This is a genomic window from Thermopirellula anaerolimosa, from assembly GCF_054657335.1.
Map to the genome: position 1 here is coordinate 1,499,460 of NZ_BAAHYX010000006.1, position 230,686 is coordinate 1,730,145.

159 protein-coding genes, 6 tRNA genes and 2 pseudogenes (2 of these 167 only partly in view) are annotated in these 230,686 nt (G+C 62.1%); 96 read left to right on the forward strand and 71 right to left on the reverse strand.

Annotated features, from left to right (window positions below):
• Positions 1-1,584: the 5' portion of an alpha-galactosidase gene (locus ACYQ6J_RS11480; RefSeq protein WP_460184329.1), read on the reverse strand. The gene continues 1,218 nt to the left of window position 1, outside the view; 1,584 of the gene's 2,802 nt are visible here — the first part of the coding sequence; its start codon is at positions 1,582-1,584; its stop codon lies off the left edge, out of view.
• 313 nt (positions 1,585-1,897) lie between these two features.
• Here ACYQ6J_RS11480 and ACYQ6J_RS11485 point away from each other — a divergent pair, with 313 nt between their 5' ends.
• The 3 genes from ACYQ6J_RS11485 (at position 1,898) to ACYQ6J_RS11495 (ending at position 7,689) form a co-directional block, all read left to right on the forward strand.
• A complete protein-coding gene (locus tag ACYQ6J_RS11485) occupies positions 1,898-3,988 on the forward strand; it encodes a hypothetical protein (RefSeq protein WP_460184330.1) in 2,091 nt (696 codons plus the stop codon).
• Positions 3,989-4,141: 153 nt separating this feature from the next.
• Positions 4,142-6,265, forward strand: a complete 2,124-nt coding sequence (locus tag ACYQ6J_RS11490; protein WP_460184331.1) for a DUF2339 domain-containing protein — start codon at positions 4,142-4,144, stop codon at positions 6,263-6,265.
• Positions 6,265-7,689 (forward strand): DUF3999 family protein, encoded by a 1,425-nt coding sequence (locus tag ACYQ6J_RS11495; RefSeq protein WP_460184332.1) that lies wholly within the window; start codon positions 6,265-6,267, stop codon positions 7,687-7,689. The genes ACYQ6J_RS11490 and ACYQ6J_RS11495 overlap by 1 nt, the downstream gene beginning before the upstream one ends.
• 91 nt (positions 7,690-7,780) lie before the next feature.
• On the opposite strand, the gene mutM is transcribed toward ACYQ6J_RS11495, so the two are convergent.
• The 3 genes from mutM to cimA are packed head-to-tail and all read right to left on the reverse strand — an operon-like array spanning position 7,781 to position 13,391.
• Positions 7,781-8,710 carry a bifunctional DNA-formamidopyrimidine glycosylase/DNA-(apurinic or apyrimidinic site) lyase gene (mutM, locus tag ACYQ6J_RS11500; protein WP_460184333.1) on the reverse strand — a complete coding sequence of 310 codons (930 nt, stop codon included), beginning with the start codon at positions 8,708-8,710 and terminating at the stop codon, positions 7,781-7,783.
• A gap of 6 nt (positions 8,711-8,716) precedes the next feature.
• The gene (locus tag ACYQ6J_RS11505; RefSeq protein ID WP_460184334.1) at positions 8,717-11,806 is read right to left on the reverse strand and encodes a valine--tRNA ligase; all 3,090 of its coding nucleotides are present in this window, start codon (positions 11,804-11,806) and stop codon (positions 8,717-8,719) included.
• A complete protein-coding gene (gene cimA / locus ACYQ6J_RS11510; protein WP_460184335.1) occupies positions 11,781-13,391 on the reverse strand; it encodes a citramalate synthase in 1,611 nt (536 codons plus the stop codon). The genes ACYQ6J_RS11505 and cimA overlap by 26 nt, the downstream gene beginning before the upstream one ends.
• 775 nt (positions 13,392-14,166) lie before the next feature.
• Here cimA and ACYQ6J_RS11515 point away from each other — a divergent pair.
• Positions 14,167-14,652: a division/cell wall cluster transcriptional repressor MraZ gene (locus ACYQ6J_RS11515; protein WP_460184336.1), complete on the forward strand. Its 486-nt coding sequence runs from the start codon at positions 14,167-14,169 to the stop codon at positions 14,650-14,652.
• A gap of 689 nt (positions 14,653-15,341) precedes the next feature.
• On the opposite strand, the gene ACYQ6J_RS11520 is transcribed toward ACYQ6J_RS11515, so the two are convergent.
• The 3 genes from ACYQ6J_RS11520 to ACYQ6J_RS11530 form a co-directional block, all read right to left on the reverse strand.
• Positions 15,342-17,192: a tetratricopeptide repeat protein gene (locus tag ACYQ6J_RS11520; RefSeq protein ID WP_460184337.1), complete on the reverse strand. Its 1,851-nt coding sequence runs from the start codon at positions 17,190-17,192 to the stop codon at positions 15,342-15,344.
• Between the two features lie 173 nt (positions 17,193-17,365).
• Positions 17,366-20,401, reverse strand: coding sequence for a CHAT domain-containing protein (locus ACYQ6J_RS11525; RefSeq protein ID WP_460184338.1), 3,036 nt, complete (start codon positions 20,399-20,401; stop codon positions 17,366-17,368).
• Positions 20,402-20,668: 267 nt separating this feature from the next.
• Positions 20,669-23,257 (reverse strand): hypothetical protein, encoded by a 2,589-nt coding sequence (locus tag ACYQ6J_RS11530; RefSeq protein ID WP_460184339.1) that lies wholly within the window; start codon positions 23,255-23,257, stop codon positions 20,669-20,671.
• 304 nt (positions 23,258-23,561) lie between these two features.
• Here ACYQ6J_RS11530 and ACYQ6J_RS11535 point away from each other — a divergent pair, with 304 nt between their 5' ends.
• Both ACYQ6J_RS11535 and ACYQ6J_RS11540 read left to right on the forward strand, forming a co-directional pair.
• Positions 23,562-23,801 carry a hypothetical protein gene (locus ACYQ6J_RS11535; protein WP_460184340.1) on the forward strand — a complete coding sequence of 80 codons (240 nt, stop codon included), beginning with the start codon at positions 23,562-23,564 and terminating at the stop codon, positions 23,799-23,801.
• A 303-nt stretch (positions 23,802-24,104) separates the two neighbouring features.
• Positions 24,105-24,503: a GlsB/YeaQ/YmgE family stress response membrane protein gene (locus ACYQ6J_RS11540; protein WP_460184341.1), complete on the forward strand. Its 399-nt coding sequence runs from the start codon at positions 24,105-24,107 to the stop codon at positions 24,501-24,503.
• A gap of 25 nt (positions 24,504-24,528) precedes the next feature.
• Here the strand turns inward: ACYQ6J_RS11540 and ACYQ6J_RS11545 are convergent, their stop codons facing one another.
• A complete protein-coding gene (locus tag ACYQ6J_RS11545; RefSeq protein WP_460184342.1) occupies positions 24,529-26,094 on the reverse strand; it encodes a sulfatase-like hydrolase/transferase in 1,566 nt (521 codons plus the stop codon).
• Positions 26,095-26,467: 373 nt separating this feature from the next.
• On the opposite strand from ACYQ6J_RS11545, the gene ACYQ6J_RS11550 reads away from it, so the two are divergent.
• Positions 26,468-27,571 carry a polysaccharide biosynthesis/export family protein gene (locus ACYQ6J_RS11550; RefSeq protein ID WP_460184343.1) on the forward strand — a complete coding sequence of 368 codons (1,104 nt, stop codon included), beginning with the start codon at positions 26,468-26,470 and terminating at the stop codon, positions 27,569-27,571.
• Between the two features lie 250 nt (positions 27,572-27,821).
• The gene (locus ACYQ6J_RS11555) at positions 27,822-29,258 is read left to right on the forward strand and encodes a hypothetical protein (protein ID WP_460184344.1); all 1,437 of its coding nucleotides are present in this window, start codon (positions 27,822-27,824) and stop codon (positions 29,256-29,258) included.
• Between the two features lie 287 nt (positions 29,259-29,545).
• On the opposite strand, the gene ACYQ6J_RS11560 is transcribed toward ACYQ6J_RS11555, so the two are convergent.
• The gene (locus tag ACYQ6J_RS11560) at positions 29,546-30,115 is read right to left on the reverse strand and encodes an RNA polymerase sigma factor (protein ID WP_460184345.1); all 570 of its coding nucleotides are present in this window, start codon (positions 30,113-30,115) and stop codon (positions 29,546-29,548) included.
• Positions 30,116-30,406: 291 nt separating this feature from the next.
• Positions 30,407-32,221 carry a phospho-sugar mutase gene (locus ACYQ6J_RS11565; protein WP_460184346.1) on the reverse strand — a complete coding sequence of 605 codons (1,815 nt, stop codon included), beginning with the start codon at positions 32,219-32,221 and terminating at the stop codon, positions 30,407-30,409.
• 1,251 nt (positions 32,222-33,472) lie between these two features.
• Between ACYQ6J_RS11565 and glmM the strand changes: the two genes are divergently transcribed.
• The 3 genes from glmM to ACYQ6J_RS11580 all read left to right on the forward strand — a co-directional run bounded on the left by glmM (position 33,473) and on the right by ACYQ6J_RS11580 (position 39,640).
• Positions 33,473-34,831: a phosphoglucosamine mutase gene (gene glmM, locus ACYQ6J_RS11570; RefSeq protein ID WP_460184347.1), complete on the forward strand. Its 1,359-nt coding sequence runs from the start codon at positions 33,473-33,475 to the stop codon at positions 34,829-34,831.
• Between the two features lie 287 nt (positions 34,832-35,118).
• The gene (mnmA, locus tag ACYQ6J_RS11575) at positions 35,119-36,258 is read left to right on the forward strand and encodes a tRNA 2-thiouridine(34) synthase MnmA (protein WP_460184348.1); all 1,140 of its coding nucleotides are present in this window, start codon (positions 35,119-35,121) and stop codon (positions 36,256-36,258) included.
• A 454-nt stretch (positions 36,259-36,712) separates the two neighbouring features.
• Positions 36,713-39,640 (forward strand): MMPL family transporter, encoded by a 2,928-nt coding sequence (locus ACYQ6J_RS11580; protein WP_460184349.1) that lies wholly within the window; start codon positions 36,713-36,715, stop codon positions 39,638-39,640.
• Positions 39,641-39,674: 34 nt separating this feature from the next.
• On the opposite strand, the gene ACYQ6J_RS11585 is transcribed toward ACYQ6J_RS11580, so the two are convergent.
• The 3 genes from ACYQ6J_RS11585 to uvrA form a co-directional block, all read right to left on the reverse strand.
• Positions 39,675-40,811, reverse strand: coding sequence for a calcium/sodium antiporter (locus tag ACYQ6J_RS11585; protein ID WP_460184350.1), 1,137 nt, complete (start codon positions 40,809-40,811; stop codon positions 39,675-39,677).
• Positions 40,812-41,020: 209 nt separating this feature from the next.
• Positions 41,021-42,058 carry a ThiF family adenylyltransferase gene (locus ACYQ6J_RS11590; RefSeq protein ID WP_460184351.1) on the reverse strand — a complete coding sequence of 346 codons (1,038 nt, stop codon included), beginning with the start codon at positions 42,056-42,058 and terminating at the stop codon, positions 41,021-41,023.
• A gap of 157 nt (positions 42,059-42,215) precedes the next feature.
• Positions 42,216-45,260, reverse strand: coding sequence for an excinuclease ABC subunit UvrA (gene uvrA, locus ACYQ6J_RS11595; protein ID WP_460184352.1), 3,045 nt, complete (start codon positions 45,258-45,260; stop codon positions 42,216-42,218).
• A gap of 278 nt (positions 45,261-45,538) precedes the next feature.
• On the opposite strand from uvrA, the gene ACYQ6J_RS11600 reads away from it, so the two are divergent.
• Positions 45,539-46,513, forward strand: a complete 975-nt coding sequence (locus ACYQ6J_RS11600) for a glycoside hydrolase family 16 protein (protein WP_460184353.1) — start codon at positions 45,539-45,541, stop codon at positions 46,511-46,513.
• Between the two features lie 64 nt (positions 46,514-46,577).
• On the opposite strand, the gene ACYQ6J_RS11605 is transcribed toward ACYQ6J_RS11600, so the two are convergent.
• The 4 genes from ACYQ6J_RS11605 to ACYQ6J_RS11620 all read right to left on the reverse strand — a co-directional run bounded on the left by ACYQ6J_RS11605 (position 46,578) and on the right by ACYQ6J_RS11620 (position 53,485).
• Positions 46,578-48,563 carry an FG-GAP-like repeat-containing protein gene (locus ACYQ6J_RS11605; RefSeq protein WP_460184354.1) on the reverse strand — a complete coding sequence of 662 codons (1,986 nt, stop codon included), beginning with the start codon at positions 48,561-48,563 and terminating at the stop codon, positions 46,578-46,580.
• 234 nt (positions 48,564-48,797) lie between these two features.
• On the reverse strand, positions 48,798-51,209 hold the full coding sequence (locus ACYQ6J_RS11610; protein WP_460184355.1) for a glycoside hydrolase family 10-like protein: 2,412 nt from the start codon (positions 51,207-51,209) through the stop codon (positions 48,798-48,800).
• 212 nt (positions 51,210-51,421) lie between these two features.
• On the reverse strand, positions 51,422-52,327 hold the full coding sequence (locus ACYQ6J_RS11615) for a carbohydrate kinase family protein (RefSeq protein ID WP_460184356.1): 906 nt from the start codon (positions 52,325-52,327) through the stop codon (positions 51,422-51,424).
• A 204-nt stretch (positions 52,328-52,531) separates the two neighbouring features.
• Positions 52,532-53,485, reverse strand: coding sequence for an alpha/beta hydrolase (locus ACYQ6J_RS11620; RefSeq protein WP_460184357.1), 954 nt, complete (start codon positions 53,483-53,485; stop codon positions 52,532-52,534).
• 485 nt (positions 53,486-53,970) lie between these two features.
• Between ACYQ6J_RS11620 and ACYQ6J_RS11625 the strand changes: the two genes are divergently transcribed.
• Positions 53,971-55,533 carry a coiled-coil domain-containing protein gene (locus tag ACYQ6J_RS11625; RefSeq protein ID WP_460184358.1) on the forward strand — a complete coding sequence of 521 codons (1,563 nt, stop codon included), beginning with the start codon at positions 53,971-53,973 and terminating at the stop codon, positions 55,531-55,533.
• 70 nt (positions 55,534-55,603) lie between these two features.
• On the opposite strand, the gene cmr6 is transcribed toward ACYQ6J_RS11625, so the two are convergent.
• The 7 genes from cmr6 to ACYQ6J_RS11660 form a co-directional block, all read right to left on the reverse strand.
• The gene (cmr6, locus tag ACYQ6J_RS11630; protein ID WP_460184359.1) at positions 55,604-56,728 is read right to left on the reverse strand and encodes a type III-B CRISPR module RAMP protein Cmr6; all 1,125 of its coding nucleotides are present in this window, start codon (positions 56,726-56,728) and stop codon (positions 55,604-55,606) included.
• Positions 56,729-56,730: 2 nt separating this feature from the next.
• Positions 56,731-57,084 carry a type III-B CRISPR module-associated protein Cmr5 gene (locus ACYQ6J_RS11635; RefSeq protein ID WP_460184360.1) on the reverse strand — a complete coding sequence of 118 codons (354 nt, stop codon included), beginning with the start codon at positions 57,082-57,084 and terminating at the stop codon, positions 56,731-56,733.
• Complete coding sequence (gene cmr4, locus ACYQ6J_RS11640; RefSeq protein WP_460184361.1) at positions 57,081-58,013, reverse strand: type III-B CRISPR module RAMP protein Cmr4; 933 nt, start codon at positions 58,011-58,013, stop codon at positions 57,081-57,083. The genes ACYQ6J_RS11635 and cmr4 overlap by 4 nt, the downstream gene beginning before the upstream one ends.
• Before the next feature lie 21 nt (positions 58,014-58,034).
• Positions 58,035-59,264 carry a type III-B CRISPR module-associated Cmr3 family protein gene (locus ACYQ6J_RS11645; protein ID WP_460184362.1) on the reverse strand — a complete coding sequence of 410 codons (1,230 nt, stop codon included), beginning with the start codon at positions 59,262-59,264 and terminating at the stop codon, positions 58,035-58,037.
• Positions 59,261-60,976, reverse strand: a complete 1,716-nt coding sequence (gene cas10 / locus ACYQ6J_RS11650) for a type III-B CRISPR-associated protein Cas10/Cmr2 (RefSeq protein WP_460184363.1) — start codon at positions 60,974-60,976, stop codon at positions 59,261-59,263. The genes ACYQ6J_RS11645 and cas10 overlap by 4 nt, the downstream gene beginning before the upstream one ends.
• Positions 60,973-62,295: a type III-B CRISPR module RAMP protein Cmr1 gene (gene cmr1 / locus ACYQ6J_RS11655; protein ID WP_460184364.1), complete on the reverse strand. Its 1,323-nt coding sequence runs from the start codon at positions 62,293-62,295 to the stop codon at positions 60,973-60,975. Before cmr1 ends, cas10 begins: the two co-directional genes overlap by 4 nt.
• 588 nt (positions 62,296-62,883) lie before the next feature.
• Positions 62,884-65,124 carry a glycoside hydrolase family 95 protein gene (locus ACYQ6J_RS11660; protein ID WP_460184365.1) on the reverse strand — a complete coding sequence of 747 codons (2,241 nt, stop codon included), beginning with the start codon at positions 65,122-65,124 and terminating at the stop codon, positions 62,884-62,886.
• A gap of 444 nt (positions 65,125-65,568) precedes the next feature.
• Here ACYQ6J_RS11660 and nusG (ACYQ6J_RS11665) point away from each other — a divergent pair, with 444 nt between their 5' ends.
• The 22 genes from nusG (ACYQ6J_RS11665) to ACYQ6J_RS11770 all read left to right on the forward strand — a co-directional run bounded on the left by nusG (ACYQ6J_RS11665) (position 65,569) and on the right by ACYQ6J_RS11770 (position 89,511).
• Positions 65,569-66,249, forward strand: a complete 681-nt coding sequence (gene nusG, locus ACYQ6J_RS11665) for a transcription termination/antitermination protein NusG (protein WP_460184366.1) — start codon at positions 65,569-65,571, stop codon at positions 66,247-66,249.
• Between the two features lie 488 nt (positions 66,250-66,737).
• A complete protein-coding gene (locus tag ACYQ6J_RS11670) occupies positions 66,738-67,703 on the forward strand; it encodes a sugar transferase (protein ID WP_460184367.1) in 966 nt (321 codons plus the stop codon).
• Positions 67,700-68,629 (forward strand): XrtA system polysaccharide deacetylase, encoded by a 930-nt coding sequence (locus ACYQ6J_RS11675; RefSeq protein ID WP_460184368.1) that lies wholly within the window; start codon positions 67,700-67,702, stop codon positions 68,627-68,629. Before ACYQ6J_RS11670 ends, ACYQ6J_RS11675 begins: the two co-directional genes overlap by 4 nt.
• Positions 68,626-69,903: a TIGR03087 family PEP-CTERM/XrtA system glycosyltransferase gene (locus ACYQ6J_RS11680; protein WP_460184369.1), complete on the forward strand. Its 1,278-nt coding sequence runs from the start codon at positions 68,626-68,628 to the stop codon at positions 69,901-69,903. The genes ACYQ6J_RS11675 and ACYQ6J_RS11680 overlap by 4 nt, the downstream gene beginning before the upstream one ends.
• Complete coding sequence (locus ACYQ6J_RS11685) at positions 69,900-70,718, forward strand: glycosyltransferase family 2 protein (protein WP_460184370.1); 819 nt, start codon at positions 69,900-69,902, stop codon at positions 70,716-70,718. Before ACYQ6J_RS11680 ends, ACYQ6J_RS11685 begins: the two co-directional genes overlap by 4 nt.
• 12 nt (positions 70,719-70,730) lie before the next feature.
• Positions 70,731-72,035, forward strand: coding sequence for an O-antigen ligase family protein (locus ACYQ6J_RS11690; RefSeq protein WP_460184371.1), 1,305 nt, complete (start codon positions 70,731-70,733; stop codon positions 72,033-72,035).
• A gap of 102 nt (positions 72,036-72,137) precedes the next feature.
• Positions 72,138-73,115: an ABC transporter permease gene (locus ACYQ6J_RS11695; protein ID WP_460184372.1), complete on the forward strand. Its 978-nt coding sequence runs from the start codon at positions 72,138-72,140 to the stop codon at positions 73,113-73,115.
• Between the two features lie 105 nt (positions 73,116-73,220).
• The gene (locus ACYQ6J_RS11700; protein WP_460184373.1) at positions 73,221-74,459 is read left to right on the forward strand and encodes an ABC transporter ATP-binding protein; all 1,239 of its coding nucleotides are present in this window, start codon (positions 73,221-73,223) and stop codon (positions 74,457-74,459) included.
• The gene (locus ACYQ6J_RS11705) at positions 74,459-75,094 is read left to right on the forward strand and encodes a hypothetical protein (RefSeq protein ID WP_460184374.1); all 636 of its coding nucleotides are present in this window, start codon (positions 74,459-74,461) and stop codon (positions 75,092-75,094) included. The genes ACYQ6J_RS11700 and ACYQ6J_RS11705 overlap by 1 nt, the downstream gene beginning before the upstream one ends.
• A 107-nt stretch (positions 75,095-75,201) precedes the next feature.
• Positions 75,202-76,506 carry a glycosyltransferase gene (locus ACYQ6J_RS11710; protein WP_460184375.1) on the forward strand — a complete coding sequence of 435 codons (1,305 nt, stop codon included), beginning with the start codon at positions 75,202-75,204 and terminating at the stop codon, positions 76,504-76,506.
• On the forward strand, positions 76,503-77,432 hold the full coding sequence (locus tag ACYQ6J_RS11715; RefSeq protein WP_460184376.1) for a glycosyltransferase family 2 protein: 930 nt from the start codon (positions 76,503-76,505) through the stop codon (positions 77,430-77,432). Before ACYQ6J_RS11710 ends, ACYQ6J_RS11715 begins: the two co-directional genes overlap by 4 nt.
• A gap of 112 nt (positions 77,433-77,544) precedes the next feature.
• Positions 77,545-78,405, forward strand: a complete 861-nt coding sequence (locus ACYQ6J_RS11720; RefSeq protein ID WP_460184377.1) for a sulfotransferase — start codon at positions 77,545-77,547, stop codon at positions 78,403-78,405.
• 91 nt (positions 78,406-78,496) lie between these two features.
• Complete coding sequence (locus tag ACYQ6J_RS11725) at positions 78,497-79,456, forward strand: glycosyltransferase family 2 protein (protein ID WP_460184378.1); 960 nt, start codon at positions 78,497-78,499, stop codon at positions 79,454-79,456.
• 68 nt (positions 79,457-79,524) lie between these two features.
• Entirely contained in the window at positions 79,525-80,691 is a 1,167-nt protein-coding gene (locus ACYQ6J_RS11730; RefSeq protein WP_460184379.1) for a glycosyltransferase family 4 protein, read from the forward strand.
• Between the two features lie 10 nt (positions 80,692-80,701).
• On the forward strand, positions 80,702-81,643 hold the full coding sequence (locus tag ACYQ6J_RS11735; RefSeq protein WP_460184380.1) for a glycosyltransferase family 2 protein: 942 nt from the start codon (positions 80,702-80,704) through the stop codon (positions 81,641-81,643).
• The gene (locus ACYQ6J_RS11740) at positions 81,640-82,290 is read left to right on the forward strand and encodes an acyltransferase (RefSeq protein ID WP_460184381.1); all 651 of its coding nucleotides are present in this window, start codon (positions 81,640-81,642) and stop codon (positions 82,288-82,290) included. Before ACYQ6J_RS11735 ends, ACYQ6J_RS11740 begins: the two co-directional genes overlap by 4 nt.
• Complete coding sequence (locus tag ACYQ6J_RS11745) at positions 82,283-84,958, forward strand: RIFT barrel domain-containing protein (protein WP_460184382.1); 2,676 nt, start codon at positions 82,283-82,285, stop codon at positions 84,956-84,958. Before ACYQ6J_RS11740 ends, ACYQ6J_RS11745 begins: the two co-directional genes overlap by 8 nt.
• 95 nt (positions 84,959-85,053) lie before the next feature.
• Positions 85,054-85,644 carry a YqeG family HAD IIIA-type phosphatase gene (locus ACYQ6J_RS11750; RefSeq protein WP_460184383.1) on the forward strand — a complete coding sequence of 197 codons (591 nt, stop codon included), beginning with the start codon at positions 85,054-85,056 and terminating at the stop codon, positions 85,642-85,644.
• Positions 85,637-86,632 carry a UbiA prenyltransferase family protein gene (locus ACYQ6J_RS11755; RefSeq protein WP_460184384.1) on the forward strand — a complete coding sequence of 332 codons (996 nt, stop codon included), beginning with the start codon at positions 85,637-85,639 and terminating at the stop codon, positions 86,630-86,632. The genes ACYQ6J_RS11750 and ACYQ6J_RS11755 overlap by 8 nt, the downstream gene beginning before the upstream one ends.
• Positions 86,633-86,684: 52 nt before the next feature.
• Positions 86,685-87,809, forward strand: a complete 1,125-nt coding sequence (locus ACYQ6J_RS11760) for a glycosyltransferase (RefSeq protein WP_460184385.1) — start codon at positions 86,685-86,687, stop codon at positions 87,807-87,809.
• 43 nt (positions 87,810-87,852) lie between these two features.
• Positions 87,853-89,043 (forward strand): glycosyltransferase family protein, encoded by a 1,191-nt coding sequence (locus ACYQ6J_RS11765; protein WP_460184386.1) that lies wholly within the window; start codon positions 87,853-87,855, stop codon positions 89,041-89,043.
• Positions 89,044-89,274: 231 nt separating this feature from the next.
• Complete coding sequence (locus tag ACYQ6J_RS11770; protein ID WP_460184387.1) at positions 89,275-89,511, forward strand: hypothetical protein; 237 nt, start codon at positions 89,275-89,277, stop codon at positions 89,509-89,511.
• A gap of 124 nt (positions 89,512-89,635) precedes the next feature.
• Here ACYQ6J_RS11770 and ACYQ6J_RS11775 read toward each other — a convergent pair whose 3' ends face one another.
• From ACYQ6J_RS11775 to csrA, 3 genes and pseudogenes are all read right to left on the reverse strand, one after another.
• Positions 89,636-92,230, reverse strand: a complete 2,595-nt coding sequence (locus ACYQ6J_RS11775; RefSeq protein WP_460185543.1) for a flagellin — start codon at positions 92,228-92,230, stop codon at positions 89,636-89,638.
• Positions 92,228-92,782: pseudogene (locus tag ACYQ6J_RS11780) on the reverse strand (flagellin); the annotation flags it as partial. The pseudogene ACYQ6J_RS11780 and the gene ACYQ6J_RS11775, both read right to left, overlap by 3 nt.
• A gap of 450 nt (positions 92,783-93,232) precedes the next feature.
• Positions 93,233-93,457, reverse strand: a complete 225-nt coding sequence (gene csrA / locus ACYQ6J_RS11785; protein ID WP_460184388.1) for a carbon storage regulator CsrA — start codon at positions 93,455-93,457, stop codon at positions 93,233-93,235.
• A 622-nt stretch (positions 93,458-94,079) separates the two neighbouring features.
• Here csrA and ACYQ6J_RS11790 point away from each other — a divergent pair.
• The gene (locus ACYQ6J_RS11790; RefSeq protein ID WP_460184389.1) at positions 94,080-94,874 is read left to right on the forward strand and encodes a hypothetical protein; all 795 of its coding nucleotides are present in this window, start codon (positions 94,080-94,082) and stop codon (positions 94,872-94,874) included.
• Between the two features lie 28 nt (positions 94,875-94,902).
• Here the strand turns inward: ACYQ6J_RS11790 and ACYQ6J_RS11795 are convergent, their stop codons facing one another.
• Positions 94,903-96,219: an ISKra4 family transposase gene (locus ACYQ6J_RS11795; protein ID WP_460184390.1), complete on the reverse strand. Its 1,317-nt coding sequence runs from the start codon at positions 96,217-96,219 to the stop codon at positions 94,903-94,905.
• Positions 96,220-96,351: 132 nt separating this feature from the next.
• On the opposite strand from ACYQ6J_RS11795, the gene ACYQ6J_RS11800 reads away from it, so the two are divergent.
• A complete protein-coding gene (locus tag ACYQ6J_RS11800; protein ID WP_460184391.1) occupies positions 96,352-97,143 on the forward strand; it encodes a hypothetical protein in 792 nt (263 codons plus the stop codon).
• A 135-nt stretch (positions 97,144-97,278) separates the two neighbouring features.
• Here the strand turns inward: ACYQ6J_RS11800 and ACYQ6J_RS11805 are convergent, their stop codons facing one another.
• On the reverse strand, positions 97,279-98,724 hold the full coding sequence (locus ACYQ6J_RS11805) for a hypothetical protein (RefSeq protein WP_460184392.1): 1,446 nt from the start codon (positions 98,722-98,724) through the stop codon (positions 97,279-97,281).
• 246 nt (positions 98,725-98,970) lie between these two features.
• On the opposite strand from ACYQ6J_RS11805, the gene ACYQ6J_RS11810 reads away from it, so the two are divergent.
• Complete coding sequence (locus ACYQ6J_RS11810) at positions 98,971-99,660, forward strand: DUF4254 domain-containing protein (RefSeq protein WP_460184393.1); 690 nt, start codon at positions 98,971-98,973, stop codon at positions 99,658-99,660.
• A 273-nt stretch (positions 99,661-99,933) separates the two neighbouring features.
• Positions 99,934-101,265: a Gfo/Idh/MocA family protein gene (locus ACYQ6J_RS11815; RefSeq protein ID WP_460184394.1), complete on the forward strand. Its 1,332-nt coding sequence runs from the start codon at positions 99,934-99,936 to the stop codon at positions 101,263-101,265.
• A 134-nt stretch (positions 101,266-101,399) separates the two neighbouring features.
• Here ACYQ6J_RS11815 and ACYQ6J_RS11820 read toward each other — a convergent pair whose 3' ends face one another.
• The gene (locus tag ACYQ6J_RS11820) at positions 101,400-102,080 is read right to left on the reverse strand and encodes a hypothetical protein (protein WP_460185561.1); all 681 of its coding nucleotides are present in this window, start codon (positions 102,078-102,080) and stop codon (positions 101,400-101,402) included.
• Between the two features lie 48 nt (positions 102,081-102,128).
• On the opposite strand from ACYQ6J_RS11820, the pseudogene ACYQ6J_RS11825 reads away from it, so the two are divergent.
• The 3 genes and pseudogenes from ACYQ6J_RS11825 to ACYQ6J_RS11835 form a co-directional block, all read left to right on the forward strand.
• Positions 102,129-102,623: pseudogene (locus tag ACYQ6J_RS11825) on the forward strand (carbohydrate binding domain-containing protein); the annotation flags it as partial.
• 259 nt (positions 102,624-102,882) lie between these two features.
• Positions 102,883-104,067 carry a hypothetical protein gene (locus ACYQ6J_RS11830; protein WP_460185562.1) on the forward strand — a complete coding sequence of 395 codons (1,185 nt, stop codon included), beginning with the start codon at positions 102,883-102,885 and terminating at the stop codon, positions 104,065-104,067.
• Positions 104,068-104,440: 373 nt separating this feature from the next.
• On the forward strand, positions 104,441-107,011 hold the full coding sequence (locus ACYQ6J_RS11835; RefSeq protein WP_460184395.1) for a hypothetical protein: 2,571 nt from the start codon (positions 104,441-104,443) through the stop codon (positions 107,009-107,011).
• Positions 107,012-107,055: 44 nt separating this feature from the next.
• Here the strand turns inward: ACYQ6J_RS11835 and ACYQ6J_RS11840 are convergent, their stop codons facing one another.
• Positions 107,056-107,322, reverse strand: a complete 267-nt coding sequence (locus ACYQ6J_RS11840; RefSeq protein ID WP_460184396.1) for an ECF transporter S component family protein — start codon at positions 107,320-107,322, stop codon at positions 107,056-107,058.
• Positions 107,323-107,423: 101 nt separating this feature from the next.
• Positions 107,424-108,212 (reverse strand): 3-keto-disaccharide hydrolase, encoded by a 789-nt coding sequence (locus ACYQ6J_RS11845; RefSeq protein WP_460184397.1) that lies wholly within the window; start codon positions 108,210-108,212, stop codon positions 107,424-107,426.
• A 310-nt stretch (positions 108,213-108,522) separates the two neighbouring features.
• On the opposite strand from ACYQ6J_RS11845, the gene ACYQ6J_RS11850 reads away from it, so the two are divergent.
• Entirely contained in the window at positions 108,523-110,055 is a 1,533-nt protein-coding gene (locus ACYQ6J_RS11850) for a sulfatase (protein ID WP_460184398.1), read from the forward strand.
• On the opposite strand, the gene ACYQ6J_RS11855 is transcribed toward ACYQ6J_RS11850, so the two are convergent.
• The 3 genes from ACYQ6J_RS11855 to ACYQ6J_RS11865 all read right to left on the reverse strand — a co-directional run bounded on the left by ACYQ6J_RS11855 (position 110,045) and on the right by ACYQ6J_RS11865 (position 116,117).
• The gene (locus ACYQ6J_RS11855; RefSeq protein ID WP_460184399.1) at positions 110,045-114,196 is read right to left on the reverse strand and encodes an SdrD B-like domain-containing protein; all 4,152 of its coding nucleotides are present in this window, start codon (positions 114,194-114,196) and stop codon (positions 110,045-110,047) included. The genes ACYQ6J_RS11850 and ACYQ6J_RS11855 overlap by 11 nt on opposite strands.
• A 178-nt stretch (positions 114,197-114,374) precedes the next feature.
• A complete protein-coding gene (locus tag ACYQ6J_RS11860; protein WP_460185544.1) occupies positions 114,375-115,433 on the reverse strand; it encodes a WD40 repeat domain-containing protein in 1,059 nt (352 codons plus the stop codon).
• Between the two features lie 282 nt (positions 115,434-115,715).
• The gene (locus tag ACYQ6J_RS11865) at positions 115,716-116,117 is read right to left on the reverse strand and encodes a (deoxy)nucleoside triphosphate pyrophosphohydrolase (RefSeq protein WP_460184400.1); all 402 of its coding nucleotides are present in this window, start codon (positions 116,115-116,117) and stop codon (positions 115,716-115,718) included.
• A 287-nt stretch (positions 116,118-116,404) separates the two neighbouring features.
• Between ACYQ6J_RS11865 and ACYQ6J_RS11870 the strand changes: the two genes are divergently transcribed.
• Together ACYQ6J_RS11870 and ACYQ6J_RS11875 are read left to right on the forward strand one after the other, a co-directional pair.
• Positions 116,405-116,872, forward strand: a complete 468-nt coding sequence (locus ACYQ6J_RS11870; RefSeq protein WP_460184401.1) for a Fur family transcriptional regulator — start codon at positions 116,405-116,407, stop codon at positions 116,870-116,872.
• Between the two features lie 67 nt (positions 116,873-116,939).
• Positions 116,940-118,373 (forward strand): cytochrome B6, encoded by a 1,434-nt coding sequence (locus ACYQ6J_RS11875; protein ID WP_460184402.1) that lies wholly within the window; start codon positions 116,940-116,942, stop codon positions 118,371-118,373.
• A 71-nt stretch (positions 118,374-118,444) separates the two neighbouring features.
• On the opposite strand, the gene ACYQ6J_RS11880 is transcribed toward ACYQ6J_RS11875, so the two are convergent.
• The 3 genes from ACYQ6J_RS11880 to ACYQ6J_RS11890 all read right to left on the reverse strand — a co-directional run bounded on the left by ACYQ6J_RS11880 (position 118,445) and on the right by ACYQ6J_RS11890 (position 120,289).
• Positions 118,445-118,873, reverse strand: coding sequence for a hypothetical protein (locus ACYQ6J_RS11880; protein WP_460184403.1), 429 nt, complete (start codon positions 118,871-118,873; stop codon positions 118,445-118,447).
• A 135-nt stretch (positions 118,874-119,008) separates the two neighbouring features.
• The gene (locus tag ACYQ6J_RS11885) at positions 119,009-119,467 is read right to left on the reverse strand and encodes a DUF6717 family protein (protein WP_460184404.1); all 459 of its coding nucleotides are present in this window, start codon (positions 119,465-119,467) and stop codon (positions 119,009-119,011) included.
• 42 nt (positions 119,468-119,509) lie between these two features.
• The gene (locus tag ACYQ6J_RS11890) at positions 119,510-120,289 is read right to left on the reverse strand and encodes a DUF4261 domain-containing protein (RefSeq protein WP_460184405.1); all 780 of its coding nucleotides are present in this window, start codon (positions 120,287-120,289) and stop codon (positions 119,510-119,512) included.
• Positions 120,290-120,686: 397 nt separating this feature from the next.
• Between ACYQ6J_RS11890 and ACYQ6J_RS11895 the strand changes: the two genes are divergently transcribed.
• A complete protein-coding gene (locus ACYQ6J_RS11895; protein WP_460184406.1) occupies positions 120,687-122,087 on the forward strand; it encodes an MBL fold metallo-hydrolase RNA specificity domain-containing protein in 1,401 nt (466 codons plus the stop codon).
• A gap of 25 nt (positions 122,088-122,112) precedes the next feature.
• Here ACYQ6J_RS11895 and ACYQ6J_RS11900 read toward each other — a convergent pair whose 3' ends face one another.
• The 7 genes from ACYQ6J_RS11900 to ACYQ6J_RS11930 all read right to left on the reverse strand — a co-directional run bounded on the left by ACYQ6J_RS11900 (position 122,113) and on the right by ACYQ6J_RS11930 (position 129,902).
• Complete coding sequence (locus ACYQ6J_RS11900; protein WP_460184407.1) at positions 122,113-122,949, reverse strand: glycerophosphodiester phosphodiesterase; 837 nt, start codon at positions 122,947-122,949, stop codon at positions 122,113-122,115.
• 124 nt (positions 122,950-123,073) lie between these two features.
• Positions 123,074-124,540: a Ni/Fe hydrogenase subunit alpha gene (locus ACYQ6J_RS11905; protein ID WP_460184408.1), complete on the reverse strand. Its 1,467-nt coding sequence runs from the start codon at positions 124,538-124,540 to the stop codon at positions 123,074-123,076.
• A gap of 107 nt (positions 124,541-124,647) precedes the next feature.
• On the reverse strand, positions 124,648-125,628 hold the full coding sequence (locus ACYQ6J_RS11910; protein WP_460184409.1) for an NADH-quinone oxidoreductase subunit B family protein: 981 nt from the start codon (positions 125,626-125,628) through the stop codon (positions 124,648-124,650).
• Entirely contained in the window at positions 125,628-126,122 is a 495-nt protein-coding gene (locus ACYQ6J_RS11915) for a hydrogenase iron-sulfur subunit (RefSeq protein ID WP_460184410.1), read from the reverse strand. Before ACYQ6J_RS11915 ends, ACYQ6J_RS11910 begins: the two co-directional genes overlap by 1 nt.
• A gap of 111 nt (positions 126,123-126,233) precedes the next feature.
• The gene (locus ACYQ6J_RS11920) at positions 126,234-128,249 is read right to left on the reverse strand and encodes a 4Fe-4S binding protein (RefSeq protein WP_460184411.1); all 2,016 of its coding nucleotides are present in this window, start codon (positions 128,247-128,249) and stop codon (positions 126,234-126,236) included.
• Between the two features lie 196 nt (positions 128,250-128,445).
• Entirely contained in the window at positions 128,446-129,333 is an 888-nt protein-coding gene (locus ACYQ6J_RS11925) for a CoB--CoM heterodisulfide reductase iron-sulfur subunit B family protein (protein WP_460184412.1), read from the reverse strand.
• A complete protein-coding gene (locus ACYQ6J_RS11930) occupies positions 129,330-129,902 on the reverse strand; it encodes a 4Fe-4S dicluster domain-containing protein (RefSeq protein WP_460184413.1) in 573 nt (190 codons plus the stop codon). The genes ACYQ6J_RS11925 and ACYQ6J_RS11930 overlap by 4 nt, the downstream gene beginning before the upstream one ends.
• Positions 129,903-130,462: 560 nt before the next feature.
• Between ACYQ6J_RS11930 and ACYQ6J_RS11935 the strand changes: the two genes are divergently transcribed.
• A complete protein-coding gene (locus ACYQ6J_RS11935) occupies positions 130,463-131,707 on the forward strand; it encodes a right-handed parallel beta-helix repeat-containing protein (protein ID WP_460184414.1) in 1,245 nt (414 codons plus the stop codon).
• 59 nt (positions 131,708-131,766) lie between these two features.
• Here ACYQ6J_RS11935 and ACYQ6J_RS11940 read toward each other — a convergent pair whose 3' ends face one another.
• Together ACYQ6J_RS11940 and ACYQ6J_RS11945 are read right to left on the reverse strand one after the other, a co-directional pair.
• Positions 131,767-132,810, reverse strand: a complete 1,044-nt coding sequence (locus tag ACYQ6J_RS11940; RefSeq protein ID WP_460184415.1) for a Gfo/Idh/MocA family protein — start codon at positions 132,808-132,810, stop codon at positions 131,767-131,769.
• Positions 132,811-132,886: 76 nt separating this feature from the next.
• Positions 132,887-134,176, reverse strand: a complete 1,290-nt coding sequence (locus tag ACYQ6J_RS11945; RefSeq protein WP_460184416.1) for a DegT/DnrJ/EryC1/StrS family aminotransferase — start codon at positions 134,174-134,176, stop codon at positions 132,887-132,889.
• Between the two features lie 218 nt (positions 134,177-134,394).
• On the opposite strand from ACYQ6J_RS11945, the gene ACYQ6J_RS11950 reads away from it, so the two are divergent.
• Together ACYQ6J_RS11950 and ACYQ6J_RS11955 are read left to right on the forward strand one after the other, a co-directional pair.
• The gene (locus tag ACYQ6J_RS11950) at positions 134,395-135,798 is read left to right on the forward strand and encodes a neutral/alkaline non-lysosomal ceramidase N-terminal domain-containing protein (protein WP_460184417.1); all 1,404 of its coding nucleotides are present in this window, start codon (positions 134,395-134,397) and stop codon (positions 135,796-135,798) included.
• Positions 135,799-136,053: 255 nt separating this feature from the next.
• Entirely contained in the window at positions 136,054-138,465 is a 2,412-nt protein-coding gene (locus ACYQ6J_RS11955; protein WP_460184418.1) for a carboxylesterase family protein, read from the forward strand.
• 93 nt (positions 138,466-138,558) lie between these two features.
• Here ACYQ6J_RS11955 and ACYQ6J_RS11960 read toward each other — a convergent pair whose 3' ends face one another.
• Positions 138,559-139,935 carry a GntP family permease gene (locus ACYQ6J_RS11960; protein ID WP_460184419.1) on the reverse strand — a complete coding sequence of 459 codons (1,377 nt, stop codon included), beginning with the start codon at positions 139,933-139,935 and terminating at the stop codon, positions 138,559-138,561.
• 290 nt (positions 139,936-140,225) lie between these two features.
• Here ACYQ6J_RS11960 and ACYQ6J_RS11965 point away from each other — a divergent pair, with 290 nt between their 5' ends.
• On the forward strand, positions 140,226-141,800 hold the full coding sequence (locus tag ACYQ6J_RS11965) for a xylulokinase (protein WP_460184420.1): 1,575 nt from the start codon (positions 140,226-140,228) through the stop codon (positions 141,798-141,800).
• Positions 141,801-141,884: 84 nt separating this feature from the next.
• Here the strand turns inward: ACYQ6J_RS11965 and ACYQ6J_RS11970 are convergent, their stop codons facing one another.
• Positions 141,885-144,515, reverse strand: coding sequence for an outer membrane protein assembly factor BamB family protein (locus tag ACYQ6J_RS11970; RefSeq protein WP_460184421.1), 2,631 nt, complete (start codon positions 144,513-144,515; stop codon positions 141,885-141,887).
• A 198-nt stretch (positions 144,516-144,713) separates the two neighbouring features.
• A complete protein-coding gene (locus ACYQ6J_RS11975; protein WP_460184422.1) occupies positions 144,714-145,193 on the reverse strand; it encodes a hypothetical protein in 480 nt (159 codons plus the stop codon).
• A 300-nt stretch (positions 145,194-145,493) separates the two neighbouring features.
• On the opposite strand from ACYQ6J_RS11975, the gene ACYQ6J_RS11980 reads away from it, so the two are divergent.
• The 4 genes from ACYQ6J_RS11980 to ACYQ6J_RS11995 all read left to right on the forward strand — a co-directional run bounded on the left by ACYQ6J_RS11980 (position 145,494) and on the right by ACYQ6J_RS11995 (position 151,242).
• Positions 145,494-146,294 (forward strand): hypothetical protein, encoded by an 801-nt coding sequence (locus ACYQ6J_RS11980; RefSeq protein WP_460184423.1) that lies wholly within the window; start codon positions 145,494-145,496, stop codon positions 146,292-146,294.
• A gap of 4 nt (positions 146,295-146,298) precedes the next feature.
• Complete coding sequence (locus tag ACYQ6J_RS11985; RefSeq protein WP_460184424.1) at positions 146,299-148,215, forward strand: DEAD/DEAH box helicase; 1,917 nt, start codon at positions 146,299-146,301, stop codon at positions 148,213-148,215.
• A gap of 60 nt (positions 148,216-148,275) precedes the next feature.
• Positions 148,276-148,749, forward strand: a complete 474-nt coding sequence (gene tsaA / locus ACYQ6J_RS11990; RefSeq protein WP_460184425.1) for a tRNA (N6-threonylcarbamoyladenosine(37)-N6)-methyltransferase TrmO — start codon at positions 148,276-148,278, stop codon at positions 148,747-148,749.
• A gap of 489 nt (positions 148,750-149,238) precedes the next feature.
• A complete protein-coding gene (locus tag ACYQ6J_RS11995; protein WP_460184426.1) occupies positions 149,239-151,242 on the forward strand; it encodes a hypothetical protein in 2,004 nt (667 codons plus the stop codon).
• A 111-nt stretch (positions 151,243-151,353) separates the two neighbouring features.
• Here ACYQ6J_RS11995 and ACYQ6J_RS12000 read toward each other — a convergent pair.
• Together ACYQ6J_RS12000 and ACYQ6J_RS12005 are read right to left on the reverse strand one after the other, a co-directional pair.
• Positions 151,354-151,424: transfer RNA gene (locus tag ACYQ6J_RS12000), tRNA-Gln, on the reverse strand.
• A gap of 261 nt (positions 151,425-151,685) precedes the next feature.
• Positions 151,686-154,196: a hypothetical protein gene (locus ACYQ6J_RS12005; protein WP_460184427.1), complete on the reverse strand. Its 2,511-nt coding sequence runs from the start codon at positions 154,194-154,196 to the stop codon at positions 151,686-151,688.
• A 913-nt stretch (positions 154,197-155,109) separates the two neighbouring features.
• On the opposite strand from ACYQ6J_RS12005, the gene ACYQ6J_RS12010 reads away from it, so the two are divergent.
• The 6 genes from ACYQ6J_RS12010 to ACYQ6J_RS12035 all read left to right on the forward strand — a co-directional run bounded on the left by ACYQ6J_RS12010 (position 155,110) and on the right by ACYQ6J_RS12035 (position 161,304).
• The gene (locus ACYQ6J_RS12010; RefSeq protein WP_460184428.1) at positions 155,110-155,580 is read left to right on the forward strand and encodes a type II secretion system protein; all 471 of its coding nucleotides are present in this window, start codon (positions 155,110-155,112) and stop codon (positions 155,578-155,580) included.
• A 417-nt stretch (positions 155,581-155,997) separates the two neighbouring features.
• Positions 155,998-156,819 carry a hypothetical protein gene (locus tag ACYQ6J_RS12015; protein ID WP_460184429.1) on the forward strand — a complete coding sequence of 274 codons (822 nt, stop codon included), beginning with the start codon at positions 155,998-156,000 and terminating at the stop codon, positions 156,817-156,819.
• A gap of 290 nt (positions 156,820-157,109) precedes the next feature.
• Positions 157,110-157,571 carry a CBS domain-containing protein gene (locus tag ACYQ6J_RS12020; RefSeq protein WP_460184430.1) on the forward strand — a complete coding sequence of 154 codons (462 nt, stop codon included), beginning with the start codon at positions 157,110-157,112 and terminating at the stop codon, positions 157,569-157,571.
• A gap of 91 nt (positions 157,572-157,662) precedes the next feature.
• The gene (locus ACYQ6J_RS12025) at positions 157,663-159,525 is read left to right on the forward strand and encodes a 2-oxoacid:acceptor oxidoreductase subunit alpha (protein ID WP_460184431.1); all 1,863 of its coding nucleotides are present in this window, start codon (positions 157,663-157,665) and stop codon (positions 159,523-159,525) included.
• Positions 159,526-159,575: 50 nt separating this feature from the next.
• Positions 159,576-160,634 carry a 2-oxoacid:ferredoxin oxidoreductase subunit beta gene (locus ACYQ6J_RS12030; RefSeq protein ID WP_460184432.1) on the forward strand — a complete coding sequence of 353 codons (1,059 nt, stop codon included), beginning with the start codon at positions 159,576-159,578 and terminating at the stop codon, positions 160,632-160,634.
• A 136-nt stretch (positions 160,635-160,770) separates the two neighbouring features.
• Positions 160,771-161,304, forward strand: a complete 534-nt coding sequence (locus tag ACYQ6J_RS12035; protein ID WP_460184433.1) for a CBS domain-containing protein — start codon at positions 160,771-160,773, stop codon at positions 161,302-161,304.
• A 31-nt stretch (positions 161,305-161,335) separates the two neighbouring features.
• On the opposite strand, the gene ACYQ6J_RS12040 is transcribed toward ACYQ6J_RS12035, so the two are convergent.
• Positions 161,336-163,294 (reverse strand): peptidylprolyl isomerase, encoded by a 1,959-nt coding sequence (locus ACYQ6J_RS12040; RefSeq protein ID WP_460184434.1) that lies wholly within the window; start codon positions 163,292-163,294, stop codon positions 161,336-161,338.
• A 477-nt stretch (positions 163,295-163,771) separates the two neighbouring features.
• On the opposite strand from ACYQ6J_RS12040, the gene ACYQ6J_RS12045 reads away from it, so the two are divergent.
• The 4 genes from ACYQ6J_RS12045 (at position 163,772) to ACYQ6J_RS12060 (ending at position 166,680) form a co-directional block, all read left to right on the forward strand.
• The gene (locus tag ACYQ6J_RS12045) at positions 163,772-164,473 is read left to right on the forward strand and encodes a glycosyltransferase family 2 protein (RefSeq protein WP_460184435.1); all 702 of its coding nucleotides are present in this window, start codon (positions 163,772-163,774) and stop codon (positions 164,471-164,473) included.
• On the forward strand, positions 164,470-164,832 hold the full coding sequence (locus ACYQ6J_RS12050; RefSeq protein WP_460184436.1) for a DUF2304 domain-containing protein: 363 nt from the start codon (positions 164,470-164,472) through the stop codon (positions 164,830-164,832). Before ACYQ6J_RS12045 ends, ACYQ6J_RS12050 begins: the two co-directional genes overlap by 4 nt.
• Before the next feature lie 19 nt (positions 164,833-164,851).
• Positions 164,852-165,655, forward strand: coding sequence for a glycosyltransferase (locus ACYQ6J_RS12055; RefSeq protein WP_460185545.1), 804 nt, complete (start codon positions 164,852-164,854; stop codon positions 165,653-165,655).
• Positions 165,656-165,897: 242 nt separating this feature from the next.
• Positions 165,898-166,680 carry a class I SAM-dependent methyltransferase gene (locus ACYQ6J_RS12060; protein ID WP_460184437.1) on the forward strand — a complete coding sequence of 261 codons (783 nt, stop codon included), beginning with the start codon at positions 165,898-165,900 and terminating at the stop codon, positions 166,678-166,680.
• A gap of 223 nt (positions 166,681-166,903) precedes the next feature.
• Here ACYQ6J_RS12060 and ACYQ6J_RS12065 read toward each other — a convergent pair whose 3' ends face one another.
• Positions 166,904-167,122, reverse strand: coding sequence for a hypothetical protein (locus tag ACYQ6J_RS12065; RefSeq protein ID WP_460184438.1), 219 nt, complete (start codon positions 167,120-167,122; stop codon positions 166,904-166,906).
• A gap of 236 nt (positions 167,123-167,358) precedes the next feature.
• On the opposite strand from ACYQ6J_RS12065, the gene ACYQ6J_RS12070 reads away from it, so the two are divergent.
• A complete protein-coding gene (locus ACYQ6J_RS12070; protein ID WP_460184439.1) occupies positions 167,359-168,912 on the forward strand; it encodes a glycosyltransferase family 39 protein in 1,554 nt (517 codons plus the stop codon).
• A gap of 51 nt (positions 168,913-168,963) precedes the next feature.
• On the opposite strand, the gene ACYQ6J_RS12075 is transcribed toward ACYQ6J_RS12070, so the two are convergent.
• Complete coding sequence (locus ACYQ6J_RS12075) at positions 168,964-169,440, reverse strand: GNAT family N-acetyltransferase (RefSeq protein WP_460184440.1); 477 nt, start codon at positions 169,438-169,440, stop codon at positions 168,964-168,966.
• A gap of 264 nt (positions 169,441-169,704) precedes the next feature.
• On the opposite strand from ACYQ6J_RS12075, the gene ACYQ6J_RS12080 reads away from it, so the two are divergent.
• Positions 169,705-171,189, forward strand: a complete 1,485-nt coding sequence (locus ACYQ6J_RS12080) for a hypothetical protein (protein WP_460184441.1) — start codon at positions 169,705-169,707, stop codon at positions 171,187-171,189.
• 96 nt (positions 171,190-171,285) lie between these two features.
• On the opposite strand, the gene hpnE is transcribed toward ACYQ6J_RS12080, so the two are convergent.
• From hpnE to hpnC, 3 genes are read right to left on the reverse strand one after another with little or no spacing between them, the layout of a single operon-like run.
• Entirely contained in the window at positions 171,286-172,692 is a 1,407-nt protein-coding gene (gene hpnE, locus ACYQ6J_RS12085) for a hydroxysqualene dehydroxylase HpnE (protein ID WP_460184442.1), read from the reverse strand.
• The gene (locus tag ACYQ6J_RS12090) at positions 172,689-173,615 is read right to left on the reverse strand and encodes a phytoene/squalene synthase family protein (protein WP_460184443.1); all 927 of its coding nucleotides are present in this window, start codon (positions 173,613-173,615) and stop codon (positions 172,689-172,691) included. The genes hpnE and ACYQ6J_RS12090 overlap by 4 nt, the downstream gene beginning before the upstream one ends.
• Entirely contained in the window at positions 173,612-174,592 is a 981-nt protein-coding gene (hpnC, locus tag ACYQ6J_RS12095) for a squalene synthase HpnC (RefSeq protein WP_460184444.1), read from the reverse strand. The genes ACYQ6J_RS12090 and hpnC overlap by 4 nt, the downstream gene beginning before the upstream one ends.
• 94 nt (positions 174,593-174,686) lie before the next feature.
• On the opposite strand from hpnC, the gene ispH reads away from it, so the two are divergent.
• Together ispH and ACYQ6J_RS12105 are read left to right on the forward strand one after the other, a co-directional pair.
• Positions 174,687-175,634 carry a 4-hydroxy-3-methylbut-2-enyl diphosphate reductase gene (gene ispH, locus ACYQ6J_RS12100; RefSeq protein ID WP_460184445.1) on the forward strand — a complete coding sequence of 316 codons (948 nt, stop codon included), beginning with the start codon at positions 174,687-174,689 and terminating at the stop codon, positions 175,632-175,634.
• 102 nt (positions 175,635-175,736) lie between these two features.
• A complete protein-coding gene (locus ACYQ6J_RS12105; RefSeq protein WP_460184446.1) occupies positions 175,737-177,260 on the forward strand; it encodes a right-handed parallel beta-helix repeat-containing protein in 1,524 nt (507 codons plus the stop codon).
• 159 nt (positions 177,261-177,419) lie between these two features.
• On the opposite strand, the gene ACYQ6J_RS12110 is transcribed toward ACYQ6J_RS12105, so the two are convergent.
• Positions 177,420-177,659, reverse strand: a complete 240-nt coding sequence (locus ACYQ6J_RS12110) for a hypothetical protein (RefSeq protein ID WP_460184447.1) — start codon at positions 177,657-177,659, stop codon at positions 177,420-177,422.
• Positions 177,660-178,078: 419 nt separating this feature from the next.
• Between ACYQ6J_RS12110 and ACYQ6J_RS12115 the strand changes: the two genes are divergently transcribed.
• From ACYQ6J_RS12115 to ACYQ6J_RS12130, 4 genes are all read left to right on the forward strand, one after another.
• Positions 178,079-179,236 (forward strand): alpha/beta hydrolase, encoded by a 1,158-nt coding sequence (locus tag ACYQ6J_RS12115; RefSeq protein WP_460184448.1) that lies wholly within the window; start codon positions 178,079-178,081, stop codon positions 179,234-179,236.
• Between the two features lie 127 nt (positions 179,237-179,363).
• Positions 179,364-180,320 (forward strand): aminotransferase class IV, encoded by a 957-nt coding sequence (locus ACYQ6J_RS12120; protein ID WP_460184449.1) that lies wholly within the window; start codon positions 179,364-179,366, stop codon positions 180,318-180,320.
• Between the two features lie 267 nt (positions 180,321-180,587).
• Positions 180,588-182,510, forward strand: coding sequence for a Tad domain-containing protein (locus ACYQ6J_RS12125; protein WP_460184450.1), 1,923 nt, complete (start codon positions 180,588-180,590; stop codon positions 182,508-182,510).
• A gap of 477 nt (positions 182,511-182,987) precedes the next feature.
• Positions 182,988-184,835 carry a UbiD family decarboxylase gene (locus tag ACYQ6J_RS12130; protein WP_460184451.1) on the forward strand — a complete coding sequence of 616 codons (1,848 nt, stop codon included), beginning with the start codon at positions 182,988-182,990 and terminating at the stop codon, positions 184,833-184,835.
• A 75-nt stretch (positions 184,836-184,910) separates the two neighbouring features.
• Here ACYQ6J_RS12130 and ACYQ6J_RS12135 read toward each other — a convergent pair whose 3' ends face one another.
• The 4 genes from ACYQ6J_RS12135 to ACYQ6J_RS12150 form a co-directional block, all read right to left on the reverse strand.
• Positions 184,911-187,157, reverse strand: a complete 2,247-nt coding sequence (locus ACYQ6J_RS12135) for a hemolysin D (RefSeq protein WP_460184452.1) — start codon at positions 187,155-187,157, stop codon at positions 184,911-184,913.
• Between the two features lie 66 nt (positions 187,158-187,223).
• On the reverse strand, positions 187,224-188,120 hold the full coding sequence (locus tag ACYQ6J_RS12140) for an efflux RND transporter periplasmic adaptor subunit (RefSeq protein ID WP_460184453.1): 897 nt from the start codon (positions 188,118-188,120) through the stop codon (positions 187,224-187,226).
• 78 nt (positions 188,121-188,198) lie between these two features.
• Positions 188,199-190,259, reverse strand: coding sequence for a GAF domain-containing protein (locus ACYQ6J_RS12145; protein ID WP_460184454.1), 2,061 nt, complete (start codon positions 190,257-190,259; stop codon positions 188,199-188,201).
• A 339-nt stretch (positions 190,260-190,598) separates the two neighbouring features.
• Positions 190,599-192,038 (reverse strand): hypothetical protein, encoded by a 1,440-nt coding sequence (locus tag ACYQ6J_RS12150; RefSeq protein ID WP_460184455.1) that lies wholly within the window; start codon positions 192,036-192,038, stop codon positions 190,599-190,601.
• 240 nt (positions 192,039-192,278) lie between these two features.
• Between ACYQ6J_RS12150 and ACYQ6J_RS12155 the strand changes: the two genes are divergently transcribed.
• Positions 192,279-193,148 (forward strand): biotin--[acetyl-CoA-carboxylase] ligase, encoded by an 870-nt coding sequence (locus ACYQ6J_RS12155; protein ID WP_460184456.1) that lies wholly within the window; start codon positions 192,279-192,281, stop codon positions 193,146-193,148.
• A gap of 51 nt (positions 193,149-193,199) precedes the next feature.
• Here the strand turns inward: ACYQ6J_RS12155 and ACYQ6J_RS12160 are convergent, their stop codons facing one another.
• Entirely contained in the window at positions 193,200-194,870 is a 1,671-nt protein-coding gene (locus tag ACYQ6J_RS12160; protein ID WP_460184457.1) for an MFS transporter, read from the reverse strand.
• A 795-nt stretch (positions 194,871-195,665) separates the two neighbouring features.
• On the opposite strand from ACYQ6J_RS12160, the gene ACYQ6J_RS12165 reads away from it, so the two are divergent.
• On the forward strand, positions 195,666-196,805 hold the full coding sequence (locus ACYQ6J_RS12165) for a DUF1559 domain-containing protein (RefSeq protein WP_460184458.1): 1,140 nt from the start codon (positions 195,666-195,668) through the stop codon (positions 196,803-196,805).
• A 196-nt stretch (positions 196,806-197,001) separates the two neighbouring features.
• Here the strand turns inward: ACYQ6J_RS12165 and ACYQ6J_RS12170 are convergent, their stop codons facing one another.
• Positions 197,002-197,298, reverse strand: a complete 297-nt coding sequence (locus tag ACYQ6J_RS12170) for a 4a-hydroxytetrahydrobiopterin dehydratase (protein ID WP_460184459.1) — start codon at positions 197,296-197,298, stop codon at positions 197,002-197,004.
• A gap of 485 nt (positions 197,299-197,783) precedes the next feature.
• Here ACYQ6J_RS12170 and glgA point away from each other — a divergent pair, with 485 nt between their 5' ends.
• Complete coding sequence (gene glgA, locus ACYQ6J_RS12175) at positions 197,784-199,274, forward strand: glycogen synthase GlgA (protein WP_460184460.1); 1,491 nt, start codon at positions 197,784-197,786, stop codon at positions 199,272-199,274.
• 116 nt (positions 199,275-199,390) lie between these two features.
• Here the strand turns inward: glgA and ACYQ6J_RS12180 are convergent, their stop codons facing one another.
• Positions 199,391-200,035: a cytochrome c oxidase assembly factor Coa1 family protein gene (locus ACYQ6J_RS12180; protein ID WP_460184461.1), complete on the reverse strand. Its 645-nt coding sequence runs from the start codon at positions 200,033-200,035 to the stop codon at positions 199,391-199,393.
• A gap of 347 nt (positions 200,036-200,382) precedes the next feature.
• Here ACYQ6J_RS12180 and ACYQ6J_RS12185 point away from each other — a divergent pair, with 347 nt between their 5' ends.
• From ACYQ6J_RS12185 to fusA, 20 genes are all read left to right on the forward strand, one after another.
• Positions 200,383-201,525 carry a serine hydrolase domain-containing protein gene (locus ACYQ6J_RS12185; protein ID WP_460184462.1) on the forward strand — a complete coding sequence of 381 codons (1,143 nt, stop codon included), beginning with the start codon at positions 200,383-200,385 and terminating at the stop codon, positions 201,523-201,525.
• A 188-nt stretch (positions 201,526-201,713) separates the two neighbouring features.
• Positions 201,714-202,418, forward strand: coding sequence for a PTS sugar transporter subunit IIA (locus ACYQ6J_RS12190; RefSeq protein ID WP_460184463.1), 705 nt, complete (start codon positions 201,714-201,716; stop codon positions 202,416-202,418).
• Between the two features lie 331 nt (positions 202,419-202,749).
• Positions 202,750-203,733 (forward strand): DUF6807 domain-containing protein, encoded by a 984-nt coding sequence (locus tag ACYQ6J_RS12195; protein WP_460184464.1) that lies wholly within the window; start codon positions 202,750-202,752, stop codon positions 203,731-203,733.
• Between the two features lie 221 nt (positions 203,734-203,954).
• Positions 203,955-204,027 (forward strand) — tRNA-Thr (locus tag ACYQ6J_RS12200).
• Between the two features lie 103 nt (positions 204,028-204,130).
• A tRNA-Tyr gene (locus tag ACYQ6J_RS12205) sits at positions 204,131-204,212 on the forward strand.
• Between the two features lie 158 nt (positions 204,213-204,370).
• Positions 204,371-204,441: transfer RNA gene (locus tag ACYQ6J_RS12210), tRNA-Gly, on the forward strand.
• Positions 204,442-204,587: 146 nt separating this feature from the next.
• Positions 204,588-204,660 (forward strand) — tRNA-Thr (locus ACYQ6J_RS12215).
• 83 nt (positions 204,661-204,743) lie between these two features.
• Positions 204,744-205,943 (forward strand): elongation factor Tu, encoded by a 1,200-nt coding sequence (gene tuf, locus ACYQ6J_RS12220; protein ID WP_460184465.1) that lies wholly within the window; start codon positions 204,744-204,746, stop codon positions 205,941-205,943.
• A 150-nt stretch (positions 205,944-206,093) separates the two neighbouring features.
• Positions 206,094-206,166 (forward strand) — tRNA-Trp (locus ACYQ6J_RS12225).
• 21 nt (positions 206,167-206,187) lie between these two features.
• Positions 206,188-206,685, forward strand: a complete 498-nt coding sequence (gene secE, locus ACYQ6J_RS12230; RefSeq protein WP_460184466.1) for a preprotein translocase subunit SecE — start codon at positions 206,188-206,190, stop codon at positions 206,683-206,685.
• A gap of 217 nt (positions 206,686-206,902) precedes the next feature.
• Positions 206,903-207,691 carry a transcription termination/antitermination protein NusG gene (gene nusG / locus ACYQ6J_RS12235; RefSeq protein WP_460184467.1) on the forward strand — a complete coding sequence of 263 codons (789 nt, stop codon included), beginning with the start codon at positions 206,903-206,905 and terminating at the stop codon, positions 207,689-207,691.
• A gap of 96 nt (positions 207,692-207,787) precedes the next feature.
• The gene (gene rplK / locus ACYQ6J_RS12240) at positions 207,788-208,213 is read left to right on the forward strand and encodes a 50S ribosomal protein L11 (RefSeq protein ID WP_460184468.1); all 426 of its coding nucleotides are present in this window, start codon (positions 207,788-207,790) and stop codon (positions 208,211-208,213) included.
• Between the two features lie 148 nt (positions 208,214-208,361).
• Positions 208,362-209,042, forward strand: coding sequence for a 50S ribosomal protein L1 (gene rplA / locus ACYQ6J_RS12245; protein WP_460184469.1), 681 nt, complete (start codon positions 208,362-208,364; stop codon positions 209,040-209,042).
• A 117-nt stretch (positions 209,043-209,159) separates the two neighbouring features.
• Positions 209,160-209,747 (forward strand): 50S ribosomal protein L10, encoded by a 588-nt coding sequence (rplJ, locus tag ACYQ6J_RS12250; protein ID WP_460184470.1) that lies wholly within the window; start codon positions 209,160-209,162, stop codon positions 209,745-209,747.
• A 142-nt stretch (positions 209,748-209,889) separates the two neighbouring features.
• Positions 209,890-210,309 carry a 50S ribosomal protein L7/L12 gene (rplL, locus tag ACYQ6J_RS12255; RefSeq protein WP_460184471.1) on the forward strand — a complete coding sequence of 140 codons (420 nt, stop codon included), beginning with the start codon at positions 209,890-209,892 and terminating at the stop codon, positions 210,307-210,309.
• A gap of 252 nt (positions 210,310-210,561) precedes the next feature.
• Positions 210,562-214,287: a DNA-directed RNA polymerase subunit beta gene (rpoB, locus tag ACYQ6J_RS12260; RefSeq protein ID WP_460184472.1), complete on the forward strand. Its 3,726-nt coding sequence runs from the start codon at positions 210,562-210,564 to the stop codon at positions 214,285-214,287.
• 174 nt (positions 214,288-214,461) lie between these two features.
• Positions 214,462-218,811 (forward strand): DNA-directed RNA polymerase subunit beta', encoded by a 4,350-nt coding sequence (gene rpoC, locus ACYQ6J_RS12265; RefSeq protein WP_460185546.1) that lies wholly within the window; start codon positions 214,462-214,464, stop codon positions 218,809-218,811.
• Positions 218,812-219,197: 386 nt separating this feature from the next.
• Positions 219,198-219,572, forward strand: a complete 375-nt coding sequence (rpsL, locus tag ACYQ6J_RS12270; RefSeq protein ID WP_460184473.1) for a 30S ribosomal protein S12 — start codon at positions 219,198-219,200, stop codon at positions 219,570-219,572.
• A gap of 108 nt (positions 219,573-219,680) precedes the next feature.
• The gene (gene rpsG, locus ACYQ6J_RS12275; protein ID WP_460184474.1) at positions 219,681-220,151 is read left to right on the forward strand and encodes a 30S ribosomal protein S7; all 471 of its coding nucleotides are present in this window, start codon (positions 219,681-219,683) and stop codon (positions 220,149-220,151) included.
• A 177-nt stretch (positions 220,152-220,328) separates the two neighbouring features.
• A complete protein-coding gene (fusA, locus tag ACYQ6J_RS12280; RefSeq protein WP_460184475.1) occupies positions 220,329-222,401 on the forward strand; it encodes an elongation factor G in 2,073 nt (690 codons plus the stop codon).
• An 82-nt stretch (positions 222,402-222,483) separates the two neighbouring features.
• Here the strand turns inward: fusA and ACYQ6J_RS12285 are convergent, their stop codons facing one another.
• The 3 genes from ACYQ6J_RS12285 to ACYQ6J_RS12295 form a co-directional block, all read right to left on the reverse strand.
• Entirely contained in the window at positions 222,484-224,001 is a 1,518-nt protein-coding gene (locus ACYQ6J_RS12285) for a sodium:solute symporter family protein (protein WP_460184476.1), read from the reverse strand.
• Positions 224,002-224,075: 74 nt separating this feature from the next.
• Positions 224,076-225,401: a phenylacetate--CoA ligase family protein gene (locus ACYQ6J_RS12290; RefSeq protein ID WP_460185547.1), complete on the reverse strand. Its 1,326-nt coding sequence runs from the start codon at positions 225,399-225,401 to the stop codon at positions 224,076-224,078.
• A gap of 142 nt (positions 225,402-225,543) precedes the next feature.
• Entirely contained in the window at positions 225,544-225,984 is a 441-nt protein-coding gene (locus ACYQ6J_RS12295) for an ACT domain-containing protein (RefSeq protein WP_460184477.1), read from the reverse strand.
• A 195-nt stretch (positions 225,985-226,179) separates the two neighbouring features.
• Here ACYQ6J_RS12295 and ACYQ6J_RS12300 point away from each other — a divergent pair, with 195 nt between their 5' ends.
• Positions 226,180-227,529 (forward strand): 3-deoxy-7-phosphoheptulonate synthase class II, encoded by a 1,350-nt coding sequence (locus tag ACYQ6J_RS12300; RefSeq protein WP_460184478.1) that lies wholly within the window; start codon positions 226,180-226,182, stop codon positions 227,527-227,529.
• A 496-nt stretch (positions 227,530-228,025) separates the two neighbouring features.
• Here ACYQ6J_RS12300 and feoB read toward each other — a convergent pair whose 3' ends face one another.
• Both feoB and ACYQ6J_RS12310 read right to left on the reverse strand, forming a co-directional pair.
• A complete protein-coding gene (feoB, locus tag ACYQ6J_RS12305; RefSeq protein WP_460184479.1) occupies positions 228,026-230,413 on the reverse strand; it encodes a ferrous iron transport protein B in 2,388 nt (795 codons plus the stop codon).
• 93 nt (positions 230,414-230,506) lie between these two features.
• On the reverse strand, positions 230,507-230,686 hold the 3' end of the coding sequence (locus ACYQ6J_RS12310; protein ID WP_460184480.1) for a FeoA family protein. It continues 180 nt past the right edge of the window; the window shows 180 of its 360 coding nt (coding positions 181-360); its start codon lies beyond the right edge, outside the window; the stop codon is at positions 230,507-230,509.

Sequence of the window (230,686 nt, forward strand, 5' to 3'; positions counted from 1 at the left end):
CGGGAAAAAGCTGTCGTGGTAATGACGCCAAGAATCCGCGATCTTGTGGTAGTCCAGATACTCCTTCACCGCGACGGCGGCGAAGTCGTCACATGCGCCCCGGCTATAGAAGTGCCACGTGAAAGGCGTGAAGCCCGACCCCTGCACCAGCACGTCGCGCTGAAAACGTTTCCACACGGCGGTCTGCTGGACGCCCACCCAATACCACCACGGCCCCATCGCCGCGTTGCATTCCCCGCCGTCGAAATAGATCATATCGAAGCCGCAACGATTCACGACGCCGGCAATGCGATCGGCGATCCGCTCCATCAACGAAGAACGCAGGTCGGCCAGATAGCATCCGTATCGTTCGCACAGGTGGTCCACTCGGCCACCCTTTTCGTGCGGAGCGCGCGTCGTGCCCAGGTAGCCACGAACGCAGTCCAAGAGACGCTTTCCCTCGGGATCGATCTTGCCGTAACGGACAATCTCATCACCGATCTGAATTTCGAACCCCTGCTTGGCGTCGCCGTAATAGGCGGGCAACAAGGGAAAGCTGGACAAGTCGCCCTCCAACGGGATGACGGTATCGTCCCTGCCGATGTCGGCGGCAAGAACCGCCGAGGCGTCCTTGAGTAACCCGGGATCCGGACGCGGTGTGACGAGCGGATCGTTCTTGCCCACAAAGCTGGTCAGCATGTGCAAACCGACCTTCAAGCCCGCCGCATGGCACTTGTCTACGACCGCCTTCAGACTCTCCTCGCCGCGTGGAAAGTTCTTGAGATTGATGGGATACGATCCCAGCGACGTGGACCAGGTACCGTCGTAAGTCATGATGTACCGGAAACCGCCCAGCTTGGCCAGTCGAATCTGATCGTCGGCATTGGCCTCCGTCAAGTCGGTGAAGAAATAGCCGCGACGCACGTCGGGGGACCGCTTGGCCCAAACGCCTTCGATGGTCGCGAAAGGCAACCCGCCTTCCTTTTCAACCTCCTGCACCACGTCCAAAAAGTCCGCCGTCGGCGCGGCAATCAAGGCGAAGCTTTCTCCGATCTGCCCGAACTCGCGATGAGCCGACACGCGGAGATTGAATGTCTCCAATCGCTCGCTGAACCCCATCAGACAGACCGTGAAATCGTCATTCCATGCGGCGTTGCACAGCCAACCCTGCCGCTTCGCATCGCGCATGGTCAGGCTACCCAGCGCGATCGTCTCGACGGGCTCCCCTTCGATACCGGTCAAGCGAATGATGAAGTACCGAGGGCGGACCTGAATCTCGAAAAGCGCCGCGGTACCAGAGTCTGCAAAACTTACCCGAAGACGATCTCCCTCCTTAGCCAGCGATCGGCACGGCATCTCCTTGCCGCCCTGCCGGATGAAGAAAAACGGTCGGTCGGGCACGATCCAATTCCGGCCCGACGCCTTTTCCGTCAGTTCCCGGCAACGTCCCGCCGCATCACAAACAAATCGGGCGACGTCATTCTCCCAAATCAGGTCGTCGTCGCCGCGAGCGACCGTCGCCAATGAACACAGCACACACGGCGCCCAAAAGACCGCCGAACCAACTTTCCAAAACCCGTGCCCATGTCTCATTCGGAACTTCACGGCGTTCTCCTGAATCTCATAACCAAGGGAACGATTCTTGAAACTTCGCTCCCCGGCTCGCTAGGCTCGAAACGAGGTCCTCACCGGATCACCGGCGGCATTTACGTTGGCGCCCCGAAAGCAAGAAGTCAAGGGCGCGTTACAATGGGATAGAGCAAGAGAGGCGTTGCTGAACACCACCGCCGCCCGCCGCAATTGTCCCGGATTGTCGTCCAACACTGGACGATCGCGCGGCGAAGCGCCGCGTCGCAACATCGCCGCGGGCAGGCTGGACTGCGTATCATCGGAACAGGTGCGGAACGAGAGAGAGAACGTGACCGACGCATTTCACCCCTACCAACAATGGCTGGGTTTTCCCGCCGGTCGGCTTCCGCGCGACTATTACGAGTTGTTTCGGCTGGAGCGATTCGAACCGGACTTGAAACTGATCGCTCGCGAAGCCGATATCGTGATCGCGGAGGTGCGCCGTGTTCGTCCCGGCCCGTTCGCTTCACAGTGGGCGGCCCTATTGGATGAACTGTGCACGGCCAAGGCCTGCCTCACGGATCCCCGTCGCAAGGCAGCCTACGACGCCCGACTCCGCTCTGATGTGTCTCAACCCGGCCTGCTGACCGAAACCGGGCTACGGTCCCCGTCGGCGTCATCCTCGGACCCCTCGCAACCGCCGCCGAAGACGCCGGATCGACTGCTCGGAGACGCTCGCTCGGTCGAAGCATCGCCGATCCTCACCGCGGCGTCGCCTCGCCCGATGGCCGTGCCCGATCGCCCCCCTGCCCGAGATGCGGACGACCACGCCATTAGTAACCATGCCGATCCGTCGCCCGCCGCTAGCACTTCAGTCGGGCTACAAGTGAATTGGCTGGACATCCTTTATCGCGCGTCGGCGTTGGGATTGGTCGTAGCGGCGGTCATTCTGGCCGGCGTGCTCATCAACCGCAGAGATGCGGTCCGAGGCTATTTGCAAAAGTTGGCCGCGTTCCGCAACGCCACGGCGGCGTCCGGTAGCTCTTCCGAACCGGTAACACCATCACAAGCCGCGTCGGGAGCGCTCGCCCCCACCACCGCGAATTCCACCGCGGACCGCAACAGCACAGCCAACCTCATCGCCGCGACCAACGCTACGGTGGCAACGTCGGGAGACTTCCCCGCTACAAATTCGCCGACCGGGAACGCGCCGATCGATGCCCCATCCGGCGACTCGGCGACCGCCTCGTCTGTCGGCGAACGCTTGCCCTCGCCCGTCGTCGGTGCCGCGTCCGCATCATTCGCGTCCTCGACGCAGGAGGTTTCCGCGCCGGGAAACGCGCAAAACGCAACGTCCGGTACTGCGGAAAATGCGAGCGAGGCGTCGGAACTGCCGCCCGAATTCCGTACCGCGGCCCAGGCGGTTTGGCAGGCCATGGCCGCCCGAGATCTGCTCAAAGCCCGTGAAGAACTCAATGCCTTGGCCGCTCAAGTCCGCCATCCGCGTCAACGGGATTGCGTGGCCGCATTGGAGTCGCTGCTGTTGCACCTGGAAGAGTTCTGGCGCGGCCTCACGGAGGCGACGGCATCCCTTCGCAGCACGGAGGAAATACCCATCGGAGAAACCATGGTCATCGTCGTCGAAGCGAATCGCGAGCGGATCGTCGTCCGCGCCGCCGGGCAGAACCGCGCCTACGGCGTGCGAGAAATGCCCACCGTCCTGATCCGGGCGATCGTGGAGCAACGCTTCCAAAAAGGTCCCGACACGCAAGTGTTGTTGGGAGCATTCCTGGCGGTGGATCCGAAGGGAGATCCCGGCGAGGCAACCCGCCTTTGGCAAGCCGCTCAAAGATCGGGCACGGACGTCGCTCCGCTGATGCAAGCCCTTGCTTATGCTCCCGAGGGCAAGGCCGCACCGTCCGCGCCTCGCCTACCGATTCCCAGCGACGGAGGCGAACTGAGCCAGGCCCGGCAATGGATCGAGTCCCGATTCCCCACCGCCTACACGGGAACGGCGTCGATCCCGGTCAAGGCGGACGCCGCACAAAAGATGCTCGCGACCGCTCGGGATGCTGCGCTTAATGACGAGGCCGTTCGCTACGCCTTGCTCCGTGAAGTCGTTCGCCTGGCCGTCGAGTCCGGCGAGGCCAAGTTAGCCTGGCAGGCCGTCGAGGATCTGGCTGCACGGTACGCCGTGGACGTCTCTCAGGAACGGCGGACGGTCGCGGAGGGCCTTTCTCAATCTCGAGTTCCGGAGTCGCTGCACCAACGCATTGCCTCCGAACTGCTCGAAGCCGCTCACGCCGCGCTGACCTCCGGAGACCGCGAAGCCGCACAGGCCGCGGCATCAGGCGCCGTCATCTCCGCGCGAAAAGCCCGAAACGCCGGCCTGTTGCGTCAAGCCCTGGCCATGCTGCAAAGAGCCGGCGGCAACCCTTGAGATTTCCACGCCCGCTTCGCGCCGATCATCCTTGCCTCCGTTCGGCCGACGGTCTGTGACGCGCTCTTTGGGTTCCACGTTGACCGGCAGGAGTGGGGAGCGTACGTTGAGAGTTAACGAGGGGGCAACCGGCCCAAGGAGTAGGCGATCGATATGCACTACTTCCCGATAGTCCCTTTGCTGATCGTCTTCGCCGTCTTCCTATCCTTTCCGACCTTGCTGGCCGTTTTCTTTTTCTCGCGACGCGTGCAACGGCAGTACGAAGAAATGTCAGCGGCGCTGGCCGCTTTAATCCGCTCCGTGGAGGAGTTGCATCGAGCATTGCGGCCCTTGCCGTCCGATAGGCTCTTGGACCGGCGGATATCCGAACCGACCGAGACGGCGCCGCCGGTGGTTCCGTCTCCCACGTCGCCGGAACGACCGACGGAAGTGCTCGAACAAGAACCGCCCCAACAGGCCGAGGAATTCGTCGAGGCGATGATCGTCGCCTCATCCGCGGAGGGCGGTTCCTCCGCCGACTCCCCCGCGGCGGACTTCCCTTCGGAACGATCCCTCACCGCCTCCGCCGACGCCGGCACCGTGGATACGCTTAAGCGGATCGGGAACTGGTTCCTATTCGGGCAGGAGCGTGCTCCCACAGGCACTTCGATCGAAGTTGCAATCGCCGCCAATTGGCTCCTGCGGATCGGCATGCTGATCCTGGTGCTGGGAATCGCCTTCTTCCTCAAATACTCGATCGATCGCGGTTGGATCGGTCCCTTCGAACGCGTACTGTTGGGCACCGCGACCGGCCTGGCCATGGTGACCGCCGGCAGTTTCTTGCTCGGCGGGCGCTACCGTTTGCTCGCCCATGGGTTGCAAGGCGGCGGAATCGTCGTCCTGTATCTCAGCGTCTTCGCCGCGGCCGTGTTTCTCAAGCTCATCGATCCCGTTCCCGTCGGCTTCTCCCTCATGACCTGCGTCACCGCCTTGGCCTGCTTCTTGGCTCTGGCCTTCGGCAGTCCCTTGACCGCCGTTATCGGAATCGTAGGCGGGTACGCCACGCCGATCCTTCTCCCCAGCGAGGACGTCCAGTTCGTCGCCCTATACACCTATCTCACCATCCTCGGCGTCGGCGTGCTGGGGATATCCGTTCGCAGGAATTGGCCTCAACTGAACGTCTTGAGCTTTTTGGGAACGTACTTTTTGGCAACCGTGTCGCTGATTAGCGGTTACTCGGCCGATTGGTATTGGATCATTCTCTTCTTCTTGACGGTCTTTTTCCTGCTATTCTCGACGATCGTCTTCGTCTCGGCACGATTGCGATCCCGGGCCAATCTATTCGATTTGGGCATGTTGTGGCTGAACGCCTTGTTTTTCTTCGGCCTGGCCGGATCGACCACCCGCTTGTGGCTGGATAAGACCAACAACGCCTCGCAATGGACCGCCTCGATCCCGCTGGGAATCGCCGCTTTTTACTCCGCCCACGTGTATATGCTGCTGCTGCGGCGGAGCAAGGACGCCGTCCTTTTCAACGCTTCCTTGGGATTGGCGGCGTTATTCGTGGCCGTCGCCGTGCCGATCGTGCTGTCCGATGATTGGATCACCTTTGCCTGGGCCGCCCAGTCTCTGGTCATGCTGTGGGTGGCGCTGCGCATCGACAGTCGCTTGCTGCGCTTCGCGACGTGGATTCTGTTCACCATCACGGCGATCCGCTTCTTCACCTTCGACGTCGCCGCGTTGCGCTACGGGACGGAGTGGCTGGGGACGTTAGGGGACGACCTGGGGCGTTTCATTCCGCGATTGACGGCGCTGGGCGGTTCCGTTCTGTGCGTCGCTTTGGCCGCCCGCCTCGTCCTCCGCCGGATTGCGTCGACTTCCCCGAGTTCGTCACCCCCCCGGGCGGATCACGACATGCCGCTCGCCGGTCGCGTGCTGGCCGTCTTGGCGGCCTTGATGTTGTTCGCCTACGCCACCTGGGAAATCCACGGCGCCGTGAAGGCCTACTACGACGGACTGGAAAGCGGCGCCGTGTCGATCTGGTGGTCGCTCTTCGCCATCGCCCTCATCGCCGCGGGCATGTGGAAATCCCAACGCTGGGTGAGGGCCGTCGGCCTGATACTCTTCGCCGTGGTAACCTACAAGGTGTTTTTCCGCGATCTCAGCGAGTTGAACGCCTTCTATCGCATCGTCGCTTTCGTGATCCTGGGCCTGGTGATTTTGAGCGGATCCGTACTCTACCTCCGCTTCAGAACGAACACGGAGCCAAATAGCAGGAACGACGGAGGTGCCGTTTGATGAAGTCTTCCGCGAGTTGGTCGGCGGCGACCATGATCGTCGCGCTCGCAGTCATCGCCGCGGCGTCGACGGCATCGCACTGCGTTGCCGGCGAGTATCGGTTTGCGCGATCGCTTATCTTGCCCGAGATCGAGGAGGGGGGAATCGCCCTCGTTTCGGTGACGCTCCCCGATGACGTTTTCGCCGCGACCGAGGACGACTTCGCCGACCTCCGCATCCTGGACGCCGGAGGACGCGAAATTCCCCGGATCGTTCGCAAGGCTGTCTCGCCGAAGGACGTGACGGTCCGCCGGTACGCGACGTTATATCCCGGGGCGTCGGTGAATCTCATTCCGCATTCGGATGGGGAACTCGAAGTCGTCTTGAAGGTCCCGGACAATCATCCGCCCGTCGAAGGTCTGCGGATCGGAACGCCGCTGAAGAACTTCGAGCAAGCCGTCACCGTCTTCACGAGCGAGGATGAAAAGGATTGGCAACCCTTGGTCGAAGATGCCGCCGTCTGCGATTATTCGCAGTGGATGGACGTCCGGCATGCGGATATTGCGTTCCCACGCCCCGCATCGCGCCATTTGCGCATCGTGTTCTCCAATCCGTCCGTGGAACGAGAGAGGGAGTGGCGGGATGTGGTGCGACAACTCCGCGACGGCCAAGAAACCGGACGGACGGAAGGTACTCGGATCGAGCGGCAAGCCTTCCGGATCGATCGCATCGAATCGTGGCAAAACGTCGTGGAAACGGGCAAAGCCGAACCGCTTCAACGTGAGGTGACGCCGGACGAGTTTCGCGTGGAATCGGACCGATCTCGCAAGGCCACCGTGGTCACCCTCAAGATGGGGCGACGTCCCTTGGCGGGGTTGCTCGTGCAGACGGAGGATCGGAACTTTCGCCGGAGGGTCACGGTGGAAGTCCCTCAGCGGACTGCAACGGGGCGAGGGTGGCAGGTCGTCGCCGACGATTCCATCGTCCGTTTGCGATTGCCGGGCTACCTGTGGGAAGACCTAACGATCACGTTCCCCGAGCAGCGGGCCGAGGAATACCGAGTGACCATTCACGACGGCGACAACCAACCGCTCGCCATCGCGGGGATTCGCGGCGTCGCGTTCGTCTATCAAGCCGTTTTTCTCGTTGAGGAGACGAGCAAACCCGATCGCGATTACCGCTTGTGCTACGGTGACGAATTCGCCGACCGACCGGACTACGACACTACCGCGGTGCAGGCGGCATTGTCGCGGCGCATCACGCCGGTGGAAGCGGAAGTCGGTCCCGCGGAACCCTTGGCCGTGACCCCGAATCCCCTCCGGCGACTTACCAAAAACGTGGATACCGCCGCCATCCTCATCGTCGTGGTTCTGGTCTTGGCGGCCGGCATGGGCTGGAGTCTATATCGGGCGGCCAAGCGGCATCCGGCGTCGCCCGAGGAATGACGCGCTGCGAATCGCCCGCGAACCTTTCGTGATCAGCTTTCCCAGACTCACCGACCGACGACCGTTGCGGAGAGAAACGCCCGAACCGCCGTCATTCCGCTCTCCGGGACGGCAGGCGGCGCTGGCAACGCGGACAAAAGAACGTCGATCGCTGTGCCAGAACGACGCGTTGAATCAGTGCCTTGCCGCATTGCAAGCACGGTCGTCCGTCCCGGCGGTACACCAAATGGCGATCTTGGTAGCGTCCCGACTCGTTGCCGGGCGTTCCATAGGTCCCGTCTTTCAAGGTGGACCCCTGTAGCGCCACGGCCTCGGTCAGCACCTCGCGGATTGCCTGGTGCAACCGGCGCCACTGCTGCGGCGCGAGACGTGCGCACGGTTCGGCGGGATGAATCTTCGCCCGATGCAAGGCCTCCGAAGCGTAGATGTTGCCGATTCCCGCAACGGCCTTTTGATCGAGCAGCGCGGATTTCACGGCGGTGCGGCGCGAGGCCAATCGGCGGCGGAGAGTGGGGGCATCGATCTCAAGGGCGTCCGGACCGATTTTGTGCGGCCCCAATTCGCGCCGCCACGTTTGCTCGTCCATCAACCACACCACGCCCAATCCGCGAACGTCGCGGAAGATCACCCGCCGCATGGGTCGGTCCGCCGCGCGTAAACCGGATTGTGAGGGCGACAAGGCCGAGGCATTCGAGACGGCCTCATCTTGTTCGGTCGGCAGAACATCGAGAATCAAGCGCACGTGCGAAATCGGCGCGGCGACGTCGAGGAACAAGCGCCCCGTCATCCGCGGTTCCAACACCAACCGCCATCCGCCATCCAGGACGAAGACCACGCGCTTGCCGACCCGGCCCACCTCGAGAATCCGACGACCGCGCAGGATCCGCAGCACGGTGCGGCGGTTGGGGCGAAACGTGATCGGTTGCAGCGAACTCCGCGGGACCGCGGCGGAAACGATGCGACCGCCGACGATCGGCAGCAGTCCGCGGCGCATGGTTTCGACTTCGGGCAACTCCGGCATGGCGGATCAGGCTTGCGAAAGACGGACGACCACGTCCTTGGCCGCGGCGTATTGATCTTCCAGCGCCCGAAGCGACTCGCGCTCCTTTTCCACCACCGCCGACGGTGCGCGACTGGTGAATCTCTCGTCGGCCAGTTTGCGGCGTTTGGCGGCGATCAAGGATTCCAACTTCGCCATTTCCTGCCGTTTTCGGTCTAGTTCCCGACGTCGCTCCGCTTCGTCGAGGATGACGCGAACCTCCAAGCCTTCCCCGACATGAACCACCGTGGCCAGTTCACCGGGCTGGGGCGGACGGTAGCCCAGTATGACGGCCCCCGCCATCGTGCCGAAATACGGCGTCATCGGTTCCAATAAACGCCGAACCGAGTCATCGGCCGACATCAGCACTTGGAGTTGCGCAGCGGGCGGAAGGCCGTTCCGCATCCGATACTCGCGGAGGGCGCCGAGCACCTCCTGGAACCGCCGGAAACGGGCGGCGTTCTCGACGCTTTCATCTTCCTCGCGGACGGCGGGCCAGCATGCGATCATCACGCTCTCGGCCGCCTCCGTCGGTGCGGGAAATCCCCGGTGCGGGGCGTACGCACGCAGCAATTGCCACACCTCCTCCGTCAGGAAGGGCACGAAGGGACTGAGCAACCGCAGCAGCACGTCCAACACGTGAACCAAGATGCGCTGCGCGGCCGGTCGCGTTTCCGGGTTTTGCAGTCGCAACTTGACCATCTCCACGTAAAAGCTGCAAAACTCGTCCCAGGCGAAGTCGTACAAACAGCGCGCGGCCTCGGAAAAGCGAAATCGTTCCAAGGCCTGCGTCACGGTCCGCGTCACGGTCGCGAGGCGTCCCAGAATCCAACGATCCTCCAGCGGCAGATCGCTCGGCGACGTCTCGCCCGGTTGGTAGCCCTCCAGGTTCATCAACACGAACCGCGAGGCGTTCCACAGCTTGTTGCAAAAGTTGCGGGCCAATTCGAATCGCTCGCTGACAACCGGACCCCGGGGCAGCGCCTTGTCCTCCGGCTTTTCCGCCCATTGCGTCGAAAAGGTTTGCTTGCATTTGGGGCAGGTAATGCGCGGGCGCACGCGGTTCTCGCGCGTCTGCTCCAAAAGGTGCTCGCAGTGCGGGCACTCGAAGCTGACCGGCATGCGGATGTCCTGCGTTTCGGTGGTCAAATACGCCAGACCGAAGCGAAGGGCATCGGCGCCGAATTTCTCCATGACGTCCACCGGATCGACTCCGTTCCCCTTCGACTTGGACATCCCCTCGCCGTAACCGTCGAGGATCTTGGGGTGGATGTACACGTCGCGGAAGGGCACTTCGCCCACGTTGTACAGTCCGGCCAACACCATACGCGCAACCCAAAGCGTGATGATGTCTCGGCTGGTGACCAGCGTGCTGGTGGGGTAGAAGTAGGCCAACTCCGGGGTTTGCTCCGGCCACCCCAGCGTGGAATGCGGCCAAAGCGCGGAACTGAACCAGGTATCGAGGACGTCTTCCTCCCGCCGCAAGGTATGGCCGGGGACGGCATCGTCCGGCAATTCACCGTCGCGGAGACAGATCAACCACCGCGAACCGTCCTCGTCGCGGTACCAGGCGACGTCGTCGCGCCCGGCGAAAGCACGCCGCAGGTCCTCCTCATCGGCGGTTTCGCAATACCAAATCGGAATGCGGTGCCCCCACCAAAGCTGGCGACTGATCGGCCAATCGCGCTTCTCGCTCAACCACGCCAAATAGCCTTGGGCATACCGGGCGGGCGTGATGCACACGCGACCGTCCGTCACGGCGTCCATGGCCGTCTGCGCCAAGTGCTCCATGCGGACGAACCACTGATCGGTCAGGAGCGGTTCGATCGGCGTCTTGGAGCGATCGGAGTGCGCCAATTCGATCAGGCGATCCTCGATCCGCTCCACAAGCCCCAACGATTGCAAATCGGCGACGACGCGCTCCCGGGCTTCGGCAATCGTCAAGCCGTGGTATTTCCCCGCATTTTCGTTGAGCGTCCCGTCGGGGTTTAAGATATTGACCATCGGCAACTCGTGCCGCAGACCCACCTCGTAGTCGTTGGGGTCATGCGCGGGAGTGATTTTGACGCAACCGGTTCCCATCTCGGGTTTGGCCCAGGCATCGGTGATCAACGGGATCGGCCGGTTTTGCAGGGGGAGCATGACGCACCGTCCCTCGAGGGCCATATCGCGGAGTTTCACCAGGGTCGGCAATAGGTTTCTCCGTCTTTCGCGAACGTCCCGGAGTTCGGCCTCCAGCGCCGGCCTTTCCTTTTCGGGCGCGTTTTCGCAACGTGCCGACAACTCTTTTTCGGCGGCCTCCAGAGCGGCCTCGGGATCGGGGTGGACGGCTACCGCAGTGTCGCCCAGCATGGTTTCCGGCCGGGTGGTCGCCAGCACAACGTATTGCGGTTCATCCGGGCGGGGATCGATCACCGGATAACGGAAGTACCAAAAGTGCCCCGGCACCGGTTCGTGAAAGACCTCGTCGTCGGCGACGGCGGTTTGCAACAGCGTATCCCAGTTCACCAAGCGCCGACCGCGATAGATCAAGCGATCGCAAAAGAGTCGGAAGAACGTATGCCGCACCGCCCGGGCGCAGATGGGATCCAGCGTAAACCGCGTGCGTCGCCAATCGCAACTGCACCCCATTTTCTTCAATTGGGAGAGGATTCGGGCCTCGTAGGCGTCCTTCCACTGCCAGATTCGCGCCACAAGCCCTTCCCGTCCCAAATCGTGTCGGGTCTTGCCCTCTTCGGTGAGGAGTCGGCGTTCCACGACGGCTTGCGTGGCGATGCCTGCGTGATCCGTGCCCGGCACCCAAAGGGCGTTATAGCCCTGCATGCGTTTCCATCGGATGAGGACGTCTTGAAGCGTGTTGTTGAGCGCATGCCCCAAATGCAGCGCTCCCGTCACGTTAGGCGGCGGGATCACGATGGTGTACGGTTCGCGGTCGGGGTCGGGATCGGCGTGGAAATACCCTTGGCGTTCCCAGAAGGCGTACCAACGAGTCTCGGCGGTCTTGTGATCGTATTGCTTGGGAAGCGTGCGCCCGTCTCCGCCGGCCGCTTCCTCAAACTGAGACGCTGTTTGCGACATAGTCCGCGACCTTCCTTTGCGATTCCCGCTCCTCGTCTTTGCAGAGCTTGTATTCGTAACTGTCGGCCAGGGCGATCCAACTGGCCTCCACGATGTTCTCACTGACGCCCACCGTGCCCCAGGAGTCCGTGTCGTCACGGCTCTCGATCATGACGCGAACTCCCGCCGCCGTGCCCGCTTCGGAATTGATCACCCGAACTTTATAGTCCACCAACTGCATTTTGGCCAGATTGGAGAACGTGCCGTTGAGGGCCTTCCGAATGGCGGCGTCGAGCGCGTTCACGGGACCGTCGCCCTCGGCCACCTCGTGCCGAATCTCGTTGCCCACCCGAATCTTCACGGTAGCCTCGGTGACGATCCGCCCGTCCGACTCGGTTTCAATATTCACACGGTACGCGATCCGCTCGAAGTGCGGCCGAAACGTGCCTAGGCATTGGCGCACCAACAGATCGAAGGATCCCTGCGCGGCCTCGTACTGATAGCCGGCGTGCTCCTTGGAAACGACCTTGGCCAAGATTCGATCCATGGTCTTGGCATCGTGCCGGAGGTTGTAGCGGGCCGTGGCCGCCGTAATGTTGGATCGCCCCGACAATTCGCTGACCAAAATCCGACGCTCGTTGCCCACGGATTCGGGAGCGATGTGCTCGTAGCTGGCGGTGTTTCGGGCGATGCCGCTGACGTGCATACCGCCCTTGTGAGCGAAGGCGCTACGGCCGACGAACGGCTGATTGTTGCGGTAGGGCATGTTGACCGTTTCATACACGAATCGCGAGACCGCCGTAAGCTGACGGAGTGCCCCCTCGTGAAGAACCCGGTAGCCCTTCTTCAACGACAGATTGGCGATCACCGAAATCAAATCGGCGTTGCCGCATCGTTCGCCGAAGCCGTTGATCGTGCCTTGCACCTGCGACGCCCCGGCATCGACCGCCGCGAGGGAATTGGCTACGGCCAGGTCGCAATCATTGTGGCAGTGGATTCCGATCGGGACGGAAAGGCGATCCACCACCGTGCGTGTGATTTCGGCCACCTCCTCCGGCAGGCTGCCGCCGTTGGTATCGCACAGGACGACCATGTTCGCCCCGGCCTCCGCCGCCGTCCGCACCGCTTCCAGAGCGTAGCCGGAGTCGTATTTGTAACCGTCGAAGAAGTGTTCCGCATCGAAGATCACGTCGCGACCGGCCTGGCGGAGAAACGCGACGGTTTCGGCAATCATCATCAAGTTTTCTTGCCGGGTGGTCTTGATGACTTCCTCGGCCTGAAACGCCGAAGCCTTTCCGACGATCGTCACGACCGGCGTATCGGCCTGCAACAGGGAAGCCAAGCCCGCGTCTTCGGCGGCGGACAACCCCTTGCGGCGGGTCATGCCGAAGGCGGCGACGCGACAGCAGTTCAGATCCAGGTCCTTGGCCTTCTGAAAGTATTCGAAGTCTTTCTCATTCGAGGCGGGATAGCCGCCTTCCACGAAATCGACACCCAGTTCGTCCAATCGCCGCGTGATGAGGATCTTATCGAACGTGGAAAAAGAAACGCCTTCCCCTTGAGACCCGTCACGAAGCGTGGTGTCGTAGATTTGGATGCGACGCATGGCATTCCTCGAATGGGAGAACGGTCCGCCGACGGTCACCGCGACCGAGGGGGATAGTCCCCGGCCTAGCTCGCCGACCGCGGCAAAGCTTTGGGCAAAACAAAAAACCCCGGGCCGCTTTTGGGACCTCGGGGCTTCGTTGGATTTGTAATCGGATGTTCGCCGACGCCCTCGCGGTCCCCGGTCATCCAATAATCGCAATAATGCCGCCGACGCCGAACGCGCCGCCGATTGCGATCAAGTAGGCTGGGTGAACCGCCGAAAGCATCGTACCACTCCAAAGTGCATAACTTCTTAAGACTACGCCGCTTACTTTGCGGTGTCAAGGGCGACCCGGCCAACCGGGAAAGACGCCTCGCGGTAGGCTGCAACCCTCCAGCATAAGGGACGTCGTCTTTGGAAGGCCTCCGATCGTTCGCATCTGCGCGAACTACCGCGCGGCCTTGCCGCTTCTCAATCTCATCGGCCTCTCCCTGAAGATTCCACGGAACGATTCCGTTTGTGAGGCTTGAAGCAGCCGCGCGGATCGAGCGTCCGCTGGCCTGCGTGCCTCACGGCAATCCTGAGCCTGCACAACGGAACGATCCTATCGGAATTTCGGAAAAATCTTCCGCTTGGGTATTGCATACACAAAACAGGATGCTAAACTCATCGTTATGGGAATTTGACCCATAAATGAGTTAGAACTTAAGTTTTTCGTGGGAAATTGGCCCAATAAAACACGGAAGGGATTCCGGTCGCCGTGTTCGATCATTGACTCCTACGACGACCGCACATGTTGCACGACGAAGCCTTCATCATCGGCGAGTTTCCCCGCACGATCGACGATCGCTTTCGTCTGTCCCTTCCGAACGAGATTGTGGAACCGCTGGCCAAGGACGCCGAGGAGTTGGTTCTCGTCAAGGAGCGCCGCGGTTGTCTGAGTGCGTGGAATCCGAAGGTCTGGGAGGCGCGTTGGCAAGGCGGCATCGACCTGATTCGGCAAAAGATGCGGTTAGGGCGTCTGGAGGGCCGAATTCAGCACGTGCAGCGCTTCGGCCGATTGCTTTCCAGTCGGTACCGCACCGTGGCCCTGGCGCAGAGAGGACGACTCGTCATCCCCGAGGGTTTTCGCGAATTCCTGGCGGTAGAGCCCGGCGGAGAGGTGATGGTCGTCGGGGCTGCCGTCTGCGTGGAGCTATGGCATCCCGAACAATGGCGGAGTTATTTAGAAACCCAAATGCCCAAGTTCACCGCCCTGTTCCAACAACTTTCGGAATGAGATCGGTCCCCGCCGACCTCGCGATGGCGAAGGGACGGAATAGTTTTGCGGAGGATGCCCACAAGGAGCAGTGGGCGCGGTAGTCCCGATACGGAAGGCGGGAATCGCGGAACGGCTTCCGCACGGCCCATGAGGGGTCGCGCCCGGGCGTCGGGCGCACGAAACGAAAGAGTGTACGGAGGCGGCCGACGCAGCCGATTCAGCCTGATCGCTGAGTCGCTCGGCGGAAAAGAACGGATTCCTGCGTCTTCACGGAGGGCGGCCGGTTTCGGCTGAAATCCAAGGGAACGGACGCCGTGCCGTGCCCGCTTGCGGCGATGTCTCTCACCCGGTGCGAATGTGTCACCCGAATCGCTAGGTTGAAGAGGCCTCCACGGATGGTTTGGGAGTCAACCGTGGATGATTCCGAACGATGGGTCCGCAAAGCGGGCACGGCTCTTTTTTTTATCGGAAGATCACGCTTTCCGATTCAACACGCCGGCCGTGCCTGACACAACCGGCAGATAGCTTTTCCTCGTCCCGACCGATCCGGTCGGCTACCGAATTCGCACAAGCCTGCCTCCGCTCTCAGAACGGTGAGAGCCTGTCGCACCCAGGGCTTCGCGTTTTCGCGCAACCGAATCCCTGCCGTTACGGCGTCCGCCAGCGGGACGCCTGCCCGGCCTGTCCGGCCCCCCGCGACCGCACGATCATGCGCGGTGGAACGAGTCGGTATCGCTTTTCGGGGCGCTGCCCGCCGGGGAATCCTTCGGCTCCATGGGCGCATCGGGAGCGTCCGCCGGTTCGTCTTTCGGTTGCGTCTCGGGTTCCGCCTTCTTCTCGCCGTCGGGCGGCGAATCCGGCGCGGATTCGTCCGGCGTCTCGTCGGTCGGTTCCAGCGGTTCCTCGATCAATTCGCGGACCGGTTCGTTGCGTTGGTAACTCTCCAGTTCCTTTTGCAGGGCCTCTTTTTCGCTTTCCGATCCCAGTTCGACGGCTTTTTGCGACCATTTTCGGGCGTTTTCGAAATCCCCGGTCTCGGCATAGGCCGCCGCCAAAGTGCTGAGGATATGTGCCGCCTTATACTCCGTCAATTCGCAGGCCTTCTGCGCCAACTCCAAGGCCCGTTTTCCGTCGCGGATCTTCTCGTCGGGCGAGGTGGCCAGCACCCAGGCTAGGTTGTTGAGCACGCCGCTGTCATTCGGATCGACCTCCAGGGCCTTTTCGTAATCCGCGATGGCCTCTCCGTGTCGCCCGAGAGATAGCAGCGTATCGGCGCGTCCGCGCAACGCCGCCACATTCCGCGGTTCGACCGCCAAGACCTTGTCGAACTGCTCCAGGGCCTTGCCGTGACGCTTTTGGATGGAATAGAGCAGGCCGAGTTGCAGGTCGATGGAAGGCTCGGCCGAACCCTGCTGGCGAACCTGTTCCAAATCGCGGACGGCTTGGCTCAATTGCCCGCTGCCCGCCAAGATCGCCGCTCGAAGTCTCAGCAAAGCCGGGTTGTCGGGTCGCAACTCGAGCGCCCGGTTGACGTCTTTCATGGCCTCTTCGCTCTTGCGCAATTCCTGCAAGACCGCCGCGCGAATCATCAGGACGGCCACGTTGCGAGGCTCCATCTCGGCGGCTTTGTTGAGATACTCCAGGGCCTTTTCAAAGTCGCCGCGCACGCCCGTAATGCGACCGCGTTGGAACCACGCCGCCGCGTTTCGCGGGGCCGCCTCCTCGATTTGGTCGGCGACGGCCATGGCGTCGTCAAAACGTTTCAGTTCCAACAAGGCGTCGATCTTGGCCTCCAACGTGGGAACATGTCCGGGAGCCTTGTCCAAAGCCTTATCGAAATCGGCGATCGCTTCCTCGGCCTTATCCAGCGCCAACAAGGCGGCGCCCCGCGCTCGCAGTACCCGCGGGTCGTCCGGCTCCAGGTCCAGCAGGCGGTTGAGATCGTTCAGTTTCTTTTCGGTGTCGTCCGTCAAGTCGGCTCGCAACAATAGTGCCTGCACCAAAAGCCGACGATCGTCTCCCGCCTTTTCGACGGCCTGATTCACTGCGTTTCTCGCCTCCTCCAAATCGCCGTTGGGCAAAACATTCAATCGGGCGAGCATCAGCCACGCCTCGGCCTGTTCCGGATCGACCTCCAACCCCTTTTTCAAATCTTCCACGGCCATTTTGCGGAAGGTCGGCCAGTTGTTGTCGATGGGCAGCGTACTCAGGACCGTCTCTCCCACCAACAAGCCCCGTTGGAACCGCGTCGCCCCCAACAATTGCTTGGCGAACTCGGCATTCGCTTCGTCCAGCCCCTTCTCGATCGCGCTCTCGCAGAGGCGGATCACTTCGCCCAGATCGCTGAACGTCGAGGCGTTCAACTTCAGTTCGATCGCCTTGTCGAGATCGGCTTGCCCCGCCCCCGGGGAAGCCTTTTCGGCCGAGCCTGCCTCCTCGGCGATCACCACACTCCGCGAAGGGTGTACCGCAACGAAGAATGCCGTCAATACGAACGCGGCGAAGGTTCCGCGCAAGATTCCCCGCCAAAACGCGTTTCCGTTCCGTCCGATCATCATCGAACTCCTGGAGTAAATCGATTGCTGGAAAGAGGTGATGTGCAGGTATGCCGCCAAACGCGACCTTCACGATTCGGCTATATCATTGTCTCTCTCGTGTTGGGGGTCCGGCAAGTCCAAGTGCCGCCGCGCACGAACCGTCGCGGTCCGTCGACGGAGGAACGCACCCATTGTTACTGCGGGGCGTCGGGATTCGCGGGCGGCTGAGCCGCGCCCCCGGCGTCGGCACCGGGCGGAACCCCGGCATCTGCCGCTGCCGCTTTGCCGTCCGGCGGCGCCGCGACCGGCGGACCGTTGCCGTCTTCATGCACTTCCCCCGGCGCCGAAAGCAAATAACCTCCCCAGAAAAAGGGATTTTCCATCCGCAACGGCTGATCGGGCGTCTTCTTCTGGACCCGAGGTTCCTGCGCGGGATCCAGCGGCGCACTCATAATCAGCAACACGGCCCGCCGGAACGCCTCGGAGACCCCTTGCTCCGCCTGTCCTTGCAAAAACTCTCGCACCATGTTCAGGGAACTTTCACCGCCGGTCCGCCAACGGCTAATGACAACGGTTCGCGTGCCGCAGGCGGCTAATGCCGTGAGCGAAAGGAATATCTCTTGCCCCGTGGGTACTCCTCCCAAACGCTTGAACGCCGATTCGGCCACCGTGTGAAAGCCGGGAGCGACGAAAACCTTGGGAGCGGGCCAGGGCAAGGTCAGCCAGTCGGCCAAGGTATTCCCGCCGGAGCCCAGCGGCAACGGCGCCCAATCCAATGCGGTCGTGGTGTTTTCCAGATCGGCCAGGACGATCAAACGATCGAACAGCGGCGCCAGCACCGCGCCGTTGACGGTGTTGCCGGTACCCGACAAGGGAACGCAGGCGGGCACGGCTTGGGCCAGCACGTCAAAGCGTTTCTGCGCGACCGAGGCATCCTCTTGGGGAAACAGTCGCCCGAGGTATACGCCGGTCCGGGGCTGCACGCCCGGTCCCGGTCCCGGCGTCACCGCCAGTCCGGCGGTCGGGCTGTAACGAATGGGATGCTTGGCTATCAACGGAACCCGCTGATCATCGACTTTCACTTGCAACAACTCGAACGGCACGTGCCACAGCGCCCCGTCGGGCACGATGATCAATTCGCCGAATTCTCCCGCCAAGTCGGCCTTCGATCCGCTAGTGATGGAGTTGAGAATCCCCTCGGCCGTATTCTTCCACGTCGTGTCGGCGGCCTCCTTGATCGAGAATTCTCGATTGACGTCGTACTGCCCCAACTGCTGGAGCAGCGTGGTAAGCTGTCTTGCCACCGGCGCTATGCCTCCGCGAACACGCCACGCCTCGTATCGGTCCTGAGTGTGCAGGAAACCGTAGAGGTCGTTCCCGACGGCGAAGAACGATAGCAACACCGCCCCTTGCGGCAAGCGACGTTGAATCTCCTTGGCGGACAAAATGGGCGGGAAAGGCTCGCCGGCCGTCTCCCGGCTAACCGCCACCGATCGAAGCCCGGCTTCCACGCCGGCATTGATCGCCGTCCACTGATCGAGAGCCTGTCCCAACGCCTGCCATCCGGCGCTGTCCGTCGGGGGAAACGGTGTCGCCCGCAACTGCGCGTAACGCTCCTGCGATTCCCGCACCGCGGCGGCCAGCGTGGGATACTTCCCCAAGACGTTGGTTCGCTCGACGCGGGCGGAATTGCTCAATTCCTCTTCGGGCGCCGCGATCAACCGCCGCACGGCATCCAGACGCCCGCCCAACGGCAGCACGGCCTCGAAACGGTGTCGCTTGGCCCGCTCCGCGATTTCCAAAGCCTCGTCCATCAGATTCCGTTCCCAAGCGATGAGGAACCACTGCTCGAAAAGGGCGGGATGCGGCGTCGCCGTGACGGCCAAACACTCCAAGGGATCGACGGCCCAATCCAACCGACTGGGATCGCGAAGAAGTACGCCGTACAACTCCATGGCGGTCTTGGGGGTAATCGGCCCCCGCATGGTGATTCGTCCGCTCGTGTAGATGGTGGCCAACCGCGACAATTGGAAGAGCCAAAGCGAGCGTGTCCGCATCCCGGTGAGGGCCGCCGACAAAGCCGCTTCTCCGTCCTTGAGGTTGCCGGCGTGAAGGAGCGTGACGGCGCGGAGGAAATTCCATCGATCGGCAGGCCGACCTGCGGCGAGATCGGTCCTCGCAAAGGCCGACTGCGCTTCGTCCAACTGCGCGGCCGCTGCCGACCAGTTTCCCGCCGCCGCCTGCAATTCCGCGGATGACAAGGCCAGCGACGCCTGAACATTGCGGAGTCGCTTGGTGCGCGCCCAAGCCGCGGCGGGCGCCGCCGGCGCATACGGACCTTGCGCGCCGCTCAATAGGTGCGCCAATGCGGCCCAGCGAAAGGCCTCCTCCAATGCCGCCGCGTCGGGGTACACGACCGCCGGGAACGTGGCCTCGTGGAAGAATCCCTGCGCAGCGGCGAAGTCTCCCCGACTCAGGGCCAACCGGCCCAATTCCAACAGGGCGTAAACCGTCATGGGGTGATCGTACTGGCCCGCCGCCGTGGCGGACCGCGTTAGCATGGGAATCGCCTCGTCGATCCGACCGTCGGCCTGCATCGACAAACCCAGCAGCAGGTCGATCCAGCATTGCGACCAATGGTTGGGCGGACCCGGTCGGCGCGACCACAGGTTCAACAGGTCCTTGGTCATGGGATCGACCGGCGCCAATGGCCCCAGAAGCTCCATGCGTCGGCGCATCGCCAAGGCATTGCACCGCAAAATCTCGACGACGTTGATGGGCTTGAGTTTGGCCGGCATGGCGACTCCGCCCTCTTGGAACGCCCTCGCCCATTCCACGTTGCCCAGCAGGATCAGCATTTCATCCGGATAATTAGCGAATCGCGAGGTGCGGGTTCGTCCCTGCCAAGGAACGGACTGAAAAGCCGCCTGCGTGGACGGCGTGAGTTGAGGCGGGAATTGCACGTAGTTGAGCCAGTCGGGATACGCCAACGACAGTTGCAAGGCCGCATTGTAGCTGTCCAAGGCTTGATCCAATCGCCCCATCGCATACAGGGCTTCGCCTTGCATCGTCAGATAGCAGATGGAATCGACCCAGCGCTGAGCGCCCACTCGAATCGCACTGCGATAACAACTCTCGAAGTTTCGCAAGGCGTCCCGAACTCGGCCCTCTTGCAACATCACGATTCCGGCGTAATACAGCCCGGGCGGAATGCGGGTATCCGCGGCCACTTGGGCGGTCGCCGAACGCGCTCCGCAGGAGCACAGTAGGACGAAGACCAGCGTCCAACAAAAGGCGTACCTAATACGCGGGGTCGGCCCGCACCTTCGCCGAAGTCCGGCACTTCGGAGTGCGCAACGAAACGAATTCCTCTGAAAACCCAATCGCATCACGACCGACCGCGGCATGCCATTTCCTCTCGACGCTCGAAACACATCATGCGAAACCTGAATCCTTTTCGCGGACAATCCGCCGTGCCGACGCCCGACCGGCAACGATCAATCCGGCGCGACCTCCAGGAACAGCGCATCCAAGGGCGGCAACGTAACGGACGGGCCGACCGTTTGCCCATTGTTGGTTTCGGTATCCTGTCCCGAGGTGCCGGCGATCCTCCGGAAGCGCACGCCGGGGGCGATCGCCGCCAAATCGAATACGACCGCATGCAGCGACGGATTCGCCAAAACGATTCCATGCTCGAATCGCCGGTATCGGGCGTCGGGCGCCGCATGCAAAGACATGTCGTGAATGACCAGTTTTTCGCGACCTTCCAGCACGATTTCCAATTCGTACCGACCGGGCTTCAATCCCCGAAAGTAGAACCCCGAGGTCCAGGGCGTTCGCCCCACCCAAGACCCGTGCTCGGCGGATCGATGCGACAGTCGAACCGGCGCCGATTCCCCGACCCATGCATCGCCCCAGTAGGCGTGGTCGGTCGTGGCGTTGTCGTTCGGGCCGGCGTCGGCGATAAAGCGCAGTTCGAAAGCCCGACCTTCCCCGCTTACCGCAAGCTTTTCATCCAGCGGGATGTCATGGGTCTCCCATCGTGAAGCCACCTGGTTTTGCTCGAACAGGACCGTCGGCGGCCCCGGCGGCGGCGAATCCGTGCCGCTCTCGATGGGCCGAGCTTCCACGCGAAAGACGACGCCGTCGCTACGACCCGGCGCTCGCTCACCCATCCCGGTCGCGAAATGCAAACGCACCCCCGGGGCGACGAAGACGGTAGTCTTCCACCAAACCGATCCCTTCTTGGTCTTGTACGGCGGATGAGCGGCGAAGGCCGGCAGCGTTTGGCCGCCCAGCGTCGTCGGCCCCGCCCAGCGCAGCGAGGCGCCGGTATCCGGATCCAAGAACTTCGGCTCCTCGCCCCGCAATTGCATCACGGCCGAATCCAAGTTTTCCGGGCGCATCAGGTCTCCCGGCGATCGCAAACGAACCGTTACGTATCGAGCCATCGACTCGGGATAGCCGCGCAAAGGGTCCGACGAGGCGGTCATCTGGAAATACAAATCCTCGCCGTCGACTTGCACGTGAATGGTCCGTCCCGTTTGCTCCTGCCCTTCAAGCCCCTCAAGCTCCATCGGGTAGGAAATCGGCGACAATCCCTCCGGTCCGTGTTGCTTCAAAGAAGCCAACAGGTTCGGCGATTCGACCGCGAGAGTCATGCTCGGACCAAGCGGCTTGCCCAACCATCCCAACCGCCGCTCCTTGCCCGCCCAAAACTCGTCCCATACGGCGATGGGGAAGTCCGAGTCGCCCTTCGGCGGAGCGTACGAGTAGCAAATGGCGGAGTCGGTAAATAGGGCCGCCGCGAACGAAAGCCGATGTCTGCCCCACGGCAAGGTTGGTTGGCGGTTTTCGCCCGGGTTTTCGCCGGGGGCGACGAACTTGTGATTGATATAGTTGAACACCGGAGGCCGGGAATAGGCGGCCCAATACCCGTGCCGATTCAGGCCCCCCGACCAATCTTCGATGTCGTGGTCGGACAGGTGCGGAAACCCCTCGCTCTCGATTCCATTGAGAATCCCGAAACCGCGCTGACCTCCGTCCTGCTGCTGGCCGTCGGCCATGATCAACTTTTCGTCCCCCATCCGCCGCCGCAAGTCTTCCAAGAATTGGATGACCCCTAAGCCGTACAGATTGATCCCGTCGAAGATGCCGTCGTCGCCGATGCCGTCGGCGTCGCAGTCCAGCGGCCGATTCCCGCCCCTATGACGGAACGCCAATACATCGAACTCCAGACCATCGAAGGCCGCCAGTTCGCCGCCGGGCGCAAACCGGTCGGCCACGTCCCGGGCATGAACCTGCCAACAAGCGCGGCCCTCCGCGTCTTTCGGGCAACACGTCGCGTAGTTGTAGTACCACAAGAGGTTGGCTCGCCTTCCCCACGGTCCCTCCGTCGCGTGCGCCGCCGCGTATCCCTTGCCCGCCGCGAAAGCGAGCGGTCGCGTCCCGTAGCACCCCCGGCGGACGGTGATCGTCTTATTCTCGAGATCGACGGCGACCAATTGCACCTGTTCGGAGCGGAACCAATTGGGCCGCCCGCTTCCGTCCAACTCGCAAAGACCGATATCCTCGTTCGCGTCCCGATATCGCCCCATATTCACGCGATACAGCGTGGGATCGGCCACGCGGATGATCGTTTCGCCTTCTTCCGCGGGCACGTCGTCCAGAATCTTGGAACCGACGTGATAAAGCCAATGCCCGGCGAAGAATTCCTCCCGTTCGAACCGCGGATCCCGAGCGTTTCCGTTGTAATGGAGCAATACCGCCTGATCGGGATGAAGCTGTTTGAAACGGGTGAAATACGCGATGTTGTCGGGAATCGTGCCGGGGACTTCCTCGTCGAGCGCCTTGCCCATGATGCCCATCAGGCGACTGAAGCAGGCGTCCCAGCGGTCGTAGTCCATCCGCTTTCCGCGGGCGAAGGATTCGGCCTGCCGGAAAAAGAACACGCGAGGGTGATCCCCGATCACGACCGGCAACCGGTTCGGCGGCGGCCCAAGTTCCGCCCCTAGGATCGAGGTCGCAAAGGCAAGGAGCACCGCGCCCGCCAGTCCCATCCGCCATCCGTCGGCCCGTGCGGCCATAAGTCGTTCCTCTCTCCGCCTTCCGTTCCGCGAACTACGGCCCTCGCGGCGGCGTCCTCGGGCGAGGTCGCCGCTCAGCCCCAGCGCCGTTCGATCTCTCTTGATCTTACGTCTGGAAGCGAGATGTTTCCAACGAGCCACGGGTCGAACTAAAGTCGCGCCGCCTGTAATGACGATAACGACTTTGACGATCCTGTGGGTTGCAGGGTTCCGACAGCATGGTACGTCATCGCGCGGCCGGGCGTCTCGCGACGAAACGACGTACAGTCCTCGGTCAGGAAGACAATACAGCAGGAGGTTGGCGATGAGCGGCCCGAAGACCCGCGTTAGAGGGCTGATCTGGATTCTGGCAGGGGTCGTATCCGGGGCATTGTTCGCCGGGACGGGCTGCCAAGTGGATGTGGGAGGGCAAATGCTCCCCAGCCCGTACTATCTCAAGGACGATGTCCAATACTTCGCGCCGGGCACGGAATTCAAACTGTCGCGCGAGGCGGCGGCCCTGAAGGAAGCCCAAGCCCGGCAAGATCAAAGCCAGTCGCGATAGCGAACGCACCTTCGTGAAACGCCGGTTCAAGGACGGTCCGGGCGATTTGTCACGGGCCGTCCAAGCTTTTTTCCGACGGAATTGTTTCGAGTCGCGAACGAAAGTCGGCCGATTCTTTGCGGAAGGCAGCCTGCGTGAATCGCGGAGCGCACTGCGGCCGACTCGCGGTTCCGCCAGCCCCGCCGGTCGGTCCCCGCCGTCCAATCGCCCGGCCGATGTTACTCCCCGCAAGATCGCTGTTCGACGGCAACCTCTGACGGACAACCTGGTATCGACGGCTTTGCCCGGAGCGGAGCGACCGCGATGGTCTTTCTCCAACTCCAATTCTCCGAACCGGTTCAATTCTGGATCTATTGGATCCTGATTTGGATCGGCTTCGGGCTCTTGGTCGGCTTGGCCGCCCGCGCCATTTTTCCCGGCGAAGAACCCAGCAGCCCTGTCGGCGTCTTGGCCATCGGTATGCTCGGCTGCACGATCGGGCCACTCGTCTTACAGACCGTCTGGCGATTCGAATCCTTCCATCCCATCAGTCCGTTGGGTGCCGTGGCCTCCGTGACGGGGGCTTCGGTCCTGCTGGTGGGATACCGATTCCTCTTGATCGTCGCGGCGGAGCAGGCGGCACGCAGTTCTCGCCACGGATCGCGGCGTCGCCCCGCCCCGGTCCGAGGCGGGTGGTTCGTCGACCCGCACGAAGAAGATTGACCGGCGGCTCTTCCATCCCCCCGAGTCAGGACAGTCGCTCCGTCAATTCGGGATCTAAAGGCGGCATGGTTGAAAGCTCGCCGTTTACCAAACGTCGAAACGCCAGGGTCTGCCGGATCGCCGCCGCGGCAGCCTCGGGACAGCGGTCCGCCACGTCGTTCATCTCCCAACGGTCGTGCGGCTTAACGTAAAGCTCCACGATCCGACGAACGGTCGCCAAATCCAGCATTCGCTCTAAGTCCGGCGCCGCCGCACCCTGGTCAATAGGATGCGTTGAAACCGATTCCGCACAGGGGTCCGCGAAGGCCGTCGCGGTAGGTCGGGCCGATTCCGACGCGGCCTCCATCGGCCCCCGGTCGAATGCCTGCAAATCCGCGCTCATATCCACCACCGCGAACCACGACGCTGTTCGGATGGCCGTCGCCGCCGGATCGTCACAGCAACAGAACAACCGCTCCCGGACCTGCTCCGCCTCTCCGCGAATGATCGGCATCAGGCTCGTGCCGTCCGCGTCGCGGACCGGTGCAATCGCTGATTCGGCTACCACGGTGACTGCGTTCGCGCCCCCTGTTTGACCAGAACTTTCCCCGCGCGGATCACTGGACACGTTTGAGTTGCCCACAGCCTCGTTCAATGTCGGTGCGAGGTCGTGGAGATAACAAAGGGCGTGACTTCGATCGGAGGCCCCCACTCGGTCGGGAAATCGCAACACCAGCGGACAGCCGACTCGCTCGTTGCGGGGAACCATTTTCCAAAGCCCCAGCCACCCGTGTTCAGCCAACGGATAGCCCCCGAGTCCGGTCAGAGCCAACACGCACCGCTCATCCAGGCCGCTCATCGAGATCGCTTGAAGCAGTCCGCCTAAACACAAATCCAGCAGGACCACTTGGCCCGCATACGTCTGGACGAAGGGCAACCAAGAGTCCGGATCGGCGCCGGGCGGGAAAAAGTGTCGCGGTGCGGATACCCCATTCCAGGGCGGGGGATCCCCCTCTTCCTGATAGCGCTCCCTAAACTCCATGGGACAGTCCCAGATGCGGGAAAACCCGCCCAGGTGGCAGCACAGGAAGAACGGTCGGTCTTTCAGGCCTGTCAACAAATCCGAAGCCTGGGAGAAGAAGCCGGCCGTCCACGTCTCGGCCCAATCCGCACACGGTGTCGGCGGCAATCCGGCCAAAATCGCCTCCCAGGAGTCCGTTGCCGGCGTCTCGACCCGTCGACCGGAAACCAGTTGTACGGTTTCGAACCATTGGGCGGACGGATCCTGGAAGAAACGGGGGTCGTCCGTCACGAGCAGGCTCGATCCTCCGTTCCGCTCAACGGATTGGATCAAAGGCGCAGTCATAAGGACACCACCGCCATCCGCGATCGTATCCGATCGGACCTCCCGCGAAAAAAACGCCGGATGCCGTCCGGCGAGCAACGACCGGAACGCCTTCACGGGGTCTTGTTCGGCGGCCAAGCAGTGGTCGAACACGAACCCTTCCGCGGCGAGACGGTTCCAATTCGGGGTGGAGACCCAAGAGTTGCCGTAGCATCCCAGATACTCCGGACGCAGTCCGTCGACGACGACTAGAATCGCACTCAGCATGACAGGCTTTTCACTTGTGCCGCGATCGAGTTTTGAATTTGGGAGAACGCAACGGGTTGTGAGGTCTCCGCCTCGTGCCGGTGGTCCGCCTTCGACTACTGTCGTTCACAGGCAGGCACGAAAAGCTCCCGAATCGGCGAAACACCGTTGCGCCAGCGAGATTCGTTGCCCACGCTCGGCGTGGTGTCGCTCCTGTTATCTTGCCTCATCAAGGTCGGCAAAGAAATAGCGGTCGCCGTTTCCCAACTTTCAGGCAAGTTGTTGGCAAAGTTTGCCGATTATTCCGACAGCAACAGTGGCGACGGTTTTGTCGCCTGCGTTCGGTTTGCGTGCCGAACCTGATGCCTCACTCGGTTGAGGAGTCCCTATCGCCATGATCCCCGGTCGCAATTTCGACCTAATCTTTCCGGATTTCCGGTCTTGCGGTCGCTTCGCCGCGGCTCTTTCCCTGATCGCGGTCCTGACGCTCGCGGCCTCCGGTTGCCGAACCATGGACTTCTACGATCCCGGACTGGAGCAGACGCCGGCCTCCGCCGATTTGGAGCCTCCCCGAGAATTGGCCAAGGTCTCCTTGCCCGCCTACCGCCTGGAACCGCCCGACGTGGTCCAAATCGAGGTCCCCAAGATGGTCCCCCTCCCGCCCTATCGGCTGGAGGTCTACGACGTGCTGCAAGTGGACGTGATCGGGACGCTGCTGGACCAGCCCATCGCGGGCTACTACATGGTGGAGGCCGAAGGCACGATCAATCTGGGACCGGCTTACGGTTCGGTCCGCGTGGCGGGCATGACCGTGGAGGAGGCCCGCTGGGCCATCGATCAGCACCTGCGGCGGATTCTCCGCGCCCCCGAAGTCGCCGTCCAATTGGCCCGGGCGAGCGGTTTGCAACCCATCGGCGGCGTCTACCTGGTGGGGCCCGACGGGACGCTCAACCTCAAACAGTACGGCGCCGTGTACGTGGCGGGAATGACGCTCCCCGAGGCCCGCGAGGCCGTCCGCCGGCACCTCTCCCAATTCCTCGACTCGCCCGATGTCTCCTTGGAGGTGCTGGCCTACAACAGCAAGGTGTACTACGTCATCACGGAAGGCCCCGGCGAAGACGACAACGTCATCCGCCTGCCCTGCACCGGCAACGAGACGGTCTTGGACGCGGTCGCGCAGGTGGGCGGCGTGTCGCAGGTCTCCAGCAAGAAGATCTGGATCGCACGGCCCTCACCGGCGGGCACCGGTTGCGAACAGGTCCTGCCTGTGGACTGGAATGCCATCACCCGCGGCGGCAACACCGCCACGAACTACCAGGTCTTGCCGGGCGACCGCATCTTCATCGCCCACGACGAGATGATCGCCATGCACGCCTGGATCGACAAGATGGTGGCCCCGGTGGAACGCCTGTTCGGCTTCACCAGCCTGGGAACCTCGACGGTCCGCAGCCTGCAAACCATGGGCCGCGGATACAACCAAAACCGCAGCGGGTTCTAAGTGAGGACAAAAGTGGCGGCGGAGATGGTGCGGCGACGACCTCCGCCGACGATTGAAAACGGATTGCGACTCCCGGCGGAGGGGATTAAGCGACTCGAAACGGCTGAAAACGGTTGGCCGTCGCGCTGACGATCAAGAGATGCGAATTTTTCCGTGCCGCGACAGACAACCCCATAAGGATGCCAAGTATCCGTACAGTTTCCCAACCGGCACCAAACGCGCGGTTTGATGAGTGAGGAGAAATCTCGGCATGGCTCGTACACAACGACTCGTGTTGCTTTCGATTTTGGGAATCGGCGTCGCGTCGGCAGCGACCGGCGTTCGGGCCCAGCACTACGCCTACCCAGGCCTGGACGCGTGCACCACGTGCAAGGCCAACGTCGATTTCTACGGGCATTATCCGACTCGATGGCGCCCCTGGCCGGGCGAATCGCGCATGGATATCCACTTCCCGCAGGCCATCGGAGCCGAAGAGGTCCGGCGTCCCGACGGCAGCCCCAAGCCCAAGCTACCTTCCCAAAAGTTGGAGCCTTTGATGCCGCAGCGATCATCGCTCCTGCCGGGCTATCCCCCCGCAGACGGCGGTGAAGAGACGGCGCAACCAACCCCTCCTCCGCCGCCGGCGGAAGCGTCACCGCAACCGCCTGCCGTAATTCCGGAACCGGCGGCACCTGCCACGCCGTTTCGCACCGAACCGATCCCCCCGAGCGATCCGCCCGCGCCGTTACCAAACGCACCGGAAGCCCCCCCTGCGTCTCCGGATGCCAACCCGGACGCCGGATCTCAGAGCATGATGTTGCCGTTGATTGTACCGCCGACCCACTCGGCATCGCTCGCGCCTCAGCGCGGTCCCGTGATTAGCGTTCCCTCGGTCGATCGCTTCCCGGCCAACCCGACCGTTCCGTCCTCGCCGTCCGTGACCGGAACCGCGGCATGGACCGGCGGCGAATCGTCTCTCGCCAACGGAGGGCCTGCCGTGCGGCTATCGTTGGGACCGTCCGGTGGCAGCGCCGCAGCGGCATCGTCGCCCCTTATCATCCGTAACCCCACGGTCCAGAGCGGCACCCCGGGCGCCGCCGGTACGGGCCCCGTCGCCGGGTTGGCGGCTCAGTCGACGCTCGGTGCGGAGGTGCCGCGACGCGAATGGTTGCCGGACGTGAAACCGGGACCGAGTGCGTTCCCAAACGGTCCGTCACCCGGGCCGAACATGGCCCCGGCGGCCCCCGCCGTGGCATTCCAGACGGACAGACCATCCTCGCCCGATATGCAACGGGCCGGTTACGTGGGGCTGACCATCCCCGAAACCGCGGCTCCGGCAGGCTTCGAGTCCGCGGCGCCCCCCGCCGCAGCGCCCCTGTTGGACGGTTTTTGTCCGGTCCAACTCGTCGAGAACGAGCAGTGGATCAAAGGCTCGCCGCAGTACTCGGCCGAATGGAAGGGTCGGGTCTATTGGCTCTCCGACGCGAACGCCCTCAAGAAGTTCGTGGCGAACGCGGAACGTTACACGCCGGCCCTATCCGGTCTGGATCCCGTTGCATTGATGCAGGGTGAGCGCAAGGATGGGCTGACCGACTACTGCGTGGTGTACGACGGGCGTTTGTACATGTTCTCCAGCGCCGCCACGCTCGCGCGTTTCCGGCAATCCCCGCGCCAGTACGCTACGTTTGCCGTAAGTGCCAACCCTTGATCGGACCGAAACAAGGCGTCCCGAACAGACTCGCGACGGCAAACACCGATCGGCAAAGGCGGAGACTGCCGCGGTCTCGCCTGCGGCCGATCGGCCCGAATACCGATTCCGACACAGCGAACGGGGCTTTCGCAAATTCGAATTCGCCTCTTGCGAGTGAGCGATTGGAGGAGTTGTTCAGGCGCGAGCCGCTTCGGCGGCTCATGCCGTTTCTTGACGCGATTTCGCCGAGACGGCAATCACGGCCGACAACAATCGCAAGCGCTCGTCGCCACGCGAAGAGGGCGCTAGGCCGGGCTGAGACGCCGCATTTTCGAGCGTGCGCGGCTGAGGATCGGGCCGATACTGTTGACGGGAATACCCGTGGCTTGGCTGATCTCTTGATACGATTTTTCTTCCAAATGGTACATCCGCACCACGGCGGCTTCTTGCGATTCCAAGAGGCTCAGCAGACGCTCCGCCTCGTCCCGAGAGATCAGCCGTTCCTCCTCGGTGCGCTTGCCGGCAGAAGCGTCCGTCGCTTGGGCGACAGCGTCCCCCAGCGTCGCGGCTTGGGCCTTGCGCTGCACGAGGGATCGGACCACCACGCGCCGGGCGATCACGGTGAGATAGGCGGCTAGGCTGCACTTCCCCTTGAAGTGCCGCAAAACCGCGAAATCGTTCTCCAGCAGAGCCAGGAACACGTCGGCGGCAAGATCGTCGCGCAATTCCGGCGACAGTCGCACGCTCCTGGACTGGGCGGTGTGTTGGATGACGTGAATCACCAACCCCAGAAACCGATCCACGAAATCCTCCCACGCCCTCGGCTTGCGCTGCAAGCAACGGTCGAGAAGATGGCGATCGATTTCGGAAAGCACCACTGAAGAACCCTTTCGAGACGGGTCCAACCGCCCTTTCTGGGAGATTCGCCGCGCCAGCGCATCCGTGCGCGACGGAAACGACGAATACCGGCCTTCCACCCTTTTGGATTGTATTTTTGCTCCGCGAAACAAGCAAGAGAATTTTCTCGAAGCCTGCGCAATCTGGGGAGATTGGCGACCTTTTGCCAATTCAGCGGGTACCCTTGCAGCGCCCCTCGAAAATGCGAGCGGCACCCGGCCACGGCGTCTACCCCGCATTGGGCGGCGACACGGATGCTCCTTGAGCGGCTACACCTGCGACGCGTACGCCCGCAAATCCGCCTCCACGGCCTTCAATCGCGAATCCAGGGCATCGCGCACGGTCGCCACGTCCGCCGCGGAGTTCGGCCGTTCTGCGGCAAACATGTAGAACTTGCATTTCGGTTCGGTACCGGAAGGTCGTACGGCGACTCGATTACCGCCTCCGGCTAGCTCGAGGATGACGACGTCGCCGGACCGGGCCGCCGCCATCGCCAGTTCCAATTCGTCATCGTAATCGCCGATCGGCCGACGCAAGTCGAGCGTTTGGGTAACGTCCAATCCTCCCAATCGCTTGGGTGGAGCGGCGCGGAACTGATCCATTAATGCCGCCATTTTCACCATGCCGTCGGCCCCCGGCATAGCCACGGAGAATGCACGCTCGGCATGAACCCCGTGGCGACGGAAAAGCTCCTCCAACTGCATGGGCAGGGTCAGCCCTTGCTGCTTCAGTTGCGCGGCAAGCTCACACAGAATGATCGCCGAGACGGCGCCGTCCTTGTCTCGTGCGTGGTCGCCCACCAGATAACCGTAAGATTCCTCAGCGCCCAAGACGAACCGCTCCGGGCCTTCGTACTCCATGGTGCCGCCGATCCATTTGAATCCCACCATCAAGTCGTCGATACAACGCACCCCGTAAGCCTCGGCGATGCGTCCGATGAGCCGCGTGGTAACCAGGGTTTCGACCACGTAGTGCTGCGGCGTCAGCGTTCCCTCCGCCCGACTCCGCGACAACAGGTAGTCGGCCATCAAGGAGGCGATTTGATTGCCGGTGAGGGTCGTCCACGGGGCATCCGCGTCCGGCGTCAACGGCGCGGCGCATCCCAGTCGGTCGGCATCCGGATCCGTCGCCAGAATGAGATCGAAGCCGCGAGTCCGGGCATACTCGATCATGGCGTCGAAGACCCGTGGGTTCTCCGGATTGGCCACGTGATCCGGGACGTTGGGAAAGTCGCCGTTGGGCTCCGCGTGCGGCTTGAATACCTCGACCTGTTCGAAGCCCGCCGCGCTCAGACCGGGCAGCACGGCAGTCGCACCAACACCGTGCAAGGGCGAATACAGAATCTTTAGATCGCGCGGGCCGGGCCGGGACTGCCGGGCCAAGGCCGCGCGGTAGGCTGCGTCCACCTCCTCCGTGCACGCGCGCACCAATCCGCCGGCCAGCGCCTCGGCGAACGGCATGGAGCGGATTTCTTTCACGCGTTTGACGCATTCGATCATGCCGCGATCATGCGGAGGAAGGACTTGACCGCCGGTGGACCAGTAGACCTTCACCGCGTTATCGCTGGGTGGATTGTGACTGGCGGTCACCATGATGCCGCAATCGCATTGCTTGTAACGGATGAGGAAGGAAATCTCCGGCGTGCTGCGATAGTCGTCCAAAAAGTGTACGGTAAAGCCGTTGGCCGCCATGATCCCGGCGCATAGCTCCGCGAAGTGTCGCGAACGGTGCCTCGTATCGTAGGCGATGCCGCACGACCACGCCTTCCCAGGCTTGGCGCTCTTCACGTAGTCGGCCACCCCCTGTGCGCTCTCGCCAATGGTGCGGTCGTTGATGGCGTTGGTCCCGATTGGGAACATGCGCCCTCGCCGCCCGCCCGTCCCGAAGGGAATGACTTGCCAGAACAGCTCGTTTAATTCCCGCCATCGGCCTGATTGGACCATCTCCGCCACCTCAGGCGCGTAAGCGGCATAATACGGTTGCGTAAGCCACGCCCGGATGTTTTCGGCGGCGGACGCGGAAATATCTCCCCGTTTTTCGGCTTCCAATAAAGCGGCCGACGGTTCCTTCCCACCAGTCGTCATGAGTTCGACTCCCAAATCTTCGGCTATAGGATCGTCCGTGCCACGTGCGACGTAAACCCGGCAGCAAGGACCTGCTCTCTCCAGTTCAAGCGGCGACCTCGCCGGCAATTGCAGACATTATTACACTCTACCGCCTTCACGGCGACGGAGAGAGACCGACCGTTCCGCCGGGTCGATTCCAGCCACGGCAACGGCGTCCGAATCGGATGCGGCCTCAATTGAGATGCAATGACGCGACCGCATGAAACGGCCCGCTGAAACCCGCCCCGAATCGGTCGCCGAATAACGGACAAAGTTAAAACGAGCGGAACGGCGGTCAGGCCGAAGACGTCCGCGACCGCGATATTAGGTCATCCCGAACCGAGAAGGTTGGAATGCCGACGTCCATTCAGCCCAGGTAGCAGATGGAAATCTTCCACTTCTTGCCCGCCTGCGCCCTCCGGTGACTCGACTGAGGAAATCGGGCAAAAAGCTTGCCGGGGCTATCCGTTCTTCCCATCCGTATAGGCTTGTCCGGCTCGCACGAAGTCGAGGTAGGACGAACGTGACGCTGCGGGATTTGAGGGTTGCCACAGCTCATGTGGTTTCTCTTCCTGCGAAGGTGTTGTGGAGGAACTGGGTCAACGGTTGACTACGTCAAGAGGATGCCGCGTTCCAAAACCTGCCGCATTTCGATAAACAACCCGCCTTTCTCAAGCAATCAGCCAAATCTCACCAACTCCCGTGGAAAAGATACTCGCTTTCGCGCCGCCAGGAAAGATCGCCGTCACCCGAGATGTCGCGCCTTCCTAACGGGAAAAACTCCTCGTCTTTGATTCAAGATAACCAAGAGCCGAGTCGGCCGCCACCCACACTCTTAAGAGGGGCCTACCCACGCCGCGAGGACACACCACCGTCACTAAAATTAGACCTAGAATACCCATCCACCCCGAACTACCCGAACCTACAAACTGGAACCGGCCTTATGCGCAAAGGTTTTTCATCAGAAAAGATCAGCAATCTCCTCGTCGAGTTCGATTTTGATCTCCTCTCGCCCTCCGACTCAGTGAATCATCGCTCCACCTGAATATTAGCGCCGGACCGATGCCGGGGCCAAATTTTCCCAGCGTCTTGCGGCACCATCATAGACGGTCGAGCAAAGCCGGCGGTTCGTTTTTTCGAATAGGCTTGGACATCTTGGCCTGTTTTGCTAGAACTGGGTGCGTTGGAAAACATCCCGAAGACCGACGGTTTGGGACAAGGATCTCCGTAATGAGCGAACTGATCATCTCCGTATCAGGCCTGCGGGGCGTCATCGGACGCGACCTTTCACCTGAGACGGCTATCCGTTACGTCGCCGCCTGGGCTGCTGCGGCGCCGCCCGGGCCCGTCATCGTCGGACGGGACGGACGAACGACCGGGCGGATGCTGCTATTCGCCGTACAAGCGGCCTTGATGGCTTGCGGTCGGCATGTCCTGGACGCCGATGTCGTCGCTACCCCCACCATGGGACTGCTCGTGAGACACTATCGAGCGGCAGGCGGCGTGCAAATCACGGCCAGCCACAATCCTCCCGAGTACAACGGCTTGAAGCTATTCTCCTCCGAAGGCAGGGTTATTCCCGCCCAATTGGGCGAGGAGGTCCGCCGCAGATTCTACGATTCCCAACCGCAATGGCTGGAATATCACCGCGTCGGCACGGCGGAACCTTGCCCGGACAAGCTCGCTCCGCATTTGGATGCCGTTCTGCGGACCGTCGACGTCGATCGCATTCGCAAGAATCGCTATCGCGTCCTCTTGGACTCCAATCATGGGGCGGGCGGCGTGCTCGGCATACCCTTGCTGGAGGCGCTGGGCTGCGAGGTCATCCCCCGCGGCAGTGAGCCGAACGGCCTGTTCGAACACCCTGCGGAGCCTCTCGCCGAGAACCTGACCGACGTTGGCGAGGCCGTTCGCGCGGTCCAGGCCGACATTGGATTCTGCCAGGATCCGGACGCGGACCGCTTGGCGATCATCGATGCGTCGGGACGCTATCTGGGCGAGGAATACACGCTGGCGATATGCGTGGACCATCGGTTGAAGACGCGACGCGGACCGATCGTAGCCAATTGTGCGACCAGTCGCATGTCACGAGATCTAGCCGCCCAATACGGCGTGCCGTTTTACGCCGCCGCAGTGGGCGAGGCGAACGTTGTGGATGCGATCCTGGAACACCAAGCCGTTTTCGGCGGGGAAGGCAACGGCGGCCCGATCGATCCGACCGTAGGGCTGGTTCGAGACAGCTTCGTCGGCATGGCCTGCGTTCTCGACGCCATGGCGTCCGAAGACTTGCCCGTGGCGGACCTCGCCGACCGCCTGCCGCGCTACTCCATCCTCAAAACGAAGGTCCCCTTGCCGCGTGAAAAGCTCGCTGCGGCCTACGAGATGTTGACCCGCAGTTACCCGGACGCCAAGACGAACCGCCTGGACGGGCTTCGATTGGACTGGCCCGATCGCTGGGTCCTATTGCGCCCCAGCAATACGGAGCCCATTGTCCGCGTCATTGCCGAATCGCCGGATGAAGCGGAGACCCGAAACATCTGCGAAGACGTTCGCCGCCGTATCGAGGCCTTCCTCGCCACGACCGGGTAAGCCCCCCGCAAAGCCCCCGCGCGAAACGCGGCGGAACCGGAACAAGGCCCCGACTACGCATTCTCACCACGCCGCGTGCGTACAATGGTGCAAGGGTTGGGCTTGCGGGGGAATTCGCCAAGCGCGCTTGCGCTCTGAGGGGGCCGCCGGTTAATCTGGGCGTCCGCCGTCGCCGACGTCCGTTTTTCGGATCGGATTCATTCCGCCAATTGGGGACCGAGACGGACGGTCGGCACCCACCCGCTACCTCGAGACGATGACGATATATCCCGGTGGAATGTTTGACGATGGCACGCGTAGTTCTCGCCATGTCCGGAGGGGTGGATAGCAGCGTGGCGGCACATTTGCTCCGCGAGGCGGGCCACGAGGTCGTCGGCCTATTCATGCGGCACGGGGTTCACGCGGATGCCGGAGCATGCCGCGTCGACGCAACCGCGCGGCGCGACGACGGCAGGCCGCAACTGCCCGTCATTCGTCCCGGCAAGCAAGGCTGTTGTAGCGCAGCCGACGCCGAGGACGCGCGGCGAGTCGCCCAGCAACTCGGCATTCCGTTTTACGTACTCAACTTCGAGGAGGAGTTCGATTCGATCGTCGACTATTTCGTCCGCGAGTACGCCGACGGAAGGACGCCCAATCCGTGCATCGTCTGCAATGACCGACTGAAGTTCGGCAAGCTGTTCGAGTACGCCGACACATGGGGGGCCGACTTCGTAGCCACCGGCCATTACGCCCGAGTTCAAAAGACGAGCGGCGGGTTTTGGGGACTATTCGCCGGTCTCGACGCGACCAAAGATCAATCCTACGTCCTTTTCGGCATCCCGCGCGAGCGTTTGGCGCGGATTCGCTTTCCCGTCGGGGAACACTCCAAGGAGGCGATCCGCCGCCTGGCAAGCCGCATCGGACTTCGCGTGGCGGACAAACCGGACAGCCAAGAGATATGCTTCGTTCCGGACGGCGATCATGCCGCCCTTGTGCGACGTCGCCGCGCCGCGGACACCTCGGGCGAGATCGTCACGACCGACGGGCGGGTTGTCGGTCGGCATGACGGATGGGAACGCTTCACCGTGGGACAGCGAAAAGGGCTTGGGATTCCGCTCGGGCGTCCCTACTACGTGGTCCGTCTCGAACCGAAGACTCGCCGGGTAGTGCTCGGTTCCCGAGATGATTTGGCAACGCGAGAACTGACGGCCTGCCGCGCGAATTGGCTGATCGATCCTCCGACCGAAGGGATCGCCTGCCAAGCCAAGATTCGCTATCGTGCCCCGGCGGTCCCGGCACGTGTCCAACCGCTTGCGGAACGGCGTCTTCGCGTCGTTTTCGATCAACCCTGCTACGCCGTGGCGCCGGGTCAGGCCGTGGTATGTTATCAGGGGGATCGCGTGATCGCGGGGGGATGGATCGAGAGGCCGGAAGAGAGCGAGGCTTGATATCTCGTCGCTGAACCGGGCCACCCGCCGCTTCCGGAGAATTGGCGACCGCCGGTTGCCACGCGGCATCTCGCAGGCGGCTTCGACCGACTCTTTGGCATCAGGATGCCTGGACTCGGCCGAGCCGCCGGTTCGGAAAGCCCTTGATTTCCGCCGATCGCCTTGTCGTCGCACCCGGGCACCGCCCAATCCTCGACTCACTGCGGGATAATCCGTCTTGAGACAGTTTGATAGGCTGATGTAGAATGCCTCCGCGGACCGGTCCGTGGACATGCCGGCGGGCCCCAAGTTCCAAAATCCCGGCCGGATGTCCGCCGCGTCCCACGATCGGATGGCCGAGCGGCAAAACATGGACGAAAAGGCGACTGAGCGGTACGCTCGGTGCGGAAACGCCGACTGAATAGTCGCGGCGATGGCACCCCAGGTACTAGCAGGCTCGCCTTGGGGGGAAAGGATGTCCCAAATACCGGAACGTGAGAGCATTCTCAACAAGCTCTCGGTCTTTCTCGTTCGTGCGGCCACGATCAACCCGATCGTTACGCTGGTCGTCGGTTTGACGTGTATCGTCGCGGCGGCGGTGACCGGCTATCACTTCATCCAATTCCACACCAGCCGCGCGGATCTCTTGAATCCGCATTCCGAATACCATCAGCGGTGGTTGCGTTACGTCCGCGAATTCGGGGATCAAGAGGACGTTTACGTCGTCGTCGAGGCGAATTCGCCGTCCGAGATGGAACCGGTATTGGCCGAGTTGGCGGAGGCCTTGCGGGCACAACCGCAACACTTTCAGCACATTCTGGACGGATTCGACGCGGGGCGTCTGGCCGCCAAAGGACTGTATTTTCTCCCCAAGGAACAGTTGGAAGCCATTCCGCAACAATTGGACCAACTGGAGTCGGAGATCGCTCCGACGCGGATCTTGGCCGATCCCGGCGCATATCTGCTCGGCCTGTTAGAGCAGGGCAAGGCACTGGCGGGAGCCGATCAGGCCCGAGTGGACGCCTACTGGCACGAGGTGGAAAACGCCTTTGCGGCGACGGCGGCGGTCCTGGCCGGAAAGAGCGATGAACTGCTCGGCCGACTCCCGCTCGAAGCGAAATCACGGTCTGAGACGAACGGTTTGTCGGGCGGTTCGGCTGGAGAACAAGGCTTCCCCGCCCCAACTACGGGCGGCGGAAAACCGGGCACCGCCGTCTCGGAATCGCTGAATTACCGCCGCTTCTTCTCCCCCGACGGCAAACTGGGGCTGATCGTGCTGCGATTCGTCCCCGACTCGGGTACCCAATTCGCGCGATTCGCGGAAAGAGTGGCGGCGATCCGCGAAACGCTACAAACCGTCCAAAAACGTCACCCCAACGTACACCTCGGCGCCACCGGCTTGCCCGTACTGGAATTCGACGAAATGCAAGCCAGCAGCTCGTCGGGCACCGCCGCGGCGGCGGCATTGTTGGGCGTCGTCCTGGTGTTCGTAGCCGGTTTCGGAGGCTTTCGTTATCCGGCTATGATCACCATCTCCCTGGTGACGGCGGTCGCGTGGACCTGCGGATACGTCGCCTTCACCGTCGGTCATCTCAACATCCTCACCAGCGCTTTCGGCGCCATGTTGATCGGACTGGGAGACTACGGGGTCCATTTCGTGGCACACTACCTGACGATACGTCGGGAAACCGGAGGAACACGCGCCGCACTCCTGAAGACGGCGGCCACGGTCGGCGGCGGTATCGCCACGGGCGCCCTGACCACGGCGGCGGCCTTCTTCGCCGGGGCGCTCACCGACTTTCTCGGCGTGGCCGAATTGGGAATCATCGCAGGCGGCGGCATTCTGCTTTGCTGGTTGGCCGACATGACCGTCCTGCCGGCCATGATTTGCCTCGTCGATCGAAAGCCGTCGGCGGCACAGGCCTCGTTGGTCGATCTGTCGGGATGGTTCCGCCCCTTGCACGGCCTGCCGCGAACCGGGAGCCTCGTGCTGGTCATGGCGACTGCCGTGCTCGCCTGCGGGCTGCCCTTGCTTCGGTACGACTACAACCTGCTCAACCTTCAACCGCAGGGGCTTCCCAGCGTAGAGTTTCAAAACAAGCTCGTCGAACACATGAGCCGCAGCAGTTACTTCGCGCTTTCCGTAGCCGACACTCCGGAAGCCGCCTTGGCTCGAAAAGAACAATTCCTCCGTTTGCCGACCGTCGATCACGTAGAAGAAATCGTATCGCTCATCCCGACCGACGCCGCGGAGCGCGAGCCTCTTGTTCGCGCCGTCACCGACCGGATGAAGCGGATCGAACAAGAACTTTCGGAGACTGCTACGGACGCGCTTCCCGGTCGATTGGACGCCGCCCTTTCCGAATGGTACGCCGCGGCGGCGCAGGTGCCGGCATTAGCGGATTTCGCCCGACAAATCGCGGGATTGCAAACGTTGCTGCGTCAAATACCGCCCGAGGAACTCGCCCGACGGTTGTCCGCCGTCCCCCAGGCCGTCCGTACGGCGCTCGGGACGCAATGGGCCGCCCTGCAAAACGCCGCCGATCCGCAACCGCCCACGCTCGACGATCTGCCCGAGAGTTTGCGTGTCCGCTTCATCGGACAAACCGGGCGCCATTTGGTGCAAGTCTATTGCAAGGGCGACTTTTGGGATCCCCAAGTAATGCGGCAATTCGTAACGGACGTCCGGAGCGTGGACCCCGAGGCTACCGGCAATCCGATGCAGATTTACGAGGCCGCCCGACAAATGAATCGAGCCTACATCGAAGCCACCATCTACGCCTTCGCGGCGATCGTGTTGGCGCTGTACCTCGATTTCCGTTCCCTCCGCGACGTCGGTCTGTCCTTGATTCCGCTGGTGTGCGGCATGGCGGCTCTGTTCGGACTGATGGGCTACCTGGACATCCCGCTCAATCCCGCCAATATGATCACGCTGCCCTTGATTCTGGGAATCGGCATCGATGACGGGGTCCACATCATTCACGATTATCGGCGGCAAAAGGGGCGGTACGTCGCGCCGCAGCCTTCCACGCTGACGGCGGTCATCGTCAACACATTAACCACGATGGTGGGATTCGGTGCCCTGATGCTCTCTCCGCATCAGGGCTTGCAAAGCTTGGGACGGGTTTTGACCCTGGGCATGGCGACCTGCCTGACCGCCGCTCTCCTGTTACCCTCGGTGCTCCGTATCCTTTCCCGCCCGCAGGGTTTCGCGGAGGGAGAATCCGGCGAAGGCGGCGCGGAGATCGAAACGTTCCTGCGGCAAACGCTTTTCCGTCAGCAAGTCGGCGAAGAGGAATCCGTTGCCGAACAACCCGTGGAAAAGCCGAGCGAACGCGTTTTGGTACGTCGCGCGGGCGAAGACGCCGCCGAGCGGGATCGGCCCGACCGCGCGGCAGCCTGAGACCTCGGATCTCGCAATGCTGCGAGACGGGCACCTACGACGCGACAGGCTTGCCGCGGGATCGCAAGAACCCGACCGTCAGAAAAATCGCCGTTAACGGAAAAACGCCGTAGAAGACGGCGTGGCGGAACGGTTCGAACCACGGAGAATGCGTAACCGCCAGCGCCAGATTCGCCGTGTAGATCAGGTAATAGGCGAACAGCAAGGCCCCCTCGGTCCGCGTGACCATGCGCCGGGTGAAAAAGATCGGCAGACAGGCGACGGCCACGCCGATCATCACGGGCAAATCGGTGTGCAGGGCTTCCGCCGCAACCGCCATGCCGTTTTTCGCCGCGAGGGTTCCCAACCCCAACACGATCAAGATGTTGAAGATATTGCTGCCGACAACATTGCCGATGGCGATGTCGCGGCGTCCCCTCAGGCCCGCCATGATCGAGGTCGCGGCCTCGGGCAACGACGTGGCGGCGGCCACCAGGGTGACGGCGATGACCAGTTCGCTGACGCCCCAGCCACGCGCCAATGCGACCGCGCCGTCCACGAACAACTTGGCCCCCAGCATCAGGATGCCGACGCCCAGGATGACCAAGATCGTATATCCCGAGAGCGCCGCCGCGCCGCTCCATCGGGGTGAGGGCGTTCCCCCAGGCGAAGATTCGGCGGGAGGCGATTCTTGCCGAAGATCGGAACCGCCGCCTTCCGCACGATTTCGCGACTCACGCCCCTCGCGTCGAGCCAGGATGATCGACATCGCCAGGTAAACCGCCATCAGCAGCAAAAGAAAGCCGCCTTCGAGGTGCGTGATCACGCCGTCTCGAGCGATGAAGTAGGTCAAAATCGACAGCCCGACCATGATTGGGACGTCGCGCTGAAGCAGTTGGGGCGATACGATCAAGGGAGCGGCTAGGGCGGACAGTCCCAGCACGAACAGGATGTTGAAGATGTTGCTTCCGACAACGTTGCCGAAGGCCACGTCGGCATAGCCCGAATAGGCGGCATTGACGGAAACGGCGACTTCCGGAGCGCTGGTGGCGAAGGAAACCACCGTCAGGCCGATGATGAGTTCGGACATGCCCAGGCGTTTGGCGAGTCCGACGGCGCCGCGGACCAACACCTCGCCGCCCAGCGTCAAACATACGAATCCGCCCGCGATGAGAAGGATTTGCTGCATCATAAAGTCTCGCCTGGCAAGGGGGATTTCTTGGGTGATTGGTCTGCCGGACCTTCCGCCGAACGGCGTTCGACGGCCGCAAGCGTAGTCGCCGTCGAGTTCGCCCCGACTTGACGATCGGCGTCGCCTCGAAACGCGAATCGGATCATGGTATGCGGGCGACGGAAGGTTCGGCAACGGGTGGCCGACTTCGTCGAAACGCATCCGCCATCCTATAGCCCCACCAGACGCGAATACCAGGAACGGGCCAGGGCGGGGTCCTTGGTGCCCCGAACGATGGCTCGACCGTCGGAAAACAACGTCAACTCGCACTCGGGCGTCTTGATTCGCGCATAGCCCTCCCCCAAGGAAACCTCCCCCAACCCCTTCCAGCGATCCGCCATTTCGGCCGGATCGAGTTGCGTTTCCGGCGGCGCGACCTGCACGGCATTGCTTCCGCACAGCGTTACGGCGGGCGCCTGGCGACCGGCTTGCAGGAAGGCGAACTCGCGGCGACCGCATACCCGGCACGGGTTTTCGCCCACGACTCGCTCGGCGGCGATCTTTCGCGCGCGACCTTGCCACAACTCGAATACCATTAGCCCGCGGGTTACTTCATGATGTTTGCCCGCCAAAATCTTCATGGCTTCGCAGACCTGCCAGGAAGCGACCACGCCGACGGCAGGCCCGAGAACCCCCGCCGTCTCGCACGTCGGGAGTGTGCCCGGGGGAGGACACTCGGGCACGACGCACGCCAGACAAGCGGTTTCTCCCGGCAAAACGGTCATCACCCGGCCTTCCGCTTCCAGGCAACCCCCGTAAATCCAAGGAATGCCTTCCCGCACGCAATAGTCGTTGATGAGAAAGCGGGTCTCGAAATTGTCAGTCCCGTCCAACACGACGTCGGCACCCTGCAATAACCGCGACACGTTCCTCGCAGAGAGGTCGACCGTGACAGGCTCGATCTCCACTTGAGAGTTGACGGCACGGAGTTTCTCGGCGGCGGCCGCGGCCTTGGGGCGGGCTTGCCGGGCGTCCTCCTCGTCGAACAAGACCTGACGATGCAAATTCGACCAATCCACCAAATCCCGATCGATGATGCGGACGCGCCCCACTCCCGCGCGAACCAGCCAATTGGCCGCGGTCGTACCCAAGGCCCCGCAACCGCAAATCACCGCCAAACCTCGCGACAGCCTCGCTTGTCCCTCGATTCCCAACGACGCAAAGCGAGTTTGACGGACGTAGCGGGCGTCGAAAGCCGGTGTGCTCATACGATCCTCCCAACCGCATCCGCGAGCCGGATCTCACTTGTTACCGAAAGCCGAAAGACCTCGCCGGGAAAACCTTTAGGATGATACGCATGGCGGTCCCGCAGCGGTCGCCTCCCTCCGGAGGCATCGCCGAAAATATCTCGCTTACTCCTTCCGCTTACTCCGTGCGTTCAGCCGACGATTTGGCTCGCGTCCGGGGCTTCAACAACGGCGCCAAATACGAGGCCGTCACGGATTCCGGGCAGCGGAGCACCTCTTCCGGCGTCCCGGCGGCGACGACTTGACCGCCGGCGTCCCCCGCCCCGGGGCCTAAGTCGATCAAGTAATCGGCGGCGGCGAGTATGCTCAAATGATGTTCCACCACGATCAGCGAATGCCCGACGTTCAACAGCGACTCGAAATTATCCAGAAGCAGGGTTACGTCGGCGTCGTGCAGGCCGGTGCTTGGTTCCTCCAACAGGAACAGCGTGCGACTTCGCTTGCCCGCTGAAAGGTGCGCGGCCAAACGCAACCGTTGCGATTCGCCGCCGGATAAGGTCTGCGCGGCTTGACCCAAACGGAGATAGTCCAGCCCTACTTCGATCAACCGCTTCAGTTTGGCTTGGACCTTGGGGTAACCGCGGAAGAAAGCGAAGGCCTCGCGGACCGTCATCTCCAGGACGTCAGCCGGGTTTTTTCCTCGATGGAAAACGTCGAGAATTTCCTCGCGAAAACGGCGACCTCGGCAGCGGGGGCAGGTGATGCGCACGTCGGCCAGGAACTGCATATCGATTTCCAGATAGCCTTCGCCGCCGCACTCCTCGCACGCGCCTTCGTCGGAATTGAAGCTGAAGTGCCGCGGTCCCATACCTCGGGTGCGCGCATCGGCCGACTCGGCGAAGACCCGACGGATGTCGTCCCAGATCTTGAGAAACGTAGCCACGCATGACCGCGAGGTATGACCCACCGAAGACTGGTCCACGAGAACTACATCCGCGATTTGACCTTCGCCCAAGAGATCGTCGTAGGGCAGGGGCGGATCGACATTCTTGCGAAAGCGGCGGCACAAGGCGGGATAGAGCGTTTGCTGAACCAGTGAACTCTTGCCCGCTCCACTCACGCCGCTGACCACGCAGAGCACGCCCAGGGGGAATTCCACCGTGATGTTTTTCAGATTGTGGCCCTTCGCCCCGCACAAGCGAATCCACCCGTCGGCATGCCGGCGCCGCGGCAGTTGATCGCGATATCCGCGTCTTCGCCCCAGATGGTCGGCGGTCAGCGTGGAGGCGGCGGTCAATGCGTCGGGAGGGCCTTGAAAAACGACCTGCCCGCCGCGTTCACCCGCCCCCGGCCCCAACTCGATCACCTGATCGGCATTTCGCAGGAAGGCTTCTTCGTGCTCAACGACCAAGACCGTGTTGCCGCGGTCGCGGAGGGCGGCAACGGCATGCACCAGCCCGGCCACGTCGCGGGGGTGCAATCCCGCCGAAGGCTCATCCAGCACGTACACCATATTGACCAGCGACGACCCCAGCGTTCCGGCCAAGAGGACGCGGCGCAACTCCCCGCCGCTCAGGGTCTTGATCGGACGGTCCAACGACAGGTAGCCCAACCCTACCTGATCCAGATAGGTAAGCCTGCCGATCAGTTGCTCCAACACGGTACGCGCGACGCGACGCGCCTCCGGCACGACCTCCAAGCCGCGTATGCGAGTCAACGCCTGAGCAACCTGCAAGCGGCAGAGTTCGGCAATATTGGGGCCCGCAACCGTCGCGGCAAACGACGATTCGGCGACTGCGGCGGGCGAATCTTCGTCCGTTGTTCCCGGAGGAAGCGGCAATCGCACTGCCAGCGCCTCTCGCCGCAGGCGCGCCCCACGACAGTCCGGACAAATGTTTTGCGCACGACACCGCATCAAAACGCCGCGGACATCCGCGCGATAGCGTTTCTTTTCCAGGTCGCGCAAATAGCCGCGAATGCCGACAAAGCCCGACTCCGCATCTCCGTCCAAAAGGCGTTGCATTTGTTCTTCGGTGAACTGCGCGACGGGCACGTCGAGCGGCAGGCCGGCGTCGGCAGCCGATCGTAACATGCGGTCGCGGTACTCGTTGCGTCCTTGGCCCTCCCACACCGCCACGGCACCTTGCGCCAACGATTTGCCGCGATCCGGAACGACGCGGTCGAGATCCACGTCCGTCACGGTACCGAAACCTTCGCAAGTGGGACAGGCACCATGCGAAGAATTGAAATTGAATAGGCGAGGCTCCGGGGCCGAGTACACCGCTTGGCACGCCGCACAGATCCAACGATCGCGAAAAGCCATCCGAATGCAGGAAACGCCGTCCACCACCACACGCGGAAACGCCGCCGAATGGAGCCGGTCCTCGTTACATCCTCCGTCATTGGCACCGCGGCCCTCGGGATAACCCGCCGACGGATGGGAAGAGTCGGTCGGCCCACGACGGGCTTCACCGCCGTCTTCTTCGCCCTCTTGAGCCAAGACCACGCACACGCCCTCTCCCGCCCGAAAAGCCGATTCCAACGACTCCAGTACGCGAATCGCGTCGGTTCGTCCCCAAATGATGCGATCCAAAAGGACCAGGACCTCGTTGTCCTCGGACTGCGATCCGAGAATATCGGACGTCGCTTCGTCCAGGCCGCAGGACCGACCGCCGACGATCATCCGCGTGTACCCTTCCGCGCGGAGTTCCTCGAGCAGGCCCGTCGCATCGTCCTGCCCGTTCCGCAGGGCGGCGGGAAAAGCCAACATCATGCGGGTCCCGCTTGGAAAGGTTTCCAATAATCGCAGAATCGTCCGCGGCGTGTGCTGCTCGACGGGACGACCGCATTCGAGGCAAACGACGCGACCGAGCGAGGCGTACAGCAGACGCAAATAGTCGTAGATTTCGGTCACCGTGGCTACGGTGGCTCGCTGCGATTTGGGACTTTGCCACGCCGTGACCGCGACGGCGGGAGATATGCCTTCGATTCGATCGGCGTCGGCGCGCGGGAGATTGTCCAGGAACTGCCGCGTGTGCGCGGAAAAACTTTCGAGATAACGGCGGCGGCCTTCGTTGTAAACGGTATCCACCGCGAGCGAGGTCTTGCCGCTGCCGCTCGGTCCGCACAGAACCACGAGTCGCTTCTTGGGGATATCGACGTCGATATTCTTCAGATTGTGCACCCGTACTCCGCGGAGTACGATATTTCCGGCTGAACTCATCTACATGAACCCCGAGGGCGGTTACCGGGGACGCGAAAAACCTTTAGTCTATGCCGCCGCATCGAGGCCTGTAAAGCGCACGAAGACCGCCGCGAGCGGTGACCGCATCGGTTCTGCACTTTCATTGCCTGCGGTGAGCGACCGCGCGACGATTCCACGCAAATTGGCGAGGCGAATCACCCCGACTATGATGGAATTGCCGTCCTCAAGAGTGTGGGGAGCGACGCGTGTCGCTCGTTCTGCGACACTCTTGGCAACCCAGAGCGAAAGGTCCGGGGATGACTTTGTACCGTTCCTTGCGAAATCCGGTTTTGGTCGCCGTTTTGGCGACGACTTTCGCGGCCCCGTTCGGCGGAACGCAGGCCGCGCCGCCCTCCGGCGGGTGGCAATTGACGTGGAGCGACGAATTCGAGGGCGATCGGATCGACCGCTCCAAATGGGATTACGATCTGGGAAACGGCTTCTACGACTACGACGCCAATCAGTGGATCGCGGGTTGGGGGAATGGAGAACTGCAATACTACACGCGGGAACCGGAAAACGCCTTCGTCCAGGACGGCTTGTTGCACATTCGTGCGATCAAGGAGTCGCTGAACGGTTGCGGCTACACTTCGGCCCGGCTGAAATCACGAAAACGCGACGGCAGCCCGTTGTTTTGCACCCGCTACGGTCGGATCGAGTTTCGAGCCAAACTGCCGACGGGTCGCGGCGTCTGGCCCGCCCTGTGGATGATGCCGCAGGAAGACAAGTACGGTTCTTGGCCGGCCTCGGGCGAGATCGACATCATGGAAGCCCGAGGACAAGAACCGAACAAGGTGCTGGGAACGCTGCACTACGGAGCGCGTTGGCCCGCGAATACTCATAGCAGCAGGGAATTCGTCTTTCCCGAAGGCCGCAGCATCGCCGAGTTTCACGTTTACGCCATCGAGTGGGAACCGGGTGAAATTCGCTGGTTCGTAGATGATCGGCAGTATGCGGTTCAGTCGTTCTGGTGGAGTTCCGGCAAGACGGACGGGGGACGCGGCGTCGCTCCGTCCAACGAATCGGAATTGAACCCTTGGCCCGCCCCGTTCGACCAGCCCTTTTATCTGATCATGAATCTCGCAATCGGCGGGGGATTCGTGGGCAATCCGGATCGCACGACACCTTTTCCGGTCGAGATGTTGGTGGACTACGTGCGTGTCTACCAGCGGAGCGGATCGTACGGCACAGCAAAACCGCGGGGAGAGGGTAAACTGCCCTTCGAACGATAGCCGCCAAACGACTTCGGACGACCGCGAGCCGACTTCGCTGCGAACCCTATTCCGGGGCGGTGGCTTACGGCGCGGGGGCGGGTGGGCGTCTCTCGAAATACCATAGCCAACCGCAGCGCTCGTAGCGGCGGTCGCGACTCTTCTCGATGACGGCCAGCGTGAGATCGAGCAGGGCCGCCCGTTGACCGGGCGTGGGACCGCCGGCTTGACCCGCCATCTCAGCCAGAAGAGTTTCGCGCTGCGCAATCGCCGCCCTCAAGTCGGCCTCTTCCTCCGCCGACAATTTCCGATACTTGACGACCTTGCGGTTGGCATCGCCCAAGAATAGGTCGGGCCAATGATCGCCGTTCCAATCCACAACCGCAGGCCGCGGCGACCAACCGGGAACGGGTTCCCAAAGCGGCGATCCCGGACGATGCGGCGTCCCGGCGGGGCTTTCCTCGGAGCACGGCGCGACCAAGGTCAAAGGCGGCGCCCAACCGGGCCGACCCTCGGATTTCAGGCCCCGGCACCAATAGACGGCCCCGCTGTGACTGCCCACGACCAAATCCAAACGGGAATCGCAATCCCAATCGGCGGCCACCACCGAGGCATCATGATCGACCATCAAGGCCGGTCCCCCGATCGAGATGAATTGAGGAGTCTCAAAAGCTTCCTTGGCACGCGCACCGCCGTTCCACGCGATCCAAACCTGCCCGCTTTCGTCGCCCAGCAAAAGATCAACGTCGTCATCTTGATCCAGGTCGGCCCCCCAAACCGAAGCGGCGTAGGCCAGTCGCAAGGGATCACCCTTGGCGTCGGCCAGGGGACGCGGGGGCGTCCACTCGCCCGCCTTGGGAGACGTCGCCAGCCAAATCTCTCCACGCCCGGTGAGGAGCAGGATATCAACGGTCCCGTTCCCATCCCAATCCAGAAACTGCGCGACCGTGACGCCTTGCGGTTGCAGGTCGGCCCACAGGCGGCAGGCCTCGAGGGGCGTCCCCGCGGCGGCCTTCCATCCCTCTGCGGTCTTCTGCACCAGATAGACTTCGCCGCAACCCGCGTTGACCCCGGCGGCGATCAGATCGTGAACTCCGTCGCGGTTCCAATCGACCACCAGAGGTTGCAAGCCCTCGGTCGTCACGGCGATGGGCGTGCCCGCGGCGAAGACTTGCACGGGCGATTGCAGGCCGGGATCGTAGTCGAAATCGGCGGCTTCCCCTCCAATACCCGTCGCCAAGACCGCATCCGCGGTTCGTTGCAGCACTTCGGCGGCGTCTTGAGCGACGTGCAGCGAGGTCCTCTCGTCGAGTGGGATGTCCGCAGGCAAGCCCAGCGGCGACCGTCCCGAGACCGACGCGTACACGAGGCAGGCCGTCAAGTAGTCGGTCAACAGCGTGGCCCGGTCGGGTGAGAGATCGGGCTGCCACGGGCGTCCCGCCCCCTGAGCCTGGGCCTGCTTCAGTGCCGTGACCAGAGGGATGAAACTCGTCGGGGTCCCCCGTGCCGCGGCCTCCGCCGCCAAGCGTCGCTCGCGATAAAGAGGCTCGTTGAGCAGCGGCGACGGCGAAAGGACAAATCGCACCGGCAGCCATTCACTCAAAGTCGCCAGGTCATTTGCCACTTGATTCGGCGTCCTTTGCACGACCAATCGCAGCGGATGATCGAAGATGACCAGCGCGTCGTTCGGACCGGCGTCCTCGGTTTTTGCACCCTCGGCCGCTTCCAGCAACGTTTTCCCCTTGAGGGGAATCTCCAGCAATTGCGTCACCTCGCCCCGGGCCGCGAAAAAGGCTTGCAAAATCTTGGACACGCCCCCGGCGGAAAACGTGTTGTCGCCGAGCAAGAATACGCGGCGCGGCGGAGATGCCGCCGCCCCTTCCTGCGGAGCGGCGGTCGCGGGAGCTTCGATCGCCGGCGCCGGACATTCCCAAGCGACGATCAAGGACAACGCCCATGCGAGCGCACACGAAAGAATCCGCGGGCGGCGAGCATGGAAACGTGTCAGAATCCAAGACGCCGCTGCGCCGTGGCATGTTTTCCGTCGGGTGGGACCTCCGCGCAGACGCATGCTGTTTCCTGTTTCAGGAATTGCGATAAGACGAGCAAAAAACCAAGCCGATCACCTGACTCAGCAGCCCTGACGCCGTCGCACGCGCGCCCCAATGTCATTGGTTCCATGTTGGGCAGCATCGGCAATGATGTCAAGCAAGAGGCGCGAGCAAACGGGAATCGCCCCCTTTGCCGCGGATGCGACGGTGGTAGTGCGGTCACTCGCGAAAAAAGCCGGCGATCGGCGGCGACTTCAATCGTTCGTCTTGCGGTGAGGCGGCACCGCCGACACTCGTCCCACGCCGACCGCTACGGCGGGCAAGGTGGTTGCGGTGGAGTCGGGCTGCAAATTGAAAATGGTAAAGCCGTCCGCTCCCAGTTCCCTCGCCAACACGATCTGACCGACCACCCGATCCTCGCTGGGCATTTGCCAAGCCCCGATGCCGGGATAAAGCGGAATCCGTTTCTTCGGCAAGCTTCTTTGGCGTTGCACCAGCGACACGAACCGGGAATCGTCGTTCGTGTAGTCCATGGGACAAACGAAATCCAGGTAGCCCGCATCGATCCATGACACCCAATCCTGCCCCACGGAATCCCGGCAGGCCGGATAGTCGCCGAAAACCGCGGCGGAAATCTCGATCTTGGGACGCAGTCTCTTGGCCTCGCTCGATACGGCGGCGACCAGTCGCGTAATCTGTTCCCGGCGCCACTGGCGGTACCTCTCCTTCCAGGGTCCGGAGTAGCAGTCTTGCGGCCAATGTTCGACCTTCACCCCCGTCTCCGCCTGGAAGCGTTGCCGACAACCGTCGCAGTAGCAACCGTTCGGCCCGGGATAGCGTATGTAATCGAAGTGCAGGCCGTCCACGGGATACTTCTTTGCCACCTCGAGCATCGACTCCAATTCCAAACGCTGGTTCTCCGGGTGAGAGGGGCATAGCCAACCGATGGGATTGCCGTCGGGATCGACCTGCGTCCGCCCGGCCTCACGCATGGCCGTCGCGAACGACTTGGGGGCGGTGCTCAGATTGAAATTGACCTTCCACACGTGGACTTCAATCCCGTGGGCATGGCACGCCCGAACGCACTGTTCGATCTGGTCGCCGTATTGCTCGAAGGTACTACTCCGCGGCAAGAGGTCGCTGGGATAGTGAGCCAATCCGCCCCAGAGCATATTGGGCAGAACCATATTGAATCCGGACGCCTTCAGTTCCTTGGCCGTGCGCTCCCAATCGCCGGGGTACGCCCCCAAGCCGGAATGGTTCCAGTACGCACGACCTTCGACGGTGGGACTGTCCTGGGCGGCAAGGTAGGCCGCTGTCAATCGCTCCCGGGCGTCGCGGACCATCGCCAATCGCGGTTGCGAAGGCGGGGCCTTTTGAGCGGTCGCCAGGAGTTCCCGGCCCTGCTTGAGAGCCTCTCGGGCCGAGGCGTCGGCGGGGGAATGCCGCGCCACCCAATCCTCCAGGGCGGAAATGCCGTCCAAATGCCCGATCTTTCCCGCCTGATCCACGGCGGCTTGCAGTATCACTTCACGCAGTTCCGGGCGCAGATATTCCAATACCGCGGCCAACATCATCTGCTTGGAGGCCGCGTCGGAACTTAAAAGAATGTGGCTAAAGAATGCGCCCCGCGGCGAGACGGTCAACGCGGCGCGGTCGACGGCGTTTCCTTCGCGGTCGTACCACCAGCCAATGACCCGGGCATCGGCGGTCGCCGGTCGCACGTCCGTGATGTTCCACGAGGACTGTCGGACTGTTCGAGGCAAGTCGGGAAGAGTCGAAGTTTCGAAGCGGATTTCGGCGAATCGCCCCTCCTCCCGCTGGGCCTCGTATCGCGCGCCGCCGATTCCCAAATGCCTATAAATCGCGTTGGGGGCTTGATAAAAGAAAAATCCTTTGCTTCCCTGCCGCATCGCGGACAGCAAAGCTTCGGTCGTTTGCTCGTTCAGGAACGGATGGTACGGCACGATGATCAACGGATGGGCGGCCAAAACGCCCTCGTCAAAAGCGTCGTCTTCCAGCCGATCGGCTCCCAACCCCAAGGCGTCCAGAAAATCGGCCACGCGATTCGCCGTCTCTTCCGCAGTGCGGAACTCGGATTTCGTCCCGTACAGTTTGCGCGACGGCACCACCAGCGCGATATCGTGGCGTCGCACCGTCAACGAAAACAACCGGACCGCGGCGTCCACATCCTTTCCTCGCCAGAAGGCGACGCGGATCCCATCCACCTTGCCCCATCCGGCGGGGTTGCCTTCGGTGCGAAATTGCGACTTCGGATATCGCAGAACACTCCGCCCCGATTCCGAAACACGACCCGATCCGGCATACCAGCCTTCGCCGCTGCGAAAGTAAAGCGAGACCGACTCCACGGCCTCGGGGTGATCGACGGCCAATTCCAGCAGAAAAACGCCCGCCGCCGAGAGATCGAGCGGTACGACCCGATCGTGAACGCTCCTCGCCCGTTGCGTGTCCGCGGCGAAGGGAAGCTTGATTTCCAGGCACGGACTGCCGTCCGCCACCGCTCGGCGGACCGGTTGCGAGCGTTCATCCGGTTTCCACGCGGCTTGAGCTTCGGAATCCCCGCCGTAGGAAAAAGTCTCCACGACTTCGTCCTGGAACCCGCCCGGCGATCGGCCAAGTTCCACGGCCTCGGTAGGGCGAGTCACCCGGGTCGTCGTCGTGAACACCGCTAAAAGGGCAATCAGGCTCGCCGTCCTCGAACACCGCTCGCCAAGAATTGACCACGCTTGCCCCAACGGGCCGTGTCTTCGGTTGCGGACCATGGTCGCGGCCTCCCTTCATGGATGATTATTGCCGTCCGCGAGCGGTTTCGTTGTCATGCGAAATCCGTCGCGGCCGAAGCATTCCGCAAGGATACTCAGACGGAAAACTCTTCGATCAGGGAACGTAATTCGTCTTTCACAACCGGCATTCCGCCGGCGCGCGAAGCGATCAGCGCCCCCACGCGATTGGCGAATTGGGCTTGCTGATGGAGCGGGCGCCCGCGGAGTCGGGCGAAGACCCAAGCCGCCGTAAAGGCGTCGCCCGCCCCCACCGTATCCACCACCTCGACGGCCACACCCGGTTCGTCGGCGATTTGATCTCCCTCGACCAGCAAGCAACCGTTGGCTCCCCGAGTGATGCACACAGCGTCAACGTCGTAGCGATCTCGCAGGCGGGCGGCGAACTCGCGAGGATAGCAAGGGCCCAATTCCAGCAATTCCGTCAGGGCGGCCTCTTCCTCCTCGTTCAGTTTCACGACGTGGCAGAGACGCAGCGACTCTTCGATCGTGGGGCGGTCGAAATAGTCCTGACGCAAATTGATGTCATACACCACCAAGGCGCGATCGTTAACGGAGGCGAGGAAGCGCCGAATGGTTTTGCGCGAGGTCGGCGAGCGTTGGGCCAGCGTGCCGAAGCAAACGGCGGCGGCGTTTTCGCTCACCGACTGCCACTGCGGAGTCCATTCCATGAAATCCCAGGCCGCGTCGGGGCGAATCGTGAATCGCGGCTGATCCGGTTGCGAAGTATCGACCTCGACGGTCCCGGTCGGGTGGACCGCGTCCTGCTGAATGAAATCCGTGACGACGCCGCCCGCGCGGAGCAAGGCCGAAAGTTCGTCGCCGCGACGATCGGTGCCGACCCGAGACAGCACTGCGGCTTGACACCCAAGCTGGGCCGCATGAAATGCGAAGTTGGCCGGGGCGCCGCCCGGCAATTCCCGATCCGGGAAGCAATCCCAGAGCACCTCCCCCAGGCCCAACACCCATGTTTCGTCGCTCACCGGCAGCCCTCCCTGTTCTGTGATTCCCATGCCGTCCATCGACCGAGCACCCCGGCGCCCCCCGAGCGTGCCGGTGTGCGTACTCACGAACTCGGATCGCGGCGGTTCGCCCCCAATCCCGGTCGGTTGGTCGCGCGGCAACACGACCCCGACGAGGCCGCAACCGCACCTTTGCGAAGTCTCAGACCGCCGTCCCGGGACAAGCTACTGCTGCTTGGGCGACTCCAACAATCCGCGGTTCTTCATCCATTCAATGCAGGCGGTAGGCCACAATTCCGTACCCGGCACCCCTTGCGCCAAGCCCAACCCGTGCTTGCCTTTCTCGAAGACGTGAAGCTCTCCCGGCACGCCCGCCCGGCGGAGCGCTAGATAGAACTGCACGCTGTTTTCCGGCGGCACGCCCGTATCTTCGTTGGTCGTCCACAGAAAGGTCGGCGGCGTTTCCGGCGTGACCTGTTTCTCGCTGGACATCGAGCGGACCAAATCGGGGTCGGGATTGTCGCCTAGCAGATTCCGCTGCGATCCCCGATGCGTCTCCTTTTCGTCGAACATGATGACCGGATAGCACAGGACGGCGAAGTCCGGTCGGCAACTGACCCGATCGACGGGATCAGCGGCGTTGGGATCGCCGGCGTCGAAATGAGTCGCCGCCGTCGAGGCCAGGTGCCCTCCCGCCGAAAAACCCAGCACTCCGATCCGGTCCGGCAGCACGCCCAATTGATCGGCGTGAGCACGAACCCAGCGAATCGCCCGTTGCACGTCCAGCATCGGGGCCGGATGCATGTAGCCCTTGTTCCGGTGACGATAGTCCAGAATGAAGCCGGCCACGCCGTGCGAATTCAACCACTGGGCGATTTGATGGCCCTCGTGATCCATGGCCAAGAATCCGTAACCGCCGCCCGGGCAAATCACCACGCCGCAACCGACCGCCTTGTCCTTTTCCGGCAAATAGATGATCAACCCCGGTTTGTCCTGTGGTTGATCGCCTTTGGCCAAGGGCGCCCCCTCCGGCCACAGTAGCTCCGTGGCAGGCTCCGCGGCGGACACCACATCGCACACGGTCACACATACCGAAATGCCGAGGATCAACAGGCCGATGACCATCACCGGCACGATCGACCGATCCGACAACAACGTACTCCAGCGGCGTCTTTGCATCGTGGTCTTTCCTCCCAAGTCCCAAAATTTCGAACGTGTCGGCCGAACGGCATTGGCCGGCCAATTTGGCACTGCCCCTCCTCAATTGGAAGTGAGTTTATCCCTTCGCACGAGGAAAAGCAAAGGAGAGGGCGACCTATTCTCCGGCATGGGCCGGGCAATCCATCGCGTCCGCGCGGCGCGAAATGGCTTGGGCAGATTGGAAAGATTCTCCGGATTCTTGTCGATCACCGCCGCTCTTTTCCGCCGCTCGATGGCGCCAAAGCAGCGGGTAATCGTGGGCCATCCCTCGCGGTTTGACGCTCGAGGACCAACCTCCACGACCGTCGCATTCCGGATAATCCTTAAACTTTACGCCATTTACTTCCGATAAACCGGGACGCGTGAGTCTTTACGAATGAAAACGGGTTTCTTGCGTCCGGGGTTGGGCATCGCCTCGTCCCCGATTCCCCACTTTCGGAAAATATCCCAAATCACCAGGCCCCATGAGCGATCCCTCGGCTGAACGTCCTTCTTCGACGCTTGGCGACCTTCGACCATCCTCGGAGGCGGAGGCGGCCGACTTCGTCGAGGCAAGCCGCATAGCCGAGCCGAAGGAATCGGGATCGGGAATCGAGGCCCGTTTGGACTCCCCCCACGCCCCCCGCAAACTCCCCACGCCGCACGGTCCCGGTGGGGCGCTCGGCCCAAAGCCCGACAAAGACCCCGCAGAGCCTTCCCCGACCGCGTCCGCCGATGATGAATGGGATGTTGCGACATCGGACACCGCGCCGCTGCCCGAGAAATGGCGTCGCCACGCCCGCGAGTTGGCGGAATACCTCAGGCGGCGCCAACGCGACTTGGACGAGCGCGAAGCCCGACTGAACTCCGACGTCGCCAAACTGGAGCATGAGGATCGACTGCTCCGCCTGCTTTGGTCTCAACGGATCGAGGAGTGGGAGGAGAAGCGACTCGAATTCGCCCGTCGCGAAGCGGAACTGGACCACCGGGAATCGACCCTGCGTCGCCGGGAGGAGGAACTCGAGAACCAAGCGGCGGCACTTCGGATCCGTGAGGAGGTATTGGATCAGCGCGAGTATCAGATCGGCCTCGGGGAGTTCGATCTGGCCGCCCGGCGTCGCGAATGGGAATCGCGCGTTCGGGCGTTCGAGGAACATAGCCGAGATTTGGAGGCCTTGGCCGTCGTCTTAGTTTCCCCCGAGCCTTCCGCACCGACCATTTCCGAAATCTCGCCGCAGGCGGCGAGCCGCGCCGCGGACGAAGAGCACGCAAGTCGCGAGACGACGGCGGCAGGGGATTTCGGTCCGGAGGCCGCGCAGACTTCTTCCGCGCCGGAATGGAGCACGGACGACGACTTGCGCCATCGAGAGAGATCGTTGGCCGAGGTCGAAGCCCAGGCCAATCACTTGCGGCATCGCGCAGAGGACCTGCTCCGCGTCCTGGAAGAAGATCGCGACAAACTCCGGCAGGAGGCCCGAGACTTGCGAAACCGCTGGGCGACGCTGGAGCGCCAACTCCTAGCCGACTGGACCGCGCGCAACCGCGTCCTCCTCGAACGCGAGCAAGCGCTTCGCACGGCGGCGGCGAAAAACCAGGCCGTCCTGGAAGCGGCCGATTCGCTCCACAGACGGGCGCTGGAGCATCGCGCGGCGGCGGAGGAACTGTTGGTTCGACTCTCGGGACGTGCCTCCCAAGTGGTGCTCCGCAAGAGGTTATCGCAATTGCGTCGGGCCTTGAAGGCGGCCTACCAAGAACGAGCGGACGCGGCCGAGAATAAGCTCGCCGAGTGCCGCCGCATCCAACAGGAAACCGCGGCACTGCAAGAGGCCGTCGCGAAGGAATGGCAACGGCACGACGCAGCCTTGACGGAGCGTCGCCAAGAACTGCTGGAACAGGCCCGCGAACTAGCCCGGCGCGAAGAGGAACTCCGCTTGGCCGAGCGCGATCGTCTATTGGAAGTGCGAAAAGCCGAAACCGTCGAATTGCGGCTTCTCACCGAAATCCACCGCCTCCGGGAACGCCTCCGGGAAACCGGCGATCCGGCGTGAACCAACCGTTCGACTCATCGTTCCCGCCTATCCACTCCGCTGGCAGGCCGTCTTCGGCCCAACCGATTCGCTATTTGCCTGCCTTTGGTGTCGGCCACCTGAAAGCAACTGTTTTAGGATTGATGAACGCAATCTCCAGCGTAACTTCATCTCCCGGCTTCTTGTCGGGCGGCACGTCATTCGAATTTTGAATCGGCCCTTTCCGCTCGTCTTCGGTCAGATTGGCGTTCCAACCGCCTTTTTTCGTCTTTTCCTCCAGAAGGACGGCTTGGACGCGCTCGCCCACCTTATACTGTCTTTGATGCACCGGTTTCGCTTCTCGGCGTGCCGTGGTCGACCGCCCGCCTGGGGTTTTGCCGGCCTCAACCAATCGCCCATAGCCGCTGGTCGTTTTCCCGCCGATGCCCCAGTTTTTCAAGGCATCGCTCAGCAACTCTAAAGCGGCCTCCAGCCATGGGCGCGCGGCATCGGCAGCGGGACCGCGCCAGGAGAGCATCACGCAAAATCGCCCCGTCACGGAAAGAAACGGTACCGGCGTGGGACTGTCGAAATCCGTCGGCGACTCCGAACCTTCGAGCCATTCCAGGTGGTGCGGGGTCATCACGTCCAGACGCAACGGCTGGTCGTTGGACTGGGGTACGTACCACGCATCGTGAAAGACGATGCAACCGCCGTCGTCCGTCGTACCGAACAAGAGGCGATGGTAGTTGGGTTCAGGCGCCGGACCCTTCCCGCTCAGGTAGTGGCGGTAAGCCAGATCCTCTTCCTCGGTCGGTTTCCTGAAGCGGCGATCGCCCTTGCTCCAAACTTGATCGCAGTAATGGGCGGCCAATCCTTTCAATGCCGAACCGGGGATCATCGGCATGCCGTAGGTGTGGTGCAGCGTGATACCGGTTTCCAACACGTTCTCCGAGCCAAGCCCCACGATCAACCGGCCGTCAGTCTCGAATTCCTTCGCCACGTTCCCCGCGGGAAGAGAATTTCGCCACCGCCGGAACGCAGACGAATAGATCGAGTTGGGATCTTCGCTCTGAGAGCCGGCCGCGCAGATGGCGGCACTTAGTAGGTCACGCTTCTCGGCAGGATTGCCTTTCTTACCTGCCGCCGTTTCCGCCAGGTAGCGATGGAGCAGCAAACCGGCATGTTCGCCGCGTGCGGATCGGCGATCCTTCAACGCTTGAATGGCCGCTCGCATATTCAATCCTCCCCCAAAGCCTCGGCGTACCGTTTCAGCCACGAGGCGGCAGTTAAAGCGTCGCGACTGAGCCTCAGGTACTGCACTAACGGTCGGCTCCGCGCGAACCGGTCCAAATCGCCAACACTTCTGATTTCCGCGTGGCCGGCCGTATGCAGCACCGAGGCCAGGTCTTCCAGATAATCGGAGAATTCCTTGGCCATCCCAAAGGCCACGGCCTGCGCCAAACCGCAAGTGTGGATCAACGCGGGAAACCTCTTCGCCCGGGCAACGTATTCCTTATTCGGCGTTCCACGGGCCGCGATTCGCGAATAGGCCGTTTGCGCAATTCTTTGACTTCGCGTAATTGGATTCATGTCGTCACCTCCGAGTAGACGCAGCGAACCTGTCCACGCCCCACGGTGGCTTTGCCGCCGATTTGAAGCAGCAGCGGCTCGGACGCGAACCGACTCAGCAAGTCCTCCGGACGGATGCGTTCATCCGCTTCACCGTTCGGCAAGAAAACCCGGTCGCATTGGATGACACCCATCAGAATGGACTCAGCCGGCAACGACTCTTCCGACCAAAGAGCACCCCCCTCCACGGTCTTGGTCTCGTCCTTAATGCGCACACGGGTGTGGATTTCGGTACCGGTCTCGCAAAGGTAATCGAACACGACGTCGGGTACGACGACGAATCGCCTTTGGAACTGCTCTTGCCACTGGGGGTCATCCGGAAACACCCAGCCTGCGATGCGGGACGCCCATTGCGAAGCGATGGGACACGGAGCGGCCGAAAAATCCATATCCTCCAAATAGATTCTGCCGTCCTCCGTAAGCGCGGTTTTCACGCCGTCACCCTCAGCGTGATGGGCCTCATCATCCGCCAAATCGTGCGGTGCTTCGGGCAGGCCGGCCACTCCGCTCAAATGCAAGACTCGTCGCAGCGTTTGCAAGGTGAGCGGCGACGTCGCCCAGGCGAAGGTACCACGAAAACTGCGAACGGGCAGGCATACCAGATGGGCATCCGCGGGAATCAGCGAACCGGCGTTGGCTTCGTTGTTCGCGCCGGCCGTGCCGAATGCCGCTCGCAGCATGGGGTCCGTCTTGCGGCCTTCCTCGGTCGCGCGGAAATAATCGGCCCATACTCCCTTGAGGGCGGACCCGCGAATCAGCGGTTTGCCGGTCACGGGGTCGCGGTCGATGGGCAGGTCGATGTATCCCAGCCCGCGCCCGACGCCCGTATGCGTGGGACTCAGACAGTGCAACCAGTAGAGTCGAGTAAAACGGGAACTTGTCGCGTGCATGTTGATCATCCTCACACTGAATCACCAAATACCCCAAACCGCCAAGCCGAATCCGTCGCGGCAATCATGCGGCGCGTCGCTGACCGGCTTGAGCCATCCGTTGGTCGCCAACACACGAGTCGGACCGTCGACTCTCTCGAAGAAGTAGACGCTGCCCGCCGGGACCATCCGACGAATGGCCTTGGGGCCCGGTTGCTGCTTCGGCACGACGCGACGGCGTTCGCCGTCCTCAGCATGCGGAGCGTAAGCCCAACCGGACACCGCGGCCCAACGCGGCAGGCACACGCCCCGTAACCGCAAGGTCGGACCGTCTCCCAAGGGCTTGCCCGTCAACGTAGCCGGGTCCAGCCAATCCGGGCGCCAACCGTGATCAAAGATGGCGGGCGTCGTCAACAACATGCGGACGCGATTGGCCGCGTCGAGAGCCTCCGTCAACTCCTGGGGGCATTGCCACCAACGCTCCGCCTCGACATCGTCTCGCCAGTGCACCATTCGCCGCTCTCCTCCCAGCGGGTGCCAGAGATTCAGCGCTGAAACGTGCTCTTCGACGGCAGCGGCGCACGTAACCCTGGCTGTAAGCGAAACCTCGGTAAACTGCTTGAACCACGGTAACTCGTCCTTCGCAGAAAAACGCGGTAAACGCGAGACATTCAGGCCGATCGTAGAGTAGATCAGCGATTCCGCCGCCGCCCCTCGCTCTGCGTCCAAGCAGACATGATCCCGCGCGTCGCGGACCGGTGGTTGCAGAAACGGCGGGTCGCCTTCCAGCCATGATTCCGGGTAATGATCCGCTGGCGAAATCAGCCACTCCACGACTCTCGCGGTAGGCCACCAAGCGGGCGGCATCTCGGGCTTGAAATCCATGGCGGCCTGTCGCTCGCTCAAGCGTACGGGGCACAACTCGGCATGGGGAAGGTCGCTGCCTTCTCCAACTTCGAATGGAACGGGTTGAACGCGATGAACCCCTTGGCCTCTTTCCCAAACGCAGTCGTTCGGGGCGGGAAGATAGAGGACGTCTTGAACGGCCGGAAAGACGCCGGCGACTTCCACCCGCAAAAGCTCGACCGGAGTGTTCCGTGTAAAGTCCATCCCGGCCGATTTGACCAATGCCGTTCGGAAGGAACCGGCGACCACGGAGGGCCAAGGCCAGTTTAAACTTCGCATGCGGTTGCCTTGCCCCGCGCCGAAGGGACGACTGTCGCGCGCGACGATCGGATCGCGCGGCGTCAATTTCAGAAACCGGACGCTCATTCATGCACCTCCTGATAGACGGCCTTGGGCGAGACGGACGCCGCTTGCTGCCAAGCTCGCGCCAAATGCCGCGCCACAAGCATGGTTTCTGCAAGTTGTCGCAAGTCCGTTGCGTTTTGCAACGCGGCGGACAATTCGGCCAGGTTAGCGTGTACTGCGCCCGGACCTTGTCGGGATTGCTTCCGTTCGAGAATTCGCCGCACGTCCGCCCGCAAAGCCGAAGCGGCGATCGCCTCGGGCCAGTTCTCGTAAAGGTCCGCCGTGAGGCGAAGTTCGTAGGGCACCCGGGAGGGAAGCACGTCCATCACAAACAATTGCACCAACCGTTCGAGTCGCGCTCGCGGTTGTTCATCCCACCTGGCCCGTATGCCGATGGGCGCACCACTGCGCTTGTACAAATGGATCGCCAAGCCGTTGCGATCCGGCATCTTGGCCGCCTTCTCGGCGGCCCGTCCGTACTCCAGCAAGTCCTCGAGGTTCTCCAGGAAATGCGCGACGGCGATGCCCACGGAGAGCGACGCACCGGCGTAACCCTCGAGGCAAGCGAGAAAGCTATCTCGCAGCGCTGCCGCGCATGCCAAGCACTGATCGACGGGAACCACCGCCAAAACGTCATCTCCGCCCGCGTAAATCAAAAAACCGTAATGCTCCGCGACGATTCTCCGGGCCTGGTCGGCGAAAGCGGCCAGCGACTCGGAGAACCGTCGGTGGGCGTTCGGCGAATCCAGGGAGGCGATGACATTTCCCATACGGTCCCCGTCCGCCGCCAAGACGGCCACGTAGGGTTCGGGTTCCGGCAGCTTTTCCAAGGCGGCGACGAGCTTTTCCAAGATCGCCTCCGTCTCGGCCGATTGTGAATCGTTGATGCCGGTCTCTTGCTGCAACTCGTGAAATCGCGAACGATAAACCACCGAGCCTTCAAAGGGAAAACTTCGGTACTGCGGGAATTCTTTCGGGTCCAGACGGTGCAAGACGTCGCCCGTAAAACTCTCGCACGCCGTCAACAATTCCCGGAAGGCGGGTTTGTCTTGGTTTCCGCGAACCCAGGGGTCGGCCGCCACGCGCGAAACGGAAGGATACGGCTTGTTTCCCGATGCCGCACGTTTGACCACCCCCACCACGTCCAATTGCTCGCCCTCTCGAAGACGGAGCAACCGTCGTTGCTTTTCGGGGACTCTCTCCAGTCGCAAATCCTTCAGCACGCTCTCCCGCCGTCCATCGAGAGACGACTTGGGCACGCCGGCCAGTCCTTCGGCGGGGGCGAACTCTCGGCAGTTCTTTCGGCCTGCCAGCAGACGCATCAGCCGCGCCCGATCCCGAGCGTAGTTATCACTCCTTACGACCCAAGCCGCGTAGAATTCGATTACATCGTCGGCTTGGCTATCCCAAATCTCCTTGCGAATGCACGCGGAAACGGCGTTCAACGCATCATCGCAAAATTCTTTCCATTTCCGCCGGACGGCCTCCTTGGCCTGCCGAGCAACATCCGCGGGATCGTGTTCGGAAAGTTCGGCCAAGATGACGTTGGCGATCCCGGAGGTGCCGGTACTCGCGGGAAAAATCAGCTCCCCGCCCAACCCCCGCACGCAGTCGGCCGCCGCACGACTCAGTTCGGATAAAACATACGAACCGAACCACAAATCCCGGGTGCGACGGGCCGCGGCAATGAACTCCTGCACCGGACCGATGGAAATTGCGATGAGATGGCTCATGCTGTAACCTCCGCAAAGCCCTGGGACCGGGCGTAGTTGATAAACCCCTCTAAGGCCGATCCGAAACGCGAGCGTCCTTTTAGAGGCGAATTGTCATAGACGGCAAACTTGGGATCTCGCACCGAAACGGGCTTCTCCAGCGGCAACGATCGCTCGCGTTCACGTAGATCCACCCCCTCCGGTCGCGGCGCCTTGAGTCGCACAACCAAAGGAACGAATTGTCCATTCCCAAGGGCCGTCGCCTTCAGAATCAACGGGCTGGCCATGCGATCGCGTTTCTCGCCCTTGCCGGTCGGGCCGGGATAGAGCACGCTATCCTGGGGGTCTCCAGGGTCCTTAAAGTGGAAAACGATTGGCAGTCCCAATTCCGCCCGCGGAAAGCCGTCCGGCATTTTCTCATTGGGCTTGTGCTCGCGGCTATGTCGTTTGGTGATGCGGCGAATGGTGTCCGGTTCCGGCCAACGCGATCGACCGGGACGTTTGGGGGCTTGTCCCGGATTACGGCCGATCCCTACCCCCTGCCGAAAATCACGCAGCAACGCAACCGCATCCTCCCAGGCCGAGTTCGCCTCTTTTTTCTCCGAACCTACGAGAATCGCGTTTGCCAACGTCGGCCACTTCGGCCACTTCTGTTCGGAAGATCGATCCCGCACGTAATCGCGCAAGATTGAGATCAAGTGATTGTGATCTTTGGGAGCGAATTCCGCGCAACGCAGCGAACCGCAACCGCGACGCGTGCGACTGCCCAACCCGCCGAATAGAATCCAGGCCCGAAACGCCTCTTCCACTTCCGGCCACAGTTCGTCGGGACAACGAATCTCTAGCTGGAAGGCCGCCTGGTGAATGCAACTCGCGGGTGCCTTTTCGATCTGCTTACGTCCGTTTGCAAGCTGCCCCTGAAAAGGAAACAACGCATAACTCAAAGAACCTAAGAACGGCTCATTCCATTTCGGCATGGATCGATAAGTGCCGGGATTTCGTTGATCCGACTCGAAGTGTGCACAAGGCTCGACACGTGAAGCTTGTAACTCCAAGACGCGAACCTCCACGGGACTTGCCCTCTCCGTGTTGCCCCAGACCGCGGACTGCCGATCCCGCAAATCATCGTTCGAGTTGCACCGAGCACCCACGGTCGCCCGCCACCAAAATTGAAGCTGTCCCCGAATACTCGTAGGACGAATGGGAAAACTTTCGTCACAGACGCCCGGATCGATCCCTCCTCCGAAAAGTGGGGTGATCAGCTCGATTCGGAATCGGCGCCCCGTCGCGACATTCGGCTTGCTCCATCCCTCGGGATAGGCGGGTGTTTCCAGCGGCATGATGTTTTCTCCAACCTCGCACGTTTTCGGTCGCGTGTCTCCTCGATAATTACGCGGTCAAAACGTGACGCATAACAAAAAAGATGGTTTTACCCTTCGCTTCCTCTTCACGGTTTTGCCAATGAACAGGGCGGCAGGGGAAGGGATCTGTGCCGCAACGGACGGCGGCAATCAAAGCCGTCCGCGGGAAGATCGCGAGAGAGCGGTCGGGGTCATGGGCCTTTTGCGACGACCACGACCCGCCGGTACGCTGAATTGCCCCTAAGAATGAATGAGCCACTCGCCCCCCTGCTCCAGTGTTTGCGTTGCGGCGACGGCGGGACCAGCGACGCGCGTGCTTTCGCCGACGCAACGACGTAAAAAGGTATTTCAAGACCTACCAGTATATTTCCCCTACCCTCACTTGCTGCTCTCTTTCGCGGCAGGAAGACGATAAGAGTCGGTCTTGAAACACACGCACAAGATGTTTTCGGGCGAACGGGACGCGGCGGTTGAAAAGTCCGGGGACTCCGGATGCCACCGTCACAAAGCACACGTCTTGCGTCACGCGACTGACCCATATCCGCCGTCACAGACTGACGGACGTCCTTACGGCGAAGCGGCGCCGAAGGCGATCTTGTAGGTTTCGCCCGGTCGCAGTTGGACGGTTTCGGGACCACGGACGGTTTGGCCCGGCGGGGCGCGGAACGTAAACGTCCCGCCCACGGTCGCTTGCACGACGGCTTCTTGAATCCGACCGTCCTGCCACCGCATGTCCACGATGAGGCCGCCTCGGGCGCGCATGCCGCGAACCTCGCCGGAGTTCCATTGCGGGGGCAGCGCCGGAAGGAAATCCACCGTACCCAAATGCGATTGGAGCAGCATTTCGCAAACACCTGCCGCGTAACCGAAGTTTCCGTCGATTTGAAACGGCGGATGCGTATTGAAAAGGTTCGGCATGATGCAAGTTCGGATCATGGCTTGAAGGACGCGGTAGCTGCGTTCGGCGTCGCCCAGGCGTGCCCAGAGAGCGACCTTCCAAGCCCGACTCCAACCAGGCCCCTCGTCGCCTCGTGCGTCGAGAGAGACCGCCGCGGCGCGGGCCGCCTCCGGAGTCGTACGCGGCGAGATTCGATTTCCCGGATACACCCCCACCAAATGCGAAAGATGCCGATGCTGATCCTTGGGGTCGTCGCGATCGACCATCCACTCTTGCAACTGGCCCCAGCGACCGACTTTCGGCAAAAGGAGCCGGTCGCGCCGCGCCCGGATTTCGGCTGCGAATGCATCGTCGATCTTGAGGATTTCCGTCGCCTGCACGTAATGGCCGAAAAGATCCCAGACCAATTCCTGCTCATACGAGACGCCGTCCTCCTCCGGACCGTGCTCGGGCGAAAACCCGTTCGGACAGACCAACGTCCCGTCGGGCAAAGCCTTCAGATGGTCGGCCCAAAACTCGCACAGATCCTTGAGGATGGGGTAAATCCGGCGGAGGTACGATTCGTCGAGCGTAAAGGCGTAGTGATCCCAAAGGTTTTGGGCGACCCACGCGGCGTCGCCCTTGGACCACTTCCAGGTAGAGCCGCCGAAGATACCGTTTTCGGCGTGAAAGGCGAATCCCCGCGTACCGAATACTCGACCGGTTTCCTCCCGACGCACCGCGCGAATCGAATCCACCCAGTCCGCCAGCGGTTCGAAACATTCCGAGAGATGAGCGGGATCAACAAACCAGTAATTCATCTCGATGTTGACATCCGTGTGATAGTCGGAACGCCACGGCGGGCGATTGCTGTTGTTCCAAATCCCTTGCAAGTTGGCAGGCAGGCATCCCGGTCGGGATGAGCTGATCATCAGATACCGCGCGTACTGAAACAGCAGTTCCTCCAAATCGGGATCCGCGGCGCCGTCGCGATAGGCGGCCAATCGCTGATCGGTGGGGAGGGTCCGAAGCTCCGCACGACTCGCGCCCCAATCAACCGACATGCGACGGTACAAGGCCTGATAGTCTTCCTCGTGGGATTTCAAAAGGGCGGCGTAAGGCTTGGCCGCCGCTTCGGCAAGTTGGGACTCGAGTCGCTCGCGCGGATGGGCTCCCTTCCACCCGTCCTCGCGACGACCGTTGTAGTCCGTACCTGCCGCCAACAGGATGGTCAGCGCGTCGCAATCTTGGAAGGCCAGGGCGCCATCCTGCGGCCTTATTTGGCCTCCTTGCGGCAGCACCAGAATCCGAGCCTCGTAATCGAGGGCGATTGCATACGGCTTCGCTCGCCCCGGCGTGCTGCCTTCGGAATAAACGGGGCCCGTCAACGTCCCGCCGCAAGACAAACGATTTCCTTCGGCGACGGTCGCTGCCCCGTGGGCGTCCTGCAATCGAACCCTTCCCGAGTAGGCGCCGGGCCGATCGGCCTCGAAACGCAGAACGACGACTTGGTCCGGACGACTACTGAAGGCGACGCGGCGGTACTCCGTTCGACCGCAACGGTATCGCACCTCGTGAACGGCGCGGTCGATATCGAGGAATCGCACGTAGGATTCGACGGGCGACGTCTCCGGCACGTCGAGTTCGACGAAAATATCTCCAAAGGCCTGATACGCTCCCGTATCTTGCTCGTCGCCGATCCAAAGGCTGTCCTCGTTGAACTGGAAATGCTCCACCGTCTCGCCGCCGAATAGCTTGCCGCCCAATCGTCCGTTGCCGACGGCCAAGGCCTCGGTCTCCCAATTCTTCGCGGGAGAGCGGTACCACAAGACGTCGCCGCCGGGAGGCGAAAAACCCTCTTCCGCCCGAAGGTCGGAGCAGGGCCGACAGAACACCAACAGACACGTCACCAAGGCGACCGGCATTCGCATCGTGAAGCACTCCATCCAAGATTCCGCCGCAGCGGGCTATCGAAAACGCTTCACCATCATAATCCGCCTCGCGCCGACAAGTAACCGGTCCGCGAGCACGTGCGTTTTCCGCAGTTGGGCCGACGCGAGATGCACCACGCGTCACCCCTCGAGCAGGGAAAACGGAACCACTGCTCAGGCGAGACGGGGACGGTTGCTTGGAGATCCGGCACGAAAACCGCAACATTCGCCGAAAAACCTTGGTTTTAACCGGTACGAATTGGTCAGACTGAGGCCCGTTAAGTACACTGGAAAGATTGAGAACAATTGAAAGGGTTATGCGGACGGATAAGCCGGCTTACGGATACGGGGTGGGGAGCGCCGCCGTACCCCACGGGCACGGAGTGTGTCTCTTGCGAATGTCGGAAAACCTCACGGGGAGCAGTCCTTCCGAAGCGCCATGATTTGCATGGCGCTGAACACGATGATGAGCGGGATTCGTTGCGATTGGTCAGTCGTGGCCGGTTTGGTATCTTGGGAGAGATGCCGCTGATGCCCTGCATTCCCATGCCGATCGCAAGGATGGCCGCCGTCATGCCGATTCTGCCCCGCGAACCCGACATCCTTCCGGAAGACCTTCTCGAACGCAACGAGTCCGCCGACGGCCCGTGGTGGGTGATTTATACCCTTGCGCGACGCGAAAAGGTCTTTTTCCGGCGACTGCGGGAAATGGGCGTCCGCCATTATTGCCCCTTGGTCCCCCACCGCGTCAAGTTGGGCGACGGTCGGATCCGCACCTCATGGAACCCCCTTTTTGCGGGATACGTGTTCTTGCAGGGAGACGACGCCGATCGGCAGAAAGCGTTGACGACGAATTGCGTCTCACGCTGCCTGGTCGTCCGCGACTGCGAGCAACTGGTTCGGGACCTCCGCAGGATTCGTCAGGCCATCGAATCCGGGCTACCCGTCACACCGCAAGACAAATTGGAACCCGGCGAACCGGTTCGCATCCGCAGCGGGCCTCTGGCGGGCTTGGAGGGCGTGATCGTCAACCGCCGCGGAAAGCATCACCTCATCGTGATGGTCTCCTTCATCCAAAAAGGAGCGTCGGTCGAGTTGGACGTCGTGGATGTGGAACCGCTTTGATCGGCAACTCGTCACTCATCATCCGCGAGATTCCGCCTTCCGGGTGAACGACGCCGCAGTCGCAAACTCGCCGACACGAGCGCCGCGACATGGCGAAGCCCCATGTTTCGATCCCATTGCGTCGGTGAAGGACGCTGCATTCGCGAATGGTTCGGAGATCGGCGGGTGCAACGCAGTCGTCGCCCCCTCCTTTGGTAACGAATTTGTCAAATTGTGCGGCCGGGCGGAGTCTGATTTTTTTGCAAATTTTGCGGGTTGAATCGAGGTTAGGCTAAGTTATTCTAAAAAGATGGTGCCGGTCGCAACGCGGGCACGCCCCTAGGACAAAAGCTTGGGAAAGCCGAGGGACGGGCGAGGGTTGCCGGACCGGGCACAAAAACGGTTCGTGCTGCGAAGTTGAGCGTACGGGGTGATGCCGTAAGCCAATCGATCGGGCAGGACTGAGGGGCCGCAACCATTGATGATGGATCCAACTGGGAGATGCTGCGATGTTGCGGCGACTCGAGGAATTCAACGAGCTATCGCCGGTCGCCTCGCCTACGCCGGCGAGTTGCGAAGCCCGAGCGGAGGCGTGCCCGCCTGCGCCGCCGATTAGCGTATCGCCCTATTTCCGATGGCAACCGATCGTGGGTTGGCTGATTGCCGCCGCCGTGACTCCGGTCGTGCTGCCGATCATCGGCCTGTTGGCGATTCTGGTGCGATTGACCAGTCGCGGGCCGGGGTTTTACGGTCAAGTCCGCGTCGGAAAGGGCGGGAGGCACTTTCGGGTCTGGAAGTTGAGAACGATGCGGGCGGACGCGGAGGCCCAAACCGGTCCCGTCTGGACGGAAGAGAATGATCCGCGCATCACGCCCCTAGGCCGACTGCTTCGCAAGCTTCACCTGGATGAGCTTCCGCAATTGTTCAATGTCTTGGCGGGCCAAATGACGCTCATCGGCCCTCGTCCGGAGCGCCCGGAGTTCACGCAATCTTTGGCCCGACTGGTTCCCGGGTATTTGGATCGCATCCAGGTGCTGCCCGGAATCACGGGCTTGTCGCAGATCAATCTCCCCCCCGACACCGACCTGGACTCCGTTCGCCGCAAACTGGTTCTCGATCGGCAATACATCGAGTCGGCCGATCTTTGGCTCGACCTTCGAATCATGCTGTGCACGGGCCTCAAGATGCTGGGACTGCCGGGGTTGACGGTGGCGAAGTACATGGGGCTGCTGCGGACCTGCCGGATTCCGGCGTGGATGCAAGCAGGGGCCGACTCGGTCGTCGTGCCCGCTACTTACGGTCGCGCCGTCCAACAACTGGAATCCGTGCCGCTCGACCGCGTCAATGGGCACGCGGGAAACGGGAGCGGCAAGCGACGCAAAACCGACGTCGAGGCCCGGACCGCCCACGCGGTCTCCCGAAATAAAGGTCGGCGTCCCCGAGCAATTCGTTCGAACGGTCGCAAACCGCGGTGAACGCGTCCGTGACGTTGCCGCCCAATGTCTTTTCCGTGGATGTCGAGGAATACTTCCAGGTCTCGACCTTCGAGAGCGTATTTCCAAGAAGCGACTGGGATGCCGTCCCCAGTCGTCTTCCTGATTGCTTGTCGCGACTGCTGGCCCTGCTCGACGACCGGGGCGTGAAGGCCACGTTTTTCGTCCTGGGCTGGATCGCTGAGCGCCGACCGCAACTGGTCGCAGAGATCGCGGCGGCGGGACACGAAATCGCCTGCCACGGTTACGATCATCGCCTAGTCTATCGTATGAGTCCGACGCAGTTTCGTGACGATGTGCGGCGTGCGAAGACCGCGATCGAAAACGCTGCCGGCACCGCCGTGGTCAGCTATCGCGCTCCCAGCTTTTCGGTAACGCGAGATTCCCTTTGGGCTTTGGAGGTGTTGGTCGACTTGGGCTTTCGCAACGACGCCAGCGTGTTTCCCATCCGGCACGATCGCTACGGTATCCCCGATGCCGAACCGAGCCCGCACCAGGTCGTCACGCCCTGCGGGGTGATCCGCGAGTTTCCCGGTACGACGGTGCGTTGGGTGGGTTGCAACGTACCGTTCGGAGGCGGAGGTTATCTTCGACTCTTTCCTTGGGCGCTTACGCGACGTTGGATGCGTCGGGTTCGCCGGCGACACGGTCGGCCCTGCATGGTGTACGTGCATCCTTGGGAAATCGATCCGGACCAACCGGAGGTCCGGGGCGTATCGTGGTTAGCCCGGCGTCGCCATCGCGTCGGTCTGCGCACCACCGAGGTGAAGCTCCGTAGGATGCTGGCCGAATTCCGCTTCACGCGACTCGATTGGTGTTTGGATGCCTTGCCGCTGCCCGCCGTGCCGTGGGACCGGTACGCCCCGGGCGGGCGCTCGCATGCGGAGAGAGGAAGACCGAAGCCATGAGCCGGCAGCCAAGGCCCAACATCCTCTTTCTGGTCCATCGCACGCCCTATCCGCCGAATCGCGGTCACCGCATCCGTTCGTACAATTTGATCAAATACCTGTCGCAATTCGCGGTGGTGGACACCGCGTTCTTGGCCGATGAGCCTTGCACCGAGGACGTCCGCGCGGGGTTGCGCGAGTTCTGCGATCGCGTGGTCGCCGTGCCCGTCGATGCGCGACGGCGATGGTTGCGCGGCATGTGGTCGTTGGCCGCGGGACGCTCGCTCACGGAAGGCCTTTTTTTCTCTCCTCGCCTGAAACGGGAGATCGCCGCGCTGGGATCCTCACGGACCTACGACTGGGCAATCGCCTTTTGTTCGAGCATGGCCCCGTATCTGACATATACAGGCGTTCCCTGCGACCGTTGGGTCGTGGACCTGGTGGACGTGGACAGCCAAAAACTGTTCGACTACGCAACTTGGGCGAGGTGGCCTGCTCGCTCCCTGTGCCGATGGGAGGGGCGGCGGTTGCGGCGATGGGAATCGGCCGTGGCTCATCAGGCGCGATGGATTACCCTGGTCAGCGAGGACGAGTGCCGCGTATTCCGGCGGTTTTGCCCGACCGCCAACGTCGTTGCCTTGGAAAACGGCGTGGACGGTGATTACTTCCACCCCCGAGCGGTCGCCGTCGAGACCGACCACGCGCGGACCGATCTCGGCGACGACGCTGCGACCGATCCGACTTGCGTGTTTACCGGAGCGTTGGACTACCGCGCGAACGTTGACGGTTTGATGTGGTTTCTATCGCAGGTTTGGCCGCAAGTCCGCGCTCTGCATCCCGACGCGGAGTTCCGTATCGTCGGCGCCGGGGCGGGACCGTCGCTTCGAGAGGCGGCGGCAAAGGCCGGCGCCGTGCTGACGGGCGACGTACCGGATGTCCGACCGTACTTGGCCGCCGCGGTGGTCGTCGCGCCTCTTCGAATCGCGCGGGGCGTGCAGAACAAGGTTTTGGAGGGCATGGCCATGGCGCGGCCCGTGATCGCCTCGCCCCAGGCCCTCGAAGGCTTGGCGGTTTCGCCCGGCGACGACGTCGTGGAGGCGAGGCAACCTTCGGACTGGGTCGCGGCCTTGGATCATCTCTGGCGCTCACCCTCCGAACGGCGGCGATTGGGCAACAACGCCCGCCGACTTGTGGAGACGCGATACACTTGGACGGCGCGCCTTCAACCCTTGCAATCGTTGCTCTCGTTTTCGGAACCGAAGAAGCAGTCTTTCATCGCGGGCGGGCGGTCATGATGCCGGCGGACGAGAGTTGCCCCTTTTGCGGAGGTCCGGCGACGGGCGACACGCCGTCCGAGCGCGCAGCTTGGCTCTCGGCCTTGCGGCGGCGATTGGGCATCGTCCGCTTGCCGCCCGACATGCTTCTTTCCGTGGTGGTGCCGGTTTACAACGAAGAGGCCACCATCGATGAAATCCTGCGCCGAATCATCGATGCGCCCGTCAACAAAGAAGTCTTGGTCGTGAACGACGGCAGCAGCGACGGGACCGCAACCAAACTGCAAGCCTGGAAGGACCACCCGCGAATTCGCATCCTCGAGCATCCCCGCAATCGAGGCAAAGGGGCCGCCCTACGGACGGCATTCGCCGAAGTCCGCGGCGACGTGGTGATCATCCAGGACGCCGATCTCGAATACGATCCTTCCGAGTATTCGGCTTTGCTGCAACCGATCGTCGACGGCGAGGCCGACGTCGTGTACGGTTCACGCTTCGTGTCCGAGGGACCGCACCGCGTGCTCTACTTTTGGCACTACGTCGCGAATCGCTGCATCACCACGCTTTCCAACATGTTCACCGATTTGAACCTCACCGACGTGGAGACCTGCCACAAGGCCTTTCGCCGCGAGGTCATCGAGGCGATTCGCGACACGCTTAAAGAAAATCGTTTCGGCATCGAGATCGAATTGACGGCCAAGGTCGCCAAACGAGGATATCGCATCTTCGAGACCGGCGTGCGGTACTACGGGCGGACTTATCAACAGGGTAAAAAGATCGGCTTCCGCGACGCCCTGCGAGCGTTGTGGTGCATCGTGCGCTATCGTTTTCGAGATTGAGCGCGGCCATCCATGCGCGGTCTGGTTTATGTCTATGTTCTGACCTACCTCGGCGCCCTACTTGCGCTTTTCTACCCTCTGATCGGGCTATTCATCTATATTCACTATGCGATCATCAAACCGGAGTCGCTGTGGTATTGGTCGGTGGGTGCTCAGGGACCGGGGAGATACAGCTTCATCGTCGCCGTCGGCATGCTGATCGGTTGGGCAATCCGCGGATTGGGCGACTGGCGGCTCGGGCGAGGCGCGGCCACCGTGGCATTTTTGCTCGGCTTCTTGGGATGGGCGTCCTTGGGCTATTTCTTTTGTCGTTATCCCCTATTAGCCCGGGAATATATCGTCTCTCTGGCCAAGATCGTGCTTCCCTTCCTGGTCGGCATGAGCATGCTCGATGACCGAAAGAAGATTCGCCAATTGGCTTGGGTGATCGTCCTGAGCCAAGGCTTCTTGGCCTTCGATTTCAATCGCAGCTACTATCAGGGTTACAACCGCGTCGTCTTGGAGGCCTACGGCGGGTTCGACAATAACTGCATCGCGGCGGCGATGGTAATCGGCGTCATCCTGGCGCTCTTTCTGGCGATCGCGGAGACGCGATGGTCCCTGAGAATCGTATGCTTCATCGCGGCGGCCTTGATGGCCAATACCATCATGTTTTCTTTCTCCCGCGGTGGCCAACTCGGTTTGATCGCGGGCGGAATAACCGGTTTTATTCTGATTCCCAAGCATCCCAAGTATTACCTCGTTTTTCTCTTGGCGGCGATTTTGGCCTTTCGTTTGGCCGGTCCGGAGGTCCGCCAACGTTTTATGACCATCTTCGTCGATCCCGAGCAGCGCGACCGCTCGGCCGAAAGCCGCATGGAGCAATGGCAGGCTTGCATCCGCAGCATGCGCGACCACCCCTTCCTGGGAGTCGGCGCCAATCATTGGCCGCTCCAGTCGGAGGCCATGGGACTGCCCAAGATGCAGGCTCACTCGCTCTGGTTCCAAACCGGCGCGGAGATGGGGATCCCCGGATTGCTTCTCTTGAGCGGGTTCTACGGCGTCACGATTTGGCGACTATTGGGCCTGTTGCGGCGGGATTCTCCGGCGGGCGAGTGGGATCGGGCCATGGCCCGAGGCATCATCGCGGCCTTGGTGGGATTCGCCGTCTCCGTCAGTTTTATCAGCGTGGTATGGTTGGAATTGCCTTATTACACGGTGCTGCTGGGCGCGGTGCTGCTTCGGGTCAACTCGGTCTCTGAAGCGGAAGAGGTTCTCGCGGAGGATGCGGACCACTCCGTCGAAGCGGAACCCCCAACGCTGCCGCAACCGGTGTAAGACCCCGAAGAGAAAAGGAAGACCGCCGCGCCGTCGCAAGAGAATGCAAAGGGAAGAGAAGCGCGGCCGATTCGGACGCAAAGAAACTCGGAAAGAGGACGCGTGACCACGATTGAGCATCCCGTGCTAGATGACGATTTGCCGGCGGAAGACGGGTTCCGACTTGGGAACGCCCGCGGCGAAGAGAGCGCCGACCCCGCCGTCCAGATTTGGACCTCCGCCCAGGGCGGCAATCCTTGGCGCGAAATGATCCGAGAATTATTGGACTTTCGCGAATTGCTCTGGCGGATGGTCTGGCGCGATATCCGCATCCGCTACAAGCAGGCGGTGATGGGCTTGGGCTGGGCCTTATTGATGCCGCTGATGATCGTTGCCGCCGGTTATCTGGTGAAGTTGGCGTTGGCTTACGCAGGCGGCAGTTCGGTGGATCTGCCCCGCGTCGCCGGCATGTCGGTCAAGGCGCTGGGTTGGGCCTTCTTTGCCGGGGCATTGGGCTTCGCCGCCAACAGCCTGACCGGCAATATGCAACTTGTCACCAAGGTCTATTTCCCCCGCGAGGTCTTCCCGCTGTCCGCCGTATTGACGCAGGCGGTGGACTTGTTGCTGGGAGCGGCCTTTTTAGCGGTCCTGCTGACGGCTTTCGCGGGTCTGTCGTGGTCTTGGAACATGCTTTGGGCGCCGCCCTTGTTGCTGGTACTGGTACTCTTGACCGCGGCGGCGTCGATGATCCTCAGTTGCGGCAATGTCTTCTTCCGTGACGTGAAATATATCGTGCAGGTGATTCTGACCTTCGGCATCTTTTTCACGCCGGTCTTCTATGAACCCGAAGTCTTCGGCCCCCATGGCGCGCTTATCATGATGCTCAATCCCCTTTCTCCGGTGCTCGAAGGTTTGCGGTTGGCCGTCATCGAAGGCCACAACCTTTTGCAACCGCTGAACTTGACGGACCGGACCGGCGCCGTCATCGCCGTGTGGCGCCCTTGGTATCCCGCCTACAGCTCTCTTTGGGCGGTGTTGGGCTTTCTCGGCGCTTGGCGACTGTTTCACAAATTGGAATTTCTCTTCGCGGAGTACATTTAGCGTGGTGAATCATCGATCGGTTGACGGCCAAGGTCACGTTTCATTGTGAGCCGCGCTCCGATCGGGCCGACGACGCGGGCGGATGGTTTGTTGCGAGATACGACGGTGAATGACGACATAGCGGTCCGGGTCGAGGCCGTCAGCAAGCGTTTTCGACGCGGCGAGTTCTACGACAGCCTACGAGATCTGTTGCCGTCCCTGGCAGGGCGGTGGTTGGGTCTTCGCGCCGCCGCGGAGGATCGCGAGTTCTGGGCCTTGCGCGATGTCTCCTTCGTCGTACGCCGCGGCGAAGTATTGGGAATCGTCGGGGCCAACGGCGCCGGAAAGAGCACGCTGCTGAAGGTCCTGGCGAAGATCATCCGACCGACGTCCGGCACGGTTTGCATTCAAGGACGCCTCCGAGCGCTGATCGAGATCGCCGCCGGTTTTCATCCTGATTTGACGGGCCGCGAGAACATCTATCTCAACGGCGCCATCTTGGGCATGAAAAAGGCCGAGATCGACGCCAAGTTTGACGAGATCGTAGAATTCTCGGGCATCTCCAGGTTCCTCGACACCCCGGTCAAACGGTACAGCTCGGGGATGTTCGCCAGGCTGGGATTCGCCGTGGCCGCTCATCTGGAACCGGAGATTCTGCTGGTGGACGAGGTGCTCGCGGTGGGCGACGCCGCGTTTCAGGCCAAGTGCTTGGGCAAGATGCGCGAGGTCGCCGGAGAGGGTCGCACCGTCCTGTTCGTGAGCCACAACATGCGGGCGGTGACGCAGCTTTGCAGTCGGGCCGTATCGCTGGACGCGGGACGGATCGTCGCCGAGGGTCCGCCCGAGGCCGTCGTGGCCGCGTACTTGCAGCGTGTGCTCGCCGTCAGCGGCAACGGCGACGCCGAATTGCCCGCCCCCGCCGACGCTCCCTTCGCCGTGCGGAACATTCGCGTTCGCGATGAAACCGGGCGGATCGGCAACGTCTTTCCCCGAAGTCGCCCCATCGTGATCGAACTGGAAGGCGAAGTCCGACGTCCCGGCGGTCGCTACATCGCGGCGGTCGATATCCGAAGCATGGACGACATGCTGCTGTTTCGCAGTCACAGCTTCGAGCAAGAGGCGTCCTACGGAATCCTCGCCGAGGCGGGCCCGTTCCGCTTGGCCTGCGTCATTCCCGCGGAAATGCTGCCGTCCGGGCGCTACTTGGTCGGCGTCGTCACCGCGGAACGCGGCGTTCGCGAATTCCAGCACCATCGCACGATCGTGGAGTTCGAGGTCTTTCAAGATCAACCCTTGCGCGGGTCCGACATCATGTCCACCGTGGGCGTTCTGACCCCCGCCTGTGAATGGAGGAGAATTCGCTGATGCCCACCAGCGCACCGCGTACGCTGGCCTCGGTTCACGACATTCTGTTGCGGCTGGAACCGTCCAGCCTCATCGACATCGGCGTGGGACACGGCAAGACCGGCGTGTTGGTGAGAGAATTCACCGACATTTGGCATAAACGCTATGCCCGATCGGAATGGAAAACCCGCATCTACGGCGTGGAGGTCTACGAGCAATACCGCAATCCTTTGTGGGATTACGCGTACGACGAAGTCCGCGTGGGAGAAGCCCTGCAAGTTCTTCCCGGTTTGCCCGACGTGGATGTGATCGCGGCCTTGGACGTTTGGGAGCACTTTTCGCCCAAGTACGCGGCCGATCTAATGGACCTATGCCTGAAGAAGGCCGATTTCGTCCTCATTTGCACGCCCATCGTCGTCCGCGAGCAAGGGGACGTGTTCGGCAACGAATGGGAACGGCACGTCAGTCGCTGGACGCCGAAGGACTTTACGCATGTGAAGCATCGTTTGGTGGCCTGCACGGGCTACGATTGGGTGCTGCTGCTTTCCGATCGCAAACCCATTCCCTACGATGTGTGGCGTTTACATCGCCGCTGGGAGCATTTGATGCGAGGTTGGCGGGCCTTTCGGCACATCCTGCCGCACAAGAATTGGTAACCAATCGTCGATACTCGCGGCACCGCCGACTCGACGCCGCTCGGTTTCCCGCTATGCATCCTTGAACAAGCTCCGGATCCTCCTTTTTTGAATCGAACGGTCGCTTGATGCGCATTCTGTTTGTCGGCTTGCCCGGCAGCGTCCATACCGCCCGCTGGATCGAACAGTTGCCCACCGAAGACTGGGACGTGCATCTGTTTCCCACGGAATTGTTCCACGTTCGGGAAGAGATGCCGCGTTTGACGCTGCATGACGTCGACGATCCGGCGACGCGCCCCCGCCCGAAACGAGTTCGCGTGAAAGATCGTTTCTTTTCCGCTTGGGGCTGGAATTGGCCGCTGCCTTGGGGACGCTACCGCGCGGCCGCGTTAGCCGCGCGCAGTAGTCCCGACTTCACCGACGCCGCGCGTCGCCTGGCACGACTGATCGACCGCCTGAAGCCCGACCTCGTGCATTCGCTGACGATCCACCACGCGGGAAAGTTGACCTGGCAGGCTCGCAAGCACTGTCGCCGGCCTTTTCCCAAGTGGGTCATCAGCAATTGGGGAAGCGATATCTTTCTGTTCGGGCGAATGCCGGAATACGCCGAGTACGTTCGCGCGGCGGTGACGCATTGCGATTACTATTGGTGCGAATGCTTGCGGGATTTGCGATTGGCGGAAGGTCTCGGCCTACGCGGAATCGCGCTTCCCATCGTACCCGTTTGCGGCGGTTTCGATCTCGACGAGGTGACCGAGGCACAAAGCAAGATCCCACCGTCGCGACGGCGGGTCGTGGTGCTCAAAGGTTATCAAGATTGGGCGGGTCGGGCACTCGTCGGACTGTACGCCCTGCGGTTGTGCGCCGAACTGCTGAGAAAGGGCGGATACCGCGTCGTCATCTACACGGGCGGACGAGACCCCGAGGCGGTCCGCGTCGCCGCCCGATTGTTTTCGCAGGATACCGGCGTGCCCGTCGATTTGCTGCCTCCGCGGACGCCGCACTTGGAAATGCTCCGCGCGCACGGTCAAGCGCGGATTTCGATCGGGCTGAACATCAGCGATTCCATCGCCATATCCATGCTCGAAGCTATGTTGATGGGATCCTTTCCCATCCAATCGAACACGGGGGCGGGGGAGGATTGGATCGAACCGGAACGCACCGGGATGCTCTTGCCGCCGGAAGACCCTCACCCCGTTGCCGCCGCGATCCGCCGGGCATTGATGGACGACGAGTTGGTCGACACCGCGGCGGAGGTCAATCGCCGTCTGGTCGCGGAACGATGCGATCGTCGGCGTATTGGCGAGATTGTGCGGGAAACATACCGGGCGATTCAAGCCGGGAAATCGCCGCCCGCCGAATCACCGCTGTATCCGCCCGACCATCCCGCCTGGAAGCGAGTAACCGCGGAACCCTGCGAGGTCCGGTCGTGAGGTTGACGATCGCCATTGCGACGCACGGTCGGCCCGAGCTACTACGGCGCACGCTGGAGAATCTGGCCCAAGCCGTACCCGCCGCCGAGACCTGCCGCATCGTGGTCGCCGAAAACGGCGGTCGATTGGGAGCGGAGGAGGTCGTCCGATCAGCGACCGTGCCTTGCAAGCTGGAATACCTCTATCTTCCGCGGCCCAATCGCTGCGCGGCGCTGAACGCCGTGATCGACGCCACGCCAAGGGGCCTCATCTGGTTTCTCGATGACGACGTGACCGTGGAGCGCCGGGCCGTCGAGTCCTATTGGCAAGCGGCCGATGCCGAGGAAAACCGCTACTTCGGCGGACCGATGGAACCGGAATTCGAGGAATCGCCCCCCTCGTGGTTGCTGCCGTATTTACCCCGATCCGCCCGCGGATGGCGATGGAACCCGGATCGCGGCGAATCTCTCGAAGAGGTGGGTTTCCTCGGAGCCAATTGGGCGGCGTTCTCCTCGGCCCTCCAAAAGGTGGGCGGATTCTCCGATGAGTTTGGACCGGGGACGGGCACGGTGGGCGGGGAAACGGAGATTCAGCGGCGGTTGCGAGCGGCCCGCTATGTCCCGCAATATCTGCCGCAGGCCTTGGTCCGCCATTGGGTTCCCCGTGAACGATGCACGCCCCGCTGGGCGCTCCGCCGAGCCTATCGGATCGGCGTCAGCGAGGGGCTTTTGCAGTGTCGAGAAGGCGAGCCTGCGGAACGACTGGTGTTGGGCTGTCCCCGCTGGATGTGGCGAGAATGGTTGCGGCGGTGGTGTGCCAAGTGGCGGGTCGCCTGCTCGCGCGATCCCGCCGTACGCTTCGCAGCGGCACGCGAAGAGGCCTTGTTCCGCGGTTGGATGGCCGGGCGGCGCAAGGCAGCACTGCGGTCGCCATCGAAAACGCGATGATCGCCCGATTACGACCATCCGCCGACATCACGCGAACCTTTTGCCCGTCATCTTGGGCCGACCTCAAAACCGAAGATGAGCGGGAAAGGCCGATGCACGGGAGTTTACGACCTTGACGATTCAACAGTTGGAATGCCCGGCGCCCGATGACGTTCGTGATCGAGCGGATCGACCGGTCTTCTTGATCGGCATCCATCGACGCTGCGGCAGCAATTTTCTATTCGACGCCCTGCGCACTCACCCGCGGTTTCAGGCCCCGCTGCCGTTGGCCGAGGATTACCTCCTTCAGTACGCCCACTTGCTCCGCCGGTACGTCGATCGCACGACTTCCGAGCAGTATCAAAAACGCTTCGCCGACCGTCCGGAAGAATACACCGAATGTCGCCGGGCGATGCTGCGGGCATTGGGCGACGGATTGCTGGGCTTTTTGAACCGTTATATCGAACCGGGACGTCGCTTGCTGACCAAAACGCCCGACCCCTGGGGGCTGGACCTGTTCTTCGATCTATTCCCCGAGGCGATTCTGATCGTGATGCTCCGCGACGGTCGAGACGTGGTCGAATCGTCGCACCGATCTTGGCCGCACCACCCGCGCACGTACTGGATGCACGCCTTCGCCGAGAAAGCCCGGACGGTGTTGCGATTCGCCGAGGAGTTGCCCCGCGAACGCCGAGCACAAGTGCTGGTGGTACGGTACGAAGATTTGCTGGCGGGCCGCGATGCCATGGAGCGCGTGCTGGGTCACGTGGGAATTACCGCAGGAGAGTTCGATTGGGACGCCCTGGACCGCCTACCCGTTCGAGGTTCCTCGGTCTTGCGGGGCGGACGCAAGGAACTGCACTGGCAACCCGTGGAAAAACCGGCCGACTTCCGTCCCGTCGGGCGATGGCGCGATTGGTCGTGGTGGAACCGGTTTCAATTCCGTCGTATTGCCGGTCGAGAGTTCGAAGCCCTGGGCTATTGTTGGTCATGAGGCGATCATCGCGGATGCCGAACCCCGCAGACCGCGCCGGTCGAAATTGTCACGCACGGTCCCTCTCCAGCAAAGGAAACGGACGGAGCGGATGACGGACGGGCCTACGGTCAGCGTCGTGATCCCCGCCTGGAACGCCGCGCGATACTTGCCCGAGACGTTACGGTCGGTCCTCAGTCAGACGCGTCCACCCGAGGAAATCATCGTGGTGGACGACGGTTCGACCGATGATTCGGCCGTAGTGGCGGAGAGGTTCGGCCCGACCGTCCGCGTACTGCGGCAAGAGAATCGCGGCGAGTCGGTCGCTCGCAACCGCGGAATCGAGGCCGCTCACGGCGATTGGATCGCATTTCTCGACGCCGACGACCTGTGGCATCCCGACAAATTGACGAAGCAGTTGGCGGCGGTGCGCTCCGACCCGGCGGTCGATTGCATCCATACGAATTGGTACTACTTCGGACGACAAAACGGTCGCGTGGACGTCTCGATCGTCGATGCGACGGAGCGATATCGGGCGGGACACGTCGCGGCGGACAATCCTTTCCGCATATCCAGCATCTTGGTGCGACGAGAACTGCCTCTGCGGTTTCCCGACTGGACGCAAGACGGCGAAGACCTCATCTACTTTTTGGAACTGACCCGCGTGGCGCGGATCGCCCTGGTGCCGGAGGAACTGATCGGCTATCGCGTGCACGGCGGGGGACAGAGTAACGCCGCCGACATGCTGGTTCGCCGCTATCGGGCCTTGCGTGCCTATCTGGAACGCACGGACGGTTGGCCGCAATCCGACCGCCGAGAAATCCGTGAGGGCTTCTTGACGCTGATGGCCCGCTGTGCCGTGGAGGCGCGATTTGCCCGCGACTGGCCGAAATACCGGAGTCTTCGCCGTTTTTTCACGGAATGCGGCGAGCAACTGCCGGAACCGGCAAACGCCGTTTGTCGCGAGCGCATCTGGCCGCCGGTCGTATATCGGATCAAGGACGCATGGGATCGACTGCGGTCCCACGTCTCGGGGCGGCGCAGGCCATCGGCGGACCCTGCTGAACGGTGACGGGCATCGCGCGGAGCAATCGAGCGAACCGTGAACGCGGCGGCAATGCACGCCGGCGACGTGTGTTGGTGGCGGCCCATTCGGGCTGTCAAGGCGGCGCGGAACTGTGCCTGGACGTGCTCTTGTCGGGAACGGATCCCGCCGTTTACGAATTGGATGTCCGTTTCGCCTGCGACGGTCCCATGGTCGATCGCTGCCGCCGGTCGGGTTGGTCCGCGGCGGTTGAACCCTGGGCGTGGTGGCTGGGCTACGAGCCTTCCGGGTGGTATCGGCGGAACTTGTGGGGCAAGGGTTGGCTCCGCGTGCTGCGGTACGCCGCCCTGATTCGGCGCGGCGATTTCGATTTGGTGTACACCAACTCCGCAGTGATCTTCGAACCGGCCTTGGCGGCGCGTTTGGCCGGGGTACCTCACATTTGGCATGTCCACGAAATCCTGGACCCGGCCTTTTGGCCCACACGTCTGACATCCTTTCCCTCCGCGGCGAGGAGGCTCAGTCGCTGGTCACGACGCCTCATCTTCGAATCCCATGCGGCACGTCGGGTGTGCGAGGCTTATATCGAATCGGCCAAAACCCGCGTGATCCACAACCCTTTGCGTTTCGGTGCCGATGACGCCGCTTGCCCTCGGGTGCGCGAACAGGCTGCCGCGCTTCGTTCCCGCCTCGGCTTGACGCCGGAAGACGTCATGGTCCTGTGGTTGGGTCGTTTTTCACCGCGCAAGGATCCGCTGCTGCTCGTCCGCGCGGCGGCGCGACTCGCGGACCGAAGCGATCTCCCAAACGTCGTGCCGATCTTTTTGGGAGAGGGGCCTTTGCTGTCCCAAGTGGCCGACGCCTTGGGCAATCACGGGCGGATTTGCGAGTTCCAAGCGGACGTCCGCCCTTGGCTCGCCGCCTGCGACGTGTTGACGCTCACCTCGCGGCAGGAATCGTTCGGGCTGGTGTTGCTAGAGGCGGCGGCCTTCGGGAAACCGGTCATCGCCACCCGCGCCGAAGGCCCCGCCGAGGTCGTTCGCGAGGGCGAGACCGGATTGCTGATTCCCCCCGGCGATGACGCCGCCTTGGCCGAAGCACTGGCTTTGCTGGCCGATCGTCGCGATGTCCGGCAACGCATGGGCCAAGCCGCACAGCGGTGGGCGTTCGAGCATTTTTCGGCGGATCGCTACGTTCAGGCGGTCCACGCGGTCTGGGCCGAGTGTTGGGAAGCATGTCCATCGAACCCAGGGGCGAGTTGAGGCGGATTTCATGACGCTGCGCCCTTTGGTCAGTGTGGTCATTCCCGTCTATAACGGCGGCCGATTCCTGGAACACACTCTGAACAGCGTTTTGGCTCAAACCTATCGTCCGATCGAGATTGTGGCGGTGGACGACGGATCTTCGGACGATTCGTGCGAGGTTATTCGTCGCACGGCGCCCGAGACGCGATTGATTCGTCAGCCCAATCACAGCGTCGGCGTGGCCCGGAATCGCGGAGTATTGGAATCGCGGGGCGAATACGTTTGTTTTCTGGATCAAGACGATTGGTGGGAAGCGGAGAAAGTGGAGCGGCAGGCGGCATGTTTCGCCCGACCGGACGTCGGCTTGGTGCACACCGCGGCACGATATTTCGCCGACCAGGACGGCACTTGGCGCGCTTCGCCGGACGAAACCGCCGACCCGGCCGAACTGGTGGGTCATTGCCGCGAGCGATTGCTGCTGGGAAACGCCATTTGCAATTCCAGCGTCATGGTGCGACGGGCGCTCTTCGCCCAAACAGGTCTGTGCAGCTTGAAGATTCGCGGCAATACGGTGCAAGACTACGATCTTTGGTTGCGGTTCGCCGCGGTTTGCGAGTTCGCCTATATCGCCGAACCGATGACCGTCTTTCGCATCCATTCGGCGCAAGGCACGAACGACCGCCGCGGCATGTTGCGGGAACAGACGGCCATGCTGGAGCGGGTGCTGCGCGGCGAACCGGCATCCACACGCCGCGCGATCAGGAAACGGATGGCGGAGCTGTACGACCTGCTAGGCTCTTTCGATCTGGATGATCACGACGCCGCCGCGGCACGGGCGGCCTTTCGCCGTTCGCTCCGCTGGCGGATTCGCCTCCGCTCCCTTGCGCTCTGGGCAGTCACGTTTCTGCCCGGAAGCGGCGTGGACGGCATCCGTCGCATTCACTATCGCCTGAAGGGGATGCGGCAATGAGCGTGGGACGCATCTGCAAACGACTGCTGCGGGGAACGGCCTGCGTGATCGTGGCACCTTGCGCGGCGGCATGTCGCCTGGGCGGCCTCATCGTCGGGCGGCAACGCGCTTTCGCCGGTTGGTCGCAAGCCTTTGCGCTCTTGCCGGGGGTGTGCGGTTGCTACCTTCGCTGGGCCTTTTATCGCTGGACGTTGGCTCGCTGCGGTCGCGACGGCGAAATCGGGTTCGGCACGATCTTTTCACGCGACACCGCCGAAATCGACGACGGAGCGTACATCGGCGCCTACTGCGTTTTGGGCGACGTAACGGTGGGTCGCAACGCGCTCATCGCGTCCGGCGTTTCCATCCCCAGCGGACGGCGCCAGCACCCCCTGGATCCCACCGGCGGCGACCGCAAGAGCGGGGACCATGTTCGCGAACGCGTCGTGATCGGTGAAAACGCTTGGATCGGCGAACGCTCGGTCGTCATGGCCTCCGTGGGCAAGGATAGCGTGATCGGCGCCGGTTCCGTGGTGCTTCATCCGATTCCGGCGGGAAGCGTCGCAGTCGGCGTTCCCGCCCGGGTCCTTCGGACCGTCGCGGAGGATTCTTCGCCGGACGCTGGGACCATGGGGTTCGCAAGAGAGGGCGCCGGACCGGATGCTTGAGGTCGCCGTACAATTCGTGCGGCCTTCCAACGCGGATGGGCCGGATCGTTTAGAGGTCGCGGAACCGGTACGCTTCGGCGTGCCTTTGCCGCAAGCCGCGATGCGACGGCCCGTCGCGAAGCTGATTTCGCCCGATGGACGCGAGGCGGCGGCGCAAGTGCGGGTCACCGCGCGGTGGCCCGACGTCTCGGCCCGGTGGATCCTGATTGATGCCGTCCTTCCTCGCGAATCGCCCATCGGCAAAGAGGGAAATTGGATTTGTCGCCTGAGCGAAGGCGGTCAAGCGGAGCCTTCGGCGGGAACGGGAATCGCCGACCGTCGCGGATCGCTGGAATGGGATGTCCGCGGCGGGTGGAATTTTCGCCCCCCCGATCAGGCGCCACTCTCGCAAGCGGTGTTCTTCACGTGGGACCTTCAAGACGACACGGGACGACCGTTGCGACCGGCGAAGGCCGTGCGAATCGAACGTCTTGACGGTCCGGTCGTGCAAATGGAGCGGTGGGAAGGGCGTTGCACCGCGCCGTTTCGTCTGCGACCGTCGCGTGTTGGCCGCAACCTGGTTTGGCGGATGGCTTGGGAGTTCTTCCCGACCGCGGATTTGATGCGGGTTCGCTTGACGCTGCGCAATCAAGGCCGGGCACGGCATCGCGGCGGTTGCTGGGATCTCGGCGATCCCGGGTCCGTTCTGCTGAAGGATTTCACCCTCCGCATTCGCCCTGCGGAACCGGCACGGGCTTGGGTATGCCGAGTTCGAGACGGAGGCATCTTGCGCGTGCTTGCCGGAGAATTCCCCGCAAGCGTGAACCCCGGCGGTGCGCCAAACGGAAACCACCCCGACGTCCTGATTTATCAAGATTCCAGCGGCGGCGAGAATTGGCGGAGCTATAACCACGTCAACGCACAAGGCCGAATTCCGTGCAGTTTTCGAGGCTTTCGCCTCAGCACGCCGCACGGCACTTGGGAAGGTCTTCGGGCGGAACCGATCGTCGGTTTGCGAACCCGGGACGGTTGGTGGTTGGCGGCGGTGCCCGAGTTCTGGCAGCGTTTTCCCAAGGCCCTGCGTCTTTCCGCCCGGGAACTCGCCGTAGGCATTCTGCCCGAGGAATGGGGCGACCGCCACGAACTTCAAGGCGGCGAGCAAGTCACGACAACGGTGTGCTTGCGTTGGGATTCGGACGTTGCCGACTCGCAAGCAGGTGATCGGAGGACCCTCCAATCCACGGATACGCTGCCGCATCCGTTGCAAGCGATATGCGACTGGGAACCCAGCCGCGCCGTGGAAATCGCGGATGTTTTGGTGCCCCCCGCGGTTTATGCGGAATTGCCTGTCGCGGATTTCGCGCGGGCGGGATTGCGAGGCGAAAGCGGCCTGCTGCCAAATCGCGAGAAAGCGGACGAGTACGGGTGGCGGCATTTCGGCGACGTCTATGCCGATCACGAAGCCCGCTATTATCACGGCCAAGCGCCCCACGTCTCGCACTACAACAACCAGTTCGATCTGCTGTTGGGCACAATCCTCCAGGGACTATGCGGTCGATCGGTCGAATGGGACGCGATCCTTCATCCCTTGGCACGGCACGTGATCGACATCGACGTCTATCACACGAGTCGAGATCGTGCGCCCTTCAACGGTGGGTTGTTTTGGCTCACCGATCATTACCGCACGGCGCACACGTGCACGCACCGCGCGTTTTCGCGGAAGAACGCGGACCGCCCGGGCTACGGCGGCGGGCCCAGTTCCGAGCACAATTACACGACCGGCCTGTTGATGTACCACTTTCTCTTCGGCGACGACGACGCGCGGGAAACCGTGCTTTCCCTCGCCGATTGGGTCATCGCCATGGAGGACGGCGGACGAACGCCGTTCTTCTTGATCGACGCCGGTCCGACGGGCGCGGCCACTGCCACCAGCGAAGCCGACTATCACGGTCCGGGACGCGCCGCCGCCAACAGCATCAACGCCCTGCTTGACGGTTGGCTGGTCTCCGGCGAGTCTCGGTATCTCGATTTCGCCGAACGTCTGCTGCGCCGCACCGTGCATCCCGCCGATGACATCCGCACGCGTCGCTTGCACGACGCCGAACGGCGCTGGTCGTACGCCATGTACTTCGAAATCACCGCCCGATACCTGCAACTCAAAGACGCTTGGAACCTGCACGACGACGCATACGCCTACGTCGCCCGATCGCTGTTGCATTACGCGCGCTGGATGCTGGAGCACGAACGTCCGTTTCTCGATCGGCGCGATGAATTGGAGTATCCGACCGAGGTTTGGGCCGCGCAATCGCTGCGGCAGGCCAACGTGCTCTGGGCGGCCTCGCGACTGGCGGAGAAGGACCTGCGAGGACGACTCCGAGAGCGGGCGGAGGCGTGGACCGCGCAGGCGTGGCGGGATTTGCTCGCTTTTGAGCATCCGATCAATGCGCGAACGCTCGCCGTGGTTTTGACGGCGGCCTTGCGAGGGGCTTGCCACCGGTCGGCGCCGCCGCTTCCGCTTCCGCGTGCCGAAGAGCACGATTCGCCGCCGCCCGAGCCTTTCCTCCCGCAAAGGACCCGCGTCAAGCGAGCGCTCCGCAAGCCCGGCGTTCTCGTTCCCGTCCTAATGCGAGCATGCTACCCGCCGAACCTGATCCGCCTCTTGAATCTGCTTCGAAGGTGGCGAAACTGAATGGTTCGGAGTCATTCGAGAGAAGCTGCGGCGGGAAAACTCGCCAAAGATACAAGCCGCCGATTGGAAGGATGATCGAAAACGGATAGGTGTGCATGAAGCCGAACGCCGACGAAGTGCCGCCGCGGGGTGTCGCGCGGTGGTTGCGTCCGACGTATTATTTCTCGCGAATCAGCGATTTGTCTCCCCAATGGCTGCAATCCCAAGGATTGGCAGGGCTATTGGTGGACCTCGACTCCACGCTCAAACCCTATCGTCAAGCGACGGTTGCGCCCGAGGTGGCGGCATGGATTCGCAGCCTTCAAGCGGCGGGAATTCGTCTGTGCATCGTTTCCAACGGCGGGCGAAATCGGGTGTCGATCACCGCTGGGGAACTGGGCGTGCCGTTTCTGGCTAGGGCGTGGAAGCCCTTTCCCTGGCGCTGCCGTGAAGGCGTTCGCCTGCTCAACTTGGAACCGTCCGCCGTCGCCATGGTGGGCGATCAGCTTTTTGCCGACGTTTGGGCCGGCTATTGGGCAGGGATTCGCACCGTCTTGATCGTTCCACTCGCCCCGGAGCAAGAACCGTTCCCCACTCGCTGGAAGCGCGGCCTGGAGCGGTGGTTCCTTGCGCGGTTGGGCGCGATTCCCCGTTCGGAAGCGGCGCGTGTTCAGGACGGCCCTTCGCCGGAGAAACGGCATGACTAAAGCCGCCGTTCCTCACCGCGGCCCCCTTTGGCTGGATGTGCTGCGACTCGCACGGCCCGAGTACTGGTTCAAGAACGGTTTCATGCTCTTGGGAGTCCTGTTGGCCGTGTTTTATCGCCGGCAGACTACGGGAGAATGGCCGACCGGCCTGGATGCCTGGTTGCAGGTCGTCCTCGGCTTCGCCGCCGTGTGTTTGATCGCCTCCTCGAACTACGCCCTCAACGAATGGTGCGATCTGGAATCCGACCGGTACCATCCGGAAAAGAGGGGGCGTCCCTTGGCCGCCGGTCGTTTGCCTGCCTGGTCGGCCGCGGTGCTCTGGACGGTTCTGGCCGCGGCGGGGTTATGTTTGGCGATGACGATCAACCGGCCCTTCACGGCCTCAGCCTGGGCCTTGTGGTGGATGGGCGTGCTGTACAACGTCCGCCCCGTCCGCACCAAAGATTGGCCCTACATCGACGTGCTGACCGAATCGGTCAACAATCCGCTGCGGCTTTTCCTCGGTTGGTTCACCGTGATGCCGGATCGTGTGCCGCCGCTCTCGTTGATCCTAGCCTATTGGATGGCCGGCGCCTTCTTCATGGCCGCCAAACGCCTGGCCGAAAAGCGAAGCCTGGGTCCCGGCGAGACGGCGGGCCGCTATCGCCCTTCGCTGGGAAGGTACCGCGAGAATGATCTGTTGATTCAGATGTTCTTCTATGCCTCGGCCGCCTCCCTGCTCTTGGGCGTGTTCATCGTCCGCTATCACGTGGAGTTGATCTTGGCCGTTCCGCTTGTGGCGGGGGTTTTTGCCGCCTATCTCCGCCTTACCTTGGCTCCCGGCAGCGCCGCACAGCAACCCGAGCGATTATATCGCGAACGCTGGTTGATGGCCTACCTGGCGGTGTGCTTGGTCGTGTTCACGGTTTTGATGTTCGTAGAGTGGCCGTGGCTTCGGTCGTTGATCAACGTCGACGCCTCGGGTGTCCCGTCGATTTGGCAATTGTGAGTCCCCGTTGTTGAATACCGGCAAGCCCGAGGCAGTATCGCAAGGGACTCCCATGGCCGGACGCCTCGACTCCCTGCCGATCCACCAAGTCGTGCACAGTTTGGCGGTGGGCGGGGCGGAAGTTTTGGCCGCCCGATTGGCCGCCGGATTGCTGCCCCAATATTCGACTCGGATGCTGTGCCTCGACGAAAGCGGTCCCCTGGAGGATCGCGTCGCTTCGGTAGGATTGCACGTACACGTGCTGGGGCGACGACCGGGTTTGGACCGCGGATGCGCCCGACTGATGCGGCGACTTCAGCGTGCCGAGCGCCCGGCCGCCGTGATCGCCCATCAGTTCACGCCGTTTTTCTATGCCGCCTGGGCTCGCGGCCTTCGGCGTCGCCCGCCCTTGGTGTTCGTCGAACACGGGCGATTCCATCCCGATCGTCCCAGCTTGGCCCGCAGGATTTTCCATCGCATCATGCTCGGACGGCGCGACCGGGTGGTGGCGGTCGGTCGATCCGTGCGAGAGGCCTTGATTCGTAATGAAGGTATTCCCGGCCGAAAGATCCGCGTCATTTACAACGGAATCGCCGTCGAGCGTTTTCGGCGAAACGAAGACGCGCGACGCCGCATCCGCGCGGAGTGGGGACTCTGCGAAAGCGACTTCGCGGTCCTGCAGGTGGCGAGGCTGGATCCCCTCAAAGATCACCGGACGGCGGTCCGCGCGGCCGCTTCGTTGCGGACCGAAAACCTGCGATGGTTTTTCGTCGGGGACGGTCCGGAAAGATCGACCGTGGAGGGCGAGATTACCCGATTGGACTTGCAAGACCGCGTTCACCTCTTAGGCGAGCGCCGAGACATCCCCGAGTTGCTCTCCGCCGCCGACGCCTTCGTGCTCACCAGCATCAGCGAGGGGATACCGGTAACGGTCTTGGAGGCCATGGCGGCGGGTTTGCCGGTCGCGGCTACCCGGGTGGGCGGACTGCCGGAATTGGTCCGCGAGGGCGAAACCGGTCTGTTGGTCTCGCCGGGCGATCCTCGCGCCGTCGCCAATGCGGTCAAGCTCCTAATGGCCGACCGCCGCAAGGCCGAAGATTGGGGAGCGACGGGGAGGCGACTTGCGGAAGATCGGTTCAGCGAATCCCGGATGCACGCCGAATACCGCCGACTCTTGGAGGAGATCATCTCGCCGTAGCACCCCGGCGGCGGAAAGGTGCTTTTGCCGCGAAAGGCTCGCCGTGAGCGACCACGTCGTCCCAAAGCAGGGTTCCTTGATCGTCTTCGCCGACGACTGGGGTCGGCATCCCTCCAGTTGCCAGCATCTCGTGCGATTCTTGATGGCGCGGCGCAACGTGCTTTGGGTCAATACCATCGGCATGCGGCGGCCTAGACTGGACCGGACGACCATGCGACGCGGTTGGGAGAAGCTGCGGCAATGGCTGGGGCGGGATCGAACCTCGGCTAACAATCCGGATGTCTCGCAACCCACGGTGGCCCGACCCCTGATGTGGCCGAGTTTCTCCCGCCGGTGGGAGCGCGCGTGGAATCGGCGACTGTTGACCCGCCAATTGGAGCCTCTCATCGCCGCCCTGCCCCGACCGCGAACCGCGGTCACGACGATTCCCATCGTGGCGGACCTGATGGGTTTGTTGCCCGTGGATCGTTGGGTGTACTACCGGGTCGATGATTTCCGCCATTGGCCCGAGATGGACGGTCGCGTCATGGCCGAGATGGAAAGCCGATTGATTTCGGCCGCGGACCGGATCGTGGCCGCGAGCGAGCGTCTGCGAGAGGGTGCCGCGTCCTGCGGTCGAGACGCCGTGCTGCTGACGCACGGCGTGGATTGGCGGGCGTGGCAAAACGCCGCCAAGGCTCCGCGCGAACTTTGGGAACGGGCACAATCGCTGTTCGCCCCGCTTGCGCCGCCCCGGTTCGTCTTTTGGGGCTCGATCAATTGGCAAATGGACACAGGCATTCTGTCGGCCCTAAGTCAAGACACCGAAGCCGTCACCATCTTGGTCGGCCCCGTGACCGACTGCCCGGCCCGCATCCTACGATTGCCCCGGGTAAAAACCGTCGGACCGGTTTCGCCGGAATTGCTGCCGCTCCTGGCCGAGCTATCGACCGTCCTTATCATGCCGTACAAAAATGGTCCGGGGCTGGAGGAATCGCAGCCTTTGAAGCTCAAGGAGTACCTTGCGACGCGACGACCGGTAGTGGTGCGCGACCTTCCCGCCAATCGCGCGTGGAGCGACGCTCTGGACCTGGCGGATTCGCCCGACGAGTTCGTGAAAGCCGTGCGACTGAGGATCGAGACCGGCCTGCCAACCGCCCAGGAAACGGCACGGCGACGGATTCGCGAGGAAGGCTGGGAACAAAAGGCCGCCGTGTTCGATCGCATTCTTTTCGACGGCCTATCGCCGGACTGAGCGGGTGTTGCCTTTTCGCCACGGGCGGCGCCGCGGGCGACGGCATGGGGCTACGGCAAGGCCCAAACCATCGACCCGATAAATCCGCGCCTCGCTGTTTTCAGCCGGTTTTTCTCGTTTCACGATTGCCGGACGCCGGATTGGCATGCGCTTCGCATGTGGGTATCCGACGCGGCGGATGATTCCGTCGGTGATCGAATCCCACCTGACGCAGAATGAAAGGATGAGCGCATGAGGCGATCCGGCACGCGTATTCTCGATCCCGTCTTGGATCATCGACAAGTGGAATGGCGGTTGGTTTCCGCGGAGGAGTGCCCCGACGCGGAGACCGAGGCCGACATCATCCGGCGGTTCTTTCGCACACCGCACGAACCCTGGGGACCGCATGGGGCTTACGTGGAGCCTGTCGAGGTCCGGCGCACCCGTCGCTGGGTGCTATTCCGGCAGGTGTCCGGCCTTCAGGAATGACCGCTCACACCGGCGGCGGCGTCACACGGCGAACCAAAACAACGCCGGCCTCTCCGTGAGGGAAAGGCCGGCGGGCTTGTCCTTGTGACGCGCGGCTCGACCTTTGGGGCCGAGCCTTTCAGGCCTACCGCAGCAACGCGAGGACGGCCTGCGGATTCTGATTGGCGATGCTCAACACCGACGTGCCGGACTGCACGAGGATTTGAGCACGCGTCAGCTTGGCGCTCTCGGCCGCGAAGTCGGCGTCGCGAATGTTGCTTTCCGCCGCGGTCAGGTTTTCCAGCGTGTCGTTCAAGGCCTTGATGTTGGTCTCGAGCGTCGTACGCTGGAAGGCGCCCAGTCGCCCGCGGAGATTGGTGACCAACGAGATCACCTCATCCACCACCGCCGCCGCGCCGATCACGTCGTTGGTCAGCGACTTGCTGCCTCCCGAACGCAACTCTTGCAGGCGTCCGGAGGAACCGCCCAACTTGGCGGTATTGACGCTGCGGATGCCGATTCGGGCCTGTTGGTTGGAGACGACGTTCGGCCCCAGTTGGAATTGGGCTCCGCCGCCGACGATGGAAAACGTCATCCGCGTGCCCGCCGCCACGGTACTGGCGAGACTGAAGGTCAGGTCCACCGAAGCGGTATTGATGGAGGCCGTCAAACCGCGAGTCACGGCTTCGTAACCGTTGACGCGGATTCGGGCATCGGAACCGGCGGCACGGTCCGCCGTCGCCCCCGCGGAGTTCTTCATCGCGAAGTTGCCGCTGAGAGCCTTGACCGACACGAAGGCGTCGCTCCCGTACTCGGTGGCTTCGATGGTCAGGCCGGTGTTGGTCTCGTCGCTGTTGCCCAGCAGGGCGGCGCCCCACTGGCTGCCGGCGTCCACGACGCCGCCGGAGAGTTCGGCGTAGTCGGAGATCGTCACCGCCGCGGCGCCGGTACCGCCGGTGCCTACGTCCGCCGTGAACAAGGCCGAGGCCACGGCGTCGTTGTTGATGGCCGTGATCACCTGGTTGGCCGTGCTCACGCCCGACTGGATGCCCACCGTCAGGGTCTTCGTGGCGGCATCCCAGGTCACCGTCTCGGAACCGGCCGTGGCCGTGTCCTCGAAGACCAACCGCACGCCGTTGTAGTCGGCGCCGGGTTGCACCGCCGTCAGCTTCACCCGCGCGTTGGTGCCGTTCACGGCGTAGGTCGTGCCGGAGGCCTGCGCGTCTTGCAGTTGCGTCCCCGCCGTGGCAAAGGCCAGATCGCTCGTCGTGGGCGCCAACAGGCCGGTGCCGTCGCTCCCCTCGGCGTTGCTCACGCTGATGCCCAAGGGGGCCAGGGCCGCCGCGTTGGCCGGGTCGTTGAAGTAATTGATCAGATCCTGGGCCGTGGTCGTGACCACCCCGTCGGCGGTGGTGGCCAAGTGCACCAGGATCGTGCCCTCGCTGACCACGCCGCCCGAGGTGGTGGCCAGGGTGCCGGTCATCGAGGCGGCGATGGTGCCCGTCCCGTCGCTGGTGCCGAAGTGCTCGGCGCGGAAGAACTTGCCGGCGTAGCTGTCGTTATTGAGCAGGTTCACCACCTGCGCCGCCGTCACGCCGCCCGTGATGTTCACGTTGAACGTGAGGGTCTTCCCTTCGGCGTCCCAGACCACGGTGTTGTCCGTGCTGTCGTTGAAAACGATGTTGACGCCGTCGTAATCCTCTCCCTTGAAGCGGGAGGTGATCTGGAACGTGCTGTTGGCGTTGACGCCCTGCACCAGGGCCGAGGCGAACCCGGTGACCTGCGGATCGGTGGCCAGATCGACGCTCAAGGCCTCGCCCGGCGTGGAGACGAAGCGGATGTTGCGCGAGCCTTGCGGACCGAGGAATTGGAGGCGATTGTTGGCCTCGGCGGTGCCGTAGTAGGCGTATTCCTGGAAATCGCCGACCACGCCGTAGCCGTTGTTGCCGGCGGCCAGCGAGGCGGTGACCACGGCGGAGGCGGCCGAGGAATTGATGGCCGCGACCACGTCGTTGGCGGTGGCGATCACGTCGCCGCCGGTGACGCCGCCGGAGGTGGTGAAGCCGGCCCAGGCCGCATCGGCATGGTTCAGGGTGCCGGACCCGTCGGACTCGCCCACGTTCGCGGCGGTGAACAAGGCCGAGATCGCGGCGTCGTTGTTGATGGCGTTGACCAGGTCGTTGGCCGTGGTCGTGCCGCTATTGATGCCGATGTTCAAGACCTTGTTGGCGTGATCGTAGCTGAGCGTGATCGCGCCGCCGGTGTCGGTCACGTTGAGCGTGACGCCGTTGAATTCCTCGCCCTTGATGTTGGCGGTGAGGCTGATGGCGTTGTCGGTGCCGGCGGGGTCGACCTGGCCCGAGGCCGCGACCCATTGCCGCGTGCCGAGTTGAACGTTAATCAAAGCGGGGGTGTTGCCGCTGGCGGCAGCGTAAGAAACCGTCGTCGACGCGGAACTGCCCTTGGTGTACTTCACGCGGATGTCGCCGGCGGCCTGGCCCGCCTGATTGGCGGTAATCACCACGTCGTTGTCCAAGCCGAAGCTGGACGTGGTGATGGTGCCGGCGGTGGCTTCGGTCTGCACGACGGCGCGGACACCTAAGGCGTCGGAGACCAGATTGATGGCCTGGGCCATATCCTCGATTTTGCTGCCCGCCGCGAAGCTGAAAGCCTCGGCGCCGTTCTTTCCGGCGATTTCGAGGACGACGTCGTTTGCGATGGCCCCATACGAATATTGCAAACTTCCTTTGGTGGCTTGCGAAACGACGTCCAAATTGACGTCGATTTGGCTCAAGGTGCCGAAGTTGGCTTGATCGATCTGGAGGCTGGTGATCTTGCTGTTGTCCACGCCCGAAGTAATGAAGTCGAGGCTGCCGTCGAGAAGTCGTTGACCCTGGAATTGAGTCACGTTGGCGATACGGTCGATGGCCTCGAGCGAGGAGTCGATCTGCAACTGATTGGCCTGAATCTGCTCGGCCGACAGTGCGCCCGTGTTGGCGGCCTCGGAGACCAGCCCGCGAATGTCGTTCAGCAGGGAGCTGACCTGACCCAAGGCGCTGTCCGCCGTGGCGATCATCTGATTGGCGCGTTCGCTATTGGTGATCGCCTTCTGCGTGGCCGTGATGTTGGCCCGCAGGGCCTCGCTGGCGATCAAACCGGCGGGGTCGTCTTTACCCACGTTGATTCGCAGACCGGTGCTCAACCGGGTCAGGGCCTCCTGCAACTGAGCTTGCGACCGGGCAAGAGTCTTTTGCGCGGTCAAAGAACTGACATTGGTGTTGATGCGGGTCATGGTCTTTCACCTTTTCACAAGGAACAAGCGGGAATTTGCCGGCACGGGACGCCTCGGCCCAGGCCGGGGCGTCGGTCGACCCATCCAAGATGCGGGAAAGGAAAGGCGACCGACCGTGTGTTTTGAATTACCGTGGTTTCCGTCTCCCGATACGACGAAAGCAATCGGAACTTGGAACACCGCACGCGAACGCAGCGAGTTGCCGCATCCAAGCGGGCGCAACTCCGTGCCCTAGGCAACCGCTATCGAGGGATATCGACCTGACATCTTGGGATGTTTAGACAATTTGGATAACATCGCTTTGTCACGGTCGATGCCTCTCATTTTGCGTTTCGTCACGCAAATGTAGGTCACAAAAACGAAACCGGCCGCCGCGAAGAAGGATTTTTGTTCGCGGCGGCCGTATCTTCGATACAAGCGGATTTCCGCTTGTCGAGCGTGCCGGTTGTATCACTTTTTCGATTCGCCGGCGGCGGTATCGGTCGCGGAACCCTCCGCGGCTTTCCTTTCTTTCTCGCGTTGAATCGCCTCGTACACTTCCTTGCGGTGCACCGGGATCTCGCTGGGGGCTTGAATGCCGAGACGAACTTTGTCGCCCCGAATATCCACCACCGTGATGACGATGTTGTCCCCGATGATGATGCTCTCGTCTCGTTGGCGAGATAGGACAAGCATCGGATGCTCCTTCACCTGGATTCTGTGGGGTCTGAGGATCATCGGCCGGTGCGTCGCGTTGCGGCCGAGTCGTTATCCGCTTCCATACGCTTTGGGCGGCACGGCTCTCCTTCTCGAATCGCCGAGACCGTTCCGGCTTCCACGCGGCGCGCCGGGAGATCTTCCGCCGGACCGTTCACCCGTGCTTCGAGACGCCTTGGCGTGCCAACCGACGGAAAAACGCCACACGATGACCGCGGACCGCCGCCGTCCATAATCGCTTCGGCAAAAAACCACCCCTAAGCCCAATCCCATTGACTCCGCTCGGGTTATACCGAAAAAGCCGAAAACGAACGGCGACCTACCGGTCGTGCTCATGCGATCACGGCAACGCAAACCGCGGCGGACGCAGTCCGCGCCGCCCCGAACGGAAGGTCGCCCTTGCCGCGCACCGTCGGATCGGTCACTATGGGAACGCAGCGTTTCGCCAATCCTTGCGATTGGAACGACGACCTCGCCGCGGCGCATCGGGGCAGGTCGTCGGCAAGCAAATCGCCCTATCCGGAGGAATGCAGCGGCTTTGTCGAAGATGGTACGCGTTCTTTTAATCGGTGACACGTCCTGGCCGGAATTCCGTCCCTGCTTGAGGCGGTTATCCCGCGTGGAGGGAGTTCGATTGCGGCGGCGTCCGACCCTCGCCGCGGCAACGGATGCACCGGGCAGGCCCGATGTGGTGTTGATCTTGCAGCGGTATCCGGGCGAACATCGGGCGGCGGATTTGGAACGACTGCGTTCCCGACTGCCTCTGGCCAGATTCGCGTCCCTGCTGGGAAGTTGGTGCGAGGGCGAAGTTCGGTCCGGGCAACCCCTGCCGGGCGTGCTGCGATTCTACTGGCATCAATGGCTCTCCTCGGGCGACGAGCATATTCGGCTGTTTCGGGAGGAAAGGAATCGTGCGTGGAGCCTGCCGCCCACCGCGAGCGACGAGGACCTCATCCTGGCGGAGTTCGAACAGGTTGCGCCGACCCGGGACCGGCATGCGAAGAACCCCGAGGCAAAACAGGATGCGCCCGTGCTGCTGGCGATATCGCGCGACTACGCGGTCTTCGAATGGCTGCGGGCGGCGGCACGCCTTTGGGGAATGACGGCGCAACGCCGCCGCGCCGGTGAGGAGCTTGTCCCCATCCCGGCCCAAACCGCCGCCGTCGTCATCGATCTGGAATGCGACGGTAAGCCGCGTCTGCCTCGCCTTGGACTACGCCGAACAAAGACGGGCGGCACAACGCGACCGCCGATCGTCCTTCTGGCAGGGTATCCCCGCCTACGAGAGGTGAAGCATTACTTACGAACCGGCGCGACGGCGGTGCTGTCGAAACCGTGTTCGCTACGCGATTTGGAACGCATTGTCGTCGCGCAATTGCAAGACGATGCGGCTTAGGGGGTGCGGCTGATAGATCGTGGCAAGTTTAGGCGGCTTGTTGGAGATGGGCAGACCACAGGGCGTCGAAGCGGCCGTCGTAAAGGGCGGCGCGGAGGCGGAGGATGGCCTCCGCCCGACGACGACGCCAGTTGCGCATCCCGGCCTGTTTGCAGCGTGCCCCCACCAGGCACTTGCAGGCCGACTCGACCGGGCCGCTGCCGATCGGCAATCCTGCCGCACGGTAGCGGGGATAATCCATCCGCTCCGCATTGTTCTTCAGATACACTCCCAGCTTCCGCAACGCCTCCCGCTTGGTCGGCGCACGCAACTGTTTCTGCAAGGCGGCGATCGCCACGCGCGCCTGCCGGTGCCCGCCCTCCCACAATTCTGAGAGCCGCTCCTTCGCCCAAACCTTCGCTTCCTCCGTGCCCACACCGAATACGTCATGGGCCGCTTGGTGGACGTTCTCACTCAAATGATACCAATCCAAGACGGGCACAGCCTCGGGAAAGTGGAAGGCCGCCAATTCCCACAGCCAGTGCGCGCCGTCGCCCAAGAACACACGTTGCGACGCTTGGCCGTAGCCGGTGCGATAGGCCTCCAGAAACAACTGCCGGCCGAACTCCTCCAACGACAAAAACCGGGCGAACGTCTTCTGCGCCAGGGTGTTCTTTTCCCCGTCCAGGGCCCGCACTCGACCGACACGAATCTCTCGCCACTCGCCTTCCGCGTGAATCATGGCCCCATCCGCATACACCGCTACCACGGGGGCACGGCACGTGGACTGCGGCATCCCCTGGGCCTGCTCCGCGGGTGACAACCCAAAGAACGCCTGGCGTTGAGCGTCCTCCTGGGCCAAGAGCATCTCACCCGCCGTGTGCGCGATCTGCTGGATCGTTTGCTTGCTCAGTTCCACGCGGTGGTCCGCACGCAAGACCGTCTGCACTTGTTCCGCCGGTACCCATGCCATGAGCCGGGCCACCACTTTCGCCAACGGCCAACTGACGCCGTGGCCGGCAAACCGCAACCGCGCATCGTGCGGATACCATTCCTCTTCACAACGATCACAACGCCGCCGGGGACGCCGGCATTTCACGTCGCCGAAAGTCGTCGCCACCGTGCAAGGCGGGCAGCCGCGATGCCGCATGGACTCACCACAACACGGACACTTCGGCAACGCATCCGACGTGTTCGCCGAATCCGCCCACGCCTGCAAGGCTTGATTGCCCAGGCCGTGGAAGCCCTCGCTCAAGACCTGCTCCGCTTTCTCGAAGTCGTCCACCTTGACCGGCATCGCATCCAACACGCTGTCAAACCTCTCGTGCAGTTGACGACGCTGCTCTGCGCTGAGTACACTCCTCATCACGATTCCTTTCCGGGTGTTAGGGGAACTTCCAACAACGCAAACCTCTAACACCCTGTTTTACTTATTCCCCCCAATCGCGAAACAGCATTTCAGCCGCACCCCGGCTTAGGCTCGCGAAAGGGTAAGGCCATGCGAATCACGCTCATTTCGGCTCTTCCGTTCCTGCTCGCTTCCACGGCAGTCGCCGAATCGCCGCCATACCGCCCCATCACTTGCGAGGGCGCCTACCCGGCGCACCTACAGGGCATTGCGGTGGATGAGCAAGCGATCTATTGGTCGTTCACAACCGTGCTGGTGAAGTCCGACCTTGACGGCAAATTGATCAAGAAGACGCCTGTGGCCAACCACCACGGAGATATCTGTCATCACGACGGCAAGTTATGTGTCGCCGTGAATCTAGGTGAGTTCAACAATCCCAAGGGCAATGCCGACTCGTGGGTGTACGTGTACGACACGGCATCTCTCCGCGAAATCGCGCGGCACTCCCTACCGGAGGTATTCTACGGAGCGGGCGGAATCGGATACCGCGACGGACATTTCTTCGTTGTGGGAGGTTTGCCCGACGGCGTCCAAGAGAACTACGTCTACGAGTACGACGAGCAATTTCATTTCATCAAGCGGCACGTCATCGCGAGCGGTCACACGTATCTCGGCATACAGACGGCAACCTTCGTGCACGATCGTTGGTGGTTCGGTTGCTACGGCGAACCTAAGATTCTGCTCGTGACCGACGCCGACTTTCGGATGCTGGGCCGCTACGAATTCGACTGTTCGCTTGGAATCGAGGGTTTGCCGGAAGGCCGCTTGTACGCCGCGAGCGGTTCCTGCGGCGGCCCCGCCGGGTGTACCGGCAACGTGCGTGCGGCGGTTCCGGATCCCAAAGCGGGCCTGCGGTATCTTCCCGACCAAAACGGCGAGTAACCTTCCCGGCGCGGTTGATCGACTGCCGAGAACATCGCAGGTCCAATGGCTTCTCTGCTCGTATGGCTTCGGCGCGACGAAAGAATCGCACCTCGTACCGCATTCTCCCCGGTCTCCCTGCGGAATCCCGGCGATTCAATCCTCGGCGGGCACCGCCCGAAAGACAACGCGAAACGGTCCGCCGACTTCGCGTGCCGCCGAATTCGGCACCAAGATGAAGTCGTCCGTCACCAGCGGATGGAACCGGCGGCCTTCGGTGATGTTGACGCTATTCGGCCGAATGCGATGCGGCAGAAAGGCGATCAGCGGCCGCCCTCCGCGTTGGGAACCGTTTCGATTGAGTGGCTGAAACGATTCCTCACCACGCAGGGGTCGGACGTCGAAGCGGTACTCCCCGTCGGTCACGCTCAACGACTGCTCCCAACCCGTCTCGCCCGGCGCGATTCTGGCTTCCCAAGCAGGATCGCCGTAGAACGCGACCGTGTCGCGATCGTAGAGAAGGCCGCGGGCGTCCTGCCAACTCAGTCCCGCCGCGAGTGAGGCTTGCGAAGGCGAACCGTGCGGAAGGACCGGGGCGAGGCCGTCCTCCAGCGTTTCCAGGCCGGGAAAGAACGTCGCCAGTCGATGCACCAAGGCGTGCTGATTGGCCAGGAACGCCTCCGCTAGCGTATATCGCCCTGGTTGCTCCACGAAGTAATCGAGCAACCCCCAGCCCGCATAACCGTACCAGGTGGGCACGGTATAGCCCGCCATTTGATACACGCCGGCGCTATGAATCCAAGCCAAGGCCATGGCGTCCGGGCCATCGATGTGTCCCATCAAGCAGTTGCCCACCGGAAGGTAGACCTTCGGATTGTCGGACCGGACGGGCCAGGATCGCCCCTCCAGGTCCACGCCGAACAGTTGGCCCGCTCGCGAACGAAACTGCCCGTTTTGGTATCCGTAACCGATTTGCCAATCTCGCTCCGTGGCGTGGCCCGAGGTTACGAACAATTGGGCTTCATAGACATTGAGCGCGTCCACCAGAGCCTTCGTCGTGTCGGCAGGCACCCGGACCGTTTTCGGCGCCTCACCGGGATACTTTCGGACCATGCAGCCCGGCGTCAATTCGCTGTACCATCGGCCTTCTTCGCAAACCGACAGCGCGATTTCGGTCCCCGCCGCGACGCGGCGAATCAGCAACGGTTCCCGGTGCTGCGCGATGCGGAGGGCGTCGCCGGCATCGTACCCGGTGAGGATTCCCCATCGAGCATCGGTATAAGGGTCGTCGTCCAAGCGGCGGACCAGTCGATTCACCCGTGCCACGAACTCACGACCGGCCTCGGCGGGTCGCGCGACGAAGCACACGTACCGCGGAAAGAGTTTGCGCAGTTCCGGCAGCGATTCCTCCGGCACTTGCTCGTAGGTCAAGACCGCGGCCTGATGTTCGGCGGAAAGAGCGGTCACGACGGTGCTCCACGAGGCATCGCCCGCGGTCGCCTCGGATACCACGATGCCGTAGTCGGGACCGCCCGACGCCGCGTCTTCCGAGCTTATCCCAGTGCCTACCGCCGCGAGAAGGGTTATCAAAATCGAGTGCACGTGCGTTCCTTCAAGTCTTCTTGCCTTATTTTCATTTTCGGGAAACCGAAACACGGCGCGATCACTACGGCGGGTTACGCCTTTCGTCAACCAGAATAACCGGAATGCGGTTCCGGTTGTACCGCCGATCCTTGGGCGAGTGAATCGGCATTGCCAAAGACTCGGCCCGATCGCTAGCATGGTATCGAATATGGCGGCGGGTGCCCGCCGATACGGCAATCTCGTCAACACAAGGGAGGCCGGACCATGGCCGGAACCAAGATTTCCCAGAAGGACGGCGCCAAGCAGACGGGAAGGGCACGGAGTGGGTCAGTTTCGGGAGCGGCGGAGATGATTCACGTTGCCGCAATCGTGGAGTTGCAACGGACCACGGTGGAGTTGTGGCATCAAATGGCGTTCGAGAATCCCTATCGCGGGTTTCTGGCCCTGGTCTGCGAACAGCATCGCCGAAATTTCGAACTGTGGCACGAGGAGGATAAAGCGCGCGATCCCTCGGCCGACGATGCGCAGATTGCGGCGGTCAAGCGGCGGATCGACAAGCTGAACCAGGAGCGCAACGATTGGATCGAGCGTCTGGACGCGGCGCTGCTGCAAATCATGGACGGTTGGGGCGTGCGTCCCCGGGCCAAGGCGCCTCTGAATACCGAAACTCCCGGCAGCGTCATCGACCGCTTGTCGATCTTGGCGCTCCGCATCTACCACATGGAGGAGCAGGCAACCCGAAGCGATGCCGACGAGGCTCATCGTGCCGCCGCTCACGCAAAATTGGCGGTCTTGTTGCGACAACACAAAGACCTCTGCGAGGCCTTCGAGCAGTTGTTGACAGACCTGTTTGCCGGACGCCGCCGCACGCAGGTGTATCGGCAGTTCAAGATGTACAACGATCCCAACTTGAACCCTTATCTGTACCGCGCCGCGACGCGTCCCGCCGCCTGATCGGTCGCGGCGGACTCGGGCGAACACCGGTCCAACCTGAAACCTCGGCCCTCGCGAAAGAGCCTGCGGCGAACCGCCGACGCATCCCACGGCGTTGAGCCGGGATGCCGCGAGCCTTTCCCCGCGTCGGAACGCCCCCCCTGCAACAACGCGGCGCCTTGACTTCGCCCGCGGCGGACGCCAAGATCATCAGCATCGTTGGGCAACGGTCCTGCGTGGCGAACCCCGTGGCGTTTCCCTCCCCTGTTGCTTTCAAGCGAGGAGTCTTCCGTGATGGCCCGCAAACAAGTGCAGCGTCGAGATTTCTTGGCAGGCAGCGCGGCCGTGGGCGCCGCGATGTTCGTCAGCGGTCGAGTCTTGGGATTGGAGGGGGGGCAGCCTTCCGCCAACGAGAAGCTGAACGTCGCGGCGATCGGCGTGGGCGGGATGGGACGGAATGACATCGCTCAAGTCGCCAAGACCGAGAACGTGGTCGCCATTTGCGACGTGGACCGACGATTCGCCGAGGACGTGGCCAAGAACTATCCGGGCGCCGCGATTTACGCCGACTTCCGCAAGATGCTGGAGGAGCGGAAGGATATCGACGCGGTCATGATCGCCACGCCCGATCACAACCACGCCGTCATTACGATCACGGCGCTGAAACTGGGCAAACACGTTTTCTGCCAGAAACCGCTGACGCACAGCGTGGGGGAGGCTTTACGGGTCAAGGAAGCGGCAGCCCAGGCCAAGACGGCGACGCAGATGGGCAACCAAGGCCAAGCGTCCGAGGGGGCGCGTTTGATTTGCGAATACATTTGGTCCGGTGCCATCGGCAAGGTGCGAGAGATCCACTCGTGGTCCAATCGTCGGCCCGACATTTCACCCCGAGGGATTCCCCGCCCCGCCGATACGCCCCCCGTGCCCGACTACTTGAATTGGGATCTTTGGCTGGGTCCGGCCAAAGCACGTCCGTACCATCCCGCGTACCATCCCTTCGCGTGGCGTGGATGGTGGGACTTTGGAACGGGCGTCTTGGGCGACATCGGCTGCCACAATCTCTCGGCCGCGTTCAAGGCCCTCAAACTGGGCTGGCCGACCAGCGTCGAGGCATGCTCCACGCACTGGAACGCCCCCGCTGAGGTCAAGACCGAGACCGCACCTTTGGCTTCCATCGTCACCTATCGCTTCGCCGCCGAGGGTGACCGCCCCGAAATCGTGGTGCGATGGTATGATGGCGGCATGATGCCGCCTATTCCCCCCGCTCTGGGCGATCGCAACATCTTCGAATCGGACGGCACGCTGATCGTGGGAGATGACGGCATGCTGCTGGGCGCGACGCTGCTGCCGGAAGCCCGGGCGAAGGAGGTCGGCACGCCGCCGCAGGTATTGCCGCGATCGCCGGGCCATTACGAGGAGTGGGTTCAGGCATGCAAAGGCGGCGCTCCCGCGGGAAGCAACTTCGTCGATCATGCCGCTCATCTGGCCGCGGTGGTGCTGATGGGCAACATCGCGATCCGAACCGAGAAGAAACTCTTTTGGGACGCGGAACAATTGCGTTTCGCCAACTCCGACGAGGCCAACGCTTTGCTCGATCCCCCCTACCGCGAAGGCTGGAACGCCTAGACTCCCTGCATTGCGTTTAGTTTACGGGCGACGGCAGCGGCTTGAAGAGCGCGCCGATCCGGAAAGGTTGGCGGCGAATCTATATTTGAGCGAAGGTCGCGGGCGTACGGCGGCGCATTCCATTTATTACGGTGTCACCAACGCGGTGACCGGGTTACCGCGCACTTCTTCTGTTTGGAGAAAGTGTTCCCATGAAGCCTCGAGTCTTGGTTCCCATGCTTTTCGTGTTGGCCGTTTGCGTCTGCGGATGGCGAATCGCTTCGCCGGCTTGGGCCGAGGAGAAGAACGACGCCTCGGACGGATTCTTCCCCTTCGTCCTGGGCTACGAACCGGGCGACACGCTCACGAATGTCAGCGGCATGCTGGAAAAGCCGGCGGGCAAGCATGGCTTCGTCCGCGTTGAGAACGGCCACTTCGCCACGGACGCCGGTTTCATTCGGTTTTGGGCCACCAATCTTTGTTTCGAGGCCTGCTTTCCCTCCAAGGAGGAAGCCGAACGTTTGGCCGCGCGATTGGCCGCCCTCGGCATCAACTGCGTGCGGATGCACCACATGGACAACCGCCACATCTGGGGCAAAAGTCCCAACAAACTGACCATCGATCCGGAGATGCTGGACAGGCTGGACTATCTCATCTTCCAACTCAAGCAGCACGGCATCTACACGAACCTCAATCTTCACGTATCGCGGCAGTTCGGTCCGGCCGAAGGGTTCCCGTCGGTTGAGGGGCTTCCCAACTACGACAAAGGGCTGGACAACTTCGAACCACGGATGATCGAATACCAACGCAAGTACGCCCGCGATCTGCTCGCCCACGTGAACCCCTACACCGGCAAGGCGTATGTGGACGAACCCGCCGTGGCGATGGTCGAGATCAACAACGAGAACGCCGCCTTCGACGAATATCGCAAAGGGGCCTTGGATAACCTGCCGGAACCGTACGCCGCAACGTTTCGCGGGCTATGGAACGCGTGGCTGCAAAAGAAATACGGCGGCGACGACGGTCTGCGCAAGGCTTGGAACGCCAAACGCGAGCCTTTGGGGACCGAACTGCTTCAAGCCCGCGATTTCGCGGGCAATTGGCAGCAGGTCTGGAGCTTGCAGCGCGACGATGTCAGCGAGGTCGACGCCGATGCCGCCGACGGCGTCTTGCGTTTGACGGTTCGAAAAAACGGCCGAGAAACCTGGATTCCCCAGTTGAGCCAAGGGAAGTTCGCCGTCAAAAAGGGGCAGGTCTATACGCTGCAATTCCGCATGAAAAGCGATGCCCCGCGTCGCATCGACGTCAATTGCATGATGAATCACGAACCGTGGCAGCGACTGGGGCTTTCGGCCGAGGTCCGCCTGACCGCGGATTGGCGCGATTACCGCTTGAGTTTCACCGCCGAAACCGATGACGACAACGCCCGCATCACGTTCAGTCAACTGGAACCGGGAAGCTACGAGCTGACAAGCGTTTCGCTGCGACCGGGCGGCGTGTCGGGTCTGGAGGACGGAGAAAGTCTCGCCGCCGGGACGGTGCCGATCATCCCCGCTCGCGGTCCCCAACGCACCGCCGCCGCCAAAGCCGATTTCGCCGACTTCCTCCTGGGATTTGGAGCGGGACTATTGGTGGGGCATGTACCGCTACATCAAGGACGAACTGAAGGCCAAGCCCCCCGTCTCCGGGACGCAGTTGTCCTACAGTCCGGTCCACATTCAGGCGGGATTGGATTACATCGACTCCCACTCCTACTGGCAGCATCCGGCCTTCCCCGGTCGCCCCTGGGACCCGCAAAACTGGTACGTTCGAAACGTCGCGTTGGTCAACGCAGCGGGGGGCACCCTGACCGGTCTAGCCAATCGGCGTGTGGAAGGCTTACCGTTTACCGTCAGCGAATACAATCATCCGGCGCCCAATCAATACGCGGCAGAGGGCTTTCCCATGATTGCCGCCGTGGGCGCCTTTCAGGATTGGGACGGCATCTTCAGTTTCACCTACAGCCACAGTCGAGAATACGAACCGAATCGCATCACCGGATTCTTCGACATCAAGAGCGAGACCGCCAAGCTGGTACATATGCCGGCCTGCGCGGCCATGTTTTTGCGCGGCGATGTGGCCCCTGCCCGGCAAACCCTGTACATGCCGCTGCCCGCCGAACGCGAGCGCGAGTCCCTCCGCGAGACGCTGAACCCCTGGAATCTGACCATCGACCGGTTCGGTCTGCCCGCCGCGATGCCCCTGCTGCATCGCGTAGCCTTCGACCTCAAGGGCGGCACGCAACCCGCCCCGGAAGACCTCGCCGACAAAGAAGTCTTCGTCTCCGACACGCGGCAGATCTGCTGGGACGTATCGCGGGAAGGAAAGGGCGTGTTTCTCGTCAATGCCCCGCGGACCAAACTGTTGACAGGCTTTCCCGAAGGCCGCGTCTTCAATCTGGACGGCGTCAAACTGGATGTGGGCAAGACGTCCTTGGATTGGGCGACGGTCTCCCTCACCGTGATCGAAGGAGAAGGCTTCGACCGGCCCGGACGATGGCTTCTGGCCGCCACCGCCGCGGTCCGCAACCCAGGATGGGACTTCCGCGACTTGGGGAATGATCGAGTGACGGTGGGACGTGAATGGGGCGAGGGACCGACCGAGTGCGAGGGCGTTCCCGCCCGCGTGACTTTGCCCGTGCCCGTCGCTCGCGTGCGGGCCTTCGCCCTCGATGCCGACGGTCGACGCACCGGCGCCGTCCCCATCGGCGAAGAAGGTGCCTCCGCCGTCTTGGAGATCGGTCCCCAATTCCGCACCCTGTGGTACGAGATCGAAATCCGCTAGCGTGTGAGACCGCGAGCCAGGTTTCACAACGAAGCCCAGGCAATTTAGGCGGACCGGTCCCCGCGAAAGAGTGACCGGTCCGTCTCGTGTTTTGCCCGCCCGCCGCGGGGACGCCCTCCCGGCTCACCACGTCGCGCCTTTCCGTCACACCATCTACAGGAATTTCCGTTTGGAATGGATCGCCCCAGATGCGCGGTCTCGCACCGACGCATATTTCGCAAACACCCCATATCCACAAGAAGAGCCATTGCAGACTGCCCATTCTATGCAATCGGCTTTTCTGGAAAATTCACCAAGCTTGATTAATCCGATTCAATCGTTTCAGCCGATTAGATTGAACGCGGGGATTTCCCGTTCGGGATATCCTCCTTCCATGGGTTCGATGACGGGGTTTTCCATCCGGCGGCGTCATTTGGCAAGGTCGCCGGGCACGTGGAACACGGGTGAAGCGATGAAATTGCGAATCGCGTCCATCTTCATGGCGGCGGCAATTCTGGTGTGCGGCGTCCGCGGGTTATCCGCCCAAACCGACTCCGAGCGTCGCCCTTCTTTTTTGGATCGCATCGGTCAGCGGTTGAGCGAGGGACTCGCTCCGAAACGTGCTCCTCAAGAGACTGCGGCGGAAAGCCCTGTCCGGCAGGAAAGCGCTCGGGCTGGAACTGTCGCGGCGTCTCCCGCAGTCGCAAACCCAACGGTCGCTCCCCGCGTCGACCAACCGGCGGGGATCGAGCCTATGCCCGAACCGGAGCTCGATTCGCCGGAGCCTTCGGCCGACAATCGCGTCCCGCTGCACCAAAAGCTCAATCGCTATCGTGCATCGCCGTTTGCCGTGCAGTCGTTGCCGGTTTGGAGCATGCCTTCATCGGAGGGACAGGACGCGCAAAGTGCGGCGGAAGCCCCGGGCGAGGCCTCTATGGCGGGCGATTCCGGCACAGGAGCGACCGGTCCGACGCCGGTCGCCCAAGCCCGCATTTCCCCCCCGACCGCGCCGGCGGTGCAACGAGAACCCGTTCGGGCCGATGCCGCCGATGGAAGCGGTGCCTCCTCAATATCACCCGGCGTTTCGACCGTCGCGGCCCCAACTTCGCCTGCACAAGCGCCGACCGCATATTCGTTACCGACGCAGGCCGCCGCGCCTTCAACGAACCGTGCGATGACTCCCACGCCGGCGCCGCAACCGCGAGAGGAAACGATTGAGCGGGAACCGACCCCCGACGCGACGCCGCCATCCGTTCCGATGCCCGAGGTTCCGCCCATCTCGCCCGAGCGGCACCACGAGCGTTACGTGCCGGCCTTGGGCGGTCGAAGCGTGGCGAATCGCCCCGCCTCCGTAGCCGACGCGTCACCCCCGGCATCACCAACCCTTGCCGCCCAATCCGCCGCAAGCGAGCGGATGGAGCCTGTGGGTCGGCCCGCCGTTTCCTCGGAACGCGAAGGCAATCGCGGCACGGCGCCCGAACCGCGCACCAACGGCGCGACTGTGGGCGCGACTGCCTCGCCCGCCGGTGCTTCCCAGTCCGCCGGTGATCGGGTGTTGATCCACCGCACGACGCCGCTTTTGAACGTCGAAACGATTGGGCCGAGGCGGATCACCGTGGGCCGCGAGGGCGCCTACACGCTGCAACTGAAGAACCAAGGCCAAACGCCCGCCCGCCAGGTCGTGGTCCATGTCATGATCCCCAGTTGGGCCGACTTGAACAGCGCGGATCCGACCGACGGCACGGTGACTCAGCAAATGGAAGGCGAGTTCCGCCATGTAGCTTGGCGCATCGAAGAACTGCCGGTGGGTGCCGCCGAGTCGTTGGACCTGCGGATTGTCCCCCGGGAAAGCAAGCCTTTCGATCTGGCCGTGCAGTGGGACTTCGCCCCGCCGCCCAGTCAGGCTTCCATCGAGGTGCAAGAGCCCAAACTAGAGTTGCGATTGGACGGTCCGGAGACGATCCTGTTCGGGCAGTCGCAGGTGTACCGTTTGGAAGTGGAAAACTCTGGGACGGGCGACGCGGAGAATGTGACGCTGGCTTTGGTCCCGCCCGGTTCGGGCAACCGCGAGGTCATTCGGCATACCTTGGGGACAATTCCGGCGGGTGCCAAGCGGGTCGTGGAATTGGAGCTTGTGGCTCGCCAAGAAGGCGTATTGAGCCTCGTCGTGGATGCGAAGGATGACCTGACCGCCAGCGCCCACTTGGAGCGGAGCGTCACGGTCTTGAAACCCGCGTTGGAAATCTCCGTCCAAGGCCCGCCTTTGCAGTACGTAGGCCAAGAGGACTGGTACGAAGTAACGGTCCGCAATCCCGGGACCGCCCCCGCCGAGGATGTCCGGGTGACGGTCTCGCTGCCTTCCGCGGTGACTTTGGTTGCGGCGCCCCAAGGCGAAATCCAAGACAAGCAGCGGGCGGCGCGATGGTCCCTCAATACGCTTCCGCCCGGCAGAGAAGCCAAGTTTCGCTTAGCGTGTCGCTATGATATTCCCGGCGCCGTGCGTATTGCCGCCGAGGCGGACGGGAAGAACTTGGTCGCCCAAGCCGAATGCCTGACGCAACTCGAAACGATCGCGGACCTTGCCCTACGCGTCGAGGACCCGCAGGGGCCGGTGCCGATCGGCAAGCCCGCCGAGTATCGAATCATCATCGAGAACCGCGGCACTCGCGCGGCCGAGAAGGTGCAGGTGGTCGGCTTCTTCTCGGAGGGCATCGAGGCGGTAGCAGCGGACGGCGCTCCCAACAAGATCCTTCCCGGCCAAGTGTTGTTCACACCCATCCGCGCCATCGCGCCGGGAGAAAAGGTCGTTTTGACCATTCGAGCGGCGGCATCCAAGCAGGGGAACCTGGTTTTCCGAGCGGAGGCCGGTTGCCCAACCGGCAACATCCAGTTGGCCGCGGAGGAATCCACCTACTTCTTCGACGTGATGGTCGCCGGCAAGGAAGGCGATACGGTCCGGCGATAAAGTGCGAACGTCACGCGAACGCCGACGGTAGACCGACGCCGCATTCAACGCAGACGCCCGGCGAACAGACCGAAGACAAACCCCAGAATCGCCGCTCCGATGGACGCCCCGCCGAAGAGCAGGGCGTCGCCGGAGAAATAGTTGACAAGGGAACCGTAAACCGCCGCCGCCAGCAGAAAGACGCCGAGGGCAAGGAACGTCACGGCAACGGTCAATCGCCGCAGAGCGCGACGGACCTGCTCTCCGCTCCAAGAATCTCCGCTCGGTGCCGAAGCCTGCGGCGGCACCTCTTGATCGGCACGGTTCGCCATTCCGTCCTCTCCCTATTATGAAGATGCGGCACCCGCGCGTTGTGCGGGTGCCAAAACGGAGGGTCCGTCGCCGTCATCGCGACTCCCGTCGCGTTGCGCAGTCACGGCAATAGCGTCGGCTGAATCCGGATGTTCCGATAGGCCACGGGCCCGTGATCGCCTTGCAGCATCAAAGGACCGACGGCCTTTTCGTCCTCGAATCGGGCCGCGCGAGTGGGACCCGTCACTTCGACGTTCTCGTGTACCAGCACGCCGTTGTGCAAAACCTTGATGAATCGGGCGTTTTCCACCTTTTTGCCCGATTCGTCGAAACGCGGCGCACGGAAGATGACATCGAACGTCTGCCATTCGCCGGGCTTCCGCGAGGCGTTGACGCGAGGGCTTGTGCCCTCGAAACCGCCTTGGGCCCCCCAGCGCTGATAGATGCCGCCGCAGTCGCTGTACTTGGGGTGCTCCACGCCCCAACTGTCGAAGACCTGAATCTCGTACCTTCCCTGAAAGTACACGCCCGAATTGGATCCCTGCGGCACCATGAACTCGATGTGGGCGATCACGTCGCCATGCTCCAACACGCTCAGAAGATTGACGGTTCGCCCGTTGGGGCCGTTATAGATCACTCCCTGTCCCGGCGTCACCGAAATCCGCTTGGGATCGCCCGAGTCCATCTCAGCCGCGCCGACCGTCGCCCATTCGCCGTGCGGTTCCTGCCAAGCGCTGAGGTCTTCGCCCGTCAGCTTCACCTTTTTCGGCGATGAATCGGCGCCCTTGTCGGCGACTTGTTCTCCCCGGCCTTGGTTGCCGGCGATCAGCGACAAACTCACTCCGACCATCAACGGCATGGTCCATCGCAGCAGGGAGCGAGTGCGGGATCGTCTTCGTCGGTTCGTCATAGCGGCATCTCCTGCCCGATTGTCGGGCAAACTGTGTGCGTGACAGCCTCAACCACGGTTTCTGATCGTAATGCGCGGCGAGCGACGAATCAAGCTTCTCGCTCGGCCCGCGACCGTGCGTCGCCACGACGCCGGACCCCCGGGACGATTTCGTTCACCCGCGAAACGCGACGCAGTCTCCGGGATATCGGTTTCGCACCGCCGCATGCTTGGCAACCCCGATTCCCGCTTATACACTGCTAGAGCCTCGGCGACCGTCGCCGGCGACGTCCTTGCGCGTACCGATTTCATTCAAGGGAGGCCTAAGGTTATGCGAATCCAACGATTCGGCGCAGCGGCCATGCTCATCATGATTTGGACCGTTATGCTTTCCGCCGCAACCTCGGCGAATGCGACACCGGGTCGCAAACTCAACGTCCTGTTCATAGCGGTGGATGACTTGAAACCCGAGTTGGGCTGTTACGGGGCATCTCACATCAAGTCGCCGCACATCGACGCCTTGGCTTCGGAAGGCATCCTGTTCGAACGGGCGTATTGCCAACAAGCGGTGTGCAGTCCTTCCCGCACGTCGCTCCTCCTCGGGCGCCGCCCCGATACGACCCGCGTGTACGACCTGCAAACGCACTTCCGAAAGAACCTGCCCGACGTGGTCACGCTGCCGCAGCATTTCAAGAACCACGGTTATTACACGCGGGGATTAAGCAAGATTTATCACGGAGGCTTGGATGATCCGCCAAGCTGGAGCGTTCCGCATTGGACTCCCGGCGGTCCCGGCTACGGCAAGCCCGAGACGCTGACCGCCCTGGCCGAGGAGACGGCACGACTGCGGCGCGAGCAAGGCCCGGCGACGGAGGTTTTGGAGCGCGACCCTAAGACGGGGATGGTGCTGCGGATGACCGCCCCGAAATGGCGTGCTCGCGGACCGGCCTGGGAGGATCCCGACGTCGCGGACGACGCCCTTCCCGACGGAAAGACCACCGGCGAAGCCATCCGCATCCTGCAAGAGATCAAGGATCGCCCCTTCTTCCTGGCCGTCGGCTACCTCAAACCGCACCTGCCGTTCGTGGCTCCCAAACGGTACTTCGACCTGTATCCGCGGGCCGAGATCGCTTTGGCGCCGAATCCCGAACCGCCGAAAAACTGTCCGCCGATCGCGCTGACGACCTGGGGCGAATTGCGGGCATACAAGGACATCCCCGCCAAAGGGCCGCTCTCCGATGAAATGGCACGCGACTTGATTCGCGCGTACTATGCTTCGGTGAGCTATGTCGATGCGCAGATCGGGCGCCTAATGGAAACGCTGGAATCACTCGGCTTGAAGGACAATACCGTGGTCATCCTTTGGGGAGATCACGGTTGGCACTTGGGAGATCACGGCCTGTGGTGCAAACATACCAATTTCGAATCGGCCGCCCGCGTAGCCATGATCCTCAGAGTCCCCGGCCAAAAGCGACCCGGATCGAAGACGCAAGCCTTGGTGGAGTTCGTGGATATTTACCCCACGCTGTGCGAGTTGTGCGGCCTGCCGTTGCCCGAGGGACTGGAGGGCACCAGCATGGTACCGCTGTTGGATGATCCCGAACAACCTTGGAAGAAGGCCGCCTTCAGCCAGTATCCCCGCAGTTCGGTGATGGGGTATTCGATGCGAACGGAACGATTCCGCTACACGGAATGGCAACCGCGTAACGGCGGTCAACCCGTCGCCGCGGAGTTGTACGACCACGACGCGGATCCCCGCGAAGACGTCAATCTCGCGGACGAACCGGACTTCCATTCGATTCGCCGCGAGTTGAGCGAGCAACTCAAGGCCGGTTGGCAGGCCGCCGTGCCGGCTACTCGTTAGCCCCGCCGTTCGCGCTTGCCGAAGGAGCACCATCCCGCGAAGCCGCGTCGGAATCCGCGCCGCTCGGCAGACCGACGGCCGATTTCGGCATGGAGGCTTGCAGTGGGGTCGGGCCGTCGGACGCACCGGCGCCCTCATAGCGGTACACGCCCACATCGCTCCGCCCGTCTCCGTTCAGGTCGATGGCGAAGGGGATATCGTCGGCTCGGCCCATCGCGAAGATGCGGTCCCGCGCAGTCAGCGCCCGATCACCGTCCGAATCCAATAGGAACGTGCCGCGGCGGAAAAGCCCCAGGTCCGTAATTCCGTCGCCGTTCCAATCGCCGACCACGGGAATATCCCCGGCTTCGCCCATGGGCACGGCGGCGTCGGCGTCGCTCCAACGCCCGTCGCCGTCGATGTCCAGATACCACACCCCGCCGCGATACACGCCGATGGTGGCCACGCCGTCCCCGTTCCAATCGCCCGCGACGGGAGCATCCCCCGGTTCGCCGAAGCGAAAGACGTGATCGATCAGATCGGCTCGGTCGGGCGATCGCGGTCCGCGGCGGAGCACGCGATACCCGTCGGGTGCCTGCGTCGGCAACGGCGGGAGGTTCTTCGGCCGCGCGGTTGGCTCGACGTTCAGCGAGTCCGGCAGCCCCGGTTCGTGACGCAGCGCCCGTTCGTCGCCGTTCCAAGTCGGTCCGAAGATGGCCACGTCGGTCTTGCCGTCGCCGTCCCAGTCGCCGACCGCAGGCTGGTCGCCGTCCTTGCCCAGGCGAATCCACAAATCGCCCTCGTCCCAAATCCCATTGCCGTTCAGGTCGATGAAGAACATTCCCGAAAAGAAGACGGCGATTTCGTAGCGACCGTCGCCGTTGAAGTCACCGGTCAGCGGGATGCCTCCTTCGGTGCCGAATCGATATTCGGCCCTGAGCGAACCGTCGGCATCGGCAACCATCCAAAGGGCGCGATCCATCGGCATGCCCTGCCACGTGGCGGGATTGAAAAACGAGGCTTCGTGAATCACCGCCTGCCGCAGACCGTCCGCCTCGTGCCGCGGATAACCCGCGTTAATGACGCTCAAATGCCACGTGTAGTCCACCCCGCCGCCGCTTCCGGCGAACTTGGGCAGATCCTGCGAGGCCGGGGCCACCGGCGAAAGCCGCACCACCGGCGGCGGAGCGTTGAACGGCGGAAGCAAGGTGGGTTGCGGCGTCGGCGGATTGCTAGGCGGCATGTTCGGCGGAATCCAGGGGGGAATCGCGGTCATCAATACCTCCGCGAAGTTGTATTGCACTCCCAGGCCGCCGGCGGGCAATTGTATCCGCGCAATCGCGTCGTTATTCGGATCGACGAGCAATTCATCCAGGATCGCCAGGGCTTCCGTGTTGCCCGGGTTGAACGCGATGCCGCCGAGCGTCCCCACCGATTCCAAGCCGTCGTCGTAACCCGCCGGTTGCACCTGAATGACCGTGTAAGCCCCCGGGCGGAGACCTTTGAACTCGAAGTAGCCGCGACCGTCGGTATGGGTAATGATCGGCCGTCCCGACTCGTCGAGAATCGCCCGGCCGAAAGCGTCCGCCAGACGCAGTTCCACGCCCGCCAGCGGTGTGTCGTCCGCCGTGAACACGCCGTCGCGGACCGTGTAGGGATCGGGCCGGGGCGTACCCCAAACATAGCTGACCGCCGGTCCGTCCTGGAATACGTAGCCGGAAATGGATCCCGGTCGGACCTCCGCGAAATCGTAGTTCAATCCCTTGGTCCCCGGCAGCAGCTTGATCTCGCCGATGCGGTCGTTACCCACGAGAGAGCCTCCCGCCGTACCGACGAATTCCGGGCCGTCCAAGTAACCGACCGGTTGAATCTCCTCCACGGTGTAATAGCCGGGGGCCAAGCCCTCGAAGCGGTACCGCCCCTCGGCATCGGTGAGGGTCGAGGCGATGACGACTCCGGTCGCGTCGCGGAGGCGGATCACCACGTCGGCGATGGGCGAGTCTCCCGCGTCCCAGGCGTCGTTCAGGTTTTGGTCCGAGAATACCCGCCCCGCAAGCATGGCGGGCCGAATCTCGCCGAACAGGTAATCGACGCCCTCGGTCGCCGGGGCGAGCCGGATACCGGTAATGAGGTCGCCGGGATTTTGGGCCGCCCCGCCCGCCGTGCCCGCCCGATCGAGACCGTCCAAGTAGCCGTCGGGCTGCACTTCGATCAATCGGTATTCGCCGGGGCGCAATCGCGCGAATTCGAAATAGCCCGACGCGTCGGTCTCCGCGAACAAGCCGGTCGGATTCCCCTCGCCGTCGCGGAGTTCGATCCGCACGCCCGCGATCCCGCGTTCGCCGGGGTCTTTCCAACCATCCGCGTCGTCGTCTTCATAGACGTAGCCGGAGAGTCGGGTCGGCGGTATTTCCGCGAAGACGTAGCCGGTGGCTTGCACGCCGGATCCGATCACGATCGCCGTGATGACGTCGTTCGCCGTACGCTCGCCGCCGGCGGTGCCGGGGTGCTCGCAACCGTCGAAGTAGTCCTCCGGTTGGATTTCGCGGAGTCCGTAGGCGCCCGGCGCCAAGTCGTCGAAACGATAGGCTCCGTTCGCGTCGGTAACGGTCGTGGCAATCACCTGTCCCTGGGCGTTCAGCAATTGCACGGTGACGCCGGGGAGCAACGGTTCGCCGGGGTCGAATCGGCAATCGCCGTTCATGTCCAGATGGACGAAGCCGCTGAGTGAACCGGGCAATAACTCGCCGAAGTCATAGTCGATCCCCGCTGCCGCCGCCGGCACGCCGATGCCGACGATTCGGTCGGCGGCGGAGTCCGCGGTGCCGCCCAAACTCCCCGCAGCATCCTTGCCGTCAAGGTAGCCGCTCGGCTGGACTTCCTCGACCGTGTAAACACCGGGATAAAGGCCGGTCACACTCCACGAACCGTCGGCCTGTGTGGTGGTTTCCAAGGTCACGGCGGCGGAGAACGCATCCGCAGCGCGAGTCACGCGAATCGTTGTGCCGGAGATGCCCGACTCGCCCGATTCGCGCACGCCGTTGTCGTTGGCGTCGTGATAGACGTGGCCGGACAGCGATGCGGGCTGCACTTCCGCGAAATCGTTGTGGATGCTCTCCTCGCCGCCCAGCAGGACGATTTCCGTAATCGTGTCGGGATCGACGACGCTGCCGCGGGCATCGCCGTCCACGGTCCCCGCCCGCGCCCCCACGCTCAGGTAACCGCTCGGTTGCAGCTCCACCAAACGGTACGTGCCGGGCGTCAGATCATCGAAGCGGTAGTTTCCCGCCGCGTCGGTAACCGTTTGGGCAACGAACGTGTAGCCGCCCGCCTCTTCTCGCCAAAGTTGCACCGTAACGCCCGGCAACCCTGGTTCGCCGGCGTCGGTCTTATTGTTCAGGTTGGGATCGACGAAAACCTTGCCCGCGATGCGGACCGGCAACGGCACCTGCTCCAGTTGGACGAAGGCCCCCGCCGTGCGAACCGGATTGGGGGAATCCAAGGGCGGCGAGTAGCTGTCGCCGGGTAGTGGCAGGCCGGACGGACCCGATTTGGCGTCGTAGGCGTCCAGGAAAATATCCATCCCCGAGGCCTGATAGAAATGCGGCGCGGCAAACGTGACATGCAATTGCGAGCCTTCGAATTCGTTGCCTTCCGCCACCGCATTCGGGCCGAGGAAGCCCATCTCGTCCACGTCAATGGTGAATACGAAACGGTCTCCCGCCTCGAAACCGGTAAACTCCAGCACCAGCGTTGTGCCGCCGTCCTCGACCGACACGCGATAGCCGTCGATGCCCGACTGAGACACGACCGAAAAGGGCACGGAGCCAAAGGCCCCGGGACCGCCCGGCGCGGTATCGAAAAACGTGTCGCCGATCGTCAGGCCGTCGCCCAGCTTGTCGGTTTCGATGACTAATCGAGTCAGTTGAGTACCGGGCGCACCGCCCTGGAAGGTTACCTCCAAGGTATCGCCGATGGTGTCGTTACCGCCGGCGTCCTCGTAATACACCATCCCCACATGAATGGGCGACGCGGATAGGTACAGCCTCGGTTCCATGGCCTCCAACCGGCATCGCCGATAGCCCCGCGCCTGAGACGCCCGCGAGGAATGGGACGACGACCGCGAACGGCGCGAACTCCAGATACGGCGTAGCAACTTCACGATGGACCTCCGTGTCGTTTTTTCACTCGACGCAAAAGCGCCGCAATCTTCGGATCGTTTTCCGCTTTAAGGGGGTGATGTCTTTACCCCCGTATCATCTCTTTTCGGTTCCGTCCGTCTCGCCCACACGTGTATGCACGAAACATGCTCGGAACCGGCCGTCAACTACGCGTATCCTCTATCGCAAAGGCTCGGGCAAAACCCCCGGCCGTTCCGAGACGACGGGACCGCGATCGAGTCGCCAAAACTGAGCCGTCGTATCGAAGCTGCCCGAGGCCAAGACGCCTTGATCCGCCAGATAACTGAGGCAGGCAATGGTGCCGGTGTGTCCCCGCAACTCGGCGACGGCCGAACGCGAGTTCAAGTCATAGACCCGTATCACGTTTTCAGTGGTGCCGGCGGCAAGGCGATCGGTACCGCAAAACGTCAAGACGGTTACGCTTCCGGAAAGCAGGTCCCAGCGATCGACGGGAGATCGATTCACGAGGTCGTAGAGGATGACGGCCCCCTCATCCCCTCCCGCGGCGAGAATGCGACCGTCCGGCGAGAACGTCAACGCTCGCAGACGCCGATGCGAAAGCGGCAGGTCGCCGATCGGCCTCATGTCGGGCAAGCTCCACAGTCGCACGCTGCCGCTGCGTCCCGCCGCCGCCAGAATCTTGCCGTCCGGCGAGAACGCAATCGCCCGCAAATCGGTGGAGCCCGCCGGCAGTTTCGCCGTCACCCGACCTGTGGCGACGTCTAGAACGCACACCGTAGGTTCGAATCCCGCAACGGCGAGGGATCGCCCGTCGGGACTGAATTTCACGGCGCGGAGGGCGGAGTTGGCGACCTTCACTCGCTTGGCCGAAGTCGCGGAGGCGGGACTTCCCAGCGTCACCATCCCCAGTCCGTCCACCGCCGCAAACCATCGGCCCGTCGCATCGGCGTCGAGGGCGTGAACCCATTCGTCGGCAGGCACGGTGAAACGCAGGCGATCCCCCCACGCTTCATAGACGCGGATCTTGCGATCGTCGCCCGCCGTGAGCAACAGGCCCGCCTGGGGTTCGGCGGCAATCGCAGTGACGACCGCCCCCGGCGCGCCGCCCTCCCGCCGTGAATCGACCGTGCGAAACGAACTGAAAGCGGCCGTCTGTGCGGCGGCAAACTGTGGGCCTTCGAGCGCGACCGCAAGAGCCAGCACCCATGCCGCCGTCGAGACCGCGCCAAAGAAATAATGTTGTTTGCGGGATCGCATAATAGTCACGTTAAACCTCGCCGTGATCTTCCAATCGGTGCCGCCGGCAAGGAGTCACCAACGAGTCTGGAAGCTGCTTCCCGCCTCGATGGTCCAACCCGTTAGCGCGACGGCGCTATTCCTTGCCCGATTTCAGTCATCGGCATAATGGGGAGGAGAGATTCCGGCAGAGTTGCTACACCCGTTAAAGTCTCCCAAACGACGGTCCCCAACAGAGCGTTCGGGAGCTATGGGTAATCTATGCGGGCTGGTATCGAAAAGGCACAGATGTGGGCGAGTCGCCTATCCTCGAGCGAGGCGGAGGATCAATTCTCGGTTGGCGGGCGGGAATCGGTCGGCATCCAGCGCGCGGCGGTCGATCCATCGAAACGGGGAACGGGGCATCGTATCATCCCTCGGTTCGGCGGAAAAAAACCGCAACTCCACGGCGGCGTGCGGATATTTCCAAAAGGTCGTGTGCAGCAATTCGCGGACGTGTACGGAAAGGCCGGTCTCTTCCAGCGTTTCCCGGGTCGCGGCCTCCTCCCAAGTTTCGCCGGAACGCACCTTCCCGCCGGGAAACTCCCACATACCCGGCAGGGTGCCCCCTTGCGGGCGAATGCCCACCAAGACCCGTCCTTCCCGCAACACCACCGCCACCGCGATGGGCTGGTAATCCAATCGGCCCGCAATACTTGGATCCATAACGACTTTCCCAATACGTGTCGTGCAAGCGCGCGGACGGAACGGGAGTTTGGCAACAATCGCTGCCCGTCCCTTCCCCCGCGGCGGAGTCGCACGAGACCGAGAGGCAAGCCCAACCCCTTGGCGGTTCCAAGGGCTTCCTCCTGCCGCCCCCACAATTCGACCGGATGAAAAGCGGTTCCTACCAATGTACAGGATTGCAATAATTACGGCAGATGGAACATGGACAAACTCAATTCCAGTTGACACTTTATACCACCGAGTATAATATACCAAAGGCGCCCGCAATGCAGTCCGGGGAAATCGCGCGAAGGTTGCGAGAGTTGGAGGCGGCTTGCCGCAGTGCCGGTCGCCCGCTGACGGTTCAGCGCCGCGGTGTGTTTGAGGCGCTCTTGATGCTGGATAACCACCCTACCGCCGATGAAGTGCTGGCGGCGGTCCGGAACGGAATTCCGAACATTTCACGGACGACGGTGTACCGGATTCTGGACGACCTAGTTCAGATGGGAGTGGTTCGCCGAATACATCATCCCGGATCGGCCGCACGCTACGACGGGAAGATCGTCCGGCACCATCACCTGGTGTGTACGGCGTGCGGCAAGGTGTGGGATTGGGAGGACCCGCGATTGGATCGCATTCCCGCTCCGCGCGACGCTGCGGAGTTTTTCGAGGTTCACGATTTCTCGGTCTATTTCTCGGGAGTGTGCAATGAGTGTCTGAAACTGCAACGCGGCGACAAGTCGGGCCGTCCGTGAGACTGTGGAAAGCCGGTTTCCCGCCCGTGAGACGACCCGAGGGCCTAAGTCGTGGAGGGACGATACCATGAAGCGATTAGCGTTCACCGGGATTCGGAGGAAGGGGCGAGACGGTCCAAGCGGATGGGTTGTCGTTCTTGCGGGAACGGTAGCGGGAATGTTGCTGGTCGTTCGAACTGAGGCGCAACAACCACCCTCCAGCTATTCACCCGTGGTCGCCACAGAGTCGTTCGAGCAGACGATTACTCGGATGACGGCGGCCAAGGCCGAGATTGCCGCTCGACACAAGAGACTATTGGAGGAGCGGTACGATCTGAGCGATCGGCCCGCGGAAGGCGTCACCATGTCCCGCGGCAAGCCGATCCAGGAGGGCGTCCGGGTCCGCCTACCCGCCGGAGTGCAATCCTGGCAGGAACTGGCCGCAATGTCGCCGGAAGAGATTCGCGCTAAAGGTTTGTGGCCGAAGGGATTCCTCCCCTTGCCGCACCCCAATCATCGCGAAGGCGGCATGGTGTTTCCACAACATCACATCGACGAGATCAAGCGTCAGGAAGGGCGCGACCTCACACGTTTCGATTTGGATTTCGACCTGCCGTCGCACTTTTTGCCCGAGTATCCACCCGCCATTTTTCTCACCACTCGCCCGGACTTGGGCGACGTGTCGCGCGGGCAGGTGGTCACTTTGGCGAACTACTTCGAGTTGTTCAACGGCATCTTGAACCCCAAGCAACTGGAGGGTCTGCGGTTATTGGTAACGCCGTTTCCGCAACAGCAATTCAACGCCACGGACGACCGGCGATCGCTCAAGCCAAGTATGGGGGTGACCTGCTTCGATTGTCACGTCAATGGGAACAGTAATGGGGCCACGCATTTGGTGGGCGATATCCGGCCTCAGGAGTTTCGGCATCGTTTGGATACGCCGCCTTTGCGCGGGCTCAACATCCAGCGACTCTTTGGATCTCAGCGCGCACTGAAGACTGTAGAAGATTTCACGGAGTTTGAGCAGCGCGCCGCCTACTTCGACGGTGATCCTGTCATCGCCACGAAGAAAGGGGTGAACGTGTTGGAACGAGGTAGTCAAGTCCACTTCATGGCGGAATTCATGGCCATCTTGGATTTTCCGCCCGCCCCCAAGCTGAACGTCTTCGGAACTCTCGATCCCACCAAGGCCACGCCGCAAGAGCTACGCGGACAGGATGTTTTCTTCGGGCGAGGAAGGTGCGCCGTGTGCCACGTCCCGCCGTACTACACGGACAACTCGATGCACAATTTCCGCGCCGAGCGTTTCTTTGAACCGCACATGGTCAACGGACGCATGATGACGGGCGACGGTCCGATCAAGACCTTCCCTCTCCGCGGCATCAAGGAATCGCCGCCGTACTTGCACGACGGACGATTGCTGACCTTGGAAGACACGATCGAGTTCCACAACCTCGTTCTCGAAACGAAGTTGACGGAGGATGAAAAGAAGGATTTGGCGGCATTCCTTCGTTGCCTGTGACCGGAGTCGCGGCCCATCTCGCGCGGGACCGGCGCGGGAAACTCGCCGACTCCTGCGCGACCCCGCCCGCATCATGGCGGACGGGGCCGTGCGCTCTTACGGAACGGGTTGGCGGGAAGAACCGCCCCTTGGGCTTCGGAACGACGCGGCGCGTTTTCGTGTGAGGAGACCGTCAAATCCCAAGCCGCGTAAACCTTGCCGATTTCATCCCGCCCGACCCGGTTCACGGGGTATTTCCCGCTTTCGGCCGCTTCCCACGTGTGCCAAAGTCTTTGGTCCAAAATGACCAACGGCAGATAGAAACGCATGAGGTCGGTGTTCCACCGGAAATCGCTGACGAAACCCCGCGGCGCCCAAGCATAAGTCTTGACGCCGTTCAGTCCGATCGTCCACGGTTCATATCGCCCGTAAACGGTCCGCCTGAGGTAGTCGGCAACGTGTGCCGCCAGGATCGAAGCGACAAGAGCCGAAGCAATGCTTCGCCGGAACAGACGCTTCATAACGGACATTCGGTTTGCCGAGGACGTCCCGGATTAAAACTTGATTTCGACTCAAACCACGTACACCGCGACGGCGATTCGCCGATCGAGACAACCGAAAGACGAAAACGGTACTCCGCCTCTCACTTCGGTGTTTCATTTCGCCTCAGCCTTGACGTAAATCTCCTTGGGGGCTTGGCGAAAGTACTTGAACAGAGCAGGGCAGAGCCAACCCTCCTTTTGAAACTGCTCCGAGTAGTACCAATTACCGGTCTGATCGCCGCGACGCCACACGAGCTTGTGCGTGTACCCGGGAAAGGGTTGCGTCGAGAAAAGCAGGCGGAATCCCTCCTCCGCATTGGGAATGTCTCGGACCATTTCGTCGATCATTTCAGGAATGCCCGCTACGAAAGGTTCCCGCTTCAACCCTGCGGCGGGATCGTCGAAGACCCAGGTTCCCGCGTAACGATATGGCTGGAGCACCATGATGGAATTGGAGGGCGCCGCCGTTCCCGCCAAGGGAATCCATCCCTGATACCACACCACGCCCGCAACGGCGACGGAGAGTAACACCACCCCCGCCAAGACCTCGAAAACTCGAACTCGTGTCGTCATGATTCGCGATCCCGCTGCCGAGATTCATCCCGGCCGTGCCGGTTACAACGCGATGCGCATCACGCGCGGCTGATCGGTGATTTGCGATTCTCCGAAGGTCACGAGGAACCGTTCGTTTTCGTCCAGGCCGATGGTCTCGCCGTCGTGGATGACCGGCCCGTTCTCGAGGAGATAGTAGGCCACATTGTAAACATACTCGAGCAGGGTCTGCGGTTCCCGGCGACTGGAGACGACCTCGATTTCGTTCAGACCGAACTCCTCCAATCCGTCCGTAATGCACGAGATGCTGCCGTCGTCCTCGGGCGCGAAGCGAATCGTCACCCAAAGCTCCAAGGGAAGGACCTCGGCGTTCATTTGATGGGCGGAGTCGAGGAAGGCTCCGCGCTCGTGGACGCTGCCGCCCGATCCCCAGAAGATGCCCACCGCGTCCGTCAGCGCGGCGGTGGAGGCGACGAGTTCCGTCAATTGACGGTGCCGCTCGATCGGATCGTCGGGACCGTCCACGAGCGCCACCATCAGATGCGACGTGTGGGTTCGCATCTCCTGCTCGGCGGTCGGCCAGTACCACGCCACCGCGCAGGGGAACTCCAACTCCTCAAAGGGAATCGGGGCGTTCATCAGAGAAATGGCGGCCAAACCATCCCCGAATCGAAAGACCTCGATTCCTTCCGCCTGTTCGCCTTCCGGCGTGGGGACCTCTTCGGCGGGACCGACTTCCGGGGCGTCCGGCCAGTGTTCGCTCAGGTAATCTTCAACCTGATCCGCGGTGGGGAGTTTAGGATCGCGCAGGGCGACCAAGGCCAGGGCTACGCGGGAATTCATGACGCACGCTCCTTTGTGTCGGGTTCCCTTGACGAGAGACTCCACGCCTGTCGGTCCCCGATTCCTTCGCGGGATGAAGCAGCGTCACTGCACGGAGACCAAATGCCGTGTTCCGTCCGCGGCGACGATACCCTAGCATACCGATATTCGTTTTGTCTTTCGCAACTGCGCGCATTGTATGATTTTTCGTAGGGGCGTTCAATCAGCAAGCTCGCACGGCGATACGGACCGAAATAAGATAAGCGAACGATCCGCAGGGCGGTCGCGTAGTGCCCAAGAGGGGGCGGCGAGACCCCTTGTATGAGAGACGGTCGTTGCTCTCGCGTCGGCACAACCGAACGTGCATGCCGAGTCGCGGGCGTCGCGGCCTTGCATTTTCCGCCGGGAAGGAAACATCGTGAAAATCCAATTCCTCGGAGCCAATCGTCAGGTCACCGGATCGCAGTACTTCGTCCAGTGCGGACGAACCCGAGTGCTGGTCGATTGCGGGATGTTTCAAGAGCGACCGTATCTCGACCGCAATTGGGCGCCGCTTCCCGTCCCCGGCAGGGAACTGGATGCCGTGATTCTAACGCATGCCCATCTCGATCATTGCGGGCTACTTCCGAAGTTAGCGCAAGAGGGCTTTCACGGGCGCATCTTCGCCACCTCGGCCACCGCCGACCTGGCCGAGATCATCCTGAGAGATTCCGCCCACATCCAAGTGGAAGACGCGGCCTACAAACGCCGGCGTCACAAAAAGGAAGGACGCACCGGCAAGTATCCCGAAATTCCGCTCTATGACGTGAACGACGTGGAAGCGGTGCTGCCTTACTTTCGGCCCGTCGCGTACCATCAACCCATCGAATTGGCCGATATCACGTTCCGCTTCTTGGATGCCGGCCACATCCTGGGTTCGGCGATTCTGCTGATGGAGTTGCGCGAAAACGGGAAACGCCGTACCCTGGCGTTCTCGGGAGATCTGGGTCAGCGAGATCGGCCGATCCTCCGCGATCCGGAAGGCATCGACGGAGCGATCGACTACCTTGTAGTGGAATCCACCTACGGCGACCGCGATCACGCTCAAAACGGCGACCTCGAGGAAACCCTGGCCAACGTTGTGCGGCACACCTCGGCACGCGGCGGGAACGTGGTCATCCCCGTCTTTGCCGTGGAACGGGCGCAAGACCTGCTGTACCATTTCAGCCGGTTGTACCGCAGCGGAAAGCTCAGTCCGTTCCCCATTTTTCTCGACAGCCCCATGGCGGTCCGGGTGACGGAGGTCTTTCGCCGCCATCAGGAGTGCTACGACGAAGAAACCAAGCAGATGGTGGAGTCGGATTCCTCGCCCTTCGATTTCCCCAACCTCCGCCTGGTCGGTTCGGTCGAGGAATCGAAGCAAATCAACACGTTCCACGTCCCCAGCGTCATCATGGCCACTTCGGGGATGTGCACGGCGGGCCGAATCAAGTTCCACCTGCGGAACAACATCGTGCGACCGGAATCGACGATCCTATTCGTCGGCTACCAGGCTCGCGGGACGCTCGGTCGCCAAATCCTGGAGAAGAACCCGTACGTCCGCATCCACGGCAAGGAATGGCCGACCCGGGCCAAGATCGAGCAACTGCACGGGTTATCGGGACACGCGGACCGCGGCGGACTGCTGGACTGGCTCGGAACGGCGCCGTCGCCCCCGCGATCGGTTTTCGTCACGCACGGCGAAGAAAGCTCGTCGCTCAGTTTCGCGGAACTGCTCCGCACACAGTTGGGTTGGCGCGTCAGCGTACCCAACTACTCGGATACGGTAGAACTGGAGTGACGGACGGCGACCGGAACGACGGGCGTCACGGTTTCAAAGCCTCGCGAATGAATGCCGGTCGATTCGTGGTGATTGAGTCGGCGCCGAGGTCGCGGAACCTTCGGGCGGCGTCCGCTTCGTCGATCGTCCAAACGTGAAGCTCGTAGCCCGCCGCCCGCAATCGCTGCACGAAAGCCTCGTTTACGACTTCGGCATTCGCTTGCGTGCTCAAACCGTGGGCGCGAATCCGGGCCAGCGTAGGCAGGATTTCATCGATTGTCGGCGTCCACACTCCGGTCTTGTCGTCCTTCTTGTAGCCGACCAGCCAATAGGCCTTGACCTCGGGTAGAAGTTCTCTGACCCGAGCGACGGTCTGGGCGTTGAAGGCGATGATGACGATTTGCTCAGGCTTCAACGGGCCGACCGACAGGACGCGGGCGATCGGCTCCACCCATTCCGGACCGCCCTTGATTTCGAGATAGAACTTTCTGTCGGGCGGGACGAGGGCCAGAACATCGGCCAGCGACGGAATCCTCTCCCCCGCGAAGGCTTCTCCCTTCCAACGCCCCACGTCGAGCGTCCGGAGGCGGTCCCATGTCGTTTCGATCACCTTCCACGCAACTTGGTCGCCGGTCACGCGTTTGGTGTCGGCATCGTGGATACAGGCAATCCGCCCGTCTTGCGTCAGATAGAAATCCCCCTCAATCGCATCGGCCCCCTGCTCCCAAGCCAACCGGAAGGCGGCTTGCGTGTTTTCAGGGGCGTCGTACGACGCTCCGCGATGGGCGACGATCAACTGCGCGTGCGCCATTCCGGAATACGACATCAAGGCCGCGAACAATACGAGCCAGCCTGAGCGATCGAAACGGCGCGCACCATGCACGGGCGATAATTTCATAGGCGGCGATGAAGGTCAATAGTCGGTCGGAAAGCCGAAATGCTGTGGCACGCCATGATCCGCCGGCAGTGTGGAACCGGTCCGCGCGGCACCATGCTTCAAGGCGCCGTCAGTCGATGTTCTGGCGGAGGCGATGCACCAGGTTTCCTTGCGGGTCGCGGATGCGGACCTCCAGCGGCATTTGGCCGGGCAGGCTGTGCGTGGCGCAGCCGAAGCAAGGGTCGTACGCCCGAAAAGCCATCTCCACCTTATTGAGCAGACCTTCGCGCAGCTCTCCATTGCGGATGAGCTTTTGCGCCGCTCGTTGGACGGACATGCAGATGGGGGCGTTGTTGTTCGTGGTGCCGACCACCAAATTAGCCTTCACCACCAAACCCCGCTCGTCGGTCGCGTAATGATGCGTCAGGGTGCCGCGCGGGGCCTCGACGCAGCCCACGCCCTCCGTCGGCTTTTCCTTGGGCAATACGCGGAAGTCGCGTCCGGTGATCTTGGGGTCGGCGGCCAATTCGACCCAACGTTCCGCGGCGTACAGCAGTTCGATGAGTCGAGCCCAATGGGTGGCCAGCGTGTGGTGGACCGGCTTGCCGCCCAAGACCTCGTAGAATCGCTGATACTCTTTCTGGGCCAAAGGCGTGGCCATGCCGTCCGCCGCGTTCAATCGCGACAGCGGCGTGGCGCGGTAGATGCCGGACTCGGGTCCGTCCACGAAACCCTTCCAGCCGACCTTCTTCAGATAGGGGAATTTCAGGTACGACCACGGTTCGACGCGCTCGGCGATATATTCGCGATAGTCCGCGGCGGCGTACTTGGCGTGCTGGGAGCCCTCCGGACCGACCACGCGGATCATGCCGTCGTAAAAGTTGACATGATTGTTCGCGTCCACCATGCCCATGTAGTAGGTCTTGTGAACGTAAACATCCCCAGTGACCAGGTCCACGTACTCGCTATTTTGCAGAACCAGCTTATCGAAGAGTTGCAGGCTGAACTTGGCGAATTCGATCGCCTCGCGTCCGGCGGCCTCGATCTCCTTGCGTTGTTCTTCGGTGATGCCGCGACTGACTCCGCCCGGCAAACCCCAGTTGGGATGGACCCGCCGCCCGCCCATCATCTGAATCAGATGGTGGCCGACGTGCCGCATCTTGATCACCTTGCCGCCGATCTCCAGACCGACCTTTTGCACCACGCCCAAGATGTTCCGCTCGGCTTTGGGGGCCTCCGGGCCGACCACGAAATCCGGGCCTCCCAAGGCGTAGAAGTGCGTCGTGTGGTCGGTGGCGAAGAAGATCGAGTAAAACAACTCGCGAAGCTTCTTGGCGGTCTCCGGCGGATCGACGTGGAACACGGCATCCAGGGCCTTGGTGGCGGCCATGTGGTGGGCTTCCGGGCAGACGCCGCAGATGCGGGCGGTGAGATTCGGCATCTCCTCCACCGGTCGGCCCACGCAAAACTGCTCGAAACCCCGCAGTTCCGGGATTTGCAGGTAGGCGTTCGCGACGTTCCCCTGGTCGTCCAGGAAGATGTCGATTTTGCCGTGACCTTCCAAGCGAGTAATGGGATCGATGGATACGCGTTTCATGATCGTGCCTTCGATGGTCGTTGAGATTCCATAAACGTGCCGTCAATCTCCGCACGGAGCGAACCGCCGTCGGCGTCGGCCGAATAAGCGGGCATTCGCGCCGCGCTTCATGCACCGGCAGTCGCCTTTTTCTTCCGTCGCAGTAGGCTGTGCGCCAAGTTGAAGCGATAAAACGTCCCGACGGGGTCGGGGATACCTTCGCGAATGATCCGGTCGATTTCCTCGGGGTCGTCGGAATCGATGACCGACGCCAGCGCGGACATCAGGCGGGCGCCGAAGTCCACGGAGCCTTCGCTGACGCCGTAGCATCCGATGCACGGCGAGTTGACCTGCGGGCACTTCGCGCCGCACCCCGCCCGGGTGGCCACGCCCGCACAAACAATGCCCTGCTCCAACAGGCACGTTTCTTCGTCGGGAATGATCTCCCAGGTCCGGTGGAACTTGCGGATCTTTTTCTCGGTGCGTTTGCGCGGGCACTCATCGCAGACCGTGCTGTTGAAGCCGATGACCGACCCTTTGGGCGGCAGCTTGTTTTCGAGAATCGCCGTAATCGCGTCCCAGATCCGTTCCGCCTCGGGGGGGCACCCGGGCAGGTAGTAGTCTACGTCCACGACCTGATCCAGCGTGAACAGCGTGTCGTAAAAGATCGGCAAATACAGCTTGCCTTCCGGCATCTCGGTGACGTGCTGCGGTTCGACTCCCTGAGGGTTCTCCGTGGACGGCGTTTCGTGATAGACCGTGCGGAAGATCTCCTTCCGGTCGGAAACATTGGCCAGACCCGGGATACAGCCCTCCGACGCGCAGGACCCGAAAGCGACGAGGACTTTGGCCTTCCGCCGCAAGAGCCGCGCCATGTATTCTTGCTCGCTGGTGCGGATACCGCCGTTGAAGAGGCAGACGTCGATCGAGCCGTCGGCCATCTTCTCTACGTCGCGGACTTTGCCGTCGGTGGCGCAGGGCCAGAAGACGATGTCGAAATGGTTCGCGACGTCGAGAATCTTCTCGTCGATGGCCAAAACGGCGATTTCACACCCGCCGCAGGACGCCGCCCAATAGAGGGCCAATTTGCCTTTCTTCTCCGCGATCATCACAGCACCTCCAGCGACTCAGCGTGTTCTTGAGCCAAGGCCTCGACGGCGTGAAGCCGTTCGCCGTTTTCTTCGAAATTGGCAGGCCATTGGAGCGGACCCAGCTTGCGGACGTCTTCCACGAATTTTTCGATGTGCTCGGCCAATTGCTGACCTTCCGCCGCGGAGGCCCACACCAACCGGATGCGATCCTCCTCCAGTCCCAGGGCCAACAGCGTGTGCCGGAGCATGTAATATCGCCGCATGGCTTTGTAGTTTTGCTCGATGTAATGGCACTCGCCGGGGTGGCAGCCGGCGATCATCACGCCGTCGGCGCCCAGGGCCAGGGCCTTGAGCACAAAAGCCGGGTCCACCCGACCGCTGCACATGACGCGGATGATGCGGACGTTGGGCGGATATTTGATGCGCGCGGTTCCCGCCAGGTCCGCCGCCCGATACGAACACCAATTGCACATGAACCCGACGATTTTCGGTTCGAACGTCTCTTCAGCCATGGGGCATTACCTCCAAATCGTTCGCGTATCGCCGCGAGATGTTGATCGGAACGCGATCCCCCGCCGCGGCTGCTTCCGCACGTCGCGCTCGGGAGTCGTCGGCGCGTTCCGTCAACCGGCGACGGTTTGGGATTCCACTTTCTTTTCCTCGTGCAAGGCATCCCAGAGAATGCCCTCGATTTCGGCGAATACTTGGTCGTTGCTGAAATGCGCGCCTCTGATGACGCCCGCCGGGCAGGCGGCCACGCACGTCCCGCACCCTTTGCACATCGCCGTGATGACCCGACTGACGCCTTTCGCCTCGTCGAACTCGATGGCGTTGTAGGGACAAAGATTGTTGCAGATCCGGCAACCGGAGCAGCGGTCCTCGTCGATCGAGGCCACCACAGGCTCGATCCAGACCTTGCCCTTGGTGATCATGCCCATCACACGGGCGGCGGCGGCGGCCCCCTGAGCCACCGAGGCCGGGATGTCCTTGGGACCCTGGCAGGTTCCGGCCACGAAGATGCCGTCGGTCATGGTGGCGACCGGGTCCAGCTTGGGATGGCGTTCGGTGTACCATCCGGCCATGCTGCACGAAATACCGAGCTTCAGTCCCAACTCCTTGGCGTCCACTTGCGGTTCCAAGGCTCCCATCAGAATGACCATATCGACCGGGATCCGCCGCTGTTTGCCCAGCAACGTGTCCTCGACTTGGACGATGAGCTTGCCCGCCTCGTCGGGGCGTCGCGCGGCGTCGGTGACTTCGGCGACCTTGCCGCGAACGAAGTGCATCCCCTCCTCCAGCAGGCGGTGATAGAACTCCTCGTAGCCCTTCTGATTGGTCCGCATGTCGATGTAGAAGGAGTACACCTCGGCCTTGGTCTTCTCCAGCACCAAGTGACCGAATTTCAAAGCGGCCATGCAGCAAATGCCCGAGCAGTACTCGTTGTGGTTCGAGTCCCGACTGCCCACGCAATGCACGATGGCCACGGTCTCCGGTTCGGTCTTGCCGTCGCGAAGCACGATCTTGCCGTTGGTGGGGCCCGCCGCGTTGCACATCCGCTCGAATTCCAGCGCCGTAAACACGTTCGCCAAGCGACCGTAGCCGTATTGCGGAATCCGCTTGCAGTCGAACATGTTCCAACCGGTGGCAACGATGATGTTACCGACCTCCAACTCGATGATTTCGTCCTTTTGCTCGAAGTCGATGGCGTCGGTCGGGCAAAGCTTTTCACAAGCGCGGCATTTCTGACGCTCGAACCAGATGCAGGAATTGACGTCGATTACGGGGATACGGGGTACGGCCTGCGGGAAGGGCGTGTAGATAGCCTTGCGGTAGCCGAAGCCCGCCTCGAAATCCTCATCCACGACCTTGCGCGGGCATTTTTCCACGCAGATGCCGCAACCCGTGCATTTGTCTTCCACAACCATGCGGGCTTTGCGGCGAATCTTGACGCGGAAATGGCCGACCGAACCGCTGACCTCCTCGACTTCGGAGTACGTGTAGAGCGTGACGTTGGGGTGCTGGCCCGCCTCCGACATCTTCGGCGTCAGGATGCAGGCCGAGCAGTCCAGGGTGGGAAACGTCTTGTCGAATTGGGCCATGTGGCCGCCGATGCTGGGGCTTCGTTCCACCACGTAGACCGGATAGCCGGCGTCCGCCAATTCCAGCGTCGCCTGTAGTCCGGCGATGCCGCCTCCGATCACCAACGTGGCGGGCAGAACGTCCACGCTGAGCTGTTGCAAAGGCTCTTGCCGTTTGACGCGTTCCACGGAGGCCGCCACCAGGGCGCGGGCCTTCTCGGTGGCCGTTTCCCGATCGCGCGAGACCCAGGAGACGTGCTCCCGAAGATTCGTCATCTGGCAAAGATAGGGGTTCAAACCCGCGTTCTCGCAAGCCTTGCGGAAGGTTTTCTCATGAAGATGCGGCGAGCACGCGCCCACGACCACCCGGGTCAGGTTGTGCTTCTTGATATCCTCCTCGATCATGGCTTGGCCGAGGGATGAGCACATGAACTTATAGTCGCGGGAAACGACGACGTCTTCCAGGTTTTCCCCGGCCCATTTCGCGACCTGCTCCACATCGACCATGCCCGCGATGTTGCTGCCGCAATGACAGACGTAAACGCCGACGCGTTCGGCCATGACGAATATCTCCTCCAGCGAGAAACACCGAATAATGGATTCGAGGATCGGATGACGTTTGGGACGGGGGAAGCAAACTTCCCGGCGTCTTCGCTCCCGGTGGGAAGCCCCCCGCCGCCGACCGCGAAATCCCTTCCGTAACTCGGCGGCGGAGGCTTCCGGGCCGACCGTTCCCGAACGATCGGCCGTCCCTCCCTCAAGCGGCCGCAACGGCCGTCAACTTCTTCTTCAATACCGGTTCGGCCGGCACGATCTCCTTGCCGAAGCCCAGCTTCTTCCAATCCAATCCGAATGCGACCCCCAAGAGTTGCGTGAAGAAAATGATGGGAATCTTGTAGTCGGTATGGAAAAAGCCGTTCACGCGGGCCTGATAGGCATCCAGGTTGAGCTGGCACATGGGGCACATCGTGACGATCACGTCGGCCTTGTAATCTTCGGCATTGGCCAGCAAACGGCGGATCAACTCGAACGCCTGCGGTTCGCTGATCTGGGTCATGTGACCGCCGCAGCAATGGGCCTTGACGGGGAAGTCCACCACTTCCGCGCCCAACCAGCGGAACATCTCATCGAGCTTGACGGGCTGCTCGGGATTGTCGCAGTCGCCGAAGGGACGCACGATCTGACAACCGTAGTAGCACGCCACGCGCAGACCGGTCAGCGGTTGCACCACCTTGTCGCGCAACGTGGCTTCGCCGAAATCGGAATGGATCAGATCCAACAGATGCCGGACGCGAACTCGGCCGGGATCGTAGTGCAGATTGCCCGCCGCCAAGCATTGGTTGACCTTGTGGTTCAGCTCGGCGTTCTCCTGCATCAGGTGATCGACCTTGCGGAGGTTCAGGTAGCACGCGGCACAGGGCGCCACCACTTGGTCGAGTTGCGGATCCACCAGGGCCAAATTGCGAGCGATGACGGAGCAGGCCGTCAGCTCGTCTTGCGTGAAATATTCGGTGGCGCCGCAGCAATTCCAATCGTCGATCTCGCGGAGTTCGATCCCCAACAGGTCGGCCACGGCTCGCACCGAATGGTCGTACGCGGCGCTGTTGCATTCCAGCGAGCAGCCGGGGTAATAGGCGTATTTCACGAGGCACCTCCCAACTCACGGGCTTTGCGGATGATGGCCTGCAATTGATCGACGTTCCGAATCTTGGTGGGGGTCAGAGACATCCGCCCGCGGGTGAACATCGACAGCCCCATCGGCCCCATCTTCAGCATGGCCAACGGACGATTAAACAGGTAATAACGGCTGGCCAGCCCCAATTCGAAGCTCCGGCCGTACTTGTCGAGCAGGTCGGTGAAGGTCTTCGCCAAGGCCGGGGCGTCCGTCCCCTGGTAAGCCTTTTCGCGAATCGAAATCCGCTTCAGGCCGTACATGATGTCGGTGATGGGGATTTTCTGCGGGCAGCGACTGACGCAGGAATAGCACGAAACGCAAAACCACATGGTGTTGGCTTTGAGTACCTTGTCGCGTTGGTTCGCCGTAATCATGGCGAAGATCGTCCGCGGCGTGTACTCCATATCCGCCCCGTTGGGGCAACTCCCACCGCATGTCCCGCATTGAAGACAGTGAACGATGCGTTCTCCGCCGGGCACCTCCCGGATGATCTCCTGAAGGAATGGCGACCCGCGAAGCTCGAGGGTATGTCCGACCATTTACCCCCCCTTTGCTGATTGTTGAGATATTCGACAGACAATTCTGGCGGCTATGCCATTTTCTAAAACCTACGCTCTTAGCAAAGCAAATACCGAAAAGCGGTACTGGATAGCGTGAATATTCTAAGTCTGGCTTCAGACGTTGTTTTCGGCTAGGGGCCACCCGACGGGATGAGAAGCGAATCGCGGTCGCTTTGCCCTGAGTTCGCGGATTTTCGTTGATTGTCGCGAATTTCCGCGAGCGTGTGTCCGCGTTTCCGCGTTCTATCGGTTGCCCGAGCCGGCAATTCACCCACTTAAGGAGATTATTTTGTTTTTCAGTAGCGATAAATTTAGAAACCGTGATCCCTTTCGCTCCGGCACCGGTGACCGCCACCCGTATGCCGTCTGTGTGCCGCTGGAATTCCCAAACCGCATGAAGGATACTAGGTTCGCAGGCGGTCCGCCAAAGACGCCGCGAATCATGCCAACCGTCGCCGTCGAACAGCGCCGCGATTTGCGGCAGGACCACCGCTTTTGGGGAAGTACTTGCTCCTTTCGCCTAATCCGGAGGCCCTTCCATGCAACCCGAACGGTACCGAATGAAACCTTTGTTGATCGGCTTTGCGATCATATCATGCTTCATCGCCCACTCGATTCCCGGTGCTGCTGCGCTCGAGAGCGGCAAGGTGGTGCGCGCTGTGGGTAACCGAGCGTTGCGGCAGGCGCTCCGGGAGGCTCAGCCCGGCACCATCATCCGCATCGCGCCCGGTAATTATCAGCCGGAAGTATGGGTCGAGAACCTCCACGGCACGGAGGCGGGGCCGATCGTCATCGAAGCGGAAGATCCGTCCCAACCTCCCGTCTTTACCGGCGGGAGCGAGGCCTGGCACTTCTCCGACGTATCGCACCTGGTCATCCGCAACTTGCACTGCCGGGGGCAAACCGGCAACGGCATCAACATCGACGACGCCGGTTCCTTCGAGACACCCAGCCATCACCTGCTTCTCGAGGGGTTGATCGTCGAAGACGTCGGACCGCAGGGCAATCACGACGGCATTAAGCTGTCAGGCGTCACCGACTTCAGCGTGCGGAATTGCCGCATTCGCGGTTGGGGCGGACAAGCCATCGATATGGTGGGCTGCCACCGGGGGCAAATCGAAGACTGCGAGTTCCGCGGCAAACCCGGTTTCTCACAAAACACCGGACCCCAAGCCAAGGGCGGCTCCAGCGAGATCGTCCTGCGACGGTGTGTATTTATCGACGCCGGAATGCGGGCGGCGCAGCTTGGCGGTTCCACGGGTTTGGCCTTCTTCCGGCCTCAGGGCGCCCTTTTCGAAGCGAAGGACATCACCGTTGAAGATTGTCTTTTCGTGGGAGGAGATGCCGCCGTCAGTTTCGTAGGTCTGGACGGGGGCGCCTTCCGACACAACACCATCTACCGGCCCAGGCGCTGGGTGGCGAGAATCTTGCAAGAGACGCGCGAACCGGGGTTCGTCCCTTCCCGCAACGGAGTGTTCGAAGACAACTTGATCGTCTTTCGACGCGAGGAGTTGGCCGACTTCGTGAACGTCGGCCCGTACACGGCCCCGGAGACGTTCCGCTTTGCCCGCAATTGGTGGTTCTGCGAAGACCTGCCGGTCGCCTCGCGACCGTTGCTCCCCACGTCGGAAGTCGGCGGGGTTTACGGTGAAGATCCGAAACTGTCCAAGCCGGGTATTGCCGTGCCGGAAGAGGGCCCCACGGCCTTTGCGCGGTTTGCGCCGCAAAACGAAAAGGCCCGGACATACGGCGTCCGCCCTGCGACCACGGACCGTGCACCGTGACGACCGCAGTCGCCTTTCGTCTTCCCCCCCCCCACACACACACACCGAAAGAACGCCGTCTAGACGTTGACGAACGTCTTTTTCTTGGCGGATGCGTAGGCGGCTTCGATGAGTTTCATCATCCGCAGGGCGTTGGCGGGGCCGTTGATCTCGGGCGACCGACCCGTCAAGATGCACTCCGCGAAGGCCTCGAATTCGGCGCGGTAGGGATTGATCTTGGGAAATCGGATCGCCCGGAACTTTCGGACGACGTCTTTATCCTGGGCTGCGTCGTACCCTGCATCGCCCAAACCGAAGATGCCCTCCATCGTTCCCCCTGTGCTTTGGCCGATCGTTCCCTCCGTGAAAACCGCCCCTTGGGACCCGTAGACTTCCAATCGCGTACGAGCGGCCTCATCGGGAATGCACCAGAAACAATCAATGGTGGCGTGCGTCCCGCGGCGGAACTCGAGGAGGAGCGTCGATGCGTCCTCCGAGCGATAACCATGGACGAGATTTCCCGTCAACACGGCCAACCGCTTGATTGGACCGACAAAGAACTCCAAGAGATCCAAGAGGTGCGAGGCCATGTCGATGAGGGCCCCTCCGCCGCCGGTCCGCGGGTCTTGCCGCCATGCGCCGGGAATGGGCGGATACCAGCAGGAAAGCTGTGCCCGAATATACGTCGGCTTGCCCAGTCGGCCCTCGTCCACGAACTGCTTGATCATGCGATGCGCGCCGTGGAACTTCATCATGTAGCCTTCCTGGAGGAAGACCTTCTTTTTGCGGCAGGCATCGATTGCGCGCTGCGCTTGGGCCGAGTTCAGCGTCAACGGCTTCTCGCATAATACGTGCTTTCCGGCCTCGGCGGCGGCCTCGATTTGTCGCAGGTGGCAGGCGACCGGTGAGGCGATGTACACCGCGTCGATCTCGGGATCGGCCAAGAGATCCGCTTCTTTTTCGTAGGCCTTGGCGATGCCGGTCGCTTCAGCGATCCGCCCCACGTCCACGGGATCCATCACGGCGGCGACGCGACAGTTCTTAGCCCGGGCCAGAGCCGGAATGGTCTTGCGGAGAGCGATCCCGCCGGCACCCAAGACGCCGATTGAGATTTTTCGCGCCATGTTTTCAACCTCCGTTTCCAGAGAGATGCTTGGGCGTTCGTTGCGACATGGTGCCGTTCGCATGCGAACCGCAGGGTCAGCTATAGGCCTTGATCACTTTGACCAGGGCGGCGGCGATTTGCTCCATGTCGTCCTCCGAGTAGGTCGGATAGGCGAAGCAGGTGAAGGTATGCGATTCATGCCACAAAGCGTTGGGCACCTCCACCTTGGAATAGTCCACCGAGGCCGGATCCGTGTACTCCTTGGACCGGAAGGGAAAGCCGCTATCGCCGAACCCGCGATGCTCTTGGTAGGCCCGTTCCGAGTGGCACTGCGGCCAAAAGACCTTCCAGCATGGGGCGCCCTCCGCGCCGGCGGCGGCAACAAAGCGCGCGATGTCGCAATTCATGTTTTCGATGTCCAGCGAAAAGGCGCAAACGTACCAACCGTTGCGACGCTCGTCCGTGTCGATCGGCATAAACTTGACCTGCGGCAACCCCGCCAAGGCATCCATTAAGATATGGGCGTTGCGGCGTCGGCGGGGAAGGTTCCAGTCGTCGATGCGGTCCAGTTCCGCCAGGCCGATCGCGGATTGCATCTCCGTCATGCGGTAGTTCCAGCCCAGGCGATTGTGGATGTACGGCAGGCGTTGCTCCAGTTCCAACAAATTGAGCCGCTCCTTGACGTCGTACCCGTGGTCGCGGAAACTGCGGGCCTGCCACGCCCATTCCTCGTTGTCGGTCGTGACCATGCCGCCTTCGCCGCCGGTGGTGAAGGTCTTGTTTTGGCAGAAACTGCACGCCGCGATGTCTCCCAACGTGCCGGTCTTCTTGCCCTTGTATTCGCCGCCGTAGGCTTCCGCATTGTCCTCGATGACGAACAAGTTGTGTTTCCGGGCGAATGCCCGCACGGCGTCCATCTCGCAGACGTTGCCGTACAGATGGACCACGATGACGGCCCTAGTTCGGGGCGTGACGAGTTTCTCAGCCGACTCGATGCTCAGGCAATGATCGTCGAGATTGACGTCGGCGAAGCGCGGGACGGCGCCCGCTTGCAAGACGGCGAAACTGGTGGCGATGAAGGTGTAGCTGGGCACGATGACTTCGTCGCCCGGTCCGATGCCCAGGGCCGACAAGGCGACGTGCAGCGCGGCCGTGCCCGACGAAACCGCAACGGCGTAACGACTCCCTTGCCACTCGGCGAATCGACGCTCGAACTCCATGCCGCGCGGACCGGTCCAGTAATTAACCTTCCCGGACCGCAACACCGCCTCGACCGCCCGAATGGCTTCCTCCGAGAATTGAGGCCAGTGCGGAAGCGGATTGGTCACGGCCTTAGGACCGCCATCGACGGCCAACTTTTGATGCACGGCGGATGCATACTTCATGCTCAACTCTCCCTACACGCGAATTTGCGAGCGCAACCCCCGCCCTGGTCCGGGCGAGCATCAACCCTTTTCTTCGGAGGCACCGACGCCACCCAAGTGCCGATGTTCTACCGCGCGTCATTGCGTCCGGCAAGTGCAGTAACAACAATGAATGCCCAAGGCGGGCAGACACGCCGTGACGATGATCTCGAGGTTCTTTCGAAAAAGGAGATGACGCGATGACGCGACCGGCGGTATCGAGCGGATGGCAACGGATCGTGTGCCGAATCGCGACGGCGACGTGCATGCTTTGGGCGGTTCTCGCGACGCCTTCCAGGGCGGCGGAGGAGGCGAACGACTGGAAGGTGGGACTCGCAAGGGCCGACATCACGCCGGAAGGGCCGATCCGGATGGCGGGCTACGCTTCGCGCAACAAACCGTCCGAGGGCGTGCTGATGCCCTTGTACGCCATCGCGCTGGCCCTGGAAGACGGACAAGGCAATCGGGCGGTCCTCATCACCGCCGACGTGATCGACTTCGACGCCGCGGTGGCGGCAGCGGCCTGCGAAGCCGTGACGGCCAAGACCGGCATCCCTCGGGAAAAGATCTTACTCAACTGGTCGCACACCCACACCGGTCCCGTCGTGGATTTTGCGGAGCGGACCGGCTATTCCATGCCCGACGAGGACAAGCAAGTCGTCGACGCCTACACCCGGCGACTGGTGCAAAAGTACGGTGAACTGGCCGCCTCGGCGATGGACGACCTGCGTCCGGCCAAGCTGAGCTGGGGTGTCGGTGTGGCGACCTTTCCCATGAATCGTCGCGAATTCACGGATCAAGGCGTCCGCATCGGTTTCAATCCGCGGGGCTACGTCGATCGCAGCGTGCCCGTCCTGCGAATCGATCAACCGGACGGCAGCCTCCGCGCCGTCGTGTTCGGCACCGCCTGCCACAACACCACGCTGACGGGGCAGCATTACCAAATCTCCGGCGATTATGCGGGGTTTGCCCGATCGAAGATCGAGCAGCAACTTCCCGGCGTGCAAGCCCTTTTTATGATCGGCTGCGCCGCCGACGTGAATCCGCATCCGCGGGGTGAGATCGAGCACGTCGCCCGGCACGGCGAAACGCTGGCCGCGGAGGTGTTGCGGGTACTGAACGGTGCGTTGCGGCCCGTTCGCGGCCCGCTGAAGACGGCGCTGGAGACGGTCGATTTGCCCTTCGCGCCCGTCCCGGATCGCGCCGAGTTGGAGGCGATGACCCGCGGTCCGGAATATATCGCCTCGAACGCCAAGCCGATGCTGCAACGCCTGGACCGCAACGAGCCGAACGCCTCGAAATACCCGGCACCCATTGCGGTTTGGCAATTCGGCGAGGATTTGACGCTGGCGGCCCTGCCCGGCGAAGTGGTGTCGGACTACGTGCCCTTGATCGAAAACGCGATCGGGCACGGACGGCTTTGGATCGCCGGTTATTGCAACGAGGTCTTTGGCTACTTGCCCTCGGCCAAGGTGCTGCGCGAGGGGGGCTACGAGACGCGCGGCGTCTACGGGGTCGGATTCTTCGCCCCTGAGACGGAGACCGTGGTCGTGGACGCGGTGCGACGCCTGGCCCATCAGGTCGGCCGACCCAACGTGCCTTGAATTTCCGCAAAACTTGTCTTTTCCGGATTATCCGCGGCCCGACCCGCTGAATCGGGACACGACGCCCGATGTTTGCGGTCGCGTGCGCGTGATCGCTGCGCCGGCCGACCGAGCTTGTGCCTTTTCTCGGTTGGTTCCAATTTGATGATGTTTCATAATGAATTCGGCGGACAATGCGGGCGGCATGCGGCGGCCCGCGCTTTTCCTTCCCAAGCTATGCTTTGGCTGAGGCTTACAAATAGCGGGGAATCTTCGATGGCTTCAGACGCTGCGATCCGTCGGCGTTTTTCCTGGTTGCCCCGAATGGCGGGGACGACCGCGGCGGTGTTCTGCCTTTGGGCGACGACCTGTCTCTTGCGCGGAGAGGAAGTCGTGCTCCGCGACGGGCGGGTCCTATCGGGGAAATTGGGCATCGTGACGGGCTTGGCGGATATCCCCAAGGCCGCCGATCCCGAGGGCGGCGGTCCCATCCCCTTGATCGTGTTCGTGGATGACGAATTGCGGCGGACGTTCGTGCCCAAGCGACTGATCCGGGAAATTCGTCCCGGTTCGGGCGCGGAAGTTCTGGAGCGGTACCACATCCCGCAACGGGTGGCCGCGGCGGGCATGACGATCGGCAGCGTGGGCTTTCCTTTGCGCGTCACGCCCTTCGATGAATTCGGCCGCCGAATCTTCACGCTCATGACGTCCTCGGGCCGAGTGGACGTAATCCAAGGCATTACGGAATTGACGCCGCGTTGGGTCCGCGTGCAGGGGATCACGCACGTTTGGGACATGCGCATGGCCGCCACCAGCCTCCCCCGCGACGTGCTGGAGAAACTACTGTTGGGTCGCGCCGATCATCCCGACGTGGAGACGCGGAAAAAGGCCGCAAGATTCTACATCCAAATGGAGCGGTACGAAGACGCCTTGGCCCAATTGCAGGCGGTTTTGGACGATCCGACCGTTCCCGCCGATGCGAAAGCGGACCTGCAAAGCTCCTTTCAAGTCCTGAAACAGCTTTCGGCCCGCCGCATTTTGGAAGAGCTGAAATTCCGCCGCGCGGCGGGGCAACATCAAACCGTCCTGACGTTATTGCAAAAATTCCCCACCGAGGGCGTGGCGGGCGAGATCCTGCAAGAAGTCCGCGAAATCTTGGAGGAATACCAAAAGCAGGGGGAACAGGCGCAAGGTCTGACGGCCAGGCTTCGCGAACTCGTGCAGCAAATCGACGAGACTGCGCTCCGAAAAGAGGCCGGCGAGGCCGTCGAGGAAATCGCCTCGCGGTTGTCGCCGGATACGCTGCCCCGACTGGCGGCGTTTTCGCAATTCGCGGAGGACGGCAGCGTGCCCGCCGAGGAACGCGTCGCCTTGGCAATCACCGGTTGGTACCTCGGGGCGGATCGTGCCGCGCGGCGGCTTTTGGTCGGACTTTCGTTGCGGCGTGTGCGAAACCTGATCTTCCAGTACTTCGCCGCCGAAGACGCGCTGGCCCGCGACGACGTCTTGCAACGCATCTTGGCCGAGGAAGGCGGCTCCCCCAACTACCTGGCCTACGTCCTTCAGTGGATGGAACCGCCGTTGGCTCCGCCGTCTCCCATCCCCGACAAGATCGACCTCTTCGAAGTCAACCTGCCGCTGCCCGGAGAATTGCCGCCGACCAAGTACTACGTGCAACTCCCGCCGGAATATCATCCCTTACGAAAGTATCCCGCCGTCGTGGTCCTGCACGGAGCCGAGAGCAATCCACTGACGGAGATCGATTGGTGGGCGGGCGAAACGAATGACAAGGGGCTGCGTTTGGGGCAGGCGGGACGACGCGGCTACATCGTCATCGCTCCCCAATGGACGGCGGAGCGGCAGCAGACCTACCAATACTCGCTCCGCGAGCACTTGGCCGTGCTGGAATCGTTGCGGGACGCCATGAAGCGGTTCTCGATCGACAGCGACCGGGTGTATTTGGGCGGGCACTTCCTGGGCGCGGACGCGGCCTGGGACATCGGCCTCGCGCACCCGAGCCTTTGGGCCGGGGTGATTCCCATCAGCGGGCGCGCCGACCGCTTTTGCGCCTTGTATTGGCAAAACGCCGCACTGCTGCCCTTTTACGTGGTCATGGGCGAATTCGACGGCACCATCGTCGCGGACAATGCGCGGGAATTGGACCGCTATTTGAACCGGGCTTACGACGCCACGGCGGTGGAATACCGTGGGCGAGGGCGAGACGGTTTCTCCGACGAAATCCTTCGAGTTTTCGACTGGATGGAGCGATTTCGACGCCAAGCCGCGCCGCCGGAATTCCTGGTACGAACCGCGCGAATCTGGGACAACTTCTTCTGGTATGTGGAAGTGGAGGATTTCCCGCCCGCCGTGATCATCGACCCGGCGTCGTGGCCGCCCCGCAATCCCGTGCCCATGCAGGTTCGCGGCCGATTGACCTTAGCCAACACGCTTTTCGTTCAATCGGGCGGAGGTCGGACGACGGTGCGACTCAATCCCGACCTTGTGGATTTCGAGCGGCGGATATCGCTCACCGTGAACGGACGGCAGATCGATCCCCGCGAGATTCGCCCGAACACCGAGACGCTGCTGGAGGACGTCCGGAAATACGGCGATCGGCAACACCCGGCCTGGTACAACGCCGTGGCGGGCGGCAAGCGACCCGCCGCGACGGTCCGCGGCAATCGCTAGAGAAAATCGCCCAAGTGACGGTGCGGCACGCAACCTGCACCCTTTCCGCGACGGTCTCCGCCGCTCACCGGCCTTCCAAAGTCTCGGCGGCGCTCACACGATTGGGAACAAGGCGGCGGCACCCAACGCGGTGAGAAAGGCCGCGATTCCCACGACGGCGGCTTGCACCGTCCACAAGCGCAAGGCCTCCATTTCGCTCAGCCCGCTCATCCGAGCCACAACCCAAAAGCCGCTGTCATTCATCCAGCAAAAGACCAGCGAACCCGCCCCGATCGACAACGCCAAATACGTGGGATCGCACTGGATGTGGCTTGCCAACTCGCCGGGCGGAAAGAGCGACGCGATCATGGCCGAGGTGGTAATCATCGCCACGGTACTGGAGCCTTGAGCCGTCTTCATAACGGCGGCGATGAGAAAGGCCGCGAGCAGCCAAAACCGCCCGATCTCCTGCGATTCCAGCGACAGCAAGGCGGGAAGCCGATCGCTGATGCCGGTCTGCTGGAGCATGGCGCCGAAGGCCCCGCCCGCCGCGGTAATGAGAATGATCACACCGCCGCTCATTAAAGCGTCCTCGCACCGCCTTCCCAATTCCGCCAAGCTCAAGCCGCGTTTCCATTTCAAGGTAGCCATGGCCACAAGGGCGGAGAGCAGCAAAGCCGCGTTCGGGTCGCCCAGCATTGCCAGGAGGCTAACCGCTCCCGCCGGAATCGGTTGCGTCTTGGCAAGCATTTGCACCACGGTGTTCGCGGAGATCAGTACCACCGGCAGGATGACCGGCAGGATCGCGACCGCGAAGGGCGGCAGGTCGGAATCCTGGGGGACGGGCGCCTCTTCCTCGCCGGGGTAGGGCCGCATGGGAATCGGATTGAGGCGATCGAGCAGATGGGCCGCGAACAAGCCGACCACCGCCGCCGGAATGCCCACCAGGATGCCCGCCACGATCAGCTTGCCGATGTCCACGCCTAAGGTTTCGGCGATCACCAGCGGACCGGGAGTGGGCGGCACCAAGGTATGGGTGATGGCCGCCCCGCCCGCGATGACCAGAATCGATTGCACATACCGCTTTCGCGTCTGACGATAGAGCGATCTGGCCAGCGGTACCAGCAGGTAAAAGACGGTGTCGAAGAAGACGGGGATGGAGAGGACGAAACCGCTGGTCATAAGGGCGACGGGGGCGCGGTTCTCGCCGATCAGACGAAGGCAGGTTCGCACGATGCGATCGGCGGCGCCGCTATCCATGAGGCATTTTCCGATTACGGCAGCCAAGGCGATCACAATGCCGATCTTGCCCGCCGTGGTCCCAAAGGCTTGTCCCACCCTCGCGATTTTCAACTCCCATTCGCCGGGCGCCGCGAGGCTGACGGCGACGGCGCTGATCAGCAAGGCGAGAAAGGCATTCAGGCGGGCAAAGCCGATCAAGACGATGACCAGGACGATACCCAAGGCGACGACGAAAATCGGGTCGAGCATGGCATGATCCTTTGGCCGAATCAAGGCCGAAACGTTCGCAAGTTCCCCCATCATACCAAGCCGCCGCGACGATCGCCCACCGCCGGTCGCCTCCGCACCGATCATCGCGGCAGGTCGGCACGGAACCCGATGGATAACGTCTCGGGGACTGCCGGAGGACCGCGGCGGACATTAAACTTGGGGGGTGTTTCCGACGAACGGAAACCGCCCTTCGGTTCGTCGCCGATTGAGAGCGTCGCTGGACCCTCTCCCCGTGTCAACGGTCGGCTTTCCCTCGAAAGGAGTTCGCCATGCCTGAACCGCTTGTTTGCGTCAAGCGCAACACCGTCATCACCGGTTGGGATTTCAGTACGGGAGGCGTGAAGTGCTTGGCCTTCGACGTGGAGGGCCGAGTCTTGGCCGAGATCCGTCTGCCCACGGACCTTTGGTTCGGCGATGCTCCCTCCAGCGGCGTCCGCGAATTGAATTTGATGCAATTGGAAGGGCAAGCCTACGCCTCCCTTCGCGCGATCGCCGCTGCGCTGGACGGCGCGGGCCGACTAAAGGACTGGGCGGCGGGTGGGATTTCGGCCACCCACCACACTGCCGGCCGCATCGACGCCCAGGCCGTGCAAATCCGCCGCGCCATCTGCTGGAACGACGCGACGCTGGCGGAATACCACGCCCAAGGACTCGCGCGACTGGGCGGGCAAGATCGCGTCCAGGAATTGATCGGCGGGCCCTGGGCGATTCGCTATAGTCTCAGCCACCTCGTCAAGGACGAGGCTCACCTGACAGCGGAACTTTGGAAGCGGACATACCGCATCTTGCCCCACGGCGCGCTGGCCGCCGGATATCTGACCGGTAATTTCGACGTGTGCAGCGTCTCCGTGGCGGCCTCTACCGGGATCATGGACCTCCGCACCAAGAAGTGGCGGCGCGAAATGCTGGGAGCCTTGGCGAACGAGGAGTACCGCCGCTTGGCATGGAAACAATTGCCTCGCATCATCGATCAATACCAACCGGTGGGAATGTTGCGGGAAAGCGCCGCCGTTCAAGCCGGACTGACGGGCAAGAAACGGCCCTGGATTTTCCCCACCTCGGACGATCAACAGGCGGGCTTGGTGGGCGGCGGCGCCGTGGATGCCGGCCAGGTCGCCGTCATCCTAGGCAATTCGGCCGTCGTCAACAGTTCGTCCAAGGATCGCCCCAAGCGCGGCCGGCTCGACGTCATGCGGCTCAACTGGGGACCGTATTTGTGGATGCGTTGTTACAATAACGGCGCCCAGTTCTTGGATCAGGTCGTGGGGGCGAATCCCGACTGGGCGGATTTGGAACGTCAAGCCCGGCAGGTTGCGCCCGGTTGCAACGGCACGGGCGTAATGCCTTTCGTTTTGCCCGAGCCATCTCTGGACGTCGCTCAGCAGCACACGGGCTTGCGTTGGTTTCCCGAGGAACCGCGCGAACCGGGCGTCCGCTACCGCGCGGCTCTGGAGGCTTTGGCCTATCTGATCGCCATGGCGGTGGCGGAGCACGAAGAGGCCGGGCAAAAAATCACGCGGATCACGGTCTCCGGCGGCATCGCTCGCAGCGATTTGATGTGCGAGATTCTGGCGACCGTCCTCGGCCGACCGCTGTTGCGACTGGAATCGGAGGAAGGCCCCGCCCTCGGCGCCGCCGTCACCGCCCTGGCCGCCCTGGAGTCGAACCTGCGCAAAGAGAAAGGAATTACCAAGAAGTTTACCGCTGCGGATGCGGCGGCGGCGATGGTCCGCTTTCGCGGTACGGTGGTCGGCTGCGCAGATTGGGCCGAAGCATATCGCTCGGGCATCCAGCGATTCCGCGAGACCTTGGAACGTCTCAAGGCCGGTCAGCCTCTGCGCTGAGTGACCACAACTCGCAGAGATGCCGACCATTCTTGACTCGCCGCGTCGGCACGGCCTTGGCGGCCTTCGCGACCGCCGTCCACTTCAAGGCGATGCGGACCGGCTTGGCATCAGGCAATATAGATCGCCTTCCTCGGTCGCGGCGAAGATTCGCTCCCCCACCACCGCCGCCGAGGCCGACACGGCGCCCCCCAGGTCGAGTTCCCACTTTGCAGAACCGTCTTGAAGCCCCAAGCCGTGCAGCCGTCCGTCCAGCGAACCGACGACGACCACGGCGCGGGCAAGATCGCCGTCTTGAGGGCGGACGATGACGGGCGAAGCGTCCACGTAGCGTTTGGTCGTAAATTTCCAAACCGTGTCGCCGGCGGTCGTGTTGAAACAGTAGATTTGCCGGTCTCGACAGCCCACGACCACGTAAGGACCGCATACCGCGGCGGAGGAGCGAAAGGCGTCGGCGGGATTCTCGGGCGGAAACTGCCAGAGCCGCCGCCCGGCCTGCCAGTCGATTCCGAAGAAGAAGCCGCTCTCCGTGCCCACGTACAACTCCGCGCCCCGGACGGCGGGGGTGCAACCGGTCGGCCCGTCGAGGTCGCAGGCGATTCGCTCCTTGCCGGTTTCCAGTTCGATCGCGTGCAGTTTTCCATCGCATCCGGCGACGAACGCCAGATCTCCCACAACGGGAGGCTGGCAACGGATTTGGTCGGGGAGTGCCGCCCGCCACACGACCGCACCGGTTTCGCCATCCAGACAATAGAGGTTCATGTCTTGAGAGCCGAAGAGCACGCGCGTGCGACCGTCGGCGGAGAAAACGTTCGCGGCGTTGTCGATCGTGCCCCCCGCCTCGAATTGCCAGAGCTGTTTCCCGTCCTCGGCGTTCCAGGCGAAGAACTTTCCGTCCACATCGCCGACGTAAACCCGTCCCGCATGCAATGCGGCCGAGGCCAAGAATCCGCCGCCGATCTCATGTTTCCAGCGCACTCGGCCCGTGCCGACGTCCACCGCATAGAACGTGCCGTTGTTTCCGCCCAAATACACCGTGCCTCCGGCGACGACCGGCGATGCCGTGAAGCTCTCCTTTTCCGCCGAATAGACCCATTCGATCCGCGGGGAACGTTCCGCGTCTCCCACGGCGATGCCGGAGCAGGCGGGCGTACCGCGAAATAGCGGCCAGGCGTCCGCCGGGGCGACCTCGGGCGGCGGTAATGATGACGCATCCGCGGCCGATGCCGGATCGGGCGAAGGTTTGTCTTTGGGCCGACCCGACTCGTTCGTGACCCCAGTCGGCATCGTTGATCCGGCGGTCGGCGAAGGGGTAGCGGAATCGCGGGCGGGTCGCTCACCGGTCTCCGGCGACTTGCCCTCCTCGGCGGCAACTTCGCCCGCGAAGCAAAAAAGGAACCGCCGCGTGCGAACGATCAGGTCCCCGTCCGCGAAGGCGGGAGTGGCCAGGCAGCCATCGCCCAATCGGTTTTCGACGGGCGTTTCCCAGCGGTCGCCCGCCGGAATGACGAATACCGTCCCCTGTTCGTTCGCCGCGTAGATTCTGCCGTTTGCCGCGGTGAGCGACGCGGTGAACGTCCCGGAAAGATTGCCCGACCAAATCGTCCGGCCCGTTCCCGGATCGTAGCATGTCAGGCGTTTGAGGTCGGATAGGACGTACAGGCGATTGCGGTAGATGAGACCCGAGGGAATGTAGGGACCGCCGCGCGGGAGTTTCCACAGCAGATCGGCTTCCGTCAATCGGCCGTCGCGTCCCAAGGGCACGGCGAAAATCGGCCCGTTGCGTCCGCTCATGCTGAACGCCGTCTCCCCCGCCGCCAGCGCCGTGGGAGTCACCAGCGTCTCCAAACCGTCGATCCGCCACCACTCTTTGCCCGTGCGGGGATCGTACGATGTGAGGTAAGCCGTATTGTCCACCTGCCCGCCGTTGACCAACAACTCATCGCGCCCGCCCGCAGCGGTGGTGCGAACAATCAGCGGCGTGGTCCAACCGCCGGTGCTCTGCCGTGGAGTTCGCCACGCCTCTTCGCCGTCGGTCTTGCGGAGGGCGACCAGAAAGGAATCGCGCTCGCGGTCGCACAATTGGATGACCCAATCGCCGAACAAGACGGGACTGGAAGCGACGCCGTAGATGTGCTCTTGCGGTCCAAGGTCGCGCCGCCACAAGAGCGTGCCGTCCAAGTCGTAGCAAAAGAATCCCGCCGAACCGAAAAACACAAAGATACGCTTTCCGTCGGTCGCGGGGGTCGCCGAGGCATAACCGTTCTTGGGATGCGTCCTGCCCTGGGCGGTGGTTGCCTTGCGTTGCCATAACACGCGTCCGGTGCGACGGTCCCAGGCTCCCAAATAAAGCTCGGGCGAACGGCGGTCACCCGATTGCCAGGTGAGGAACAGACGGTCGCCCCAGACGACGGGCGAGCTATTCCCTTCGCCGGGAACCTCGGCCTTCCAGCGAAGGCCCGCGTCGGGACCGAAACGGGCGGGGGGCGCACCTCCCGGTGCCACGCCTTGGGCGGAAAGGCCCCGAAAGCCGGGCCAACGGTCGAGATCCCGACCCGTCTCCAGCGGATCCCGTGCCAAGGCCGGCCAGGGAGCGGCCTGCGGCGAGACCACGGCACGACGGCACCCCCAACTCAGGAAAACACTCTCGGCCAGACACAGAAGACAGAGAAAGGCGAATAGTCCCCGCGGGGCCGAGTCCCGAACGGTTGGCACGGATGGAGACGCCGCGAGGAAAGGCGGCACACTTCGGCACACAAGAGGTTTTGCGTCGATGCGCCGCGGATTGGAGGCCGGGGTACGAACCACGTGTCCCCTCCCTTCCTGGGAAACAGCATCCGTCGCCGCAACGGTGCGCGGCGACCGATCGCGATCGGACCGCCGCTTCCCGCCCCCGAGTCACTCAAGGCCGACTCAGGGCGAATTGTTGGACGAATTAGCCGGACTGGGGGGACTGCTCAATTGCGAAAGGACCTGCAAGATGCCGTTCAAGTGCGCCATCCGCGGACCGAAACGATCCACGAATTCCGTGAACATGAACTCCCCATCCAGCAGGTTATCGAAGTTGTTGCTGACTTCCTCGGTCAACTGATGCAAGAACTCCGTTTGCACGCGAGACAGGCACTCGGCGGCCTCGCGGCACTTCTTGGCCAAATGCGGATTGGCTTGCCGCCACTGCCCCAATTCGACGGCCCGCTGACGCTGCGCGTTACCAACCTGCGTGGTCAACTCTTCCAAGATTTTCGTCTGTCGTTGCTGGACCATCAGAATCTGTCGCAACAACAGCGCAATTTCGGCAAGCCCCGCGGTCTGCGGCGTGGGTGACGCCGCCGCGGCTTGGGTCACGTCGATTTGCGTGAAAAACGGAGGTTTCATCGATTGGCTCTCGTTCATCGGCGTGCTTCCTCCACGAGGTTATTACAATCAGTATAAACAGACGCCGCTCGGAAAGTCGAGCATCCGTCGCAAAACTTGAGTCAATCTTTTCGCGTTCCTCCGAATCTTCACCGGTCCGCGCCGCTACAACCGCTACAGCTTCGACTTTGCGGACGACCGTTGCCGCCGTAAAGTCCCGTGCAACTCCAACCGATACAGTGGGAAGCCCCGGAGGAGGGACCCACCGCGCCCCTGCCTCCTCGCTCTACCGTTCGACCGGACTGTGCTTTCTCCCGATTCCGCAACACGTGAGGTCTCATGAGCGAAAAGCCGCGCAGCAAAGGGGGGCGTTCCGCCCTGTCCTTGGGTTTTCTTTCCGTATTAACCCCCTCCGAGGTCGGGTTCGTCGGAGGCTACCTGATCCTGAACGGGGTCGGTCGCCCCTTGGAGTTCCACTGCACGACCCCCGTCAAACCGACTCGGGCACAGGAGATTCTGTACGGCAACTCCCTACAGCCGTATCTATGCGCCGAGCAGATCGGTCCGGCGCTCATCACCAAGGCCAAGACCCCGGTAGCCTTGATTTGCGTCGATCGCTGGGAGTTGCTCGATCTGGCGGATCACGCCGGCACGCCGGTGGCGGCGGTCATGCTCGATGCGGGCGCAGCGCCGCTTGGCCCTCCGCACTTCGCGAGGACGGATCGGGGCGGATCGACGGCGGCGATGGGCAGCGCGGAGCGTAACGCAGTTCCCGCGCGAGAGACCCCTTGCTTCCACGACGGAACATCGACTGCGTGGGGAAACGGTCCGACCGATTTGGAGAGTCGCCGCGACGGTTCCCCAACCGCCGCGCTTGTTTCCGCGCCGCCTGCGCCCGCCGACACCGTCGCCAAGCGTATCCCATCGGGTGACGGTGCAGCGCAGGGCTTGTACACGCCCAACGGCCTAGAGTGTTGGCAGGGACGACTCGGCCGCACGCGATTCTTCTGCGCGGCGCATCACGCTCCGGCGGTGAGCCGCCTTCTCGCCGATTGGGCGCCTTGGACCGACGCCTTGGACCTTTCCGAGCCGTTTGAACGCATTCGCGCGGCCATCGAAGAGGCCTTGCGTCGGGGGTGAAACCATGTTTTGGTCGGGACTGTTTTTCGGCAAGCAGCGTTCCGAAGGCAAGCACTCCGGGACGCCCGACGCGGACTCGCGACGCCGGATCGGGAAGCCCCCGGTAATTACCGCGGTCCGCAATTCCAACGCGGCACACGCCGTTGCCGTACACTCCGCGAATCTTGACGTGCGGATCGAGGTCTTACCGACCGGTTGGAACGCCGCTCTCCAACGCGGCTTTTCCTTCGAGGTCCGCCCGTGGAAAGACTCCGCTTCGCGGCCTCGGGTCGTGACATTGGGCGTGCCTCGCGCCGCCGTCACCGTGCGGAGTTTCTTCTTCCGTGAATTGCCCGAGTCGCAGTCGGAACCGGCGCAAGCGGCGCCTTCGCATTCGCCGACGGCCTCGCCCGCTTGGAACGCGCTGTTGCAACGCATCGCCGAGGGCCGTCGCCATCGCATTGCACCGCCCCAGGACCTGATCAAGCTGGAAGATCGTCTGCAATGCCTGCTGCAACCCTCGCTCGAAACGTTGCTGATCGAGCGGAACCTGGAGTTTCCTTTCGCGCCTTTCCCCTATCAATTGGAAGGCGTCGCCTTCTTGTATCCGCGACACTCGGCGATCCTGGCCGACGAAATGGGCCTGGGCAAGACGATGCAGGCCATCACCGCCGTTCGCTTGCTGATTCGCGGGGGCGATGCGAGATCCGTGCTGTTGGTCTGCCCCAAACCGCTGGTGACGAACTGGAAACGCGAGTTCGAACAATGGGCGCCGGAAATACCCGTGCTGGTCATCGAGGGCGATCAAAATCGGCGGCGCTGGCAATGGGAGCAAGCCCCGGTGCCGGTCAAGATCGCCAACTATGAGCTTCTGCCGCGAGACCGCGAGATTCTGGAGTCCACCGACCAAAACGGCAGACCCCGCGTGGCCTTCGATCTGGTCGTGCTCGACGAATCCCAGCGGATCAAGAACCGGGCGGGCGCCACCAGCCAGGCCGTGCGTGCCATTGCGCGACGGCGAAGTTGGGCCTTGACCGGCACACCCGTTGAAAACAGCACGGAAGACCTGGTCGGCATCTTCGAGTTTCTTTCGCCGGGGTTCCTCTCGCCCGACATGAAACCTTCCCACATGGGACGGACGATCGCGGATTTCGTGCTCCGCCGCACCAAGGATCAGGTCTTGACCGATCTGCCGCCGAAGCTCATCCGAGACGCAGAAATGGAATTGTCGCCGGAACAGCGCGAGACCTATCGCTTGGCCGAGAGCGAAGGTATTCTCCGGTTGACAGAAATGGGAGACGCCGCGGCCATTCAACACGTCTTCGAGTTGGTCCTGAGACTCAAGCAGATCTGCAATTTCGACCCGGCCACGGGGGCGAGCGTGAAAATGGAGCGATTGGAGGCGGACCTCGAGGAGATCGCCGACAGTGGACGCAAGGCGATTGTCTTCAGCCAATGGGTCTCGACGCTGGAGGAGATCGCCCGCCGCCTGGACCGATTCCACCCCTTGTTGTTTCACGGCAAAATACCGTCCGCCCGCCGCGACGACGTGATCCGGCGATTCCGCGACGATCCGCGGCACGCGGTATTGTTGATGAGTTACGGGGCGGGCAGCGTGGGGCTGAACTTGCAATTCGCGGGATACGTGTTTCTATTCGACCGATGGTGGAACCCGGCGGTCGAAGATCAGGCCATCAATCGGGCACACCGCATCGGCGCCGGCGGTCCGGTCACCGTCACGCGGTTCTTGGCCGTCGATACCATCGAGCAGCGGATCAACGCCGTCCTGGAAGAAAAGCGGCGACTGTTCGAGACCGTTTTTTCGGGCGTGGCGGGACCGCGAAAACTGGCCCTGACGCAAGAGGAGATCTTCGGTTTGTTCAATCTGCGGTGTCCCGCTCCCCCCGTCTCCGCCCCGGCAAGTTCCAACCGTGCCGCGTAGGTCGCGCGCTTCGGCGCCGGGTCACGGGATTCCACAGGGGCGAAAACACCGGAGCGAATCATGGACATGCAACCTATCGGCGTGATTCGCACGCCCTACACCGACCCGGCGGGCATGCCGATCCAACCGACCGGTGCCGCCGGAGTCGGCGGTACCGTGGACGTTTTTCCCGAGTATCAGCCCGGACTGAAGGACTTGGAAGGCTTTTCGCACATCATTTTGCTGTATCTATTCCATCGCAGCGAGGGGTTTGCCCTGCAAGTTGTGCCTTTTTTGGACGTGGAACCGCGAGGACTATTCGCCACCCGGGCACCTCGCCGACCGAACCCGATCGGATTGTCGATCGTCGAGTTGGTTCGCGTGGAAGGCCCGCGCCTCTTGGTCCGCAACGTCGATATGCTGGATGGGACTCCGCTTCTCGACATCAAACCTTACGTGCCGGAATTCGACGCCCCGAAGGATGTCCGCATCGGTTGGATGGCGACCGCCGCCGACAACGTCGCGAACAAGAGGTCGGACCGGCGGTTTACGTAACGTCGCGCGGCGAACCTGTGGGCAGCATCGCAAAGGCGCCTCTTGTTTCGCGGTCTCCCATACCGCCGCCACGGCAACGAGGACGAGCGAAAGCCGATCCGTGTCGTCCACCGCGGCCTCGCCGGAATCCCTTTCCATCGCACTCTTTTATCGGCGGAAGTATGCCGTGAGCGAAGGCTCGTCTTGGCTCTTCCGTCACGCGCAAAAAATCCACATGGTCTGGAGACGTCGCTTCTGTTCGCCGCTCTCCGTCTCCTCCGTCACCTGCCGGTGCGTGCCGGGATCTCGCATTCGTGGACCGCGTAAGCTGGTGTGTGATACACTACCTTCGAACATCGGCGCTTGCTCGCTGCCTTCCTGCCGACGGCGCCGGTATTGATCGCGGCCAATGCGCTCCGTTTACTCGGCGAACGCGCTCGGAACGCGTTCTTTTGCAGCGATAATGTTGCGATTCACCGGAATTCCATTCCGGCGTCATGAGGTGTCACCATGCGAAACGCCATGATTCTTGCGGCAGCGGTCGGGATGTTCGTCGGTGGTTACGGCGAACTCCGAGGCACGGCGCTTGCGGCCTTCGAGGAGGGCGGAGGAGTCTTGCCGCTAACCTTGCCGGAGTCACACGATCCATCCGTCCTAGAGTGGCAAGGCGCGATTTATGACGCCGCCCAGCGGCAGGCGAGGTACCTGCTTAGCCTTGTCCATCCGTGGCGAGAAGATTCCTCGCTGCTGCTGGCCACCGAGAGCAGAAGCGAGGAACATTGGATCCGCCCGAATACCGGCATCGTCGAAGGGTTGGCCTTTCTCTACCGCTTCGGTCCTTACAATACCGCTTTGGTAGGCGTTGACCGCGACGCCTTGTTGCCGACGATCGTGGGGATGATGCGATATCTCACCGCCACCCACGTGACGGGAAATCGCGTTACCGGCGACGGGCGACCTTGGGGGAACGCCTGGCAGTCCGCGCATTGGGCACAAATGTTGGGCCGGGCGGCATGGTGGCTATGGGACGACTTGCCGGATGACCTCCGACGCGACGTGCGTCGCGTCATCGCCCATGAGGCCGCACGGTTCGTGGACGCCGTCCCGCCGCATCAACTGAAAAATGATACCAAGGCGGAAGAAAACGCTTGGAACAGCCAGATCTTTTCCGTGGCGTTGCTGTTGATGCCGGACGATCCCCGACGTGAAGCCTGGGAAAGGGCCTTTCAGCGCTGGGTCGTCAGTTCGTTCCTGCGGCCCGCGGATGAGCATTCGTCCCGAATCGTGGACGGTCGCCCGATATCGGAGCAGTTCATCGGGGCCAACCTGTTCGACGATTTCACCCTGGAAAACCACGGCATGGTCCATCCCGACTACATGCAAACATTCGGCCTTTCCTTGGGGTGCGAATTGGATTTTCGGATGACCGGACGCCGACCGCCCGAGGCCCTGTTGTACAACACGGCGGGTATCTACGAAAACTTGAAGTGGTTCGTGTTGCCGGACGGCGGATTCGTCTATCCGTCGGGTCAGGATTGGCGGCTATTTCGCAATGCGGATTGGCTGCGAGGGCACATCCTGATGGCCGTATTCGGGCACGACCCGGAGGCCTGGCCCCTGGCGCGACGGTCCCTAGAGGTGATCCGCCGCATGCAGGCGCGGAATCCGTCCGGGGCTGTTTATCAGCCGCAAGAGTTCTTTTTCGCCTCCACACAGACCGATTTATTACGATCGCTTGCTCACGCCTGGTTGGTGTTGCGGTACGCATCGGACACAAAGGGGGAATACCACGACCGACTCGGAATCCGGCGCCTCGATTCCGGGCAAATCATCTTGAATCGTACGCCGAATGCCGTGCACACCCTCAGTTGGGGCGCGGTGGTCATGGCCCAATGCGTTGCCAATCGGCTCGATCGTATCGTCTCGCCCGACCAGCGAAACGGGATCGGGCACATCCGCCTGGAAGGCTCCCCCAAGGCCCTGCCTATCAAGCTGATGGACGCCGCCGTAACCGACAAGGACGGCGGTTTCGACGCGACGTTGATCGTGGAGCACGGTCCCGGCGTCGTCCGCGCCGACCTCCGCTACGTCTCCCGTGCCGACGGTCGGTTTGAAATGTCCGAGCGATTGACCGCCCTTCAAGACGTCACCACGGCCGAGATCGCCACCGGTCTGATCGGAATCTTGAACAATCCCACTTGGATCTACGAAACGGGGCGGCGTCGGGTGACCGTGGACGGTCAAACGGTCTTGGTGGAAGCCCTCGGCGGCAAAACCATCGACGCAGCGGGAAGCCGCGAGCTGGACATCGACGGCGTGCTGCACATCACCGCACCCCGACCGCTTGCGGCTTGGTATGGGGGCGCGAAGGACTACGAACGGGCGCGCGTCACGGACCGCCTGTATTTGAATCGCACGGCGGAAAGCCGCGATTGGAAGAAGGGAGACGTTATCTCCGAGTACCAAGCGACAATCGAGATGCGTCCCGGCGAGGATGCTCCCGCGCACGAGTGAGAGACCCGCTTTCGAGCGCGATCGCTGATGACAATCGGCACGAGGCTTGCGCGGTTGACGGCAAAAGATGTCGACCGACACCCCGCCAACGAGGCACGAAAGCGATTCAAGCTACCCGGCCAGGATTCGAACCTGGAATTAGGGAGCCAAAGTCCCTTGTGTTACCGTTACACCACCGGGTAGCAGCTCATGGGAGATCCCCGGCGAGGGCGATCACCCATCCAAGCGTCACTCTACTATATTTAACGCACCATCGCATCGGCGACAAGTCCCGCGAGAGCGGCCTTACCCGGCTTCCGCGACGTCTTCCGGTCGGGACGACCCAATTCTACCGACGGCGACAGCCAACAAAATAGAAGCGGCCCGATCGTTGGATCGAGCCGCTTTCCTTGGACCAGGCCCTTTGCCGAGGTCGGCGGCAGGCCGATTTCAGTCAGACCGCGTCAGATCGTGCGGCTATCCGACGGGCTGGGAGCCGCTTGCGCCGGCTTGACGTCGGCCGGGGCGGCCTCCGCTCCCGGGGCTGCACAGGCATCGCAGGCCGGTTCGCAGGCACGCTGCACCTTGACCGGGCAGCACACTCGGACCAGAACCATCTCGCACACCACGCGAGGCACGCATCGGGTGACCGTGTACGGCACCTGCTTCTTGACCCAGCACACGTCGTACACCGTCTTGGTGCAGGTGACGGGCTTCATCACGCGGCAGGGAACCTTCTTCACGCAGGTCGTCGGCACCATCTTGCAGACCTGGTAGGTGCAGGTCTTGACCCGCTGCTCGGGCACCATCTTGCAGACCTGGTAGGTGCAGGTCTTCACCCGCTGCTCGGGCACCATCTTGCAGACCTGATAGGTGCAGGTGCGTTGCTCGGGAACCCACTTGCGGACCTTATAGGTGCAGGTCTTCACCCGCTGCTCCGCCACCATCTTGCAGACGGTGTAGGTGCAGGTCTTCACCCGCTGCTCGGGCACCATCTTGCAGACCTGATAGGTGCAGGTGCGCTGCTCGGGAACCAGCTTGCAGACCTTGTAGGTGCAAGTCCGGACTCGCTGCTCGGGCACCATCTTGCAGACCTGATAGGTGCAGGTGCGCTGCTCGGGAACCCACTTGCGGACCTTATAGGTGCAGGTCTTGACCCGCTGTTCGGGCACCATCTTGCAGACGGTGTACGTGCAGGTCTTCACCCGTTGCTCGGGCACCATCTTGCAGACAGTGTACGTGCAGGTGCGTTGTTCAGGAACCAGCTTGCAGACCTTGTAGGTGCAAGTCCGGACCCGCTGCTCGGGCACCATCTTGCAGACCTGATAGGTGCAGGTGCGTTGCTCGGGAACCCACTTGCGGACCTTATAGGTGCAGGTCTTCACCCGCTGTTCGGCCACCATCTTACACACGGTGTAGGTGCAGGTCTTGACCCGTTGCTCGGGCACCATCTTGCAGACCTGATAGGTGCAGGTCCGCTGTTCGGGAACCCATTTGCAAACCTTGTAGCTGACCGTCTTGACGCACTTCTCGGGAACGAGCTTGCAGACGGTATAGGGGACCTTCTTCACGCACGTCTCGCGGACGTACTTGACGCAAGTCACCGGGCATTCCTTGACCTCGGGGACCCAGACGCGGCGGCACACCTTGACCGGCGGGCACTGCACCTGGACCTTCTTCACTTGGCCCGGGTCGTAGTAGGCACGGCAACTCGTGGCATCCCATTTCCATTCGCCCGGTTCGCGGACGCACTTGGTAACCACGGGACCCGGCTTTTCCACAACCTGCGTTTCCCATCGCCCGCTGCACACCTTGACCATTCGGGTCTCATGCACCGGCTTGCAGACGGAGTAGGTGACCTCGCGCTCGCGGGTCTCGTAAACGCGGCGATACACCGTGTAAGCCACCTGCTTGGTGCAGGTTTCCCAGACCGGCTTGCACACCGTGTAGGTTCGCGTCCGGGTCTCGTACACCGGTTTCATCACGGTGTAGCACACATCCTTGGTGCGGGTCTCGTAGACCGGCTTCATCACCGTGTAGGGGATTTCCTTGACGCAGGTTTCCCACACCGGCTTGCAGACCGTGTAGGTCTTCGTCCGAGTTTCCCATACCGGCTTCATCACCGTGTAGGGAATCTCTTTCGTGCAGGTTTCCCACACCGGCTTCATCACCGTGTAGGTTCGCGTCCGGGTCTCATACACCGGCTTCATCACGGTGTAGCACACATCCTTGGTGCGGGTCTCGTAGACCGGCTTCATCACCGTGTAGGGGATTTCCTTGACGCAGGTTTCCCACACCAGCTTGCAGACCGTGTAGGTCTTCGTCCGAGTTTCCCATACCGGCTTCATCACCGTGTAGGGAATCTCTTTCGTGCAGGTTTCCCACACCGGCTTCATCACCGTGTAGGTTCGCGTCCGGGTCTCATACACCGGCTTCATCACGGTGTAGCACACATCCTTGGTGCGGGTCTCGTAGACCGGCTTCATCACCGTGTAGGGGATTTCCTTGACGCACGTTTCCCACACCGGCTTGCAGACCGTATAGGTCTTCGTCCGAGTTTCCCATACCGGCTTCATCACCGTGTAGGGAATCTCTTTCGTGCAGGTTTCCCACACCGGCTTCATCACCGTGTAGGCGACCTGCCGTGTTCGGGTCTCCCAGACCGGCTTCATCACCGTTTGGGCGACTTCGCGGTACTGGACTTCCGGCACGTACTTGGTGTAAGTGACTTGACGGGGCGTGACCACGCGCTCGAAGCAGGTCTTGTAGCAGGTGACCTGCTGCCGTTCAAGGACGATCTTGCGGTGCGGTCGCATCACCGTATGGCATTCCTGGGTCACGCAGCCGGGATCGACCGCGCAAGCCGCAGGACGGTGACAGAGCCGCGCAGCGCCGCAATAGCCCGCGTCGGCTCTCCCCGCCGCGAAAGCAACCAAAAAGGTTGCGATTAGCGGCAGACTCCACAAGGTTCTCATTGCACGCCTCCTTCAGCGGATCGAAACTGGTAGGGCCTGGTCGAATGAGAGCGAGAAGCACCCTAACTGGTTCTTCGGTCGCCCCAATTCACGTGCGTTAACCGATACGAACTACCCGTAAATACTTATCTGACTCCCCAAACCTCCCACTTCATCCATTTCACTAAAAACGGTGGCTTAAGGTAAATGAAGAGATTGGGGGTTTCTTAGATCAATATCGGAGTTTTGCTTCGCGATGTTAACTTAATCAAAAGGGAGGATTCGAGATGAATCCATAACGTGGGAGATTTGCGGCAATCATCGCTGTCGAAACGCTGGAAGCGATTGTTTCGGCGGCGCCGACGGTTTGCCAAACATCAAACCAACCGGGAGCCCTGCGATGCGGTACCCAACTCTAGGTCACCGCCACGACACGGGACGTTTTCGGTAAAGATTTCGGCGATTTCTTCAAAGCCGCATTGAAGATGTCGGGTAAGGAGCGGCTCGGAGCCGGCGTCCCCGCCGAGACCCGGCAGGCTCGACGTCTCCGCCTACGGTGCCCATCCTCATCGCGCCGGACGGTAGGTCACTCGCTTTCAGTCAAAGGGCGGCACGCGATCGGCAACTTCGGCCCGGTAAACGTTGTTTCTCGACGCCGACACGCCGCCTATCCGCTTTCTTCGGAAAAAACGATTTATTCTCGCGCCTCCCGACGCGGAGGTAGAGATTCTGGATTTGCCAAGGTGTGATTCCGGTTCTACATCTTTCTTAAGCAAGCTGTGAATCAACGCTTGACCCGGCGGATCGGATTCCTTCCGTAACGATCGGGGGAGGTTCGGGCGAATCGTCCGGGGCCGATTCACCGGAGGCTGGATGTTTTCAAGAACGATTTGAGGCGGGCACGGTAAAGTCAAAGGTTGAAAGAGGTTGCATCATGTCCCGAAAGCGTTGCATCGGTTCCCGACAGGCGTTCACCTTGATCGAGGTCTTGATCGTGGTGGTCATCATGGCCATCCTGGCGGCGGTAATCATTCCGCAGTTCTCCACCGCCACCAGCGACGCCAAGCGAAGCGCATTGGAATTCAACACCCATACGCTCCGCTCCCAGATCGAGCTTTACAGAGTGCATCACGGATCCTATCCCGCCATCTCCAATAACGACCTTCCGCAGTTGTGGCAAGCCACCAACGCGGCAGGTGAGATCGGCACGCCCGGGCCGAACTATCCGTACGGGCCTTACTTGACGTCGGGCATCCCCGCCAACCCGTACAACAACAGTAATAAGGTGGTGGCGGTGGCCACGCCGGGACAGACGCCGACGGCGGTCGTCGCGGGCGGCGCCGGTTGGCAGTACGATGCGACGACCGGCAACATCTATCCCAACAATGCCGAGTTTTTTCAGTAATGGAATCGGAGGAGCGCCACAGGATGTGACGGAGACGGGCTCGGGCAATCCCGCACCGAAGACGCCGTTTCAGTAGACCGTTCGTTCCACGCGAAGAGATGATAAGTTCGGGGTCGTTCCCGCAAAGGGATCGGCCCCGAAATCGTTTCCATTACCCTCAGATCACGCCGACCCTGCTCCGCTCTTCCGTCGAATACGCCGAGAAACAGCGGCGTCATTCCTTCCCATCAATAATCCCCGTTCGAACCTTGCCGGAAAAAAGCGGAACGATTCCTGTCGATTCGACCCGTCGCGATTCGTCGCCCAACACATCATAATGGCGGTGACGCAGAACCCCTGGAATCGGGCGGCAAGTCCTTCGAATCGGGCTACGAACCGGCGGTTTTTCGAACTCAGCGTGGCGCGGAAAAACTTGTCATGACGTTGGATCGTGAAGAGTACATCGAGCAGGCTTATTTCTTCCGCACGCTGCGCGAGCGACTCGACCAAGGGACCGCCACACAGGATCTGCTGCGCACGATCCGCCAAGAGATCTTATCCACCACGAAGCTGCCTCTGGCCATCGATTTCATGGTCACCGAACTCCGTTTCACCGGCGGATTCGCCTCGGCCATGGCGCGGCTCAGCCACTATTTCACCCCCTTTCAGGCCTACGTCGTCGGCGAGGCCGAGAAGGAGCAAGGGCGGTTCGACTTCCGCACGGCCTTGGAAATCCTCGAGAAAGAGGCCGAGTATCGCGCCAAACAAGGCACGGTGCAGGGCATTTTCCTCTATCAGTTCGAAACCTTGTGCCGCAACCGCTTGGGTTACGACAAAGGGTTGGAGGCGATGGCCCAAGACTCCATCTACGACGAAAACTGGCGGGAATGGATTCTGTCGCTGCGGCGGCAAATCGGGATCGTCGATCTGGCCGATATGATCTTCGTGCGGAGCGAGCACTACCGACAAGTGACGGGCGAGGCGGAGAAACCGGTATTGTTCGGCGAAAAGGAAGGCAAGATCGCGCTGGCCAACCGGCGGAAGGACCCGTTGTATCTTTTTGCGGCCCTCGCGCGTCATTTAGGCTATCCCAGCGTGCCCAGGCCCAAGCGTGAGGAAAACCTGGTGCAAGACTTTTACACCTTGCAGCGCAAGCTGGAACGTCTGGAATCGCGGATCAAGCTGCTGGAGGACGAGCGGAAGGGCGGAATCGACCTGAGCCAATTCTACGTCCGCCCCGACCAAAACAACACCAAGTAGGTAACGTTTATACGCCACGGCAATTTCAACTGGCAATTTAGCTTGCTTTCGCAGGTCGAATCGCTAGACTATTATTAGCCGCCGTAGATTTGCAACCCGGATTTGACGCGAAACGGTTATTCGACGACATTGGGCGTCAGCGCGAACGCTACCAAACCCTAGCAATTTTGTGACGTATTACCTTTTCCCCTGGGGCCTGAGGGAAAGCACGTAATGCCGCGATCGTTCGAACAAGGTCGTTTGCGGCCGCCCATTTAGATTGGTGATCGTTTTTAAGAAGCCGCCGCACGATGAGCCTGTTGGAAAACCTGAGCGTCGAAACTGTGGCTCGGCTGGTGACGGCCCCGGCGGTCTCCGTGACGCCCGACATGGCGCTGAACCGCGTGCTGGAGGTCATGCGGGACTACCGCGTAAGCGCCGTGACGCTCGAAGATTCGGGGAAAACCGTCGGGATTTTCACGGAGCGGGACGCCTTACGGGCCATGGCAAGCGGCGAGGACGGGGGGGAGCCGATCCGCCGTTTCGCGTCGCCGTGCCCCTTAATGGTCACGAAGAGCGAACCGATCTCGCAAGCCGTCTCCAAGATGTCGGCCAACGGTTACCGCCATCTCCCCCTGGCGGATGATGACGGTCGCGTCGTCGGTATGGTCGACGTCATGTCGATTATCAGTTGGCTGGTCGATCATTTCCCCCAAGCGATTTACAATTTGCCCCCAACCTCCGAGACGCTGCGGGAACGAGAGGGGCCGTGAAGGCGAGGGTCTTGAACCTATGAACTCTTTCAGCCCGATCCGTGCGTCGTCGCAGAAACCAACCGTTCTGATGCGGGAAAGGGAAGAAGTCGTGCAACAGCAATCGGGCACATCCTCATCCGTCAAGGCCGGCGTGGAATTGCGTGAGGCCACCGTGCGTTTTGCGGGGGACTCGGGCGACGGTATGCAACTGGCTGGGACGCAGTTAACCACGGTCTCCGCGGCGGCGGGAAACGACGTCGTCACGCTACCCGATTTTCCCGCCGAAATCCGCGCCCCCCGCGGGACGAAGGCCGGCGTGAGCGGATTCCAGGTACACTTCGCCGGACGGCGGATCTTCACGCCGGGCGATAAGATCGACGCCCTAGTCGCCATGAACCCCGCGGCTTTGGCGACCAACCTGGGCGACTTGACGCGAGGCGGCCTGCTGATCGTCGATAGCAATAGCTTTGTCAAGCGCGAATGGGAAAAGGCCGGCTACACAAGCAATCCCCTCGAAGACCCTGCGATCTCCGCATATCGCCTCGTCTCGGTGGAAATCACGGAATTGACCCGAGCGGCGGTCAAGGACCTCGGACTCACGACGAAGGAGGCCGACCGCTGCCGCAACTTCTTCGCGATGGGGCTGGTCTACTGGATTTTCGATCGACCGCTCGATCCCACCTTGCGTTTCATCGCCGCCAAATTCGGCAAGCGCCCCGCCATCGCGGAGGCCAATCGCCGGGTATTAATGGCAGGCTATCATTACGGTGAGACGACGGAGGCCATCCATGAGCGTTACGTGGTCCGACCGGCCAAGCTCCCGCCGGGGACCTACCGCAGCCTGAGCGGCAACCAGGCCTTGGCCTGGGGCCTGATGGCGGCTTCCCGCCTCAGCAATTGCGAATTGGTGTATGCGGGATATCCCATCACGCCGGCCAGCGACATTTTGCATGAATTGGCGATGCGTTGGGACTTCGGCGTCAAGACGTTCCAAGCCGAAGACGAAATCTGCGCGGTCGCCGCCGCCGTGGGCGCCGCCTTCGGCGGCAAGATGGGCGTTACGGCCAGTAGCGGGCCCGGCATCTCCCTCAAGGCCGAGGGCTTGGGTCTGGCCGTGATGCTGGAATTGCCCATGATCGTCGTTAACGTCCAGCGCGGCGGTCCCAGCACCGGTTTGCCCACCAAGACCGAGCAATCAGACTTGCTGCAAGCGTTGTTCGGGCGGCACGGGGAATGCCCCATGCCCGTCTTGGCCGCTCAAAGTCCTGCCGACAACTTCGAGATCGCCATCGAGGCCTGGCGGATCGCCGTCCGACATATGACGCCCGTCATGATTCTCAGCGACGGCTACCTGGCCAACGGCGCGGAACCGTGGCGAATCCGGAATCTCTCAGACTACGAGCCGATCCCGGTTCGGCATCCCGGGCCTGATACCGAAAACTTCCTGCCCTACCGCCGCGACGAGCGTTTGGCGCGCCCCTGGGCCATCCCCGGCACCCCCAACCTCATGCACCGTATCGGCGGTCTGGAAAAGCAGGTCGATACCGGGGCCGTCAGCTATGACGGAGCCAATCATCAAAAAATGGTCGAACTGCGGGCGCAAAAAGTGGCGGGAATCGCCCACGAATACCCGCCGCAACCCGTGATCGGACCGGAGCGCGGGAAGGTGCTCTTCGTATCTTGGGGCGGGACCTTCGGCGCGGTGCGTTCCGCCGTGCAAGAACTGCTCGAGACCGGCTACGAGGTCGCCCACACGCACCTTCGATACTTGAATCCCCTGCCCCGCGATCTGGGCGACATCTTGTCGCGCTACGAGCGGATCGTGGTGCCGGAATTGAACATGGGGCAATTGGCTCTGCTGCTGCAAAGCAAGTACCTCAGGCCCGTGCGTTCCGTCAACAAAGTCATGGGGCGACCGTTCAACGTCGAAGACTTGGTGGAAGCCGGTCGGCAGGCCGTGGAAGAGGATTGACGCACGAACGACTGTAAAGGTCGTGAAGCATCCCAATCAGGGTTTTGGCCATGTCCATTGATGCATTATTGGAAACGCCCTCACTGGGCCCCAACGATTACGCGAGTAGCCAAGAGGTACGATGGTGCCCCGGTTGCGGCGACTACGCCATTTTGGCGCAGATGAAGAAAACGCTGGCCAACCTGGGCTTGCCGCGAGAGAAGACGGTCTTCGTCTCCGGGATCGGCTGCTCCAGTCGCTTTCCATATTACATGAATACGTACGGCATGCACGGCATCCACGGTCGAGCCCCGGCGATCGCCACGGGCTTGAAGATCGCCCGACCCGACCTGTCGGTATGGGTCATCACCGGCGACGGCGACGGTCTCAGTATCGGCACGAATCACCTGATCCATGCGATCCGGCGGAACGTGGACATCAATATCATTCTCTTCAATAATCGCATCTACGGGCTGACGAAGGGGCAGTACTCGCCCACTACTCCGCTCGGCCACCCCACCAAGAGCAACCCCTACGGTTCACTGGACAACCCGCTCTACGCGCTGTCGTTAGCCATCGGATGCGAGGCCACCTTCGTCGCGCGCAGCATCGACGTCCATCAAAAGCACCTCGGCATGGTCCTGGAACGGGCGGCCGCCCACAAAGGCGCCTCCTTCGTCGAGATCTACCAAAACTGCGTAGTCTTCTACGACGGTGCTTGGGACTATGCGACCGATCGCGACAGCAAGTTCGAGACCATCCTCGAGTTGGAACACGGCAAGCCGCTCATCTTCGGCAAAAATCGCGACAAGGGCATCCGCTTCGTCGGAATCGAACCGCAAGTCGTCACGCTGGGTAACGGCGTTTCAGAGAGCGACCTCATCGTCCACAACGAGAAGGCCGAGCAACCTACCCTCGCGTACTTCCTCAGCCGCATGCATCATCCGGAGTTCCCGGAACCGATCGGCGTCTTTCGCGACGTCTCGCGCCCCACGTTCGATGAACTCGTGGATGCGCGGCATCGGGAACTGATTGCCAAAAGAGGCGGGCCGCGTGACTTGGATCAACTCTTCCACGAGGGCGAAACCTGGGTCGTCCAAGATGAACGAAGCGCCCCCGCGGCGGAATGACGGGCGGCGTCCCTTATTTCGCCGTACGCCGGTTCGTTCCGCGCCGAATCGCCTCCGTACGCCGACTTGAAAGCGGCAACACGCCCCCAACGCCCTGCGGCGGGATGCTCGAAGAAAAGGAGTGAGGACCGCGACCATGGGACGGACCAAAAGGCTTCTCTGTACCGCATGCGGATTCGAGAACCTGGCCGGCGCCGAGATATGCTTGCGCTGCGGCCTTCCATTGGTCCACGAAGAGAATTACGCCCCCCGCAACGCCCTGGAACGCAGCGTCTTGAATGACCGCATCGACAGCCTGCCCCTCCGCTCTCCCGTGTGCGTCGCTCCCGAAACACCCGTCAAAGAGGTCTTGAAAGCCATGGTGGCTCAAGGGACGGGCTGCGCGATCGTTGTCGATCCAAGCGACGAATTGCTCGGCATCTTTACGGAACGGGACGCTCTCATCAAGGTCAGCGAGGACCTCGAGACCCGCGGCGACCGACCCGTCGCCGAATTCATGACGTCTCCCGTCCAGTGCCTCGACACCGACGATTGCCTCGCCTTCGCCGTGCATCGCATGGACGTGGGCGGTTACCGCCACATCCCCATTCGCGAAAACGGTCGCTTGGTAGGCGTCGTTTCCACACGCGAATTGCTGCGCCACTTCACGGAAGTGCTGAAGGACGCCTAGCCGGGTGACGCGACGGCGCGACCGCCGCCGTTTACCTTACGGACGCCGCACGCGAGGGCGACGCCGCCGTCTGAGGCCCGCTCCGCGGCGGTGACTGCGTGGTTCCCGCCAGATAGTTGTCGATCGTGGCGTTCGTCCGCAGCTTGTCGTAATAGTCTGCCATGGCCAAACGCAGTTTCTTCTCCTGCAAGTCGGAGACCAGTTCGTCGCGGACGTCGTCCAAGGTCACATCGACGGGCTTGGTTTGTCCCAGGCAATAGAGGATCACGTACGCCTCCGGGCCGACCTGCACGATGCCCGATATCTCGCCCGGTTTCAACGAGAACGCCTCCTGCTCCAGCATGGGTTGGCCGCCGTGCTTCTGGATGGGCGCGATTTCCCCTCGCAAGGCCCGCGTCGTGGCATCCATCGAGTATTGCTCGGCCAAATCCCCGAAGTATTCCTCGCTGGGGTTAGCCCGCAACTTCTCCCACACCTGCTGCGCCCGCCGCAAATTGTTCAACAAGATGGCCCGGCACCGCACTCGCGGACCGTAGTTGGCCTCGAACGCCTTTTGCAAATCCTCCTCGGCAACGACTGCCGTGCCTCCCACCAACTTCTTCAGCGCCACGCTCGGCCACACCGCATCCAAGCGGTAGATGTCCTCCGTGATGCCCTGTTGCTCGGTAATCAGTTCGATCCATTTTTCGACGTTCGGCGTGCCGTCCGGTTTCAGCGGCAGGTTCTGCCGCGCCGCACGCTCGATTTCCGCCTGAATATCCGCCGCGCTCACCGTGATATTCCGCTTGCGGCACTCCTGCTCCAGCAATTTTCGGCTGATGGCGCCTTCCAGCACCTCCTCGCCGTGCCGATCGATGCACATCTCGGCCAAATCGCTCAAGCGGATCGCGCGACCGTTGATCAGCGCCGCCGTGTCCGGCATTCGGGCACGCTTTTCCGGATCGTTCCAAACGTTCTCCACCCGCGCCTTCTGCTGCAATTCGCGAAAGACCTCCTGAGCCACCTCGCGCAGTCGGGCGTCCCGGGCCAATTCCTCCAACTCCCCGCGAACGTCCTCCAACCTCACCTTGACCGCCGGCAGTCGCTCTTCGCACTTCAGAATCACGAATTGACTCCCCACCGGCAACACGTTCGAAACCTCACCCGGTTGCAGGCGAAAGGCCTCCGCTTCGATCCGCGGATCGCCCACGTGCATGCGGATCGGCTGGATCAGGCCCTTCAGACCGGCGCTGGCCGTGTCCTCCGAAAACTCCTTCGCCAGCTCGCCGAATCGGTCCGGGTCCTGCACCGCTTGGGCGCGAATCTTTTCCGCCTTTTCTCGGTCGCTGACCACGATCAAGCGTGCCTTGACCGCCGGACCGTAACGCGATTCGAATTCCTTCCGCAGTTCGGCGTCACTGACCACCATCCGATCGCCGGCCAATTTCCGCAGCGCCAAAGTCGGCCAAATGATGTCCTTCTTGTACTGCTCCGGCTTGATGCCGCGCTCCTCTTTCAACAGCTTCAGCCAGGTCGCGACGGGCATGCCGAAGCGGGCGGCCATCCGCTCCACCTCCGCGTTCACCTCGTCCTCGGTGACCGTCAGCCCCCGCAGTTGGCACTCCTGCATGATGAGATACTTATTGACCACGCTCTCCAGCACTTCCGCGCCGTAGCGTTTCAGGCACTCCTTGCCCAATTCCTCGCGCGTGATCGGCTCGTTGTTGACGACCGCGACGATTCGGTTCTCCCCGGACGCTTGGTTCTGCGCAGCGGGGCCGACCGGCACGCCCTTCACCGCCTCGGGCTTCTGAGCGGGAGCGACCGGCGTCGTTGCACGCGCGGCGGGAGCGACCGCCGCACTCGGAACGTCCGCCTCCGCCGTCATCGTCCTCCAGGCCGCGCGGATTCCCACGGCGGCAACAACCACGGCCAAGACGGCCGACAAAGACTTCCAGCGGTAACTGCGGCCGACGACAAGATCTCGGCGATCGGAATCCATTCCACTCATGACGGTTCCTCCTGTAACCGTGTGATCGGATCGTGAAGCAAGCTCGCGCGCGGGATCAGGCCCTCGCGGTCGGGCAGGTCGAGAGCCTCGCGAGTTCGGCGGAGTATAGCCCCGCCAGCGATCCAACGTCAAGGCCGATTCCGAACCCGATTCACGCCAAGGAGCCTCGCCCGTCCCTCGCCCCACCGACCGATCCTGCCGATCGCGCAGGTTATGCCGCCGAGCCTGCCCTTCCCGCCGCCCCGAAGCCGCTTCCCGCCGGTGTACTCTCCCTTCCGCCAATTAAAATAGGGAGAACAGGCCGCACCGGCGCGCCAAGCCGGGTCGGAATGCTATAATCCAAAAGCGACCGTTTCGCCTGGACACGATCCCAGGCCGCGGCTTGCGGTCGTCGTTTTCCCAAAGGCGGGCGATCGGCACTCCCACGCGTACCGACACGTAGGGGGCCATTCCATCACCAGGGGCGAGTGCACGTCGATGAGCGACGAACCCGAAAACCGTCTCCCGGAATCCTGTTTCGTCGTCGTTCCCGCTTACAACGAAGGCCCGCGGATCGCCCGCACTCTCGAGAACCTCCTTCGCACGGCATCCTCCGTCGTGGTGGTGGACGACGGTTCGGCCGACAACACCGCCGAAATCGCCCTCCAATATCCCGTTTGGGTTCTGCGCCACCCGGTCAATTTAGGTGCCGGCGCCGCTACACAGACCGGAATCACATTCGCCATCCGACAAGGAGCCCAGTACGTTGCCACTTTTGACGCGGACGGACAGCACCGACCGCACGATTTGCCAGTCCTGCTGCAAACGCTATTTGATCGCAACGCCAATATTGTGTTCGGTTCGCGCTTCTTGGGTGAAGCGATCCATATGCCTGTCCACCGCAAGATCATGCTGAAAGTCGCTTGCGCGGCAGCTTGGGCTTTCTGCGGCATTTGGGTTACGGATGTCACCACCGGACTCCGCGTCATGGACGCCAAAGCGGCCCGACTGATCAACATCACCATGAATCGCTTCGAACACCCCATTGACTTGCTGTACCAAATTCGCGTTAAGGGACTACGGTTTGCCGAAGGACCTGCCACGATCCTTTATTCCGCGGATTCGCTCACAAAGGGACAACGGACCAGCGATGTTTTCCGGTTGGCCTTGCGGATTATCACCGAAAGGGTGATGCGATGAATTTGTTTCAAATCGTCTTCGTCCCGCTGTGCACGCTGACCGCCCTCAACCAACTCTGGCGACTCCGCCGGGGAAACACAAGTTGGCTGGCGGGGCTGTTTTGGTTTGTCGTCTGGACGGCCGGCGCCGTGGCCATCGCCTACCCGCCCATCACCTCGCTCGCCGCCAAAGCATTCGGCATCACGCGGGGAAGCGACTTCGTATTGTATCTGGTGACCCTCGGCCTGCTGGTCTTCCTCCGAGTGTTCTACAATCGCTACCGCCGATTGGAGAATATGGTGACGCAGTTGGCGAGGACACACGCGTTGGACACTGCACGCCTTGGGATCAATGCACGACGGAGCGACTCGCATGAGTGAACCGCTAGTGTCCGTGAATATGTGTACTTGGCGTCCTCAACAGCCCTATTTCAGGACGGCCGTACAGAGCATTTTGGACCAAACGTTTTCCAATTTTGAACTCATTATAGTTGAGGATCCCTCGGAGATTGATGGGACTTCACTACTCGGGACTCTCGTACACGATGCGAGAATTCGGTACGTCCGCAATTCCACCCGGACCGGACTTCTGGCACAGAAAAACCAGGCATTGGAACTAAGCCGCGGTCAGTTCGTGGCTATCCTGGACCATGACGACATCGCCATTCCCGAGAGATTGGACAAACAAGTCCAATTCCTCCTGTCGCATCCCGATATCTGCGTGGTTGGCAGCTGGATCCAGGCCATCGATGAGAACGGCCGCCTTATCGGCATTCGCACGTACCCGACCGATCCTGCGGCCGTACGCAATGCCTTACGCCGTTTTTGCCCAATTGCTCATCCCGCCAGCATGTTTAGAAAGGAGTGCGTCGCCGCACTCGGTGGCTATACCTGGCGCCACACAGTTGATCCGCTTGGGCTTGTCAGCGACTACGACCTCTGGTGTCGATTAGCCCGCGCCGGTCACCACCTGTGCAATCTTCCCGAGGTATTATTGCATTATCGAATACACTCCCATGCTCAAAAGCATCTCACTACTCGCTCATTTCTCTTGGCGACCGTACTTATAAAATATCGCTATTTTCGCAAGGAGCTTCGCCCGCAGGATTGGCTGCGTCTGTGCTTAGAGCTAGGACTCTTGCCCTTACCATCGCGTTTCGTGTGGCGGCTCTTTCGCGCAATCACTTATAGACGGCACATATAGTTACTCGGCTTATGTCACAACGTTCTTTATTTAGATATTCATCCGCATCGTAGCCATTGATGGACCTCTACACAGAATGTCTAGTTTGCGGCGCACCGGCTAGAACACCCGCTATAGGCCGTGTATATGATCGCCTTGGCATTTCTAAGGACCCTTGGAGCTTTCTTCGATGCGATCATTGCGGCACCTTAAATCTTTCGCCTCGCCCTTCCGCGGAGGCTTTAGTCACCTACTATCCACCGATGTACACAACAGGCAAGTCTGAACGCAGTTTATCGCCAGCACGACTGTGCGGTGCCCTCGCCCATTTTGTCATTTATGATAGAGTGCTGTCGAGACATTGCCGCTGGGTGCTCGCGCAAGCGCCGACGAAGAGCACTGCGCGTAGTGTTCTGGACATTGGATGCGGCAATGGCTCTCATCTGCGGCGTTTCGCGGAAATCGGTTGGAGAGCTGTGGGTGTCGATAGCGATGCACGCGCAATAGAAGCTGTCAGAACCAATGGCATGGAGGCAATTGAGGGTACCTCGTCGCACGCAGTCGATCACTTTGGAAAAGAGTCCTTCGACATTATCACCGCATTTCACGTACTCGAGCACGTTATCGATCCGCGGCAATTCCTGAACGACGTCGGCAACCTTCTTCGACCGGACGGGTTGTTTGCTGGTGCGGTACCCGTCGCGGACGGTTTCTTTGCCCGAGCACTCCACTCTCGCTGGGTAGCGTTTACCGAAGCACCACGGCATATCTTTGTGCCAAGTAGGTGTGGATTAAGAATGCTTCTTTGTACCGCATTTAGTGATGTCGTAATTCACAGAGAAAGCATTATCAACATAGCGGCTGTAAGCGCATTGAGCATTCTTCCTCGCAGCACGAGTTCGCAGGCGCGCAGTTCACCGCTAGCACAACTCTTCGGAGGTCTGTTGACCGTGTCCCTGATCCCGGTTGTCGGCGCTCTCGAGATTATCCGAAACAGACCGAGTATAGTCATGTTTGCCGCAACAAAGCGCAGGAATTGCCTATAGTAACCTTTGCACAAATCACGTCTCACAATAGTATAATACGACCATAAGTGGGAACCACGATAGAGACGCATCGACATTAGGACGGAGATCATGGCGAGGAAGGGCGGTTCATCGCAGCGGACGTTGGCGACGGTGGGCTTCGATATGATGCACACGCCCAACTGACGGCACGGCTTCTTTGGGATGGTGAAACGAGCCACGCCGTTGGGGGAAATAGGGAACCTCAAGGTTGGCGGAACGAGGCTACCATGGGTACATAACCCTGGCTGGCCAGGGCCGTCATGAACATGCCGAACTGCTCCTGGGTAAAATGGTAGGTAAGCAGGAGAACCACCCCCAGCTGGGCCGCCTGACCGACGACCCGGCCCAGCACCATCCAGAAGAAATTCCACGCGGCCAACCTCGCCGCCGGGGTGAGGTGGCGTCGGAGGTCACTAGGCAAGTTGCACTTTCCCAGAACGCCCCTTAACTCCCTGATAGCTGCACTCACACCACCCCACATTTACCCTGAGGGTCTCCGATCGTAGTTGTCTGGTTGTCAAGCAAGGCCCGTTTGGAAATCTACGTTTTTGCCCCGACTGAAACGAAACCGCGCGACGCATTATAGGTAAAGACATGAATAAAAGCTTAGGAGTTCGGAATACCGATGCCCGCCGCCCCGCAATAGGAACATCGGCGATGGTGATTGCAGTCTTGCTTATTTTCGGCCTTACTCTCCGGATTCTTCATTGGAGTCCGTCCGCCGACGGAGACGAAGCACGCTACATCAACCACGCCTACGCCCTAGCCGAGGCCCGCACTCCCGATTACTTCGACGGTGCTGTTGCCGTCCGCCTGCCATATCTCGGCTTCCTCGCCGGATGGGGGTCCGTTTTTGGAACGTCCACCCCCGTATTGCAAGCATCGGGACTGCTGACGTTCTGTGCGAATGCAATTCTACTATGGGCAATCGCCTATTCGCTATACGGTGCGGCCGCCGCCCATATCGCGACCGCACTCTTTTCGCTGCTGCCCATCCATATTAAGCTATCAACCCACTGCCTCACTGACGATCTTGGGCTAGTTTTTGCACTGGCTTCGATTTTGTGTTGGCTCAATGCATTGGAGCTCGCCAACACTAAACCGCGCGGCTTCTATTTGTTGGTTGCGATCTCCGGCTTTCTTGCAGGAATTGCCACAGCGATTCGCCAGCCTTTTTTTCTTCTGGGTTTAATCCTTCCAATAGGTAGTCTCTTGCAAAGGCACTCGCTAAAGCGATGTGGAACAGCCACCCTAATATTCGCCCTAACCGCCCTGAGTTACTTCACACTGGAATGTGTCGCGTTCTACCAGTGGCTGGATAAACCGGCCTTCCGGTTTTCTCATGACATCCTGCAATCCAAGGATTCTCGCGGCACCCCGCTGATGGAATCCTCAGAGCAGCGTCCTTCCCGTGCAACAATGCCCGTGCTGCAAAAGCTGTTTTACTTCCGTGGCTATCTAAGGCACCTTTTACCGTCAGGCAGCTTTGGCATCGTGCCTGCCCTTCTCTTGTTAGCGATCACCGACCGATGGGCTAAGGATAGACGGCGGAGCATTCTGCTGTCATTATTCGTTGTTGCACTTACGGTATACCATTTTTGGGGAACAACCTCACCTAGATCATGGAACATTCCTCCCGTTAACGCGCGTTATTTGATCCCGGTGATGGCCGTTGGATGCATTTTAATAGGCGCCATGCTGGATTCCGTACACCAACGATATCGTTTTTCCTTCGTAACGGCATTGGCAGCCTACATGTGCATATTGATCTTTTCAGTGTGGCAGGTGGCTTACGGTAGTCGGCCGAATTGTGTTACGGAGTTCGCTCAATACCTGTCAACTCTTCCCGCGGACCAAAAGCCCTTCATCATCGTCCCGGAATCGGTGAAGCGGTGCTTCCTACCTAAGGATTACTGGCACTATCTTGAGGGCATGCCAATAGTGTCGGATTCGGACATTGCTACGATCGAGCGGCTGCACTTGTCGAATGTTCAAGGCATCGCAGTTCCGAACGAGACATTTTACACGTATGCGCACATCGGAGTTGTGGATGCTCTCGAGCGAACGGCCGATTGGTGGACAAGACGCGAAGTCATAGGTAACAAATGGCCCAGGTATCTTGAAGTTACCGGAAAGCCGAGTGATAGAACAATTGGCTTCGTCTACTACCGGCGAGAACGCGATTCTTCAAATGAAAAGAAGCATCCGTGATTATGCTCGCCCTGATAATCGTATTTCTGTGATAGTTGGCCTCACCATACATCAGCGGCGATCACGATAAGCAACATTGCAGGCGTGCGCTAACGCTTTCTCCATCTGCCGGTGGGGGAGGCCGACTTCGGTAAAAGGTTCGCCGACGGTGCGGTAGCCCAGTCGTTGATAGAACGGCACGGCCGATTGTCGGGCGTGGAGCACCATACGGCGGAAGCCTTTTTCTCGGGCCAAGGCTTCGGCGGTCGTCACCAGGGCGGTGCCGATTCCTCGCCCCTGCAATTCCGGGAGGACCGCCACCTGCCGCATACGCACGTCGCCCCCTGCCCCCGGCGTCAGGACCAGGCAGCCCAACAGGCGGTCGTCTTGAAAACAGCCCAGGTGGATCGAACGGGCGTCGGTTCGCAACTCCTCTTGCGTGAATTCCAGTCCCAACGGATCGCGGAGGACCTTCTTGCGGAGGGCCAGTTCGGCGGCATAGGCTGCGGACCCGTGAGCGATCGTGCGGATGGCGTACGGTTGCGGCATGGCGGCATCGCGAATCGGCGGCGGAACGGCGTTCAGTCGTCCGGGCGGGACGTCATTCGGCGCGAGTAGTCCCGGCGGGGACTTGTGCCCGCGGCGGCGTGCGCCCGTCGGCGCGCGTGGAACTTGCGGGCGGACCCGTGTTAGAATACCCCTGGTTTGTCGGAGAGATAATCGGGTCCCCCAGCGCAGGAGGTCGAAACGATGTCGTGCGTTAAGCTTCGGACGGTCGCATGGTGTGTTGCGATGCTCTGCGGCGCGTTCGCAATGACGCGAACGGAAAGGTGTTCGGCCGAGCAGGCCGACGCACCGCCTTCGCTATTGGTGGGCTTCGCGGAGCGCGACATCACGCCGGACATCGGAATGGAGCAACCCGGCGGCTACGGCAAGACGTACCATCAAAGCGTGCATGACCCCTGCAAGGTTCGGGCGTCGGTGCTGGATGACGGCGAGCGGAAGGCGGCGATTGTGAGCGTCGATGCCCTGATTCTGCGGGAACCGACGATCCAGGCGGCACGCCGAGCCATCGAAGCAGGCTGCGGATTGCCGGGCGACGCGGTGTTGATCGCGGCCTCCCATTCGCACTCCTCCGGTCCTACCGGCATGGTGCTGCCCGGCGAGTTCGATGACGCCGACGAGTGGGTGCGCCATTTGGCGTATGAGGTGGCTTCGACGGCGGATCAAGGCTACTTGGATAAAGTCGTCACGCAAATCGCGGGCGCTGTGTGCGACGCCTTTCAGGCTCGCAAGCCGATGACGTGCGGAGTCGGCAAAGGACTGGTGGAGGGCGTGGCCTTCAACCGCCGATTTCGGATGAAGAACGGTTTGACGTTCACGCATCCCGGCCAAATGAATCCCGAGATCGTCGAGGTTGCCGGGCCGGTCGATCCCGAGGTCATTGTGTGGGGGGCTTTCGACGCCGACGGCAATCTGCAAGGCTGCGTGGTGAACTTCGCGTGTCACGCCACGACCAGTCCGGGCGGCATCTCGGCCAACTGGATTTATTACATGGAGAAAGCGATCCGCGGATTCTTCGGGCCGGACGTGATCGTGCTGTTTCTCCCCGGCTTCTGCGGCGACGTCACGCAGGTGGATAACCTCAGCCCGTACCCCAGACCGTCCGGAGAGGAATGGGCCAAGTTGGTGGGGGGAAGCGTCGGCGCGGAAAGCATCAAGGTGCTGCTCAAGATGCATCGCGGGCAGACGGTGCCCGTCCGAACGACCGTGAACCGGTTGACGATTCCACGTCGGGCGCCCAACCCGGATCGCGTTCGGCAGGCGTTGGACCTCACGAAGAAAGACCCCAAAGAGGTCGGTCATACAGACTGGATTTTCGCCGTTCAAACGGTGTTGCTGGACGCCATGATGAAGAACGCGCCGCAGGCGGAGGTGGAGTTGCAGGCCGTACAAATCGGGCCGCTCGTCATCCTGGCGAATCCGGCCGAGTACTTCTGCCGCTACGGGTTGGAGTTGAAGGAAGGCTCACCGTTCCCGTTCACCATGCCGGTGGAGTTGGCCAACGGTTGCGTGGGCTACGTGCCGACGGTGGACGCATTCGGCCCCAACGGCGGCGGCTACGAAACGCGGTTGACCGCCTATAGCAATCTGGAGATCACGGCGGGCGACAAGATTCGGGACGGACTGCTGGAACTGAGCCGCGGATTGACGCCCGGGCCGATTCCCGAACCGCCGCGCGTGAAGCCCGTGACTTCGCCCTGGTCCTACGGAAACCTCGGTCCGCAATTGGAGTGACGGGAGAATTGCGCGGCCCGGCGAATTAGGCTGACGCCGCTGCCGAATCGCACGGGAACGATGGTCGCGTGCTCGACGCGGAATGCCGCGGACAGCTCAGTTTTTATCCCGTAGTTCCGCCAGGACGACTTCGGCGGCGGCGAATCCGCTTCGGACCGCGCCTTCCATCGTGCCGGGCCAACCGGTTGCCGTCCAATCCCCGGCAAGGACCAAGCGCGGCAGACGAGTCTTTTGCGGCGGACGTTGGGCCTCCCAGTCGGGTCGCGGGCAGTAAACGGCCTCCCTTTCGCGAACCACGCGCGACCGCAGCAGGCGCGCATCCCTGAGGGCCGGAAAGACCTGGCGCAGTTCCCTCGCCGTTACCGCCGCCAGATCTTCGCCGCTCGGGAGCGGAATGGCTTGAGCGGCGCTGATGACCACTTGGTAATACGATTCGCAGCCCGCGGGCGTGCGTCCTTGGCCGTCCGTGTTCGCGAAGTCCGTCCGTTCAATCTCGGGGCGGAATACCCACTGCGAAAGCGTGTTCAGCAGCGCGGCGTTGGGCAAGGCAATTCCCGCCCGATCGAACCACAAATGGACGCCGATGATTTCTCCCGGTTGAGGCGAAACCGCGGAGCAGGCCGGCGACTCCGATCTCAAGGACGGCGCGGAACGCTCGAACAGGCGGACGCACTCGCGCCAAGGCACCGCGCAGACGACGGCGTCGCACGGTTCAGCGCTGCCGTTGGAGAGGCGAAGCAACCAACCGGATTCGGTCGGGGTGAGGCTCTCGACCGCCGTCGCCCGAGACAACGCGACGCCCTCCGCTTGCAATCGCGAGGCGACCTCGCCGTCCCAAAACCGCCGCAAGGAAAGCCGCGGCAGATGAAGCTCATAGCCGTGCCGCGACTGCATCAAACCTTCAACGACGACCTTGCGAGCGGCGGCCAGGGAGGCGCTATCGAGCGAGTCGCCCAGGGCACTGAGGAGCAGCGGTTCCCAAAACATGCGGACGGCGGCGGGGGATTGACCGTGCCGCGCCAGCCAGACCCCGATCGTGCCTTCCTCGGAAGTGGTTCGCAAGCGGAACATCGCTCGCAGGATCGCAAGGCGATCCCCTAAGCTCAGAAACGTGAGGCCCAGAAAGCCGGGCAGAAGATGGAGCGGCGCCGGCAAGAGCGGAGAGGCTCGCAATCGCCACACGCGACCGCCTGCGGCCGCAAAGTGAATCTCGCGTTGACGCCGCCAATGCGTTCTCAAACCCAGTCGGTCGAGGAATCGCAGCAGTTCGGTGCAACAGCCCAGTGCGAGGTGTTGGCAGCGGTCGATTTCCCGCCCGCTTTGAGCGTCGAAAAACGAACCGAGCCTTCCGCCCAGGTGCTGCTTGGCCTCGAACAAGCGGACGCTCAAACCGGCTTGAGCCAGGGTCCAAGCCGCGGCCAATCCGGCGGCGCCCCCGCCGATGACGACAGCCCGCGCGGGACGAGGGACCGAAGAAGGCGCGGCGGTTTCACGGAGTCTCATGGCAGGGAGCGTCTCAGGGGCGGCAGCAAGGCCCAGCGGACGGCGAGGCCGACCATCTGCACGGCGGGAACGCGAATCCGTGTGCGCAGAATCTCTTCGCGAAAACGGCGGAGTCGGCGAAACAGGCTCCAATACGTCGCAGTCATCAAGCCGAAGATACGGCGTCCCCGCGGCGACAGGTGCTGCAAGAGGTCTGCCCCGCGGCGATAGTAGGCGGCGGTTCGATCCATCTGAAAATCCAGCCACTGAGCGGTTTTCCCGCCGACCGTGCCGGAAAGCAGGTCTTCCGGCGCGACGCCGAATCGGGCGAAATCCTCCAGCGGCAAATAGTAGCGATCCCGGCGTGCATCCTCGGTGAGGTCACGGAGAATATTCGTAAGCTGGAAAGCGATGCCGCAAGCGTCGGCCTTGGCCAATGCCTCCGCTCCGCCGGAAAATCCCCAGATGTGGATGCAGGCTATGCCCACCGCGGAAGCCACCTTGCGGCAGTAGTCCAACGTTTGATCGAACGTGTCAAAGCGGACGGGTTGCAGGTCCATGCGAACGCCGTCGATGACGGCCTGCAAGGCATCCCACGGGATGCCGTAGCGGCGGATGGCGTGGGCCGCGGCGGGCAGAACGGCTAAACCCTCGGCCAGCACAGGGTCGTCGCTCAGCGGCGGCAAGAGGTTCGTTTCCTCTCCCTTTTGCACGCTTTGAAACGCCGTTTGCCAGAGGTCCAAGCGTCGTGCGGCCGAATAATCGCCCGGGGCGGCGTCGGCCAGGTCGTCCGTCACACGCAAAAAGGCGTAGAGCGACTCCATCGCTCGGGCACGGTCCGACGAAAGCAGGAAAAAGGCGGGACAGAAATTGGAGTGCGACCGGCGGCACACGGCACGACAGCGGCGGTAGCTTTCGCTCAGCCGAACATCGTCGGGCATCATGCAGGAACCTCCGACGATCGACCGCTCCATACCGACCAGCAGGCCCGGACCACCAAGGCCGCCTTGTTCCGACGCGATAATTGGGGGCGTCGATGCCAAACGTCGTAGTCCACGGCCTTCACGGCGTCCAAAATAGCCAAACCGCCGAGGATGAATAAGAGCACCGGGATGCGCATGTCGCGGGGCATCATGCGGACTAGGGGTTCGCCGCTGCGGAGGAAGGCCGCGGCCTCCGCCGTGAGGCCCTCCATCATCCGCCGAAACGCCGGGTTGAACTCTCCCCGTTGCAACATGGTATCGTCGTAACCGGCGCGGAGCCGCGCGCTGAGCGGAATGTAGATCCGACCGCGGCGATAATCCTCGGCCACGTCCTGCCAGAAGTTTGCCAGTTGCAGGCCCGTACATACGGAATCGGCGTATCGAACGTGGGCGGGCGTGTGGCAGCGGCCCATGTAAAGCACGAGGTGTCCCACGGGGTTGGCGGAGTAGCGGCAATAGTTGAGCAGCGATTCCATCGTCTCGTACCGCGACACCTCCTGGTCCTGCCGAAACGCCGAGAGCAGATCGAGAAAGGGGGTGATCGGTATTTGAAATTCGCGGACCGTCTCTTGCAGAGCCACCGTGACGGGATGACGCGGCCGACCTTGATAGCAGGCCTGCAACTCGGATCGCCACCAATCCAACAGTTCCCGGGCGACGTCGGTTCGGGAAATCTCGTCGGAAAGGTCGTCGGCCCAGCGACACCAGGCGTAAACATTACAAAAATGCTGACGTAATCTCCGGGGCAGGAGAAGACCGGCCACGGTAAAATTCTCGTAATGCGTCCGCGTCAATCGACGGCAGTACTGCCGCGCGTTGCGCAAGGAAACCGTCGGGCCGTTGGAATGGGGCCCGAATCGCTCCAAGTCCGCGGCGAATTGGGCGGCCTCGTCGCGATCCCATCGGGAAGCGCCGGGCGCAGAGGTCGTTGGAGGCATTCCGTCACACGAAAAAACTGGGCCGACGTTCGAACGGGTAACCATACCGTCGGCGACCTTTCCATTATGGTGTTTGCGTCGATTTGAGGAAACCATGCGTATTCTACTGGCGTCGCCGCGTGGCTTTTGCGCGGGAGTGAACATGGCGATCGAGACGCTGGAGGAGGCCCTCCGGCAATTCCCGCCCCCCATCTACGTCTATCACGAGATCGTCCACAATCGTTGGGTGGTATCCCATTTCGTAGACCGCGGCGTCATCTTCGTGGACGATTTGAGCGAGGTGCCGCCCGGGGCGACGCTGCTTTACTCGGCCCACGGCGTGTCGCCCGAGATTCGCCAACGCGCCGCCCAATTGCGTCTCCGCACCGTGGATGCCACCTGCCCGTTGGTGACGAAGGTCCACCGCGAGGTTCGGCGGTTTTCCGACCAGGGTTTTACCGTGCTTTTGGTGGGGCACGCAGGGCACGACGAAATCGTCGGCACCATGGGCGAGGCCCCGGACGCCATCCGGTTGATCGAAAGCGAAGAACAGGCGGAGACGGTCGAGGTCCCCGACCCGCAAAGGGTGGCCTATTCCACTCAGACCACGCTCTCGGTGGACGACGCGGAACGGATCGTAGCGCGTTTACGACGGCGTTTTCCCGCCCTTCAAGGCCCCGCCCGAGACGACATCTGCTACGCAACGCAGAACCGCCAAGAGGCCGTTCGGGTTCTTGCCGCCGAGACGGACCTGTTCTTGGTGGTAGGCAGCCAAAACAGTTCCAATAGCCGCCGCTTGGCCGAAATCGCCACCGCAGCGGGCATTCCCGCCTACCTCGTGGACGGTCCCGATGATTTGCACGACGAATGGTTCCATGCCGAGCAAACGGTCGGCATTACGGCGGGGGCCAGCGCGCCGGAGAGTCTTGTGCAAGGCTGCGTGAACTACCTCCGCGAACGTTTCAACGCCGAGGTCGAGGAGCGGGTATTGCGGACCGAAAACGTCCACTTCGTGCTGCCCATCGAATTGCGACCCCTGCGGGAAACCGCCGCCGAGGCGTAGACGGCCTGGAATCAGGTCATCAAAATGTCCGTGACGGATGACGGCGTTGGGCTCGAGCGCCGTCGTTCGCGCGGAACTTTTTCCCATCCGAGGAGGGCGAAGATGACCGAGTTGCTATGCGGAAAGATTTCGTCGCGGGAAATGAGGCGGGCGGCGACGTGTCTTGCTTGGGCCGTTTGTTTTGCGGCAATCGCCGTTTCGGGATGTTGGGCTTTCGCCGAGCAGTCTTCGCCCGCCCAAGAAGAATCGTCTCACCGTAAGGAATTGAGCGTTCGCGATTTCGGGGCGGCAGGCGACGGCATTCGCGATGACACGGACGCCGTACAATCCGCCGTGGATCGCGGAGGAGCGATCCTCTTCCCCGCCGGAAGATATCGCTTGACGCGGACCGTGAACGTCGATCTCGCGCAAACGGGCTGGGTATCTCTCTCAGGCCGCGGGGTCGCTCGCATCATCATGGAAGGGCCCGGACCGGCCTTCCGCTTCGTCGGTACGCACACCGGCACCGCCGACCCCAACTCCGTGAAGCCCGATGTCTGGGAACAGCAGCGCATGCCGCTGGTGGACGGATTGGAGATCGTGGGGAACCACGAAGAGGCCTGCGGCTTGGAGGCCGTCCGGACCATGCAGTGGACCGTCACTCGAACCACGATCCGCTCAACGCTTCACGCCCTGCGACTGTTCGAGCGCAACCGAAACGTCGTCCTCTCAGACTGTCACTTTTACGACAATCGCGGTTGCGGCGTACTGCTGGAGGACGTCGATCTGCATCAGATCAACGTGATCGGTTGCCACATCAGTTACAACCGCGGCGGCGGCGTGGTGGTTCGGGGCGGCTATCTCCGAAACCTTCAGATCTCCGGGTGCGATATCGAGTTCAACATGGGGGCGGACTCGCCGCCCACCGCCAACGTTTTAATTGATAGCGTGCAATCCATCATCGGACACGCGGAAATCGCCATTGTCGGTTGCACGATCCAGCACTCGGTCAGGGCGCCCGACTCGGCGAACATCCGCTTCATCGGTCGCGACTCGACCGGACGATATTGGGGCAACCTGACGATCGCCGACAACGTTTTGAGCGACGTCACCCGAAACATCGAGATCATCGCCGCTCGCGGCGTCAGCATTACGGGCAACACCTTCTGGGGCGCTGCCGAGGAGGATTTGCTCGTCGTCGATTCCGAAAACGTCCTCGTCGGGCCGAACGTGTTCGACCAAAATCCCAACTACAACCGCGAGGGAAACTATCGCGGCGGCGTACGAATGCACCGTTCGCGCGGTTGCACGTTGCAGGGTTTGCACCTGGCCGACATCCTCGGTCCCGCCATCACCTTGGAAGAGTGCGACGGCGTGAACGTCACGGGATGCACGGTTCGCGGGTCGCGCGGCCCGGGTGTGCAACTCTTGGATGTGCGCCGCGGGCGCGTGTCCGATTGTCTGCTGGAAATCGGCGTCTCTCGGTCGGCGGACGGCACAGCGCCGCCCGCCCTCCGAGTGCAAGGCGGCTCCCATCTAATGATTCGCGGCAACATGACCGACGGCGAAACCGAGGTCTCCCCGGATTCCAGCGAGGTCTCGCTCGCCGACAACGTCCGCATTCCGCCGCGTGAGGCAGGCCGGTAGCGCCCCTGCCGCTTCCCTCCGCAAAGCAACCGGGACGCGTCAATGCCGCGGCGCGCTCGCGACGTCGGGTCCCGCGCGCACCTCCGCCCCGGTCGTGTTTGGGAACCAATCGACGCCAAAGGCATCGCGCAGCGGGCTAAGGGGGGCCGACGCGGTCGATCAACCGGTGGGACCGGGGACGTAGGTCGTCGTGGGGGGAACTACCGTGGCGGGACCGCACGCGTCGCACGATGAATCCAGCATCGGGACTTCCGTAGCGCTGACCGGCGGGCATTCCACGACCGACGCCGGGCGCATCGGCGCAAACAACGCACCCCGGCGGAACCAAGTGCAATTCTGGCAACCCACCGTCCCGGCAAGGATTGCCACGAGGGAGCCTAGAACCAGCAATTTCCTCATAACCCATCTCTCCTTTCGTGCAGAGTCTTGACCTCCAAGGTCCGTCAGTGAACTCTACCCCACGGGCCACGTTGTGCAAACGCAACAGTTGCCAAAACACCGCATTTTGCCGCGTTTTTTGTGATAGCCTTGCCGGTTGTAAGCTATAGTGAAACTGGTCGGGCTTGACCGGCGCGCGAAGCCCACAATCGGCCCCTTTGCCGCCCGACACCCTCGACAAACGAGCGGTAACATTTCTTGGGGCGGACCCGGTCCGCCCAGCGCCATCCCTCCGATTGCGACCGCCGCGCGGGCGAAAGAATCGATCGCACGGTCTGGCAATGGAGTAACGGTTGTGTAAACTGAAAAAGCCGCAAGGATGACCGATGCTCGCAAGGAAGGGAGGTGATTCGAATTCTCTGGGCACGGGAGAATCAGCGATGCGGTGCAACAAAGGGCCATTGGGATTTCGGTGCTCGTCTTCCACGCCTACCTTTTTGACGGCCATCGCCGTGCTCGCGATTGCGAATCCCGTCGCCCCGGCGGCACGCGGAATGGAAAAGACCGGCGATCAGGCGGTTTCGAGTGACGCCGGAGCGGCAGACGTCTTCTGGATCGTCAGTTCGCGCGGCGTGGGCGATCCCGAATCTAACCCCGCCGAAGCGTTAAACGCGCTTCGTTTCTATCAAGCACATACCGTCGGCGGTTGGTCTTCCATCTCAAGGGACGACCTCACGCAAGCGGTAGCGGGAGATCAGCCCGTGGTCGTGTGGATTCACGGCAATCGGATGGATTTCCGAGACTCCGTGCGATCCGCCGCGGCGCTGCAACGCGTACTGAATCGGCTCGTGCCGGACCGGCGCTACGTCCTGGTCGCGTGGTCGTGGCCCGCCGACCGGATGATTCGCGGAATTCGTCAAGACAGTCGCCTCAAATCGTGCCGCAGCGAGCAAGAGGCCGCCCTATTGGCCCAGTGGATCGAGCAAACCTTGCGCCATCGCACCGTCGTTCTGGTGGGATACAGTTTTGGAGCGCAAACGGCTTTGAAGACGGCGGCACTCCTAACCGATTCCCAATTGCCCGAGGGCGCAACCGTTACGGCGACCCCGCCGCAGTCGGCAGCCATAGCATCCTCCGGATCCGGCGCTCTCGCCGCAATGTTGTCCGGTGATTGGATGGGCGCCACCTGCCCGGTCGAGGCGCTGTTCGCGTCCACGCGTTCGGATGCGCTCCGCGAAGATGCCGCCGAGTTGCATTTGCGGCTTTTGGCGACCGCCGCCGCTTGCCCCGCCGGATCGCTCGCGGCCTGGTTGAGCGACAACGCCGCCGAACCGGAGTTCATCGGCATCACCGTGAATCAGCGCGATCCGGCCCTTCGCTGGTACACGCACCTGTGGTCGCACCGGGGACCGCAAGCCCTGGGCGCGGTCGGTCCGTACGGGATTCCCTCCGCAATCGAAGACGCTGTAATGATCCAAGACGTCACATGCCAAGTGGGACGAACCCACGACTGGGAGGCTTACCTCTGCTCGCCGGGATTTCGGGAACTGCTGCGTAAGGCCCTTGCCGGGCCGACAGGGCCGTCATCCTCGCCTTGAACGGCGCCTGGCCCCGGCGCTGCGCAAGGCATACATTTAGAAAAGACGCGGGCATTTTGATCGTGCCCCCGAACCCCTGAGCGATCCGCCGTTGCCGCTCGCCGACAACGCCTTGGACTCGACCTGGATGGACGTATTTTCGTCGCAAGAACCTATTGCCTTTTTCAACGGAGAGTTCCTCCCGCAATCCCGTTTGGCGCTGTCCGTCGTGGATGCCGGTTTCGTGCTCGGCGCGACGGTGACGGAACAGCTTCGCACGTTCCGTGGTAAGATTTTCGAGATCGAGGAGCACTTCCGGCGATTGCGGCATTCTCTGGAGACGATCGGCCTGGACGCCGCCGCGATCACGTCCCGACTGATGGAGGCGGCGGATCGGGTGGCGGGCCACAACCACCGACTCCTTGCGCCGGGTGACGACTTGGGAGTATCGGTATTCGTGACGCCGGGTCGGTATCTCGCCTACTCGGGACCGGGACCGGTGACGCCCACCTTGTGCGTCCATACCTACCCCCTGCCCTTCTTCCTTTGGGCCGACAAATACCGAAAAGGGCAATCGCTGGTCATTCCCGAGACGCGGCAGGTGCCCCAGCGATGTTGGCCCGCCCACCTCAAGTGCCGCAGTCGTATGCACTATTATTTGGCCGACCGCCAAGCGGACTCGCGGGAACCCGGCGCGCGGGCCTTGCTGCTCGACTTGGACGATTTCGTCACGGAAACATCCACGGCGAACGTCGTGATCTATTCCCACCAGCGGGGATTGGAGTCGCCGCCCGACGAACGGACGCTGCCCGGCATCAGCCTGCGGTATCTTATTCGCCTGGCCGAGGAGGCCGAGATTCCCTTCCATCGCCGCGATTTGACGGCGGAAGATCTGCGACACGCCGACGAGATATTCTTGACGAGTACGCCGCTGTGCATGATCCCCGTCACGCGATTCAACGGCCAACCGGTCGGGGACGGCAAGCCGGGACCGATCTTCCGAACACTCTTGGAGGCGTGGAGTCGATCCGTGGGGATGGACATCGAAGGCCAAGCGACCGCTTTCGTGGAGCGATCCGACGGGAACGGGAATCCGGCATCCTGATCGGCATTCCTCCCCTCTCTTCGTCGCGCATCCGCCGGGTATGGCCCCCCGCGGGCAAAGGCCGCCGTCCGCCGCCGCAAACCCTCGTACGATCGCTTCCCCTGCGTATATTCTGCAGATTCAGTCGAATCGGCTAGCTCGCCCTTTTCGGCATCACGCGAAGGGTTTCATTCGGGGCGTCCCACCGCATCCTATATTTGACTGAACCGCCTTTGCGGCCGAATCTTCGGGGCGTCCTACCTCAACTTGTTCATGAGCGGCCCTGCCATGTTTGAAGCGTACCGGACATCCACCGACGGATCGCCGCCGGATCCGCCGAATCGCCCGCATGTTCATCGCTGGTACTTCCGGGGCGTCCTCGGCCTCGGCTTGCTATTGTCGTTATTGCTGATGGCGGTCGGAGTCGGCGGCCTGCAAATCTGGTTGCTGCGTGCCCGATTGCAATCGTTCGCCGACGCCTGCGCTACCGCGGAGGCCTCTCGACTCGCCCGCTCCGCTGCGTCCGGACCGATTTCCCAAAAGCCTACGAGTCTTTCGGATCAAGTCACACCGGTATCGGCACGAAGGCAATCCCTCCAAGTAGTGCCGGGAATCTGGGACTTCGTTCGGCGTCGATTCCACCCGACGGACGGTGCCGCCAATGCCGTTCGTGTGGTGTTGTCGAGCGACGCCGGACCACTCGGCCCATGGGGTCGCATGGTGGCCGCTGCTGCCGGAATGCCGTCCGAGTTTCGCGCTCAGGCCGTGGCCGCCGCCGTTCCTCGGGATATCGTCTTTCTCGTCGATATGTCGGGCGCGATGAATGACGATACGGAACCGGCCTGGGCGCCCGCCGCCGCAGCGTTGCCGATCTCCAAGAGGACCGACACGACCTCGTGCCCGTGGTTGCAGGACGTGTACGACGACTTCGGATTCGGCACCTATCCGGGCGAGGAGGAGGATTTCGGGGCACCTTGGGGCATTCGCTGGAACGAATCCGCCTACGCCGAATTGACTCACAACCGCGGCCCGCTAGCCGGACCGAACGTGCCCGAGCCATATCGCATCCTGCCGAGCGACGATCCCCTAACGCGAAAACGGAAAGCCTATTCCGCCGTGATCGACGATCAGATTGCCCGACTCATGCCCCGGGCTTTACCCACGCCCGACAGTCGCCTGAACTACGATTTTTGGGCGGCCTATCTCGACTATCTGTTGATTCCGGCTTTCGCCTCCTCGCCTTCCGTCCGAGACGCGCTGCTTCCCCCGAACCAAGGCACCAACCGCCTAGACCGATTCCGCAATCCGGACCGATTCGCGTATCCCCGGATACCGCCGGGAATCTTGGCAAAGTCCGCCGGTCGCATCGGTTACCGCACCTACGTACAGTTCATGATGGATTTCGGCCGGGATTTGAAGCCGGCGGAGTCGCTGCCGGTGCCCCTGTCTCACAGAAGCCCCAATTGCCCGTTGCGTGCGGAAACCCTGCCCGAGGGCGTGGCGTCCTTTCCGCCGCGCGAGCAACCCATGCACGGCGTGCGGCGGGCGTTGATCGCGGCAATTCACGCACTTCGGGAACGCAACGCCGCGCCCGCCGATGCCGAACTGCGGGATCGCGTCGCCGTCGTCGGGTACGATGCACCGCAATCGGGCGGGGCGATCGTCTTGCAGGGACTGACCGACGATTATCGTTCCGCTATGGAATCCTGCTCGCGATTGCAGGCCGGATGCGACAAACCGTCGCGCGAGGACGTCGCCGCAGGGCTTCGGGCGGGACTGCAAACCGCCCGCGAACTTGTCGCCGGACGAAGCGGTTCCTTGCCCACGCCGCGCGACCCGTGGATCGTGCTCATTCGCTACGATGGCGATGAGAATCCCGAACACGCTCCCGCGAGTCGGCGAAGTGAGACCGCTTGGCGAAGTCGGAACGCGGGTAGGTCCCCCGGTCCCGAACCAGCTGCAACGCTTGGTCGCGATGAAGCCGCGGAAATGATCGCCCGCCTTCGTCTGGAAGGCATTACGGTGCTTACGTTCACCGTAGGGCCGGCGAACTCACATGCGGGTTGGAACGAAACCGCGTCCACCGACGGCGAGGCCCACCCCGCCGCTCTTCACCACGCTTCGCCCCGCAATCCGATCGAGGTCGAAAGGCGTCTGACGGAATTCCTCCGCACGTCCGCATCCGCGCCGCGCATCCAACTCGTCCAGTGAAGTGCCCGTTGCGCGTGTCTCAGGCCGCACAGAACTCGGGCCGCGCAATCGGCTTGGTGTCCGCGAAGAAGTCTGCCTAAAATGGTACTGGAAGCGCGGACGACCAAGTCGCTACTCATCGAAGAAGGAGTGTTATCGCGCATGTCCGATTCGAAAGGACGACCGCGAAAGACGCAACGCATTGTCAGACGCCCGGCCACGGCCTTCGCACATTTGCGAAAACGAATGGCACAGCGGGCCGCGCGAGACGTTTGCAAACGCAAGCCGAACGATAAGTGAAAGCCGGCGGCGCCGAGCGCGGCTTCGCCCCGGCGAAAGCCGCGCCGAGCGAATCGATCACTTCGGGCGATGTGTCCACTTCCCGCGGTGGGTCGCCTCCGACGACGGTGTCACGGTCGAGGCCGTCGAACGCAAGGTGCCGTCGCCCGGAAGTGCAGCGGAACACGGTGGAAAGACGATCATTTGGGGAAACCTTTCATGGGTTACCGTACGCTCCGCGCCTGCGTCGAAGATTTGTTGGCCACACGCAGGATGATCCGTATCGACGTTCCGGTCGATCCCAATTTGGAGGCGGCCGAGATTCAACGTCGCGTCTTTCGCGCCGGAGGACCAGCCCTCTATTTCGCCTCGGTTCGCGGTTGCCGCTTTCCCATGGTCGGCAACTTGTACGGTACCATGGACCGGGTGCGGTACATCTTTCGCGATTCGCTGGAAGGCCTGGCCCGGCTTGTGCAATTCGGCGTCGATCCGGCCGATTGGTTGCGTCGTCCGCGGTTGATGTTGAAGCTTCCTTGGTGGGCATGGAACGCCCGCCCCAAGGCCGTGCGGCGCGGACCCGCCACGAGCCATGAAATCACGGTCGCCCAATTGCCGCATCTCCGCTCTTGGCCGAACGACGGCGGGGCCTTCATCACGTTGCCCCTGGTTTATACCGAGGATCCCGCCCGACCGGGGTTTTTCCACTCCAACCTGGGCATGTATCGCATCCAACTCGACGGTGGACAGTACGAGCCGAACGGTCAGGTGGGCATGCACTATCAAATCCATCGCGGCATCGGGGCCCATCACGCCAAGGCGATCGAACTGAAGCAGAAGCTCCGCGTCAACGTTTTCGTGGGAGGCGCGCCGGCCATGACCGTGGCCGCGGTAATGCCGTTGCCGGAAGGAATTAGCGAACTGTTCTTCGCGGGACTGCTGGGACGCCACCGCATTCCCATGATTAAGACCGGGAATCCATTGCCGATCTATGCCGAGGCCGATTTCGTCCTGACCGGCTACATTGAACCCAAGCGACTTCTGCCGGAAGGCCCGTTCGGCGATCACTTGGGGTACTATAGCCTTGCCCACGACTTTCCGGTGATGCGCGTGGAGCACGTCTATCATCGCCCGCAACCGATTTGGCCCTTCACCGTGGTGGGACGTCCGCCCCAAGAGGACACGATGTTCGGCCGCTTGATCCACGAGATCGTGGGACCGATCATTCCGCGAACGATTCCCGGCATCCGGGCGGTCCACGCCGTGGACGCGGCGGGCGTGCATCCTCTGTTGTTAGCATTAGGCAGCGAACGTTACACGCCCTACGACGAGCGCAAACGCCCGCAAGAGTTGCTTACGCTGGCCAATGCCCTTTTGGGCCAGGGACAGCTTTCCTTGGCGAAGTATCTGTGGATCGCGGCGGGCGAGGACAATCCCGAACTGGACGTCCGCGACGTGGCCGACTTCTTCCGCCACATGCTGGAACGCGTCGATTGGCGACGAGACTTGCACTTTCAAACCTGCACCACCGCCGACACCTTGGATTACACGGGCGGGGCGCTCAACAGCGGATCCAAAGTGATTGTCGCGGCGGTAGGCGCCTCCAAGCGCACGTTGCCCGTCGCGCTCGATTCCCGCATCAAAATGCCCGAGAACCTCGGCTTTCGCGATCCCCGCGTACTGTTGCCGGGGATTCTGGTCGTTCAAGGGCCGCCTTTTGAGGCCGACGCTCGCGGAGAGGATGCGGCCATCGCCAAGTTCTGCGCCGCTTTCACGCGCCAGGACGCGGTCAATCTCTTTCCGCTGATTGTGGTGGCGGACGACGCGGAGTTCACGGCCCGCAACCTCGATAACTTCCTCTGGACCACCTTTACCCGCAGCGATCCGGCCCGCGACATCCACGGAATCGAGGCCTTCATTCACCGCAAGCATTGGGGGTGCCACGGTTCGCTGGTGATCGACGCCCGGGCCAAACCGGAACATCCGCCGCCCTTGATCGAGGATCCGGAGGTTTCGCGGCGGGTCGATGAGTTGGCCGCCCCCGGCAAACCGCTCCACGGGATCATCTGACCCTCATTCTCCGGTCGCCCCGGACCGATGGACGCGGCGGAAAACCCGGGCGAGCGCGACGCCGCTTTCGGTGCGCTACAGGCGGAAGTTGAACGTCCGCGTGACGATTCGCCAGAATCGCTCGGCGACGGTCAGCCAGTTGGCCGGATCGGTTCGAATCTTGGCACGACCGCGCAGACCGGGGAACAGCAGTCCCGAATCGTCTTCGAGAGGCACTCGGGCTTGGTAGGAGATGCTGATCGGCTTTTCCAGGCCGGTCTCGGGATCGGTCTTGGTGGCCAATTCGCCGCCTGCCTTACCGGAAAGGCGAATCGATGCGGCCTCGGCCTGCCGCTTGGCGACCTCGGCGATCTCGCCGTGAAACGTCCGCGACGGCAATTCGTCCAGCTTGATTCTCACAGACAAACCGGATCGAACGAAATCCACGTCCGCCTGATCCACGACCAAGACGGCCTCCATCCGCTGCGGATCTCCGATCAGGCAAAACAGGTCGCCCGTGCGAAGGTACGCACCCACGTTGCGAGGTTCCAACGGAGTGGCGGACCATTCGGCGAGCGTGGTTTCGGGCGTTTCGCGGCGCGCCTTCCAAGGGGGTGGATAGACGATGCCGTCCGCCGCGGCGCGGAGCAGCAGACGTTCGCGGTCGCGGAGCTTCTCGGCCAGTTGCCCATTGGCGGTTTGGTAGGCTTCTCGCAAGGTGGGAATCTCCGCCGCCGCCGCCGGGTCGTCGAAACGGCGCCGCTCCAGACTCTTGAGGCGCACCTCGTACTGGTTCACCATGGCTTGGAGGCGGGCAATTTGATATTCCAAATCGGTATCGCTCAGTCGGGCTAGTTCCTGCCCCGCCTTCACCCGCTCGCCGGGACGCACCAGCACCTCTTCGAGTCGCCCGGGGACTTCGACATAGACCGGCACGCCGTCGCGCGGTTGGACCTCGCAGGTACACATGACGTGGTACGGCAAGGGAACGAAGAAGATGAACGCCAAGATCACTCCCAGCCCCGCCAAAGTCATGTACAGTCGCGGCTTTTTCACCTGACTCCACCTTCCCGGTACGCGGAGAAACTTGAACAACTGATAGAGCGGTTGGACCAACAACCCGTAGAGCGACGCCAAGGCGATCGCCTGCCCGATGATCTCCAGACGGTAGGGTTTGAACAGACGATTCAGGAACAGCAAGATGGAGATCACCACTACCCAACGATAAATGACGGCGGCGACGGAGTACGTGATGAATAGGGCGTGATTGCGCTGCGGCAGAAAGGGATCCTCTTGCGGTTCCAAGCCCAGAAAAAGCTCGGCCGCCTTTCGCGACAGGATTTGCGTGGCCTTTTGCCGCAGATTGGGAATCTCCAAAAGGTCGGACAGCACATAGTACCCGTCGTAACGCAGCAGCGGGTTGCCGTTGAACATGACCGTGCTGACCGAGCAGATGAACATCACGTTCAAGGCCAGGTGATTCACCAATCCCGGCTCGGTGAACCACCACACGAAAGTGGCGAGCGCGGCTAGGGTCAACTCCACGAAAATGCCCGCCGCCCCGATCGCCGCGCGATGCCAGCGACTGGGAAGCATCCACGAATCCGAGACGTTGCAGTACAAGCACGGGGTCAGCACCAGAAACATGACGCCCATCTCGTGGCATTCGCCGCCGAAATGCTTGCAACTCAACCCGTGGCCGAACTCGTGGATGACTTTGGTAACCGCCAACACCGCCGCCAGCCAAAGGGCGTTGGTGGGAGTGAAGAATTGATGAAACGTGGGCAGGCGGGAGAGAAAGACGTTGAACTCCACCAAGACCAGCAATAAGGCCGAAATCCAGAGGAGCACGCACAACGCGAACGTTACCGGGTGAAAGACCCAGCGAACGTAAGGATACATCGCGTTGAGGATTCGTTCCGGGTCGATCCCTTTGAAGCGAACCGCCAGGATGTTGCTGACCGCCTGGACCAGCTCTTTCTTGCGTCGCTCGCGGCGGCGCTTGAGAAGGTGGTAGCCTTGTTCCGGGACGTCGGCCACTACCAGCCCGCTGCGGTGCAACATCCCCAAGAACTGCTGCAATTCCTCCAGGGTAATCTTCTGCGGCGGGAATTCGGCCTCGAATCGGTCCTTGATCTCATCCAAACTGGACGTGCCGTCCAGTTGGTTGAGCAGGAAGTATTCCTCCTCGCGAAAGCGGAAATAATTCAGGCCGACGGGATCCTTGATGACCCAGTAGGTTTCACCCTCGTACCTCTGCCGCTGGGCGACCAGGTCCGGCCGCTTGCGCAGAAACAGTCGCCGTGCCGAACTGGAGACGAGGCTGTCGCTGAGCGTGGCCATGCTTGGGATCGTCGAAACGTTGCGAGGCGGTCGACACGATTGCCTGCGTCGCGACCGCTCCCGCTGTTAAGGATTGGGATAAATCGTCAGCGTCCCGCTCAACCCCGGTCGCAGGAGCCATTGGCCGCTCTTCTCGTCCCGGACGTTCTCGACCTCGGCCCAGACGGGGAACTCCATGCCTACGTCCACCAACGGACTGACGAAGACGACCTGCCCCTCGAAGGATCGCTCGACTCCCGGCGGCAACCGCACCGAGAGCACGGCCCTGGCGCGGTCCAACTGGGCGGCCGTGTATTTCTCGGCGCTGAGCATGGCCTCCACGCGAAGTCGGTCCATGCGGACGATGCGAAAGACGGTGTCGCCCGGCTTCACCCATTCCCCCTGATGGAAGAACCGCTTCACCACCACGCCTTCGATCGGCGCGACGATTTGGTACATTTCCAGTTCCTGCTCGACGGCCTGCAATTCGGCGCGGCGAACATTGACGTTCAAGCTGGAAATCTCCAAGTCGTGCTGGGCCTGCTCGATCGCCAGCGCGGTCTTGCCGCGTTCCAAGAGAAGACGTCGCAACTCCGCCTGCGGCACGGCGCCCGTCGCCTGTTGGTTGGCCTCCACCGCCTGCTGGTACTCGGCGTCGGCCACCATGTTGGCCCATTTGGCATAGCGAACGTTGACGTCGTTGCCGGCCTCCTTTTCCGCCGCTTGGAGTTGATACTGTTTCACGTCCTTGTTGCGCAACACCACGGCATCGTCGATTTTAGCCAGAAGGTCGCCCGGCTTGACCGCTCGGCCTTCCACGACGTTGATCTCGATGAGTTGGCCGGCGGAGCGGGCGGGCACTTGGCTTTCGTCGATCAGGGAAACGGGACAGCCCGTGACCACGATCGCGGACGCCTCCTCCGCCTTCGTCTCCGGCCCCAACACGATCAGGGCGATACTTAGTGCGATCAGCGCCGTTTGCATAGTTTTGATTCGATCCCCTCGCGCCTTCCGACGAACCCCAGGCTCGCCGCGGCGACCGAAACACGATCTCAAGCCGACTCACCACAGGGTGAACAGTACCCGAGTACGGATGAAGGCCGCCAAATCTCGGAACCACACGTATCCGACGGGCCGAGTGCCGCACAAGACCTTACCGCTGACGCCGGCGCCCGGTCGCAATTGTTCGGCCGTGAAATCGCTCTTGTCCACGTTGACCTTGATGAGGACGACGTTGCCCTCTTCGCCCATCACCTCGGCCGAGATGTACACTTCCTTGATCTTTCCCTTACGGACCCGACCGGGGTCCGTAGCCAATACGTACTCCACCTCCAAATCGTCGTTCGGGTCTTTTTCTCGGACGGCCCGGCGAGCCAGCGCGATTTCTCCCATGCGGTCCTCGGGCATGTGCATTTCCAGTTCCCAATCGCCCGTCGTATCGGCCACGCGAAGGAGCACTTGGCCGCGATTGACCGGGCGGTTGATCAGTCGGTTGTACACGTCCCAGGTTACGATCTCGCCGTCGCGGGGACTGAGAACCGTGAGTTCCTTGACCCTTTCCTCCAAAACGGCCTTTTGCGCCAACAGGCTGATCTGTTTGGCCTCTAATTCCGCCCGCTCCCCGGATAACCGATTGCGATCCTGAACGGTGAGCATGCGGTTTTCGGCCAACTCCTTGAGGATCGTGGCGATCTGCTTTTGGTTGGCGGCCAGTTGGCCGTCGATCTCCAGAATGCTCTGCTTCAATTCGGAGTTGCGCAGTCGTAGCAATTCCTCGCCTTGCCGCACCCGCTGCCCATGATGGACGAAGACCTGCTCCACCACGCCGTCGACCCCGGCGAACACGTCGCGGCGCTCGACCGGTTCCAGCGTACCCCGGGCGTGCAGTTTGAAAGGCCACGGGAAAAAGGCCAAGAACGCGGCTACGACAATCACGGCCGCAAGGACCAGAACCGTCTTGGGCAGCATTCGGGCTTGCACCAGCACCCGCGACTTCCCGATCCGGCGCCACAGCGGCATGAGGAAGACTTCGTTGTGCTCGACGGCGTTGGCGAGGGCCAGCGCGGCGTGCCCGGCCACGACCTCCACCCGGCGGCGGAGTTGCGGGGTGATGCGGCTGTCTTCGATGCGTTCCACCACCAAGGCGCCGACCGGCGGCAGCGGATCTTTCGGCTGATCCGCGTCCGCCTCGTCCTCCGGGGGCGGCGTGGGCCGACTCAGCGGCAGCACAATCACCGTCTTGGATTGCGACTCGTCGACGTATTCCTGAAGCGCGTCCTCGATCTGAGGCGCCAGGTTCGAAGTGTCGCCGCAATACCAGACCGGTTCTCGGCCCCTGGCGACGACGCGGCACAGACCGTTCAATAGCCGCACCGTGTTCGAGCGCTTGTTCACCACGTCTTGGCCGCTGATGGCCTCGATCACGCAATCGGTCCCCCGGCGAACCGCCACGCTGACGCGATCGCATTCGATCAGGCGGCGGGCCTCGTTCGCCAGGATGTACGCCGTCTCCCGGGGATCGAGGCTGGCATGGATCAGACGCGTGAATTCCTCCAGTTTGGACCAGAGCACCTGCCGATCGGAAAGACTGCGGAGTTGCCGGGACTTGAAGTAGTCGCCGGCCAACTCGCACATTTGGGTCACGAATCGCAGATAGCCCTTTTGGGCGGGGGCGGGAGCGTCCGGCCTTTGAAAGACCTCCACCAGGCCGAACGTTTCCGTCTCCGTCCGCACCGGTCCCAAGACCAAGAGGAAGTCGGTAGGATTGGCTTCGCCGTTGGTCTCCCCGGTGCCGCTGCGAGGCAAGACCAGCGTAGGCTCTCCGGCGGTGAGCACCTTTTGCAGCAGTCGCGCGTGCCGCTGTTGCGCGTCCTCGCTCTCCGTCAGACGCGTGTCCTGAAGATTCATTTGATAGGCCAAGACCAAGCGGTTTTGGCCTTCCGACAACCAAAAAACGCCGCCTACCGCTGCTAAGGCGGAGACCACGCGCGGGAGGAATTCGGCCGAATACTCCTCCGGACTCAAGTCCGATCGAGACAATTGCGTAATCTCATTGACCAGCGTGCGGATGTGCATCCGCGTCTGTTCAATGAGTTGAGGATCCAACGATTGTTCGCTGCTCATGGCCGATTCGTCGCTGTGCGCCCTGCGGTTCTCCGTCGTTCGGGCATGGTCGGCCCGCGGTCGTGGAGGCGGTTCGTCCTGCGCGGAAGCTTACTCTATTCTAGCAGTCAACTTTCGCTACCTGCGATGATAGCTCCGTCAATGGGGCGGATTTCTTGCCCCTCCGCGACGCCGTAATCGATTGCTGTCGGTTCTGTCGGCCCTGCGAATTCGGCGAATCGTGCCGGATGCAACGCCGGTACTTCGGTCCGGTGAATCAGCTTCGCGAACCTGCCGTTCGTCGCCGACTCTCATGCGCAAGTCGGACGAATTACGCCGCGGCGCGCCGCAATGGTCCGCTCAAAACGCCAGGCCCCCTCCGAAAAACAGGGCGCTTTTGGGTTTGACCTGGTCGGTGAAACCGGCCTCGTAGACCAACTCTCGTGAAAAGCTGATTCCTAACTCGGCGTAGCCGCGGAAGCCTCGCAACCGATAAAACTCCAGTCCGGTAGCCAGTTGAACATCGTTGTAATCCACCTGTTCCGCCGCCCCTGCGTTGATGCCGCTGGTTCGTTTGATAGCCCAGGAACCTCCGCCATAGTCGCCGCGGACGTACCACCACCAATCGGCCGATGACGTCTGCGGAATTCGCATCGCGAATCGCGGATTGGGGAACAGAATGGAAATCTCCATCGAAGGATCGTTGGCATTATCGACCCAGATCGCCCCCCCGGTCGGAAGCGCCTTGACCCGCACTCGGTCCAGGTACATGACGCCTCCTTTGATCTTCCAATTCGGAGTCAGGGCAAGACTGAGCAGACCGCGCCCTTGGAATCGCAGGCTGTCGCTGGTGACTTTGCGGAAATCGCTGTAAACGCCGATCCGAAAATCGAGTTCGCCCCCCAGAACCGGCGTGATGGTCGGTTCCCAGGCGGCGTCGAGGTAGGCATCGTAGGTGGTGGGCGGCATGTCCGGCGATGCAGGGTCGAGCGTGGATTCCGGCCCGCTCCACCAATGGAATGTAAAGCCGGGCGTCACGCGGAGCGGGGGACCGTCCGTCCGCAAGAAGGGAAAGGCGAAGGTGGCGTACAGGTCCACGTCGGTCACACCCAGGCGAGAACTGCCGGGGATCCACGTGTGACGAAGCCCCACCGCTTCCCGAAACTTCATCGCCGAGTTGACGAAATCGTTGGTCTGCAATCCGGGAAAGATGCCGCCTTGAGGAAACACCGAGGACGGCCCGGTTCCGGGAGTGGCGTAAGGGTCCCAACTCGGCGGCGGTACTCCCGTCGCGGCATACGGTGCGCCCGGTCCCGGCGCCACGGTCGGACCTCCCGGCGCGTAGTACGGCACGGAACCCGGCGGATAGTTGGGCGGAGGTATCACCGAGGTCCCTGCCCCGGGAGCATAAGCGGGCGGGGGTGAGGGCGGAGGAACATCCCAGGGCGAGGGCACGGCGGACGTGCCGCTCTGCCCGTATGGCACGCTCGACCCACTCCCCGGCGCGGCGTACGTGCCGGGAACGGGAGTGGAGGATGTAGCACCCGAACCGGCGACGCCCGGCGCGGTGTACGTTGAAACCGGAGGCGATCCGGCCGTGCCCGTCGGCGATCGCTGATATACCGAACTGCCGCCGTAAGTGTCCGTACCCTCCTGCGAACTGCCGACCGCCGTCGTCGGAAACCGCACGCGCTGTGCGTGCGATTGCCTCCAGCCTCCTACCGAAGCGAGGACGGCTACCGCGATCACGGCAAGGGACGCGCCCAAGCGATCTTTTCGGCGGGAATGGTATGGACTCATGGCCCTGGCTTTCGCTTCGTTGACATGCGATCCGCCCGATTGTCGGTCCGTTCCGCCCCGGGGTTATCCGGTACCGACCCCCGCCCGCAGTGCCGTGATTGCACGGGGTAAACTACCGCTCCAAGACCCTGGATCACCCCCGATGCCATCCGGAGTTGCGCGGCGCGACAATACGGGATGCGGTGGAGTAACAAACGCCGATGAGAGCGTCAAGGGAGAATAGTCAAAGGCGGAAAGCTCATGGCCGATCTATTGGACGTCGCGCGATTCGTGGAGAAGTCGCTCGTGGCAGGCGCCGAGCACTTTCAGGAGTTGACTTCCACCAACGACCGCGCCAAGGATCTGGCCGGCAGAGACGACCTGCCCCTGCCGTACCTAGTAGTCGCCGAACATCAGACGGCGGGGCGAGGACGCGGCGCGAACCGCTGGTGGACCGGTCCGGGCAGTTTGGCCTTTAGCGTCATCTACGATCGGACCTCGTTTGCCGGAGCAGAGACGGATTCCGTACCCCGGCCATGCCCGACCGGCGACTTTCCGGCCGCACCTCCGCTGCACACCCCGGAACACGCGGAAGCTGAGGCAGGCACCGTTTGCAGCGCTGTGCCGGCGCTTGCCGCCGGGATTGCGGTTTGCGACGCCGTGCGTCCCCTGGTCCCCCCCGGACCGCCGCTCGGAATCTGCTGGCCGAACGACGTCTACGTCGGAGCCCGTAAACTCAGCGGAACACTGGTCGAAACCGTCGCCAAGGCCCGCTGCGTGGTGGGGATCGGAATCAACGTGAACAATCGCTCCTCGGATGCGCCCGCGTCTTTGCGGGACCGCGTCGTCTCGTTGGTGGACCTAGTCGGCGGCCCGCTGGATCGCGGCGACATTCTGGAGGCCGTCTTGACCGGACTCCGCCGCCTCCACACGCAATCCGCCGGCCAAATAGCGGCACGCGCAGACTCGCTGTGCCTGCAAAAGGGTCATCCCCTGGAAATCGAGATCGGGGAACGCACACTCTCCGGAGTGTGTCGCGGTATCGACTCGCAGGGGCGCATCGTGCTCGACTCGCAGGGCGAGACGGTTCGTTGCGTATCGGGGATCGTGCGAACCCCAAGGACTTCGTGACGACCGCCGACCGTCGGCCGCACGCGGTGTCGAAAACCCGGCGTTCGGCATCTACCCGCCGGCGGACTGCTGCTGAGCAAGTCTGCGCTCGTACATCTCCCGCAGTCGCTTCTTTTCTTCCTTGGTCAGCTTGCGGCTGACGCCGGCGGCCGCAGACAAGTCGGAATTACCGGAGCCTGCGTGGCCGGAATCGGCTAGGGTCGGGTTGCCGATTCCGCTGCCCTGCGGAATCGACGATCCCGACTCGCTTGCGCGAAAACGGTTCGCCTGAAAGCCGGTGTTCGCACCCGGCGACGGCGCCGACTCGGCGTCTCCCGAGCGTGGCACGCTCGCAGGGTAGACGTTGCCGAAGCGCGGGTCCGAATTCTGCGCGGGCGAAGGCACGCCGGGCGACTGAAAACCGGGGGCCGGCCCCATTGGGCGGAAACCGTGCACGCCGCCGTTTCCCGACGACGGCGTCCCGGCGTTCGGCTCCGAATTCCACCCGTAAGTTCCGGCGTCCCCCGTCGAGTTGGCCCAAGCGGCGGTTTGCGGCGCCGGTTGAAAACCCGGGGGAGGATTCGGAAGCGGAGTCGTCGCCCGGTGCGTTTCGGCGTAGGCCATCCCCGCCAAAAAAGCGTTCAATCCTCCCGAATTGGTCGGCGTCGGCACGGTTGATGGGGCGACCGGATTGCCGAAAGAGGGGGTCGTCGGAATGACGGGAGCCACGATGACGGGAGGGTCCAAATCGGATCGCTTGGTCCGCCCCGCCGCGGCGGTCCGCCGGCGAATGACGCGTTTCACGGCCCGACTGCGATTCCGGCCGTGCGGTGGATGAATGATTAGGAAGTCTCCCCGTTCCAACGCGGCGTCCACGTCGTCGGGAAGCCCCCGCGGATCCGACGTCCCTGCGGTTTTCGGCGATTCCTCGTTTCGCCGCCAAAGGAGTTCGCGAAATGTGTTCAGCCGGGCATCCGCGTCCGGGTCGGAGTCGCTTCCGCGGTCATCCTGCAACAATCCGCGGAGCAAACGCTGAGCATGGCAGGTCAGGGCCATCAGTAACAGCCAGTGCCCGGCCAGTTCGGGCACCTCTTCCCACAACTCTCGATTCGGAAACAAGGGAAGCGGAAATTGCGGTACCGCTTGAACTGCCGCCGACAAGAGATAGGCACCCGCCGCACCGATTAGAGGCAGAATGGCCAAAATCGACCGCCGGGAGGCCATCGCGAACACGGCACGGATCCCGAACGCGAGCAGCGCCAGGCCGTATAGCAGCATCCAAACGAATTGCGGCGGAACACGACCCCAATGGTCGGCATGTGCGGCCAGAAACCCGGTCAGCAGCGAGTGGAGACCCACGGATTCGTCCAGCCCCATGACGAAGCACAGCAAGGCCCCCAACAACCACGCCTTCGAGGGCGCAAGATCTTCGTCCTCGGCCAGGCCTTCCAGCCACCAGACAATGATGCAGCACAAACCGCTCGCCGTCAGTACTAGGGTCGAGAACCAGCTTGCGACGTTGCCGGGACCATCCAGCGTGAAGGCGTGAAGGGACTGCGACGTCCAGGATGGATGTTCGGCGCCAAGGCCCAGAAACAACCCCACCAAAATCGAGATTGCCGCGGCTCCTGTCAAGAACATCCCGAAAGGATGCCCTCGCGAGGGGAGCAAGTCGAGCGCCAAGGGCAATTGGTCGAGGATGATCCAGCGACGCAATTCCTCGTGCGAGATGGGAACCGCCAAGGAGTTCAAATCCTCAGCTCGGCCGGACCCGCGTGGCGGACCGTGGCCGCGAGGTTGCGCGTCGCCGGAATTGAAAAAAGATGACCCCATCGCCTTGCCCGAAGCTACGGTCGTGACGGCATCCAGCCCGGCTTACGAGCGGAAAGTTTCGAACCTTTCGGTCGATCCAATCGCGACGGCCAAGCATCGTCGAAAAAGAGCTTCGAAGCCCTTATCTCCTCATCGTCCGTACGGATGGAACGTTGTGCACTGGAACATCTGCGATCATCTATATTGCCCATTTTTACTCCGAATCCGTGTCAGATCACTGAAATACCCCCCTTGGTGCAAGTAAACCATTCTTTAGAGGGAAAATTCGAAAATGAGAATTTGCCGCTGTTGGACGGCCAAGCGACCGGCATCGGGCGCATCCCTTCCCAGCGCTGGTGGAGTCGCCAAGCGGAACATCGCGCGTGCCTCTCGGACCCGCCGGCCCAAGCCGACTGCCCCTAGGCCAATTTCCTGCTTCAGATTGTGATTCACAAAAACCTTGCATCACAAAATCTAATTCATAAAATACCGGGTATCGGAGCATAAAATCGCCAATCCGCAGCTCGTGCTCTTTGAACGTGGAAAGGAGGTGAAACCACCGCAGTTGGGCGCGGCGCGATGCTGCTCCGACCGCTAATCCGGTGGTCCGTTCGTTCGGTCTTGCTTGTCTTATCCGCCTGACTCCAAAACATTCCCAAATGTGACGGCAACTGCCGGCGGAAATGTTCGAGTCTCATCTTTCGTTCAAATTAAGGAGGTTGTGCCATGAGGAACCCAACTCAGAGGTCGGGTGTTCACCCCATCGTGGCTCGCGGTTTCACCCTGGTGGAACTACTGGTGGTGATCGCCATCATCGGGATCTTGATCGCTCTACTCTTGCCGGCGGTCCAAGCCGCCCGAGAAGCCGCGCGAAGGTCCCAATGCACCAACAATTTGAAGCAGTTGGGATTGGCCCTGCAAAACTATCACGACATCAACAAGGTCTTTCCTTACCGCAAAGGGGGAACCAACACCGGTTGGCCGGGCTTCACTGGAAACTGGGACGGAAACGGCTATCGCAAGTCCGGTTTCATTCCCATCCTGCCGTTCATCGAACAGCGGGCGCTGTACGATCAGATCGCGGCGGGCGATCCGACCGGCGCGACCAACGGCGGCACTCCCGTGGCCCCGCACGGTCCCCGAGGCTGGCAAGGCTGGTCCGTTTGGAACGACGCCCCCGACGCGTTGCTTTGCCCTTCCGACAACGGCTATCCCGACAAGCGCGGGCGGTATAACAGCTATGGTTTCAGCATCGGCGATCAGATCGAGAGCATTCGCGATGCTCAGGACGTTCGCGGGATGTTCGCGAACCGACGGTGCTACAGCATGGCGGATGTTACGGACGGGACGAGCAATACGATCGCCATGAGCGAAAGGCTGTGTGAGCAGCGCAGCCCGCGGGGAAGCCCCGGACCCGCCACCGTCGGTGCACGCCAGGTCGAACACGTCATGGCCGTTGCGATTGGAATCGGAGGCTTGCGCACGCAACCCAGCGCTTGTTTCACTACCACGGACGGCAAGTACTATGTCTCGGGGACGGGCGTCCAGGGCAGGTGGGGGCAAGCGTGGACGGACGGTCAGCCCATGTACGTCGGCATCAACACAGTCCTTCCGCCGAATGCGCCGGCGTGCTCGGAGGACGCGAGTAATTACGGCGACCAGGTCCACCTCGTCCTCCCGCCCACCAGTCGGCACCCGGGCGGGGTGAACTGCGTCTTCGTGGACGGCTCCGTGCGATTCATCAGCAGCACCATCAACACCGGCAATTTGGCGGCGGGGGTAACTCAGACCTTGAGCGGTCCCAGCCTGTACGGCGTTTGGGGCGCACTCGGCTCCAAGTCCGGCGGCGAAACGACATCCTATTAATGAAGCGAACGGAGAGCCACCAGCGTAAGCTGGTGGTGTTTTTTGCGCCCCAGCGTAGATCACGGAGGCACCACCAGCTTACGCTGGTGGCTCCAAGTTGTTTTCAGACCTCCACCACCAGCTAACGCTGGTGGCTCCAAGTTAGTTCCACATTTCAACCGCCGGCGCGAATCCGCGGTCGCGCCGGCGGCTATCCTTAGTTACTCTTCAACGTCACGGGGATTTGGTCGATCTTCGCCGCCAGGATGAAATCGTTCTCGGATAGCCCGCCTACCGCGTGGGTCCAAAGCACAATCGTCACGTGCCGGTATTTTTCCAGGTGTAGGTCGGGGTGATGCCCCTCGGCCTCCGCTAATTCCCCCACCGCCTGGAAAAACCGGAGTCCCTCGACAAAGTCGCGGACCAGCCACTCTTTTCGGATGGCACGACCGTCCTCGCTGAGACTCCAACCAGATAACTCGGCCACGGCCTGTTCCGCCTCCTCCCGAGTCATTGCGGGAATCCCCCCCTCACAGGGCACACACTTCTTTCCAAGCCAAGCGTTTTGCATCATCTATGCCCTTTATTCAATGCCTGCAAAATCCACATCACGGACATTGCAGCATCCATGGAATCTTACTCAGCCTGAGTAGCCCCAACCGGTACAACCGGCGTCGTCTCCACTCATCCCGATTCGAGACGATGGTAATTTCCGGCGGCGCTCCGTTTCCCTATCTCTAGGGCAGGTTTTCGGTGCAAACGCCCAACAATGATGTTCCGGCAGTCCTCGGCGGGAGTGAAATTGCGAGCTAAACTTTTGTGATAAGCAAACAGATGACGTTTGGCGATTTCGAACCGGAATAACCCCACCATAGCTGGGGTGCCCAAGAAAAACTCGAGAAAGCCGGGGGAGCGACGGGACTCTTGGGCAAAGCCGTGCCTGCCAGGTGGCACCAAGGCTTCGCTCAACGTGGCGTCTCCCGCCCAAAGGGGGTCTTCGTGAAAATCTTGTTGGCGAGTAGTGAAGCCGTGCCCTTCGCCAAGACCGGCGGACTAGCCGACGTCTGCGGCACGTTGCCCTACGCCCTTGCGGAGTTGGGCCACGAAGTCGGCGTCATCATGCCGGCCTACCGCGCGGTTTGGTGTGCGGGCAAACCCATTCGTCCCCTGGGTCTGGAGTTCATCGTCCCGGTCGGCAGCAAGACGGTGTCCGGCCAACTGCTGGAATGGTCCGGCGACGTCCCCGGCGTGAAGTACTACTTCGTGCGGCAGGATTATTATTACGACCGCGACGAATTGTACACGGTTCACGGCCAGGACTACGCCGACAATTGCGAACGATTCGTCTTTTTCTGCCGGGCGGTCATGGAGGCGGCGCGACTCTTGGATTTCCGTCCGGACATCCTGCACGCCAACGACTGGCAGACGGGATTGGTGCCGGTCTATCGCCGGACGCTCTACGCCCACGCCCCGGAGTTCCAACGAACGGCGTGCGTGTTCACGGTCCACAACATGGCCTTCCAGGGCGAATTCTGGCACTGGGACATGCTGCTGACCGGTCTCGATTGGAGCTATTTCAATTGGCAACAGATGGAGTTCTACGGCAAGCTGAACTTCCTCAAATGCGGTTTCGTTTTCTCGGACGCCATCAACACGGTCAGCCCGCGGTACGCCGAGGAGATTCAGACGCCGCAATTCGGCTGCGGTTTGGACGGGGTCCTGCGATCCCGCCGCGACGTGCTGCGCGGCATTCTTAACGGCATCGACTACGGCGCGTGGAATCCGGCGACGGATCCCGAGATCGCCCGGAATTACGATGCCGACACGGTCCAAGAGGGAAAACCCCGCTGCAAAGAGGCGCTTCAGGCGGAGATGGGACTGCCCATCGAACCGCGAACGCCATTGGTGGGAATCGTGTCGCGGTTGACCTTCCAAAAAGGCTCCGACCTCTTGGTCGGCGTCTTGCCGGACTGGCTTGCCCGGGAAAACGCGCAATGGGTCATCCTGGGCAAGGGCGAACCGGCGGTGGAACAACAACTGCTCGATTTGGCCCGCGCCTTCCCCCATAAGCTTTGCGTACGCCTGGAGCACTCGGAAGCCTTGGCCCGCAAGATTCAGGCAGGGTCCGACATGTTCCTCATGCCCAGTCGCTTCGAACCCTGCGGTTTGACGCAACTCCAGGCCTTGAAGTACGGGACCGTCCCCGTCGTGCGAGAGGTCGGCGGCCTTGCCGATACGATCACCGACTTTTCGCCCGAATCCTTGGCGGACGGATCGGCCAACGGCTTTCGGTTTGCCGGCGACGACGGCGAAGCGTTGTCGACTGTGCTCCGCCGCGCTTGCGAGGTCTATCAAGAGGCCGGCACATGGTACCGGTTGGTCCGCAACGGCATGTTGCAAGACTGGTCGTGGCGTCGCACCGCTCCGGAATACGACAAAATGTATCGGGGGACGCTTCGCCGACTCTATCCCGATGCCGAACTCCCTTGAAGCGAGTCGCAGCTTGCGGCATGCCTTCGACGGGGGAGCGGAACGGCTTCCCAAGTCGTTGCATCACCGCTCGAGGCAATCACCCCCGACCTCGACCCTCGCAGCGGATCGTGAGATCACGAACCGTTGCCGGGAACGGCGGGGACTTCCAGGTTGATTTCCGGCCCCGGCGCGGGCTCGTCGTCTTTTTGATTGGAGTCGGGCGGCGCGGCCGAGTTGATCGCGTTGCCTGGGGGAGCGTTCTCCGCTCCGCCGCCCGGCGCCCATTGGGGAGCGTCCATCTCTTCGTTGCCGGTGTCGGAGACGTCCAATTCCTGCCGGGTTCCGTCGGGATAGGTGACGGTAAGCGTCGTCAGCCCCCATGTGCCGGCGATCATGCGGCCGATGACGTTGACTTCGGCCTGCCCCTTGGGACCGCGCACCTTGAATGTGAGGTTGGCACTGCCGGAATTGTTTTCCACCTTGACGCTTCCCATCGGAATCCACGAGGCCGCCTCGATAGGCTCCCCCAGTTTTTCACGGACTTGCGGATCGTTTTGCACTTTTTGCAGGGCCGTCTTGTAGGGCGACAGGGATCGCATCCCCAAAAACCCGACTCCCAGGAAGATGCCTGCGCACAGCAAGATCGCCAGGACCACGACCAACCCGATTACGGCCAAGATCGCCGTAACGCAACCGCAGCCGGAGGAATGCTGCCGTCGAGGAAGAGAGACGTCTTGACTGAACTCATCCTCTCGGCCCATCGTGTCGTTGAAACTCATCCGCGAAACTCCTCGCCAGAGAGACCGCAACCTGCTATCCGCCGCCGACCTCGCACCCAGGAGGTTCCCCCAAAGCCTAGCGATTTTGCCTGTTTTTCACAAGTGAACGTGAACTTGAACGGGAACGAGCGGAAGCTTTGGCCCGGTGTTTGCGCCGCTTGGGGGCGCCGTATCTATCCCGCGGCGGCGAGATAACCTAAGATGCACGACGTTGGCAAACACGTGGAAACCGCGTGGGCGAGGTCGCCGCAGCTACCGAGTTGCCATTTCGGGCACCGTAGGTTTCCGCCGACGCTAGCGGCGCGACATCCGGATCGCTTGTTAATGACAACCACAGCAGGACCGTCGTGAACTTGGTACGCCTCATCATCGTCGCCGCAGTGTTGTCGTCCGGGGTCATGGCGATTCCGTGTCTCGGCGAAAAGTATTCCGAGTGGGAAAAGCCCGGCCGCGACCGGATCGAGCGTTTGGTTCGCGACGGCGAAGTCGTGGGAATCGCCGCAGGGTGGATCACACCGCGGGGACGCTCGGTCTTCGGATTCGGTCGGATCGCGAGCGACGGCGAAGATATTCCCGATGAGCACACCGTATTCGAGATCGGTTCGGTGACGAAGGTCTTCACCTGCTTGATCTTGGCGCAGTTGGTGGAAGAGGGGCAACTGAGCCTCGACACGCCCGTCAACGAGTTGCTGCCCGCGGACGCCCGATTGCCCGATCACGAGGGCGAGCCGCTCCGCCTCGCCGACTTGGCGACGCACACCTCCGGCTTGCCGCGTCTGCCAAGCAATTTGGCCCCGGACCTGCTGCTTTGGCCCAATAACCCGTATGCCCATTACACGACGGAGCGTCTCTACGCGGCGGTTCGCTCTACCGAATTGCTCGCGCCGCCGGGCAAGGAATACCGTTACAGCAATTTCGGCGTGGGTCTGCTGGGGCATGTGCTGGCGCTGCAAGCGGGCGAAGATTACGAAACGCTGGTGGAGCGACGGATTTGCCGGCCACTCGGTCTTAACGATACGACCGTGACCTTCCGCGACGGAAAAGAACGCCGCACCGCCAAGGGGCATCGCGGGGCGGGAGTGCCCGTGCCGGACTGGGATATTCCGGTTCTAACCGGGGCGGGCGGATTGCGTTCGACCGTGCACGATCTCCTGCGGTTCGCGGAGGCGCAGATAGACCCCGATTCGACGCCGTTTCCTCAGGCCGTGCGATTGACGCACCAGCGCCGCGGAACCATCTCGAAGACGCTAGGCATCGCTTTGGGTTGGCACATTCTGGTGCAGGACGGCATCCTGTGGCACAACGGTCAGACGGGAGGCTATCACTCGTTCGTAGGATTCGATCCCAAGGCCCGAGTCGGTGTGGTGTTACTGGCCAACTCGGCGACGGACGCGGTGGACGCCTGCGGCTTCGAGGTCGTCAAACTGTTGTCCCGGAGGCCCGGCGGCGATTCCTCCGATGAATCCTCCGCCAATTCAAACGCACCGTGAGCCGATGCGGTGCGTCGCTGCCGGCGGGCTCAAACGCTTCACGGACTTGCCGTGAGCGACCGGGGCGTCGTGTCGGTTGCCGTCCGCGGGGCCATGCAAGTACACTACAATGACGCGATGAGCCGAGACGCTCGCTCGCGACCGGCAACTTTGAAGCCAGTGCCATTCGCCAAACAACACGGCCTCCCATGAACGGCGGAGATTACGACATCGAAGGTCTGGCCGAGTATTTGCACTTGACGCCGCAGCAAGTGCTTCGACTGGCCGACCGCGGCAAGATTCCCGGGCGCAAAGTGGGCGGCCAGTGGCGATTCTCGCCGTCCGAGATTCATCTTTGGCTGGAGCAGCGGATCGGTCTATTGACCGAGGATGAAGACCTGGTGGCGATGGAGTCGCAACTGCGCGACCGTCGGGCTAGCTCCGGTGAAATCCGCATCGCCGATTTGATCCCGCCGGAGGCGATTCAGGTGCCCTTGGCGGCACGCACGCGGAATTCGGTCGTTCGGGCGATGATCGACACGGCATGTCGAACCGGTTGGCTGTGGGACCCGGAGGCGATGCGCGAGGCGGTGCTGGCTCGCGAGGAAATGCATCCCACGGCACTAGAGAACGGCGTGGCGTTGTTGCACCCGCGGCGACCGATGCCCAGCATCCTCGGCCAAGCGTTCGTCGCTTTCGGTCGGACCATGAGCGGAATTCCTTTCGGCAGCGAAAGCGGGGTGCTGACGGACTGCTTCTTCCTTCTATGCTCGGTGGATGAGCGAAGCCATCTCCGCACCTTGGCGAGGCTGAGCCGCATTCTGACGGTGCCCGAATTTCTGCCTCACCTTCGCGAGCTGGAAAGTCCCAAGGAAATCCTTGACTGGATCGCCGAGACGGAAGCCCGGCTTTGAAGGAATCGTCCGGCGAATCCGACCACCGAACACATGCAAGCTTAACGATGATTGTTCGCGAGGCGATCCCGCAGGTAGTCGCAAGTGCTCGCGCTTGACCGCTGGAAACCCGGTGCCGCAACAAGTAACATTAGGGCGTCCTTCGAGGGCGGCGCTCGGCTTGATTTACCGGCGGAAGACGGTGTCATCGGTTCGTCGCCCACGCCGTCATCGCTCTACAGACGCCGGGTCTCGCTGCGAACGCACGGCGTACCGGTGATTCCGCGGGGTCGCATCCGGCATGGAACCTCGACCGAAGGATTGTTACGACAATTTTGGGAGAATCGCAATCATGTCCGGCAACTTGAAAATGCGTGATCTTTTCACGATCGGTTGGGCACTTTTCCTGTTCTGGTGTGCATGGCCGGCGTCGCCGCAATCCGTGTACGGCGAACTGACCGCGGAGCGCACCGAACGCGGCGTCACCATCAGCGTGGACGGTAAGCCCTTCGCCGAATATCGCATCGACCTGGGACCGAAACCGATCGTCTGGCCTTTGATCGGACCGACCGGTCAACCGGTGACCCGGGATTATCCGATGGCCGACACCCCGGGCGAGACCCGCGATCACCCGCACCAACGGTCCCTCTGGTTCACTCACGGCGACGTCAACGGCCTGAGCTTTTGGGAGGAGGCTCCGGGACGCGGCGTCATCAAGCATCGAGAATACGTCCAGGTTCGTGGGGGACCCGACGCGATCGTCGTCACACGCAACGATTGGTTGACGCCGGAGGGGAATCGGGTCCTTAGCGACACGCGACGACTGCGGTTCGCGGCGGCCGATGACATGCGAATCCTCGATTTCGATATTCGCCTGACGGCGGCATCCGGTCCCGTGGTCTTCGGAGATACCAAAGAAGGGACGTTCGGTATCCGCGTGGCCGAGACCATCCGCGTCGATACGAAGAAGGGAGGCCGCATCGTCAACAGCGACGGGAAAACCGATGCCGAGGCGTGGGGCAAGCGGGCGGCATGGGTCGATTACTCCGGTCCGGTCGCGGACTCGATCGTAGGGATCGCGGTACTCAACCACCCGACGTCCTTCCGATTTCCCACCTATTGGCACGTCCGCACGTACGGGTTGTTCGCCGCCAATCCCTTCGGGTGGCACGACTTTGAGGGGAAGAATGACGTAAACGGTTCGTACCGATTGGCGGAAGGAGAATCGATTGTACTGCGTTACCGCGTCATCCTGCATCGCGGTCGCGCTGATGAGGCGGGCATCGCCGAAAAGTTCGCCCAATACGCGGCGGAAACCCCCGGGGAGCTTCCCTGACGGTTGCCTTGTTTTCGCCCAGGCGCGGGCGGCAGGCCCGGCACCCGGCAGGGTCGTGTCCATCCCACTGATTGGCGTTCGAGTGAAGATGCTTCACAGACGTCGCTGAGCGGAAGGGCACGCCCCTCTATTTAGCGGTTTCACGTCTACCACCCGTCGGACGCCTTGCAAGCCTGGGGTGTCTTTCGATATACTTACCGGTTCCGATGGAGACCCACTCCGCTAGCGTAGCTCAATTGGCAGAGCGGCTGACTTGTAATCAGCAGGTTGTGGGTTCGAGTCCCACCGTTAGCTCTGGCGTCGATTGAGCTGAAGACGGATGGGGTATCGGATGGCCGACGATCCGCCATTCAGTCGATTTGCACTGGGGCGAATTGCGGCAGCGAACGATTACGTTGGGGGGTTTCCCGAGCGGTCAAAGGGGTCAGACTGTAAATCTGATGGCACTGCCTTCGCAGGTTCGAATCCTGCACCCCCCACTGGGATGCCGAACATCGACGCCGGGGATCGGTGGAGCTTGACACGCCCGTACAAGATGGGACAATATGCGCTTTTCCCGTTCGCAAAGGCGGGAACGGCGGCATCTATAGGTCAAGCCGACGTCGGCGTGAGGCGAAAGAGTCGTCCTCCAGGCCGGGCGGGTGTAGCTCAACGGTAGAGCAGTAGCCTTCCAAGCTATTGACGGGGGTTCGACTCCCCTCACCCGCTCCTTAATTGTTTTTGGGCGGTCCGGTTTTCCTGGTGCCGGCCGCGGGTTTGCGGCGGACCGACAAGTCGGAAAACCATATACCCACCGGCGATGCGAAGGCGAGAGCCGTCCGTGACGGATGCCGGTGACAGAGAAAGAATCGGTCGCTGCTGTAGCTCAGCCGGTAGAGCGCGTCCTTGGTAAGGACGAGGTCATGGGTTCAAGTCCCATCAGCAGCTCTTGGACTCGGTAGGCCGGGCCGGCGGCGAGCCAGGCAGCATCAAAGTATCCGCTTTACCAACAGCACGGAGACTTAGGACGAATGGCTAAGGACGTATTTGTTCGCTCGAAGCCCCACGTGAACGTGGGCACCATCGGTCACATCGACCACGGCAAGACGACCCTCACCGGAGCGATCTTGGCCGTCCAGTCGAAGAAGGGCTTGGCCAACTTCAAGTCGTACGCCGATATCGCCAAGGGTGGTACGGTCCGCGACGCCACCAAGACGGTGACGATTCACGTGGCGCACGTGGAATACGAGACCGAAAATCGCCACTATGCCCACATCGACTGCCCGGGTCACGCCGACTTCATTAAGAACATGATCACCGGTGCGGCTCAGATGGACGGTGCCATCCTCGTGGTCTCCGCCGCCGACGGTCCCATGCCGCAGACGCGGGAACACGTCCTGCTCGCCCGTCAGGTGAACGTGCCGGCCATCGTCGTCTTCCTGAACAAGGTGGACCTGGTGGACGATCCCGAGTTGCTCGACCTGGTCGAGATGGAGCTTCGGGATCTGCTGAACAAGTACGACTTCCCCGGCGACGAGGTCCCGATCATTCGCGGCAACGCCCTGGGTGCCTACCAGAATCCGGAAGACCCCGAAAAGAATAAGTGCATCCAAGAGTTGATGGACGCGATCGACAGCTACATCCCGGAACCCACCCGGGCGGTCGATAAGCCGTTCCTGATGGCCGTCGAAGACGTCTTCTCGATCGAAGGCCGCGGAACCGTGGCTACCGGTCGAATCGAGCAGGGCATCATCAAGCCCGGCGACGAAGTCGAAATCGTCGGATTCTCGCGCGAGTCGCGCAAGACCGTCTGCACCAGCGTGGAAATGTTCAACAAGACGCTGGAAGAAGGCATCGCCGGCGACAACGTGGGCTGCCTGCTCCGCGGCGTCAAGCGTGACGAAATTGAGCGCGGTCAGGTTTTGGCCAAGCCGGGCTCCATCACCCCGCACACCGAATTCGAGGCCGAGGTGTACATCCTCTCGAAGGAGGAAGGCGGTCGGCACACTCCCATTTTCGCGGGTTATCGGCCGCAGTTCTATTTCCGCACCACGGATGTGACGGGCGAGATGAGCCTCCTGGGCGGGGCCGAAATGTGCTTGCCCGGCGAAAACGTCAAAATCAAGGTGACGTTGATCGCCCCCGTGGCCATGCAAGAAAACTTGCGATTCGCCATTCGGGAAGGCGGACGTACGGTCGGCTCCGGCGTCGTCACCAAGGTGCTGAAGTAACGGCGATTGCCGCCGCCAAATCCGAGGGAAGTGACTTCTCCGCCCGACTCGCCTTGACGAGCTGGGGGGTGGGCTGTCACAATGAATTGCCCGACTCGAAATAGGCGTTAATCCGCCGCAGTCGGTAGGGAGTTCCCCGGAATTGCGGGTAGGGGTGTAGCTCAATTGGTAGAGCACTGGTCTCCAAAACCAGCGGTTGGGAGTTCGAGTCTCTCCGCCCCTGTTTGCTTAAGGACCCAGACGGATGCCAATCGAGGCCCTGCGGTCCCCTGAGTCCACGGCGAGTTACCGTCTCATGCTTCAGGTCGCCAGCAATCGAAAGAATTACGGCGTGAACGCCCTGCTCCAAGAACTGTTCCGCACGACGCTCTACAAACGCAATCAAGGACGCGTCGTCCGGCAGAGTACCTTCGCCGCGATCGTGGTCATCATCGTATTCGGTGCATGGCGGCTAGGTCTGAGTTTGGGCGCCTGGGGGCTGGCGCTGGAATGGCAGTTCGGCCTTCCCGCCGTTTTGATCGCGGTGGGGGCCTGGATCGCCTTCCGTTTGGTGAATGTGGCCGAGGTCGCGGATTTTCTCATCTCCGTCGAGGCGGAGATGCGTAAAGTTTCGTGGCCGAAAGGGCCGGAGCTGATTCGCGGGTGCGTGGTGGTGCTGGTGGTGATCTTCAGCCTGGCCCTGATCCTCACCGTATACGATTTGTTTTGGCGTAGCTTCTTCGGCTGGCTCAACATCTACTGACGAGTGACGATTTCTGCTGCCGAGGCGCCTTCAAGTTCCAACGGCGGCGGTCTTCGCCGCGATGGCGGATTACCAGGTATTCAAGAAAAATATTCGGCGGCGGGGTTTGCGAAACGCCGCGGCGAGGGTTACAATACACGATTCCCCGCCGATTTTCAGCCGGTCCCCTCGGGTCGGCGTCCCCATCCCAAGCGAGTGTCTGGGATTAGGTTTGCGGGTGAATTGGACTCGATTTGGCGGATTGGACTTCATGGCCGTGGACCCCGAAAACCCGTCCAACCTGGAAGGATTCGAGCCTCAGGCGGATTCGGTGCCGGAGTCCGGCGATGCGGCCGATCGGACCGCGCCGACTGCGGAAGGCGGTCGGAAAAACGTCGATGCGGCGGAAAGTGAAACGCCGGAGGCCGAGGCGGCCCGCGATGATGAATCCGATGCGGCGGCGAGCGATTCCGGCGACGACGAAATCCCTCCCAAGGAATGGTACATCCTGAAGGTTCAAACGAACCGCGAGGATACGGTCCGCGAGGCGCTGCTTCGTAGGATCAAGATCGCGGGAATGGACAAGTATTTCGGCGACATCATCGTCCCCGTCGAGAAGGTCACGGAATACAAGGGCGGTCGCAAGAGGGTCCTCCGCCGCAAACTGTATCCCGGCTATATCGTGGTGCAGATGGCGCTGACGGAAGATGCCTGGTTCATGGTTCGGGAAACGCCGGGGATCGGCGACTTCACCGGGGCCATCGGACGACCGACCCCCATGTTGCCGCATGAAGTTAGCCGCATCCTCGCCAAGGCGGCGGAAGAGAAGGCGCAAGAGGCGCCCCGTTTGAAGATCGGGTGCAACGTGGGCGACCGCGTGAAGATCAACGACGGTCCCTTCGCCACCTTCGAAGGAGAGGTCTCCTCGATCGACGAGGCCAACGGTCGGGTGACTGTAGTCATTAGTATTTTCGGGCGAAGCACTCCCGTGGTGTTGGAGTATTGGCAGGTCGAGCGAATCGCGTAAGAAGTTCTCGCGAGCAACGTCATCCTCGGAAGAGGGGGCGGATTGCGGCGAATTGCGTACACTACGAGGCGGTCAGCGTAGGACTGGAACGTAAAAATGGCTAAGCAGCTAGTGGGTGTGGCAAAATTCCATGTGCCGGGCGGACAGGCGACTCCCGCCCCGCCGGTCGGTACGTCGCTCGGTCGTTTCGGAATCAATTTGGGGCAATTCGTCCAGCAGTTCAACGAACGGACGCGGCAGCACCTTGGCATGCGCATCCCGGTCGTCGTCCGCGTTTATAACGACCGAAGTTTCGAGTTGGAGACCAAGAGTCCGGTCGCCGCGGACCTGCTTAAGCAAGCGGCGGGCATCGCGAAAGGCGCATCGAATCCCCCGAAGGAGAAGGTGGGGAAGGTGACCCGGGCGCAAATCGAGGAAATCGCCAAGGCTAAGATGGCGGATCTCAATGCCCGAGACATGGAGCACGCCCGACGCATTTTGGAGGGCAGCGCCCGAAGCATGGGGCTGGACGTCGTGGATTGACGTGCGGCCCGGCCCGTTGTAGGTCCCATCCGATATTGAAGAACAACGTACGGTCGCCAAAGTATAGTATTTTCACAACCGCCAAGCGCGGCGGCGTCGCAAGTGCCGCCGGTGCCGGTGCGGGAGAGCCTGAAAGGGTTCGCAGACCATGGTAAAAGTGTCCAAGGCCTACAAGGCGATGGCGGAGAAGGTGCCGGGCAAGACGCCGCTCCCTCTCGCCGAAGCCGTCAAGCTTCTCAAGTCGTTCGATACCCGCAAGTTCGAACAGACCGTCGAGGTCGCCATACGCACCGGTATCGACCCCAGACAGGCCGATCAGATCGTTCGCGGATCCGTGGTCCTGCCTCATGGTCTGGGCAAGACGGTTCGCGTGGTCGTGTTCGCCAAAGGGGATCGGGTGGACGAGGCTAAGGCCGCCGGAGCCGATGAGGTCGGCGGGCCCGAATTGGCCGAGAAAATCAAAGGCGGTTGGCTGGAATTCGACGTCTGCATCGCCGCTCCCGACATGATGGGCGTCGTCGGCCCGCTGGGGAAGGTTTTGGGTCCCCGCGGGTTGATGCCGTCGCCCCGGGCTGGAACCGTCACCCCCGACGTCGGCAAGGCCGTTAAAGAGTACAAGGCCGGTAAGGTCGAATTTCGCAACGACTCGGGCGGTAACGTGCACGCCCCCGTCGGCAAGATTCGTTTCGACGACCAGAAACTGATCGAGAACATCCGAACGTTCATCGACTACGTGGCGAGCTTGAAGCCCGCGGCGGTCAAAGGTCAATACATCCGGGGAATCACCATTGCGGCTACCATGAGCCCCGGCATTCGCGTCAGCATTTGAGCTCCCGTCGGCGACGTTTCGCGATTCGGGATCGCCAATCCCCTCGCATGAGCTTTAGGGCGCAACGGCGGAGCGTACGGCCCAGAACACCAATTCAGGCGTGGGACTTTCGTCACCATGAGCAAGTTCGTTAAACAGCAAATCACCGATTATTACCGCCGCAAACTGGACGGCGTGGACGCCGCGGTCTTGGTCAACATGATCGGTCTCAACGGACCGAAGACCACGCAATTGCGGCGTGAGCTGGCACAAAAGAACATCCGCGTGATGGTGGTCAAGAATAACTTGGCCAGGCGGGCTCTGACCGGCACGCCGCTGGAGTCGGCCTTCACGGAGGTGTCGGGGCCCACCGCCATTTGCTGGGGTTCCACCGACATCGTGGCCTTGGCAAAAGAGGTGGTGCGACTGGCCGACGACGACACTTTCGCCCCCTTTGCCGCCAAAGGCGGCGTGATGGAGGGCGAACGACTCACCGCCGACCAGGTCAAGGAAATCAGCAAGTGGCCGTCGCGCGAGGAAGTTCTGGCGAAGATCGCCGGGCAAATCATGGCGCCGGCGGCCAATCTGAGCGCGTTGATCGGCGCCGTCGGGGAAACCCTCGCGGGTCAGATCAAGCAAATCTCGGAAAAGGACGCGGAGAAGGAAACGTCGGCCGAGCAACCGGCGACGGCGGGAAGCGAGGGCGAGACGCCCGCCCAGGCGTGACGCGGCGGTTCATGGCGACGGACCGGAAGGAACCGCGAACGTCGCATCCATCCAACGTATTCGGCGAAACTTGGAGCGAGGGGGAAGGGCTACCTGACGCTCAAGCGAATGAGGGTTTTTCGAGGAAAGGATCGGTTCTATCATGGCAAGCGATGCTGCGGTTCGTGAGTTCAGCCCCAAGACCAAGGACTTGGGCGAGCAAATCTTGAGCCTCACCCTGAAAGAGGCGAAGGAATTGACCGACTATCTGGAAGAGGTCGGTGGGATCAAGCCCGCCGCCGGCGGTGTGGTGATGGCCGCCATGCCCGGTGCGGGTGATGCCGGCGGTCAGGCCGCCGCCCAGGAAAAGACCGAGTTCGACGTCGTGCTGGAAAACTTCGGCTCCAACAAGCTGAAGGTCATCACGGCGGTCCGCTCGCTGATCCCCGGAATCAGCTTGGCCGACGCCAAGAAGCTGGTCGAAGGCGCCCCTTCCAAGGTCAAGGAAGGCGTCAGCAAGGAAGAGGCCGAAAAGGCCAAGGCGGCCTTGGAAAAGGAAGGCGCTACCGTCGCCATCAAGTGATCGATGGAATGGATCGGCCGATCGTCTCGGCCTCCGCGGACGTCCGCAATCGGGGCATCTTAGGTTAGCGCGTCTTTCTTTTTCGGATATGCCAACGGATGCGCGTTGACGCGATTTCGAGCGGGAGCCTGGTATTCGTGACGAGTCTGGGCCGATTGTTGCTTGCTGCGCCCGGCAGGTCCTAAAGCGACAATCGGCGCCGGACTCGTTCTGTGTTTCTTGCCTCTGCGCATTTGGGAGGATGAGGTCTCAATGGCGATTTCTTCACGACGCCGTCTGGAGCCTACCACGACACGCGTGTTCGGGAGCCGGCAAAGCCAGTTTCCCATTCCGGAACTGAGTAAGATTCAAACCGAGGCCTACAACCGCTTCCTCCAGGCCGACGTTCCTTGGAACAAACGTAAAGACCAAGGGCTGGAGGCGTTGCTGCGCGAAGTCTTTCCCATCGAGACGTACGACAAGTCGACTCGCCTGGAATACATCCGTTACGAATTGGGAAAGCCGCGATTCACGCCGCAGGAGTGCCGTCAGCTCCGTTTGACCTATAGCCGCCCCCTCAAGGTCTGGTTGCGTCTGACCAAGGATCAGCCCGTCGAGGAGGAGGTGGCGCTCGGTGAACTGCCGATCATGCTGGGCGGTGGCGAATTCATCATTAACGGGGCGGAACGCGTGATCGTCAGCCAGTTGCACCGCAGCCCCGGTATGGATTTCCTCGAAGCAAGGGAAAAAGACAGCGACCGCAAAATCCACAACTGCCGCATCATTCCGGAGCGGGGAAGCTGGGTCGAAATCATGCTCTCCCGCCGCGAAACACTATCGGTGCGCATCGACCAGAGCGGCAAATTCCCCGCGATGACGCTGCTCCGCGCCATGGATCCCGCTTTTAGCGAGAACACGGCCATCCTCCGGGCGTTCTTCGGGGACGAAATCAAGGAGGAGTCGATTGTCGACGGGCGTAGCGCTTCCAAATTGGAAGGCAAGATCGCCGTCGAGGACGTCGTCTATCCGGCGGAAAGTCCGAACGCGGGCGAGATCATCGTCGAGTGCGGTCAAAAGATCACCAAGACGATCGCCGAGCAGATTTGCGCTTCCGGTCTCAAATCGGTGGCGGTCATGCCCGCCCTGAAGAACCCGCTGATTCTCAACTCGTTGGCCGAAGATCCCACCGCCAGCCACGAAGAGGCCTTGTTGCGAATCTATCAGCGTTTGCGGCCCGGCAACCCCGCTCAGTTGGAACGGGCGAAGGCCTTGTTCCATGAGAAGTTCCGCGATCCCAACCGGTACCGCTTGGGGCGCGTGGCCCGTTTTCGCATCAACCGCAAACTCGGCCTGAACGTGCCGGAAGACGAGATGTGCCTGCGTCCGGAGGATTATATCGCGGCCATCAAGTACCTGGTTCGGTTGCGAAGCGGCGATCCCACCGCGGAACCCGACGACATCGACCACTTGGGCAATCGCCGGGTGCGGACGATCGACGAGTTGGCGGCCGAGGAATTGCGCAAAGGCTTTTTGAAGCTTCGCCGCACGGTGCAAGACCGCATGGCGTACAACGACGCGGCGGACATGACCCCGCGAAGCCTGATCAACGCCAAGAGTGTTTCCGCGGCGATCGAGTACTTCTTCGGTCGCGGCGAGTTGTCTCAAGTGGTGGACCAAACCAACCCGCTCTCGATGTTGACGCACGAGCGGCGTCTGTCGGCCTTGGGACCGGGCGGATTGAATCGCAAGCGCGCGGGCTTCGAGGTCCGCGACGTGCACTCCTCGCACTACGGGCGAGTCTGCCCGATCGAGACCCCGGAAGGTACCAACATCGGATTAATCTCCAGCCTCGCGATCTACGGGTCGGTGGATGAATACGGCTTCTTGATCGCCCCGTATCAGGTGGTCAAGAAGGGAGTTTTGCAAGACGAGATTCGCTGGTTGCGCGCAGACGAAGAGTACGATGCGTACCTGGCGCCCGCCGATACTCCCGTGGTCAACGGCAAGATCCAGGGGGACAGCCTGGTGGCCCGATACCGCGGCGACTTCATCATGGTGCCCACCGATCACGTGCAATACATCGACGTCTCGCCGGCGCAAATCGTCGGCGTTTCGGCGGGCCTGATTCCCTTCTTGGAGCACGACGACGCGAACCGGGCCTTGATGGGATCAAATATGCAGCGGCAAGCCGTGCCGCTCTTGGTCACCGAACCTCCCTTGGTGGGCACGGCCATGGAACGGCGCGTCGCGGAAAACTCCAGCTTGGTGGTCCGCGCCAAGCGAGCCGGGACCGTTACCCGGGTCGACGCCGAACGCATCGTGATCGACGACACGGACGAATACCGCCTGGAGAAATTCGTCGGGCTGAACGAACGGACCTGCCAAAATCAGAAACCGATCGTCCGTTTGGGCCAGAAGGTCGAAAAGGGCCAAGTCATCGCCGACGGGGCCGCGATCTGCAACGGCGAGTTGGCCCTGGGACGCAACTTGCTCGTGGCGTTCATGTCCTGGGAAGGTTTCAACTTCGAGGACGCCATCATCATCAGCGAGGAATTGTTGCACGAGGACGTTCTGACCTCGATCCATATCGAGGAATTCGACGCCGAGGTCCGCGAAACCAAACTGGGCCGTGAAGAGTTCACGCGCGATATTCCCAACGTCAGCGAAAAGGTCTTGCGGAACCTGGACGAGAACGGCATTGTGCGGGTGGGCACGCACGTCAAGCCGGGCGATATTCTGGTGGGTAAGATTACGCCCAAGTCCAAGACGGAACTGACGCCCGAGGAAAAGCTCTTGCACGCCATTTTCGGGCGCGCCGGCGAAGACGTGAAGAACGATTCGCTGGAGGTCCCGCCCGGCGTGGAGGGCATCGTCATCCATACCGAAAAGTTCGCCCGTCGCATGAGCCTCTCGGAAGAGGAGCGCAAGGAGTTCGAGCAACGGGTAAAGGAGATCGAGACCGAAGGCAACGCCAAGATCGCTGAGGCCTTCGGCAAGCTGGTCGCGGCCGTCGAGGACGCGCTGAAGACCCGCCTGACCGACGAGGAGGGCAACCATCTCGTCGAGGGCCAGGAGCATCGTTACGTCGCGGAGCAGGCTCAGCGATTCAACATCGATCGCCTCGACATCCGCACGGATCGGCTCCGCAAGCAGGTCGAGAAGATCTACGAAGAACTGTGGCCCGCGGTCGAGGCCGCCATCGACACCCGCGATCATCAGCTCAATTCCATGAAGCGCGGCGATGAGCTGAAGAGCGGCGTCCTGCAAATGGCCAAGGTCTACATCGCCACCAAGCGGCAGATCTCCGTGGGCGACAAGATGGCGGGACGTCACGGAAACAAGGGCGTCATCTCCAAGATCGTGCCCAAGGAGGACATGCCCTTCTTGGCGGACGGCACGCCCGTCCAGATCCTGCTCAATCCCTTGGGGGTGCCTAGCCGCATGAACGTCGGCCAAATCTTGGAGACCCACTTGGGTTGGGCCGCGGCCAAATTGGGCTTTCGGGCCGTCACTCCCGTCTTCGACGGCGCCGACGAAGACAGTATTCGCGCCTGCCTCCGCGAGGCCGGCCTCCCGGAAAGCGGCAAAGTGACGCTCTACGACGGTCGGACTGGTGAACCGTTCGAACAGCAGGTCACCGTCGGTTACATCTACATGCTGAAGTTGCATCACTTGGTGGACGACAAGATTCACGCGCGGGCGACCGGGCCGTACTCGCTCATCACGCAACAACCGCTGGGAGGCAAGGCCCGATTCGGCGGTCAGCGATTCGGGGAAATGGAAGTCTGGGCACTGGAAGCCTACGGGTCGGCGTACATCCTGCAAGAACTGCTGACCGTGAAGAGCGACGACGTGGACGGTCGCACCAAGATTTACGAATCCATGGTGAAAGGGGAGAACACGTTGGAGGCCGGCACGCCCGCCAGCTTCGACGTATTGGTCAACGAGATTCGAGGTTTGGCCCTCAACATGCAACTGGAAAAAGGCCCCAGCGTGTGACGGCATCGGAGCGGATCCGCCGTCCGCACGCGTCGCTGTGACCGCGGTGAGACGCCGGGTTCTCGCCGCTTTCGCCGATGAACGCCGACACGACCTCCGATTTCTTTTCCCTCGGAAAAAGGAGTGCCCAAGGTGAGTTTCGCCGACGTTTCCTATGAACGCGTCAATGAATATATGGCCGTCAAGTTCAGCTTGGCGCGCCCCCACGACATCCGAAGCTGGTCTTTCGGCGAAGTCAAGAAGCCCGAAACGATCAACTACCGCACCTACAAGCCGGAAAAAGACGGCCTGTTCTGCGAGCGCATCTTCGGTCCGGAAAAGGACTGGGAGTGCTCGTGCGGCAAGTACCGCGGCATGAAGTACAAGGGCATGGTCTGCGACCGCTGCGGCGTGAAGATTGCGCATAGCCGCGTCCGCCGCAAGCGGATGGGCCACATCGAATTGGCCAGCCCCGTCGTCCACATCTGGTTCTTCAAGGCGGCGCCCAGTCGCCTGGGAACCCTGTTGGGGATGAAGGTTTCCAGCCTGGAAAAGATCATCTATTACCAGGATTACGTCGTCATCGAACCGGGCGACACGCCGTTGAAAAAGCTGCAACTCCTCACGGAGGAGGAATACCGTCAAGCCAAGGCCGAGTATCCCGAAGGGGCGTTCCAGGCCGACATGGGGGCCGAGGCGATCCGCAAGCTGTTGATGGACATGGACTTGGTCCGACTCTCGCGCGATCTGCGCGTGGAATTGAATGAGACCAACTCCAAGCAGAAAAAGAAGGAGCTGATCGCTCGCCTGAAGCTGGTGGAGTCGATTCGCGACAGCGACAACCGCCCCGAGTGGATGGTGCTCGACGTGTTGCCGGTCATTCCGCCCGATCTCCGCCCGTTGGTGCTGTTGGATTCCGGCAGCTTCGCCACCAGCGACCTGAACGATCTTTACCGGCGGATCATCAACCGCAACAATCGGCTCAAGAAGCTGGTCGATCTGAATGCGCCCGACGTCATCATCAAGAACGAAAAGCGCATGCTTCAGCAGGCCGTGGACGCCTTGTTCGACAACGGTCGCTGCAAGCGGCCGGTCGTAGGCTCCAGCAATCGGCCCTTGAAGTCGTTGACCGACATGATCAAGGGCAAGCAGGGGCGATTCCGCGAAAACCTGCTGGGCAAGCGGGTGGACTATTCGGCCCGAAGCGTGATCGTAGTCGGTCCGAGCCTGCGTCTGCACCAGTGCGGTTTGCCCAAGCGGATCGCGCTGGAGCTATACTCGCCCTTCATCATTCGGCGATTGCGCGAGTTGGGGCACGCCGACACGATCAAGAGCGCCAAGAAGATGCTTGAGCGGCGGGACGAGGAGGTGTGGGACATTCTGGAAGAGGTCATCCAGAATCATCCCGTCCTCTTGAATCGTGCGCCGACGCTGCACCGCATGGGCATCCAGGGGTTCGAACCGGTGCTGGTGGAGGGCAACGCCATCCAGTTGCACCCGCTGGTTTGCAAGGGCTACAACGCCGACTTCGACGGCGACCAAATGGCGGTGCATTTACCTCTATCCATCGAGGCGATCGTCGAAGCGCACACGCTGCTGATGTCGTTCCACAACATCTTCAGCCCGGCCCACGGCAAGCCCATCATCAGCCCTTCCCAGGACGTGGTCATGGGCTGGTATTACCTGACTTTGGGCCTGGCGGGCCGTCGCGGCGAGGACTCCGTATTCTCGTCGTTGGACGAAGTGGAATTGGCGCACTCCCTGAAAAAGGTCGATACGCACGCGCAGATCCGCGTACGATTGCCGGAGGGAGTTCGCGTCAAAGGACGACCCGACATCGCGCCGGGCGCCGTCATCGAAACCACGGTCGGCCGCGTCCTGTTCAACCTGATGCTGCCGAAAGGCATGTACTATTACAACGAGACCATGTCCGGGAAGGGGCTGGCCCAAGTCATCTCGGACTGCTACGAGTTGCTGGGACGTCCGGCCACGATCGACCTGTTGGACAACATGAATCGCATCGGCTTCCGGCAGGCGACCTTGAGCGGATTGAGCTTCGCCACCGACGACCTCTTGGTTCCGCCCAACAAGGCCAAGATCATCGCCGACGCCCAAAAGACGGTGATGCAAAAGCACCGGGCCTACGAGCGCGGCATCATTACCGAAGGCGAGCGGAAAAACGCGGTCTTGGACGCCTGGACCCACGCCCGGGAAGCCATTACCAACGACCTCAAGGAGTTGCTGGCGAACGACCGGCGATATCCGGGCTACGTCAACCCCATCCACTTGATGGCGGAGTCCGGCGCCCGCGGTAACATCGAGCAGGTGCGACAGTTGGCCGGGATGCGGGGTCTGATGAGCAAGCCGTCCGGCGAAATCATCGAGACGCCCATCAAAGCCAACTTCCGCGAAGGTTTGACCGTCTTCGAGTATTTCAGCTCGACGCACGGTGCCCGAAAGGGTTTGGCCGATACCGCCTTGAAGACGGCCGACTCCGGCTACCTGACGCGAAAACTGGCCGACGTCGCCCAGAACGTGGTGGTGACGATGCATGACTGCGGCACCACGCAAGGCGTGACCAAGGGAATCGTTTACCGCGGCGAAAAAGTCGAAGTGAGCCTGGCCGAAGCGATTCGAGGTCGTGTCAGCCGAGCCAACATCGTGAACCTGATCACCGACGAGGTGATCGTTCGCGAGAACGAACTGATCACGCCGGAAATCGCCCGTAAAATCGAGGAGAACAACATCCAACGGATCCAGGTTCGCAGTCCCTTGACTTGCGAGGCTCCGTTGGGCGTGTGCGCCTTGTGCTACGGCATGGACTTGTCGACGGGCCGCCTGGTGGAAGAAGGCTTGGCGGCGGGCATCATCGCCGCGGAAAGCATCGGCGAACCGGGTACGCAATTGACGATGCGGACCTTCCATATCGGCGGTACCGCGGCCCGAGCCTTGGAAGAAAGTCAGGTCCGCGCGCGGCAGGCCGGGCAAGTACGTCTGGTCCGCATGCAGGTGGTCACCAACGCGGCGGGAGAACGTATCGCGATCTCTCGCAACGGTCGCCTCCTGATTCTGGACGAAAAAGGCCGCGAACTGGAAGGATATGAAGTCCCCTTGGGCGCCCATCTCAAGGTGGACGACGGCCAACGCGTGGATGCGGGACAGGTTCTGTGCGACTGGGACCGCCACAACATCCCGATCATCGCCGAAGTCGGCGGGCGCGTCCGGTTCGAGGATTTGATCGATGGCGAAACGCTCCGCGCCGATCGCGACGCCGCCGGGACCATCCGAAGAATCGTCATGGAGCATCGCGGGGACCGGCAACCGCAAATCATCTTGGAGGACCCCGAGACGGGAAAAATCTTGGGTTACGAATACCTTCCGGAAAAGGCCCATATCGAAGTTGAAGAGGGGCAAATCGTTGCGCCGGGCACCCTGCTGGCCAAGCAACCGCGGGAAGTGACCGGGACCCAGGACATCACGGGCGGTCTGCCTCGGGTGACGGAACTGTTCGAAGCCCGCAAGCCCAAAGACCCCGCCATCATGGCCGAGATCGACGGCGTGGTCGAGTTGCTGGGCGAAAAGCGTCGCGGCAAGCGGACGATCATCATCCGCAGCGACAGCGGCATCGAACGCGAGCACATGGTTTCGCCCGGCAAGCATCTCCGCGTGCATACCGGCGACTTCGTCCGGGCCGGGGACGCCCTAGTGGAAGGTCCCCTCGTCCCGCACGACATCCTCCGCATCTCCGGCGAGGAAGCATTGCAGCAATACTTGGTCCGCGAGATCCAGAACGTGTACCGCCAACAAAAGGTGGAAATCAACGACAAGCACATCGAGATCATCGTGGCCCAGATGTTGCGCAAGGTCCGGGTCGAGAACGGCGGCGACACCGGCCTCTTGGAAGGGTCGCTGATCGACAAGTTCGAGTTCCGCGCGAAGAACGCCGAACTGATGAAATGCGTGAAGGTCGTCGATCCCGGCGAGACGCATTTCTCGGTGGACGAGATCGTGCCGCGCGAGGTTTTCGAACAGGAGAACACGCGGGTCGAGGCGGCGGGCAAGAAGCCGGCCAAGTGCGTCCCGCCGAAGCCCGCCGACGCCAGCACGCAACTGCTGGGCGTCAGCAAGGCCGCCGTCCAAAGCTCCAGCTTCATCTCGGCTGCCAGCTTCCAGGAGACCACCAAGGTTCTTACGGAAGCCGCATTGGCGGGCCGCGTAGACCGACTCGTGGGACTGAAGGAAAACGTGATTCTGGGTCGCCTCATTCCCGCTGGAACCGGATTCCGCAAATACCAACAGGCCGAGGTCCGATTGCGGCCTGAAGCCCTGGAGAGACTGGCGGCGCGGCGCCCGGCTGCGGCAACCTCTGACAGGTTCACCTTGCTCGAGGACATCCCAAACCCCCAGGAATCGACGACCTCGGCGACCGGATCCCAGGACGTCTTTAGCGGAGGGGACCCCTTCCCCTCGTTGGACGACATTGGCGAGTCGCCGATCGAAAGCGATCCGCAGGCCAAAGCCTCGGATCCCCAGTCGGGAACGTAAGAACTGCAAAGAAACCGTGTCTTCCGCATATTTTCTATTTCCTGTTTTCACATCGGGAGTGAGCTGGAACGGGAAGAAAGCGAAAAATACGGATGCTGGGCAGTTGAACAACGGGTAAGTCCAGTTTTAGCGAGTCCGGGCTTAGCCTTGCGCAGCGATTCGGTGCGAGGGGTGCCACATCACGCGTTTCGTAAGTCGCAGCGGCTTGACATTGCCGACCGAATTGTTAGGCTTATAGTTTCCCCCTCGGTCCTTTCGGGGATGCACGAGGAAAACGGCGTCGAACGGAGGACATCCCCTTGGGGAGGGCGTCCTTGGGCAGGAAGGTCCGCCGAGGCCGTCCACCCGGCGGAGTTGAAGGCGTTATCGACTAGAAGCGATTTGCTATGCCAACGATCAATCAGTTAGTCCGAAAACCGCGTCGGCCGAAACGAAAGTTCAGTAAGGCACCGGCGTTGGATCGCTGCCCGCAAAAGCAAGGCGTGTGCCTTATCGTCCGTACCATGACGCCGAAAAAGCCGAACTCGGCCTTGCGGAAGATCGCCCGGGTCCGACTCAGCAACGGCAAGGAAGTCACGGTGTACATCCCGGGCGAAGGGCACAACCTGCAAGAGCACTCGATCGTGCTGGTGCGGGGAGGTCGTATCCGCGACTTGCCCGGCGTCCGCTATCAGGTCGTTCGGGGTACGCGAGACGCGGCAGGCGTGGCCGATCGCCGGCAGTCCCGCAGTCGTTACGGTGCCAAGAAGCCTGGTAAATAGCTCCGGCACGGTTCCAATCGGATCGACATGTGTTAGATCGCGTGAACTGCGACGGATCACTCGCGACCATCAATTCCCTTTTGTTGTTCGGTTCTTTGACGGTGGGATATGGGACGGAAAACAGCCAGTGAAGCCACCCTGAAGCCTGATCCGCGTTACGGATCGCTTCTGGCCGGGAAGTTCATCAATTGCATGATGTGGGACGGCAAGAAGAGCACTGCCGAAACCATCTTCTATCAGGCGTTGGATATCCTCGCGGAAAAATATCCCGACAAGAGTCCGATCGAGGTCTTCACCGAGGCGATCGACAACGTCAAGCCGAACATCGAAGTTCGATCGCGCCGGGTCGGCGGTGCCTCTTACCAGGTGCCCATGCAAGTCAACAAAAAGCGGCAGCAGTCCTTGGCCATCCGCTGGGTGCTTCAGGCCGCCCGCGACCGCAAAGGCAAGCCCATGCACGAGAAATTGGCGGCGGAGTTGGACGCCGCTTACAAGCGTGAGGGCGCCGCGATGACAAAACGCGAAAACGTACACCGCATGGCCGAGGCCAACAAGGCATTCGCGCATTTTGCCTGGTAATGAATTTGGAGTAGCAAGACGCCGCGCCGAATCACCTTCGGTGCGGTGTTGTTTTGCGCAGACGGAGTTGGACGAGCGGAATCGGCCCGCCGCGACGCGGACAATGATATCGCGGTCCGGCCCCGATTCGCCGCACCACGGGAAGCGGCGGGGACTTCGGCCCCCGGTGAGGTAACCATGCCAAGAGACATCAACCTGATTCGAAACATCGGGATCGTCGCCCATATCGACGCCGGGAAGACGACGCTCACCGAGCGGATGCTGTACTATTGCCACTTCATCCATCGCGTCGGCATGGTGGACGAGGGAACCACCACGACGGACTACGATCCCGAGGAGCAAGAACGGGGCATCACCATTCTGGCCGCCTGCGTGACCTTCGATTGGAAGGGGTATCACATCAACCTGATCGACACGCCGGGGCACGTGGACTTCACGGCGGAAGTCGAGCGAAGCCTCCGCGTGTTGGACGGCGCGGTGGTCGTATTCAGCGCCCGGGAAGGCGTCGAGGCTCAGAGCGAGACCGTTTGGCGCCAGGCCGACCGATACCGCATTCCCCGACTCGCTTTCGTCAATAAGATGGACCGCGAAGGCGCGGATTTCGAGGCCACGGTCGAGGAAATCCGCGACCGATTGGAATGCCGACCGGTTGCGATCAACATCCCCATCGGGGCGGGTCCGGCGCATTATCCCGATCCCTTCGTCGGGGTGATCGACCTCATCCGCATGAAGGCGTTGCGATTCGAGGAACAAGACCGCGATGCCTTGGTGTTGGAGGAAGACATCCCCGAACCTCTCCGGGAAAAGGCCGCCCAGTGGCGGATGCGGATGCTGGACCAACTTTCCCTCTACAGCGACCACATGACCGAGTTGCTATTGGCCGAAGAAGAGGTCCCCGAGGACCTGATCCATGAGGTCTTACGACTGGCGACCGTTCAAAACATGGTGGTGCCGCTGATGTGCGGAACGGCCCTACACGGCATCGGCGTTCAACCGGTACTGGATGCGGCGGTGCGCTATCTTCCCAGTCCGGTCGACATCCCGGCGGTCGAAGGCTACGACGTGGAAAAACCCGATCGCAAGTTGACCCGCAAGGCCGATGCCGACGAACCGTTCTGCGGCTTGGTCTTCAAGATCCAACCGGAACGCTACGGCGACTTGGCCTACGTTCGCGTCTACTCGGGACGTCTCAAGGCGAATAGCCGCGTTCTGAACCCCGGCAAGAACAAGAAAGAAAACGTCCCGCAATTGTGGCGGATTCAAGCCGATCGCCGCGAGCAAATCGACGCGGTCGAGGCCGGCGACATCGTGGGCATCATGGGAATGCGATTCTCGATCACCGGGGATACGCTGTGCGATCCCAAACATCCCATCCTGCTGGAATCGATCGTCTTTCCGGAGACGGTGGTGGATACGGCCATCGAACCGGAGACGACGGCGGACCGAAAGAAACTGATCGAGGTCTTGGAACTGATGAAGCGTCAGGACCCGACCTTCCGCTATCGCGAAAACGAAGAGACGGGGCAGATTCTGATCAGCGGGATGGGAGAATTGCACCTGGAGGTCATCACCCACCGCCTGCTCCGCGAGTACCGCTTGCGATGCCGGGTGCAGAAGCCGCGCGTCAGCTATCGGGAAACCGTCGAGAAGGCGGTGGAGGCGGTGGGGCAGTGCCATCGCAATTTGGGCGGCCAGCAACTTTGGGCCGAGCTTTCCATCCGCATGGAACCGTTCGACCAAGGCGCTAAGCCGGTGGTGGTGATTCCGGAGTGCGGCGACGCCTTGCCGCCGCCGTTCCTCAAGGCCGCCTGGGAAACGCTGGAGCAGCACGGCGAAGGCGGCGGACTGCTGGGCTTTCCCTTGATGCACGTCAAAGTGGCGATTTTGGGCGGTCGCGTCCACGAGACCGATTCCAACGAACTGGCCTTTCGACTCGCCGCGGCGGATGCCTTTGAAAAGGCCCTCCGCATGGCCGGCGTGGTCCTCTTGGAACCGATCATGAAGATCGAGGTCACCGTTCCCGAGGAATTCGTGGGCGACATCCTCAGCGACCTACAGCAGCGACGCGGCGAGATCGTCCGCACTACCGTCCGCGGCAAGAATACGATCATCGAAGCCCGGGCACCGCTGGCCAATCTGTTCGGCTATAGCAACGCGGTCCGCGGCCTGAGTCAAGGTCGGGCATCGGCGGCCATGGAACCGCTGACGTACGGTCCCGCTCCGTCGGAAGTCCTGGCCAGTTTTCTCTGATATTCCCACTTGGCCTAACGTCGCTACTGCTCCTCATTCGCATCGTCGGATCGAATTCGCACCGAGTCCGATCGACGCTCCTTCACCGGGCCGCGGCAGGGTCCCGCCTCGGCGCCGCTGCGCCCGTTGGGGAGGCGATATCCTGGGACGAGTCCTCATGAAATGCCCGTCGCAACGTCGCCGCGGAGGGCGATCGGGTGAGAACGCTGATCAGCGGAAACAGCAGCATGGGCACCGCCATCGCGGTGACGGACGCCACGGGCACAAGACGTTCGCCCCACCACAGAAAGAGGATATTGGCAAGGCCGACGCCGACCAACATGCAAACCAATGCGGCGGTCGCCGTTCCCCGCCGCCAATAGAGACCGTAAAGATAGGGCGCCAAAAAGGCACCCGCCACGGATCCCCAAGAAAGCGACATCAGGGTAACGATCACGGCGTTCTCTTGCTGGGCGATGAAAAACGACAAGGCTACGAACACGCCGCTCAAGAACCGCATCAACGCCAGCGATCGCCGATTGGATGCCGCCGGGTTCACGTGTCCCTTGTACAGATCGATGGCGATCGCCGAAGACGACACCAAGATGAGCGAGGAGAGCGTGGACATCGAGGCCGAGAGTACCAGCAACAGGATCAATGCCATCAATCCCGACGGCAGTTCCCGATAGAGCAAGTCGGGAATCAACCGGTCGAAGGGGTTAGGCCCCTCGGGAAGTCGGTCCACGAACACGTGAGACAGCGATCCGGTCAGATACGCGCTGACCCCAATGACCAGCGCGAAGACGGTGGTGACGACCGCCGCCCGGCCGATTTGGCGGGGATCCTTGATCGAGTAGAACTTCTGCACCATCTGAGGCAATCCCCAAACGCCGAACGACGTCATCAGCACCAGGGACGCCAGCAAATAGGTCGGCGGTTGATTCTCGGGCGGGATGTGCCGTGCATAATTGGCCGCCGCAGTTTCTAGCGCCGGGAACAGACCGCCCGCCCTGCTGAGCAAGACCGCCGTCATGGCCGCGGCACCGCCCAGCATGATGATTCCCTGAATAAAATCGGTCAGCGTGATCGCGAAATATCCCCCAAGGATGAGATAGATTCCCGTCACCACGGTCATCGCCAAAATGGCCCACTCGTAGGGAATGTGAAACTGAACCTCGAACAGGTGGCCCAACCCTTTGTAAACGGATGCCGAGTACGGCAGGAGAAAGATGAAGATCAGCATGGCGGCGATGATCTTTAGTCGCGGCGATTCGTATCGCGCATCGAAGAATTCCGGCATGGTCATGACGTTCAACCGCTGCGTCATGACGCGGGTTCGGGGACCGAGGATCAGCCAAGCGCCGAGCGATCCGATCAAGGCGTTTCCCACGGCGATCCACAGACTCCGCAGACCGAATCCCCAGCCCAATTTTCCGGCGAAGCCAATGAACAGGACGGCGGAGAAATAGCTGGTCCCGTAGGCCAGGGCCGAGACCCAAGGCCCGATCGCCCGACCGCCGAGAAAGAAATCGTTGAGCGTGCGAGTCTTCCTCAGCCCCCACCAACCGACACCGATCATCAGAAGCAAGTACAAGAGGATGAGAAAAATCGCATACGTCATGGGGCGTCTCTTCTTATGAGCTTTTGGTGGGGTCGCCGTGCGCCACGGCGACGGCACCGCCGCACCGCGTCCGATCAATCGTCGAGGAGTTTTCGCCGGTCGACGACCCGCGCCGCCTTCCCTTCGAACCGTTGCAACATGCGGGGACCCACCAAATTCACCCGCATATGGAGCCCGGTCACGGTGTGAATTTCCGCGATGATGGCGTCGCGCAACCGCTGCATCTCGCTCATCTTGTCCGAGAACCAGTCCGCGGTGACTTCCACGTGGACGGTGACTTCATCGCGGCGTCCCGGTCGATCGACCTCGATTTGATAGTGCGGCGTCGTCCCCTCCACTTTGAGCAAGGCCTCCTCGATCTGTGAAGGAAAGACGTTGACCCCGCGGATGATCAGCATGTCGTCCGTCCTTCCGCGGATGCGGGCCATTCTGACGCCGGTTCGACCGCAGGGGCACGGCGCATCGTCCAGCATGGTGAGGTCGCGCGTGCGATAGCGCAACAGAGGCATGGCCTCGCGGGTCAAAGTGGTGATGACCAGTTCCCCGGGACTCCCCGGCGGTACCGGTTCCAGTGTTTCCGGGTCCAGGCACTCGACAAGAAAGTGATCCTCTTGAATGTGCATGCCGCAGCGAAGACGGCACTCGCCGCTGACCCCCGGTCCAATAGCCTCGCTCAGACCGTAATTATTGAACGCCGTGATGCCCAGCCTCTTTTCGATCTCGCGGCGCATGGCCTCGGTCCACGGTTCCCCGCCGAAATGACCGAATCGAAGGGCGAGCGTCGCCGGATCGACGTTCTCGCTTTGCAGTTCATCGGCGATGGTCAGTGCGTAACTGGGCGTGCAAATGAGGACTTCGGGCCGGAGATCCCTAAGCAACAGCACCTGCCGCCGCGTATTGCCGGATGCCGCCGGAATAACGGCAGCGCCCACGGTCTCCACCCCGTAATGCAGGCCGAATCCGCCCGTAAACAACCCGTAACCGAAAGCAATCTGCACCGTGTGGTGAGGTCGCAATCCTCCGGCGACGAGAAATCGCGCACAAAGGTCGCCCCACATCGCGCGATCTTGCGCCGTGTAAGCCACGAAGGTGGGTTGCCCCGTCGTACCCGACGAACCGTGATACCGCACGATCCGCGACCGTTCGACGGCCAAAAAGCCCAACGGATAGTGATCGCGGAGGTCGGATTTGGTGGTGAACGGCAAGCGTCGGAGGTCGGCGAGATCACGAATTTTGTCGGGATCGACGCCCGATTGGGCGAAGGCCTGCTTGTAGAACGGCACCTCGGCGACGCGCCGCACGCACTCCCGCAACCGGGCCAGTTGCAAGGCCCGCAATTCCTCACGCGGAAGCGTCTCCGCGCTATTCCAAATCAAGTTTTCAATGGGAGCGGCGTCCATGAACACACCTACGCCTCGTTTTCACGCAGAGTTGCCGCCGGGAACCGCGGTTGAGCCAAGATCGATTCATTCCGATCGAGCGCGATCCGCACACGCCGAGATCGGTTTCCCGGGGCGGGCGGACGGCGAAGAAGAACCGTCCTCACGCTTTGGCCCGCTCGAACAGGTCCACGCCTTGAAGCACGTTGAAACCGCGGCGTTGAAGCGCCGTGATGGCGGCGTCCGGATCATCGAAGCGAAAGATCATGATCGCCCTGCCGCCGGAGCGGAACGTGAAGGCGTACATATACTCGATATTGATGCCCGCCTCTTGCACAACGCTCAGCAACTCGGCCAAACCGCCGGGACGATCCTCGACCTCCGTGGCCACGACGTCGGTGACGGTCACGACGTTGCCGGCCTTTTCCAAAACTTCCTTCGTCTTGCCCCAGTCCTCGACGATCAGGCGAAGGATGCCGAATTGCTCGGTGTCCGCCAAGGACAGCGTGAGGATATTGATCCGATTCTCCGCAAGCAATCGACAAACCGCGCTCAAGTGGCCCGGTTTATTCTCCAAAAAAAGTGATATCTGCTTGAGTTTCATTGCTTCCCTCCCAAGACCGGCGACGACGGACGACCGCGGCGAACGCCTCCCTGCCAGGACGGACTTGCCTACCGGGAAAATTCGATCATAACGGAAATCTGGGGCGACGGGCAATCGCCGCGATCGCGAGCGAGGCCGATCAAGCGAGATCGGCCGCAATCAAGATCGCGTTCCACGGCAAGAGGGGTTACGAAAATGCATGACGAGTGGAGTCCCGGCAGTTGGCGGCGAAAACCGTTGGCGCAGCCCATCGACTACCCCGACCGCAATCAGTTGGAAGATGCGATTCGCCGACTGTCACGTTTTCCGCCGCTGGTGACGAGTTGGGAAATCGAAACGCTCAAATCCCGCCTGGCCGAGGCCGCGCACGGCGAAAGATTCCTGTTGCAGGGAGGAGACTGCGCGGAAACCTTCGAGGATTGCTGCTCCAGCATCATTGCCAATAAGCTCAAGATCCTGCTCAAGATGAGCCTGGTGCTCATGTTCGGCGGCAAAATGCGGATCATTCGCGTCGGCCGGATGGCGGGTCAGTACGCCAAACCGCGTTCCCAGTTGGAGGAGACTCGCGGGAACACGACGCTGCCGACGTATCGCGGAGCCATGATCAATCGGCCCGAGTTTTCGCCGGAGGCTCGCACGCCGGACCCCGAATTGATGATCCAGGCCTATCTGCACGCCGCCTTGACGCTGAACTTCGTCCGCTCGCTGATCCACGGGGGATTCGCCGATTTGCGTCATCCCGAGTTTTGGGACCTCCGCTTCGTCGATTTCTCGTCGCGGTCGCACGAATATCGGCGCATGCTGAAAGAGATCGGAGGGGCGGTCAGCTTTCTGGAGGCCGTGGCGGAGCGATCCCTGGCGGAGTTGGGTAAGGCGGAGTTCTTCACCAGTCACGAGGGCCTGCATCTGTGGTACGAACAGGCCCAAACGCGCCGCGTGCCGCGACGGTCCGGCTGGTACGACCTTTCCACGCACTTTCCTTGGATCGGCGACCGCACGCGGGAAATCGGGGGCGCCCACGTCGAATACTTTCGCGGCATCGCCAACCCGGTCGCCGTCAAGATCGGACGGAGTTGCTCGCCGCACGAATTGCTGGAGTTGGTCCGCGTCTTGAATCCCGACAACGTCCCCGGAAAGCTGACCGTCATCCACCGCTTTGGAGCCGATCGGATCGCGGAGTGCCTCCCGCCGCTGGTCGAGATGCTGAAGCGGCACGATCGCCGCGTGGTGTGGTGCTGCGACCCCATGCACGGGAATACCATCTCCCTGGGCGACGGGCTGAAGACGCGGCGATTCGACGACATCCTGCGCGAGGTCGTGCAGGCCTTTGCGATCCACCATGCGATGGGCGGGAGACTGAACGGCGTGCACTTCGAATTGACCGGCGAGGACGTAACGGAGTGCATCGGCGGAGCACGCGGCACCAACGAGGCCGACTTGCGCCGCGCCTATCAAAGCCAGGTCGATCCCCGCTTGAATTACGAGCAGGCCATGGAGATGGCCTTGCTCATCGCACGATGCATGAGAGGAGAAACCGTTTCCTAACCGGTGCCCGGCATCGGCCTAGGCGGTTTACCGTCCGACATTCGGCTGTTCCTTTCCGTGCTCCGCAGGCCTGCGGGGATTCGCACATCGAGGACCGCCGAGAGTACGCCGCCTCCAAGCTGCGCAGCGGGTCGGTCATTGCGACCGCCGAACACCCGCCTGCCACCCGTTCGCACGCGAGGGCGGGCTAACTCGGGCAACGAGTGCGACGCACGATCACACCGAAATCCGAGGCCGGACCGCAGAACCAAGCGGGCAGTGCGTGCAGCCCGCGCAAGAGGGAGTCTCTTCGGACAAGTTCCGCATGGACCGAAAATGCCGTACCAAATACGCGACGGCCACTCCCACAGTGATCCAAGCGGTGATGTCTTGCCAAGCGATCGACATGAGCTTTCCGCTTCCCATGAAACCGCAATCGAAACCGTGGTTCGGCGCCGCGCGGCCCCAAGATCTCCTTGAGGAACCGCCTCTCGAAGCCGACCAACGTCGTGACCTTCTATCCACCTAGAATTCTAAAACTGACTTGATAGGTGACAAGCGCGGCGCAGTAGGCCAGAACCGTCATGTAAGAGAAGGTGAAGATCGGCCAGAAAAAGCTATTGGTCTCGCGTCGGATGACCGATAGCGTGGCGGCGCATTGGGCGCACAAGGCGAAAAAGACCATGATCGAAAGCGCTACGGGAATGTTGAAGACGGGCCTATCCGTGCCCTCCCAGACGGCGGCTTGAAGTCGGGCATGCAGTTCGCCCACTTTCCCTTCGGAATTTACGTCCAATTCGTCCGCGGAGCCTCCCAGATTGAACATCACCCCGAGCGTGGCGACGACGACCTCGCGCGCCGGGAAGGAAGCGAGGACCGCCGTGCTGATCCGCCAATCCCAGCCCAGGGGACGAAAAACCGGCTCGATCGTCCGTCCCAGACGCCCCATCCAGCTTTGCCGCTGGTAGGCCGTTTGTATTTCGTTTTCCAGTTCGGCCCAGCGCGCTTGGACACTTTGGCGATTAGGGTCATTCTCGGGAAGGCGATCGAGTTGTTCCCGAATCCGTTCGCGTTCGGCAGCGTATGGAGCCTCCACGATCCGCTCGTTATGCGGGTAATACAGGAGCGCCCAAACCACGATGGATACGGCCAAGATTAGCGTGCCCGCATTGCGGACGAACACCACGACGCGCTCCCAGACCCGCAAACAAACGGTCCGCGGCGAAGGAAGTTTGTAGGCCGGCAATTCCAGCACGAAGGAGGGCGGGCTACCGCGAAAGATCACCCGCTTCAAAAGCAGGGCCACCACAACCGCCACGCCGATCCCCAACGCGTACAACCCGGTCAGGACCAGGCCCCGCAGGCTCAACGTGCCCCACAAATAGCGCTGGTCGGGGATGAAGACGTAGATCAACAGTCCGTAAACCGGCAGCCTGGCCGAGCACGTCATGAGCGGCGCGATCAGGATCGTGGTCAATCGGTCCCGCTCGTTCTCGATGGTGCGCGTCGCCATAATCCCGGGGACGGCGCAGGCGAAACTGGAGAGCATGGGGATGAACGATTTGCCGCTCAATCCGATCCGCGTCATGAAGCGATCCATGAGATAGGCGGATCGCGCGATGTAGCCGCAATCCTCCAGCACGGCGATGAAGGCGAAGAGAATGGCGATTTGCGGGACGAACGTTAGAACCGCCCCCACGCCGCTCAGCACGCCGTCTACCACCAAGCTGTGCATGGCGCCCGGCGGAATCGCTTGAGAGACTAGGCCGGCCAGATATTGCACGCCCCCGTCGATGGCTTGACTGAACGGTTCGGCCGCGCGGAATACGGCCTGGAACATGGCCGTCATCACGGCGGCGAAGATCAGCGTTCCCCACAGGCGGTGCGTCAGGATGGCATCCAGGCGGTCCGAGAACGTACTCTCGTCATGTTCCGGATAAGTGACGGCGTCCCGCAGGACCTCCGCGACCCATCGATATCGGCTTTGCACCTCCAATTCATAGACCGGTGTGCCCTGCTCGGCGATCCTGGCTCGCGATTCCTGAATGAGCGCATCGGCCGACGCGGCGCCCTTGCCGAAAAACTGCTTTTGCAAGAAACCGCTCTGGTCGAGCAGCAGGCGCTCCACCCAGAACCGTGTCCGCCAATCCGTTCGCTTGGCGGGCTGTCCGACGGATTGGGCCTCTCGCATACCGCCGTTGCCCGCCGAGGCATCCGGCGAAGAAGACGCAGCGTCTCCTGCGGCGTCCTCCGAAAACGGCGTCCCCTGCTCGCCGCGAATCGCGGCCGGCAACCCCGTTTCCGCAAGGCGGTCCAGAAGCTCCTCGGCTTCGACAACGAGGACGTCCGGCAAAGACGGCACCCGCGGTTGCGGCGGCGTCTCCAACACCCGGCAGATCGCCTCCTCCAGCGTCTCCAACCCTTTCGACAGATGAGCCTGAACCGGCACCACCGGAACGCCGAGGTTGGCGGCCAAGGCTTCCGCATCCACGGAAATGCCGCGCCGCTCCGCCACGTCCGTCATCGTCAGCGCGACGACGGTTGGGATGCCCAAACCCAAAACCTGTCCGACCAGGTAGAGATTGCGATCCAGATTCGAAGCGTCCACCACACAAACGATGACATCGACCGGCGGGACGCCCTTTTCTTGACCCAGTAGTACCTGGACCGCCACCAGTTCGTCGCGGGAGCGAACGGCCAAGCTATAAAGGCCGGGAAGGTCCACCGCTTCGAAGTTCCGTCCTCGATAACGAAATCGGCCCGTGCGTTTCTCGACGGTGACGCCCGGATAATTGCCGACTCGTTGGTAGACACCCACAAGGGAACTAAACAGCGTGGACTTGCCGGTGTTAGGATTGCCGATCAGGGCAACCGTCACGCAGCGATTCTCGGAGGCGACGCTCATGGGCGGAAGGTCGGACGAGGCGGGATGACGCTCAAGGGAAAACTTCCAAATCTCCGTCGAACCAAAGGTCGCGAAGCACGCGGCGCGGCGGGGTCAATCGGCGCGACCCCCGCGGTGCCGACGGCGATGCCGATGCCCACGCCCTCTCGAGACGTCCGCGACTTGGCCGATCGGTTCGACCAAAATCCGCACCTGGTCGGCCCGCAGGCAAAGCTTACTGCCTCCCACGTGGACGCTGCACGGGTTGCCGGGCCGAAAGACGCGAATCTCGCG

What these genes read in the sequence shown, in the direction of transcription:
- ACYQ6J_RS11535 (WP_460184340.1), top strand. Translation starts at nt 23,562, where the DNA reads ATGAGCGGCCCGAAGACCCGCGTTAGAGGGCTGATCTGGATTCTGGCA.
- ACYQ6J_RS11710 (WP_460184375.1), top strand. Translation starts at nt 75,202, where the DNA reads ATGCGCATTCTGTTTGTCGGCTTGCCCGGCAGCGTCCATACCGCCCGC.
- ACYQ6J_RS12035 (WP_460184433.1), top strand. Translation starts at nt 160,771, where the DNA reads ATGGGACGGACCAAAAGGCTTCTCTGTACCGCATGCGGATTCGAGAAC.
- ACYQ6J_RS11585 (WP_460184350.1), bottom strand. Translation starts at nt 40,811, where the DNA reads ATGATGCAGCAAATCCTTCTCATCGCGGGCGGATTCGTATGTTTGACG.
- rplA (WP_460184469.1), top strand. Translation starts at nt 208,362, where the DNA reads ATGGTAAAAGTGTCCAAGGCCTACAAGGCGATGGCGGAGAAGGTGCCG.
- rplJ (WP_460184470.1), top strand. Translation starts at nt 209,160, where the DNA reads ATGAGCAAGTTCGTTAAACAGCAAATCACCGATTATTACCGCCGCAAA.
- ACYQ6J_RS11725 (WP_460184378.1), top strand. Translation starts at nt 78,497, where the DNA reads ATGACGGACGGGCCTACGGTCAGCGTCGTGATCCCCGCCTGGAACGCC.
- ACYQ6J_RS11835 (WP_460184395.1), top strand. Translation starts at nt 104,441, where the DNA reads ATGGGTTCGATGACGGGGTTTTCCATCCGGCGGCGTCATTTGGCAAGG.
- ACYQ6J_RS12070 (WP_460184439.1), top strand. Translation starts at nt 167,359, where the DNA reads ATGGTGATTGCAGTCTTGCTTATTTTCGGCCTTACTCTCCGGATTCTT.
- hpnC (WP_460184444.1), bottom strand. Translation starts at nt 174,592, where the DNA reads ATGCCTCCAACGACCTCTGCGCCCGGCGCTTCCCGATGGGATCGCGAC.
- ACYQ6J_RS12080 (WP_460184441.1), top strand. Translation starts at nt 169,705, where the DNA reads ATGACGCGAACGGAAAGGTGTTCGGCCGAGCAGGCCGACGCACCGCCT.
- cmr6 (WP_460184359.1), bottom strand. Translation starts at nt 56,728, where the DNA reads ATGCGAGCGGCCATTCAAGCGTTGAAGGATCGCCGATCCGCACGCGGC.
- ACYQ6J_RS11830 (WP_460185562.1), top strand. Translation starts at nt 102,883, where the DNA reads ATGTACCGCTACATCAAGGACGAACTGAAGGCCAAGCCCCCCGTCTCC.
- ACYQ6J_RS11530 (WP_460184339.1), bottom strand. Translation starts at nt 23,257, where the DNA reads ATGGCCGCACGGGCCGACGGATGGCGGATGGGACTGGCGGGCGCGGTG.
- ACYQ6J_RS11605 (WP_460184354.1), bottom strand. Translation starts at nt 48,563, where the DNA reads ATGCGTCTGCGCGGAGGTCCCACCCGACGGAAAACATGCCACGGCGCA.
- ACYQ6J_RS12180 (WP_460184461.1), bottom strand. Translation starts at nt 200,035, where the DNA reads ATGAGTTTCAACGACACGATGGGCCGAGAGGATGAGTTCAGTCAAGAC.
- ACYQ6J_RS12010 (WP_460184428.1), top strand. Translation starts at nt 155,110, where the DNA reads ATGTCCCGAAAGCGTTGCATCGGTTCCCGACAGGCGTTCACCTTGATC.
- ACYQ6J_RS12190 (WP_460184463.1), top strand. Translation starts at nt 201,714, where the DNA reads ATGAACGGCGGAGATTACGACATCGAAGGTCTGGCCGAGTATTTGCAC.
- rplL (WP_460184471.1), top strand. Translation starts at nt 209,890, where the DNA reads ATGGCAAGCGATGCTGCGGTTCGTGAGTTCAGCCCCAAGACCAAGGAC.
- ACYQ6J_RS11745 (WP_460184382.1), top strand. Translation starts at nt 82,283, where the DNA reads ATGCTTGAGGTCGCCGTACAATTCGTGCGGCCTTCCAACGCGGATGGG.
- ACYQ6J_RS12090 (WP_460184443.1), bottom strand. Translation starts at nt 173,615, where the DNA reads ATGATGCCCGACGATGTTCGGCTGAGCGAAAGCTACCGCCGCTGTCGT.
- ACYQ6J_RS11860 (WP_460185544.1), bottom strand. Translation starts at nt 115,433, where the DNA reads ATGCGATCCCGCAAACAACATTATTTCTTTGGCGCGGTCTCGACGGCG.
- ACYQ6J_RS11760 (WP_460184385.1), top strand. Translation starts at nt 86,685, where the DNA reads ATGGCCGGACGCCTCGACTCCCTGCCGATCCACCAAGTCGTGCACAGT.
- glmM (WP_460184347.1), top strand. Translation starts at nt 33,473, where the DNA reads ATGAGCGAACTGATCATCTCCGTATCAGGCCTGCGGGGCGTCATCGGA.
- ACYQ6J_RS11770 (WP_460184387.1), top strand. Translation starts at nt 89,275, where the DNA reads ATGAGGCGATCCGGCACGCGTATTCTCGATCCCGTCTTGGATCATCGA.
- ACYQ6J_RS12075 (WP_460184440.1), bottom strand. Translation starts at nt 169,440, where the DNA reads ATGCCGCAACCGTACGCCATCCGCACGATCGCTCACGGGTCCGCAGCC.
- rplK (WP_460184468.1), top strand. Translation starts at nt 207,788, where the DNA reads ATGGCTAAGCAGCTAGTGGGTGTGGCAAAATTCCATGTGCCGGGCGGA.
- ACYQ6J_RS12135 (WP_460184452.1), bottom strand. Translation starts at nt 187,157, where the DNA reads ATGGCCACGCTCAGCGACAGCCTCGTCTCCAGTTCGGCACGGCGACTG.
- ACYQ6J_RS12110 (WP_460184447.1), bottom strand. Translation starts at nt 177,659, where the DNA reads ATGAGGAAATTGCTGGTTCTAGGCTCCCTCGTGGCAATCCTTGCCGGG.
- ACYQ6J_RS11875 (WP_460184402.1), top strand. Translation starts at nt 116,940, where the DNA reads ATGAAGCGATTAGCGTTCACCGGGATTCGGAGGAAGGGGCGAGACGGT.
- ACYQ6J_RS12150 (WP_460184455.1), bottom strand. Translation starts at nt 192,038, where the DNA reads ATGAGTCCATACCATTCCCGCCGAAAAGATCGCTTGGGCGCGTCCCTT.
- ACYQ6J_RS12040 (WP_460184434.1), bottom strand. Translation starts at nt 163,294, where the DNA reads ATGAGTGGAATGGATTCCGATCGCCGAGATCTTGTCGTCGGCCGCAGT.
- feoB (WP_460184479.1), bottom strand. Translation starts at nt 230,413, where the DNA reads ATGAGCGTCGCCTCCGAGAATCGCTGCGTGACGGTTGCCCTGATCGGC.
- ACYQ6J_RS11740 (WP_460184381.1), top strand. Translation starts at nt 81,640, where the DNA reads ATGAGCGTGGGACGCATCTGCAAACGACTGCTGCGGGGAACGGCCTGC.
- ACYQ6J_RS11960 (WP_460184419.1), bottom strand. Translation starts at nt 139,935, where the DNA reads ATGCTCGACCCGATTTTCGTCGTCGCCTTGGGTATCGTCCTGGTCATC.
- ACYQ6J_RS12050 (WP_460184436.1), top strand. Translation starts at nt 164,470, where the DNA reads ATGAATTTGTTTCAAATCGTCTTCGTCCCGCTGTGCACGCTGACCGCC.
- ACYQ6J_RS11520 (WP_460184337.1), bottom strand. Translation starts at nt 17,192, where the DNA reads ATGATGATCGGACGGAACGGAAACGCGTTTTGGCGGGGAATCTTGCGC.
- mutM (WP_460184333.1), bottom strand. Translation starts at nt 8,710, where the DNA reads ATGCCGGAGTTGCCCGAAGTCGAAACCATGCGCCGCGGACTGCTGCCG.
- tsaA (WP_460184425.1), top strand. Translation starts at nt 148,276, where the DNA reads ATGGACATGCAACCTATCGGCGTGATTCGCACGCCCTACACCGACCCG.
- ACYQ6J_RS11945 (WP_460184416.1), bottom strand. Translation starts at nt 134,176, where the DNA reads ATGAAGTATGCATCCGCCGTGCATCAAAAGTTGGCCGTCGATGGCGGT.
- ACYQ6J_RS11555 (WP_460184344.1), top strand. Translation starts at nt 27,822, where the DNA reads ATGGCTCGTACACAACGACTCGTGTTGCTTTCGATTTTGGGAATCGGC.
- ACYQ6J_RS11955 (WP_460184418.1), top strand. Translation starts at nt 136,054, where the DNA reads ATGGCTTCAGACGCTGCGATCCGTCGGCGTTTTTCCTGGTTGCCCCGA.
- ACYQ6J_RS12155 (WP_460184456.1), top strand. Translation starts at nt 192,279, where the DNA reads ATGGCCGATCTATTGGACGTCGCGCGATTCGTGGAGAAGTCGCTCGTG.
- ACYQ6J_RS12290 (WP_460185547.1), bottom strand. Translation starts at nt 225,401, where the DNA reads ATGGACGCCGCTCCCATTGAAAACTTGATTTGGAATAGCGCGGAGACG.
- ACYQ6J_RS11750 (WP_460184383.1), top strand. Translation starts at nt 85,054, where the DNA reads ATGAAGCCGAACGCCGACGAAGTGCCGCCGCGGGGTGTCGCGCGGTGG.
- ACYQ6J_RS11680 (WP_460184369.1), top strand. Translation starts at nt 68,626, where the DNA reads ATGAGCCGGCAGCCAAGGCCCAACATCCTCTTTCTGGTCCATCGCACG.
- ACYQ6J_RS12060 (WP_460184437.1), top strand. Translation starts at nt 165,898, where the DNA reads ATGTACACAACAGGCAAGTCTGAACGCAGTTTATCGCCAGCACGACTG.
- ACYQ6J_RS11965 (WP_460184420.1), top strand. Translation starts at nt 140,226, where the DNA reads ATGCCTGAACCGCTTGTTTGCGTCAAGCGCAACACCGTCATCACCGGT.
- ACYQ6J_RS11755 (WP_460184384.1), top strand. Translation starts at nt 85,637, where the DNA reads ATGACTAAAGCCGCCGTTCCTCACCGCGGCCCCCTTTGGCTGGATGTG.
- ACYQ6J_RS12045 (WP_460184435.1), top strand. Translation starts at nt 163,772, where the DNA reads ATGAGCGACGAACCCGAAAACCGTCTCCCGGAATCCTGTTTCGTCGTC.
- uvrA (WP_460184352.1), bottom strand. Translation starts at nt 45,260, where the DNA reads ATGAGTTCAGCCGGAAATATCGTACTCCGCGGAGTACGGGTGCACAAT.
- secE (WP_460184466.1), top strand. Translation starts at nt 206,188, where the DNA reads ATGCCAATCGAGGCCCTGCGGTCCCCTGAGTCCACGGCGAGTTACCGT.
- ACYQ6J_RS11660 (WP_460184365.1), bottom strand. Translation starts at nt 65,124, where the DNA reads ATGCGAATGCCGGTCGCCTTGGTGACGTGTCTGTTGGTGTTCTGTCGG.
- ACYQ6J_RS11495 (WP_460184332.1), top strand. Translation starts at nt 6,265, where the DNA reads ATGAAGTCTTCCGCGAGTTGGTCGGCGGCGACCATGATCGTCGCGCTC.
- ACYQ6J_RS11910 (WP_460184409.1), bottom strand. Translation starts at nt 125,628, where the DNA reads ATGATCGCGGAGAAGAAAGGCAAATTGGCCCTCTATTGGGCGGCGTCC.
- tuf (WP_460184465.1), top strand. Translation starts at nt 204,744, where the DNA reads ATGGCTAAGGACGTATTTGTTCGCTCGAAGCCCCACGTGAACGTGGGC.
- ispH (WP_460184445.1), top strand. Translation starts at nt 174,687, where the DNA reads ATGCGTATTCTACTGGCGTCGCCGCGTGGCTTTTGCGCGGGAGTGAAC.
- ACYQ6J_RS11975 (WP_460184422.1), bottom strand. Translation starts at nt 145,193, where the DNA reads ATGAACGAGAGCCAATCGATGAAACCTCCGTTTTTCACGCAAATCGAC.
- ACYQ6J_RS12195 (WP_460184464.1), top strand. Translation starts at nt 202,750, where the DNA reads ATGTCCGGCAACTTGAAAATGCGTGATCTTTTCACGATCGGTTGGGCA.
- ACYQ6J_RS11985 (WP_460184424.1), top strand. Translation starts at nt 146,299, where the DNA reads ATGTTTTGGTCGGGACTGTTTTTCGGCAAGCAGCGTTCCGAAGGCAAG.
- ACYQ6J_RS12115 (WP_460184448.1), top strand. Translation starts at nt 178,079, where the DNA reads ATGCGGTGCAACAAAGGGCCATTGGGATTTCGGTGCTCGTCTTCCACG.
- ACYQ6J_RS12055 (WP_460185545.1), top strand. Translation starts at nt 164,852, where the DNA reads ATGTGTACTTGGCGTCCTCAACAGCCCTATTTCAGGACGGCCGTACAG.
- ACYQ6J_RS11545 (WP_460184342.1), bottom strand. Translation starts at nt 26,094, where the DNA reads ATGCTGAGTGCGATTCTAGTCGTCGTCGACGGACTGCGTCCGGAGTAT.
- ACYQ6J_RS12020 (WP_460184430.1), top strand. Translation starts at nt 157,110, where the DNA reads ATGAGCCTGTTGGAAAACCTGAGCGTCGAAACTGTGGCTCGGCTGGTG.
- ACYQ6J_RS11620 (WP_460184357.1), bottom strand. Translation starts at nt 53,485, where the DNA reads ATGCAAAGACGCCGCTGGAGTACGTTGTTGTCGGATCGGTCGATCGTG.
- ACYQ6J_RS11850 (WP_460184398.1), top strand. Translation starts at nt 108,523, where the DNA reads ATGCGAATCCAACGATTCGGCGCAGCGGCCATGCTCATCATGATTTGG.
- rpoB (WP_460184472.1), top strand. Translation starts at nt 210,562, where the DNA reads ATGGCGATTTCTTCACGACGCCGTCTGGAGCCTACCACGACACGCGTG.
- ACYQ6J_RS11685 (WP_460184370.1), top strand. Translation starts at nt 69,900, where the DNA reads ATGATGCCGGCGGACGAGAGTTGCCCCTTTTGCGGAGGTCCGGCGACG.
- ACYQ6J_RS11735 (WP_460184380.1), top strand. Translation starts at nt 80,702, where the DNA reads ATGACGCTGCGCCCTTTGGTCAGTGTGGTCATTCCCGTCTATAACGGC.
- ACYQ6J_RS11645 (WP_460184362.1), bottom strand. Translation starts at nt 59,264, where the DNA reads ATGAGCGTCCGGTTTCTGAAATTGACGCCGCGCGATCCGATCGTCGCG.
- ACYQ6J_RS11515 (WP_460184336.1), top strand. Translation starts at nt 14,167, where the DNA reads ATGTTGCACGACGAAGCCTTCATCATCGGCGAGTTTCCCCGCACGATC.
- mnmA (WP_460184348.1), top strand. Translation starts at nt 35,119, where the DNA reads ATGGCACGCGTAGTTCTCGCCATGTCCGGAGGGGTGGATAGCAGCGTG.
- rpsL (WP_460184473.1), top strand. Translation starts at nt 219,198, where the DNA reads ATGCCAACGATCAATCAGTTAGTCCGAAAACCGCGTCGGCCGAAACGA.
- ACYQ6J_RS12125 (WP_460184450.1), top strand. Translation starts at nt 180,588, where the DNA reads ATGTTTGAAGCGTACCGGACATCCACCGACGGATCGCCGCCGGATCCG.
- csrA (WP_460184388.1), bottom strand. Translation starts at nt 93,457, where the DNA reads ATGCTTGTCCTATCTCGCCAACGAGACGAGAGCATCATCATCGGGGAC.
- ACYQ6J_RS12015 (WP_460184429.1), top strand. Translation starts at nt 155,998, where the DNA reads ATGACGTTGGATCGTGAAGAGTACATCGAGCAGGCTTATTTCTTCCGC.
- hpnE (WP_460184442.1), bottom strand. Translation starts at nt 172,692, where the DNA reads ATGAGACTCCGTGAAACCGCCGCGCCTTCTTCGGTCCCTCGTCCCGCG.
- ACYQ6J_RS11840 (WP_460184396.1), bottom strand. Translation starts at nt 107,322, where the DNA reads ATGGCGAACCGTGCCGATCAAGAGGTGCCGCCGCAGGCTTCGGCACCG.
- ACYQ6J_RS11800 (WP_460184391.1), top strand. Translation starts at nt 96,352, where the DNA reads ATGCGAATCACGCTCATTTCGGCTCTTCCGTTCCTGCTCGCTTCCACG.
- ACYQ6J_RS12295 (WP_460184477.1), bottom strand. Translation starts at nt 225,984, where the DNA reads ATGAAACTCAAGCAGATATCACTTTTTTTGGAGAATAAACCGGGCCAC.
- ACYQ6J_RS11550 (WP_460184343.1), top strand. Translation starts at nt 26,468, where the DNA reads ATGATCCCCGGTCGCAATTTCGACCTAATCTTTCCGGATTTCCGGTCT.
- ACYQ6J_RS11995 (WP_460184426.1), top strand. Translation starts at nt 149,239, where the DNA reads ATGCGAAACGCCATGATTCTTGCGGCAGCGGTCGGGATGTTCGTCGGT.
- ACYQ6J_RS11705 (WP_460184374.1), top strand. Translation starts at nt 74,459, where the DNA reads ATGCCCACCAGCGCACCGCGTACGCTGGCCTCGGTTCACGACATTCTG.
- ACYQ6J_RS11870 (WP_460184401.1), top strand. Translation starts at nt 116,405, where the DNA reads ATGCAGTCCGGGGAAATCGCGCGAAGGTTGCGAGAGTTGGAGGCGGCT.
- rpoC (WP_460185546.1), top strand. Translation starts at nt 214,462, where the DNA reads ATGGCCGTCAAGTTCAGCTTGGCGCGCCCCCACGACATCCGAAGCTGG.
- ACYQ6J_RS12285 (WP_460184476.1), bottom strand. Translation starts at nt 224,001, where the DNA reads ATGACGTATGCGATTTTTCTCATCCTCTTGTACTTGCTTCTGATGATC.
- ACYQ6J_RS11980 (WP_460184423.1), top strand. Translation starts at nt 145,494, where the DNA reads ATGAGCGAAAAGCCGCGCAGCAAAGGGGGGCGTTCCGCCCTGTCCTTG.
- ACYQ6J_RS11920 (WP_460184411.1), bottom strand. Translation starts at nt 128,249, where the DNA reads ATGGCCGAACGCGTCGGCGTTTACGTCTGTCATTGCGGCAGCAACATC.
- ACYQ6J_RS11635 (WP_460184360.1), bottom strand. Translation starts at nt 57,084, where the DNA reads ATGAATCCAATTACGCGAAGTCAAAGAATTGCGCAAACGGCCTATTCG.
- ACYQ6J_RS11690 (WP_460184371.1), top strand. Translation starts at nt 70,731, where the DNA reads ATGCGCGGTCTGGTTTATGTCTATGTTCTGACCTACCTCGGCGCCCTA.
- ACYQ6J_RS11940 (WP_460184415.1), bottom strand. Translation starts at nt 132,810, where the DNA reads ATGGCGCGAAAAATCTCAATCGGCGTCTTGGGTGCCGGCGGGATCGCT.
- fusA (WP_460184475.1), top strand. Translation starts at nt 220,329, where the DNA reads ATGCCAAGAGACATCAACCTGATTCGAAACATCGGGATCGTCGCCCAT.
- ACYQ6J_RS11670 (WP_460184367.1), top strand. Translation starts at nt 66,738, where the DNA reads ATGTTGCGGCGACTCGAGGAATTCAACGAGCTATCGCCGGTCGCCTCG.
- ACYQ6J_RS11565 (WP_460184346.1), bottom strand. Translation starts at nt 32,221, where the DNA reads ATGACGACTGGTGGGAAGGAACCGTCGGCCGCTTTATTGGAAGCCGAA.
- ACYQ6J_RS11915 (WP_460184410.1), bottom strand. Translation starts at nt 126,122, where the DNA reads ATGGCTGAAGAGACGTTCGAACCGAAAATCGTCGGGTTCATGTGCAAT.
- cas10 (WP_460184363.1), bottom strand. Translation starts at nt 60,976, where the DNA reads ATGAGCCATCTCATCGCAATTTCCATCGGTCCGGTGCAGGAGTTCATT.
- ACYQ6J_RS11590 (WP_460184351.1), bottom strand. Translation starts at nt 42,058, where the DNA reads ATGAGCACACCGGCTTTCGACGCCCGCTACGTCCGTCAAACTCGCTTT.
- ACYQ6J_RS11865 (WP_460184400.1), bottom strand. Translation starts at nt 116,117, where the DNA reads ATGGATCCAAGTATTGCGGGCCGATTGGATTACCAGCCCATCGCGGTG.
- ACYQ6J_RS11930 (WP_460184413.1), bottom strand. Translation starts at nt 129,902, where the DNA reads ATGGTCGGACATACCCTCGAGCTTCGCGGGTCGCCATTCCTTCAGGAG.
- ACYQ6J_RS11580 (WP_460184349.1), top strand. Translation starts at nt 36,713, where the DNA reads ATGTCCCAAATACCGGAACGTGAGAGCATTCTCAACAAGCTCTCGGTC.
- ACYQ6J_RS11950 (WP_460184417.1), top strand. Translation starts at nt 134,395, where the DNA reads ATGACGCGACCGGCGGTATCGAGCGGATGGCAACGGATCGTGTGCCGA.
- ACYQ6J_RS12130 (WP_460184451.1), top strand. Translation starts at nt 182,988, where the DNA reads ATGGGTTACCGTACGCTCCGCGCCTGCGTCGAAGATTTGTTGGCCACA.
- cmr4 (WP_460184361.1), bottom strand. Translation starts at nt 58,013, where the DNA reads ATGCACGCGACAAGTTCCCGTTTTACTCGACTCTACTGGTTGCACTGT.
- ACYQ6J_RS11880 (WP_460184403.1), bottom strand. Translation starts at nt 118,873, where the DNA reads ATGAAGCGTCTGTTCCGGCGAAGCATTGCTTCGGCTCTTGTCGCTTCG.
- ACYQ6J_RS12165 (WP_460184458.1), top strand. Translation starts at nt 195,666, where the DNA reads ATGAGGAACCCAACTCAGAGGTCGGGTGTTCACCCCATCGTGGCTCGC.
- ACYQ6J_RS11540 (WP_460184341.1), top strand. Translation starts at nt 24,105, where the DNA reads ATGGTCTTTCTCCAACTCCAATTCTCCGAACCGGTTCAATTCTGGATC.
- ACYQ6J_RS12145 (WP_460184454.1), bottom strand. Translation starts at nt 190,259, where the DNA reads ATGAGCAGCGAACAATCGTTGGATCCTCAACTCATTGAACAGACGCGG.
- rpsG (WP_460184474.1), top strand. Translation starts at nt 219,681, where the DNA reads ATGGGACGGAAAACAGCCAGTGAAGCCACCCTGAAGCCTGATCCGCGT.
- ACYQ6J_RS11810 (WP_460184393.1), top strand. Translation starts at nt 98,971, where the DNA reads ATGGCCGGAACCAAGATTTCCCAGAAGGACGGCGCCAAGCAGACGGGA.
- ACYQ6J_RS11795 (WP_460184390.1), bottom strand. Translation starts at nt 96,219, where the DNA reads ATGAGGAGTGTACTCAGCGCAGAGCAGCGTCGTCAACTGCACGAGAGG.
- ACYQ6J_RS12120 (WP_460184449.1), top strand. Translation starts at nt 179,364, where the DNA reads ATGGACGTATTTTCGTCGCAAGAACCTATTGCCTTTTTCAACGGAGAG.
- ACYQ6J_RS11600 (WP_460184353.1), top strand. Translation starts at nt 45,539, where the DNA reads ATGACTTTGTACCGTTCCTTGCGAAATCCGGTTTTGGTCGCCGTTTTG.
- ACYQ6J_RS11625 (WP_460184358.1), top strand. Translation starts at nt 53,971, where the DNA reads ATGAGCGATCCCTCGGCTGAACGTCCTTCTTCGACGCTTGGCGACCTT.
- ACYQ6J_RS12005 (WP_460184427.1), bottom strand. Translation starts at nt 154,196, where the DNA reads ATGAGAACCTTGTGGAGTCTGCCGCTAATCGCAACCTTTTTGGTTGCT.
- ACYQ6J_RS11815 (WP_460184394.1), top strand. Translation starts at nt 99,934, where the DNA reads ATGGCCCGCAAACAAGTGCAGCGTCGAGATTTCTTGGCAGGCAGCGCG.
- ACYQ6J_RS11935 (WP_460184414.1), top strand. Translation starts at nt 130,463, where the DNA reads ATGCAACCCGAACGGTACCGAATGAAACCTTTGTTGATCGGCTTTGCG.
- ACYQ6J_RS11845 (WP_460184397.1), bottom strand. Translation starts at nt 108,212, where the DNA reads ATGACGAACCGACGAAGACGATCCCGCACTCGCTCCCTGCTGCGATGG.
- ACYQ6J_RS11905 (WP_460184408.1), bottom strand. Translation starts at nt 124,540, where the DNA reads ATGAAACGCGTATCCATCGATCCCATTACTCGCTTGGAAGGTCACGGC.
- ACYQ6J_RS12170 (WP_460184459.1), bottom strand. Translation starts at nt 197,298, where the DNA reads ATGACTCGGGAGGAGGCGGAACAGGCCGTGGCCGAGTTATCTGGTTGG.
- cimA (WP_460184335.1), bottom strand. Translation starts at nt 13,391, where the DNA reads ATGCGTCGCATCCAAATCTACGACACCACGCTTCGTGACGGGTCTCAA.
- ACYQ6J_RS11890 (WP_460184405.1), bottom strand. Translation starts at nt 120,289, where the DNA reads ATGAATTCCCGCGTAGCCCTGGCCTTGGTCGCCCTGCGCGATCCTAAA.
- ACYQ6J_RS12300 (WP_460184478.1), top strand. Translation starts at nt 226,180, where the DNA reads ATGCATGACGAGTGGAGTCCCGGCAGTTGGCGGCGAAAACCGTTGGCG.
- ACYQ6J_RS12030 (WP_460184432.1), top strand. Translation starts at nt 159,576, where the DNA reads ATGTCCATTGATGCATTATTGGAAACGCCCTCACTGGGCCCCAACGAT.
- ACYQ6J_RS12105 (WP_460184446.1), top strand. Translation starts at nt 175,737, where the DNA reads ATGACCGAGTTGCTATGCGGAAAGATTTCGTCGCGGGAAATGAGGCGG.
- ACYQ6J_RS11490 (WP_460184331.1), top strand. Translation starts at nt 4,142, where the DNA reads ATGCACTACTTCCCGATAGTCCCTTTGCTGATCGTCTTCGCCGTCTTC.
- ACYQ6J_RS11505 (WP_460184334.1), bottom strand. Translation starts at nt 11,806, where the DNA reads ATGTCGCAAACAGCGTCTCAGTTTGAGGAAGCGGCCGGCGGAGACGGG.
- ACYQ6J_RS12140 (WP_460184453.1), bottom strand. Translation starts at nt 188,120, where the DNA reads ATGCAAACGGCGCTGATCGCACTAAGTATCGCCCTGATCGTGTTGGGG.
- ACYQ6J_RS11885 (WP_460184404.1), bottom strand. Translation starts at nt 119,467, where the DNA reads ATGACGACACGAGTTCGAGTTTTCGAGGTCTTGGCGGGGGTGGTGTTA.
- cmr1 (WP_460184364.1), bottom strand. Translation starts at nt 62,295, where the DNA reads ATGCCGCTGGAAACACCCGCCTATCCCGAGGGATGGAGCAAGCCGAAT.